Here is a 225279-nt window from a genome sequence, read left to right on the forward strand (position 1 = left end):
AGCTCTTTATGAAGCGATTCTTCAAATGGGAAGGGAATTCCCCGGGCTTTCAGAGTCAGATAACGATAAGCGGTATGGAGGATAGAATGGTACAAAAGAATATCCTGGCGAATAGCCTGAGCTTCTTCAGGAAGCAATTCATCGTAATAGATCCGGTCAGAACACGTTATCGTTTTCATGAAGAAGACCTCGCTTTCAGAGAACGCTCATCTTTCTATTGAGTTAATTATACAATTCATCCTTCTCCATTTCAACGCATTTGAGTTTGTTTCATTCTTTTCATTTTCTTTTGCCTCGGACGCATCGAAATTCTTAGAATACAAAAAAAACACGGCTTACCACCGTGCTTTCATCGCTTTTTCCATCTCCCGCTTCGCGTCCTTCATCTTCGCGTCTTCGCGCTTATCATACAGCGCTTTACCCTTAGCCAGCGCGATTTCCATCTTAGCCCGGCCATTCTTTAAATACAGCTTGACCGGAACGACGGTATACCCCTTCAGCTTGACCTTCTGCTGGAGCTTAACGATTTCCAGCTTGTGCAGCAATAGCTTCCTTTCGCGGGTTTCGTCATGATTGAACTGGTTGCCATGATCATAGGTCGCGATGTGCATCTCCTTGATCCAGGCTTCACCGCTGATGAAACTGACGTAGGCGTCCTTAAACTGCGCCTTCCCCTGACGGATCGATTTAATTTCAGTTCCGGTCAGGACCAGTCCGGCTTCAAAGCGTTCCTCCAACGAATAGTCATGAGACGCCTTGCGGTTGACGGCAATGATTTTTTCACCGCTCATCGTGATTCCTCCTTACGCTTGGGTGGGTTTCGGTTTCCGCCGGCGGGTGCGCCGGCGTTTGTTTTTGATCGGGACGGATTCCGCAGGCCGGTTCGGTTCTTTGCGGGGACCGGCTTTTTTCTTCGCTGCGGGAATAGGCTCGCGTTTTTCCTTGCGCGGCCGGACGAGATCGAAGTCAATCTCCTGATGGAGCTTACTGGCGCCGGTCACTTTAATCTTGACGCGCTGCCCCAGCCGGTATATCTTCTTTGTCCGCTCGCCCTTCAGGCTCAGCGTATCCGGATCGTAATGATAGTAATCGTCCGTCAGCTTCTGCACATGGACCAGACCTTCGACAGTATTTTCCAGCTCGACAAAGAAACCGAACTTCGTGACGCCGCTGATGACGCCTTCGGCAATCTTACCGATCTGATCCTCCATGTATTCGGCTTTCTTCATATCTTCAACTTCCCGTTCCGCTTCGATCGCGGCCCGTTCCCGCTCAGAGGTCAGCTTGCCATATTCCTCCATTTTGAGTTCGTCCTGCTTCATCATTTCCGGATCCAATGCGGTTCCGAAGCCATATTTGTGAAGCATCCGATGAACGATCAAATCCGGATACCGGCGGATCGGCGAGGTGAAGTGCGTGTATTCTTCCAGCGCCAGTCCGAAATGGCCCAGACAGCGCGGATCATATTTTGCCTTCTGCATACTTCGCAGCATCATCGTCGAGATGACCGGATAGGCCGGATCATCTTTGAACGAATCCAAAAGCTGCTGCAGCTGCAGCGGACGGATTTGTTCAACGCTGCCTTTGAAACGCTTGCCCATCAACAGGACGATCTTCGCGAAATCCCGCAGCTTTTTCGGCTCCGGCGCTTCATGTACCCGGTACAAGGCCGGAATCTCAAGCCATTTCATGTGCCGGGCCACACATTCGTTGGCCGTGACCATGAAATCCTCGATGATCATTTCCGCTTCCTTGCGCTCGTGCACCTGGATCTCTTCAATTTTATTTTGTTCGTTTAAAATGATTTTCGCTTCCGGCGTTTCAAAGTCAATCGCTCCGGCCTCATGACGGCGCTTGCGGATCGCCCGCGAACAATCCCGCATCCAACCGATCATCTCCGTCAGCTTTTTGTATTTCCGGCAGGCTTCTTCCTCACCTTCCAGAATCGCGTTCACCGCGGTATAGGTCATCCGCTCCGTTGTCTTAATAAAGGATGGGAAGATTTCATAATTGAGGATTTCCCCGGCTTCGCTGATCTCCATTTCACACGACAGCGTCAGCCGCAGCACTTTCGGATTCAAAGAACAAATCCCATTGGATAACAGGTGCGGAAGCATCGGCACCACACGGTCGACGACATAGGTGGACGTGCCGCGTTTGAGTGCTTCCTGATCAAGCGGACTGTTCTCCGGAACATAGTGGGAAACGTCCGCAATATGAACGCCCAGCCGATAACCGCCGGCAATCTTCTCGACGCAGACCGCGTCGTCCAGATCCTTGGAATCCTCACCGTCAATCGTGATAATCATTTTCCCGGTGCAGTCGCGGCGGCCTTCTTTTTCCTTCGGCGATACGCGCGACGGCGTCCGCTGCGCCTGTTCCATGACTTCCTGTGGGAACTGCGGATCGATATCGTATTCCAGCAGCACCGACAGAATATCCACGCCCGGATCATCTATATGGCCTAACAGCTGGACAATTTCCAGCTCCATCGGATCGCCGTAGCGCAAGACCTTCAATAACACCTTCGTGCCGCTGACCATTTTAAAAGCCTGCCAGTTTTTGACGATCAGCCGGGACTTAATCCGCTCATCATCCAGCCGCAGCTGCAGCCCCTTGCCCACAGACGTGAAAAACGTCCCGACCAGCGTGTTCGTCTTGTGCTGCAGAACGCGGATGACCTCGCCCTCGTCGCTGCCGTAGAAAGACGGCAGTTTCTTAACGATCGCCACGTCGCCGTTCATCGCTCCGTGCAGATTGGCTTCCGTGATGTGGATGCTGTTCTCATCTTCCAGATCCAGAAAGCCAAAGCCTTTGCGGTTAACGGATAACGCTCCCTGATAGTAGCCGCCCATTCTGGCCGGCATCAGATTGCCTTTCTGACTGAACACGATCACATACTGTTCCGCCAGTTCGTTGACCGCTTTATTCATCGCCACGAATTCTTCGGTCGTGGACAGACCCAGGGTTTCCTGCAGCTGAGCCAGACTCAACGGACGATAGTGCTCGTCGGCTATCATTGTTTCAATTTGTTGTTTTATGTCTATTTGTTCCATAACTTCACCTCGAATTTCTTTAATAATATGAAAAAAGGCCGCTGTTGACGGCCGTTAGTTCAGTACCCTAATCACAATGACCAGCACGAAGAACAAAATTCCGACAACCAGGGTGGCATTGGAAATAATCTTCTCCGGTCCTCTCTCTTTTACATTGGCAAACAGATTTAATCCGCCGCTCCCAGTAAAAGCACCGCTGATCCCGTCTGATTTTCCACTTTGTAACAGAGAAAGAAGTATTAAAATCACGGACACCACCATCAATAAGATATCAAGCATCTTAATCCTCCTTTCAGATTTATCGCTTTTCTATTATAACAAAGGCGTAGTCAAATTGCAAACAGTTCCGCTGAATTTCAGGAGGAAAGCGGGAATTCCCTGTGCTTCTTCCTTATTGTTCACCAGGAGTAAGAGATTTAATCCACGGGCTCAACAGCTTTCCTCTGTTCTTCATTCCTTTCCTGTCAAAAAAAGACAGTCTGCGAAAGACTGTCTTTTCAAATGAAGATGTATTCTGCTTATTTCTTAACGTTGTAGAAGCAGTCCATGCCCTGGTATTCAGCGATTGGACCCAGTTCATCCTCAATGCGGATCAGCTGGTTGTACTTCGCGATACGGTCAGTACGGCTCATTGAACCGGTCTTGATCTGGCCTGCATTCAGGCCGACAGCGATATCCGCAATCGTCGTATCTTCGGTTTCACCGGAACGGTGGGAAACGACGCAGGTATAGCCCGCCTTCTTCGCCATTTCGATAGCGTCAAAGGTTTCTGTCAGAGAACCGATCTGGTTGACCTTGATCAGGATCGAGTTTGCGATGCCCTTTTCAATGCCTTCCTTCAGGATTGCCGGGTTCGTAACGAACAGATCGTCGCCGACCAGCTGAATCTTGCTTCCCAGCTTGTCTGTCAGTTTCTTCCAGCCGTCCCAGTCTCTTTCGCCTAAGCCGTCTTCGATCGAAACGATCGGGTACTTTTCAACCCATTCTTCATACATGGCGATCATTTCATCCGTGGTCTTTGTGCCCTGTCCGGATTTTTCCAGATCGTAGTTGCCGGTTTCTTCGTTGTAGAATTCAGAAGCCGCAACGTCCATCGCGATGCAGATATCCTTGCCCGGAACATAGCCCGCAGCCTTGATCGCTTCAACGATCAGCTTCAGCGGTTCTTCATTGCCTTCAACGCAAGAAGGAGCGAAGCCGCCTTCATCACCGACGTTTGTGTTGTAGCCTTTGCCCTTTAAGACTTTGCGCAGGTTGTGGAACGTTTCAGCGCCCATTCTGACAGCTTCCTTCAGGGAAGTTGCGCCAACCGGCATGATCATGAATTCCTGGAAATCAACCGTGGAATCCGCATGGCTGCCGCCGTTTAAGACGTTCATCATCGGAACTGGCAGCGTCTTGCCGTTGAATCCGCCGAAATATTTATACAGCGGCATATCATAGTAATCTGCAGCAGCCCGTGCGCAAGCCATGGAAACACCCAGGATCGCGTTCGCGCCCAGTTTGGACTTATCGTTTGTGCCGTCCAGTTCGATCATGACTTTGTCGATCGCATTCTGATCGGTAACATCCATGCCTAAGACAGCGTCGGCAATGATATCGTTAACGTTGGCAACCGCCTTCGTTACACCCTTGCCCATGAAACGGCTCTTATCGCCGTCACGCAGTTCCAGTGCTTCTCTTTCGCCAGTGGATGCGCCGGATGGAACGATCGCGCGTCCGAAAGCGCCGGATTCTGTCGTCACTTCGACTTCAACAGTTGGGTTGCCGCGGGAGTCCAGGACTTCGCGTGCGTAAACATCAATAATACTAGGCATCTTCAATTTCCTCCTTGTGATTACCTGTTCTATTTTCCTTCTCCCTTTTTCATTCGGGGAAAAGTCAAATGCTAACGGTGTGTTTTCTTTGTTTTTCTGCCGTCGTTCTGCAGCGCCAGGCCCAGAACGATCAGCAATACCGGCCAGTAGCTGACCAGCATCGTTTCCATGCCGGCCATCAGCTGTTGGACGTCCAGAGTCGGATTCAGCAACAAGATGGCGCCGGAAACAATCAGAATCCCGCCGATCCTCTTTTTCATAACGACGCCTCCTTTTGGCTTCATTATAGACAGAGGATCGATGGGAATTTTGTCATTTTACCTTATTTTGTAGCGTTGATGATTTCTTCAAAGGAATCCGTTTTCAACGAAGCTCCGCCGATCAGAGCGCCGTCGATATCTTCCATGGCCATGTATTCCTTAATATTGTTCGGCTTAACGGATCCGCCGTACTGGATGCGGACGCCTTCCGCCGCTTCATCGCCGAACATCACACGAACCTGGTCGCGAACGATGTGGCAGCAGTTCTGCGCGATTTCTTTTGTCGCGCTCTTGCCGGTGCCGATCGCCCAGATTGGTTCATAAGCGAGAACCATCTTGGCTACGCACTTCGGGCACAGTCCTTCCAGGCCGCCCTTCAGCTGCGCACGAATGACTTCTTCCGTCTGGCCGGCGTCAAACTGAGCTTCGGTTTCGCCGATGCACAGGATCGGTGTGATCCCCGCTTCGATTAAACGCTTGGCCTTCTTGTTGACAGTTTCGTCTGTTTCGTTGAACATCTGGCGGCGTTCGGAATGGCCGATGATGCACCATTTCACACCGATTTCTTCCAGCATTGGTACGCTGACTTCACCGGTGAATGCGCCGTTGTCTTCAAAGTGGCAGTTTTCTGCCGCAACGATCAGACCCTTCGCCGTATTGACGCAGTCCTTCAGCGCTGTGAACGGAGCCGCGATGCCGTAATCTGCGCCGTCGTGCAGCTTCGGTTCAATTTCATTGATAAAGCTGACCGCTTCCGCGCAGGTCTTATTCATTTTCCAGTTTCCGACAATAATTGGTTTTCTCATTGATTTATTTCTCCTGAATGATTGCGATGCCCGGCAGTTCCTTGCCTTCCATGTATTCCAGGGAAGCGCCGCCGCCAGTGGAAATGTGCGTGAACTTATCTTTGAAGCCCAGCTGGATCGCCGCTGCCGCGGAATCGCCGCCGCCGATTACCGTCATTGCGTCAGGCAGCTCGGAGATTGCTTTGCAGACTTCGATGGTGCCATTGGCATAAGCCGGGTTCTCGAAGACGCCCATCGGTCCGTTCCAAACGACCGTCTTAGCGCCCTGCAGTTCTTTTTTGAACAGTTCGACAGACTTCGGTCCGATATCCAGGCCCATAAAGCCCGCTGGAATTTCGTCATTGCTGACAGTCTTGACTTCCGTTGCGTTTTCAAACGCGTTGGCAACAACAGAGTCTACCGGCAGGACCAGCTTGTCGCCGCCCTTAGCCAAAAATTCCTTTGCCATTTCGATCCGGTCTTCTTCTAACAGGGATGTACCGATTTCTTTCCCCTGAGCTTTTAAGAAGGTGTACGCCATGCCGCCGCCGACAATGACCTTGTCCGCGATGTTCAGCAGGTTCTCAATGACAGCGATCTTATCGGAAACTTTCGCGCCGCCTAAAATAGCGACTAACGGACGCTTCGGATTGTCGATCGCCGCGCTCAGGTTCTCGATTTCTTTCTGAACCAGGAAGCCGCAGGCGCTTGGCAGATGCGTCGCAATACCAACGGTGGAAGCGTGCGCTCTGTGAACTGAGCCGAACGCATCGGAAACGAACAGATCGCCTAAACCAGCCCAGTACGCAGCCAGATCCGGATCATTCTTGGATTCGCCCTTTTCATAACGGGTGTTCTGCATCAGGACGATATCGCCTTCGTTCATCGCCGCGATCGCGTTTTCCAGTTCTTCGCCGCGGGTTACCGGAACGAAGGTAACTTTGCCGGAAACCAGCTCCTGCAGTCGTGCGGCAACCGGAGCCATGTTGTTCTTTTTCTTGCCTGCTTCGCACTTTTCAGGATCTTTATGATCGATCTTGCCCAGATGCGACATCAGGATAACCTTTGCGCCATGCTCCGTCAGATAGTTAATCGTCGGCAGAGCGGATACGATCCGGTTATCATTGGTAATTTTTCCATCTTTGATAGGTACGTTAAAGTCGACGCGAACCAGGACGCGTTTTCCTTTAACATCAAGGTCACGAACAGTTTGTTTTGCCATGTTAAGAATTCCTCCTTTTACATTTCAAATTATAACACCCGGAAGAAGTGAAGTAAACTAGGAAAAAGCCGCTTGTGATCATCTTATCAAGGTGATAGCGCTTTCTTTAGACAAGAGTGCGGCAATGTCGATTTTCCCCTTCTTCAGGCCCAAATTTCCCACCGGGAGCCAATGAATTTTCAGCCTCGGAATTTCAAAAAGAAAGGAGCGTTTCCGCTCCTTAATCCATTTCGTTATACAGTTTGGTATATTGATCGGCTGACAAGTTCCAGCTGACATCCGTGCCCATCGCCTGCTGAACCAGCTGATCCCAATCCGCCCGGTTGAGGTAGTAAGCGTCGGCCGCGCAGCGCAGCGTGTAAAGCATGTCATGGCTGTTGAACGCCGTAAAGCTGAACCCGTTGCCTTCCTTGGTGTACTGGTTGTACGGATGAACCGTATCGCGCAGACCGCCGGTTTCCCGAACCAACGGCAGCGAACCGTAGTGCATCGCGATCAGCTGCCCGATTCCGCACGGTTCAAATAGCGAAGGCATCAGGAACAGATCGCAGCCGGCATAAATCCGGTGCGCCAGTTCGTCATTGTAACCGCAGTAATACACGGCACGGCGGCGATACTTGTCTTCCATCATCTTAAACTGGTTCTCGATATGCGTTTCACCAGTACCCAAAACGACAAACTGAACGTCCAGGCCCATGATATCCGCCATCTTTTCAATGATCAGATAGACGCCCTTCTGCCAGGTCAGACGTGAAACGATGCCGATCATCATCACATCGTCCGCCACCCGCAGCCCCAGCTCTTTCTGAACAGCGGCTTTGTTCGCCCGCTTGCCTTCCAATACGGTCTCCGCGTTGTAATGCGCCGGCAGCGCCGGATCGGTCATCGGATCCCACATCTTCGTGTCGATGCCGTTAACGATGCCGTACAGATCGCTCTGTCTGAACCGCAGCACTTCATCCATCTGCTCGCCATACTGAGCCGTCAGGATTTCCTGGGAATAGGACGGCGAAACCGTCGTGATCTTATCCGAGAAAATAATGCCGGTCTTCATGAAGCTGATGCCGTTGTGGAAACGCATCGAGCCGTCGTCGAAATAACGCCGGTCAATTCCCAGGCAGTCCGTCAGCACATCGGCCGGGAAATTGCCCTGGAACGCCAGGTTATGAATCGTATACATGTGTTTGATCTGCTGATAACGCTGATCATCCGGATACTGAATGTGGCACATTGCCGCAATCATGCCGGTATGCCAGTCGTGGCAGTGCATGATATCCGGGAAGAAATCAATTGCCCACAGCATTTCCAGCACCGCTTTCTGATAGAAAGCGAAGCGTTCGCCATCATCCGGATAGCCGTATAATCCGTCTCTTTCAAAATAACCGGCATGCTCAATGAAATAATAGGTGACATTTTCCCATTGCGACTGATAAATCGTCGCGACCGTGTCGATCACGCCGACATGGATCGGGATCGTTTTCAGCTTCGTGAACTCGCCGCGGTATTTTTCAGCAATTCGTTTATACAGCGGCAGTACGACGCGGGCATCCATGCCCTTTTCGTTTAAGATCTTCGGCAGCGAGCCGATAACGTCCGCCAGTCCGCCGGTCTTGATATACGGCAAACCTTCCGCCGCGACAAACAATACTGATTTCATAAGACCCCTCCTTTAAATCCGATCTCTGCGTTTGACATAGATCGGAGAATCGTCGGTTCCCACTAATTTTTTAACATGGTTGACGATCGCCGCTTTATCGACGATGACATGATCCAGCTTCGCGCCTTCGCCGATGTAGGCTCCCGGCAGGATGACGCTGTTTTTAACAACCGCGCCGCGCTTGATAATGACATTCCGTCCGATAACGCAGTTTTCCACGTTGCCTTCGATATGACAGCCGTTGGCGATCGAACAGCCGCGGATCTTCGCTTCCGGCATGTATTGAGACGGTGCGGAATCGTTGGTCCGGGTGTGGATCGGCCAGTCTTCTTTAAATAATTCACGCGCTTTGGCATGCGTGCGCAGTTCGATGTTCGCCTTGAAGTAGCTGCGCAGGCTGTTGATGCAGTAAACCGTGCCCTTAAACGCATAACCGTTGATCCGCAGATCGTCGCAGCTGTCAGCCAGGATATCCTTGAACCAATACAGCGAGCTGGTGTTGGCCGCTTTGCGGACTAATTCCAAAAACAGCTTCTTCGTCATGACATACGCTTCCAGGGAAACGTTGCGGGTTTTGTATTTGCCGCGGTTCTTTTCAAACGCGACGATCCGCTTGTCCTTGTCCATCGACAAGGTGTCGCAGCCGATGAATTCTTCCTTGGCGTTGTCCGTTGACTTGTAGATAACGGTGACGTCGGAATTCTTTTCCGCGTGATATTTGAGAACTTCGTTGAAGTCGATCTGGTAAATCATATAGCTTGGCGCAATGATGACATACGGTTTATTGACTTCTTCAATGTACTGGATGTTGTCCATGAAGTTGGCGATATCGTGGTTGTAAACCTCCGACATAATCCGGTTTTCACCATACAGGATGCTCAGGCGTCCGCGCTTGGAGTTGATGTTGTACTGCCGGCCGTTGCCCAGATGCTCGATCAGGGAACGCGGTTTGTCCTTAATGAACACTTCAATCTGGGAAATCCCGGAATTGGTCATGTTGGAAAGCATAAAGTCGATCAAACGGTAACGACCCAGAAAGGAGATCGCAGAGGCCGGGCGGTAATCCATCAGACCTGTGATATCGACACAGGCGTCTTCAAAGTTGATAATTCCTAATGCGTCACACATACTTCCGTCCCCCTTATTTCACTCTCTTTTTTGCGATCAGTTCGATATGTTCGCTGTCCTTGTGCCCGACGACGGCGCCCGGACTGATTTCCACGTTGTCCGCGACGATGCAGCGGGTTACCTTCGCACCCTCGCCGATCACGGCGTTCGGCATGATGACGGAATCAACGACCTGTGCGCCGCTGCCGACTTCCACGTTGGTAAACAGCACAGAGTTCTTCACATTGCCGTTAACGATACAGCCCTGGTTGATATAACAGTTTTCAACAACCGCTTCCTCGCCGATAAACTGCGGCGGCGTCGGTACGTCCTCGGTGTAAATCTTCCATTGGGAATCGCCCAGATCCAGCTCGTTGTCCGGATTCAACAGGTCCATGTTCGCTTCCCACAGACTGTCGATCGTTCCGACGTCTTTCCAATAGCCCTTAAAGCGGTAAGCCGTCAAAACCTTGTTGTCGCGTAAGAAGGCCGGGATGATATCCTTGCCGAAATCATGTTCGGAATTCGGATCCTTTTCATCAGCGGTCAGATATTTGCGCAGCGTCTTGTAATTGAAGATATAGATACCCATCGAAGCCAGATTGCTCTTCGGCTTCGCCGGTTTTTCCTCGAATTCAATAATCCGGTCGGTTTCATCCGTATTCATGATGCCGAAACGGCTCGCTTCCTTTAACGGAACTGCCAGAACAGCGATCGTCGCGTCCGCGTTGTTGGCTTTGTGGTGCGCCAGCATCTTGGCATAATCCATCTTGTAAATGTGGTCGCCGGACAGAATCAGCACATATTCCGCTTCCATCTGATCCAGGAAGTCGATATTCTGCGTGATCGCGTCGGCTGTGCCGCGGTATAAGCCCAATCCGGTCTTATCCTTTTCCCGCGGCGGCAGAACGAAGACGCCGCTGTCGCGCGCATCCAGTCCCCAGTGGTGATCCCGGGCAACATAGGAGTTCAACAGAACGGATTCATACTGCGTCAAAACGCCGACAACGGAAATTCCCGAGTTGGCACAGTTGCTTAAAGGAAAGTCGATAATACGATACTTTCCGCCGAAGTAGACTGCCGGTTTAGCGACTTTTTTTGTAAGATCAAGAAGACGGCTTCCGCGTCCTCCCGCTAAAATCATGGCAACCATATTATTTTGTTTCATACTTTTAGCCCCCATAGTTTCTCTATGATTTTATTATAGCGTGTTCGCGTCTGTTTTTCAAAGATTAAAAATCATATTTCGTCTGTTCTTCAAAATTTAAAAACGTACATTTTCAGTTGATAATCAAAATTATTTGCGAAACGGCCTGGAAAATCCGGGTTAGAACGAATTTAACTTATTTTTTAAACGTTTTTCCGGAAAAATTTTGTCATTTTGCGACAAAAACAGAAATTTATTAAAAAGTAAACGGTTTCAAATTCATTTTCTCTTTCATCTAATTATTTCACAATCTTTGCGGCAAAATCAATTTTATCCGGATTTCTCTCATTTCCAACTAAAATTATTACCTTTACCGTAACCGCTTCCAATTTAAGGTTGATAAAAAATAAAATAACGGCCGTTATTCCGTTATTTCAGCGTATTTTCAGGCTTTTAATCGATCCGGCCGCGGCGCGGATCAGCCTGGCGCAGCGTTCGCCCTCCGAATCCTTCGTTAAATCCGGCTTTCTTAGCACCGACTGGTCACGGACCGGTTTTTCTTTGATAACAAGAATCATCCGATCGTTTTGATTCCGAACTAGCAGCTCGTCAAAACCGAACCCGCAGTCCTGCAGCGTCTGTTTGTCAATTTCGCTCAGCGCTTGCCCTTCTTCCGGCTTTAACGTTTCAGCCAACACAGGCAGTGCCGGTCCTCTGCGAAAGGAAACGCCGCCGCGCAGATGCCGCCAGTCCGCATCCTCGTTCCCGCTGCATTTCAGCTGAATCCACAGTCCGTTTTTGATCACCGATTGTTTCTCACTCTCCCGCCGCAGCGTAAACCGCCCGACTTGAAAAGGGATACCTTGCGCTTCGCCCTGAACCGCCCAGTCCCACTCGCATCGATAACACACAGGATCCAAACCAAGTTGTCTGTCCCAGCTGATATCCAGGGCGGAAGGCTCCGCCGCGCTCACGTTCCCAAACTGCCGGCTCAGCTCCGCCTGAAACCCGGCCTGATGGCAAACACCCGCAAATTTCCGCCGGGTCGGTTTGATCGCAAACCACCACCCAAACACAAGCAGGAAACCACCGGCGAGGGTGCCGCGCCGGCAGCGAACGCCCAGCCTGTACTCAACAATAAAATCCGCCGCCAAAACGCTGACGAGTAAAATCACTTCCAGCCAATACAGAAGCTGCCAGCGCCGTGCCGTTCTCACAAACCTGCGTTCATCAGCCACGCGCGAACCTCGGAGATAAAATACAACGAACCGGTGATCACTACCGTGCCCTCAGCCCCGGCCTTGTCGCGGGCTGTGCGGACCGCGGTTTTCCAGTCTTCGATCAATTCGCTGCCTTCGATCACCAGCTGCGCACCCGTCTGGGCGCGGAAATAGTCGAATTGCGTGATGATCAGACGGTCGCTGATTTGTTTCAGCTGTTTGGCCATGACCTCGGTTTCCTTATCCTTCAGCGCGGTAAACACGATGACGCGCGGATGGGGCAGATCCTTCACAGACGTGCACAGCGCTTGAATTCCCGGCGCATTGTGCGCCCCGTCGATGATCGTCAGCGGATGCTCCTGAAGTACTTCAAACCGGCCGGCCCAGACTGCTTTCCGCAGTCCTTCGCGCAGTGCTTCCTCGCTGAAGATCAACGCTCCCTGCTGCCTCAAAGCCCGCAGACACGTCAGGGCCGCTGCCGCGTTGCGGGCCTGGTATTGAGCACGGGTATGCAGCGTATAAGTCTGATCCTCCAACGTAAAGTGAACCTCGGATCCCGGCTGAACCGTAACGGCGGGAACGGGAATCAGCCGCGCCTGCTTTTCAGCGCAGACCGTTTCGATCACCGCCTGGCATTCCGGCTGCGTCACGCCGCTGACGACCAGTCCGCCAGGTTTGATGATCCCTGCTTTCTGCAAGGCGATCGCTTCCTCCGTGCTGCCCAGGCGCTCCATGTGATCCAGACCGATTGACACGATCACGCTGCACAGGGGATGGCGCAGCGTATTCGTCGAGTCCAGAAGACCGCCCAGCCCCACCTCGATCACCGCGAAATCAACCTTTTGTTCGACAAACCACAGACAGGCGAAAAAGAAATCGATCTCAAACATCGCCAGATCCCATTGTTCCAGTAAATCCCGGTAGGTATCGACATAGCGGACAAACGTGACGTCGTCGATCCAGCGCTCCTGAATCCGGATCCGGTCCTGATGGGCGACCAGATGCGGCGAGGTGAACGTGCCGACCGTATAGCCGGCTTCGCGCAGGACGCTGGCAAGATAACTGACGGTGCTGCCCTTGCCGTTGGTGCCGGCGACATGAATCGCGCGCAGCTGGTCCTGCGGATCGCCCTGGCTGGCCATAAACCGCTGGAAGTGATCGAAGCCATGGTGAAAATTATGCCGGGCTGTAATCCAATCAACGGCTTCCTGGATTGTTGTCATTTCAGTCCTCAATCTGCCAGTCGATCGGCGTGCGGCCCTGATCGATCAGAAATTGATTGGCCTTGGAGAACGGATGGGTACCGAAAAAGCCGTAGCTGGCCGACAGCGGCGAAGGATGCGGCGATTTCAGGATCAAATGCTTCGGATTGGTGATCCAGCGGCCCTTGTCCTGAGCGTTGCGGCCCCACAGGATAAAGACCAGCGGATCAGGATGGTCGTTCAGCTTGCGCATGACCTCGTCGGTGAATTCTTCCCACCCCTTGCCGCGGTGCGACAGCGGTTTGGAATCTTCGACCGTCAGCACGGTGTTCATCAGAAACACGCCCTGCTGAGCCCATTTCATCAGATAGCCGTGATGGGGAATCGTACAGCCCAGATCGTCATGCAGCTCCTTATAAATATTAACAAGACTCGGCGGCACCTTGACGCCCTTGCGCACTGAGAAACACATCCCATGCGCCTGGTTGGGCTGATGATAGGGATCCTGCCCCAGGATGACGACCTTTACGTCGGAATAGTTGGTAAACTCAAACGCTGAGAACACCTGCAGACGCGGCGGATACACCTTCGTCGTCGCATACTGCTGGCGCAGAAAAGCGGATAACTGCTGAAAATAAGGCTTTTGAAATTCCTCTTTCAAAAACGGGGTCCATTCATTCTGAAACATTGTACTCCTCCTTAGGGTCTTCCTGACAAAATAAAAAACCGGATTTTTTCCGGTTTCATTATAGCACTGTTCGTCCTATTTCACCAATCCCTGCGCATTGAGCTGATCGCGCCGGCAATGATAGATCGTCGCGTAAACAGCCATTGCAATCGGAAAGCAGGAACAGAAGATCACGGCGACGGGCAGATACAGCGTTTCCGGAAGAATCCAGGAGCACAGCACAATCGCCGCCATGCCCAGACAGCGGCCGATCGACTGATAGGTTTCCCGCACGATCACCCGGCCGACGATATTTTCCTGCGCGGCATAATCGGCGATCGCGTTCATCACGATAATCTGATACGGATTGGCGTACATCGGCGTCGACAGCGCATTGACCACGCCGTAATAGACGGCCCCGCCCAGTGTCGGACAGAGCACCAGCACAACGGCGCTGGAAGCGATCAGTACGGCGCCGATCCGGTAGAAGGTCATGCGGTTGCGGCGGTGCATGACGCGCGAAACCAACGCGAACGCGACAATCGAGATCAGGGCGAAGAACGCCAGCAGTTTGCCATACGTACTGCCGCTGCCCTGGGTTGCGTTATACACCAACAGCCCGGCCAGCGTCAGCGACAGCGAATTGTGCATGCCGTAGAAGAACGTCGTGATCATGCAGTAGCGCCATTGCGGATCGTCCAGCTTCATCCGTTTCAGCACGGAGAACGGCTGCGGCGCGCTGCGGGCCTTGACGCGCAGCGAGATCAACGCGATCCCGGCGTAAATCACTAAGACGATCTTGAAGATTTCCACATAGCCCGCGGTATCCGAAGCCGCCAGATCAATGATCATCGTCGAGATCAGCGGCGCAGCGATTGCGGCGATGTTGTTGCAGATGCCGACGCTGGAAAGAAAGCGGGAGCGGGACTGGGGCGAGGACACGATCTGATTCAAACTGTTCAGGCTTAGCCAGAACAAGCCTTCGCCGATTCCCGTCAGCGCCGCCACGCCGTAGACCAGCTCCGGATGCACGGCAAACTGATCCTGCGCCGCCAGCACGAACAACAGGCTGAGCATGATGAAGACCAGGCCTGTGGCCAACGGTCCGGCAAAGCTGTGTTTCTGCGCCCATTTGCCGCCGAGCGTGAAGAACAAGGGAAACAAACCGATCCGCACGATCGTGTAGACCGACATGACGATTAACGAGCCGGTATAGGCGTACAAATAGACGTTCATGAACACCGCCGACATCGCGTTGGCCAGATTAAACAGACAGGCGATGAGGATCGTCGTCGTTTCATCGCGCGTGAATTTCTGCTTACGCATACTTGACCAACCCCTACTTTACAAGACCCAGCTGCTTCTGCCGGTCGCGTTCACGATGATAGACCGTCGCATAGAGCGTCAGAATGACCGGGAACAGCGAACACATCACAACCGCTGTCGGCAGATACAGTGTTTCCGGCAAAAGGAGGGAACACAGCACGATCAGCACCATGCCCAGGCAGCGGCCGATCGACAGATAGGCCTCCTTGGCGATCACGCGGCCGACGACATTCTCCTGCGCGGCGTAGTCCTGGATCGCGTTCATCATGATGATCGTATACGGATTGGCATACATCGGCGTGGCAATCGCGTTGACGACCCCGTAATAGATCGCTCCCGCCAGCGTCGGCCAGAGCACCAGCACGATCGTGCTGGATGCGATTAACAGCGAACCGATCTGATAATAGCGCATCCGGTTGCTGCGGCGCATCGTCCGCGATACCCAGGCATAGGCCAGAATTGTCAGCACCGCGAAGATCGCCAGCAGCTTGCCATAAGCGCTGCCGCTGCCGTTGGTCGCGTTATACACTAACAAACCGGCCAGCGTTAAGATCAGCGAATCACGCATTCCGTAAAGAAACGTCGAAATCATACAGTAACGCCATTGAGGATCGTCCAGCCGCATGCGTTTGAGCACGGAGAAACCGCGGTTGACGCTGCGGGCGCTGATGCGCGTGGAAAGCAGTGCGATCAGACCGTAGATCACTAAGACAATCTTGAAGATTTCCACATAGCCCGCCGTATCCGTCCCGGCCAGCTCGATAATCAAGGTCGAGATCAACGGTGCGATGATCGCCGACAGGTTGTTGAAAATGCCGATATCGGAGATAAACAGCGAGCGGGTTTTCGCCGTTGAAACAATCTGGTTCAAACTGTTGATACTCAGCCAGTACAGGCCTTCGCCCATCCCGACTAACGCTGCGACGACATAGACCAGCTGCGGAACACGTTCAAACTGATCGCTGGCGCCCAGGACGAATAACAGACTGATCATGATGAAGACCAGCCCGGCCGTCAGGGTCTGCGAGAAGCGGTGCTTCTGCGCCCACTTGCCGCCGAGGGTGAAGAAGAACGGATACAGGCCGATGCGCACGATCGTATAGATCGACATCACCACCAGCGATCCGGTATAGGCGTACAGATAAACATTCATGAAGACCGCCGACATCGCGTTGGCGAGGTTGTAGAAACAGTTGATCAGGATTAACAGACGTTCGTTGGAGCTCAGCGCTTTCATAAAACAATCCCCCTGGAAAATGAATTCCTTTTTGGTCTTGAGTATCATAGCACAACCATTCACGTTGTCAATCCGGAAAATGAATAAAAAAACCGGAAATGAATCCTTTTAGGCAAGGCCGTCTTTTCCGGTTCTCTTTGAATTATCTTAGGCAGTGGGAAAACTGCTTATCAAGCCTGACGAACCCCCTTGCAGAACACCGCTTGCAATTGAATATTTTCATCGCAGACGACAAGATCCGCATCTTTTCCCGCTTCCAGCGAGCCTTTACGGTCAGCGACCCCCAAATACCGCGCAGGGTTGATCGTCGCCGCATGAATCGCCGTCACCAGCGGCAGCCGGGCTTTGCGATGCAGGTTATCCACGCCCTGATTCACATATAAGGCAGAACCGAATAAAGTCCCGTCCGGCAGCCGGAATGCGCCTTCCCGGCGGTACTGCGCCGCCGCCGGATCATCCTTGCATTCAGCGGAATCGGTGACCAGGATCAGTTTATCCGCGCCTTTCATCGTTCCGATTAGATGCGCCGTTTCAAAATGCACATGAATTCCGTCGCCGATCACCTCAGCGTAGAGTTCGTCCAGATTCAAAGCCGCGCCGAAAATTCCAGGATTGCGGTGATGGAAGGGGCGCATGCCGTTGCCACAATGTGTAATGCCGGTAGCTCCGGCAGCGACGGCGTCCTTGACCTGATCAAAGCTGGCGCCGCTGTGACCGCAGGAAACGCGGATATGATGCGCGGCGGCCGTTTTTACAAACGCATAATCCTCATCAAACTCAACGGCGCAGGTCACCGTCATGATATGCCCGCCGGCTAAATCCTGATAGTGAAGCAGAACCTCCGGATCAGGTTTAACGATCGTGTAAAGATCCTGCGCGCCATGAAACTGATGCGAAATGAAATTGCCTTCCATATTGATGCCCAGGATTTCCGCCCCTTCCCCCGGGGCTTCGATCGCTTCTCTAAGAACCGGCAGAGCTTGTTCGTTCTGGCGCTGGCTCTGCGTCGCGGTGGTCGCGAGAAACGCGGTCACGCCTTCTTCCGGCATGTGCTTCTGCCAGCGGCGCATCGCTTCCAGCGTCGGTTTGCCCGCCTCGCAGCGGTTCCAGCCGTGCGTGTGAATATCAATGAATCCCGGAAGAATCCACAGATCCTGATAATCGTGATCCGGCTGCTTTTCCCCATAGGGCAAAATCGCTTGAATGAGTCCATCGGCAATTTCCAGCTGAGCCGGCTGAAGACAATCATCAATCCAGACATGAGTGCTTTGAATGATCATTTTGTACCTCCACTTTTCCTTTAGCTTCAGTATATCACCTCTTTCAGGCTTGTCCACTGAACCCAAAAAAAGACACGGCTGAGCCGTGCTTTTCATCGCAGACAATAATTGAAAAAGGCTTCGTATTCCGTCTGGGAAATCGTCGTCGGCGTGGCCGGGTCAAATTCGTATTTCCCTCGTTGTTTTAGCGTATCCGGCTCAATCAGGAAAAAGTCGTACATCACCCGGCCGGGCTGATCCGGCACCGGATCGTCAAACGTCGCATCGAGGTAGCGCATTTCCCCATCCAGACTGACCAGATTCCAGGCATGATCCATCGTGTTGCTGAAAACGCGGATGGAGCCGATCCCGGCGGCCTCCAGAAGCAGATCCATCGCTTCCATATAACCTGAACAGGTGGCCTTCCCCCGCTCAAAGACGCCGGAGGCGCGGAAAGCCAGACTCTGACGGCGTTCTTCTTCATTCAAGGCGACGGCTTCCTCGTCGTATTGGGTATGCAGCACCAGCCAGTCGTGGAGCACGCGGATCGTTTCCGTCTGATCCATTTCCGCACTCACGTTTTCTTCCACGATGCGGCGGGCCTGAACACGGTTTCGCTGCAGCTGCTGCTCATCCTCCATCGTGACCGTGAAGATCGTGCGGCGCGTGCCGTTCATCATCCGCCGCTGCGTGTACTGAGCTTCAAAGGTTGAAGGCGACAGCGCTAAGGCATAGATGAAAATTTTATCCAGATCCAGATCCTCATCCGCGACGATCGCAGCTTCCCGCTGACCGCTGCGGACAAGATTACCGATCAGCAGTCCCGCTTCCATCTCGCTGTCCACGGCATAACATCCCTCGCGGACATCGCAGCTGATCTTTTCAAATTCCTGATCAGGGCGATAATGCGAATCGCTGAATGTCACCGTTTCCCGCTTGCCGCCCAGAACCTCAGGCAGGGCAAGCGACTTTCCGGAACAGGCCGTCAACATAAAACATAGGCCTAAAAGCCATTTCCATTTCTTTTTCATACCGCCTGTCCCCTTTCACGGTTTCAGTATACCACGTCCCGCGGATTTCTTTCTTTCGTTTCCCTTTCAATTTTTGTATAATAAGAACGCAAAGGAGGCGCAACTCATGCTTCAAAGAACCATGTCCTTAAAAGAAATGATGGATTACCGCCCGGCCGCGGCGGATTTTGCCCAGTGTCCCGAAGCGGTGACGGGTTTGATGCGGCTGTGCGTCGTCGCGCCGGATAAGGAAAAGGCGTATGATTTCCTGCGCCACATGATGAATCCGCCGTATCGGCAATTGGCGCTGCGCAGCTTCGACGACTGCCTGAACACGGTGCATTATGACTTCGATGGATCGCAGGCATCCAAGCCGACGTTTATCTTAATGGCGGAATACCGGGTGATCACGGACAAACCGTCGCTGCAGGCGTTGATGGAAACGGTGATCGAAACCCGGACTGATGCGGAAACCGATGTGATCGCCGACTGCTTTATGAAAAGCGACGAGGGCGGCAGCTGCCTGCGGATTTATTCCCACGAAGGCCAGGTTCACGCGGCGATGCTGGGATGACCGCGTGGGTTAAAGCCGCAGAGTGATCGTCAGCTTAACCCAGGACAACGTAAAAGAGAACGGTTCGGAATTTCCAGATGGAAAACCGGCCGTTCTCTTTTTTATTTTTTGAAATGATTTTGAGAGTTAAGCTTCCGGATTGACCGGCGGCTGCGGTTCGCGCTTCTGAATGTGCAGCAGCGTCAGCACCGCCTGATCGGTAATGTTGGCCATCATGTTTGTGAACCGCTCAAAGCCTTCCTGACGATAAGCATCCTCAGGTTTAATCTGCGCGTAGGAACGCAGATAGATGCCCTCGCGCAGCCGGTTCATCGAATCGACGTGGTCGTTCCACTGATGGTCGATCACGGAAAGCAGGATCATCTTTTCCAGCTGGGCGATCTGTTCGGGTGCTTCATCCTTTTTCAGCTGATGCTGACGATGGAATTCCTGCGTCAGGATGGCCTGAAGGGTCTTCTCGTCCTTCGCCTGATCGAGCTCCTTATCGATTTCGCCGAGCAGCCAGGTCTTGCGTGCCTCCTGCAGCACGGTTTCCCATTGTGCAGGATTGGCGCGTTTGGCGTTCATCAGCGACGCGGCCAGACTGGCCGCCGCCTGATCCATCAGGGAACCGACCAGTTCGCTCAGGTCGTCCTGGATTAAAATCTGATCGCGCTGACCAAAGATAATCCGGCGTTGTTCCATCAGAACATCGTCATATTCCAGCACACGCTTACGGGAATCGTAATGCAGATCCTCGGCGCGCTTCTGAATCAGATCGATCGTTTTGCGCAGCTTTTCCGCCGGCAGTTTATCCTCGCAGAACTTCGCAATGCTTTCCTTCTGCAAGTCGGAAGCGTACTGAATGATGAAATCATCCTGCATCGACACATAGAAGCGGGAAAAGCCCGGATCGCCCTGACGGCCCGCCCGGCCGCGCAGCTGGTTGTCGATCCGCTTGGATTCATGCCGTTCCGTGCCTAAGACGGCCAGCCCGCCCAGCTCGACGACGCCTTCGCCCAGCTTGATGTCGGTGCCGCGGCCGGCCATGTTCGTCGCGATCGTGACCGCGCCCTTCTGCCCGGCCCGGGCAATGATCTCCGCTTCCTGCGCATGGTTCTTCGCGTTCAGCACGGGATGCGGGATCTTTTTCTGCGTCAGACGCTGGGAAAGGATTTCACTGATTTCCACCGAGGGGGTACCGACTAACACCGGCTGGCCCTGGGCATGCAGCTGTGCGACTTCTTCCACGATCGCGTCGTATTTTTCGCCTTTGGTCTTATAGACCGCGTCCGGATAATCAATCCGGGCGATCGGCTTGTTGGTCGGCACAACGATCGTGCGCATATTGTAGATGCTTAAGAATTCCTGTTCCTCCGTCTTGGCCGTACCGGTCATCCCGGCCAGCTTGTCATACAGGCGGAAAAAATTCTGGTAGGTAATCGTCGCCAGCGTCTTGGTTTCCTGCTTGATGCCGACTCCTTCCTTGGCCTGAATCGCCTGATGCAGCCCATCCGAGAACTCGCGGCCTTCCATTTTACGGCCGGTGAACTGATCGACGATGATCACCTCGCCGTCCTCGACGACATATTCGACATCGCGCATCATGACGTAATTGGCTTTCAGCGCCTGCTGGATATAATGCACCAGATCGGCGTGGCTGTGATCGTAGAGATGGGCGACCTTGAAGAACCGCTCGGCGTGCACGATGCCTTTTTCCGTCAGATAGACCTGACGTTCCTGGTGATCGACTTCAACCTCGTCTTTGCGCAGCGCCTTGACGAACTGATCGGCGATCAAATATTGCTTGTCCAGCATTTCCCCGGCGCCGGAAATGATCAGCGGCGTGCGGGCTTCGTCGACCAGCACGGAGTCGACTTCATCGACCAGCGCAAAATGGAGTCCGCGCAGAACGCGGCTTTCCAGATTCATAACCATGTTGTCGCGCAGATAATCGAAGCCCAGCTCGGAGTTGGTCGTATAGGTGATGTCGCAGGCAAACGCCGCGCGCTTCTGCGCCGAAGTCAGAGTGCGGTCGTTGCAGCCGACGCTCAGCCCCAGAAACTGATAAATTTGTCCCATCCACTGGGCGTCGCGGTGGGCCAGATAGGGGTTGACGGTCACGACATGCACGCCTTGGCCTTCCAGCGCGTTGAGGTAGACGGGCAGAATTGAGGTCAGCGTCTTCCCTTCGCCGGTTTTCATCTCCGCGATATCGCCCTGATGAAGCAGGACGCCGCCCATCAGCTGGACGGGATACGGCCGCTCACCGATCACCCGTTCCGCCGCTTCGCGCGCGGTGGCGAAGGCTTCCGGAAGCAGCTCGTCCAGACTTTCGCCCTGGCTTAAGCGCTGGCGGAACTGACTGGTTTTGGCTTGAAGCTCAGCGTCGCTCAGGGCTTTGTATTCCCCGCTCAGCGCTTCAATTTTCTTCGCCAGCTTCTCAGCTTTGGCTAACTGGCGGCCGTCGGGACTCAGTGATTGTAAAAGATTCATGATTTTCCTCCTGTTTGTTTATTCTTTTTAAAGGGTCCAAACAGGAGCCGGCGGGGCCAGCCGGCCGACCGGCACGGCTAAAATTTTCGGTTTCGCTCTCTGTGCGCTGCGATGGATAACCGGCACAACATTCCATAAGTTGAGCGGCGTCTGAGCCAGGACCGGCTGAACTCCGCCGGTCATCAACGGCGTTGAAGGCGTCCCGGAGCGTTTCTTATTCAGTGTTTCCGCACTCTGCAGCTGCGCTTCCTTCTCACCAGCCGCCTCCGTCTGTATCGTCAGGGCCGGCTGCGGCAGCCGGGTCTGCGGTATGGCAAGCAAGCTCCAGGATAAAAGCAGGCAGAAGCTCAGCGACAGCCATCGTAAAAAACCAGAAATCATCGGCTTCCGCCTCCTTTCACTTTCCGCGTCAACTTGATATCCGTTTAATCATACACTGTTTCAGCAGCTTTGGCAATCACGCTGCGAAGTCAGTCTTATCCATGAAACAGCGTCGTTTCACTGGATTCGCTTCCTGTTTAAAACGTCAGTTTGGACGTGACCGCGATTCCCCACTCCGCCGCCAGCTGTTCCGCCTGACGCACCGCGCCGTCGACCAGATTGCGCGGATCATGAGCGTCCGAGCTGATGATCGTCGTCAGCTTGTAGCGCTTGCTGAGATTCCAGATCTGGGCGTTCGGATAGCCAACTGAGCGGCGCAGGCCGTTTGCGTTGATTTCCACCGCCACGTCCCGTCTTTCACATTCCGCAAAGATCCGGTCCATGCATTCCAGCAGAAGCGGCGTCGGCTGCTCGTAATTCACCATGATCACGTCGGGATGGGCGAGCAACTGAAAGAATCCGGTGTTCAGCGCGGCGATCACATCTTCGGTATATTGCCAGGTTTCCCGATCCCGGTCCTGCATTGCGAAATAATCGTAACGATGATCGGCGCTTTCATGTTGCCCCAGAATCCACAGCTTTACGTTCTGATGATCGCGCAGATTGGCAAAGCGATTCATTTCTTCCGGGAAATATTCGCATTCCAGCGCTTTGAAAAGAGAGATCTGATCACCATAGCGTAAAATGACATCATCCGCCTCCGCCAGAAACGCCGGCATCTCGCCCCAGGTCATCCGCGGCCCCATCGGCCGTTCGCTGGCCACATGCTCGCACACCGCCATTTCTTCCAGGCCGCAGCGCAGCCCTTCTTTCACATACTCTTCCAGCGTTCCCCGGCCATGCCGGCACCAGCGGGAATGGGAATGAACATTAGCAATCATCCTGGTCCTCCTTATCAAATTCAAAATCCGGCTTCTCTATTTCGCGTTTGAAATTCCCGGCAGCTTACGCTTCTGCTGCATTTGCCCTGTCGGCTTTCAAAGCGTACCGACTTTATTTTACCATAATTTATGCTATAATTTTCGCATGAGAAAACCATCGAACAAAGAAAAGATACTGGCCCAGGCACAGCTGCGGTTAGACGCGGGCACCTTTGACGAAATGACAGTGCGTGAGTTATGCCAGGCGGCCGGAGTTTCCATCGGCAGTTTCTACCATTACTTTCAATCCATCGACGATCTGATTATTGAATTTTACTTATCGAACGCCCAACGGGTAGAAACGCTCCGGCAAAACCAGCTTCAGAACCTGGCCGTCTGGGACGCGCTGCGGACCTACCTGGAATTTCAGATTCAAGGCACGCTGAACACGCCGGTAAAACGGCTGAAATACATCTACACCTACAACATCAATCATACGCGGCTGCCTTTAGAACGCCAGCGGGCGGTCATTCGGGAGCTGCTTGAAAAAGCGCAGGCGCAGGGTCAGATGAAAATGGAATTTGAATGCGAAGATATCGTCAATCATTTCTTCATCCTCGTCATTGGCAACATGATCCGTTACTGCATTGAAGACGGCCATTATGATCTGCGCGGCAATTTATCGTGTCAGGTGGAGCATTTGATCCAGCTGATCGCCGTTTCTGACGCTTTACTTTAATCCAGACTTCCGCTTCTTTCCCATACAATGAAAGCTGGCTAAGCAAGACTTTGATCAGTCTTGTGAGCCAGCTTCTTTTTTTAATGTTATAAATAGCTTAACGACATCTTCCCGTCGCTGCGCGTGATCCGAATAACCGATTATTTCAGCGTCTTGCCGTAAGCAAGGGCGCTGGCGGCGGCGATCCGGCCGGAATTGATGCAGTTTGCGATCGAGGTGCCGCTGCCCGGATATTCTTTATTGATCAGATCGCCGGTGCTGACTTCCCCAGCCGCATACAGGCCTGGAATTGCCTGACCCGTCGTATCCAGAACTTCATACTTCAGATTGGTCTGCGGGCCACCGAAGGTTCCGGCGGTGTTCATCGTACATCTGACGGCATAATATGGCGCAGCCGTCACTTCGCTCATCAGCTCGGCCGCTTTGCCGAAATCTTCATCGTTGCCGGAAATGGCGAGTTCATTATACCGGTTCACGGAGGCCGTCAACCGTTCGGCGTCCATCCCGGTCAATGAAGCCAGGGCTTCCAACGTATCCGCTTTGTACGCTGAGCCGTCTTCCAGCGCTGCGTTCAAGCCTTCTGATTCGCCGGCATTGTCCAGAATGATGAAAAACTCCGGAGCTCCGGTTTCACGCAGAACGATCGGCGTGCGGACCGGCCGCGGGCTGGATTCATCCATAAAGCGTTCCCCTTTGACGCTGACAAACAGACCGGAATAGGTGAACAACTCGCCCAACGCACCGCCATAAGGCAGAATCTGCGCAATCGCGCTGTCGTTGCCGATGATGTTCGCGCCGATCTCGCGGGCCATGATCAGGCCGTCGCCGGTGTTGCCGGCGCCGGTATTCGTCCGCGCATTGGCATAGGTCGGAGAATATTCCTGCATCAGCTCAGGATTGCGGTCATAACCGCCCGTGGCCAGAATCACCGCCGGTGCGTTGAGCGTCACATCAGCATTTTTCTGTTCCGCCTGCACACCCGCAATAACGCCGTCATTGACAATTAAATGAGTGCCGCGGGTTTCCAGCAGGATTTCAACACCCTGTTCCAGCGCTCGGGCTTCCAGCGGTTTGATTAAATTCACGCCGGTTTTTCCTTCGACGATCAACCCCCGGTTCGGCTTCATCGCCGGATTCGGCGTGGTGATCTCGTCGGAGAACGAAACGCCCTGCGCGATCAGCCAGTCGATATTCGCGCTGGAATTTTCCGCGATCAGGCGCAGTTTGTCTTCGTTGACAAGTCCGTCACCCATCGAAATCATAAAGTCCGCGAACAGTTCAGGCGAATCCTCGATTCCCTGTTCCCGCTGAAGCACGCTGTCGGCAGCTAAGATCCGTCCTTCGGAAAGTGCGGTGCTGCCGCCCAGACTGCCTGTTTTCTCAATCAAGATGACGTTGGCGCCGTCCGCAGAGGCTTCGATCGCCGCGGTTAATCCCGCCGCACCGCCGCCGATCACGACGATATCGGCCTCTTTTTCAATCGTTTCCCGCGGCGTATCCGGTGTTTCCCGCGGTGTTTTCAACAATTCGATATCCGCCTTGGCCTGCGTCAGCGCCGCTGCAGCGCCCTCTAAAATAGCGTTGGAAGACTCGGTTGCACCGGAAACCGTATCGACCGCCAGCGACTGTGTTTCCACAATCGCCGCCGGGATTGTTTCCAACGCCTTATCGCTGATTCCCGCGGTTTCCTGGTGTTCCTTGACGCTGACCTGCGTGATTTTCTCCTGCTTAATTTCGACTTCTACATTTACCTCTCCGCCATGGCCCGTCCCTACGCCTTCATACACGCCGTCCTGAACGCCGCTGAGCGCGCTGGCTTCTGTTTCCGCCGCCGGCGTTTTCGCGCAGGCAGTCATGCTGAATATAAGCAAAGCTGCCAAGATGATCTGAATTCTTTTTCTCATAGTTCCTCTCCTTTTCTAAAACAGAACATGTTCGGTTTTATTATAACAAAGCGCTTGCCGCTGTCAAGAAAATTTGCGAATTCATGAACAAAAGCAAAAAAACAGAAATCCTGAGCGGCCTTCCGCAGGACTTCTGTCAGACTCTCCCCCAGCCTTTCGCAGTGGATTCGATTATAAACACTTCTCTATCGCGTTCTAAATTCGCAATCGGGTAGGAAGCTAAGGGAGCCACGAAAAAAGCGCGGCTGCCCGCGCTTTGGGATTATTTGACGACAACCACCATGGTGATCGGATTGACCGCCAGATTGCGAACCATGACCGGCGTGGTCAACAGACCGGCTTCGTTGAAAATCTGTTGATAATCTTCCTCCAGTTCGACATACTGCACAGTCAGCGACGGATTGAAGAACACCTTGATCGTCTGATAGCCGCCGTAAGCTTCCACGTCGTTAAGCTGATACAGCAGCATCTGGCCTTCCGTCACTTCAAAATGGACATGACTTTCGATTTCCTCGGCGCTGGCAAAACGGAACGCGCGGATCAGCTTGCGCAGCCGCAGACAGTCGCGGGTAAATTCAACGACCTCATTGTGCCGGTTCTTGCGTTCCCAATCGATCTGGTTCACGTTATCCGGCGCGTTGTAGGTATTGTGATAGCCGTATTTTGTCCGGCAGAATTCCTGGCCGCTCTGTAAAAACGGCACGCCCTGAGCGACCAGCGTTACGGCGATCATCAGCTTCTGGCGCTTTACGCGGATCTCCCGCACCTCATCCTTGCAGCAGTCCTTCATCTTATCCCAGCTCGTCGCGTTGTCATGACATTCGACATAGTTGATACTTTGGGTAGGCTGTTGATAAATCTTATACATTTCCTTGTTCAGCGTGTTGGCGCACAATGCGGACGGCATATCGTGGGCCTGAAACAGGTTGCCTGTGGCATAGCCCTTGGCCTGCACGTCGAAATCGGAGGTCTTGCCTTTGACGACGTCGCGGAAGTAATCATTGAAATGCGCTACCTGCGGCATTTTCGCGTTGTTACGCTGACAGGCCTTGAGATCGTCGTTGAGTGCCGTCGGCAAATCCCAGCCCTCGCCATAAACCATTAACTCCGGCTTGAGTTGGCGGCCCGCCGCGACGACAGCGTTCATTGTGTCGACGTCATGAATGCCCATTAAGTCAAAGCGGAAACCGTCGACGTCATAAACCTCAATCCAACGGCACACGATATCGACGATGTACTTGCGCATCATTCGTTTTATCGAATCCGTATCGTTTCCGCAGAAAGAACCGTTGGACAGAAAGCCCGACGGCGTAGTGCGAAAATAGTAATACGGCACGCACTGGCCGAACGCAGAGAACTGGATATCATAGTGATGGTTGAACACGACGTCCAGATTGACGCGCAGTCCGCGCGCATGGAGTGTGGCGATCAGCTGCTTTAATTCGCGAACGCGGCAGCGCGGATCATTAGGATCGCTGGCATAGCTTCCCTCCGGACAGCCGTACTGCAACGGATCATAGCCCCAGTTATAAAACAGCTCCGGATGTTCCTCATCGACTGTCGCAAAATCGGCGACCGGCATCAGCTGCACGTGCGTCACGCCCAGCGAAGCAAGATAATCCAAGCCAGTCGGCTTGCCCTGCAGCGTCGTACCGACTTCGCACAGTGAACGGTACTGGCCGTGCGTGCGGGTTCCGCACTGAGCCTGGTGGGTAAAATCCCGCACACTCAATTCGTAAATCACCGCATCCGTGTAACGGGTAAAGGGCGGCAATGCAGATTTGGGCATCTGCGCCATCCGTTTCCAGTTGACCAGGCCGCTGCGGCGGCCGTTAGCCGTGGACGACAACGCGTAAGGATCCGGGCTCAGATGAAGTTCTCCGTTGACCTTGACCTGGTACAGATAGGTTCCTCCATCCCAATCGCCGTCCGCCGTGAAACGCCAGACGCCTTTTTCTCCTCGCGTCATCGCGGCCAGCACCTGTTTGTCTGCTAAGCGAAGATCCAGCTGCACCTCGCAGGCTGTCGGCGCCCACAGCGCAAACCGTGTCTGGTTTTCCTCACAGAATGCGCCCAGTTCGCCCTCATACGCATAGTCCTCGTCAAACCGGGCAGTCTGAACGATCCGGCGGTATTGCAGCACCGCGCGGTGTCCATGTTCCTCCACGATTTCCAAAGCTTCTCCGATCTGAACCTCGGCCGGCCCCGTCAGCGTATACCGCGTATAGCTTTCATGCGATTCCAGCTCCCGGATCTGGCAGGCCGTCGCTTCCCCCTGCGGACGTTCCAGATAAAACCGGTCGCTTTTCCCGTTATAAAACCGCTGTGACAAATATACAACTATTTTCCCGTAATCGTCCAGAAAAGCTTCCATGCTTGTATTCTCTTTCATACGTTCCCTCTTTTCTGATGTCGTCTTTTACTCGTATTGAAATTGCCTGTTCTTCTATTATAATGGACAAGCCCAGTACACAACAAGCATTTCCCGCCGACTTTTTAAAGGAAAGCAAAAGAAAATCCCGCGTTTCTTGAAAAACGCGGGAAGACTTCCTTATTTATCGTCGATCCGGACTGGTGTAATATGCCAGATTTCTGAAGCGTACTGCTGGATTGTGCGGTCAGAGCTGAAATAGCCCGACTTCGCGATGTTGACCAGGCAGGCTTTTGCCCACTGGCCGCGGTTGCCGTAGCGCCGCTGAATTTCTTCATGCGCCTTGACATAGCTGTCAAAATCCGCTAACAACAGATATTCGTCGTTCTTATACATCAGTTCGTCGAAGATCAGCTTGAACTCGTCGTGATCCTCTGCCCAGGTGCCGTCCACCAGCGAATCGACCGCTTTTTTGATGCGTTCGTCGCCGTTGTAGTAATCCCAGGCGTTGTAGTTCTTCTTCAGTTCCGTCACCTGATCGACGGTTAAGCCGAAGATCACGTCGTTCTCACGGCCGACGCGTTCGTCGATCTCGACGTTGGCGCCGTCCAGCGTGCCCAGCGTCACCGCCCCGTTCATCATGAACTTCATGTTGCCGGTACCGCTGGCTTCCTTGCCTGCCGTGGAAATCTGTTCGGACACATCCGCCGCGTTCATCAGCACTTCCGCGATGGATACGCTGTAATTCGGGATGAATACGACTTTTAACATCGAATTGACCGCCGGGTCGTTGTTGATCACATCGCCGAGACTGTTGATCAGCTTGATGACTTTCTTGGCGAAGTAATACGCCGGGGCTGCTTTGGCCGCGAAGATGAACGTCGTCGGCGTAATCGTAAACGACGGATCTTCCTTCATCCGCTGATAGAGGTAGATAATGTGCAGGGCGTTGAGCAGCTGCCGCTTGTAAGCATGCAGACGCTTGGCCTGAACGTCAAAGATGGAATTCGGATCAATCTCGACGCCGCAGCGGTCTTTGACCAGCTTCGCCAGGATTTCCTTGCGCTGATGCTTGATCTCCAGAAACTGATTCTGAATCGCCGGATCATCAACATACTCCATCAGCTTTTCAATTTCGTTGAGATCATACTCATAGCCTTCGCCGATCAGCTCGTCGAGCATTTTCCGCAGCTGCGGGTTGGAGTACAACAGCCAGCGGCGGTGCGTGATGCCGTTGGTCTTGTTATTGAACTTATCCGGATACAGCCGGACAAAGTCGTGGAACAAATCGTTGATCAGAATGTCCGTATGCAGCTGCGCGACGCCGTTGACGCTGTGGGATCCGACAACGGCCAGCGAAGCCATGTGGACCTGATCGTCTTTCAGGATCGCGACGCGGTAAGCCATGTCGCGCTCATACGGGAACTTCTCCGCGACTTCCTTTAAGAAGCGGCGGTTGATTTCCTCGATGATCATATAAATTCTTGGAAGCAGCCGCTGCACGAAGGCAATCGGCCATTTTTCCAGCGCTTCCGACAAGATCGTGTGGTTGGTGTACGCCATGACGGAGTTCGTGATCGCCCACGCGTGATCCCAATCGTAGTGATACTCGTCCATCAGAACGCGCATCAGTTCCGGAATCGCCAGCACCGGATGGGTGTCGTTGAGCTGGATCGCGATCTTTTCACCGAGGTTGTCAAGCGTCGGATATACGCGCAGATGTGAGCGGATGATCGACTTCACGCCGGCGGAAACAAAGAAATACTGCTGCTTCAGACGCAGGATCTTGCCATCGTCGGTCGAATCGTCCGGGTACACGTTCAGACAGATTTCCTGCAGCTCCTGTAAATACAGCCGGAAATCCTTATTGGTCGGGATGATATCGGAAGCCTCCGCTGACCATAAGCGCAGCGTGTTGGTCTCCTTGGTGCCATGACCGACCACCGGCATATCGTAAGGCACAGCGCGGATGTGTTCCGCATCGACATGATCGAAAATCAGTTCGCCGTTTTCATTTTTGCGCATTTCGACGTGTCCCCAGAACTTCACGTCGACCGCGCTCTTCGGTTTACGGACTTCCCAGACGTTGCCCAGTTTCAGCCACTGATCCGGAACCTCCACCTGATAGCCGTTTTCGATCTTCTGGCGGAACAGTCCGTATTGATAACGGATACAGTTGCCGTTGCCCGGCAGCTGCAGCGAGGCCAGCGAATCCAGGAAGCAGGCGGCTAAGCGGCCCAGACCGCCGTTGCCCAGACCCGCATCGGATTCCAGGTCTTCCAGCTCGTTGATGTCGATGTCCAGATCCTGCAAGCCGTCGCGGACAAGCTCGTAAATGCCTAAGTTCATTAAATTATTGGTTAAAAGCCGGCCGATCAAGAATTCCATTGAGAAGTAATACATCTGCTTCGCTTCGTCGGCAGCGATCTTCTCTTTGGTTTCTTTCCAATGGATCCCCGCAAAATCACGGACCATCTCGCCCAGCACCATAAACCGTTCTGTCGGATGGGACTGTTCGACAGAGCGTCCGTAATTTTCTTCAATCCGTTTGGTGAATTCTTCTACGAATTCCTGTTTGTTATTGAACATAAAATTCCTCCCGCGTGTATTTTACCAGTTTTTCCCTAAAACGCAATCGCTTCCTGTTAATAAAAGCGGTTACTTCTTCATTTTTACCTAAAACAGCGTTACTATTCGTTTTTTCCTTTAATCCTGATTCCTGTTTAATCAGATCTTTTTCAAGAAAAGAGCCCCTGCAGCGAATTCCCCGATACTTCCGTGTGCTGCAGGGGCGATGCTTTTTTCCCTATTCGGCTTTCTTTCGGACGGTCGTTTTTTTCTTTTTTACCGTAGTTTTCGCCGGTTCCTCGGCGGCCGCGGTTTTCTTCTCCGGTTTCTCCGCGCCTGCTTTTTCTGCCTTTTTTGCGGTTTTTTTCTTCGCCGCTTTCTTGCAGATCAACAGGATGCCCGCAAACGGTGCAACGCGGATGTCCAGCGATTGTTCAAAGTGATGCGCCGGCAGTGTTTCGGTCGCCACCGGTTTGAAGTTGCACATATTGCAGCCTTCGTAGATATCTTTTTCCGTATTGATCAGCTCGCTGTAGGATCCGGCCTGCGGCACACCGATCCGGAAATGTTCATAAGACGCCGGTGTCATGTTGAGCACGACGACCATGATATTTTGTTCATCTTCGCGATAATAGCTGTAAACGCTCTGATCGCCGTTATCGGCGTCGATCCAGCGGAAATACTGGTGATCGTAATCATAGCGGCTCAGCGCCCGGTGATGGGAGTAAATCCGGCTGATATCCTGGAAATACCGCGCGAACGCCGCGTGACGGGAATACCCCAGTAAAAACCAGTCCATCTCGCGGGCTTCGTCCCATTCACGGAACATGCCAATCTCATTGCCCATAAAGTTCAGCTTCTTGCCCGGATGGGTGAATTGATAGAGATAGAGGTTTTTGGCCTGCGCGAATTTCTGATCGTAGCTGCCCCACATCTTGTCGACAATCGTATGCTTGCCATGCACGACCTCGTCGTGGCTTAACGGCAGGATGAAGCGTTCGGAATAGAAGTAGGCCATCGAGAACGTCAGCTCGTTGTGGTGATATTTGCGGTAGATCGGATCGCGTCCGTAATATTTGAGGGTATCGTTCATCCAGCCCAGATCCCACTTATAATCGAAGCCCAGCCCCAGCTCGAGCGTCGACTTGGTGACCTTCGGATAATCCGAGGAATCCTCCGCGATCAACATGACCTCCGGATATTTCTTCGACAAATAATAGTTCTGACGGCGGATAAACGCAAGCGCGCCCTCGTTGGTGCCGCGGTTCTTGTTTCCGCCCCAGTAGATGATGTTGCTGACGGCGTCGATGCGGATGCCGTCGATGTGGTACAGATCGCACCAGAATGAAGCCGAAGACATTAAGAAGCTGCGGACTTCTTCTTTCCACAAATCAAAGTTCATCGTGCCCCATTCGCTGTGGGCGTCGTTGACGTTCGGATATTCATACAGCGCTTCGCCGTCAAAGTAACGGAGCCCGTGACTGTCCTTGACGAAATGCACCGGAACCATGTCGAGGATAACGCCGATGTGCTGACGGTGGCATTCGTTGATGAATTCCATCAGATCCTTGCACTGGCCATAACGGGAAGTACAGCTGAAATAACCGCTGGCCTGATATCCCCAGCTGCCGTCGAACGGATGTTCGTTCAGCGGCATCAGCTCGATGTGCGTAAAACCATGCTCCTTGACGTACGGAATCAGCTCCTTCGTCAGCTCGCGGTAGCTTAGCCAATAAGGGCCGTTCTTTTTCCAGCTGCCGGCGTGAACCTCATAGATGTTCAATGGCTCGGAGAAGTTCTTGGAGCGTTCGCCCAGCCAGATCTGATCCTTCCACTGAAAGCCTTTCAGATTGACGATGACCGAAGCGCTGTTCGGACGCATCTCGCTGTAAAACGCATAGGGGTCGGACTTATCGAAAACGTTGCCGGCCGAATCCTCAATCCGGTATTTATACAGCTGACCTTCTTTTAAATCCGGGATAAACAGACTCCAGATGCCCTGATCCTCCGGCAGCCGCTCCATGTTCGCATTCTCGCCGTTCCAACCGTTAAAATCGCCGACGACCTGAACGCTGCGCGCATGCGGCGCATAGACCGTAAAACGCACGCCGTTAACGCGTTCATACGTGAAATGAGCGCCGAACAGCTCGTAAGCGTCAATGCAGTGCCCCTGATGAAAGCTTTCAATGAGTGTTGTCTGATTCATGGATTTCCTCCTGTTTCTCTCTCTTTTCTTTTATGCCGAAAACCGCTGAACATGTCTATTCCTTCCAGCGTTTTTTCAGCATCATGATCTTCATTCCTCCAGATCTGAATTAAAAAGAGAGCGGCTTCCGCCTTTGTTCTATCTACTATCATATTACAACATTGCCCCCGACAGTTCAATCTTTTCTTGTCATCTTTTGTAAGCCCTTTCGCATTTTGTTCAGCCTTTTTCATCCCGGTTTTTCCTGTTTTTTCAGCGATATAACACCCCTGGAAATGATTACCTCAACGAAAGAAGCGGGCGTTTTGCCCGCTTACTTGTTTTTATCCGATCCTGCAACCAGTCGTTTTTGCCGTCATTGCCGAATGATAACCGACGGATATTTTTTTACATTCAGCCGATAAAACATCGGTCCTTCAAAACTTTGCTTTCTTCTGCGCCCGGCGCAGAATCTCTGCTTTTTCCGTTCGTCCCATCAATGTGTAATAGGTTTCCCAGACCCGCAAAGAATGCAGCGGAATCCGCTGTCCCTCCAGTCTGAATCCTTCCTCGATCTCCTCACTGCGAAGAGGAAGCTCATCAACGTGACCTTCGCTGACGATAGCCAGTCCGCCGATCACATCGATTTCGACGCCGTCGATCAGAAATTCCATAAAGCAGCGCGTCTGAAAGGCGGGCGACGGGATAAACGGACGGCGGGTACCGAGCGGCTCTAACAGTTGAGCAACCTGTTCGCCGGCCTGTTCATCAATCATCAGATCGAGATCGTGAAAGTCGGAAACCAGACCTTTAAAATAGAGCAGCAGCGAACCGCCGACAGCCCATTGAATTTCATGTTCATTGAACAGCTCTGCCAGCTGAACTAACACCTGAAGTTTTTCCTCTTTCGTTTTTGTCATCGTGAAGCCCTCCTTTATTTCATGCGCAGATACAGTTTGCGGAAAACCGCCGGGTAGATCCGTTGATAAAGCGCTGAAATACGGCGGCGGAGCTGCGGATCGTCCAGACTGGCCGCCAGATCCAGCACCAGTACGGCGTAATCGACATGATAGAGATGCAGCCGGATCCCGGTTAACCGCGCTCCGGCGCGTTGATAAAAGGCGATCCGCTTCCGCGCTTGTTCCGTCGGCGCGGCTTCGGCTTCAATGACGATCATTTCCCGGTCGGCAAACATCGTTTTCAACTCGTTCAAAAACCGGGTTCCCCACCCCTGCCCGCGGGATGACGGTATGATGGCAAAATAGTCCAGCAACAGGCAGCGCTGCGCTGTGTCTTGTTCCAGTACGGCATAACCGATCAGCTTATCCTGCTCGAAATAGCCTAAGCATAGCGCGATATTCTTTCGCTTCTGCGCCAAAATGCGGCTCAGCGGTTTTAATTTGTCCGGCGGAAAATCCTGTTTCATCGCCTGCCGGTAGACCTCGGTCATTTCCGCATCGTTGAACGATTTGATCATCAGCGCTCCTCCTTTGCTTCATTCTCCTTTTCCGTTTTTATATAAAATAAAAGAGGCCCGCAGGCCTCAAAGTAGGTTGGTTTGATTAAAGAACGGTAACGTTGACTGCGCGTGTCTTGCCGCTTCTTTCGTCGTTTTCAACGTCGTAAGAAACCTTCTGTCCTTCTTCCAGGGACTTGTAGCCGCTGCCGTTGATGCCAGAGAAATGAACGAAGATATCACCCTGTCCGTTGTCGTCAGAGATAAATCCGTAGCCCTTCTCAGCGTTAAACCATTTTACTTTTCCAGTATTCATTATGAAATACCCTCCTTATTGAATTTAGAACTTTCGGGTCAATAAGCTAAAACGCGCTCGAAATCACCTCTTGAAGCATGATCTCACAGCGCGTTATCATATCATCCAACGGTCTAAATCTGTTAATATTATATGCTCAAACAAAAAAGTTGTCAACTACTTCCAGGGTCGTTTGAACTAAAGTTTGAACAAAATTTTTATTCAGGAGCGAAAATAAGTACGCTGTCTTAATCCAACACGAAACGGTGTTTATTTTTGTGGTATTCCAGTTTACATTTACGCATAAAAACTCGTTATTTCAAAGCATTAAACCCGGTTACCTCATTAAAAAATACTGAAAGAGACTAGAAAAAGCTGCGCTAAATTTATGGTCAGATACAGTCAACTGGTTGCAATAATAGAATTCCTGACGCGAAATCGTGGGAATTTCCTAAAAAATAGATTGATCTCTCCGCCAAATCGCAGCGGTTACGTTTCAGGATTATCCGGGGATTCTTTATTAATAGATTTCATACTTTCCTACTGAAAATGAATACAATTTAAAAGTGAGCTCTTTGAAGTTTTACTAAAACTTAAAAGTAATTTTACTTTTTTCATTTTCTCAGGAGGCTTTTTTGAATTTTGCGCAATATTAAAGATGTAGGGTCTTTGATAAGGCGGCTGCCCGTCCTGGATGGATCATTTCTTTTGATTCATTTGTTTTTCGAGCTTGTTTTCTCAGCTCTGGAAAGGAGGGGCTTTCTATGAAATTTTTCATGGAACTTTTGTCTTCTTTAACGATAAGGGACATTCTGGCGGTTGCCCAGCTTCTGACAACCTGTCTTGACTGCATCTTAAAAATTATAGAACTCGAAAGAAAAAGTGCCGCAAACTCCACCAAAAGTAACCGGCACTTATCTGTCCACCACTTCTCAAATAAGAGATAGTGTCTGACGGGTATCGCTTTCTCAAGCGTCCCTACACCCATAGTATAGGCCATTCTTGAGTTATTTCAAGTGTTTTTATAAATTTAATTATGCTTCTAAATTTATCTTCTTTCACTTTGCCAAGGAGGATAGAAAAGAAGACAGGCCCCGCTAAAAACTGCCGGCTGACTCTGTAATCAGCCTGAAATCAAGATGTTCTCAAGGGGTTTCAAGGTGTTCTGTTTTTTATTACCTTTGAAACTCGCGAAGTAACCCTTTTAACTTTTCCTGTTTCCAGCGTGCAGTAACTGAACTTTCTTTAACTAGCACCCTGGTTTTGGCCTGGCCTTCAGCTTCTTTCCGGGGGAATCTCGCACAACTGATTCCTTTTGCGGATCTGTTCAACAGCTTCAAGAAAGCTGGATTGGTTTTATCCTTACGCTCTTATATCGGTGAAACGCGGAGCGGGAATCAGCGATGTGCTTTACCCTTCCCTGTTATTCTTCTGACGGTTCAGCGCCGCGGCGATCAGACCGGAAAATAACGGATGAGCTTTGTTGGGACGACTCTTGAATTCCGGGTGATACTGCACCGCAATAAAATACGGATGATCTGCCAATTCGATCGCTTCGACCAGACGGCCGTCCGGAGAAGTTCCGCTGATCCGCATCCCATGCGCTTCAAATTCTTCCCGGTAAGCATTGTTAAACTCATAACGATGACGGTGACGTTCCCGGATCTCGATGCCGCCGTAGATCGAAGCTAAGCGCGAATGCGGCTGGATAAGACAAGGATAGGCGCCTAACCGCATTGTACCGCCCTTTTCCAGTTCATCCGATTGATCTGCCATGAAATCAATGATCTTATGCGGACTGGCCGGGTCAAATTCACGCGAATGCGCATCAGTATAGCCTAACGCATGACGGGCGAATTCAATCGCAGCCGTCTGCATCCCCAGACAAATTCCCAGATAAGGAATCTGATAACGCCGGGCATAGTGCGCCGCCGCAATCTTCCCTTCAATCCCCCGGTCGCCGAAACCGCCGGGAACTAAAATTCCATCGCAATCGCCCAGGATAACTTCCGCGCTTTCTTCAGTAACGGTTTCCGCTTCGATCCAGCGGATTTCCACCTGCGCGCCATTGGCATACCCGCCATGACGCAGCGCTTCGGCCACCGATAAATAAGCATCGCGCAGCTTCACATATTTCCCGACTAAACCAATTGTGACATGCTCGCGGCTCTGACGGATCCGGTCGAGCATCTGATTCCATTCGCGCAGATCGCACTCCGGGCAATCCAGCTGAAGCAGCTCGCACACCTTGTCCGACAGGCGCTGTTTTTGAAGCATGAGCGGCGCTTCATAAAGCACCGGCACCGTGCGGTTTTCAATCACGCAGTCCGGCTGAACGTTGCAGAACAGACTGATTTTTTCTTTTAAAGCAGAGGGCAGCGACTGATCGCAGCGGCAGACGATGAGATCGGGCGTAATCCCGTTGGCGCGCAGTTCGCGGACAGAATGCTGGGTCGGTTTGGATTTCAGTTCACCGCTGCCTTCAATATAGGGAATCAAGGTCACATGGATGAACAGGCAGTTTTCCTTTTTCACTTCCAGCGAAATCTGGCGGATTGCCTCGATAAACGGCTGACTTTCGATATCGCCGATTGTCCCGCCGATCTCCGTAATGACGATGTCTGCATTGGAAGACTCGCCGACTGAATAAATAAATTTTTTAATCTCATTGGTAATATGCGGAATCACCTGCACGGTTTCTCCGAGATATTCGCCCCGGCGTTCCTTATTTAAGACATTCCAATACACCTTGCCGGTCGTCAGGTTGGAAAACCGGTTCAGGTCTTCGTCGATAAATCGTTCATAATGGCCCAAATCCAGATCGGTTTCCGCGCCGTCTTCGGTGACGAATACCTCGCCATGCTGATAAGGACTCATCGTTCCGGGATCGACATTGATATAGGGATCCAGTTTCTGGGATGCGACTTTTAATCCCCGGGATTTCAACAGCCGGCCCAACGAAGCGGCGGTAATGCCTTTTCCTAACCCGGAAACGACGCCGCCAGTTACAAAGATATATTTCATACTTTCATCTCCTCACTTTTGTTTGTTCTCAGATAAGACCTTCCGGGCGGCTTCGCCGCGGCTGATCCGTAAATTCATCGCCATTTTTTCCAAAGCGTGATGGGCTTCGTCCTCGCTCATCCCCGTTTCCATCAATACCTGCTTCGCCTGACGGATTTGCCGGCTTTGTGCCGCAAGTCTCTTCAAAGCCGGACTGCGCTGAAGCAGCGCCGGGGCTTGATCCGCGATTTGATTCAGCAGCGGATCCAACCGCACCGGACGTTCGCACAACAGTACGTTCTTCCATTCCGTCTTCCTTTGTTTTTCAGACGCCGTCCAGAACAGAAAAAACGTGTCCGGATAGTCCGCCGCCTGCTTTAGCAAGATTGGAAGCGCAGTTTCTTCCTGGGACGGCAGGTCGATCAAGACCAGCGTCAAGGGCTGCAGTTTTAACAGCGGCGTCATGGCGGCCAGGGTACCGGCCTGGTCCACGAGTTGTCCGCCGATCCGGCGGATTATACTATTTAAACGCATCTCTGCGCTTAACGCATTATTCACCAACAATACGGTTAACATTCGGTTTCGCCTGTCTTTCCTCTGTTAGTGTGGACAACGGACAGCGGATATATCCCCGCCGCTGTGTCAGCCCGGGCATTGCTTCCGGCAATCCGCTAAAGATCAGCCGGTTAAACCGGACATCGTATTCCTGAATCGGACGGAAGGAAAATTGCTTGTTTTTCAGCATCGGCTTCACCTCAATTTCAATAAGAAAAAGGGGACATGAAAAACTGACATTTCATGAACCCCTTTGTTCAATGGGAGTATTATACAGGAACACTTTTTTCAGTTCAAGAATTTTTTTCTGAATTTATATTCCAATTTAAAGGAAGCGGATCGATGCGTTGAGGCCTTCCTTTCCCTCCCTGTAAGCAACTGCGGAAAGTTGAATCGGAATTGATAAAAACTGGAACAGTCTTGATCAGCAAACTATTTTGAGTTATAATTAACTCAATTGAAATATTATAGAAAAGGAGTGCACGCAGATGACCGAAAAAGAACTGGAATTTCTAACAGACACCGACACGTTGCTGAACCGGGTCCGGGATTACTTTGACGAAATCGACGAATGGTTAGTCCTGGGCGGCAGCAAAGAACAAGCGTGGGATAACGGCTGGAAAGCGGGACGGACGGAAGGCTTGATCGAAGGCCGGCGGGCTTTATTCCTGGATCTTGTTCAACAGCGGATGACGCTGACAGAAAGTGAGAGAAGCCTGATTCCGCTGCTTGAGGAAGAAGACATCCGGACCTTGCTCAAAATGATCGATCTTCTTGAAAACGGCAAGGATCTGCGGAAACAAATTGAAACGCTCGTAAGCCAGCGGATCCTGAATTCGCATTCTGAGAAATCCGATCCGGAAAAGAAAGAAAGCCGCGGCGATTATTTAAAAGACACCGGGATGGCGATTGCCTGCATGCGCGCACAGTTTGATAAAATTGACGAACAGCGCAGGCTGGAAAAAGAGCGGGAGGCCGGCTTTCACGACGGCTGGGAAGCAGGACAGCGTGCGTTGATCAAGTTCATCCTGAATCAGCGGATGATTCTGACAGAACGGGATGAAAGCGCGCTCGCCATGCTGAACGAGGAAGAACTGACCCGTTTGTTCGGCGTCCTGATGCAGATTGAAGACAAAAACGAACAGCGAAAACAAGTCAAAGAACTGCTGAAAAAGAAAATCAGATCCTGAACTTCGGGATCTGATTTCTTTTTATCACTTATGCGACTAAATCGGCAATCGCTTTCTGCATGATTTCGGTCTTGGCTTCGGCATCCTGCGCGCTGGCGCCCTTGATGCAGTAATAGAACTTGCATTTCGGTTCAGTGCCGCTTGGACGGATCGCAATCCAGGATCCGTCGGCCAGATAGTATTTCAGCACGTTGCTTCTGGAGAAGCCTTCCAAAGCGGCGATCACGCCATTTTCCTCGCGGGTTGCTTCCTGATAGTCCTCGATCGCGACAACCGCAGTACCGCCGATCTGCGCCGGCTTGTCCTTGCGCAGCGTGTCCAGGATCTCCTTGATCCGCAGCGCGCCCTCCTGACCCTTTAATGTCAGCGAAGTCTGGCTCTCCTTGTAATAACCCAGTTCGGCATACAGACCGTTCAGCACGTCGACCAGTGTCTTGCCCTGAGCTTTATAGAAGCAAGCCGCTTCCGCTAACATCAGGCAAGCCTGCGGCGCGTCTTTATCGCGGACAAACGGTTTGATCAGGGAACCATAGCTTTCCTCATAACCGAACACATAGTTCTTGGCCTGCGTCTTTTCATACTTGGCAACCTTTTCGCCGATGAACTTGAAGCCGGTCAGCGTCTTTTCCGTTTCCACGCCATATTTAGAAGCAATCTTTTCACCCAGATCGCTGGTAACGATCGTATTGAACATCACCGGATTCTGCGGCATCTGCCCCTTCGCCTGCAGCTGAGAAAGGATGTATTCGATCAAAACGGAACCACTCTGGTTGCCGCTGAGCAGCACATACTCACCCTCGTGCAGCACGCCGACGCCCATCCGGTCGGCATCCGGGTCGCAGACCAGAATGATATCGGCCTTCTTTTCTTCAGCCAGCTTTAACGCCAGCTCGTAAGCGCCCTTTTCTTCCGGGTTCGGAGTCTTGGTGCAGGAGAAATCCGGATCCGGCGTGCACTGTTCCTCAACCGGCGTGAAATGATAACCGGCGCGGGTGAAGACTTCGCGGACCGGAATGTTGGCGGTGCCATGTTCCGGTGAGAAGACGATTTCCACCAGATCGCGGTTGACGTCCGGATTTAACTGAATCGAAAGCACATTTTCATAATAAGCTTCATCGACGTCTTTGCCGATCATGTGGATCAGCTCCTGCTGCGCGGATGTGAGCTGCGGATCGATCGCCAGTTCATCCTCAACGGCGTTGACCTGATCGATGACCTGCTGGGCTAAATCCGGCACTAACTGACAGCCGGTTTCATCATACAGCTTATAACCGTTGTATTCCCGCGGATTGTGCGAAGCAGTGATCATGATGCCGCCAAAGCAGTTCAGATTCCGAACAGCGAAGGACAGCTCCGGCGTCGGCCGCAGCGTTTCAAAAACATAGCTGGTAATGCCGTGACTCGCTAAGACCGCCGCGGACTCCCGCGCAAACTCACTGGACATGTGACGGTTGTCGTAACCGATCGCCACGCCCCGCCGCATCGCTTCCTCGCCGCAGCCGACGATGTAGCGGGCAAAGCCCTCGTTCGCCTTGCGGATCGTGTGGATGTTGATGCGGTTGGTGCCCGCGCCTAACAAGCCGCGCATGCCCGCCGTTCCAAATTCAATATTCGTATAGAACGCGTCCTGCTTTTCTTTCTCGCTCATGCCCGCCAGCTCTTTTTTTAGCTGCGGATCGATATGCGGATGATTCAGCCACCGCTGATACAATTCTTCGATCATAGTTTTTCCTCCCTTGATGATCAATTTCGACAATGTTTGCGCTTACATAACCCTTGGAAAAAAAAGAAGATGCCGCGCATCTTCTTATTCAATCCAACTTATGCAATTACTTTCTGTGCACGCAGAACTTCTTCGATTGTTGTGATTGCGACTTCTTCGTCTTCGCCTTCACAGGTTACCGTCACTTCGGACTGTGTCGGAATGCCCAGGGACATAACACCCATGATGGATTTCATGTTGACAGAACGTCCTTTATAAGCAACCTTCACTTCGCTCTTAAACTTGCTGGCAGCGTTGACAGCGACCGTTGCTGGACGTGCATGTAAGCCAACTGGATCAATAACCAATACAGAAATCTGTTTCATTTTGTTTTTTACCTCCTGCTCTACCTGAATTCATTTTAACTCATTTTTGAACGTGTTACAAGAAGAAAGTGAAGAAACGATAGGGCTTTCTGTCACCGCTTTCATTTGTGATAAGGTTCGTGATTCAAAATCCTGAAACTTCGATAAATTTGTTCAAGAACCAACAAACGGCACAGCTGATGAGGAAACGTCAGATCGGACATCTTCCAGCGCAGATCAGCCCGGGCAATCACTTCCGGACTGACGCCCAGCGAGCCGCCGATGACAAAGGCGATCTGACTGCCTTGATAACTGAAAATCTGCTGGAGCTGATCCGCCAGCTGCTCCGAGCTGTACGACTTGCCTTTTAAATCCAGCAGAACCACGGTTTCATCCTTCTTCAGCTTCGCCAGAATCCGCTCGCCTTCCTTCTGCTTCACCTGCTCGTTTTGTGCCGGCGAATTGGATTGCGGCACTGCGATATCGTCGACTTCAACAATCTCCGTCTTACAATACGGCTGCAGACGCTTGAGGTATTCCTGGATGCACTGCTGCATCGGTTTTTCCTTGATGCGTCCGACGGCAATCACCCGGATCATTCAATCGTCACGCTCAGCTTCACTTCCTGGTTGTTGCGCAGGACGACCAGCTCGGCCGGATCGCCGATCGTTTTGCCGTAAAGCAGCTTGCGGAAGGTCTTATAGCTGTCCACCGGCGATCCGTCAAAACGGATCAGGATGTCGTTGACATGGACGCCGGCTTTTTCAGCCGGACATTCCTCGGCGACCTTCGTCACCAACAGGCCTTCGGTCTGATCCAGACTGATGCCCATATAGCTTTTCTGATAACTGGTCAGGGCGCTGACGTCCTTGCCGCTGATGCCGACAAACGGCCGGTTGACCTTGCCGCTGGCCTTCAGCTGTTCCACAATCGTCGTAACTTCGTTGATCGGGATCGCGAAGCTGATGCCTTCAGTGGAATTTCCCTGCAGCTTCATCGTCGTAATGCCGATCAGTTCGCCGTTCATATTGATCAAAGGACCGCCGCTGTTGCCGGCGTTGATGGCCGCGTCGGTCTGCAGCACCAGCATATCCCAGTCGTCCGTTCCGTCTTTATCCACATCCATGGAAATCGTGCGGTCTTTGGAGGAAATCACGCCGACCGTCACGCTGCCGTCGGCTTCCGCTCCCATTGAATGGCCGATCGCCATGACCCATTCGCCTTTTTTGCACAGCGACGAATCGCCCAGATCAAACGCTTCAGCCCGGAAATCGGGGATCACTTTTAACAGCGCCAGATCGGTATAGGGATCCGCTCCGACTAACTCCGCCGGCAGCTGTTCGCCGTTGGCAAACGATACGTGAATCGGACCTCCTGAAGCAATGACATGCTGATTGGTAATGATATAGACAGCCTCGGCGGTCGTGCTGTAAATGGTGCCGCTGCCGCTGGCAATCAGATCTTCGCCGGTTTCATCCAGCACCGACACGCCCGTCACCTTCGCCTCGCTGCGTTCGACGATCTTGGTGATATCCGAGGTGACGACCGAAACCGGACGCGTCGACTGCTGCGGATCCTGCGTCGGCTGTTCTTGCGCTTTCTCTTTTTTTACCTGCCACAGCTCAACGGTCAGAACTAAGTTCCAGCACGCCAACAGGGCGGTAAGCAGAATCAAGCCTTTCTTCATATCGGCATCCTCCCATGAGTATTTCATACTGGCCCGCGGCTTTCAGCACCAAATCCTTTCGGCAGGCGCATTGTTTCAAGGCGTCGGCGCTGACCTGCCAGGCCAGCTGCGGCTGGTTCGCTTCTTCGCTGAGATGGGCTAAGAAGATCGAACGGGTCCGCGGCGTCACTAAGCGTGTCAGCAAATGGGCACAGTCCTCGTTGCACAGATGGCCGCTGTCGGAAAGAATCCGCATTTTGATCGGATACGGACGCCGGGTCTGCATCAACATTCCCACATCGTGATTGCTTTCCATCACATAATAGTCCGCATCGGCGATCAACGGTACGCATTCCTCCCGGACATATCCGGTATCGGTAATGTAAACCAGCTTTTCCTGCGCCGTTTCCAAGACGAAGCCGACAGTATTTTCAGCATCGTGGGACAACGGCAGCGGCGTCACTCTGAGATCGCCCACCTGAAATGGCGTGTAGGGCTTGATCCAGTGCTGATCCGCGCGGTTTTCCAGCCCGAAAGCCGCATAGGCTTCAACGCCGGAAAACATCTTGAGCTGGCTTGTATGGTCGCGGTGACCATGGGTGACCAACAGTGCCTCTGTGTCCAGATAGTCTACACCGATCATGTGAAAACTGCGTGTTAAATAAGTCTTGGTCGTGCCGCAGTCGATCACGATCTGCGTGGCGGCGGTTTTTAACACAAAGCAGTTGCCTTTGGAACCGCTCGCCAACAGGTAAAATTCCATCGAGCCTAACATGGCAGCCACCCGTTGCACGGGTTCTGACGCACGCCGTTTTTCATGATGAAGAAATGAACGTGCGGTCCGGTCGCCCGGCCGGTCATGCCGATCTGACCGATGATCTCGCCCTTTTCGACGTTCTGCCCGACCTTGAAGAAGGCTGGCCGGTTCATGTGGCCGTAATAGGTCTTATAGCCATTGTTGTGGTCGATGATCTGATAGTAGCCGTTAATTGAAGTGTATCCGGTTTCCGCGATCGTGCCGCGGTCGGCGGCATACAGATTACCGTAGCGGTTATAGGAATTCTTGATGTCGATCGCCTGATGACCACTGTAACAGCCCCAGCGGCAGGTAATTGACGGATTGTCGACCGGCCAGCGGAACGTGCCGGTGCCGTAGCCCGGAATAACCTTTGTGCCGACGCGCGTTTCTTCGCGGACCGGCTGGCGGGTGATAATTGAGGACACTAACGTACCGCCAGTATTCTCGCCGTTAATCCAGACTTCCTCATAGAACGCGTTGCGCGAACCATTCTGCGCGTGGACATCGGTGACGGAGGAGCCTTCCTTCATATTCGGATCTTCCTTATAAATCGGATCCTCCGGATAAACTTCTTCTTTGGCCACGCGTTCTTTCGTAACTCTCACGGTGATCGGAGATTGGAAATTGGTGACGTTGAGCACCATCCCCGGCTGAATCAGCTGATCGACATTGTCCAGCTGATCGCTGTTGATCGACACGACCTGCTGAGCGGACAACCCGTTCTTCGTGCCGACACCGTCGATCATATCGCCTTCCACAACCGTGTAATATTTCATTTCCAGATTCGGATCGGCGCCATAGCTTAAATAATGCAGAATTTCCTGCTTGTCCTTTAAAATATTGGAAGACGAAGCGCGGCCGCTGGTCACGGTCATTTTCTCAAGCACGTCGATGCTGACCTCGCGGGTGCCGTAGGTTTTCAGCTCCGGTGTGAATTGTCCCATCCGCACTGTATCCAGCGTCTCTTTGGACACGAAATTCAACAGGTATTGATCCCGGGCATCATAGAAATCCTGGAGATTTTTAACGTAAATCGTCGCGTACACATCGTTTTCATCCGAAAAATCGATCCGGTTGGTTTCGACGGAAAACAGATCGTTTTCCTTTAAGTACGCGCAGATAGCCTCGTCGATATTCTCATACCGGGTATAGCTCAGCTCGTCGGTGACGATCAGATCTTCTCCCAGCTCTAACCGGGTATTGGGAAAATCATCTTCATAGACGCTGTGATAGACCTCGTCTAACAGCGCTTCGACTTTCGCGTAATCGTTGACGACGCCGACCAGTTTCCCGGCGTTATAGATTTTTTTCACCGTCCGCGGCTGAGCGGAAAGACTTGCGACCTGCTGGGGAAGCAGACTCTCTTCCACCTTTCCCTGCGCCGTGACAACCTGATTCGCCCGGGAGAGGGATGGCCACAGTCCGGCAATCAGCGCGCTCAAGATCAGCGCGGCGGCAATCGGTATCCATTTTTTCATTCAATCCTCCCTTTCGGGGTCGTTACCCATTCTGATTCTCATAGTTGTAAAAGGCGTTGATGTTGCGTTCAAACGCCAGCTCGATCTGACGGGTCGGACCGTTACGATGCTTGGCGATGTTGATTTCTGTTTTTTCTGTGCCTTCCTCGCTCTTTTCCCGCTGATAGTATTCATCACGGTATAAGAACATAACGATGTCGGCATCCTGTTCCAGGGCTCCGGATTCACGCAGGTCGGACAGCATCGGCCGCTTGTCCTCACGTTTTTCAACAGACCGGGACAGCTGCGACAAGGCGATGACCGGCACCTGCAGCTCACGCGCCAACCCTTTCAAGCCGCGGGAAATTTCAGAAACTTCCTGCTGGCGGTTGTCCGGATTGCGGCCGCTGCCGGTGATCAGCTGAATGTAGTCGATCAGGATGACGGCCAGACCGTGCTCGGCCTGAAGCTTGCGGCATTTGGAATGAATCTCGGAAACCCGCACATTCGGGGAATCGTCGATAAAGATCTTCGTCGCCTTTAAATCCGCGGCCGCTTCATTGAGCTGATTCCATTCGTTGTTATTGAGAAAACCGGTGCGCAGCTGGCCGCCCGGAACCCGGCTTTTGGCGGAAAGCATACGGGAGATCAGCTGCTCGGCAGGCATTTCCAGAGAAAAGATCGCCGCGGCCTGATGGTTGAGCTGCGCGATCTGCATTGCGACGTTTAACGCGAAAGCAGTCTTGCCCATCGAAGGTCGGGCCGCCAGGATGATCAGGTCGCCGCGCTGGAAACCGTTGGTTGTGTTGTCCAGATCCCGGTACCCCGTCGCGACGCCGGTCACGCCGGATTTCTGTGCGCTCATTTTATGAATATTTTCAATCACTTCATTTACGACTTCATTGCTGGATTTAAAATCGGTCGTCTTGCGGCGGCGCGTCACGTCGAGGATCTGCTTTTCCGCCATGTCCATCATCGATTCCATGTCGCCGGCATTCTGCATCCCTTCCTCGGCGATATTCTGCGCGGTTTCAATCAAATTGCGCAGTAACGCTTTGGACTGGATCAGTTCGATATAGTATTTCGTACTGGCAGAGGTTACGGAACTGTCCGCCAGCTGCATGATGTATTCCAGACCGCCGACCGAAGCTAACAGACCTTGATCGGTCAGAAGGCTGGCTACCGATACGGCGTCGACCGGTTTGCCTTCGCCATTGAGTGTTTCCACGGCGGCGTAGATTTTGCGGTGCGCTTCTAAAAAGAATTCTTCGCTGCGCAGTCCTTCTTCAGACGCGATGCGGACGCTATTGGGATAGATGAAGAGCGAACCCAACAACGACTGTTCGGCGTCAATACTGCTGGGCATCTGCCGCATACGCGATTACTCTTTTCCTGTAACCTGGACGCGGATCGTCCCGATCACGTCCTTATACAGTTCAATCCGGACGTTGGTGACACCCAGGCTCTGGATCGGTGCGGTATCGAGAATCTTGCGTTTGTCGATATGAATGCCGTGTTTGCGCTCTAATTCCTGAGCGATCTGCTTCGTCGATACAGAACCGAAGACACGGCCTTCCTTGCCGCTCTTAACCGAGAACTGAAGCATAATCTTTTCCAGCTTCGCCGACGTTTCGCGGGCCTGAGCTTCCATTTCCTTTTCGTTCAGCTTCGCCTGAACCTTCTGTTCGTCCAGAATTTCCAGACTCTTGGCCGTAGCCTGAACGGCCAGCCGGTTGCGGATCAAAAAGTTGCGGGCATAGCCGTCGGCAACCTCCACGATCGCGCCTTTCTTGCCTACCTTGCTGACATCGCTTAATAAAATGACTTTCATCGTTTATTCCTCCTTCATTACTTCGTCCAGCGTGGCGATCAACTCGGTTCGTAAATCTTCCACGCTCGTATTTTCCCGCTGCAGCGCGGCGGCGCTCAAATGCCCTCCGCCATGCATCCGTTCCATAATCACCTGCACGTTGACATGGCCGCGGCTGCGTGCGCTGATCGCCGTCTGGGAATCGCTGATCTTGGCGATGACAAAAGCGGCTTCCACGCCTTTGATCATCAAAATCGTATCGGCAACCTGCGACAGCATCGCGCGGGAAAGAATCTCATTGTCCGTCACTGCGGAAATGACAATACCATTATCTCTTTTTTCACAGAATTTTAAAACCTTTGTTTTCGTTTCAAATTCAGAATATTCATCCTTTAATAAATTATCGGCTTCCTGCGGATCCGCGCCCCAGCGGCGGATCATCGCCGCGGCTTCAAACGTGCGGGTGCCGGTGCGGACCTTAAAGCGGTTGGTGTCGATCATCATGCCCGTCAGCATAATCGTTGCTTCCTCGCTGATAAAGTCGACTTTTCCCGTCTGATACGGCACAAATTCCGAGATCAATTCGCAAGCGCTGGACGCGCCCGGTTCGATGTAGACAAGGATCGGGTTGATATCCAGATCGGTACGACGGCGGTGATGATCGAAAATCGCGATCTTTTTGGCTTTTTCCAATACCTGCGCGCCGTTGGACTGACTTGGATGATGGTGATCGGCCATGATGACCAGCGTCCCGTCCCGCAGCTGGTTCAGCGCTTCGTTTTCCGTAACAAATTTATGCCGCGGCTCCAATTCCTTCTTATACAGATTCATCGCGCCGCTGAGCTTTTCCTCCATCCCGCCGGATTTGGAAATGATGCAGCACGGCTTATCGTATGCCTGAACGATCCGGCTTAAACACATCAGCGAACCGAGGCAGTCGAAATCGGCCTCTTTATGGCCTAATAAAATCACGTTCGTACTTTTCTTGATCAGATCGCGGAGCGTATGCGCCATGATCCGCACGCGCACACGGCTGCGCTTTTCCTGCGCTTCGCTGCTGCCGCCGAAATACTTGACATCCTCGCCCTGGCGGCGGATCGCCACCTGGTCGCCGCCACGGCTCTGCGCCAGTTCCAGCAGCTGGTTGACCATTTCATCCAGCTGCGCCACGTCGCTGCTTCCGCGGGCAAAGCCCATGGACAGGGTGATCGCCACGTCGAGCTGCTGGGATGCTTTGCGGGTCTGGGCGAGAATGCTGAAGCGTTCATCCACGATCTGCTTGAAAATCCGTTCGTTTAAAACGACGAGGAACCGGTCGGACTTTAACCGCCGCAGAAGCATGCCGTGATTCTTCGCCCATTCGACGACCGGCTGGCGGATATTGTTGTTGATCATCGCGATTTCCTGTTCTTCTTCATACTGCGTGGATTCTTCGTAGTTATCGAGATGAATCAGACCGACGACGACCTGTTCTTCCTGATACGCTTTCTCCAGCTGCTGCTGTTCGGTGACATCCTGGAAAAATAGAATCCGGGCGTCTTCCTTGCGCGCGATTTCATACGTCCGGTCGTCGATCTGAACCTGGACGTTTTCCACATCTCCCTGAATCAGATCGTTGACCTCCGGCAGCCACATCGTCAGTTTTTTAGAAATACGGTTGATGCCGCGCTCAGCGAACAATTCGCTCATCCAGGTGATCGTGTAGTTTTCGTCATAAGTCAAAATCCCGATCTGACCAAACTGGAAAGCATCCTTGGCTTCGCTGCCCAGAATCCGGGAAACGCCGAACATCCGGTTCTGGCTGTCCTCTTGAAAATACTGCACAAGAAAATACACCGTCAGCGTATTGATGATGAAGTACAAAGCGGCGAGCTTGATATCCAGATCGAACAGGAAGTGCAGGCTGACTAAGCCTAACAATTCGACGACGATCAGGATCAGCAGCAAGGTTTTGAGCTTTCCGATTTTTTCAGACACAAAGTTACCTCCCTAAGATTTTCTCCCGCATATCGGTCGTGACATACAGGAATCCGACAATCGCCAGCAGCGGCAGCATGATCGGCAGCATCAAGAACGTGATGAGAATGACGAACAGCGCCACGTTTTTATGGTAGCGGACCGCCCCGTAGACCAGGCAGCAGATATACCCGAAAAAGACCAGCACCAGCGCCCCCAGCACACCGCCGATCAGAATCAGCTCCGTCGCCCAGGACGGCAGCGTTGCCAGCTGGCTGGTAAAATTACTGGCGATAAACAGAAGAAAGCAGACGTAGGCCAGCGCCTTCGGAATCATGATCTCGCTTAACGGCTTCGGCGGCGCGACTTTGATCTTCATCCGCTTCAGCATGAAATTCGAAAGCAGATGGACGATGATGCCTTCCATCACGCCGGTCAGCACCGCGGAGAGGACGAAGATCATTTTAAGAAATCCCGTGATATCCAGGCTCGCCGGCAGCTGCACGTTGAAATTTTCCGACATCTGCGTCATCATTTTGCCCATTTCGGAAATTTCCATAGCTATATCATAACCGAAAAAGGACGCAAATAAAACCGTTGTGATTAAATTTGAAAGAATGGTAAAGATCATCGTCGTCAGCATCAGGCGCAGATTATTCCATCCGCTTTTCACGCCCTGGCCGTACACTACGCCGCAAACGCAGGCCGTAATGACGTAAAACCAGGTTTGCGGTCCGGCGATAATAAATGAAAGAAAAATAACGGAAACAAACGGAACCAGCGCGCTTTTCCATCCGTATTTCACCGCGTACATCACCATCGGCAGCGGTACCAGCCACGCGGCGTACAAATCCAAAAGCCCGGCCAGCTGCCGGTTTATAAACAGAAACAAGCCGATCAGGGCGACCATCATCGCGCCGTCGGTTATTTTTCTTACACTATTATTCATGTTGTCCCTCCTGTGAATGGCAAAAACCTCCACCAGATCACTGATGGAGGCTTTTTCATAACTTAGTCGTTAACGTAAGGCAGCAAAGCCATCTGGCGTGCGCGTTTAATCGCAGTCGCCAGCATGCGCTGATACTTCGCGCGCGTGCCGGTAACCCGCCGTGGAATGATCTTGCCGTTGGCAGAAACAAACCGCTTCAGCAGTTCAACGTCTTTATAGTCGATCGAAGTGATATTGTTCTTTGTGAAATAGCAAACCTTTTTGCGTCCCATACGCTGTTTTTTGAATGCCATAGTCGATCTCCTTTCAATTAAAATGGTAAGTCATCGCTGGAAATATCCAGTGTCGGACCAGCGCTGAAATCATCGAATCCATCGTTCGCCGCTGCGTCCCCGAACGGGTTCGCCTGAGCATAGCCAGCATTCTGCGGCTGATAGCCCATCGTTGCGGAACGATTTTCAGAAGCCGATTTCGATTCCAGCAGCTGTACGCTGTCACAGACAACTTCTGTGACGTACACTTTCTGACCGGAAGCGTTGTCATAGTTTCGTGTCTGAATCCGTCCGTCAACGCCGACCAGCGCGCCTTTGTGCGCATACTGACCGAGGAAATCCGCAGATTGCCGCCAGGCCACGCAGCTGATGAAATCAGTCTGCCGGTCCTGCCCGTTGCCGCCGGAGAACCGACGGTCGCAGGCGACGGTGAAGGTTGCGACAGAAAGTCCGCTCTGGGTCTTTCTCAGCATTGGATCGCGGGTTAAACGCCCGACTAAAATGACACGATTGATCATGACAGCTCCTCCTTCAGTTCTTTATCGCTTATTTTTCGTCCTGTTTGATGATCATGTAACGGACAATGTTCGCATTGATGCGGGACAGACGATCAAATTCTTTAACCGTTGCATTGTCAGCTTCAAAAGTTACAACCATGTAGTAACCTTTGGTCATGTCTTCGATACGATACGCAAACTCTTTGACTCCCCAATCATCTACCTTCAGGATTTTTCCTCCGTTGTCGGTGATGATAGCGTGCAGTCCGTCGATAACCTGCTGACGAGCTGCATCATCCAGGGATGCGTTTACGATGTACATGACTTCATACTTTTTCATGTAGCACACCTCCTTATGGTCTATTGGCTTATCGCTTGGCGGATAAGCAAGGAGTAAATATTTTTTATATCTACCCGTTTATCTAGTATAGCAAACTCCCCAGCGAAAGTAAACATGTTTTTTTGTTATTTTATTTTTGAAAAAAGCCTGTCATTCCGGCCTGATTTTCCTTTGCCAATCCTCGATTTTACGGTATTCAACTGCCTTTTCCCTGACGTTTCCTATATAATAAAGTTAGAAATAAGGAGTGTCGTTATGAAATCATACCGAATGGGATGGATTGCCTTTTCGATCCTGCTTTTACTGGCAGGCTGTCAGCATCAGCCTGAGGAAATCGGTCTGACCGCCGTTTCTGCCGTTTATCAGAAGCAGCAGGCTGAAAATCAGAAAAATCCGGAATTCGCAGAACAAAACGCGGAAGTCATCGCCGCTTTCGTCGATGAAGTGGTAAAGCTGCGCTTTCAACGCGCCGGCGAAGCTTTAGCGTCCCATCTAAGCGAAGCCTGCCGCGAACGGTTCATCGCCGCCAACCAGGCCGTCACCGGAACGGATTACGGTCTAGCCCGGTTAGGCAAGCTGGAAAGCTGCACGATCCTGACGATCAATGACAACACGGTTTTGGCTCAAATCAACGCTTCTTATGGGGACACGCCTGCGGCTTACACGCTTGTTCTAACACTGATCAGGGAAGATCAGACCTGGCTTGTGGATCAGATGCGCTGGATGGAGAACGATCAATCCCCGCGCGGTCCGGTTGAAAGCGCCGAACAGCTTGCCAAAGCTTATCAGGAAGCGGTTCTTTCTCAGGATTATGCCCGGCTTGCTTCCCTCTATAACATTACAGCGGAGCCGGAGGGGCTCTTATTCTGGAGTACCGTCAGGATTACCGACTGCGAAATCACGGCGCAGAAGATTCAGACAGGACAGGCTTGCTTTCAGCTGCAATTCACCGTCGCGGATCCCGGCATGTCCCAGCTGAAAAAAGGAACCTCGACTGCCTGGCTGTGGTGCCGCCGTCAGCCGCAGCATGACGGAGAATCAATATCCGGCTGGATCATTGAAGGTTTGATGACAAAGCAGCCGCCCACATCCTGGTGGCAGTCTTAGTACGCCCCTCATGCCGCAAATCTCATCACTTGTTTTATCTGGATAACGGGGAGAAACCTATCCCGCAGCGGTATCCAAAGGAAGATGAATTTAAACTAAAGCTCTGAACTTCATCCACGAAATTCAGAGCTTTGCTTATTTTATAATTTAACAAGTTTCAAGGAACCGGCTGATCCGCTCCAGCGCACCCTTGATTTCCTCAATGCTGTAAGCATAAGAGATCCGCACGAACCCCTCGCCGCTGGCACCGAAAGCGTTGCCCGGAACGACCGCAACCTTTTCTTTTTCCAACAGCTTCTCACAGAATTCTTCCGAGCTCATTCCGGTATGCTTGATCGACGGGAACACATAGAACGCACCCTGCGGCATTGGACATTGCAGTCCCATCCGGTTTAAGCCGTTGACGATAAAGTTGCGCCGGCGTTCAAAAGAATCCTTCATCATTTCAACGTCTCCGTCGCCCTTGGCCATCGCTTCAATCCCGGCATACTGGCTGATTGTCGGCGCACACATGATCGCGTACTGATGAACCTTATTCATCGCGGCGATCAGATCCCGGTGCGCGGCGATATAGCCTAACCGCCAGCCGGTCATCGAATATGCTTTGGAGAATCCGCTGATCAGAATCACCTGATCCTTGATCTCGCTGAACGAAGCGATCGAGCAATGCTTGCCGCTATAGGTCAGCTCAGCGTAAATTTCATCAGTGACCACCGCAATCCCGGATTCCTGGATCAGCGGTACAATCTCGCTGAAATCTTCCTTTGTCATGATGCCGCCGGTAGGATTTCCCGGGAAATTCATTAAGATCGCTTTGGTCTTCGGGGACAGCGCCTGCTTAAGCTGTTCCTTTTTCAGTTTGAATTCATCTTCTTCTTTTAATTCCACAATCACCGGGATACCGCCGGCCAGACGAACGCACGGCTCATAGGCGACATAACCCGGAGACAGCACGATCACTTCATCACCCGGATTCAATAACGAGCGGAAAGCGATATCGATCGCTTCACTCCCGCCGACCGTGACCAGAATATCGCTGTTCCACGCATACTCCAGCTGGAATCTCCGTTTCAGATAACGGCAGATTTCCTTGCGCAATTCCGGCAGTCCGGCATTCGCGGAATAAAATGTCCGGCCCTTTTCAATCGCGTAGATCGCTTCCTCGCGGATATGCCACGGGGTATCAAAATCCGGTTCGCCGACGCCCAGCGAAATAACCCCTTCCATTGAGCTGGCCAGATCAAAAAACTTGCGGATGCCTGACGGCGGAATGGTTCCGATGACGTCGTTTAACAATGATTTAGGATTCATGGAGTCACCAACAGACGTTCCTGATCGTCTTCCTGCTGATCGATGATCACACCTTCAACTTTATACTGTTTCAAAACGAAGTAAGTAGCCGTTCCCTTAACACCTTCAATCGGGGCCAGCTTCTGACCGACAAAATCGGCGACTTCGCGCATTGTCCGGCCCTTGACGATCACGATGAATTCGGACCGGCCGGAAATCAGATACATGTTGCTGACCTCCGGATAACGGTAGATTTTTTCCGCGACTTTATCATAACCGCAGTCGCGCTCCGGCGAAGCGTTGACTTCGATCAGCGCCATGACGTGATCCTGGTTTGTCTTATCCCAGTTGATTACGGTATGATATCCGCAGATGACCTTTTCCTCGGCCAGCTTCTTCATTTCCCCGTCCACCTGTTCCGGAGTTGAGTTTAAAATATCGGCAAGATCGGTTACGGATATCCGGGCATCCTGTTCGATCGCTTTTAATAATTGAATCTCCTGCATGAGTATTCCTCGCTTTCTATTTTCCTAATGACCTGTTGTTTTCAGCCGTCAGGCCATCCAGGAAACGAGTTTTCGCATTCTCCGCATTCCCATTTCCTAACTTCCCCCGCTTTCCTAGTTAGCTTTCGCGCTGAATCCGCGCATTCGCTTTCAGCTGTTGACTTTCTGCGGCAGTTCTTATTTTTCCAAACCGCCGGGATGCTGAATGATTATAGGATATCATAAAATCAGACGCCGCGGGCAATGTTTCTCTCTTTGTTTCAGAAAATCATGACATTTTTTTAGATCTTCATGAAAATTTTCAACAAAACAGGACCAGGTCACCCTGATCCTCTCTTTTCCATCTTAATTTATAAGCAATCCGTTCTGTGATCCTCTTTATTGAATATCCTTGAGCTGTCCTTCATTCAGATAGACCCGATGATCGCTCAGCTCCGAGACGACGTTGGAGTGGGTGACGACGATAACCGTCTTCCCGAATTCCTCGGTCAACATCCGGAAAATCTTGATGATCTCCTGTTCCGTCGCGGTGTCCAGGTTGCCCGTCGGTTCATCCGCGAAGATTAAATCCACGTTGGACGCGATCGCCCGCGCAATCGCTACGCGCTGCTGCTCGCCGCCGGACAGCTTCGTTACCAGTCGGTCTGCTTTCGACTTCACGATGCCGAATTTCTCCAGCAGCGCATACGCTACTTCCTTCTGATTCTTCGGAATCGCGTTATCCGTTTCCGTCATCGCCAGTTCAATGTTTTCCAGCCCTGTCAGATAGCTGATCAGGTTGTACTGCTGGAACACGATTCCGATCTTATTGCGGCGGTACTTGTACAGTCCGATCTTATCCAGATCGTCCCCTTCGTAATAGATCTTGCCGCTTTCCTGCTTATCCAGTCCCGCAATGATCGACAACAAGGTCGTCTTGCCGCTGCCGGACGGGCCGAGGATTGTGTAGAACTGCCCCTGCTCAAACTCATAGGACAGATCTTTCAGAATCTGACGCCGGAAGCCGCCGTCCTCGTAACCGTAGTTCAGATTTTCTAACTTTAATATCGTTGTCATTTTCTCTGTCCTCCTTAATTCTGATTCATTAAGATCTTCTTCGGGTTAAACCGCATGATCATAAACGACGGAATCAGGATCGAAATGAAGACGACGCCGATGCCCAGAATGTAGATTTCCGCGATGATCATCGGACTGATCTGAACGTCGTATTCCGCTAACAAATCATCCTGACTGATCTCCGTGAAGTAATTTGTTTCACCCCAGTAGATCGTTCCGTTGTTTTGATCGTCCAGCGAACCATACTGACTTTCCGTATCGACCTGATAATCCATAACCATCTTGCCGACCTGTTTGGCGACGAGTGAACCGCTGGCGACCGACAGGGTGAAGCCGATCAACGCGACGATGATCAATTCGACAAAGAACTGCGCCACAATCTTCATCTTGGAGACACCGATCGACAACAGCACGCCGATCTCATATTCGCGGGTTTTCAACGTTAAGGCCGTAACGAGCGTGATGATGACGATGGCATTGATCGCGACGATCCAGACGATGATGTTGGAGAACAGTGATAACGTATCTAATGGCCGCGCCAGCTTCTTGAACGTATCGTTATTCGCGTCGATCTTCATGAAATCTTTCAGATCGCTCTGATGATCCGCGACGAACTGATCGACATTCAGCGGATCGTCCAGCAGGAAGACCGCTTTGTTGACATAGGTATAGCTTTCCGGCGTTGGCGTTTCGGAATCGACGTAGTATTCCGGATTCTGGGCCTTGGAATATTCATACTGCTTAATGCCCATGTTGTAATAAGCGTTGCCATACGCCAAAGCCGGAGCCAGGATTGTATTGTCCGGCGAGTCATACCGGCTCATCCATTTGTATTCATCAGAATTTTCATCGAGCTCATCGTTGTTGTGATAGATGCCGATGATTTCCAGATTCATGTGAATATCATCCTCCGTGATGCCACTCTGTTCGTAATACCGCATATCATTCTTACTGATCAGATCGATGGTGATGACATCGCCGACACGCAGATTGTTATGGCTGGCCAGCTTATCGGTGATCAGGCAGACCATTTTACCTTCGTCGACTTCTTCCTGATTATAAAACCGACCCTCGACAATTTCATACATCTTGTCTTCCAGCTCGATCATATTCGGGAAGTAGTTCGTCTGCAGCTTTAAATCCGGTTCGATGTATTCAACGGTTGTTCCATCTTCATAGGTCATCGTTCCCCCGCCGTTATTTTCCCGATCGTTGTTCAGCGGTACCGTTTCAAAGCCGTTGGAATAAAGCATATTGGTGCTTAGGACGTTGACGGTTTTAACCCGCTCGTCGCTCATCAGGTTTTTGATATCATCCATCGTTACCGACGGATAGTTTTTATAAGCTTCCTGCTGAGCCTCCTCGTCCAGATCCTCTACATATTTACGAAATGCGTCATAGTCCACTTCATAAGAGACGACGGCGCGCATCTTCTGCCGGGTTTCAATCTTGGCCTGCTCCGCCGCGTTATTAATTCCCAATCCGATGATGACTAAATTGCCGATCAAAAAGAAGGTGACCGCCAACAAAATCGATTTTGACATGCGGCGCGTAACGTTTTTGATCGCACGAGTGAAAAAATTCATCTTTATTTCCCCTTTCCACCATGACGGAGACCGCCATGTTCTATTCTACAGCTTCATAGTACCATAGAAGTCTGAATTCTAAATATAGAATTCCTTTCAATTTTATTACAAGAAAAGACCGGAGTGTTTTTACTCCGGTCCTCAATCTCTTTCCCGGCTGCATTTAACCAGCCTTTACGGGATTATCCTTAAATATCTTTCAGCTGGCCTTCGTTCAGGACAACGCGATGATCGCTCAGCTGGGAAACGACGTTGGAGTGGGTCACGACGATAACCGTCTTCCCGAATTCCTCCGTCAACATCCGGAAAATCTTGATGATCTCCTGTTCCGTCGCGGTGTCCAGGTTGCCCGTCGGTTCATCCGCGAAGATTAAATCGACGTTGGACGCGATCGCCCGCGCGATCGCTACACGCTGCTGCTCGCCGCCGGACAACTTGGTGACCAGTCGGTCTGCTTTCGACTTCACGATGCCGAATTTCTCCAGCAGCGCATACGCCACTTCCTTCTGATTCTTGGGAATCGCGTTATCCGTTTCCGTCATCGCCAGTTCAATGTTTTCCAATCCCGTCAGGTAGCTGATCAGGTTGTACTGCTGGAACACGATTCCGATCTTATTACGGCGGTACTTGTACAGTCCGATCTTATCCAGATCATCCCCTTCGTAGTAGATCTTGCCGCTCTCCTGCTTATCCAGTCCCGCGATGATCGACAACAAGGTCGTTTTACCGCTGCCGGACGGACCGAGGATCGTATAGAACTGACCCTTCTCAAACTCATAGGACAAATCCTTCAGAATCTGACGCCGGAAGCCGCCGTCTTCATAGCCGTAGTTCAGATTTTCTAACTTTAATATCGTTGTCATTTTCTCTGTCCTCCTTAATTCTGATTCATTAAGATCTTCTTCGGGTTAAACCGCATGATCATAAACGACGGAATCAGGATCGAAATGAAGACGACGCCGATGCCCAGAATGTAGATTTCCGCGATGATCATCGGACTGATCTGAACGTCGTATTCCGCTAACAAATCATCCTGGGTGATCTCGGTGAAATAATTCGTTTCGCCATAATAGAAGTTATTGTTGTCGTCATTTTCATCCGCGTATTTATTTTCCGTATCGACCTGGTAGTTCAGCACCATCTTGCCGACCTGCTTGGCCACTAACGAACCGCTGGCCACCGACAGGGTGAAGCCGATCAGCGCCACAATGACCAATTCGATAAAGAACTGCGCCACAATCTTCGCCTTGGATACGCCGATCGACAACAGCACGCCGATCTCATATTCCCGGGTTTTCAGCGTTAAAGCCGTAACGAGGGTGATGATAACGACGGCGTTGATCACAACGATCCAGACAATGATGTTGGAGAACAGCGACAGTGTATCCAACGGCCGCGCCAGCTTCTTAAAGGTTTCATTGTTGGCATTCAGAATGACGTAATCGCCGGTCTGATCCTGATAATCCTCAACGAACTGATCGACCTGCAGCGGATCTTCTAAAAGATAGACGGCCTTGGAAGCCCTGTCGTAATCTTCCTTCGACATAATATCTTCTTCTTTATAATACTCCGGCATCGTCGTCATGTAATAACGGTACGATTTAACGTAGAAATCATAATATTTGTCGGAAGCCGTGGTCGCCGGCATCAACAGCGTGTTCTGCGGCGATTCATAGCGGGCCATCCATTTGTATTCGTCGGAATTGGGATCCAGCTGTTCGTTGCTTTTATAGATACCGATAACCTCCAGGGACAAAAGCAGATCGTCCTCCGTAAGCTCAGAACCTTCCATATCCATAATCTGCGATGGATCGGTGATGTTGACGCTGATCGTATCGCCGACACGCAGATTGTTCAGCTCTGCCAATTCTTTCGGGATACAAACAACCGCGGCGGAATTGTCAATGTCTTCCTGCGTGTAGAAACGGCCTTCCAGCATCTCATAGGTGCCGTCCTGGAATTCTATCATATCCGGATACCGGTTAGTCTGCACGCGCAGATCCGCCGGCTTCCAATTATAAGACATCATGGAAACCGCGCCGTCCACAGAAGCTTCCGCGTTTTCCTGCTGATTGTAGTTCTTGTCAAAATCATTATTCAGCGGGACTGATTCGAAATCCTTGGCATACATCTGCTGCGTGGAAATGAAGTTGACCGCCTTCACCCGGCTGTCCGCTTTTAACTTTTCAACCTTATCCAGCGTGAGCCGCGGCGAATTTTTATAAAACTCTTCGCGTTCATCGTCATCGGTAATCTTATCCGCGTCGTTGTAATAGGTCGTATAATCCAATTCCAGTGAAACGACCGCCCGCATTTTCTGACGGGTCAGAATTTTCGCATTTTCAGCCGCATTGTTGATGCCCAGTCCAATGATGACCAGATTGCCAATCAGGAAAAAGGTTACGGCCAGAAGAACCGATTTGGACATCTTCCGTGTCACATTTTTAAGCGCTCGATTGAAAAAATTCATATTTCTCATTCTTCCTTTCTGGTTAAAACTCAGGGAATCAACAGAACGGGGATACAGCCGGCGCTTTATTCAGCGGCCGGGCTGCCCTCGTCGGCGTTTTGAGTTCCGTCGTTCTTATTCTCATTAGAATCCGGAGCATTTAACTTATCCGGATCATAATAAACTTCAATATTTAAAGCATCGCCGGCTTTAAACTTATCATTTGGAACAACCTCTAAGCCATCAGGTTTTGTAACTTTGATCTGACCATTCTTCGCGGAATCCGATACATAATTGAAGCTGCACGCTAACTTATTTGTATCGCAGAAAGACTTCATCGCAGCTTCCGAGCCCAGCGGCGTCAGACCGATCTGAACCTCTTTCGGCTCCTCCGGCTTCGGTGTACAGCCGCCGGTCGATTTCTTATACCCGATCTTCGCGTTCAGAGGCAGCGGCCGATCGCAGCCGTGCGGCAGATCGGTTCCGTCGTTAGCCATGCAGTGATAGCTGATGATCTGGCCCGGTGTCGGATACTCGTCCGAGCATTCTTCGCCGTCCCACGCGCCCGCTGTAATGCTCGCGCCGCGGTAATTGACATCGTCAACCCACGCGTTCAAAGCCAGGTAATCCTTACCCAGATATTCGCGGCTGTTGGTCTGCAGCTGCGGCATATACAGTGAAATCGTCAGTTCCAGAACCGTGCCGGAATCGACCTGGCTGCCCGCCTTGATCGACTGCGAGATCACGCTGCCGGCCGGCGCATCGCTGTAAACTTCCTTTTTGACGATCGAAACCGCGTTTTCCTTGTTCGCAGCCCAGGCTTCCAGCTGATCCTTTGTGTAACCGACTAATTGCGGAACCTTGACAGCTTTCCCCTTGGAAACGGTCAAGGTCAGCGTATCGCCCTGCTTCATCGTTTTGCCGGATTCAATCGACTGGGAAACGACCAGTCCAGTCGCAATCGTGTCGTGGTAAACCTCGACGATCTCCAGCTCAACCTTTTTGCTTTTCGCCCAGGTTTCAGCGCTGGATACTTCCTTCTTCACGAAGTCGTCAACCGTAACCTCACCGGCCGGCTGCGGTCCCTTGGACACGCTGATCGTCAGATTGGTGCCGCGGGTGAAGTTGTTTTCATTCACGGATTTCAGATCGAAGGAAATGACCTGATCCTTTTCCACCGTGTCGCTGTAAACAGTATTCACCTTCACCTTTGACAGCTTGTTCTTACTGATCCAGTCGTTGATCTCGTCAAGCGTCATGCTCTTGATATCCGGGAAATCAATCTTCTCATCCGGATCAGCGCCTTTGGACACCTCGAAAATCAAGGTTGAATCCTTCTTGATTTTGCTGCCTTCTTTTTTATTTTGCGAAATGATCTGATCGGCGTCATAATCCATGGAATATACCTGATTCATGACGATATTCTTAGTGTCGATGCCGTTTTCCTTCGCCCAGATTCCAACGTCGTTGGTCGTTTTGCCAACAAAGTTCTCAACCTTGATCTTTGGGGCAAAAAACAGGAAATACACGCCGATGATCGCGATGATCAAAGCGGCGGCGGCGCCGATCATGATCTTCGGATCCAAACTGCGCTTCGGTTTAACGATCCGTTCTACTTTTTCTTCTTTGAAGCTGTCCGGCTTTTTCTCAATCTCTGAGGCCAGGGAGCTCAAATAATCTTTTTTTGGTTCTGCCATTACGGTTCTCCTCTCCTTTTTCTTTCCATAATCCAAACATAGTCTGATAACCTTATCTATTATAACATAGCGGATTTCGCATTTTCTTAAATCTTTATGACAACCGTAAACGTACGGAAAAAGAAAACGCCGCGCCCGGCATTTCATCGCCAGCGCAGCGTCTTTGTATCTTTTAGTTGAAGTAAACCTTGTCCAGGAAAGCGTTCAGATCGGAGCGCAGCTGCTCGATTTCTTCCCCATAGTTTTCCGATTCATTGCCCGGTGTGCGGTCATTGACAAACCGGCCGTAGTTGGTCGTGCCCCAGAAGGCTGAGGTATCGTCGTCGAAGACCTTGAAGGCGTTCATGTAAGTATCCCACTTTTCATCTTCAATCCCGACGCCGTCGCCGATATAACCACGTCCGCCGCCGAGGTAGCCGCAGTTCATGATCGTGAAGTAGCTCTTGTCTTTTAACAGACCTTCCAGACCGTTCGCGCCGTCCTGGTAAGCAAATTTCTTCGCGAAGACTTTTTCTTTATATCCTTTGACGATCGTGATTTCAGAATCATGCCAGTTCGGATAGACGAAGATCAGATGATCGGCCTGGCTGACCAGATCCTGTTCCTTTTTAATATCTGCCGACGGTTCGCCCTGGCCGTCCTTGGCGTAATAGAAATCCGCCGCGGAAAGAACCGGATTGAAGTTCATCGTGTACAGATCGCGCATTTCCACTTCCATGCCTTGTTCTTCCATGTGCTTCATTGCCGTGCGGGCCATATCCCACAGGACGCTGTTGTGACGCGGATCCCCGATGACAAACAACGCTTTTTCCTTATCGCTGTCGGTGAAGCCGGCCGGCGTATAATCCTGAATGTAGGCTTCCTGAACGATCGAAGCAGAAGTGACCGAATCGACAGTCGGACCGGTAAAGGAATCGGTCTTGGCCGTGCTTTCCGGCGTCGTTGTGGCTTCCGGCGTGGTTTCCGGAGTTGGAGTGGCTTGTGGCGTCTGAGTGGCGCAGCCCGCCAGCATCAGAACCGCAGTCAAAATGAGAATCAGTTTTTTCATGCTTTCCTCCTTGCGTTTTCCGAGTTTTGTGAGCAGGATCGACCAAAAGCTCAGTTTCCGAGTTTTGTGAGCAGGAAAAACTAAAAGCTCAGTTTTCGAGTTTTACGAGCAAGAAAGAACTAAAGCTCCGCCGGAATTTCCGGCTACCGGGTTTTATTATAGCATAGATTCCGGCGATGTCCAGACGTTCACAAAGCAGAAAACCGGCGTTTCCACCGGTTTTCAACAAATGAGTAAAATTACAGCGTGGCTTTAAGCTCCAGAAGCATATCGCGCAGCTCGGCGGCACGCTCGAAGTCGAGCACCCGGGCGGCATCTTTCATCTCTTTCTCGAGATTGTCGATCAGCTTCTGTTGTTCCTTCTTGCCCAGCTTGGATTTCTTCTTCATGTAGCGAGCAGCCATTTCCTGCGTTTCCTTGCCATGGATCGCCTCGCCGATGTCCTTGACGATCGTCGTCGGCGTGATGTGATGTTCTTCGTTGTAGGCGATCTGAATCGCGCGTCGGCGGTTGGTTTCTTCAATCGCTTTCTTCATCGAATCGGTCATCTTATCGCCGTACATGACGACGCGGCCATGCGCGTTTCGGGCAGCGCGGCCGATCGTCTGGATCAGCGAACGTTCTGAACGCAGGAACCCTTCCTTGTCAGCGTCGAGAATCGCAACCAGCGACACTTCCGGAATATCGATGCCTTCGCGAAGCAGGTTGATGCCGACCAGCACGTCGTATTTGCCCCGGCGCAGGTCGCGGATCGTTTCCGTGCGCTCCAGCGTCAGCGTTTCATGATGCAGATAGGCGACCTTCAGATCGTTCTTTTTCAGATAATCCGTCAGGTCTTCCGCCATCTTGACGGTCAAGGTCGTGATCAGCACGCGCTCGTTGGCCGCGATGCAGTGATGGATTTCATCCAGCAGATCGTCGATCTGACCGCGCGTCGGCCGCACTGTGATTTCCGGGTCCAGCAGGCCGGTCGGACGGATGATCTGTTCGACGACCTCGCCGTGGACTTTTTCCAGCTCGTAATTACCCGGCGTTGCGGAAACATAAATTGCCTGATTAACGAGTGTTTCAAATTCTTCAAAGCGCATCGGCCGGTTATCCAGCGCGCTCGGCAGACGGAAGCCGTATTCCACCAGCGTTTCCTTGCGCGCCCGGTCGCCGTTATACATGCCGCGGATCTGCGGCAGCGAGACGTGCGACTCGTCGACGACCAATAAGAAATCTTTCGGGAAATAGTCGAACAGGTTCCACGGCCGCTGCCCCGCAGGCCGGCCGTCGATATGCGAGGAATAGTTCTCGATCCCCGGACAGACGCCGAATTCCCGCAGCGCTTCCAGATCGTAGCGGCAGCGTTGTTCCAGCCGCTGTTTTTCGACCAGCTTGCCCTGCCGGTCCAATTCGGCTAAGCGCAGCTCCAGTTCTTCCTCAATTTCCTGACAGGCCCGTTCAATCTGATCCTTCGGCCGGGCATAGCCGCTGGCCGGGAAGACGTTGTAAACTGTGTACGCGTTCTGCAGCTTGCCGGTCAGCGGATCGACTTCGCAGATGCGTTCGATCTCGTCGTCAAACATTTCAATCCGAAGCATGAACGCATCGGTATGGCCCATGTTGACCTCGATCGTGTCGCCGCGCACGCGGAACGTCCCGCGCGCCCGATCCATATCATTGCGCTTATACTGGCGATCGACCAGCTTGCGCAGAAGATCGTTGCGATCGATGCGGTCGCCGACGCGGATCGTAAAGAACATGTCGCGGTACTGGTTCGGATCGGACGACGCATAGATGCACGCGACCGAAGCGACGATGATCGTATCGCGCCGTTCCAGCACGGAGTTGACAGCCGCCATCCGAAGCATATCCAGCTCGTCGTTGGTCATCGCGTTCTTTTCAATATACGTATCCGTCTTGGGCATGTAGGCTTCCGGCTGGTAGTAATCGAAATTGGAAACAAAGTATTCCACACGGTTGTGTGGAAACAATTCCTTGAATTCGGAATACAGCTGACCGGCCAGCGTCTTGTTATGAGCGAACACCAGCGTCGGCCGGTTGACGCGCTCGATCACGTTGCCGATCGTAAACGTCTTGCCCGTGCCGGTCGCGCCCAGTAATACCTGTTCTTTCTTGCCGGCCGCTAAGCCGGCGACCAGCTTGTCGATCGCCCCCGGCTGATCGCCGGTCGGCTTGTATTTGGAAACTAACTGAAAATGTTCATTCGCCATTAAGAATGCTCACCGCCTTCTGCAGCTGATTGTCGACGTTTTTATCCATCGACCAGCGATAGCGGACGCCGGAAACCAGCGACTGCAGCGTGGCGGCGTCCAGCACCCCGCTTGCCTCTAAATTATGCTCTGACTGATACCGGCGCAATGCCTGCGCCGTCGAAGCGTCAAAATAGCCGTCGCTGCGGCCGACCGGATAGTCCAGGAAAGCAAGCGCCTTCTGCGCCGAAGCGACATGCTCGCTGACCTGATCGAGCGTATAACTTTCGTCCTCTTCCATCATAAAGGAAGCCGTCGTCGTCTGCAGCACCGGCGGCAGCTCGACAATCTGATCCGGGGTGATGCCGACGCCGTTGATCCATTCCTCATTCGGCGAGAGCCAGCGGGAGTTCGTGTATTTCAGCACCGAACCATCGGCAAACGGCCGCTGCACCTGCACGCTGCCCTTGCCGTAGCTCTGGGTACCGATCAGCGTCACGTCATCGCGCTGTTCCTTCAGAGCCAGCGTGAGCACCTCGGAAGCGCTGGCAGTATCTCCGTTGATCAGAATCACAATCCCTTGAATATTTTCAAACTGTCCGGCCGTCGTATGACTTTCCACCCGCCGGCCGTCCTTGTATTCCTGCGTCATGATCAGCGTGTCCTCCGGCAGAAACAGGCTGGATACACTGACCAGCGCGTCCAGATAGCCGCCGCCGTTGTCGCGCAGATCAATGATCAGCCGCTCCAATCCCTGCTCGCTCATCATGCTTAAATACCGTTCGCATTCCACGCCGGTCGTCGAACCGAATGAAATGATTTCCAGATAGCCCAGCGATCCGTCGAGCATTTCGCCATAGACCGTGTTGTTGACCTCGCCGCGGGTGATCGTCATCGTCACCGGTTCGTTGTCGCGCAGCACTTCCAGCTCAACCTGTGTTCCAGCCTCGCCGCGCACCAGATCCGCGACGTCGTCGCTGGGCAGATCGGTCAGATCCTGGCCGTCAGCCTTCATCAGGATATCGCCGACCTGCACGCCGGCGTGATAGGCCGGGGAATCGGCGAACACGCGGGTCACGATCTTCGGTCCGGACGCGTTGTACTGAATGCCGATGCCGACGAAGTTGTTGTCGATCGCGGTGGAAAACGCCAGCGTCTGTTCCGCTGACATGTAGGTGGTATGCGGATCCAGCGCCGAGCTGCTCATACCGTAAAGCGCGCTGTCGATCAGATCCTGTTCCAGGTTTTCGTCGTCCTTGCCGAAATACCATTCGTTTTTCATGATGCTGTAAATCGAATCCAGCTTGCCCTGGGCAAACTTGTCTTGATTGACCGTGCCGCCGACACCGGCGGAAGAACGAACCGGATGAAGCGTGCCGCCTAACAAAAAGCCGACGATAAAAACGACCGCCAGCGAGGCGATCATCAGCGCCGTGACCTGTTTGCGCCGCTGACGCTCGCGCATCTCATCCGGCCACAGATGGCGTTCTAATTTAATCTTCACTGTTTTCTTTTCATTTTCACTCATTCGGGTCACCTCAGTTTTTTTATTGTACCACAGTTTACCGTTCCGGCCTGACCTCTCTGTTATTTTGAACAGATTTTCATCTTCTAGCCGGAAATCGGCTTTAACTTTTTTCAAGTTCTAGTATAGCACAGAGATCGCCCTTTGCCTAGCGTTTCACCTGCGGCATTCGGCGTGCGAAGACAGCCTCTTTCCCCTCAAATCATTCGGATGACCGGCGGATTTCACTCTGATCGTGATATAATCAAAGGCAGGAGGAACAACGAATATGTTTAAACAATGTGTCATCGTCGAACCCGTCGGGATGAACGAGAACGCGCAGGCACGGCTGCGCCGGCTGGCGGAGGAAGTCATCGAATATCCGGACTCCCCGTCCAGTGAAGCCGAACTGATAAAGCGGATCGGACAGGCGGACTGCGTGCTGGTCAGCTGGCGGACGGAAATTCCCGCGTCGGTGCTGCGTCAGTGTCCGTCCATCGTCTACATCGGAATGTGCTGCAGTCTGTATTCGGAAGCGAGCGCCAACGTCGATATCGCCGCGGCGCGTCAATTGGGCATCACGGTAACGGGCATCCGCGATTATGGCGACGAAGGGGTCGTCGAATATGTGTTATATGAGCTGATCGGTTTTCTTAACGGTTACCGCCAGGCATCGTTCAAGCCGGTCCCGCTGGAGCTGACGGATCTGAAGGTCGGCATTCTCGGCATGGGAACCACAGGCCAGATCATCGCCCGGGGATTGATGCATTTCGGCTCGCGGATTCAGTATTACAGCCGGACGCGCAAGCCGGAATGTGAAGCGGAAGGGATGGAATATCAGCCGTTGGACGCACTGCTGCGGCAAAACGACGTGATCTGCGAATGTCTGAATAAAAACGCAATTGTGATGGGGCCGGAACAGTTCCGGCTGTTGGGAGATCATAAAATTGTCTTCAACACGTCGATCGGTCCCGGCCACGATGTCGAAGCGCTGAAAGCCTGGCTGGCGCTGCCGGATACACATTTCTTCTGCGACAGCGAACGGGCATTGGGCGATGAAGCGCTGCTCGATCATCCGCGGGTGCGCTGCTTACGGACTTCGGCCGGCAATTCGGTGCAGTGCATCGACCGGCTGGGACAGAAGGTGCTGGCCAACATGGAGAATTTTCTGAATCAGCGAAACGGTTAATTCCTCACAACTTTATTGGCAGAAATCTCTAAAATTCCTGTAATACCAAGGTTTTTCAGACTTGAGAGCCGTCCTGCTGCACCCCTGCTCCATCAAAGAATCTCGATGTGACAAAAATCATAAAACAGAGGTTAAGAGACAGCGCCAGGGAATTGCGGGTATGGCAAATTGCCTGCTGTTCCAGAGCAGCTTTAAGCTGGGGGCCTGAATAAGGGTAGAGGTCATGGAAGATAGAGAATTGAATGTAAATGGCAGCGCCCATCGATCGTTTCTGATCAATGGGCGCTGTTTCATATTATTGGAGTGCCTTATTGATCTTCTCAATAAGCGTTTCAGCAACCTGTCTTTTGGCCAGTTGCAGCGTTCGGATTATTTCAGTAGATATTTCTTCGCAGCACCTCTGCCGATAATGTCAATCAGTCCATTTTCATTCATCTGACGAGCGAGCAAATAGGCTCTCGTCTTTTTAATATTCAGTAACTCCTGCAGATCTTCATCGGTCATTTCACCGTACTCGGCTAAATAATCTATTACCGTTTTCATTTGCGGCGTGATTACCCCAGGGACTTTCTCAGTTGTTTCCGGCATACTTTCGGAAACAGCACCGCTGACATTCATATTTGGCAGTACCAGTTTGAATGTGTTTGTTGTAACTTCAATGCGGGGCTGTAATGCGCAATCTTTGTAGAGCGCATAGATTTTACGGATGCCGGTGCCGTAGGATTCGATCAGTCTTAAACGATGGAAGATTTCAGCCAGCTTGCGGTTACGTGGCTGAGAAATTCCGCTGCGAATATCGTCCGCAGAAAGACCGGGCAGCAAACCGCCAAGAGAAATAAACTCGATGCAGGAATCATTGACATTGATAATGATGCTGCCGCTGTAGCTGTAATCACGATGGACAAGTGCATTGAGTAAGGCCTCACGCAAAGCATCCTCGGGATAGTCAGACAGTTCCACTCTCTCCAAACCTTTGAAGGTAGCGGCGGTACGATTGCAGAGCATCAGATACGCATAGCTATCATCGAGCTGCTTGAAGATGGAACCACCAAACTCCTTTGCATCCTTAAAGGTAATATTCGCTTCGTCACCAAATACTGCGATCTTGGTCGTATGCTGACACTGGTCTGACAGGATCATAGCCAGATTGGTATATTGGTCGTCGTGGATATTTCGCAGACCGAGCGCAATGTACTTTTCTTCCGAAAAATCAACCTTATACCGTTTGAAGGCTCGCTCAGCCTCCTCAAAGGACAACTCCTGCGTAGCCGTACGCATTTCCTCAAATACGTCGCCGTCGGAATCTTTAATCATTCTGCGTATTTGATCCGGGGATGCCTGCACGCTGGATGCCCCCTGACGAACATACACGCCGTTGGGCTTCATTCCCTTTGATTTCAGATAATAAGGCTTATAACTGCCTTCACCAACTTCAATCTGAATCACTTTATTATTTTGGAGGATATACCGCACAAACAGGGTGACATCTGGTGCAATAGCGTCACGGATGCCATTGGTCAGGCGGGTGTAAGTTTCATCCACATTATCAATACCTATCAGCTTGCCTTTATCATCGATGCCGATGTAAATAACACCGCCGTTAGTATTCGCAAATGCAATGACTTCCTTGTAAATGTCATCAATCATCTGAGATTTATATTCAATCCGCTCACTTTCATATTGCATACATTATTCTTCTCCTTAACAGCTCAGCTGTTGTTATCTATATTATACTCCGATTTTCACTTTTTCAATTAGTGTTAAGTGAATATTCACCTTTTATTCACTTTGATAATGTGAAAATTCATTTTTTGCTTTCGTTCTCTTATTTTTGTCTGCAACATCATACTTTTCTAATAGAAATAAAAAACGCCGGCTCTCAAGCCCCGTTTGCACACGACTTGTTTACCGATGTTTTACCTTTTTCTGTCTACGATCCGGCCCCGGCCTCCAACAGCCGCTCGACCATTTCCGTATAGCCTCCCTGAATCGCATAATCCAGGGCGCTTTTTTGGTACTGATCGCACAGATTCACGTCAGCCCCGGCTTCGATCAGTTTGCGCACGCAGTCCAGATTACCACGTTTGGCAGCCAGGATCAGCGGCGTCTGTCCCGCTTGGTCGGCGCCGTTCAATTCCGCCCCGGCTTCGATCAACAGCGCTGTTAGCGGCGCGTTGTTTTGATAAGCTGCCAGGTGCAGCGGCGTGCTGCCGCGGTTGGAGCGCAGATTTACGTCAGCCTGAGCCTGGATCAGCAGCTGGGCAATCATTAAATTATTAGTTCCCGCCGCCAGAAGCAGCGGTGTTTCGTGCCGGTCGTTGACCTCGTTAAGCCATTGAGGATGCTTGGGAATTAACGTCCTGACGAGCTCGCCTTGTCCGCTGAGACAGGCGATATGCAAGGGGGTGTTGCCCTCACCGTCCTTCTGGCTATCGCTGGCTCCCCACAGTTCAATCGCTTTCAAGCCGTTGGCCGCGGCATAATCGGCGGCGCTGTGACCGGCGTTATCCTTCGTTTCCGGATTCGCGCCCTGGCTGATCAGAAACTTGGCGGCTTCCACTTTTTTATAACTGATCGCACTCATCAGCGGCGTAACGCCCTGATCGTCGCTCACCTCGGCCGGACAGCTTTCCAGCAACAGACCCATGATTTCCCGGTTTCCCACCGCGGCCGCCTGATGCAGCGGCGTAACGCTGTGATTATCCGCCAGCGTCGTATCCGCGCCCCGCTTTAACAAGGCGATCACGACGTCCCGCTGCGCTTGCGCACAGGCGTAAAACAACGCGGTCCGACCTTGTCCGTCGCGTTCGTTAACGTCGAGGTCCGGTTTTTTTAAGAGTGCCAGCGCCACGCCCTTCTGGCCGGTGCGGCAGGCTTTAATTAAGAGTTCAGCCACGTTCTCCCTCCTTTTTCAGCAATAAATTGACAACCAGCTCAAATTCATTTTCCACAGCGATTTCCAGCGCCGTCATCTGCCTGTTATTGACAAGTGATAAATCAATATCCGGCGCTTGCAGCAGCTGGGTGACCAGCGCCGCCGCACCGGAAGGATCGACACGGTTGCGGGCGCGGATCAGCATCGTTTCCACCGGCGACTCGCCGATCAGCTTCCGGCCGCAGGCGATCATCAGAGCGGTATTGCCCTCGTTGTCCTGCGCGTTGACGTCGCAGCCATCAAGAATCATGGAAATCAAGTTCTCCGCTTCCGCGCACGGGTGTTCCGCCAGATAATGCAGCGGCTGACGGCCGTCAGCGCTTCGCTGACGCCAGACGTCGCGGCGGATCATCATTTCCAGCAGAACCTCCTGGAATTTCCGGTCTTCCACCCACCAGCCGGCGTCGATGTGGCCGCACAGCACGTGCACCGGCGTTTCGCCGTTCTCCGTTACCGGCTGATCCAGCATCGTCAGCTGCCGGGTTAAGCCGCGGAACATCTTTTTGATCGAACGGATCGTTACCGGATGCGTGATCCGCGTCCGGGATTTCAGAGCGGTTAGAAACTGGTAAAGCGCGCAGTTTTCCACTTTACCTTCAAACGCCAGCGGCTCAGCACCGGCTTCCAGCAAGAGAATCGCCGCTTCTTCATTCAGAAACCGGCAGGCCAGCGCCAGCGCGGTCATTCCCTGTTCTTCACCCTCGTCCAGCGCCGCGTCCAAGTCGACGGGCTGACTGATCCAATAGCGCAGGCTGTCCTGATCGTTCCGGCGGGCGGCTTCAAACAGCGTCAAGCCGCCGCTGGCTTCCGCCTGTCCGCTTAACAAGGTCGCTACCGCTTTGCCGCCCAACTGCACGGCCAGCTGCCGCGGCGTCACACCGCTGTTATTTTTCTGTTCAGGATCCTGTCCCAGTTCGAGCAGGATTTCCACAATCCGCACATAGGGTTGTTCCAGCCGGACATGGGCTTCGCCTTGCGCAGAGTCGATCAGATTCAGGCTCCGGCATACAAGATGCAGCGTTGTATCGCCGTCGGACAGCACGATCGCCGCAGGATGCAGATGAGAAAGAAGCAGCGCTTCAAAGATCGGAACGTTGACGCGCTGGGCGGCCAGCTGATAAAACGTCAGTCCGGATTCATCGCGTTTTTCTTTCGGGCAGCCGGCATTCAACAGACGGATGCAGGATTCGGTTACCGCCTCAGGGTATTCGGCAAAATCCCGGAACCGAACCAGGCTGTGCAGCGCGGTCCAGCCGTAATGATTCACCGCGAACGGATCGCAGCCGCGGATCAACAATTCCCGAATCATGTCCCCATCCGCCTGCTCCGCCGCCAAATGCAGCGCAGTATTGCCGGCATCGTCCGTTTCATCCGGATCGATCTCGTCGAGAAGCAAGGCCAGCCGCGCCCGGTTCTTCTCCGCCAGCGCCGCTTTAAATTGTTCGAGCATGAATTAATCCGTCAGCTCACTGATCCAGGCGCACTGCGCCCAGACGCCCGGCTGACCGTCTTCGTCTTCATCCAGCAGCTCCGTCAAGAGCTCAATGCCTTCCTCAAAGCGCTCGCTGATCCCTTCCTCGCCGTCAAACGCCGCGATCCAGAACAACGAACCGAAGACATACGACAAACCGAACTCCGTCCAGGAATCAAAGACACCGATCATTTTCTCAGCGATCTGATCCAGCCAGGCCCAGCTGTCCTCCTCGTTGATGTAACCGACCGTATAGCCCCAGCGGACAACCGTCGCCGCCCGGCCGTAATCCCAGCCGAGAATATAATTTTCCGGCAGCTTGTCCTTGAAATACTGCGCCAGCTTCCAGCACGGCAGCACGGATTCCAGTTCGTCCTCATCCTCGGGATCGTCCATCAGTTCCTGCGGATTCGCAACGGCCTGATAACGCGAATATTTCGCCTGATGCCCGGCTGTCGTCAGCTCGCGCAGCTTCTCCGTCAGCTCCGCCGGATTGGTAATCCCCCAGCTGCTTTCAAGCATATCCTTGATCTGATCGATAAACTCCGGATCCTCTTCCATCGCCAAGCCGTCCATTTCATGGGCGTTTTTCAAGCTCATGTAGGCGGTAAGCAAGATTTCAAACGTGCGGAAGGTTTCATGGCTGCGTGAAAGTGTTACGCCTGGTTCTTTTTCCAGAACCCGCAGACTCTGGATCTTCTCATTGATCGATTCCAGATCATATTCCGGGTCGTCGCCGCCCAGGAACATTCGCGTGAGCTCCTCCGGATCACCGCCGAACAAATCCGCAAAATCGCCCATGGAATCCGTCAGCCCGGCCAGCGGATTTTCCCCGCCGGCCATGGATGCGCTCAAATTCTGGATCATCGCTTCCGTCTGAGCCTGGATCTGGCTTTCCGTCTGATTCATCATCGCCGCGGCCGCACCCATCGCTTCCTTCATGACCTGATCCATGTCCATGTGCTGCATCATCGCTTCCTGCTGCTGTAGAATTGAAGCGGCGACTTCCTCGCTGGATTTACCGGAAAACATCGCTTCCATCATTTTTTCATATTCTTCCTGAACTTTTTTGTAGTCGTCTGCCATTCTGAACTACCTCCTGTTTTCTAACTTTATTATCCGATCTGTCCCGATGGAGATCAATGTTTTCCTGCTTTTTTTGCGAATCGTAAGAAATAGAAAGATGAATTTTCTGAAATTCAAAGCCGGGAAGAACGTGGTCGGATCATCCTCGCTTCACAGGGACAAGTGTTCAGTGACAATATCATCCGTAATTTCTATTGAAAACCTGAACGACTGTTACCGATCATTAACTGTAAATCCTTTCTTTGATGCTTCCTAATTTACAGTATTGAGGTTCAACCTTATGAAATGCTTTGAAGTCATTTGAAATCTCTCTGATTGATTCTCTGAAATCTCTCTGATTGAAAATGACTAATCTCTCTGATTGAACTCGTAAAATCGCTCTGATTAAAAACAATTAAACTCTCTGAATGGATTTATAAAATCTATCAGAATGATCGGCGCAGTTTGTATCGAAGGACCAAAAGAGTGTGGAAAAACCTGGACTGCTTCTCATCATTGCCACAGTGAAATCTACCTTGGCGATTCCGCTGAACCTTTTCATAAACGAAAACTTACCGAACTGATCCTTAACCGGGTTCTTAAGGAAGAAACACTGCGATGAACCGTTAAAGTCATTGGCGCAAAATGAAAGCATAACGCAAAGATCCCTGTTTCCATAATCCAATCCTATTTTTGACTTTTTAACCTTTTTTGAAGTCCGACAGGCTTTGCTTTGAAGCGCTTAAGCGCCACGAGATGCTCAAGCTTTTTTTAATTCCTTTGAGCTGCACTTTCCTAACAAAGAAAAACACCCGAGGACAGTGGCTGAACATCGTTTCAGCCATCCCTCCCGGGTGTTTTATTCTTCCTGGAAAGCAGGAAATTTCAATTTTCATGAGTAAGTGAACGAAAGCTTAGTTCTTCCGCATTTCAGATCCGGATTTAATATCCGAAGACCGTTTCCGGTTTAACCCGGCACGGCGCGCCGACGTTCGCGCACAGCCGGTTCAATCCGGCCGCGCCCCAGCCGGCGCCGAAGGCTAAATCGCCGCTCCAGCTGCTGGCATAGCTTTCCAGCGACATCGTACCGAGCTTAAACACCTCGATATGCACATGCGCGCCAGTGACGTTGCCGGACTTGCCGATCGCGCCGATCTGATCGCCGGCATTGACGACCGTTCCGGTTTTTAACGGCGTCCCCGGAGTCATATGCAGATACTTCACCGCATAGGTGACGTCGTTAATGCTCGTCAACAGGTACACCTGATTTCCGCCGCCGCGGCTGCCGCCCTGGGCTTCGCCGCAGGAGTTGCCGATGTAGCCGTCGTTGGAACAGCCGTCAGCGCTAGCCAGCACCACGCCGTTGCCCGCCGCAAAGATCGGCGTGCCGACCCCAGCGGCGATATCCATGCCCAGATGAACGCCGCCGTTGACATTCAGGCCGTAATGCCAGGTTCCCGCGGACAGCCGGCCGCTGTTGGTCGGACGGGTGAAGCCGCTGGAGGTTACGATCGAATCCAGTCCCAGTGACTTGATCATCCCTTTCAATTCATTCAGGCTGCCGGAAATCTGATTTCCCTCAGCCTCCAGCTCAGCCGCCTGCTCTTCATATGCCTTCTGCGCCAGCTCGGCCGTCGCCTTTAAGCTGACAACCTGGCGTTTCTTGCTTTCAACGTCCGTCTTCGTGACTTCCAGTTCTTCTTTTTCCACGTTCAGCTGTTCCTTATCGGCATTCAGCTGATCCATCAATGTCTTCAAGTCTTCCAGCGATTTCTTATCATAATTCATGATATCGTTGACGCCCTGAATCCGGCGCAGCAGTGAAGCGAAATCCTCTGCCCCCATTAAGAAGTCCAGAAACTGATTCGTGTGCATCGTCTGTTGGGAGCGAACTAAACGCTGTTCCACCTTTTCCCGCAGCGCGTTGATCTCGTTTTCTTTTTGGAGAATCTGTTCCTCCAGCGCCGCAATCGAATTTTCCTTCTCAGTGATCTGCGCGTTCAGCGTGTTGATCTGTCCCTGCAGCGAGGAAATCTGTGAATCATAATCCTTGATTTCCTGACCGACCTTCGCCAGATCCGCTTCAATTTCCTTCCGCTTCTTTTTAATTTCATTCAATTCATTCTGCAGCTCGCTGTTGCGCTTGGCCGCATAATTCTGACATTCCGTCTTCTGTTCATCGGTCAGATTAGAACCGGAACACATCGTCAGATAATAAACATCCTCGTCATCATCTGCCATGACGGGCAACACCATGCCCGTTAACAACAGGACGCTTAATAGAATCAGTCCTACTTTTTTCATCGTTTCCACCTCAGATATTTCGTCACCGACATGAAGCTGCCGATCAACCCGACAACCATGCCGATCCCTAATAAGATCAGCGACAGCTGCAATACAAACGGATGCGGCGGCGTCATCTTGAACATCTCCGAGAACAACACCCCGCCCAGCTTGTCATAAATAAAGATATAGCCAAAGATCGTAAACAGAATCGGAATGATCGCGCCCAGCGCTCCGATGATCATTCCTTCCACCACAAACGGCGCCCGGATAAAACCGTTCGTAGCACCCACGTCCCGCATGATCGCAATCTCATTGCTTCGTGCGTAAATTGTCAGCTTGATCGTGTTCGCAATGAGGAAAATCGCCAGCGCGCTTAAGCCCGCCACCAGAATCGCCCCGCCAAACCGCACGGAGTTCAGCGCTTGAACAAACATCAGCGCGCTGTCCCCGCCGTAGTTCACCGTTTCAATCCCTTCGATCGCCTGAATCTTTTCCGCCGTGTCCTTTAACGCGTCCCCGTCGTTCACTTCCACATAGAACGCGTCGTGCAGCGGATTATCCTCCCGGTACGTTTCCAGCGCTTCTCTGGCGCTTTCATCCTCATACGTTTCCATCAGCTCGTCGAATTCCTGATCCTTACTTGAATATTCCACGCTGACCACATGTTCCAGATTCTTGATCGTCGCCTGAATCATGTCCAGCTGTGATTGTTCCTCATGGTCATAGGCCACAAACGCCGAAATCTTCACCGAGCCTTCAATGTTTTGGGTGACCTCCTGCATATTGCCTGTCACAATCATAAAGATCGAGATAATCAGCAGCGTGATCGTCACCGCCGAGGCGCTTGACACCGACATTGCCGCATGCCGGCCCACACCATAAAAACCCTCGCGGATATGCCGGAAGAATCGTCTAATCATGTTTGATATACCCTCCCTCGTTCATGTCCGCGACGATATGCCCGGCTTCCAGAGCGATCGTACGTTTGCGGTGCTTGTTGACCAGCGTGATGTCGTGCGTGACCATCAGCACTGTCGTTTTTTCCTCGCGGTTGATCTTTTCCAATAATGACATAATCTCATCCGACTTCTGCGGATCGAGATTGCCGGTCGGTTCGTCTGCGATCAGGATCTTCGGTTTGTTCGCAATCGCGCGGGCGATCGCCACCCGCTGCTGCTGCCCGCCGGAGAGTTCCTGCGGAAACGAATTGCCCTTGTCGTCCAGACCGACTAAATTCATGACCTCGCGCACCCGCTTGCGGATTTTCTCCTTCGGCACATTGATGACCTCCAGCGCAAACGCGATGTTCTCAAACACCGTCTTCCGCTCCAGCAAGCGGAAATCCTGAAACACGACGCCGATATTGCGGCGGTACAGCGGCACTTTGGAGTGCTTCAGCTTTCCGACGTTAATGCCGGTGACCTCAACCTTGCCTTTGGTCGGGATTTCCTCGCCGTCCAGCAGCTTGATCAACGTCGATTTGCCTGAGCCGGTCGGACCGATAATATACACGAATTCGCCCTGATCAATCTTAAGATTGACGTCATACAGAGCGTTGACTCCGTTCTTATATGTTTTTGATACATGTTTTAAATCCAGCATCTTTTCACATCCAATCGCTAGTATTATAACATAGAATCAATTTCGGACATGATGAAAATATTGGGTTATTTCTTACAATCTTTGCCGCACATTCGACCGCTGAATTCCCGCTTTTATGTGTTTTTGGTTATTTCAACGATTAGAATATATCACTTCGGGCAGCTCGTTTTTTAACGCGGGGCATTTGCTTCATGTCCATAACAGGCAAGTCCATGGGCTGAAAGTATTCAAAAAGGTGAACGGCACGGGTTCACCCGATCGTCATTCACCTTGTTTTATTCTCAGATCCAGCGCAGCTGAGAATCTCTTTTCCTTTTTAAAGCACGAAGCGCCGAAACTAAACCGCTATCCATCAATAGCCGAACGCCGTTTCTGGCTTCACGCGGCACGGTGCGCCGCGCTTATCACAGGTATTGCTTAACGCGCCGGAGCCCCAGCCGGCCCCGAAGGCCAGATCACCGTTCCAGCTGTTGGCATAGCTTTCAATCGACATCGTGCCGAGCTTGAACACTTCGATATGCGTGTGCGGCGCGCTCGTGTTGCCGGACTGGCCGACCGTGCCGATCTGATCGCCGGCACTCACCACCGAGCCGGTCGCTATCGGAGAACCGGGACTCATATGCAGATACTTGACCGCGTAGGTCGTACCGTTGATGTTGGTTAACAGATACACCTGATTCCCGCCGCCCCGGCTTCCGCCGCTGCCGCCGCAGGTATTGCCGAGATATCCGTTATTTGCGCAGCCGTCGGCGCTGTTGAGAATGACGCCGTTGCCGGCCGCGGCGATCGGCGTGCCGATTCCGGCCATGATATCCATCCCCAGATGGACACCGCCGCTGCTGTAATACCACGTGCCGTTATTCAGATAACCGCCGTTAGGTTTAGTGAAACCGGTTGAGCTGTCGATCCCGCTGAAGTCGATCGACGACAGAAGACTCTTAAACGCGGACAAATTCGCTGTGATCTGATTGCCCAGCGCTTCCAGATCCGCCGCCTGCTTTTCCGCCGCCTCCTGCGCGATCTTTGCGACGACACGCAGCTGCGTGACCTCCGCTTTCTTCGCTTCAACTTCCGTCTTGCTTGTTTCAAGTCCCGCTTTTTCCTCGGCCAGCTGCGCTTTATCCGCTTCCAGCGCATCCATCAGCGCTTTCAATTCCTCCAGCGACTTCTTATCATAATTCATGATATCGTTAACGCCCTGAATCCGACGCAGGAGTGAAGCAAAATCCTCCGCTCCCATTAAAAAGTCCAGAAACTGATTTGTGTGCATCGTCTGCTGGGAACGGACCAAGCGCTGTTCCACCTTTTCCCGCAGCGCCGCGATCTCATCTTCCTTCTGCTGGATCTGAATTTCCAGCTGAGCGATCAACGCTTCCTTTTCACTGATCTGCGCTTCCAGCTCGCTGATCTGCGCCGTCAGCTGGGCGATCTGCGCGTCGTAGCCGCGGATCTCCTGACCGATCTTCGCCAGATCCTTCTCAATTTCCTGGCGTTTGGCCTTGATGTCGCTGAGCTGCTGCGCCAGTTCACTGTTGCGCCGGGAAGCATATTCCTTACATTCGTTTTTCTGTTCTTCGGATAAACCGGAACCGGAGCACATCGTCAAATAATAGACGTCCTCGTCATCGTCTGCCATGACGGGCAACACCATGCCCGTTAACAACAAGACGCTTAATAGAATCAGTCCTACTTTTTTCATCGTTTCCACCTCAGATATTTCGTCACCGACATGAAGCTGCCGATCAACCCGACAACCATGCCGATCCCTAATAAGATCAGCGACAGCTGCAATACAAACGGATGCGGCGGCGTCATCTTGAACATCTCCGAGAACAACACCCCGCCCAGCTTGTCATAAATAAAGATATAGCCAAAGATCGTAAACAGAATCGGAATGATCGCGCCCAGCGCTCCGATGATCATCCCTTCCACCACAAACGGCGCCCGGATAAAGCCGTTCGTCGCGCCCACGTCCCGCATGATCGCAATCTCATTGCTTCGTGCGTAAATCGTCAGCTTGATCGTATTCGCAATGAGGAAGATCGCCAGCGCGCTCAAGCCCGCCACCAGGATCGCCCCGCCAAGCCGCACGGAATTCAGCGTTCGGACAAACATCAGCGCGCTGTCCCCGCCGTAGTTCACCGTTTCAATCCCTTCGATCGCCTGAATCTTTTCCGCCGTGTCCTTTAACGCGTCCCCGTCGTTGACTTCCACATAGAACGCGTCGTGCAGCGGATTATCCTCCCGATACGTTTCCAGCGCTTCTCTGGCGCTTTCATCCTCATACGTTTCCATCAGCTCATCGAATTCCTGATCCTTGCTTGAATATTCCACGCTGACCACATGTTCCAGATTCTTGATCGACGCCTGAATCATGTCCAGCTGTGCTTGTTCCTCATGGTCATAGGCCACAAACGCCGAGATCTTCACCGAGCCTTCGATGTTTTGGGTAACCTCCTGCATGTTGCCTGTCACAATCATAAAAATCGAGATAATCAGCAACGTGATCGTCACCGCCGAGGCGCTCGACACCGACATCGCCGCGTGCCGGCCCACACCATAAAAGCCCTCGCGGATATGCCGGAAGAATCGTCTAATCATGTTTGATATACCCTCCCTCGTTCATGTCCGCGACGATATGCCCCGCTTCCAGGGCGATCGTGCGTTTGCGGTGTTTGTTCACCAGCGTGATGTCGTGCGTGACCATCAGCACTGTCGTTTTTTCCTCACGGTTGATCTTTTCCAATAACGACATGATCTCATCCGACTTCTGCGGATCGAGATTGCCGGTCGGTTCGTCCGCGATCAGCAGTTTCGGTTTGTTCGCAATCGCGCGGGCGATCGCCACCCGCTGCTGCTGCCCGCCGGAGAGTTCCTGCGGAAACGAGTTGCCCTTATCGTCCAGGCCGACTAAATTCATGACCTCGCGCACCCGCTTGCGGATTTTCTCCTTCGGCACGTTGATGACCTCCAGCGCAAACGCGATGTTCTCAAAGACCGTTTTCCGCTCCAGCAAGCGGAAGTCCTGAAACACGACACCGATATTGCGGCGGTACAGCGGCACTTTGGAATGCTTCAGCTTTCCGACGTTAATCCCCGCTACCTCAACCTTGCCTTTGGTCGGGATTTCCTCGCCGTCCAGCAGCTTGATCAACGTCGATTTGCCCGAGCCGGTCGGTCCGATAATGTAGACAAATTCCCCCTGATCAATCTTCAAGTTTATATTGTAAAGGGCGTTTACACCATTCTTATATGTTTTTGCGATATGTTTTAATTCCAGCATTTTCCGCACCTCATTTGTTCTTATTATATCATGGGTTAATCTTTCCATATAGAATAAAAATGTTTTGGATTTCTTACATTTTAACCGCGGTTCAATAAGACTTTATTCCAGGCACGCACATTGTCCGGTTAAGCCGGGGTTGCTTATACCGGAAAGAAAGTCAAGTGGAATCCACAAGAACGCAAAAACGGCGCATTTTCCTTTCTGCGCCGCTTGTTTTCTTTTTCTTTTCTAGCCAGACTTTCGTGATTCCGATACGTGTTCCTTTCAGGCGATCCGGCAATCCCAGAACCAGCTTGCGCCTGAGCTTTCAGCGCTTTCCTAGACCTTGAATTCCAGCGTGAACCCTTCCCCATGCACGTCGGTCGCATCGCTGGTGATCATAAAGGCGTTTTCGTCGATCCGATTGACCAGCTCCAGCAGCTTCGGATATTCCTTCTTTTCCACAACGACCAGAATCACCTTGCGGGGCGCGCCGGTATAACCGCCCGTCGCATCGCTCAGCGTCGTTCCCCGGTCCAGCTCCGACTGGATCGCAGCGTTGATCTGCACGTGCGCCTCCGAAATGATTTGCACAGCCTTCGCGTTGCCGCCGCCCAGCGTCAGCATCTTGTCAATCCCAAACGAAGTGCCCCAGACGGAGATAAAACCGATCAGCACCGCTTCCAGACCGTAGGTGAACAAGCCCAGTCCGACCGTCAGCGCGTCGGTGATCAACACCAGCGTTGAAATCTTAATCCCGGTATATTTGTTGACAATTAACGGCGGAATGTCCATCCCTCCGGTACTCGCGCCTGTCCGCAGCACCAGCCCGATGCCGACGCCCGCCAGCAGTCCGCCGTAAAGCGACGCCAGGATCGGATCCAGCTGCAGCAGCGGGACAAACGGCGTGATGATCGTCAGATAGACCGGATACACCAGCGAACTGATCACCGTCTTGACGGCAAAGCTTTTCCCCAGAAACAAGGTGCCCAGCACGAACATGCCCAGCACCAGAGCATTGACCATCAGCGTCGGTTCAATATGAAATACCGGCTGCAGCGCGACCGCGATTCCGGCGACGCCGCCTGAAAGAATATTATAAGGTAAGATAAACATCGCGACGGCCAGCGCGAGCATAAAATTGCCGATCAGAACCCAGGGCAGGTCCCGGACCATTTTCTTCATTTCCAAAAGCGATTCCTCCTTCATTGCCATTTCATTATATCATGGTTCTTTCTTTACCGGAAAACTTGGTTTATAATACAGGAAGTCAGAAAGGAGCAGAGGATGAAAAAGAAAAGTTGTTGGCTGCTTGTCGCTTTGATGGTGATTTTTATTTTTTCCAATTCCGCTGCTTCCGCCGGCACGTCCAACGGCATGAGCCTGACGGTCAGCGAATGGATCCGCCCGGTATTGAATACCGTCGGCCTGCATCCGGAAACGGATTTTTTAAACTTCGTGATCCGCAAGCTGGCGCACTTCAGCGAATATGCTTTGTTGGGCTGCCTGATCGCCGCCGCCTACCGGCTTCAGCCCTGGTCGTGGATGAAAAGCAAAGCGGCGCTGCTGCCGTTTTTCATCATCCCGGTTCTGGATGAGAATCTGCAGCGGTTTTCCGCCGGCCGCAGCTGCGAGCTGCGGGATATGCTGATCGACAGCGCGGGCATGGCCGCCGGCATGTTCCTGGCGATCGTCTTGCTCGGAATTGTAGGACATCAGAAAAAACAGGAGGATTAACGGATGAAAGAATGGAATTTGAACGATCTCTACACCGGCTACGACAGCGAAGCCTTCCAACAGGATTTCGCCGCCTTAGACACCCACATCAACGCGATGAACGCGCTGGCGGAAAGCCTCGGTCAGCGCGATCCGCACTCGACGCTGAAAGCAATCATTGAACAGCTGTCCGCCTACCAGACGCTGACCCGCCGGCTGGGCGCATATCTCTCGCTGCGCCAGTCCGCCAACACCGCCGATCAGCAAACCGTTTCCATGAATTCCCGCTTTCAGATCAAGACCAGCCAGTCGGCGCTGGCTTCAACCCGCTTCCAGAAATGGATCGCGGCGCAGGATCTGGACGCGCTGATCCCCGGCGACCCGCTGTTTCAGCAGCATGCCTTCTGGCTGCAGGAAATCCGCAGCCATGCCGCGCATACGTTAAGCGACGAGGTCGAGGACGCGATCGGAAAGATGGAGCTGAACGGTTCCAACGCCTGGGCACAGCTACAGGAATACATGACCTCGACGGTCGCCGTCACGATGGACGGTCAGGATTATACGTTATCCTCGATCCGCAACCTCGCTTACAGCACCGATCCAACCGTTCGTAAAAAAGCCTATGAAGCGGAATTAAAAGCCTATGATAAAATCAAGGACGCCGTCTGCTTCGCGCTGAATTCGATCAAGGGCGAAGCGAACACCGTCAGCGAGCTGCGTCACTTCGATTCCGTCCTGGACATGACGCTGTTCAATTCCCGCATGCGGAAAGAAACGCTGGACGCAATGTTCACGGCGATTGACGAAGCGCTGCCGCGCTTCCACGCTTATCTGCGTCACAAAGCGGAGCTGCTCGGCTATACCGACGGCCTGCCGTTTTACGAACTGTTCGCTTTGATGGGCAAGAGCACCCGCACTTTCACTACCGATGAAGCGAAAGCCTATCTGATCCAGAACTTCACGCCGTTCTCCAAGGACGTCGCCGGGATCATCGAGCGTGCCTTCGACGAGGAATGGATCGATTTCTTCCCGCGCAAGGGCAAGGTCGGCGGTGCTTTCTGCTGCAACCTGCCGATGCTGAAGCAGAGCCGCGTGCTGACCAACTTTGACGGTTCGCTCAGCGACGTCGTCACCTTAGCGCACGAGCTGGGCCACGCCTATCACGGCCACCGGATTGAAAACCACAGTCCGCTGAACACCCGCTATTCGATGCCGGTTGCGGAAACCGCCTCAACCTTTAACGAAACGGTCATCATGAACGCCGCGATCCGCGACGCCGCCAGCGACGAGGAAAAGATGATGTTGATCGAAAGCACGCTGCAGGACGTTACGCAGGTCATCTGTGATATCTACTCCCGCTATCTGTTCGAAACCGAGGTCGTGGAAAAGCGCAAAGACGGCTTCCTGTTCAGCGACGATCTGGAAGACATCATGCTGCGGGCGCAGAAGAAAGCCTACGGCACGGGTCTCGATCACAACCAGCTGCATCCGTATATGTGGATCTGCAAGAGTCACTATTACGACGCCGGCTTAAACTTCTACAATTTCCCATACGCCTTCGGCTGCCTGTTTGCCAAGGGTCTGTACGCGCAGTATCAGAAGGAAGGCCCGGCCTTTGTCGATAAGTACAACCGCCTGTTGGAAGCGACGACCGTCAGCAGCGTCGAGGACGTGGCGGCGATGGCAGGCATCGACATCACCCTGCCGGATTTCTGGCGCGATTCCCTGGCGATTGTGGAAACCATGATCGACGAATTCATCGCCCTGTCCGCCAAGTAACATCGAATTCGCAGCGTTTCTCACTGAATGAAGCGGAACTCCGCTGCAATCCTTTTTAACAAGAAAATCCGTTCCTTTTCCCAATGTAGATTGGGCAAGAAACGGATTTTTCTTTTTAACTTCATATTCTGACGAATGCCTATACATCTTCAAACCGGATTGAAGCCAGATTTCCTGGATCAGTCTTTAATGAAAAAGATTCATGCGGCGGCCCGGTTGATCCCTTTGATCAGCACCTGCGTCCCTGCTTCCCGTCTTAACGTTTCCCAATCCAGTTCCTGTCCGCCCAGATAGTCAACGAGATCCGGATCCAGTTCTTCCAACAATAAGATTCCCAAATTCATCAACGACGCGATCAACGTCCGCAGTTTCAGCCGGCGGACTTTTCCCACGCACTCCATCCCGTTGAAATCCCGGACACACCGTGTCCGCCACTTCTTCCGCCCTCGGTGCCATTCCAGGCAGAACCAGCCGCGTTCTAACCTGGACAGAACGATATACGTTTCATCCTCCCGCTTCACGATGTAACCCGGCACCCATTTAAACGCCAACGCCTTCCCCTGTTCCACGCAATAATCCACATACGCGATTTCATGATCGGCGGCGCGCTGGACTAATTCCAGCCGCGTTTTCCCCTGGAAGACAACCGGATGGGCAAAGTCGGCGAAATAACCGCGGTGACCGCAGAAAAACAGATTCCATCCCGCATCCTCCATGTATGCGCGGTATTGGTGATAAAGCCGGATTAACCGCAGTCTTCCGGGAATAAACTCCTGCATATACCAGAGCGTGTGATCGATTTCCAGGATATCCCCCTTTTCCCAAAGCAGCCCCACGGAAAGATAGGGATGATAAATATGATCCAGCTGAGAAATCAATACAAGATGCTTCTGAATCCGGCGCAGATCCAGCCATTCCACGGGAATCGGTTTACTTTGCAGCAAGTCAGCGTTCAGCGTCACATTATGCTTTAAGTCGATATAAGTTTGTTTCGTCAGCGGATGATCCTTGGCCAGCGTCACCGTCTGATATTCCCGCAGCCCGGAATACGGACTGGACGAACAAGCCTTCGCGGTCAGCTCGGTTTCCGTCTTCGCCAGAATCAGATAGGGACGGATCTGATGTGCCGGCTCCACCTTTGCCAGTTCCTCTTCCGGCAGCGGCATCCGCGCCCAGACCAAAAAACCCGGTTCGCATTGTTCAAACCAGGCCCGGCGTTTCTCTGTTGATAACGCTTGATCTGTTTTCTCCGGCGGTGCGGCGAATAAACGCCGGATCCATTCCCAAAATTTTTTCAACATGATCCTTGTCTTCCATTCCAATGTTATTCTTTAAGTCATGACAATCATCTTCAACGTTTTTTCTTACTTCTTGAGTACCGGCTCTGATGTTCCCGATTTTATGATTTTTTCTGCTTTGAACCGGTCATTGCTGAGAAATTCCTTATTTTTATTTTAACAGATTTTTTTATTCAGCGTCCGGCAAAGTGGGTAAACCTTCGCCGTCTTTCACAGAAAAGTCAGGTCTGATCCGCAAGGCTTTCCAGAATGTTTTATTCCCGCATCAGCTCTGCCAGCGAGCTTAAGCCTGCCAGTTCAATCAGATGTTCGATATCGAGGGTGTCAAGCAACGAATAAACGCCCTGTTCGATCATGCTGAAATCCTCCGGGCTGAAATAAGAGCGGCTGCAGAGATCGTCAAAGCGAATTCCTTTTTCATCGCACCGCTGCTTGAATTTCAGGCAAATCGCCCTCGCTGCCGCATTCTTTTCCTGTTGACCGGCTTTTACTTCCAATATCTTTTCGACCCTCTCCAAACGGCTTGTCAGCTCCGCAAACTCCGCCGCTTCCGGCCGGTTTCTCCGCTTGAGCCAGGCGCTTTTCCGGATCAGAAGCTGCCGCTTCCTCCGGATGTCAGCCAAAACGTAATTCAATAAATTCAAATCACTGATTTCATCCAGTGCTTTCACCAAATCTGCGCATTGCCGGGAATTCAGCTCTTGAGCAAGCTTGACCGGCATCGTCTTTTTTTCTTTTTGCGTCATTGTTTATCCTCTTTGATTATCAGAACGAAACAACCGGATGGCTTTCCAGCGTTTCCTGTGATATAGTTCTTTTGAGTTAATTTTATCACAGTTTCCATCACGCTTCCATCCTTATTTCAGTTTGTCCCTGCCTCTTACGGTATTTTCTTCCCTGCTGCTTTCTTTTTTTGAATATCAGCCAGCACCCTTGTTCAGATTATAAGATGGGTGTCTTATATGATACCTATAAATTATATCGCTTTCACGATAAAATGCAAAGGTGCGAAGGGGTGTTCCGACGATGATCATTTACGACAGATTGTGGAAAACATTAGCCGAAAGAGGTGTGTCCTGTTACAAGCTGACCAAGGTTTACGGCATCAGTAAATCCCAGTTTGTCCGAATGAAAAAGAACGCCGTTGTTAAAACGACGACGGTGGATCTCTTATGTCAGGCGCTGGGCTGCCGGGTTGAGGATATCATGGAATACATCCCGGATCCGCCGGCGGATGACGACCGGGAAAACTAAGGAATATAAACTAGGCAGGTAAACGGCTGGAAACGCGGGCAAAAGCGCCGCTCTCCCGGCCGTTTTTTTCTTTATTCAGCTGTTTTCTTGGCATGGTCTTCCTTACCGGTTCGGAAGATCCGCCGATGGAACGTTCGATCTTTGCGGGAATGCAAAAATAAAAGGAATACTGGAAATCCGCCCGGGAATAGACTACAGTAAAGATAGAAAAGAAAGGCGGGATCGTTCATGATTGAACTGGCACAGCTGGCCCGGTATCAGGAAAACAACCGGCTGGAAGCGAAACGGGCACAGGGCGGACTGCCGCACAGTCTGTGGGAAACATATTCCGCTTTCGCCAACACCGTCGGCGGAGTGCTGCTTTTGGGCGTGATCGAAACGGCGGACAAACATTTTCAGGCCGTGCCGCTGCCGGATCCGCAAACGCTGTGCGACCAGTTCTGGCAGATTGCCGCCAACCCAGAGCTGGTCAGCGTCAATTTGCTTCAGCGTGATCAGGTTCAGATTGTCACCGCCCAGAATCATCCGATTGTCCTGATCGAAGTCCCGCGCGCGCTGGCTTGTCAGAAACCGGTGTTTCTGGGCTCGTCGCCCTTTTCCGGAACCTACCGGCGAGGTGGGGAAGGCGATTACCGGTGTCAGATCAGCGAGGTTCAGATCATGATGCGAAACCGGTTCCGGGAGCTGCCGGATGGGGCGCCGGTTATTTCCGCCACGCTGGACGATCTCAAACCGGCTTCCATTCACGCCTACCGTCAAAGCTTCCTGCGGGCGAATCCCGGTTCGGTCTGGAATGCGATAGCTGAGTTAAGCTTTCTGCTTCAGATCAATGCGGTTTATTTCGCAATGGACGGCAGTCTGCATCCAACCTCAGCCGGCTTGTTGATGTTCGGCCGGGAAGAAGCCTTGACCCGCGTTTTTCCCGGTCTTGAGCTAAGCAATCATCTGGAAACTGACCGGCGTGAAGAAAATGCCTGCGACTTTTATTTTTCCGCCCGCCGGCAGCTGCAAAGTCAACACCCGCAGGAGGTCGCCTGGGCGATCAACGAAGCGTTAGTCAACGCGCTGGCGCATGCCGACTATCAGGATCATCCGCAGATTGAAATCCGCGCCAATCCGCAGGAGGTTCAGGTCGTCAACCGCGGTCAGCTGAACCGCCGGGCTCTGCCGGCCAACCCCGTTCTCTATCAGATGTTTCATTTAATCAAAGCGGCGGACGGCCGCGGAACCGGACTTTTGCGGATCGAAGCGATCTGGAAGCAGAAAGGCTGGTCCGCGCCCGAGCTGACCGCTGAGCCTCAGCGCGGCGAAGTGTTGTTCCGGCTGCCGGTTTCCCGCAAGATTCAGAAACGTCAGACGCTGCAGCAGCGCGTGCTGGATCTGATCACGACAAAGATTGAGATCTCCGCGGATCAGCTTGAGACCCAGCTCAAACTGACAAAAGACCAAACCGAAACGCTCCTGCAGCAGTTGTTGGAACAGGATCTGATCGAACTGGATCCCGCCGGGCGCTACCGTCTAAAAGCCTGATCATCCAACTCACGTTGTAGAAAACGAGTCCTCTCTTTACGGGAAGACTCGTTTTTTTCATTTTTTCATCACTGCGCTTCATTCAGGTCAAAGTGAGCTTCACTCTGAAACAGGAATGGCCGTACACGATAACCGCCGTCCGGTTTCCGGATCAAAAAAGTGCAGCGCAGACGCGTCCGCGCTCAGAACGACCCGGTCGCCGATCTGACTGTTCACGCCTTCCGGCAGACTGAACTCCACCGGACTTCCGCCCAGCCTGCCCGAACCAAAGCGCTGTGCCCCGGTCCAGTGGAATCGTTCGATCACCACTTCCCCCATCAGCGCTGCTTCCTCAGACCCCGAAGCAGAGTTCAGCCTCCTGGCCCGCAGCTGTTGGGGACGCACGCCGATCACCACAGTGTCCGCGCCGTCCGGCCAGACTATTTGCGAAGGCTGAAAGATCGATTGAGGAGCAGCGCTGCGGACTGTCCACAGATTGATCGGACGCTCGCCGATAAACTGCGCCGCAAACAGCGTGGCGGGCTGAGCGACGATCCGCTGCGGGATATCGTTCTGTTCGATCCGGCCCTGATTCATCACGACTAGCCGGTCCGCGAGGTTCAGCGCCTCGCTTTGATCATGCGTCACCAACAGCGTCGTCTGTCCGCGCTGCCGGCATAACCGCAGAATTTCATCCTGCAGCTGTAAGCGCAGCTGCCGGTCCAATGAGCTGAGCGGCTCGTCCATCAACAGCACCGCCGCTTCCTTAAGCAGCGCCCGGCCCAGCGCAACCCGCTGCCGCTGGCCGCCGGAAAGCGTGCGGGCCTTGCGCTCAAGCAAATCTTCCAGCTGCAGCTGCCGGGCGATCGCTTCGATCTGCGAGCGGTGAGTGCGGCGGTCAAGGTTCTTCTTCGCCAGGCCGAACGCCAGATTCTCCGCGACGCTCAGCCACGGAAACAACGCGCTGGATTGAAACATCATCGCCGCATCCCGATCCTGCGGACGCTGTCCGTCAACCGCCTGCCCCCGGATCCGGATTGTTCCCTGATCCGGCTTTTCCAAACCCGCGATCATCCGCAGCGTCGTCGTTTTCCCGCAGCCGGAAGGTCCGACCAGCACGCCCAGCTCACCGGCTTTCAGCGTCAGGCTGACCTGATCCACCGCCTGCACGCCGCCGGGATACTGCTTGGAGATTGCGGTTAGTTCCAACATGTTGTTCATCAGGAATCCTCCCGCCGCAGCCAGACCCGCGCTTCATACGGCCGCAGCGCCCCGGCAAAACCGGGATCGGAATAATTATCAAAGACGCATTCGCCCCGCTCCTCCGGCAAGGAAAACGGAATTGTTTCCCCGCGGAAGTTGCACACAACCCAGGCTTCTTCCGTGGCGGTGAACCGGCGGTACATAAACAAATCCGGATGCTCCGGCTCAATCCACTCCATCCCGCCGTACACAAACAGCCGCTTGCCCACCTCGCTTAAGCGCAGCTGGATTAACCGCCGCGTCAGATTCAGCACAGAATAGGGATCGGCCTGCTGGGCGGCGACGTTGATTTCCTGATAATTGCCGATCACTTTCTCCGCGGGTTCGACCGTGGAAAACCCGGCATACGCCTCCGCGCTCCACTGCATCGGCGTGCGCGCGTTGACCCGCGAGGTTCGCCGTTCATATTCCAGGATCTGTTCCTCGCTCAACCGGGAGCGGGCTTCTATTACGTAATTGGCGACCCACACGTCGTGGAAATCCTCCAGACTTGAATAATCGACGTTAGTCATGCCGATCTCCTCGCCGTTGTAAAGAAACGGCGTCCCCTTCATCAACAACAGCGCCGCTTCCAGCATCGAAGCCGACTCGCGGTGATAGCGGATCGGATCGCCGTACTGGCTGACTACCCGCGGCAGGTCGTGATTCATCCAGTAAACCGCCGGCCAGGCCCGTTCCCCCAGCCCGTCGTACCAGCGCGCGAACACCTGTTTCAGCTGGCGGACGTCGACGTGCCGGTCCGCCTCGGTGATGATTTCCTTGCCTTCCAAACCGTTGCACCAGCAGTGATCAAACGTAAACACCATGTTGAAGGCTCCGGTTTCCTTGTCGGCGTAATTCAGCGCCATCTGCGGACTCGCACCGCCGCCGACCTCGCCGATTGTCAGACAGTCCCGGCCCGCCAAAACCGTCTGCTTAAACTCCCGCAGGTAATCGAACAACGCCGGCAGATTGGAGAACTTCGACCAGTCCGCAGCCAGCCCCTGCGCGTTCACCGGCAGTTCGCTGTCCTGAAATTCAGGATCGCGGGCTAAATGCGCTACTGCGTCGACGCGGAAACCGTCGATTCCCATGTCCAGCCATTGCCGCGCGACCGCCTCCATGCGCTGCCGCAGGATCGGATTCGCCCAGTTCAGATCCGGCATTTTCCGTGAAAAGATCTTCATGTAATACTGGCCTGCCTGCTCGTCATAGGCCCAGGCGGAATCAGCGAAGAAACTCGCCCAGTTGGTTGGCGGCTGAGGACGTCCTGCGGCGTCATAGCGCGGATCTTTCCAAATATAGAAAGCATGTTCCGGGCTGTCCGGATGCGCGCGGGCCTCAATAAACCACGGATGTTCGTCCGAGGTGTGGTTTAAAATCAGGTCCAGAATAATCCGCAGACCCCGCCGGTGCGCCTGAGTGATCAGCTCCCGCACGTCCGCCAGGGTTCCGAACATCGGGTTGACGTCCAGAAAATCGCTGACGTCATAGCCGTTATCATCCATCGGCGACGCGTAAAACGGACCAATCCACAACAACGTCACGCCCAATGCCTTTAGATAATCCAGCTTGGCGATGATGCCGCACAGATCGCCGATCCCGTCATGATTGCTGTCATAAAACGTCTTCGGCAGAATCTGATAGCCGACCGCTTCCTTCCACCACGTTTTTTCCATCCCGCTCCTCCTTCGCGCTGATCCCGCTGTTTTCTCTTCGTTTTACCCCTTTGGATCCGCCGGGATCTGGATCCTGTCCTGCAAGTTCTTTTTTAATTATAAAAATAATTCCCGCCAACTTCAAGAAAACCCGGTTTTTCCTTGCGGAAATTCCAGTTGGGGCGCTACAATAAAAAGGTTGAGGAGTGAATTCATGAAAAATCAATCATTTGAAAGAGAAAACGCCCGCCTGCTTCAGCAGCTGAGCACTGTCTGCAAGACGATGGAGAACAACGAGATCCAGAACGGACAGCTTGTATTTGAACGCTGGGATCTGCGGGTATCCGCCCGCGTCGATGCCCTGGACGAGCGGGTTATGGCCGTCTGTACGTTTACGATCGAATGCCCGCGGTTTGATGAACCGGTCGTGGAATGCTGCGCGGGAGCGGGACAGGATCCGGATCAGGCGATCGGCGCGGCGGCCGCCAGCTTTTTGTTCGGCATGATGGCAGCGGTGATTACCCTGATGCGGGGAGAATCCGTCCTGCAGCTGACCAGCGAGTTCGGCGGGAAAGAACGGAAATGGAACTGCATCCAGAGTGAAATCGTCGGCATGGGGCAGCCGCTGTCCGGTGATCACCGGCTGGATTTCTGGAATGCCTTGAAAAGCCAGCTGCCGCGGGTGCTCGGCAGCCGGAAGATCACGTTCATCAAGATCTATGGCGCGCGTCAGGCCGACGGCAGCGTCACGGCGGAATGCCGCGTCAACGACGTTGTCTGCCGGTTTTTAAGCGAAGCGCTGGCCCGGATTGTGGAAAAGTGGGACAATACACAGTTTGTTTCCCGCAAGCAAATCTTTATTTTAGAACAGGATCCTGAGCATTCTGCCGTTTTCCCTTATACCAAGGATCAGATCACGGAAGCGACTGCCAAAGCAATGCGGCTGTTTCAGGCCTGCGACACGGCTGAGAAGCTGGGACGCTATGTGGAAATCCTGAGTAAAGATCTCAACGACGCCTCCCTGGCCGAGCTGTTCCGGTTCTTTCTGCCGGAAATCTGCGCGGAAAACGCCTTTTCTGAATTGATCGTCGACGAACAGCTGACGCTGTATTGCAAAAATCAGACGATTCCCGTCACACTTTTCCAGCTAACCGCCTACGCCTGGATGAAGGAAGCGGTCTACGCGGGGTTTGGCAGTGAGGAATTTGACAACGATCTGTTCCGGCAGCTGATCGGACTCAGCTCGCTGTATGCCCTGGTCTGTCAGCTGAAGCAGGATGGAGCAGACCTGAACGGCCGGACTGCCACCCTGCAGTTCCACGCCTCTGATGCCTTTCAGCTGTTTTAAATCCCCCGTTAGCCCGTCCGCGATCCGACGGGCTTTTTTTGTCTAAAAACATCCGTTTTAATTTTCATATTCTCTCTACAATTCTTTATTCAATTAATTTCCTGATTTCTTTATTTTTCATGATATTCATGTGGATCACACTTTATCCATTTTCCAACAATTAATTCAATTAATTTTTACCTTTATTTTAACAAAAGGATTTTTCAATACAAATTAGAAAAATAATTATTGCATTTATAAAATTACACAGTTGTTTTAAATCAACAGACCATCTATTTGACAGTCCAATTAAACCGCAGATTGTAATGTTTTAAAAAAGTAACATAAAAATGGAGAAAAGAAGAAAAAAATCGAATAGAAAAGCGGAATTTATTCATCCAGTTTATTACCTTTTTGTTCAATTCCCGCTACAATATTCGCGAAGGAAGTGAATAGTTATGAATGATGTCAATTATGTTCTCTTAGGCCGACGTATCCGGATTCTCCGCAAGTACCGGAAGCTGACCCAGGAACAGCTGGCTGAGGTGGTCGGCCTATCCATCCAGCATCTCAGCAATGCGGAAAATGCCCGCACCAAGCTTGGATTTCCAAAAATCAAAAGCATTGCCGACTCTTTGGATGTTTCATTAGATGAACTGGCGGGTGACGGGATGAAGCATAGACAAATCCGACCTGAAATTGCCGCGCTCTTCCGCGAATAAGGGCACGGCGTTCTTCGCTCTGATCCCTTGGTTCATCGGGAATCTCCACCCCCGATCCTGCGCCTCCCTCTGTCTCCTAAGTCCTGCAATCTCCCGTCATAAGAAAACGGCTCCCTGCGAAGCCGTTTTCTTCTTAATATCGGGTGATATCGCGGAAAGAAATCAGCGCGATATCCTTTTCCGCAAACCAGGCCTTCACTTCCGGGGCCGTCGCCGCTTCCAGATCTTTGATCCGCACGTCGGTAAACGAGGACATCCGGTAAATTTCACGGTCAAGATAGCCGGGATGCAGCGTCACCAGCGACAGCGGCAGCTCCGCGATCCCGCCGAGATCTTCGGTAAAATACGCCGCCGGCGCTACTCCCTGATCATGAAACGGATAGATTGAAGCGGCCCGCTGCGGCCGTTCCGTCAGCCGATGATCGCAGTTTTCCAGGTAAGACAGATGCGGCAGATCGTACCGCTTTGCCAACAGCGCCATCGCTTCCAGCAGATGCGGTGAACGGACTGCGTGACCTTCCAGATATTCCGGACGGCGGCCCGTCAGCGCGATAAACCTGCGGATCTGCGCCTCCACCTCCGCGACCGCCTGATCCAGATCGGGAATTGGATCCCGGCCCGCGGCCAGTTCTGCCCGGTACATTTTAGAGCTGTGGAAAACGCCCTGCTCGTCGATCAGGTCCGGAATCAATACCGGATCGGCAGCCGGCTTTCCGACGACGATGTTGATATGCAGCCCCAGGCATAAGCCCTCGGCTTCGCGCAGCCAGCCCAAAGCGGCCGGCGCCGCCGGCATGTTGACCATCACGCCGGTACTGCGTACAATCCCTTCGCGGTACGCTTTTAAAATTCCCAGACTGATCGCTTCGGTAAACCCGTAATCGTCAGCCTTCACAAGACAACGTTTCATACGCGTCATCCCCGTTTAAGCGATCTTGCGCTTCATCGCTTCCAGATTGAACACCGAAGTGTCCTTTTCACGGTCATAAACAATCCGGCCTTCGACCATCGTCAGCACGCATTCATAGTCGTCGCTGATGACCGCCAGATCGGCGTTCTTGCCCTCCGCCAGCGAGCCTGTGACCTGATCGATCTTCAGGAAGCGGGCAGGATTGAGCGACGCCATCTGCACCGCGTCCTCCAGCGATACGCCGACGATGTTAACCAGCTGTCCGATATTATACAGCACCCACTTGCCACTGCCGCAGATCCGGCCGTGCAGATCAAGAATCAATCCCTTTTCATCGGCGATCATCTCTTTGTTATAGCGCATGTAATGTCCCGTCGGCAGACCGGCGATATAATTGGAATCCGAAATCAGGCAGAACTTCTCGACCGGCTGCATCCGCAGGCAGATCTGAATCATTTCCTTGCAGACATGATTCAGGTCGGTGATCAGCTCGTAGCGCAGATTGTCTTCCAACAAATACTGGCCCAGCGCCCCGACGTTGCGGTGATGGATGCCGCGCATCCCGTTGCCCAGGTGCGTGACGATATCCAGGCCGACCTCGTCCATTGCTTTGCGAATATCCTCGGCATAGGCTTTCGTATGCGCGGACGCGACCAGAATTCCCTCTTGATGAAGCAGGCGGATGACGTCGTAGGCCTTCGGCAGCTCCGGCGCGATCGCCATCATGACCATCTTTCCTTTGGCCTTGTCGATCAAGCGCCGGGCTTCCGCGACGTCCGGCAGCGGATAATCCTCACCAACCGTATTCTCGCCGCCGCGCGCCCAGAACGGGCCTTCAGAATGCACGCCGTAAATCCGCGCGCCGTCCAGCGGCTGTCCGGTACAGTCGGCGATGGCTTCAAACGCTTCTTCCTTGGCGGTCGGCAGCACGCCGGTCACCCCGACCGACGCGACGGCCTTGGCAAACCCCTTCACGTCTTTCTCCTTCGCCGGATCGGTCATCGACCAGCCGCCGAAGCCGTGGTTATGAATGTCAATGATGCCCGGGATAATCCGCTGATCTTTAAAATCAAGATCTGCCGGCCCCGCCGCCGGGCCGATCCGCACGATCTTACCGTCTTCAATCTCGATGACACCGTCAACGATGCCCTGCTCCGTGACGATCCGGCGCGAACGCAGTACGGTCCTCATGCGTTTTCCTCAATCCGCATCTCGCGGTAGAATTCCGGGTTAAACAGATCGGTATCAGTCTGGCAGTCATACACCTTGCGGCCGCGCACATACGTGGCCACTGCCTGGTAATCGTCGGTGATGACGACGCAGTCAGCGTCCTTGCCAACCTCCAGTGATCCCTTGCGGTCAGCCAGTCCATACTTCTTCGCCGGGTTGAGCGAAGCCATGCGGCTGACCATGCTCATCGGCATGCCCAGCTTTTCCACCAGGTTGCCGATGCCGTAAAGCACCGGCTTGGAGCTGCCGCATAGCCGGCCGGTATCGCTCAGACAGAAGCCCTCCGGCGTAATCGAAATGATCATGCCCGGATGCCAGCCCTTGTACTGCCCAATCGGCGCTCCGGCCATGCCGGAACAATCGGAGATCATCATAAACCGCGACGGATCCTTCAGCTTGAAGTACAGCTTCAGCATTTCCAGACTGATATGCAGCCCGTCGCAGATGACTTCACACTCGACGTTCTCATTATTTAAGGCTGCGCCCAGACCGCCGATATCACGATGATGCAGCCCGGTCATGACGTTGCCGGTATGCGTCGCGACGCTGAGACCCCGGGCATACGCCGCCATCGCTTCGTTATACGTGCAGTCGCTGTGAGCGTAGGCCAGCGTCACGCCCTCGGACAGGAAATAGTCGATGATCGGATCGATGCCCGGAATTTCCGGAGCCAGCGCGACCAGCTTCAATTTGCCCTGACCGTCGGCGACCATCTGCTTCGCCGTGGCCAGCGATACCTCCGGCCAGCCGGTGCGGATTCCTTTCTCCCCGACCCGGTTCAGCCATGGACCTTCGCTGTGGATACCGACGATGTCCGCGCCTTCGTTGTCCTCGTCCGCCACTTCGCTGACGCTGCGGATCATGGAAACTGCGCAGGTTGGGAAAATGCTGGTGACACCCTGGGAACCCAAAGCCTTCAGATAATGCCGGACGATCGGTTTCTGCACCTGCGGATCCGCGCTGACCTGTCCGGATAAGCCGTAGCCGTGCGTGCCGTGATTGTGGGTGTCGAAGATGCCCGGGATAATCCGCTGACTGCCGTAATCCACCGCTTCGGCCAGAAGCTGCGGATCCTGCGTGAAGCCGGTAAGCTTGCCTGCTTCGATGATCATTGCGCCGGACTGCCACTGTCCGTTCCAGAGGATACGTTCGCTTTTTAAGATGGTTTTCATTATGTCTCCTTTATTATGATTTATTTTTTATCAAGCTTTGATTAAATGGAAGAAGAAAACACAAAGGGCTGCGCTGGCAGCCCTTCCTTCTTTCCTTAGAAGATTCCGAAGAACGCCAGCGCTACGCTGAGAACGAGAATTCCCAGAACCAGCGTCACCGGACGTACGCCCTTTTTAATTAACGCAACCAGGCCGAAGACCAGCGCGACTGACAGGATCCCCGGCATGATCGAGTTGACGACGTCGAGGACGACAACCGAGGTCTGACCGACCTGAATCGTCCAGGCCAGCTTGACGTTCACCATCGAAGCGACCATTGCGCCGACCATGCTTAAGCCCAGGATGGCCGCCGATTTAGTCAGCGACGTCATTAACCCGGAGGAGAAGATCGAGTCGATGAACGAAGTGCCCATCGTATAGCCGATTTTCAACAGATACCAACGCGCGACGACCTGCGAACCGCCGTAAAGCAGCACGAAGATCAGCACACCCAGCAGATTGCCTTCGGCGCATAAGCCGATGCCGATACCCGCGGCGATGACGCGCACGCAGTTGAAGAAGAACGCGTCGCCGATCCCGGCGGTCGGCCCCATCAGCGCGACCTTGATGTTTTCAATCGTATCGTCGTCAACGCTGCCCTTGGTCACCTTTTCCCGTTCCAGCGCATAGGCCAGACCGGCGATGAAGCTGAACAGAACGGCGTGAGTGTTGAAGAAGTTATTATGCCGGACCAGCGCCTGCTTGCGCTCTTCCGGATCGCTGTAAAGCTCCTCGATCGCCGGAGCCATCGTGCAGGTGAAGGCGTTGCCTTCCATCTTAACCATATTGAAGCCGCAGAACACCAGTCCGGAATTCCAGAACATGGATTTCAGCGTTTTCTTTTCCTGTGTGGACAATTCCATTTTCGCCATTAGAAGAAATCCTCCTCGTTATTCCCGTTCGCGCTGGCCGCAGCGGCGTTGGCCGTCTTGGCGTCCAGCAGCTTTTTATCGTTGTAGAAGTACATAATCGCGACGACCGCCATGATGATCGCGATCGGCAGCTGGCCTAAGCCCAGATATTTTGACAGAACGAAGCCGACGAAGAAGAACCCGCCGATTTCCTTGTCCCAGATCATCGACGTCAGAATGGCGAAGCCGACGCCCGTCATCATGCCCGATGCCGCCGACAGGCCGCTCATGACCCACGCCGGCAGGTTGCCGATCACGCTCTGCAAGCCCTCGACCCCAAAGGCGACGGCCAGAAACAGAATGATCGTCTGCGGCAGACGGTCGACGAACAAACCGCACAAAATGGTCTGAATGCGGAAGCTCTTCATGTTGCCGGTTCCCGCCAGATGTTCCCAATACGGTGCTAAGGAAGCCAGCACCGGTTTATACATTTCCCCGACGGTTGCCATCAGCGTGCCGATCGGCATCGCCAGCGCCAGGCCGGTTTCCGTATCAACGCCGGTCAGAATCGTCATCGCTACGGCAATGATCGAAGCCGAACACGCATCCGCCGGCACCGAACCGCCGATTGCGGAAATCCCCATGAAAATCGCTTCCAGCGAAGCCCCCATGACTACGCCGGTCGTCAGATCGCCTAAAACCAAGCCGGTAATCGCCGCCGTCACGATCGGACGGGCGAAGGTCTGCCACGACATCACGCGGTCGACGCCGTTGACGATCAGCCATGCAAGCATGACTAATAACGCACTTTGAATCATCCTTTTTTCCTCCTCTTATTTAAACAGGTTGGTAATATCCTCGGCCGGCTCCTCCGGAGTCGTCTGATAGATACATTTCAAGCCGGTCGCGATCAGATGCTTGAAGCTCTCCACTTCCACCTCGTCGCAATAGATGTTGTTGCCATAACGCTTGCGCGGCATGCCCGGTTTTTCCGGAGCGATCCGGCCGTAGTTGCCGATGTTGATGTACGGGATGCCGCTGACAGCCGCGACAACGCGCTCGGCATCCTCGGGACTGTTGACCAGCATCAGGATTTTCATACTCTCGCAGCGCGGGTCGTTCAACAGAGCGATCGCGTCGTCCACGCCGCGGATCGCGGTTTTGATGCCGGCCGGCGCGGCCATTTTCAAGCTTTTCTGAATAATCGGACTGTTGGCGGCGGCATCGTTGCCGACGACGATGTGATCGACGCCGGTGTGCCGCGACCATTTGATCGCGATCTGGCCGTGAATCAGCCGCTCGTCGATCCGGAACATTTTGATCATGGAACTCCTCCTCTTTTCCGGGAAAGAACGGTTGGCCTGTCCCCGGACGTATGAACTGCAGAGCAGCGGATTCCAAGCGAGCCAAGCCTGACATTCCGCTGCGAAGATAAGCGCGCGTTTATCTTTACAATTGGATTATAAGCGCTTTCAGAATGAATTACCTCATGGAAAAACAGGACAAAAAAAGGGCAATGTTCATCATTTGCCCTTAGTCAGAGGTAATTTTTTGCGCCGTTTTTATTTTTTACACTTCAAACATCCCGCCGCCGGCCTGCAGACAGCGCTTCACCGCGTCGATCAACAGACTTAAATCCTGTTTTTCCAACAAAGCTTCGATGTTTTCCTGATCGACCGCCAGCTGGTGCGCGGCCTGATCGAGAAACCGTAAGCTTTGCAAACCCGCGGCGAAATCGGCGGTGATGTAAATCAGATACCGGATCTCTTTCTTTTCCCACACGCCCGGTTTGCTTAACCGATAGATCTCAAAGCTGTTGCGGCGGGTGTACTGGCGGCTCTGGACGATGATCACGGTCTGGTGCACCACGCGGAAATCGCGCACCCGCGTCAGTTCTTCCTCCATTTTCTGCACGGCGTAGTAATCGCGGCCGTTTTTGTAGCTGATCAGATGGATGAAGGCTTCCTTGCCGTCATATTCAAATTCCGGATAAAAGCTGGCGGCATCCCAGCCGAACTGATCGAGCAGCGGCTGCAGCTGATAGCCGTCCATGATTACCGTATTGAAAAACTGATTGAATTCACGCGCTTCCGGGATCTGGTTGATCACCATGTAGGGAATGGTATAGCGGTAACTATAAGATGGAAAGTTCAGCAGCAGGCAGTCATATTGACTTTGATCGAGCCCTCGCACCTCATAGAATTCATAAATGTCGACCGTTTCAAACCAGCGCTTCCGGAACCGGCGCAGCAGGCGGCTGCGGATAATCTCCGAGGCCATCCGGCCGTTGCGGCTGCAGATCAGAACGCGGCGTTTCTTATACGGATAAGGCACGGTGTCGATCAGCGTGAAAAAGCGCACCGCAAGCATGTTGACCTCCATATCGGTGATCGGCACGGACAGATGACTTTCCAGAATCTGCGCGGCGCTGACCGCCAGTGCTTCGCAAACGGGAGAGTAGCGGATGCCGTTGTTGTCGACATGCGAGCCGAGGATGGAATAGCGGAAGTTGAGCGAATCGCAGAACAACAGCGGGATCAGGCCCGGGATCATCACGCGGCCGTAATCCGGCAGCGCCGCGAGATCCACGCCCCAGCTTGTTTTCAAGCCTTGCGCGATCTTCCCCGCCAGCTCGCAGGCCAGCTGATAACAGCCGGGATACCGCTGGGGCAGCTGCGGATGATCGATCGGATCGTTCCAGCAGAGCAGGATCTCCGCGATCGCCAGCACCTCCTCCTCAGGCAGCTCAAAGCCCGGGTAAACATCCTGCAGCGCGGCGATGATGTCCGCCGCGATCCGTGCCTCATCGAAGGTGCGCACATAGGTCATCTTCGCTTCGTTCCTCGTTACGGCAAATCCAGCCTTGATGCGGTTGCGCGCCAGCACCAGATACCAGGCAATGCGGTTGGTGTAGGTGTCGCTGATCGCGATCCCGCTCTCCCGCAGCACGCGCAGGAAAATATGCCGGATCTCGTTGCGTTCCTCCTCATCCACGTCAAAATACTGCACGTATTCATCGTAATTCAAAAACGAAACCGCTTTATAATAATGGATCTCATACAGTTCAAGCATGCACAGCCGGCGTTGAAATTCCTCGCCGGTGACCTTGACGCCGTACTTCGGCCGGGACTGCAGCGTCAGCCCGAACGCTTCCAGACATTGGCGGACTTCCCGCAGCTGTGCCTGCAGCGTGCGCCGCGACAAGAACAGCTGGTCGGAAATCGCGTCGAAGGTCAGATAGCGGGGCGCGACGATCAGCCGGCGGACGATGTCATTGGTGCGGCCGACAATTTCACTTTTGGTGTAGTTCATCGTGCTGAAACGGATCTGAAGCTGTTCACGGACCGGATCGTACACCGCAGGATCCAGAACCTGAAGCAAATAGCCCTTGCCTTTACGGGTCAGAATTTCAACGCCGCTAGCCTGCGCCAGCTCGCGCAGCTCCGTCATATCATTTTTCACCGTGCGTTCGCTGACGCCGGCCATCGCCGCCAGCTGCCTGGCCTGCAGCGGCTGATCGCTGTTATCCAGCAGATAAAGCATTAATAACAGCCGGTTCTTCACCACCGCCATAAAATTGATTCCCCTTTCGTTTCAAAACGCGCCGCCGCTCAGCCTTCCAACGTCTGCGGAGCGCAGGCTGCTTCCCGCTGTTTGACCGTCATTTCATGCAGCACGCTGAGCTGCAGCGGAATCGCCAGCACAAAGCTGCACACATCGGCAATCGGCTGGGCGATTTCCACGCCCTGAATCCCGATCAGCGCCGGCAAGAGCAGCACCGCCGGGATGAAGAACAGCCCCTGCCGCGACATCGCCAGCAGCGAAGCGCGGAAGGATTTTCCGATTGTCTGCAGCATCATGTTGCAGATCGTAATCCAGCCGCACAGCGGGAAGGTCAGGCATTGCCAGCGCAGCGCCTGGGTGCCGATCGCGATCACCTGCGGATCATTTTTAGAGAACAGCTGAATCACCTGCGGGGCCAGCAGGTAGCCGGCCGCCGACAACACGATCAGGATCACCGTGGCGACCTTCACGCAGAACCAGAAGCCTTCCTTGACCCGGTCATACAGAAAGGCGCCGTAATTGAAGCCGCACACCGGCTGGAAGCCCTGACCGAAGCCGGTCACCACCGAAGCCGCCAGATTCATCACCCGACCGACGACCGACATCGCCGCAATCGCCGCGTCGCCGTACGGCCCCGCCATCAAATTCAGACAGATCGTCGCCACGCTGCCTAATCCCTGCCGGCACAGCGAAGGCATGCCGCCGTTGATGATCTGGGAATAGTAGTATTTGGAGAACGTAACGTTGCGCAGGCGGATGCGCAGGTTGCCGCCCTGGGTCGTACCCTTGAGCAGCAGCACGAAGCCGACGAACTGGCTGATGATCGTCGCCAGCGCAGCCCCGCTGACCCCCATGTCAAAGACAAAGATGAACAGCGGATCCAGAGCGATGTTGAGCACTGCCCCTGAGGCGATGCCGATCATCGCGTAGAATGCGCTGCCCTGGAAGCGCAGCTGATTGTTGAGCACCAGCGAAGCCGTCATATACGGCGCGCCGATCAGGATTAAACGCAGATACTGACGGGCGTAGGGCAGAATGGTTTCGGTCGCGCCCAGAATCCGGCACAAAGGATCGATCAAGATTTCCCCCAGCAAAAAGATCACCGTGCCCAGCGCCAGCGCCGTGAAGAAGCCGGTCGCCGCCATCTGCTGCGCTTCGTCAAAGCGGTGCTGTCCCATTTTGCGTGAAATATAATTGCCCGAGCCATGACCGCAGAAAAAGCCGAAGGCCTGGATGATCGCCATCAGCGCGAACGAAACGCCGACTGCCGCGGTGGCGCTGGTTCCGATCCGGGCGACGAAGAACGTATCCGCCATGTTGTAAAACGACGTTACCAGCATGCTGATAATCGTCGGCACGGCTAACCGGCAGATCAGACTGGACACGGGCTTCTCCGTCATCGTTTTGTATTTTTCCTCTTTTGTTTCTGGTTTCCCCATATTTTCTCCTCTTTCAACCTTTTTTCGACCTTCTTATTGTATAATGGAAATCAGGATTCCACAAATTCATTGATTTTATGATTTTCATTACTTCATGTAATAATTGAAGAAGAAAGGAGTGCCTCATGGATTTCAAAGAATTAACGTATGTGCTGGCGCTGGCACGGCATCAGAGTGTTACCAAGGCGGCCCAGGAGTTATATCTGACCCAGCCGGCGCTGACGCGGTTTCTGCAGCGCCTGGAAACGAGCGTGGGCCAGCCGTTGTTCACCCGCTCCGGCAACCGGCTGATTCCGACGTATGCCGGTGAAAAGTATATTGAACGGGCACAGGAAATACTGCTTTTGAAAAAACAGCTGGACGCGGAAATGCAGGATATCGTTCAGGTGCACCGGGGACAGCTGCGGATCGGCTTGTCGATCTTCCGCAGTTTTTCCCTGCTGCCCAACGTGCTGCCGGAATTCACCCGCAAATATCCGCATGTGAAGCTCCTCGTTGAAGAAAACGACCCGGCGTTTCTGGAGGAGGCTTTGTGCCGGGGCGAGCTGGATCTGGCGTTTTTCTCGCTGCCGACGCGCCGCAAGGAAATCGTGACGGAAACGATCCGGACTGAAGAGCTGGTGCTGCTTCTGCCGCCGCAGGATCCGCTGGCCAGTCAGGCTCAGCGGCGGCCGGGGTCTCGTTACCCCTGGCTGGATCTTGGCTGGGTCAAAGAGCGGCCGTTTATCCTGCAGAAAAAGGATCAGCGCACACGGCAGATCACAGACCGGTTGTTTCATGATTACGCCTTCACGCCCAACGTGATTCTGGAGATTCAGAACATCGATGTGTCGAGGGCGCTGACAGCGGCCGGTTATGGTTGTTCTTTCACCCGCGATATCCATGCGGTCGAGCTGCAGGCGTATCAGCCGGCGCCGCAGTGTTTCTCCGTTGGCCGCCAGCGCACGCTGACCCAGTATGCCGCGGCTTACCGCAAGGGCGCGTACCTGCCGGATTATGCCCGGGATTTCATTGAGCTGGTGCGAAAACAATTGAATACTTCGAGTTCCTCGTCATCCTCGATTTAATGAATGTAAATCAGATTCCCATCTTTATGTTAAAAACAAATTTTCGCAGGTATATATCCCAAATCATAAATATGATCTGCAAAAAAGAGCTTGGATCAAATGATTTTAAATCATTCAATTCAGCTCTTTTTGTGTCTGTTTTCTATTCCTCCACGCTCAGCAGCAAGGAAGACTCCACCTTCAGCTCGCTGTCGCCGCGCACGCCGATATAAGCTTTACCCGGCTGAATTGCCGTCACGGCACCCTGCTCATTCACGACCGCCACGCTCTCATCGCTGGAAAACCAATGCAGCGGAACATCATCCGCGGATTCCGGCACAACTTCGCAGGTGACAAGGGTCGTTTCTCCCGGCTTCAGTCCGCTCTTTTCCGCGCTCAGAAACAAGTTCTGAACCGGCGTCACTTCCCGGATCTGCACGTCATCCAGCCACAGCGTGCCCTCAGCGCCGCCCAGCTTAAAGCTCAGCTCCAGCGTCGAGGCAGAATACGCCGTGACAAAATCATAGCGGTAAACCGCCCAGTCTTCGCTCATGCACAGATTATCGTTCAGCTGGACCTGATGTGTCGGGATGACCTCGCCCGCCGCCGTTTTCTGCGTCATTTCCAGACCGAAGCTGTCGCTGCTCAAGCCGGCCGACTTATGATGGAAAACCAGTTGATAGGGGGTATTCGGCTTTAATTCCAGCTCTGTGCTGAGCACCCCGGCGGCAGAACCGTCGGTTCCCGCTGCCGTCAGCGCCAGCGACCGGCTGCCTTCCGTCTGAGTTTGCGTATCAACCGCAGCTGTCAGCGCCGCAGAACCCGGCTGATCTTCCTTCAGACGCCATCCTGCCGGCAACGCATCGCCGTCTTCCTCAAAGCTGCCGTTCGCCAATAAATCAGCGGGATCCGCCGGCTTCCGAACCGGATCGCCAAAGATCTCAATCTCCGCGATTTCATAACCTTGATCCGCAGCCTGCTTGCCTGACAAATCCAGGCGCACAAACTTCACTTCCTGCTTTTCAGCGGAAATCGCATCGCTGTCCGTCACTTTTTCCACAGCAGCGATCGGCTCGAAGGTTTCTCCATCGAGCGATCCGGACACTTTGTAGCTTCCCGCGCGGACCGCGCCCCACAGAACGTTGATCTGTTCCACGGCGATCACCTCGTTCAGCTCAATCGTAATCGTCTGCGCCTCCGCAACGTCAGAAACCCACGGCGTCTTTCTGTCATAATCGACTAAAAGATACGGTGAACATTCTTCATTGGTGGAAGAAACCACGACGCTCTGACCTAAAGCCCGGTTGTCCGTATTGGCTGTGCCTTCCACTTCACCTAACAATTCATATTCAGCATAAAACAGATCATGATCGGACAATTCACTCTCCACCCGCTGGATATCTGTAATCCGCATATTCTTCGTGCACAGCACATTGTCAATCGTCAGCACCTGCATCGACGGATCGTCGCCTTCGCGGTAGGTATCGTACCACATTCCGTTATACCCGTTGGCAAGATTGAAATTATCCCGAAACATCGAATATTCGTAAGCGTGCTGATCAGTATTAAAATCCGCGGTGATGATTTTATATTCTATCGGATCCGCATTCACCCGCTCGATCACCTGCGCGATCTGACGGCGGCGCAGATCCAGGTTTTCCCAGCTTAAATGGGTATTGTATAACGCGATCTGAACGCCGTCCTTTTCAATGACGACGCGCTCCAGCGTCTTGGTCGCCCGGCTGCCGGTGCTTTCCAATGGGATCGAGCTGACGGCCAGCGGTTCATAGCGGGAAAGAATGCCAACCCCGAATGCGCCGTTAGCGAAATCGCGGCCTTTGGCAAAATGGGCATAGGGATAATCCTCATTCACAAAGCTCTGGACCATATCCACCGGATTGCGGTCGTTGAGCACGTCGACTTCCTGAATGCCGACGGCGTCCAGGTGATGCCGGGCAAAGAGTTCAGCCATTGCCTGGGTATCGGGATGATTCTTTGCGGCAATATTCCACGTCCCGACGCGCAGCGTAACCGGGCCCAAGCTTCCCGCTGAAGTCTGCGGGGAAGCGCTGCAGCCGGTGACCGGCAGCATCAGCAGCAGTAAGCCCAGCGTGAGTTTCATTATTTTTTTCATGGTATCCTCCTGTTGTTAACGAATGCGAGCAGGTTGACGTCTGCCCTTAAATATAGTGTACTCATCTTCGCCGCTGTTGTCTATTCATGATTCTTATGGATAAGCCAGATTTCGTTATTCATAAATTCGTCTTATGGTATAATAAGATCAGAATCGAGGGGATAGCATGCTGGATTATCGCTTAAAAACCTTTCTGCTTCTCAGCAAGACGCTGAATTACACGAAAACGGCCCAGCAGCTGCACATGAGCCAGCCCGCCGTGTCGCAGCATATCCGCTACCTGGAGCAAACCTACAACATCAAGCTGTTTGAATATTATAATCGGCGGCTGCAGCTGACGGAAATGGGTCAGCAGTTTTATCAGCAGGTTTTAGCGTTGGAGGTGCAAAGCCAGGACATCATCGAGCGGCTGCGGCAGGAACAGGAGAACCGTCGGCTGCTTCGGTTTGACTGCACCTTTACCTTCGGCGAGTACATCCTGCCGCCGCTGATCTGCCGGTGGATGAAGGAAAATCCGAATACTGAATTGTGCATGCGAATCGCGGGAACGACGGCCTGTCTGGAAGCGCTCGATCAGGGCGAGATCGATTTTGCGTTAGTCGAGGGCTTTTTCGACAAAGCGGTGTATGAAAGCCGGCTGATCAAGATGACGCACATGGGGCTGGTTGTCCCGGTCGGCCATCCGCTGACGCAGAAGAAAGACGTCATGCTGAACGACCTGATCGATTATCCGTTAGTCGTGCGGCAGAAGGAATCGCGGATGCGCGGAATCCTGCCGACCGGTCTGGCGGAGCACAATCTTTCTTACGAAAGCTTCGCCGGTTTAGTGCAGTGCGGAAGCATGAACGTTATGAAGACATTGATCAAAAACGGCTGCGGCATCGGTTTTCTGCACGCGGATATCATCCATCCGGAGTTGCTTGAGGGCACGTTAGTTGAAATTCCGGTGAACGATTTCGTCCTGAAGCGGGAACTGAATATGGTTTATCTGCCGCACCATGCCGATCCGGGTATGCTCGATCAGATTTATCAGGATCTGGCGGAGCATCTCGAACAGCTGGGTACTCATTAAAGCAATTCTTCCGGCTAATCTTGGAATGAAGAAGAGATGGCAAACAGAGATTTCACATAAAAATAAAGTAGGATCCAGCACAAATTGCAGGAGTGGTAAAAGCAGGAATATTGATTATGAAAGTATTGCCTGCTTTTTTGCATTTCTGCAGCGTATTATTCTGTTTAAAAAACAGAAATTTAAGAAAAACGGAAAAAGAGGATAACGAAGCAGATTGAATCTTCTCGGCTATCCCTCATTCTTCCATTGAAATCCTTTCCATCGACTCCAATTAGATCCTCGCTATCCGACTGTTTCTCATCGCTGGCCTCCGTTTTGTGATCCTGCTTTGGATTACAGACATCACAGAAGAGATTCAGCTTGCCGTAGAACTGCGAAAGTGTATTCTAAAATTAAGGGCAAGATTATGCCTTCAGGCTGCCATAAATTTTTCAATAAGACTCTTACAATCGCACAGTTCACTCATGGAATTTTTGAATGGATTGAGTCTACAACTTTTAGATTTTTAAGAATATGAAAAAAGACAATTGCATCAGTTTACAACTGTCTTTGTGATTGCTCAGGAGACTCTTTCAGTAGTTTCTAATAACCTCTTTTCATTCTTAAACTAGAAAAGAGGTTATCTTTAAAATAAGTTTCATTTAGACTTCGATGATCAGCCACAGAAATTCGTAAGCCTTCAGGCCCAAGCTCTCCTGACTGCCGCAGATCCGCTGGCCGGTCAACAGTTCCCGCCTTGTTCCTCTTTATTAAATAAGGAAGTAAGCGAGCAGTATTGCGGTGATTCCGTAAAGTTGAACAAAAACAACAGCTAACGCTATTCGGTGACACGAACGAATGCGAACTCTGCATCAAAGTTTATTTTTACCTTACCGACCAGTTTTTTCTTTCAGCTATCCGGGGTTCACAATTTCTGGGTCACCGTGATTTTCCATTCAGTTTCCACGCTTTCGCCTGAGGGCAGATTCAACATCTGAATATTCCTGTTGATCGCGTTCTGTTCGCCGGTCCACGGTTCAACAACCAGAAAGGTATCCGGCTTTCCGCTCCACAAGAACAGATTCCGAAATCCAATTAAGTTTTCCAGCCGGTATGAAAACTCCCCATCCTGCCAGCAAAACACTGAACAATCCCGAAGCAGTACGCCGCTGCCGGTGATCCTCCGAAACTGTTCTTCAGTGAACGAACAAGTCTCGCCGTCTACTTCAAAAGTCAAAGCCCGCAGATCAGAAATTCGGAAAAACGGATGGAACCCCAGATCGCAGGGCATCACTTCCTTCGATTGGTTCGTTATTTGCGTATGATACACCAGCGATCCAGCATCCGCTGAAAGCCGGGATTGCAGCCGAAAAGAAAAGGGAAAGGTCTGATTTGTTTCCGGCGTATCCGAACATTCAAAGACAGCTGTTCTTTCATCCTGAGCCTTGACCTGCCATGGCAAGGAATGGACAACGCCATGAATCCCAGCCGGATAACGCTTATCATGAATCACCAGTTCACCGTTTTCCGGCATTCCCACATAAGGAAATAAAACTGGACATCCGCATCGCGGCCGCTGACCGCTCTTTAGATTCTCCTGATCAAGATAAATATGATTTACGCCGCCCAGGATGAGTTCGGTAATGACATTCCCTCGTTCAGGATTAAGAGAAACCGTCAGCACCTCAGACTTTAAGGTAACGTTCATGCGCTTTCCCCGCACATTAACGATACAATTTCCTGCGGCTGCCCGCTGTCCTTAATCTGATTCAGCAGATCGTCATCAGCGATCCGCGCCGCCACCTTTGACAGCAGCCGCATGTGATTCTTGGCAAAATCTTTGTCCGAACTGACGCAAAACAGGAAAATAAGATCCACTTTTTGATTATCTAACGATTCCCAGGCAATCGCCTGTTTCAGCTTAGCGATCGCAATGCCGATCCGGGTTACACTTTTACTTTTGCCATGCGGAATCGCAACGCCGTTGCCTATGCCAGTAATTCCCTCCGCTTCCCGCAGATAAATATCCTCCATAAACTGATCGACATCCGCAATATAACCGTTAGCCAGCAGCATCCCGCTCATTTTCCGCAGCGCTTCTTCTTTATCCTTAACGTCCAGGGCAGTGGTTATTACCCGTTCGTCCAATACTTCTTTTAAATTCAATTCCATCATCCATTACCTCATTAAATATCGATATAACTCATTTTGATCCATTTCCATTAACTTCTCGACGTCATAATCCGTATCAATCAGCTTTAAAAATCCTTGATAGAAAGCCTGCGTCCGTTTCGATTCGTAGGCATTGTTAATTCGCAGCGCCAACATGAATACCAATCGTACCTCATCCGTACTGTTCCAGGCCAGCGGTTCTTTTAAGACGGCGATCACCACCTTGGATTCATTAACATACGTCTGAAAGCCATGCGGGATCGCAACTCCGTTGCCGATATAGGTCGACACCGTCTTTTCCCGATCCAGCACAGTTTTAATATAATGCTCCGTCACATAACCGCCGGCATTCAGCACCTGATTCATGCGCTGAAGCAGCTCTTCTTTATCGCTAACCATCGGATGAATTAAAATCAGTTTGGGATCGAACAGATTGTGGCAGCGCGGATCAAATTTCCGCTGATCCATCAGCTGCTGGGTGCGGATGATCTCGATTTTCTGTTTCAATTCTTCTACCCCAGTATTGCTTAATAGCGATTTAATCTGCACAACTTTTTCCTGATCAAAATCAAGCTTGGAGGTCGTCACGATCAGATCGTATTTGCCGACGACGTCGATTTTCACTTCGTGATAGCTGAAAATAGCGATTTCATCAATCTTCGGGATCGACATCCGGATCTTGTTGCAGAACATCTGATTCAATCCCATGCCCAGCTCGGTTACCAGTGCAATTTTCAACGGCCGCATCCGCCGTTCCAGCGACGTCTGAATATACAAAGTGATGTAGCTTAATTCCGTCGATGTGATTTTAATATCGTAATATTCCTCAAACAGCGCGCTCAGCGCCCAGGAAACGCGGTAGGTCTGCTTGTATTCCTGCTGGATAAAGTTTGTCAGCTCCTTCGTCGAATGTTTCTCAAATTTCATTCGGAAAATCGCCGGCCGGATATGATTCAGCAGTCCGTAATACAATTCATTATCATCCATCAGATCGACATTCATAATATCGCTGATGACCGAAATAATTTTATGCACAAACTGTTTCAGCTTCTTATCATAGCTTGTCAGTTCTTCCTTGGCCGGGATTTCCTGCGTGTGAATCATCTTGCTGCAAAGCAGCTGAATCGCAAAATACTTCACTTCGCTTTCCGGAATGTTAACATAAAACTTCTTATTGATAATCCGGAAGATTGACTGCGCTAAATTGTACTCATTGTATTTAACGACGATTTCTTCTTCCGATTCGCTTAAATGCAGAACACTGAAGTCGGAGCGGGTGATCGCCAGCGCGGCATATAATAATATACTTTTATATGATTCCTCGGCAAATGTGAAATTCCACTCCTTTTCGATATCCGCGATGCACGATTTCAGAAGTTCCAGGTTAATGCCTTTGGCAAACTGCTGAATGGACTGTTCTACGGAATGAATCGGATCGTTGATGACCAGATGCTTGATCGCCAGACGTTTATTTTCTTCACTTCCCTGCAGCGATATGCCGTAATTTCGTTTAATTGAAAGCTGAATATTGAACAAACTCAGCCACTGCGCACAGGTTTCCAAATGCCGGGAACACACCGGCACCGACTGATAAACCATTTCGCTCAAACGGGTCACAGTAATCCGCTCAACATTGCTGGAAAGCAAGACCCGCAGGTAGACATACAGCAGCTCTTCGCCGGCCGTGATGTCGATATACTCATAATTGCTGAACAGCTCCGCGATTTTCTGGGCGTTTTGCGGATCATAGATCAAGCGGATACCCTTCCGCGGTTTCTTTTCTATTGAACCAAGATGGGCCTGGACCAGCATTTCGTTCATTTCATCCACTTTCTTCCGGATAACCGTTTCCGAAACATTCAGCATTTTTGATAAAGAAAGAGCAGAAAGAAAGTCGTCATTTTTCATCAATGCTGAAGACAATTGATTCAAAATCAATTCGTTTTTTCTGCTCATATCATCCCTCCCCATCCTTTAATTCATCTGTGTATCATCCGCTGACTTACTTATAAAATTTGGCTTTTCCCACGGAATTGAATAATTCCATTTTGGTTCTGACGCAGGTTCGGGTCTTACCGATCGCGGCGTTGAAAACTTTGGGCGGCATAAATGCTCCGGTTTCCGTGATCACCCGCTGAACCTCGTCAAAGAAAACCTTCTTGATGTCGCTGGAAATATTCACCTTCGCGATACCAATCTGACACGCTTGACGGATTTCATCATCCGGATTATCGCTGCCGCCGTGCAGAACCAGCGGCACCGGCGTAATCTTGGCGATTTCCCGAAGCAGATCCAGCTGCAGGTGCGGCACAAATCCCCGCGGATAAATTCCATGGGCAGTGCCGATCGCGATGGCCAGCGCATCCGCCCCCGTCGCTTCAATAAACCGCACGACATCCTCGGGATTTGTGTAAGTAATATGATCCACACCGCCCTCGTCGCTGGTGCTCATTTTGCCGATCGTACCGATTTCTCCTTCCACCGAAACCCCGGCGGCATGAGCCATCTCCACGACCTTAGAGGTCAGTGCGGCATTCTCCTCAAACGCTGCTTCACTGCCGTCAATCATCACTGAGGTAAAGCCTGCCCGAACTGCCCGGACGCAGTCGTCAAACGTTTTCCCATGATCCAGATGCAGAACAAATGGAACGCTGCTGGCCTCCAAGCGTTTGACAACATAGGTATAGAAATATTCCGTCGCAAAGTTAAACTCGCCGACCGCCGCCTGGATGATGGCGGGTGCCTGAGCTGCCTCCGCTTCCTCCACAACCGCTCTGACCAACGACAGCTCTGAACAGTTGAAGGCGCCGACTGCAAAGTGCTGATCCGCCGCAGTTTGCAGCATCTCTTTCAAATTCAGCAGCACGTCAGTCAACCTCTACGATATTCAGATCATCCAGCTCGCTGTCCGCGACCTCGAATCCGATATCGTCAAATTCTTCATCCGCTTCGGTAACTGGCTTTTTAATAATTGCCAGAATCACGCCAGTGATCACGCTGCCGATCGCCAGCGCCAGAAGCGCCATCATCGGCTCGTTGAAGAACGGAAAGGCCAGGAAGCCGCCGTTTGGCAGTTCGGAATAAATGTCCCAGATCATCGTCAGCCCACCGGCCACAAAGGAACCGGTGACGCACGCAAACACAACCCGGACCAGATCGCGCGCGGCGATCGGAATCACACCTTCGGTAATCATGACGCAGCCCATCGGCACCGCGGATTTCAAGGTTTCCTTTTCCGCCTTGGTATATTTATTTTTAGCGATCAGGGCTGAAATTGCAATCCCGAACGGCGGGATCATGCTTGCCAAAATTTGGCAGACCTTCGGATAGCCATTGCCGTCCGCCAGCATCGCGTTGCAGAAAGCCGAAGCAACCTTGTTGACCGGACCGCCGAAATCAAAGGCAGATAAAGCACCGACGATTCCGCCGTACAAGAACTTCGAGCCGCCGGAGAGCTGAGTTAAGAAATTAGTTAACGTCTGCTGAAGCAAGACGATCGGATAACCCAGCACGCCGAACATCAGGACGGCGGCAATTGCTGTGGCTAAGAATGGAATAACAATAATCGGCATAATTCCCTGTAAGGTCTTCGGCAGCTTGATGTATTTGCGAATCAGGACAACCAGATAGCCGACGACCAGACCGCCGATCATGCCGCCGATAAAGCCTGCCTGGATTTCAATCGAAACCATACCGATGACAAAGCCGCTGGCTAAAGCTGCGCGGCCGGCAACACCGTAAGCGATGTATGCGCACAGCACCGGCACCATCATCGACATGCCCAGCTGCCCTGTCCGGTACAGCCAATAGGCCGCACCGGCACTGGCTGCGTTGGTCAGATCCGCACCGATAAAGGCCCGGCCGATCCCCATACACAAACCGCTCGCGACGATGACTGGAATCATGTAACTGATGCCGGTCAGGATGTAGCTTTTGATTTCCCTAAATTTCTGTTTCATATACCCTCCATTAATTTTTCGAAATGTACTTTTCGACTTTCTGAATAAAAGCAATCGGATTGCGAATCAGCGTGCCGGTATCAATTTTTACGACTTTCTTCCCCTTGAAGCGTTCCATACCGGTAATCGCGATGTCAATCGCCAGGATGACAACATCCGCCGCTTTAATGTCCGCCGGATCTAATTCATTTTCCACACCAATTGTTCCCTGTGTTTCGCAATGGATCGTATGACCGCGCAGCTCGGAAGCTTTGATCAGCTTTTCCCGGGCGATGTAGGTATGGGCAATGCCTGCCGTGCAGGCGGCGACGCCAACAATTTTCATCAGTTCTCCCTCCTTTCTATTTCACTTTATAACCGCGGATAAGCCGGACCAAATCGTCATAACCGTCTAAGAACTGACGCATGGTCTTCGTAAACGCGCCGTAATGCTCGAAGTCTTCCGGACGCTGACCTTGTTCGTCATACGCCTTGCGGAATTCCTCCAGCGTTTCCAGTTGTCTGATGGTCGCTTCGTCAACCTGAAATTCATGGTGATCCTCGACCGGAAAATCAGAATGATTGATCCGCAGCTGCCAGTCATGCGGAATCGTCAGGATAACCGGATCACCGATAAAGCAGTGCCAGGAATAAGGATTACGGAAGGCAGCGATCATCAGCTTTGTCCGATAACCTCGCTGTACATAAAGCTTCAGCGCTTTTTTCACAATTGCAACACCGGCCCATTCCAGCGCTTCCGGCGGAAATAGCAGCTTTTGGTCAGCAACCTGTTTTTTCAGATGATCGTCAACGCGGCCGGCCATGATCGTACAGACCGGATGCATCGCTGAAATATCCAGCCCTTCCGCCTCCCGCCGCCGTAAGCCCCGTTCCACCGCTTCGGCTGTTGCCAGCGCCTGCGCTACCGTGAAGGACACTGTGGCATTGATACTGATGCCGCGATAGGTTAATTCTTCATAAGCCGCGATCCCGGCTGCCGAGGCCGGAGCTTTAATCTGCGAATTTTCGCAGACCGCTGCCAGTTCCTCCCCATGCCGGATCATCAATTCCGCATTAGTATAATATTTTGCATTCGTCTGGAACGAAATCCGGCCGCGCTGTCCCCGTGTTCTTTCAAATTCCGGTTTTAGCAGCAGGCTGGCCTTTTGCCCCATCGCTTTAATCATCATCCATGCCAGATCATCCTCGGTTGCTTCCGGATGTCGGAGAATCAGTTCCTCAATCATCGGCTCCCACTGGGAAAGTTCTTTTTTCAGAACATTGCCGACGATGACGGGATTGGTTGTGGCCCCGCACGCGCCGTTGTCCAGCGCATACTGTAATTCCGCGCAGGAACAGGAATCATTCCAGATTTCGGTCTGCGGAAAGTTCAAAGTGGTTTCTAATAGTTTATTCATGACAAAATCCCCTCCAATAATGTGCAGATCAATTTTGAATCCACGGGCTTGGGACCGAGCAGCGCAATCTTTTCCTGCAGAGTCTCCGCAGCGATCTGCGGCAGATCCGCAGCCGTGATTCCGTGCTGTGAAAGTTTGACCGGCAGCTGGACAGCGTGCATCAGCGTCTCCACCGCCACCGCCAGATCCTCCGGCGTTTTCATTCCCAGTTGGTTTGCCAGCGTCTGCATTTTCAGCAGATCCTGACCATAATAGCGGATAAATGACGGCAGCAGCATCGCACACGCTAAACCATGGGGAATTTTAAACTTCGAGGTCAGCGGGAAGCTGACGGCGTGCAGAATGGTGGTGCGCGTCTGGGCGAAAGCCAGGCCGGCTTCCAGACTGGCCTGCAGCATTTCATCCCGGGCTTCAGCGTCCGTACCGTTTTCCACTGCCGCTTCGAGATACGTCAATACCCGGCGCATCGCCTGGACTGCCAGCAGATCGCTGATCGGCTGAGCCTGAATATTCCAATACGCTTCGATCGCATGGCAGAATGTGTCCATACCGCAGGAAGCAGTCACTGCCGGCGGCAGAGAATGCGTTAACCGGGAATCGAGCAGCGCCGTGTCCGCAAACAACAAATCGTTGACAAACGGTGATTTGGTATGCGCCGCATAATCGGAAATAACGGAAACATTCGTGACTTCGCTGCCGGTGCCGGCTGTCGTCGGGATACAGATTGTCCTGATCTTTGCTTTCTTTTGGAATCCTTCCTTTTTAATGACTTCGGCCGGCTTCGCTTCTTTGATCGCCGCACTCAGAAACTTTGCGATGTCCAGCGTACTGCCGCCGCCGACCCCGATCACCGTCGTTGCGTCAAAGGCCTGAATTTCCCGCAATGCCTGGTTAATGGAATCAAAATCGGGATTTGATTGAAAAGCAGTGAAATAGCGGATTTCCTGCTCTGCCAAAATGGTGTCCATCCGTGTTTTCAATGGACTTTCGTAAAGAAAGCGATCCATAACAATAAAAATCCGGCTCCCCTCAATCTCCTGAGTGATCTGATCAAGCGTATCCTGTCCGAAAATAATTTTCATCGGTGCCTGAAATGTATAGTTATTCATGGCTGATTTTCCCCGGAAGGCCCAATACGGCTTTCGCTGTTCCTTTTTCAGCTCTGAGGGTCAACGTCCCCAACGCCGCAGGAAGCAGACAGCCCCAACCTTGCTTCAGTTTATATTGTTCCCCATCGCACTCCAGAATCAGATCGCCGTCAACGGGAATGAGTACCCGGTGGCCGTCGAAGGCCGGCAGCCGCAATTCCGGCTGGATCGTCAGGATTTTCATGCCGAAAGCGTCAGTGTTTCGTTCATCAATCGCGGTTGTGATCACAGAGTTTCCTTGATAAAGCGGATCGCGCTGTTCCATGACGCAGGTCTTTCGAATCTCTGCTTCGTCATATACGGTGTAGTCGAAAAGTTTCAGTCCTTCCTCCTGATCTAAGCCGTTGTACATCTCGCTGGCTGACAAATCCACCCCATTGATGTGTTTTTCCACCCGGATCGTGATGTCGCTGCACTCGTGGATTTCCAAGAAGATGCAGCCCGGACCTACGGCGTGCGGCATGCCGGCCGGAATAAGAATGACGTCGCCGGTTTTTACATCGATCTTATGCAAACCCTCCAGCATCGCTTCTATGTTTTGAGATTCCACCCACTTTTTCCACAGGGCCGGCGTTACATGCGGCTTAAAGCCGGCATAGACGCAGGGAGCACCCCCGTCTTCCGTTCTCGTTCTAGCAATATACCACGCTTCCGCCTTGCCATGACGCTCATGAAAACGGAAAGCATCTTTTTTCTGGGGATGGCACTGCATGACCAGCCGGACGATGGTATCCCCGGCCCGGGCCAGCACGGAGAGCTGGTTCGGATTTGATTCTTGATAAGCGCGGCCTAAAATTCCCTCTGGGTCCTGACGGATAATTTCAGCTAAGGACTTTCCGTCCAGCGTCCGGCTGACGGCGTAGTCCTTGGGTTTGCCGTCGGCGATCGCGCCGATCGACGTCACTAACAGTTCTTCACATTGATGATTATCTTCCGCCTCCGGCATTCCCCGCCAGGCATTCAGCAATTTTCCGCCGATGTAGGAGCGGGTAATTCGATTATGATCGAAGATGATGGGTCTGTGACTCCATTCCATTTCTTTACATCCTCCTTTATGCTTTCATTGTAAACGAAGGGAATACTGGAATATCGAAGGATAAAAAAATATTAATCTCGTTTTTATTTGATTATTCAAAATCTGACATTCCCGCTTAAACCGTATTCAAAATCACTTTATATCTTCGCTTAAATCCATGAAGAATGATTACCTTTAAACTGTGCAGCCACAGATTTGAAATCGGGAACGCTTTTTGTACAATGAGGAGCAGGCAGAAAAAAACCTCTTTTCAATCTTAAGCAAGAAAAGAGGTTATCTTTAAAATAAGTTTCATTTAGGCTTCGACGATCAGCCACAGAAATTCGTAAGCCTTCAGGCCCAAGCTCTCCTGACTGCCGCAGATCCGCCGGCCGGTCAACAGTTCCCGCGCTTGTTCCTCTTTATTAAATAAGGAAGTAAGCGAGCAGTATTGCGGCGATTCCGTAAAATTGAATAGAAACAACAGACGATGCTGACCGACGGCACGAACGAACGCAAACACTGCGTCGTTGCCGACATCCGCAACCTGTTCCTGACCTTCGTTCCAATCCGGATCCGCCGACCGGACTTGAAGCATCGTTTTCAGACTTTGGAAAATCCGATATTCCACCGTCAGCGGCTGATAGCGCCGCTGCGCTTGATCGTCCAGAAAAACCGGTCTTTGCAGCCAGCGGCGGTCGCCTTCCTTCTTTGGATCCAGCCGGAAGCTGGCGTCATTGAGCGCGCCAAGTTCATCCCCATCCTGAAGCAGCGGCATTCCCCGCAAAGCCAGGCTCAATCCCTGCACAAGTAAAATCCGCCGGCAGCTGTTTTCCAGCTCATAGGGTTCATGGCCGTCCAAAGCCCGGCCGCAGCCAGCCCAGCTGGCCAGTGTCCCATAACATCGTCCACTTTCCCGGTCGCTTTCCCCTTCGGCAAAACTGCCCAGCGCCTGTCCCGTATAAAAATCCATCAGAAACTGCCGGTGACAGTCTGGATCCCAGCCCCGCATCCGCGCCGCTTCCGCATTAAAATTCCAAACTACCCCCTGATCCGCGCCCAGCGGATGAACCGCGATCGCTGACGAATTCAAGGCATGGAAAACAAGATCGCCCTGCAGCATTTTCGTATCGCGGGTTGCCAGGGAATTCCAGCCGTTGATCATCGACGCGGCATCGATCAACCCGGTGGCGGCTGGCGCTCGCTGAGAGAGAATCTGTAAATCCTTCGCCCCGGCTTCGCTGTGGCCCAATACAAGAACTTCCGGACATACCAGCTTCCCGGCCGCCGCAAAGAGCGCAAACAAATCCGGCACCTGCGGATACAACCGCTGAGCTTTGCATTCCTTCCACATCGAATCCAGATGTTTCAGCTCAACCGCATCCGCACCTGAACTGACAAGCTCACAGAAACGCTCCAACATGAGCGCAAGCACTTGCGGATTTTTATAGTCGAGCAGCCATCCGCCAGTTTGCGGATGACAATACACATATTGTTGAATTTCCTCCAGCCACAGGAAGTCGCCGTTTTCTTTCTCCTTGGAAAAGGGACTGAACAACGACGCCAGCTTCGGGTCGGAAATCATCCAGTAGCGCTGCTGCATCGCGCTGTTGCCCTGGATTGCTTCGAGCGCCCAGGGATCCTCTGCCGGCGTGCTGGCAACATCCAAATCCACGCCGACCGCCAGTCCCTCCTTATGCCACAGACCGATCCTTTGCCGAAGCGTTTGCCGCAGGGATTCCGTGTAAGGATAAGGCACGTCGCTGAACAACACCCAGCCCACGCCCAGCTCCTTCAGCTCCTGCGCCCGCGCATGAACCTGCGCCGGGGTCTGTGCGTCTGAATAAACAAGCCGCATCCCCGCCGGTTCCTGCTTAAACCACGGCGTCTGCCGATCCGTTCGCTGTAAATTTAAAGTTCGCTTCTGCGCTTGTTCATCCAACAGCGCCAGCAGCGCGTCAAAGTCTTCTTCCCGGACGTGAAACGGCTGATAGACGCGGAAGTAGGCCGCCTCCATGTCCGCTTTCAAAGGCTGAAGCCGCCGTAAAAATTCGCTGCCGCCCATGTCTAACTCTCCGATTGCGAATCAAGCAGAGCCTGCGCTTCTTCCGTCGTGACTAACGACGGCATTCCGCCTTTCCGGGTCACCGACAGCGCCCCTGACGCATTAGCCAGCCGCAGCATTTGATAGACATCGTCGCCGTTAAGCTGTTCCAGCGTTTTTCCTGATTTTAAGAAGCTGGCCAGGAAACAGCCTAAGAATCCATCGCCCGCCCCCGTCGTATCGACGACTGAAACCGGGAAGGTCGGAGCGTTAATGTAATAGCCGTGGATCAGCGCATGACTGCCTTTTTCCCCTTCCGTGATTAAAATCAGCGGCGTTTTGTATTTCTTCGCGAGCTGCCGCGCGCCTTCTTCCAACGTTTCGCAGCCCGTCAAAAAAATCAATTCGTCTTCCGCAACCTTGAGGATATCGCAGAATTGCAGCCCATGCCGGATCTCATGCCGGGCTTCTTCCTCGCTGTTCCACAGCGGCATCCGCAGATTCGGGTCAAACGACAGAATCTTGCCTTTCTGCTGCGCATATTTGACCAATTCAAACGTTGTGATCCGCGCCGGATTGTGCGTCATCGACACAGACCCGTAATGGAACAGATCGCACTCGTCAATCGCGCGCAGATTCACCGCCTGACTTTCGATCATCGTGTCCGCGCCGGGATTGCGGTAAAAACAGAACGATCGTTCTCCCTTTTCGTCCAGCTGGACGAAGGCCAACGTCGTCTTGTAGCGGGAATTCACGATCATGTATTCTGTATCAACCCCCTGATTGCGGAGCTTTTCCTGTAAAAACTGACCGAAGATATCGTCGCCGACCTCGCCGACAAAGCAAGCCTCAACGCCATGCTTCACCGCTGCTGCCGCTAAATTCGCCGGCGCTCCGCCGGGATTACGTTCAAATATGATATTTCCGTTTTCGCTGACGCCTACCGGAGTAAAATCGATCAATGTTTCGCCAAATGAACATATTTTCATCTTAAGTGCCTCCTGCCTAAGATTGGAATCCTTCTTATCTTATTCTAACACGAACCCAACTTTTCCCAAACACTAATCGCAAGCGTTTTCATTCGTTTTTTTCTGAATTAAACCATGATTTTTGCTTCCGGTAACAAAAAGAAAAGGATTCCTGATGAGAAATCCCTTTCAGGCATAAATATCAAGCTGCAGAACCTTTGACAACCTCATCGCCGACGCCGATCCGGATTTTATCCGGCCGCTGCAGCTGATCGTCCGTCAGCACGACAGTCAAACAAATCTTGATCTTTTCATTGGGAGCTAATGTTTTGCTTTCAAGAAAATCATTCCCCATTGGAATCCAGACACCACCGCCTGCTGACTCTGCGCCGTCCTGCCAAGTAATCCCCAACCGATCTTCTATCGCAACGGTTTCTAAGCTTAAATTTTCATAGGTTCCTTCGACAACATAAAGTTGTTTTCCCGGATCGGCATAGAGATACATATAATCAACCGATGTATTAGGTGGATTCAGCCGTTTAACCGTACTGATCTTCTCAATTGTCAATCGATCCTTTGAATCTTCAATGATGTCGCCTTCCCGGTATGACAAATAATGATCGATCTCGTCCCCCAGGGTATAATCCAAGCCGAAACAATAACCGTTAACCGCCAGTTTCAAACGGCCAGAGTATTCCGCATCGGCATTAAAATCAATAGCCATTCTCAGAACCTTCTCCTCGCCGGGTTCAAAAGAGGAATAAGGCCGCATCTCTTTGTCATTTTCCTCTACAAGCAAATCCCGTGAAAAAGAAGAAGATGGACAATCAAATATTACATTAAACAGCTTGTCATTCAGGTTGTAATTTTCACCGTTCTTCACCTTCAGCCGCAAATTAACAACCTGATCTCCCTCTTCCCAATACCATTTATTATCACTGCGGTACATGATAACATCCTGTGAGGTTTTTATTTCTTCCACGCTTACCTCAACTTCCCCAGCACTCATCCATTCTCCCACTTTGAGTTCGCCAGCTTCATTCAATAAAGTAGATTGAGATTCCGGTATCTGCATCACAAGAGCCGCTTGTTTTCCCTTTTCATTGAGGTAATTCAAGCTCATAAATTCCGGATTTCGTGTTTTCTTAACTAAAGCCCACCCGCGCGCACTTTCATTTTCGGAAAGCGGTTCTATTGCTTTTAACCATTCGCCTGCGGGAATGGCCAGCGTTTCTAATTCCTCTGTTTCTTCCTCAGCTGTTTCTTGATAAGCCGCCTGCCAAATTTCTGTAATGTCTAACGTTTCTTGACCTTGAAGTTGATTGAGCTGCACTTCAAACTGAACCGCGCCGATGGTTTCCGCACCGACGTACATCCCATAATTCTGCAACGTTTTTATTTGCAGCGGATTAAGATAGCCCGTCAGCCTCACGCTCGCTTCATACGTCGTTCCGTCGCTCAGTTTTCCTGCGATCACCGCCGCTTCCCCCGGCTTGGTCGGTTCTGCCTTCTGGCTGCATCCGCTCACTAGGGTCAGCGCCAGCAGCGCGGCTAAAATTGTTCGTAAGCCCTTCATGATTTTTCCTCCCTGGCTTTCTTCTTTAATCTCATTATAGCATTTCCTGATTTTTTAGGAATACTCGAAAATGCCTGAAGTGACAGAATGAACGAAACCCGGACAACCAAGGCAGAAGTAAGGATTATTGAAACAAATAGAAACTTGTCAGCGGGGCTGAAAATCAGCGGTAAAGATACAAAAAAACAAGCGCTCTCCGACTTCGGAAAACGCCTGCTTGTTTTACTGAATCTGACTTTTCAGGTAGCTGAAGATGAACCCGTCCAGATCGCCGTCCATGACGTTCTGTACGCTGCCCATTTCATAGCCTGTGCGGTGGTCCTTGACCATCGTATACGGACAGAAGACATACGAGCGGATCTGCGATCCCCATTCGATGTTTTTCTGTTCGCCGCGGATGGCAGCCAGCTTGGCTTCCTGTTCCTCGATCATGCGCTGATACAGCTTTGATTTCAACATGTTCATGCAGCGCTCGCGGTTCTGGATCTGGCTGCGCTCCGTCTGGCAGGAAACGACGATGCCGGTCGGCTTATGCGTCATCCGCACAGCGCTGTCGGTCTTGTTGATATGCTGGCCGCCGGCGCCGCTGGCCCGCATCGTGACGACGTCGAGGTCTTTCTCGTCGATCGTGATTTCAATTTCATCGGAAAACTGCGGCATGACGTCCAGCGAGGCAAACGAGGTATGCCGGCGTCCGGAGGAATCAAACGGGGAAATCCGCACCAGCCGGTGCACCCCCTTCTCTGCCTTCAGATAGCCATAGGCCATGTCGCCTTCGATCAGGATACTGGCGGACTTAATGCCCGCTTCTTCGCCCTCCTGATAGTCCAGCAGCGTAACCTTGTAGCCCTTCCGTTCCGCCCAGCGGCAGTACATCCGGTAAAGCATGCTCGCCCAGTCCTGGCTTTCCGTTCCGCCCGCGCCCGGATGCAGCTCCAGGATCGCGTTGTTTTTGTCATACGGATGGGAAAGCAGCACCATCACCTCGAAATCCTCGAACTGATTCAGCGTGTCCTGATATTCCATATCCAGCAGCTCTTTCAGTTCTTCATCGAAATTCTGGTTCAGCTCGTCAACGGTTTCCTGCAGCGAAGCCAGCGCCTGTTCCATCTGATGGTACTTCGCTTCCAGCTCTTTCATCCCATTGCACTGACGGATCACGTTCTGGGCTGCTTTCGGATCATCCCAGAAATGCTCCTCGTTCATCTTTGCTTCCAGTCCTTCAATTTGTTTTTGCTTCGCAGCTAAGTCAAAGAGAGTCGCCTAACTGCTTTAACTTCGTTACCGAAGCGGTTAGGCCTTGTCGGATCTCATACAATTCCATAGTTATTTCTTTCGCTCCTCTATTACAATTCTGACATTCAGGCAGAAGGTGACAACCTCCTGCGCAATCCGCGCCATCATGTCCTCAAACAGCTGATAACCTTCGGACACATACGCCTGCAGCGGATTGGACTGCGCATACGAACGCAGATGAATCCCGTCGCGCAGCTTGCTCATGGTATCGATGTGATCGACCCAGTTGCGGTCGATGACCTTCAGCACCATTGTCTTTTCGATCGGCAGCACATGCACCTTGATCGGCTCGATCTTGCTTTCATAGACATCCCAGGCCGCCTTGCAGCACAGCTCGCTGATCTCCGGAATGCTCTTGCCTTCCAGATCGGTTTCCGTCAGGCTTTCATGGAAGCCCATCTTGCCTAACGATTCCAGCAGCTCCGCTGTATTGACATGCTCTTCCTTGCCGTCATGCTCGGTATGCGCCGAAACGAGATTGCTGACAACGCGGTCGAACATATCCTTGACGATGCTGTGAACGTCGTCATGATCCAGGATGAAGTTGCGCTGTTCATAGATGATTTCGCGCTGCTGACGCAGGACGTCGTCATATTCCAGCAGTGTTTTACGAACGTCGAAGTTCACGCCTTCGACCCGCTTCTGCGCGCTGCCGATGGATTTCGTTACAACCTTGGATTCAATCGGAACATCGCCCAGCTGCGAGAACAGGCTTTCCATTTTTTCCGAACCGAACCGCACCATCAGGTCGTCCTGCACGGAAACATAGAACCGGGAATAGCCCGGATCGCCCTGACGGCCGGAACGGCCGCGCAGCTGATTATCAATACGGCGGGATTCATGCCGTTCCGAACCGATGACGGCCAGACCGCCCAGTTCGCGGACACCCTCGCCCAGCTTGATATCGGTACCCCGGCCGGCCATGTTGGTCGCGATCGTCACCGAACCCTTCTGACCTGCCTTTTTGATGATCTCCGCTTCACGCGCATGGTTCTTCGCGTTTAAGACCTCGTGCGGAATCTTTTGGTCTTTCAGCATCTTCGCGATGAATTCACTGGTTTCAACGGCGATCGTACCGACTAACACCGGCTGGCCCTTCTCATGGCATTCCCTGACCTCGTTGACCAGCGCTTCAAACTTGGCTTTCTTTGTGCCGAAGATCGCGTCCGGATAATCGATCCGGGCAACCGGACGGTTGGTCGGAATTTCCATGACGCGCATGTTGTAGATGCTTAAGAATTCTTCTTCCTCGGTCTTGGCCGTACCGGTCATGCCGGCCAGCTTGTTGTAAAGACGGAAGAAGTTCTGGTAGGTGATCGTCGCCAGCGTCGTTGTTTCCTGTTTGATCGATACGCCTTCCTTGGCTTCAATCGCCTGATGCAGACCGTCGGAATACGCGCGGCCCTTCATCAGACGGCCGGTGAACTGGTCGACGATGACGATCTCGTCGTTGTCCACGACGTACTCGACGTCCTTCATCATGATGTAGTTGGCTTTTAACGCCTGCGAAATATGATGCACCAGCTGAGTGTGATCCAGCTCGTACAGATTCTTGACGCGGAAAGCTTTCTCCGCCTTGGTCACGCCGGAATCAGTCAGCTGAACCGTCTTGCTTTTGACGTCGATCTCATAGTCTTCGTCCGCTTTCAGCGATTTGACGAAGCGGTCCGCCTGCAGATACAGGTTGGCCGTCTGCTTCTGACCGCCGGAGATGATCAACGGCGTCCGCGATTCGTCGACCAGGATCGAGTCGACTTCATCGACCAGCGCGAAATTCAGCGGACGCAGGACGCGGTCCTCTACACGGGTGACCATGTTATCGCGCAGATAGTCGAATCCGACTTCCGCGTTGGTCGTGTAGGTGATATCGCAGTTATACGCCGCGCGCTTCTGCGCCGGGGTGAGCTGACGCAGGTTCAGGCCGACCGTCAGGCCCAGGAAGCGGTGAATCTGCCCCATCCAGTCGGCGTCACGGCCGGCCAGGTATTCGTTGACGGTGACGACGTGCACGCCGCGGCCGTCCAGCGCGTTCAGATAGACCGGCAATACGGAGGTTAACGTTTTTCCTTCGCCGGTTTTCATCTCCGCGATATCGCCGCCGTGCAGAACGATGCCGCCCATCAGCTGAACGAGATACGGATATTCGCCGATCACCCGCTTCGCCGCTTCGCGAACGACCGCGAACGCTTCCGGCAATAAGTCATCCAGCGTTTCACCGTTCTTCAAGCGAGCCTGAAATTCCGGGGTCTTGGCTTTCAGTTCCTCGTCGCTCAAGCCTGCCATCCGGGAAGCCAGCGCATCGACTTCATGAGCGCGTTTCTCGATTTCTTTCAATCGTTTTTTATCGTAATTAAATAGTTTGTCTAAAAAAGTTGCCATTGTGGTCCCTCCATCGCTCCTATTGTATCGTAATTGAGCGAAAAACACAAAGAAAAAGGCCGTCAAACCCGGCCTTTGATCGCTGTTTTACAGTTTTTTGACGTTGTGGGCCTGGTACCCGCGGTCGCCCTCGATCAGATCGAATTCCACCTCGGCGTTTTCCTCGATCGTCTTGAAGCCGTCCATCACCAGTTGGGAATAGTGGAAAAAAACATCGCGGCCGTCGCTGAGCTTGATGAAGCCGTAACCTTTTTCCTTATTAAACATCTTTACTTTACCTTGCATCTGCCTTAAACCTAACCCTTTCTTCTTTGTTTATCCGCGGCGGTCTTCTCCGCCATGTCGTTTCGACGGGAACCGGGATCGCTGCCAGTCGTTTTGATGCTTTTCTGCTTCACCCCTTCGTTCGCTGAACCCGGGGAATTCCGTTTTGACTGATCCTGGTTTTCGCTGGTTTCCGCCGCTGGAATTCCGCCGCTCCCGTCTACTTTGAGTATAGAGAGGATCGGCCGCAAACTCAAATCTTTTCCTTCGTCTTATTCCGCGCTTTTTTGACAACGGAGCTTACGGAACGGAGCGAAAGAAGGCGGCAGGAAGCGTTGGTTGACAGCCAGCACCAGCGCTTGGTCGGCGGCAGGAAGCAATGCATGGGCGGCGTTGAGCGTACTGCCGGTGGTGAGCACGTCGTCGATCAACAACAGCTTCCCATCCGGGATTTGGACACCGGGGATCAAGCGAATATGGGAAGCAGCCTGCCGCCGCTGGAAGGCGCTGCCCTGCTGCACGTAATCCTCCGTCTTTTCCAACAGCTCCACGATCGGCAGCCCCAATCCGGAAAACAGCTGGGGAATCGTATCGAAGCCGCGTTTTTCCCGTTTAGCGCGGGATGAGGGCATCGGCACCAGCGTGAAATGACGGTACCGCCGGCGCAGTGCAGCGCACCAAGGCTGAAGGAAAACATCCTGCAGTGCTTCATCCATGCATTCCTTGTACTGCACAAGCATTTTCATAAAAGCCTCATCATAGACAACCAGTCCCCGCACGGTCAGACCGCCGAGCTTCACTTGATGGGAAACAGGCGTCAGCTGACTGCGGCAGACGCCGCACAGCGAATCGTCGGCGAACATCATTTCGGAGATCGTGCATCCGTTTAACAACGGGCCGCCGCACCACAGGCATCGCTCAGCCGCCGGCATTGGCTTCCTCCAGACGTTTCACGCAGCGTTCAACCTGTTCGCTGCGCCTGCGGCACAGAAACAATCCGTCGCCATCCGGACAGGCAAAGCTGCGCCCAACCCGGCCGATCATCTGGGTCAGCGAAGCTTCATCGAACACGCCGTGATCGGCGTCCATCACGCACACGTCGACGCCCGCGATCGTCACGCCCCGTTCCAGCACCGTCGTCGCAAAGCAGAACTGCAGTTCCTTTGCCCGGAGCTTCCGCAGCGTTTCATCCTGATCCGGCGACTGACTGGTCAGCTCACCGCAGGAAAATTCCAGTGAAAACAGAACTTTCAAGCGATGACAGCCGCGAATCGTCGGCACAAAGATCAGCGCCTGCTTGTCCGCCTTTTGTTTGTTTTTCAGCCAGCGGTAAAGCCGCAGGATCAACAGAAACTGAGAGCCGATCTGAACCCGGGGCACCGTCAGATCATGACCGTGCGGTCGGCGGTTGAGCTTGAGCTGCATCAACGTCCCCGCCTTCACCCGTTCCTGCAGCTCCGCATCCGGCGTCGCCGTCGTGTAGACGATCTGGCCGCGGCAGCTGGTGCGCGCAATTCCATGCAGAACCGGATCGCCCTTGTAGGGAAAAGCGTCCGGCTCATCCAGGATCAACAGATCGAACCGGTGGGGATAGCGGTAGAGCTGGTGGGTCGTACAGACGATCAGATCCGCTTCGGTCTTCTTGGTATAACCCTGACAGACCGGGATCACCGACAGGTTTGGAAACGCGTCCGCCAGCCGCCGCGCCAACTCCAGCACCACCTGCCGCCGGGCGACCGCGACCGCCGCCCGCTGTCCCCGCTGCAGCCGCCTCCGCAGACAATCCATTACAATTTCCGTTTTTCCCGCGCCGCACACCGCGTCGACCAGGACGTCGTGGGTCTCGGACAATTCGCACAGCTGATCGGAGATCTGCTTCTGATTCGGAGTCAGGGGATAATCCAGCCGCAGCTGCGGATCCAGCGGTTCACTAAGCTCGGGCACGGCCGGTTCCTCCGCCTCGCACGCCAGCCTCCGGGAAAAGCCGACGCAGCGGCGGCAGTACCAGCCCTTGCTGCCAAGATAGAACCAGGATGGATCCTCATTTCCACACCGCGGACAACGCATAATTTCACCTCCCACTTATAATATTGCGGAAAATTTGAAAAAGCCTGCCTGAAATGAAGAATTTCTTTATTTTTTACGATTTCTTTTTTACAATGAAGGAAAGAGAAAGAAGAGGAACCGATCATGACTACCTTTACGATTCAAGATGATTTTATGCTGGACGGCCAGCCGGTCAAGCTGATTTCCGGCGCGCTGCATTACTTCCGGATTGTTCCTGAGTATTGGCAGGATCGTCTGGAAAAGTTAAAAAATATGGGCTGCAACTGCGTAGAAACCTACATTCCGTGGAATTACCACGAACCGAAAAAGGGCCAGTTTGATTTCAGCGGACGCAAGGACGTCGCGCGTTTTGTCCGTGAAGCGCAGGCTTTAGGCTTATGGGTCATTTTACGGCCAACGCCCTACATCTGCGCGGAATGGGAATTCGGCGGACTGCCGGCATGGCTGTTAGCGGACGATTCGATGCGCGTGCGTTCGACCTATCAACCTTATCTCGACGCGATCGACGCCTACTACGCCGAGCTGTTCAAGGTGATCCGGCCGTTGTTTTTCACCCATGGCGGACCGGTGCTGATGTGCCAGATTGAAAATGAATACGGCTCCTTCGGCAACGACAAGCAATATCTCAAGGCGATCAAGCACCTGATGGAAAAGCATGGCTGCGATGTGCCGATGTTTACGTCCGACGGCGGATGGCGCGAAGTGCTCGATGCCGGAACCTTACTCAATGAAGGCGTGCTGCCGACTGCCAACTTCGGTTCCCGCACTGACGAACAGATCGGCGCGCTGCGTCAGTTCATGAGCGACAACGACATCCATGGCCCGCTCATGTGCATGGAATTCTGGATCGGCTGGTTCAACAACTGGGGATCGCCGCTGAAAACCCGCGACGCGAAGGACGCGGCGGACGAGCTGGACGCGATGCTGCGCCAGGGCAGCGTCAACATCTACATGTTCCACGGCGGCACCAATCCGGAATTTTATAACGGCTGCAGCTACCACAACGGCATGGATCCGCAGATCACCTCTTACGACTATGCCGCTCCGCTGACGGAGTGGGGCACGGAAGGGGAAAAATACGCTGCCTTCCGCGAGGTCATCGCCAAATATAATCCGATCACTCCGGTACCGCTGTCCACGCCGATCACCTTTAAAAGCTATGGCGAACTGCGCTGTGAGAACCAAGTTTCCTTATTTAATACGCTTTCCTCCCTGGCGAAGCCGATCGAAACCGACATTCCTCAGCCGATGGAAAAGCTGGGGCAGGGCTACGGCTACATCCTGTACCGCGCGCATGTCGGCAAAGCGCGCGAGCTGGCCAAAGCCAAGCTGGCGGATTGCGACGACCGCGCCCAGGTGTTCGTCAACCAGAAATTGATTGCCACGCAATACAAGGAAACGATGGGAAGCAACATCCCGCTTACGCTCGATCATCCGACCGATAACGTGATTGACATTCTGGTGGAAAACCTTGGCCGCATCAACTACGGCGCAAGTCTGGTTTCTCCGCATCAGCGTAAGGGCATCAAAGGCGGCTTCATGCTGGACCTGCACTTCCACACTGGCTGGCAGCAGTATTGCCTGGAGCTGGACAATGTTGATCAGGTTGATTTCACCGGCGATTATCAGGAAGGCGTTCCGGCTTTCTATCAATTTACCGTAGAAATTGATGATCCGGCGGATACGTTCCTGAACCTGAACGGCTGGGGCAAAGGCGCAGCGTTTTTGAACGGAGAAAATCTTGGGCGGTTCTGGGAGCTGGGCCCGACGCATTATCTGTATATCCCAGCGCCGTTATTAAAAAAAGGTAAAAATACGATTGTCCTGTTTGAAACAGAAGGCAGAACCGGAACGGTCTCGCTGGACGACCAGCCGCGGATCGATCAGCCGCAGGAAGCCTGAGCTGATGATGTGGGGAATTCTTTTTCAGCTTTTCATTCTCCTGCTCGCGCTCACCCTCGTTTATGAACTCATCCGGCGGGCGGTGAAGCAGGGAATTCTTGACGCCAAAGCGGAGATTGAGAAGGCTGAGGAAAAAGACCGGCAAGATCTTTAATAACCAAAGTCCATCAAAACAAAAACAGAGCTATCAGCATATCTCGTCACGAGGAGTTCAGAAACTCCCGAGCATGTTGAAAAACTCTGTTTTTTAATTTACTGTTTTTCTTGCTTTCCTATTTTACAAGGAATATCTTAGGCTTCATCCGCAATCAGCCAGTCCACAACATTCACCGATTTTATTCCCTCATAAGAAGCATCCAGTCCCGGATGCAGGGATAGAATTATCTTTTCATAATTATCATGAATTTTTTGCAGCGGAGCTAATTCCCGGTCACGGACGGCTTCATCCGTCATCGACTCTGTCACTTGGATATACTGTTTATCCCCCGCCCGAACGGCAACAAAATCCACCTCCAGGTTATCCACTTTTCCAATCGAAACATCGAAATCACGGCGGAGCAATTCAAAATACACGATATTTTCTAAAACATGACCGCTGTCACGGCCGCGAAATCCCAGCAGATAATTCCGCAATCCAATATCGACGATATAGTATTTGCCCAATGTCCGCAGAAAATCTTTTCCTTTTATATCAAAACGTTTGATATCATAAAAGAAATAGGCTTCTAATAAAGCGTTAACATACGTTTGGACGGTATGGGCGCTGGGTGCGCTTTTCTGGTTTTCTCCCTCTAACAGCCCCTCGTTTACAAGGACATTGCCAATTGACGAAACCGAGATATTACTGCCAATATTATCGGCGAGGAACATCACGATTTTTCTCAGCAGCACTGGATCCGCGATCCGTTTCTGTCCGCGGCAATTTTGCCGTTCCAGAATATCCCGAACGATGACCGTTGAATAAATCCCGTCTAAGAGAATTAACGCCTTTTCCTGATCTAATCCTACATCCGCAATCCCCGGCATTCCGCCAAATCGTGCATAAGCGCTGAATACTTCGCTCAGATCATATCGTTCTCCATTTTTATCATAGGCCTGCTTTCGCTTTCCTCCCAGAGCACTAATTGACTCTTTGATTTCAAAATCATAAAAAGTCAGAAATTCCTTAAACGAAAGCGGCAGCATCTTTATTTCTATACACCGGCCGGATAAATATGTAGCATACTCCGAAGACAACAAATAAGCGTTAGAGCCGGTAAGATAGAGATCGCAGTTAAAATCGATCCGGAAGGCGTTGACTGCTTCTTCCCAAGCCGGTATCCGCTGAACTTCATCGAAAAAAAGATACATTCTTTGATCAGGGAGAACACGCTGTCTGACATATTCATAAAAATCATCACAGTTCATTTTTCTATACGCGTAAGATTCAAAATTCATTTCCACAATTTGCTTTTCGGAAATTCCAGTTTTTTTTAAGTGCTCGATCATTAGTTTTAAAAGACTGGATTTACCGCATCTGCGGATTCCGGTAATAACCTTGACCGGTTCCGTATCCTGAAAAGCAATCAGTTTTTTTAAATATAAATCTCTTTTTCTCAGTTCGCGGTTGTTAATCATGATGTCGTCCTCCTTGTATTATGATTATAGCACAAAACACAGAATATATATTTTTTATGCACTAAAATGCAAAAACTTTTTATTTTTAAGATTTTATGCAATGTTCATACATATCATGCACTTATTTCTTCTATTCTATACATTCCCTTGCCATCTTCATCCGCGGTGACTGGAGCAATTCTTGTGGATAACAAGTTTGTCCAAAGTTCTCATTCACAAATAAAGAAAAAAGCCGGACATCAAAAGTCCGACTCTTTCCTATCTATCCGCAGATACCCAATTGACCGCGGTTATTTGCCCAACGCCGCGTTGACGCCGGCTGTCTTTCCATAATAAACGACTACAGACAAGCAGTCTCCGCTCTGATGAGCTGCCCCTTCATAACCACTGGTGACGTCGCCCGCCGCATACAAGCCGGAAATCGGCTGGCCTGCTTCATCAAGGACATGCGCATCCGTATCGATGACCAACCCGCCGAAGGTCAGGTGATAGTGCATTTCCAGCTTGCTGATGACAAACGGTGCAGTTTCTACCTTGCCGTTGAATTCTTTCCGCCCGAAATCCGGATCTTCCCCGGCTTCGACATAACTGTTGTATTGATCGACCGTTGCCCGCAGCGCCTGCGGATCCAGGCCGGCCATCGTTGCCGCTTCTTCCAGCGTATCTGCGACAAACATAAACCCACGGTCCTGCATGTCTTCAACGAAGCCTTCTTTCGCTTCGTTCATCTGGTCGATCATCGTCTGATCGCCGATATAGAAGCCCACGCCCTTTGGTTGATTGTTGGTCAGCTTGGTGAGACTGGCCTGAGTTTCATCCCCATAACGTTTCGCATCCGCATTGACCGTCAGCTGTTTGTTCGCCGTCACGGTGCCGGCCTGCGCGATGCTGCTGGAGCCATGATAGCCCTCAATGACCGTTGTCAAAAACTGCATGTCGCGCGTCTGAGCTCCGACCGCTTCGGCCATCAAAATTCCGTCGCCGATGTTGGTCGCCGGGTTGGTGCTGCCATTTTCGGCACACAGTCCGGTGCCGACGCGCTGAACCTTAGCGCACAGTTCGCCGTTGGAGGCAAAGCCGCCGGTTGCCAGAATCACGCCTGATTTTGCTTTATATAAAACTTCTGAGCCGTCTTTATTCGTCGCTTTGACGCCGGTGATCCGGCCGTCTTCCTCAATCAGTTCCGTGGCCCGCGTCTCAAAAACAATCTGCGCCCCGGCATCCTCCGCCAACTTCTGCAGCGCGTTGATCAGCCCCGCTCCGCCGTCGACCGGCGTATTCGCATGCATTGCGCCGGCCATTGATTTGTAATAAGTATCCTTGATCTCCATACCGCCGCTGACCAGCCATTCAAAAATATCCCAGTTCGCATCCAGCGCCGTCTTGACCAACGTGTAATCCTGCGTCGCTTCAACGCCGGCCAGATCCTTACCCCGGCCGGCCAGATAGTGATCGACAAGCATCATTTCTACGCTGTCAAACCGGCCCGCCTCTGCAGATGCCTGGTACTGATGGATTTGTTCCTGCAGGGTCGTTAGAGCTTCGCCCCATTCTCCGAATTCTTCCGGTGTATAGGTCAGATACACATCCAGCTGATCGTCGTTGCGGTCCATTGCGGCGTTCATTTCTTCATTGAGCATCGCCATGTGGCCGCCGGAAATCCGCGTCGCTCCGCCGGTAAAGCTGCCGGCTTCCAAGACCAGCACCTGCGCGCCGTTTTCCGCCGCGCCAGCCGCCGCTGCCAATCCCGCACCGCCTGCGCCGATGACCAGTACGTCGGTTTCGACAGCCGGCTCTGACGAAGGCGTCGTTGTCGCTGCCGGCGTTTGGGTGTTTGTGCCGCAGCCTGCCAGACTGAGCGCGAGCCAGCCCGCCATCAGCGGTTTCATGATTTTCTTCATTTCTTTATCCTCCCGTTTTCAGAAGCTTGTTTCTGAATCAGCCTCATTCTAGCGTCTTGTGAAAACAGACGCAATATAGAAAAGATAACTGGGCGTTTTCGAGCGTTAATCAGGCATTTTGCGGCTTGGGGATCATCCAGGTGACGACAAATTCCTTTCCCTGAATCTCGGCCGTCAGCGTTCCGCCGTGCTTTTCCACAACCTTGCGCGCGTTCTTCAGCCCATAGCCGTGCGCGCCGCCGTCCAGCTTGGTGCTCATCCATTCGCCCTTCTGGTTCTTCGCCGCATGGACAAACGGATTCTGAATCCGCACGACAAGATTCTCATGAATCCAACCTCCGGCGATCTCGATCACCCGTTCCGATTCCGCGCACTGTTCAGCAGCTTCGACCGCATTGTCCAGACAGTTGACAAACACGGTGCAGAGGTCCATCGGTGAGAGGAACTGCGCCTGATCGAGCCGAATCCCCGCTTTCAGTTCAATGCCTTTTGTCTGGCACAACCGCCGCTTGTCTTCCAGAATTACGTCCAGCACCGGATTGCCCGTTTCGATATAGACCGTCGTCTCAGCCGCTGCTTTCAGCTGATCGACGTAATCGCGCACCTGCTGGATTTCGCTGAGCCGGTTGAGCGTGTTCAAATGCCTGCGCAAGTCGTGATGCAGCGCTTTTAATTCCTCATCTTTTTCTTTCTCTTTTAACATCAGCTGCATCTGAAAATTCAGCTGATCCTCGGCGGCTTTCGCCTCCCGGGCGTAGCGGGCGGATTTAAAATACACCTCAGTCCCTGCGAGGATCAACAACGTCGACAAGCCGAAAAACAGAACAAGAAAGGAAATCAGGAGCGTATCGCCCCGGCTTCGCTGTTCGAGATCGTCTAACAGGCTGTAAATCACCAGGTTGGCCAGGAAACTCGTCATTGCCGGAAACGTGCTGATGAACAATTCCGGAAGTGAAATCGTGCGGTTTTCATCGATCAGCACAATCGCGCGGCGGAATAAAATCACTGAGCTGATCCGAACCAGTCCGGTTAACACGACTAATAAATTATGATTATGCAGCTGGAAAAACAGAAAAAAGATCTGAAAGAGACTGTACCAGATGCCCATCAGCGCCGTGCAGAACACCGCCAGAAACAAAGCGTATTTCTTGTCGATCTTCAGAAAAACAAGACCCCAGACAGAATAGAAAAGGATAAACTTGCCATAGCGCAGCACCGCTTCCAGCAGCGATGAAGTCGAGGGCACATACAGCAGCGTAAACATCAGATACAAAATCACGGCCGCAGCGAGGCGGTTTGTCCGGACCGGCAGCGGAAGCGTCAGCCAGACAAAACAAAACGAAAAAACAAATCCCTGAAAGAGAATCATCAACAGCCCGCTCACAGGAATTTCCCTCCCCAGAAATTCGTCAGCGCCTGCTTCATGCCTTTTTTACGATTTTTACTGACTGGCACGCGGGTACCGTCCTTGAGGACGACGTCCTGTTTTTCTATCTGACGGACAGCTTCCAGCGCGACCAGAAACGAGCTGTGACAGCGGAAAAACGCTTCCTGCTTCAGTTCCTGTTCGAGTTTTTCCATCGTCGAATAACATTCCAGAACCTTGGCCGGAGTATGCAGAAGCAGGTGGCCGCGCTCCGTTTCGGCATAGATCAGCTCGTCGATCGCCAGACGAATGATTTCTGAGCGGCCCTTGAGCTGAAGATAGGCTGTCTGCCGATGATGAATCTCATCCAGAGCGGTCCCGACAACCTGTTCAAACTGAGCCGCGTCGATCGGTTTCAACAAATATCGAAAGGCCTGGACTTCATAGCCTTCCAGCGCGTATTGGATATAATTCGTGATGAAAATAATCGTCGCCCGTTCGTTGACCCGGCGCAGCTGCCGGGCTGTTTCAATGCCGTTTTGTCCGGGCATTTCCACGTCCATCAGCACCAGATCCCATTTTTCTTTGGGCAGCGTCAGAAATTCGCTGCCGCTGGCGCAGACGCTCAGCTGAACCGGAATCCGGCGTTTCTGCGTATCCTTGATCAGGGCTGCCTGAAGCGTTTCCCGGATATTCGGATCATCGTCAACGATCGCCGCTGTGATCATCTGCCTTTCCTCCTCTCGTTATCGGTTGGATTTCATATTTTTCTGTAAAACGGCCTGCGCCATCGCCGCATTATGCTCGCACATCGCATGCAGCGGCGTGGCCGGAATGACACTGGAATTCTGCGCCCGGTCAGTCAGGCTGTCGGCGCAGTACACCAACGAAAAGCCTTTCCATGATGCCCGCCGGTAATGAGCTTGCGGATAGGGGAAATGCCGGTCCCGGGCGCTGTACGTCGCAGAGCTGCAGTCGGGGCAACCTTCTTCTCCGGCCAGAATCCGGTCGCAGAGTTCGATCATGATTGTCAGGACTTCCGGTTTCAACGGTGAACCGTTATGACCGGTGCAGATCCAGTCAAATTCTTCACGCCGCTGATCAAGCTGGATCAACAACCTCCGATAATCGCTCACGGTCGCCGCCGGCGCGCTGTGAAACTGACCCGCTTTCTCCGCAAAGCCCGGCAGAAGCAGCACCTGATCCGCATCCAGTTCATCGCCGGCATAAAGAATTCTTTCGGTGTGATCTAAAATCATGATGTTGCCTGGAGCGTGACAATCGCAGCGCAGGATTTCCAAGCACCGTTGTCCGAGTTTAAGAATTTCATGGTCCTGCACAAATACCGGCGTATAATCCAAATGCAGCTTTGCGGGATCTTCGTCCATCGCGTTGCGGCTGGACGCCGCCGTTCTTTCCGTCATATACACTTGATCAAACAGGCCGCATTGACCGGTGTGATCGATATGCGCGTGGGTGCAGATCACCGTCCTGACCGGTTTCTGAATTAAAGCTTCACAGAAGCGACGGATCTTCACTTCCCCGCAGCCGCAGTCGATCAGCGCCGGGACCTCTCCGTCCACAAGATAACAGTCGCAGCCGCAGCCCCTTATCCACCATGTCGTTTTTGTGATCGGTTCCGCCTGAATCATCCGCCTATCCCTCCTTGTTTTTTAACCTTTATTTTCCTCCTCTTTATTGTAAAGGGGAAAAGCTCAAATGCCAACTCGCAAAGGGAGAAATTCGCGGTGAAAGTCCCAGGGCCGGCGCGAATCCCTCGCTGTGACATAACTTTCCCTGAACAAAAGAAACAAGAAAAAAGATCGAAAACAGAAATGCTTTCGATCTCGGATTCTTCCTTACTTCACCGCTTCGCGCGACTTCTGCGCATGCGCAGGACGTCTGCGGCGGGCTGGCCGGTGACCGGCAGGTTTATTCGCCGGACTGGTTGACGCCTGTACTGGGGAAACCACCGTTTTGGACTCCGCCGCCTGCGGCTGGGCTGTGGTTTTAGCCTTAGGATCCTTGACGACCGGAATTGTATACCGGATCAGTTTTTCGATATCCTTCAAATAAGCGCGTTCATCATTCTGGCAGAAGGAGATCGCAATTCCTTCCTGCCCCGCCCGGGCTGTCCGGCCGATCCGGTGAACATACGTTTCACTGATATTCGGAATGTTGTAATTGATGACGTGGGAAAGCTTCTCAATATCGATGCCGCGGGCTGCGATATCGGTTGCCACCAGTACCTGAATCTCATGATTCTTAAATGCCGCCAGTGCTTTCTGCCGGGCGTTCTGCGATTTGTTGCCATGGATCGCCATCGCCTGGACATGACCCTTGGTTAAAAAGCGGACGACGCGGTCGGCTTCATGCTTAGTCCGGGTGAAGACCAGCGCAGAGGTGACTTCCTCCTTCTTCAAGACCCGCAGCAACAGGTCGTTCTTTTCGCTTTTTTCCACATAATACACACGTTGTTCGATCTTCTCAATCGGCGTGGATACCGGCGTTGCTTCCACACGGACCGGATTCTTCAGCAGCGAAGCGGCCAGGCCGGCAATTTCCTTCGGCATCGTCGCCGAGAACAGCAGCGTCTGCTTTTTGTTCACCAGCAATGCGCTGACGCGTTTTACATCATGGATAAAACCCATGTCCAGCATCCGGTCGGCTTCGTCGAGCACAAAGATTTCCACCTGGCTCAGATCCAACAGACGCTGACCCACCAGATCGAGCAGACGGCCCGGTGTCGCGATCAGAATATCCGCACCTTTTTTCAGCTGATCAACCTGCGCGCCTTGCTTGACGCCGCCGAAAATCACGACGGTCTTCAACGGCAGGCCCTGGCCGTACAGCTGGAAGTTATCCACAATCTGGATCGCCAGCTCGCGAGTCGGCGTCAGCACCAGCGCCTTGATCGCCCGTTTGCCTTTCTGCGGCTGTTTCATCATCTGGTCGAGAATCGGCAGCGCGAACGCCGCGGTTTTGCCTGTGCCGGTCTGCGCCAGCCCCAACAGATCGCGGCCCTCCAAGACCGGCGGGATCGCTTTCTGCTGAATCTTGGTCGGGGTCGTATATCCCATCCGCTGACAATTTTTCAAGATCGACGGATGGATAGGTAATTCATTAAATTTCATGGTTCACTCTTTCTATTCCTAATTCAAAAACAGTGCTTCGGCGCACTGTCAGGATGTCATAACTTTATTATGCATCAAGAAATGGGACTTACGGTACATAGTATAGCTCAACTTCCACCATTTTACCAGAAAAAAGCGCGAAAAGCCTTTTCCCCGGGCACTTCTTCCGAAGAAGCAGGACGGCTCCAAAGCCAGAATGGACGCTGGAAGAATGGGGAAATTGGGATGATCGCGATTGCCATCCGGCGGCGTTCCCGTTACAATAAAAGCATAAGCTCGCAAAGGAGTGGATTTTGTCCGGCGTCCCATCCCTGAACCAGGAACTCGGGAAACGTGGAAAAGGAAAATATCATGTTGGCCCCCATCCGGAATGTCTGTTATAAGCAGACTTTTTCGGCGCGTGATTTTCAGGACGATTTTCTTGAATCGCCAAGCGGTCCTGATGAAAAATCATTTCTCGTTTCCTTCAAGTTCATTGCCAGAGCCGGTTTAAAATCCGGAAAGAAAGGACAAAATACATGAAAAACTTAATCGCTCAGATCCAAACCAAACCCGCCTTATATCAACAAAGTCAGGCAAATATCTGGACCGATCCTTATCTGTCGCAGAAAATGCTCGAAGCCCATCTGGACGAAGCGTCGGACGGCGCGACACGCCGGAAAGATTTCGTCAGGCAGTCCGCAGCCTGGATCGCATCCCAGCTGCCGCCTCAGCAGTATCCCCGGCTTCTCGATTTAGGCTGCGGTCCGGGAATTTACGCGGAGCTCTTTGCCCGTCAGGGGTATCAAGTTTCGGGAATTGATTTTTCCGTCCGCTCGCTGGATTACGCGATGCAATCTGCGGCAGAGAAAGGCCTTGCGATCCAATATCGCCAGGGGGATTACACCCAGATTGAATTCGGCGGTCCGTTCCATTTGATTACCTTGATTTATTGTGACTTCGGCGTGCTGACGCCTTCCGCCCGTACAGCCTTGTTAAAACAGATCTACGCTTCCCTGCTTCCCGGCGGCGCTTTCCTGTTCGATGTGTTCACGCCGCTGAACTATAAGGATAAGCCTGAAAGCCGGCGTTGGTTCGTTGAGGAACAGGGCTATTGGAGCGAGGAGCCGTCCTTGGTCCTGCATGCGTTTTATCGGTATGATCAGGACGCTTCGTATTGTAATCAATATGTCACGATCAAGCCCGGCGCGTACACGGTCTATCACGTCTGGGAACATGGATTTACCGCCGCGGAATTAGAACGGGATTTAACTGCGGCCGGCTTTCGGTCCGTTACATTTTATGGCGATGTGGCGGGCGGCGCACTGGATAAAGACGGAACGACACTGTGCGTGCTGGCAAAAAAATAATTCCGGGAATAAAGCAAGACGTGCGTGGTTAAGCTAGAGAAAAGTGAAGGGTGCAAAGCCGCATTTTTCCTGGTTTCTCCATTATTGCCGCCCCCCTTGTTATCCTGATTGAAGAGCATGATCCTTTCTCCGGGCAGGTTCGCTGCCCTGGCGCTCCGTTTGCCTGCAGCCGCCAATTTAAAAATTTTACAAAAATATCGCGAAACTATGTCACACGGAGGATTGCCTTCCGTCTAATCATTGAAAGGAGAAATTCAGATGGACAAACAAACTCAACCGCTATCCCCCGCTTTGATCAAGGAGGTGCTGGCGCATAAGCCGCAGGCCGCGGCCGAACTGGTTCAACAGCTGCAGACGCCGGTCTTTAACCTGGCTCTGCGGATGCTTGGAAGTGTGGCCGACGCCGAAGACGCAACCCAGGAAATCCTGCTTCTGGTTTTGGAAAAGCTGCCGGGCTTCCGCGGGGAAAGTGCCTTGACTACCTGGGTCTACCGGCTTGCGGTCAACCGGCTGATCGATGAAAAGCGTTCGATGTTCGCAACGCATCCGCTGAGCTTCGAGGCCTACGCCCAGGATATTCAGGCATTTCAGAAAGAATCGCAGCGGGAAGATAAGCAGATTCTGGCCCGGGAACTGAAATTGTCGTGCACCAACGTCATGCTTCAATGCCTGAAGCCGCAGGACCGCTGCATCTTCATCCTGGGCACGATGTTTAAAGCCGACAGCCGGCAGGCCGCGGAAATCCTGAATCTAACGCCGGAAGCTTACCGCCAGCGGTTATCGCGCGCCCGTCGGAAAATGGCAGACTTCATGTCGCAGTATTGTTACCTGGCTTCCGGCGGCTGCCGCTGCACCTGCCGGATCGACTTTGCGATCGGCACGCGCCGGCTGGATCCGGACAACCTGGAATATTCCAAGCTGCCGACAGCCGAACCGCAGGTTTTACATCAGCATTTAGAAGCGATGGAAAAAATTGAGGAACACATGACGGTGTTCGACACCCTGTCCGCCTATGCGCTGCCGGAAGAAAAGCGGCAGACATTACAGGATGTGGTCGCTTCCGTCTGGATGGAGAAAGTATGTCAGAATTAAATTTTGATCTGGCCCTGTCGCAGCAGTTTCTTGGCGATCTGGCCCGCAACAACAACCTGGATTGGATGCACGCGCATCAGACAGAATACAAGCTGGCGCGAAAACAATTTGAAGATCTGGCCCGGGCGGTCAACGAACAGCTGGCGATGAACAACCCGCGGCGGCTGGATATCGACATTGCCCGCCGGATCAGCCGCCTGAACCGGGACACCCGGTTTTCCAACGATAAGTCGCCTTACAATCCAGTCTTCCGGATTCATCTCTCCCCTTGGGGACCTCAGCCGATTCCGTGCGATTTGTTCCTTGCGCTGACACCGGATACCCTGATCGTGGGGGGCGGTTTGTTTGCTTCCCAGTTTGCGGAAGCGACCGCGCTGGTCCGCCAGGCGATTGTCGATCAGGCTGACGCTTTCAGCGCGCTGATCCAGGCCCCGGAATTTTCCGTCTGTCTGCCGATCAAGGGAGAAAGTCTGAAACGAGTGCCTAAGCCGTTTCCTGCCGATCATCCGCTGGCGGATTATTTAAAGATGAAGTCATGGTATCTGGAATGCTTCGCCCAGGGCAATCTGGCCCCGTCGGAGCTGGTCGATCAAATCACAGGACTGGCTGAAAGTATGCGGCCGTTCAACGAATTCCTGAACCGCGCGCTGGCTTCCTTCACGATGCCGCAGCGCTGAAGTTCCAGCTCTCATAAGCTTTTTCTTAGATCCAAAAAAGCGCAGATATCGCTACCTGTGCTTTTTTGTTTTTATTCTTTGAATTAAATAGATAGCGTTCTGATCCTTTAAAGCCCAAAAAGCTTATTCTCGATCCCTTCCGTTAGATCTGACGCTCCAGAGCAAACCTGCGCTAAGGACTGCAGGCAAAAGCATCAGCCAGGTCCAGGAATCAACGAAGGTCCAGCTTCCGAACCTTTCTGTGATGAAGAAAATCGCTATGGAAAGCCCAGCGATAGCCAGGCCAGCCCAGCGGTAACCCGCTGCTGTTTTCGGCTTTCGTTTCAGATAAACCAGAACGGCTGCCAGTACTGTCAGAATCATCATTACAAGATTAACAATGGCAAGGGCGCCTGTCGTTTTTTCCGCAGCCTCACTCTTCGGCGTTTCCTCCGGCGTTGAAATATCCGGACGGGTTTCAGGCGACGGTTCTGGAACAGCCGTTGCCAGCTGATCCGGCTTCTCATTTTCATGCGCATTCTTATCTGTCGACAATGTGCCGCTCTGAGTTAACCTTGCGTTCTCCGGCTGCTTCGTTTGTATTGGTTCCGGATGAATTTCAGAGGCTGAACCCGATGTATCCGTGTCTGGCTGAGCAGGAGCTTTAACTAATTGTCTCACCGCCGTTATCAAACGTTTTACAACGGAATCCACCTGAGTTTGACTCGCTGCCCGATCCGCAAAAATCGTCTCAGCCTCTGCAAGCGCCTCCTGCAGCGAATTCCAGCTGGCCCGTGTATAGTTTCCAGCATTCAATCCTTCAGTCTTAGCGATTTCCAGTTTCAGCTCCCGTTTATCCGCTTCCGAACGAATTTGAAGCAACCACGTATTCTGCGGCTTGTCGTTATCCCGCGTCTGGAACTGGGCCGTGAACTGTCCGTCGGCAAAGACTGTGTTCTTGACATTAGCGTCCTGATGCAAAACTTCAATCAGAGGGCGATCCAGCGTAACTGTCAGCGTTTCATGAGAGGCATCATTATAGGGCGACATCGCCGCAATTCTTATTGTTCCATCATCATAAAAACGGATCATAACACTGCCGGCTTTATCGACCGTCACCCCGTTCACGGTAACCGGCGTCTCAGAGAAGTTATTGATGGCCAGAATATTCAACCCATGGTGATATACCGCATGAACATCCGAAGTCTGTGCGATGATCTCAATCTGTGGATTCTCTGCGTACGCTTTGGTCTCTGCTTCAGAAGCGCACGGGAGTATAACGTAAGCATATTGTGCTTGTTGAGGATCAACACCATGATCGAACCAGAGCGTAGCGTAATCGTCTGTTTTTAACGTTTCATCAACTGTAAATCCGTTCTTCATCGCGTTGATATCTTTCCAATATCCGGAATGTTCCTGCTTTTGAATATGTACAGCCGCTGGGGACGGGAAGTAATAACCAAGATCTGATCCCGGAGTGCTGCCGCTGAGATGAGCGTAACGAGGCTGGTCAATCAATGCGCCTTCTCCCTGGGCAATTTCCCGGCCGTCAATCACAAGCCGATTGTCCTGCGTAATTTTCCGATTTTCCACAATCGTTTCCACACTCCGCCCCTGACTGCTCGTAATTCCGCTGCCCAGCGCCACAATTTCATGATCGAAGGTAAACCAGGATTTCCGCGCAGTTAAATCCATTTGGATGCCTTTGGATCCCGGAATGGAATTTGATTTATTCAAAATCATTCCCGCTGCGCCGTAACGCTCGTCGATGACACTGCCTCCAACCCAGTTTTCTTTCGATGTTGTATCCCCCAAGTTCAGCAGCTTATCTATCGAAAGAGTATCCACGGTAGTCCCGGGAATGCGTTTCCAGTCGATCGTAGCCCAGGTATCGTCAAGATACTGATGAAGGTCTGAATTATTCAAGACGGTCCATCCATCGCCCAGATGGAAGCCCTTCATATTCTCATTATTTCCAACTTCCGTATTGGAAATTCTCTGATTGTACATCGATATCTGGAATGAGTAATCTTCACGGTTATGGAAAAACTTTGCCATCCGGTTCATCGCATAGGTCTGCTCGGTAATCCGAATCGGCGTAACCGTTTCATCTGCCATAACCTCATGATAGAACTTCACGAATGGATAGTTTGGTTCTTTACTCGTCGGATCCAGCAGATTGGTCACAATGCGCGGATTCTCCTGAATCCAGTATTTCAAATGTCCCTGCAGCTGAATGCGCTGATCTTCTTTGGCCATTCTCGCAATCAAAGTCATCCCGTTAATAAAGGATAATCCGCGGACTTCCTGACTTTGCAGCTGACGGGAAATTCCGCGGCCAGCCGTGACGTCGGATAATAACCCCTGCCAGACCACCGGAACATAATTAACTTCAATCACCTCTGACAAAAGATCTACTTTTTCTTCCACAAAGCTCTGATAATCCTCAATTCCGTTCAGTACATGCAGATAATAACCGCTGGCGGCAATCAATGCCCGTCCATAACCTGAGGTATAAGCTTTATTTGTATGGAAAACTGTGGATCCGTCATAATAGAAACCATCGCCGCTTTTTACAATTTCTATGACTTTTCCACTGGCGGCAAACGCTTTGCTCATGGACTCCTGGATCTTCGCCTCATCTTTCAGAATTACATTGGCAACCATGTGATTTTTACAGAAATCCAAACGGTTTGATCCGGTCATGTTTGCGCCGCCCTGCTGGGCGTTCTTGGCGGGATCCGGAATAAAGATATTGACCCGGCCGGCATATTTTTCAATTTGTTCCTGCGTAAGAAAATCATACATCAGAGTAACAAAATTATTCAGCTGTGCCCCGCCTTCAATTTCCGGTCCCATTCCCCCTTCGATAACATATTTGGGTTTCGGAGTTCCCTGCGGCCCCGTATAGACATAGTTAGTCCACCATTCGATGGCGCTCATGATGTCCTGATACAAATCACGATCATATTGATACGGTGAACCTTCTGTCAGAAAAGCCTGTGCCATGATCTTCAGGAAATAGATATTACGAAGATAAGGTTTTGAGGCAACTCCTCCGGTATATTCGTCAGGCCACAGTTTCTTTGATCCGTCTTCATTTAAATTGGGCTTCATCAGATCCCAGTATTCTTTTGCCTGATCAAACAGACGGGACATATAAGCCTGTGTATTGGGATCAGTATAATCTGGATCCAGATCGCCGATCAGTTCTGCGTAATTGTGCCGCATCTGATCATATTTATCTGCGACAACCGGTTCGATGGTTAACGTGATCTGATCACGCATGCCTTCGTACTCCGCGCTGATTTCAACGATCCCCGCCTGCTCGGCAAACAGAAATCCATTGTGGATAAAAGCAATGTCCGGATTGCTGCTTGTCCACTCAACCAAGTCGTCTTCCGCATTCAGACAGTGCAGCAACAGTCTTCGGCCCTGCGAAAGATGAAGGCTGCCGCAGTCGATCGCAAAACCATCAATGACCCGCAGCTGAGCTTCCGCGCTGATTTCAGGATGGTTTTTACTGATGACCTGGATCAGCGTTTCGCCAGTTTTCAACCCTGTAATTTCACCGTCATCCTTTACTTTCGCGATGGATTCATTTGCAATTTTAACCGTGACTGCTTTGTCCGATGCGTTAGACGGCAGATAGCGCAGCGGAATTTCCTGCGGTTGATTAAGTTGAAGCGTAATCCGTTCCTGTGGAAATTCCAAACCTTCAAGAGTGATGATATTCTCTTTAATCTGAACGTCGTCCAGATAGAAAGTACCTGTGTTCGCATTCGGATAAAAGATAATCTTAAACGCCTCAATCCCCGCCAGTCCGTTCAGTTTAATCGAATAATACTTCCCCGCTTCATTTGCTGCAATTTCCGTCGGCGTCCAGTCCGCCATCTTTTCCGGAGATACGGTATAGGCTTGTTGAAATGCAACGTTGACCTTGGCGTCATTTTTCATCCAAAAGCTCAGCTCATATTCATGGCCTTCCTGCACGCCACCTTCCGGTGTGACAAACTGGATAAACCGCGGCGAAGTTGTATTGGTATAGGTTAATTTAGCCGACTGATTCCCTTCAATAAAAGTTCCAGGTTCCTGGCTCAGACTTCCCACACCGTTGGCACTGGCATTTTTCATCGTCCAGCCCACAGCCTGAAGATCATCTTTCCAGCCGCTGCCGGAAGTGATGATCGTCTCTTCAAATCCACCGTTAACCACCGCGCTGTCGGTCACTTGAATCGGCAGCGTGGCTGTGATCGATGGATTTTCCTTACCGATGGCAGTTAATGTTGTCTTACCTTGTGCTAATGCAGTAACCCTTCCGCTTTGATCGACGCTGGCAATGGTTTCATCCGCAATGGTGAAATCCACTTCTTTATTTACTGCGTTCTGCGGCGCATATTGCAATACCGGAAGCGTGCTTTGGCCTTTTTTCAAAGTCAAGCTCGCCTCGGCAAAACTTAATTTCTCTAATTTTCCGACGTTTAGCTTTTCAGCAATCCTCACGTCATCCACATAAAATGTTCCAGTCTTTGCGTCTGGATGCGGATAGAATATAAGCTTAAAAGCTTCGATTCCCGCCAAGCCTGTCAATGGAATCGAATAATACTTACCTGTCTCATTCGCTGTGATTTCCGTCGGCGTCCAGTCCGCCATCTTTTCCGGAGACACGGTATAGGCTTGTTGGAAAGCAACGTTAACCTTGACGTCATTTTTCATCCAGAAGGTCAGCTCATATTCGTGCCCTTCCTGTACGCCGCCTTCCGGCGTAACAAACTGGATAAACCGCGGCGAGGTCGTATTGGTATAGGTTAATTTAGCCGACTGATTCCCTTCAATAAAAGTCCCAGGTTCCTGACTCAGACTTCCTACGCCGTTAGCGCTGGCATTTTTCAACGTCCACCCTATCGGTTGTCTATTCTCCTGCCAGCCGCTGCCCGCAACGATTTCACTCTCTTCAAAGCCTCCGTTAACGACAGCGTTGCCAATGACCGTAATCAAAAGTTCAGCGGTTATCTGCGGACTGCCAAGACTCGCAGCAACTAACTTTGTCATCCCTGATTTCAACGCAGTTATTTCGCCTTTTTCGTTCATCGATACGATTTCCGGATCTTCCACACGATAACTCACTTCTTTATCATCCGTTTCTTCCGGCGTATACAAAAGCTCAGGAGTATAGGTTTCCCCAACGTATAATGTTATTTTATCATCGCTAAACCGCAAAGTTTCCAATGGTGTTTGTTCCCGCGATTTATCTTTTACTTGAACATCATCCACATAAAATGTTCCAGTCTTCGCGTTAGGATGTGGATAAAATATGAGCTTAAAGGCTTCAATCCCAGCCAAGCCTGTCAGTTGCACTGAATAATATTTACCTGTTCCATCTGCTGCTATTTCTTTCGGCGTCCAGGCGGCCATCTTTTCCGGAGCGACCGTATAAGCCTGTTGGAAAGCAACATAAACCGAAACGTCATTTTTCATCCAGAAGGTCAGCTCATATTCATGCCCTTCCTGTACGCCGCCTTCCGGCGTAACAAACTGGATAAACCGCGGCTTATCTGAATTCGTATACGTTAATTTCGCCGATTGCGTACCTTCGACAAAAGTCCCAGGCTCTGTGCTGAGGCTGGCAACTCCATCATTAGGATTTTTAAATGTCCAGCCTACTGGCTGCCTGTTCTCCTGCCAACCGCTGCCCTCAGCAATTTCAGTATCTTCAAAGCTTCCGTTTATCACTCCGGCCGCAAGCGCAGTAAAAGCCGACTCAACCGACTGAGAGACAGTTGATTCTGCCAAAACTTGACTCGCTTCCGCAGGCAGTGGAGAAACAACTGCTTCGGATTCGATAATTACCGGTTCCCCTGTCGGAAGCAACTCTTCGAAATCTACCGATTCCTCAGAATTTTCGTATTCTTTCTGTTGATTTGTTTCTTCCTCTTGATTATCTTCCCCACTTTTCTCATTTTCCAGCTTATCTTCAAAAGGAATCTCATTCATTATTTCTCTGTCTTTTTTGTTAGCTTTTTGTATGTCAAAAGCCAGCACTCTGATATCGGATCCCATAAAGGATACGATCATACACACAACAATGGAAAACTTCCCACCAGCAAACAATCCTTTGCGCATATTTCCTCCCTATTCCCTTTTCTGCATTTTATCGGATGACAATTCACTTTTCATTTTGTGTGTAAACGTTTACAAGTTTATTATAAACAACATGTTCCCTTTTGGCCAATAAGAAGTATTTCTATATAAGCAAATATTTCTTATCCATAAGTTTTTATAATAGTCATTTCTTTTTCTTTTCTTATTTTTACATGAAATTAAAAAATAAGTTCTTCAGTTTTCTTTTATTAAGCTTAAGTGTAATCAATCTTAAAACTTTAGATTTAGGACATAATTTAGCCTTCGTTTTACAAGCATTGATCAGAATACTCTCAGAAAATATACAGTTTAACGATATAGAAAACCTGTCTTCCTCGGAAAACCAGTTTACTTTACGATTATTAAATATTCGCTAAGAGAAAATCAGCTCAATTCGTTACTCTCCTGCTTCCACCAGAGTGAACTGGAATCCCTCGTCCAGTTTAACGAACCGGCAATCGGGAAATACTTTGCTTAAATAGTGAACCATGCCGGTCATCCCTTCCATTTCATTGGTGGAATGATGGCAGAGAATACACGGCACCTTCGCATCCAGACACCATTGCAGATCGATCCAGTTGGTGAAGCCATCGTCAGCCAGGATCATGCAATCCACATTCTCCATCATCATGATTTGGGAATTCATCGCCGCGCCGACACCCATACCTAATTTCGTTACCCGCTGATCCGGATCCCCCAGGATCTCGACATAACCGCAGCCATGCGGCTTCAAGGCTTTCGCCAGTTTTTCCGCCAGTTCGGAAACGGTTTCCTTTTCAATCGCCGCGTAATGATAAAAAGAGGAAACCGGACGCTCGTCAAACGGGATTCCGGTGCTGCGCGCCAGCGAATCCGCCACGCCGTAGACGGGGAACTGATCCCAGCCGTCATGACAGCGGTATATCGTAATCTGATGTTTTTGGCAGAGCTTGATCTTTTGATCGCGCAGGTCTTTCATCGTCTTATACGGCGCGGTTGTTTCCACATAAAGGCAATTTTCGTGCGAAATGATAAAATGAATATCCTGCCGGATGCATTCCTCGATCACTTTCATTGTCGCAACCCAGCAGACAGCCACTTGACTGACCTCGGAACTCCCTCCGTCAATCAGGATAAAATCCCGGGTTTTGCGGTAATCCACCCAGGGCGTATGACTTTGAATATGATCAATTATTGTTTGTATTTGCATAAACAAACCTCCCATGTTTTCATTATAAGCCGAAATCAAGTGTCCGGTCTTATCAATTTGACTCTATTGTATTTTTTTCAATGTTCTCTCTGATTTCATATTATATATCCATTATTATTGCATCACTTTCTTACAAAATCCGCGGCGCTCTATGTTTCTGTCATAAAATCTTATATAATTCCCTTAAAAGAAATGAGGAGCCGTAATGGAATTCAAATTTGTAACCTTAACACCGGATAATCTTGCCTCCGAGCATCTCAGCTGCATTATCCGCACGAAAAAAGCACATCCGGGAGTGGAAGCCAAACGCCGGTGGCTGGCTGAGCGGCTTCCGGAGGGCCATATTTTCCGCAAACTGGATGCGAAAGAAAAAGAAACAGCCTTCATTGAATACGCTCCGTTAGAAACTGCCTGGGTTCCGATCACCGGTGACAATTATCTCTATCTTTACTGCCTCTGGGTTACCGGCAGCTTCAAAGGGAAAGGAATTGGCCAAGCTTTGATGGATTCCTGTCTGGCTGACGCTAAACGTCAGGGGAAAGCCGGCGTCTGCATGCTGGGTTCGCACAAACAAAAATCCTGGCTGTCCGACCAGGCGTTCGCTAAGAAACAGGGCTTTGAAGTCGTCGATCAAACCGAAAACGGCTATGAGCTTCTGGCTTTATCGTGGGACGGCACAAAACCGCAATTTACAGAAAACGCAAAGCAAATGCGAATTGAGAATCAGGAATTAACACTCTTCTATGACGATCAGTGCCCGTTTATCGCGCAATATATTGAAAGGGTGAAGAAAGAGTGTGAAACTCAGGCCATTCCGCTGATCCTTAAGCATGTTGATTCATTGGAAAAAGCCAAAGCGCTGCCCTGCGTTTTCAACAACTGGGCCTGTTTCTACAAGGGTAAATTTGAAACGGTGAATTTGCTTACCCCTGATATGTTGAAAAGAATATTAAAATAACAGGACAGGATTTCATAAATTATTTATTCACTACCGCAAACGAACGTTGAGAAACTCAACGTTCGTTTGCTATTTTCAGTTTTTTTTCTTAATTGAGTTGTCCAAAAAAAGTGCCGCAATCCGTCCTAAAGAAAACCGGTGCTGATCTGTCCGCCACTTTTTGAATAAGAGAGAGTGTCTGACGGGGATCGCTCTTTCAAGCTTCCCTGCACCCTTAGTCTATTCCGTTCCCGAGTTATTTCATGTCCGTGATTATTTTCACAATCTTCATTTCTCTAGTAAATAAATTTTTGTATATCTTTTCCCTTTGTTTCTTCTCCGGATTCAAAAGAAATTCTGAAAGCAACCTGTTCAGGTTCAGTCAACAAAAACGTGCCATGTTTATATAATTAAACATATCAACTCGCTTTTTTGCTGAGTTTCATTCGTTTTCATAAAAGATCGCGGATAATCTTAACTTTCTTCTGTTTCCAGCAAGGCTATTTCTACTTTTGCGCAATATTAATAGTGTAGGGTCTTTGATGAAGCGGCTGCCCGTCCGGATGGATCTTTCTTTGGATTCACTTGTTTTTCGAGCTGGATTGTTCAGCTCTGGAAAGGAGGGGCTTTCTATGAAATTTTTCATGGAACTTTTGTTTTCTCTCTCTTTTTCTGAATGGATGTTGATGATTCAAACAACGATCATGATCATTGAATGCAGAATCAGAATTATAGAATTCAAAAGAAAAAACGCCGTCATCCGTAGCAAAGATCACCGGCGTTTATCTGTCCACAGCTTCCCTTCGATGAAGAGATAGCTTATGACGGGTACCGCTTTTTCATGCGGCCCTGCACTTATAGTATACGTCATTCTTGAGTTATTTCAAGGGTTGCTGCTTATTTTCACAATTTTCAGTAACTATTCACCGAGAAGTGAGGGAAAAGAAAATCGGATCAGCTTAAAACTGCCGGTTGACTCTGTGACCATCCGAAATTCAGGATGTTCTCGAGGGTTTCCAAGGTATTCTGTTTTTGTTTCGTTGCCATTTGAAGCACACTCAGCACGGCCATCTTATGCTTTCCTGTTTCTTCCTTCTCAGTGAATAGTAACAATTTTCATTTTCTTCATTTCTCTAGTAAATAAATTTTTATACAGCTTTTCCATTTATTTCTTTCCTGTATTTAAATGAAATTCAGAAAGCCGCCTATTCAGATTCAGTCATTACAAACGCGCAATTATTTTTGTAATTAAGTGTATTAGTTCTTTTTTGTCTGGTTTCATTAGCTTTCATAAAAGATCGCGGATAATCTTAACTTTCTTCTGTTTCCAGCAAGGCTATTTCTACTTTTGCACAATATTAATAGTGTAGGGTCTTTGATGAAGCGGCTGCCCGTCCGGATGGATCTTTCTTTGGATTCATTTGTTTTTCGAGCTTGTTTTTCAGCTCTGGAAAGGAGGGGCTTTCTATGAAATCTTTCATGGAACTTTTGTTTTCTCTCTCTTTTTCTGAATGGATGTTGATGATTCAAACAACGATCATGATCATTGAATGCAGAATCAGAATTATAGAATTCGAAAGAAAAAGTGCCGCAATCCGTAGCAAAGAAAACCGGCACTTATCTGTCCACCACTTCTCGAATAAGAGATAGTGTCTGACGGGTATCGCTTTTTCAAGCGTCCCTACACCCTTAGTATATTCCGTTCCTGAGTTATTTCAAGGGCGTGCGGTTATTTTCATAATTTTCATTTTCAGACACTTCACTCCAAAAAAACCGGTCAATGTCACTGACCGGGATAATTCCTGCTTAACGCAGATCTTCCTGCGTCGTAATCTTGATATTTTTATACGATCCCAGCACCGCGTACACCGCTTCGCCGGTCAACAGTTCTACGACCTGCGCGTCGTCGGTCGCCTGTACCTTTTCCTGACGCGCCTTGCGGTACGCCCGCAGAATCAGCGACGTCCTAAACGCCTGCGGCGTCTGCGCCTGCACCAGCTGGCTGCGGTTCGGTGTTTCCTTGATCTTTCCATCTTCAATGACCTTGATCGTATCCTTGCACGGCACCGTTAACAAGCACGCGTCATGCTCGCTTAAGCACTGGCAGATCCGGTCCAGACATTCCTGTTCCAGAAACGGCCGCGCGCCGTCGTGGATCAGCACATAGTCCTCGCTGACCGCCATTAATCCGTTAAACACACTCTCCTGACGGGTTGCTCCGCCTTCGACAAACACGACGTTCCCCCGTTGTGTCCGGTTGCGCATACAGCGCACGTAGTCCTCACGCTGCGTTACGATGACGATCTGCCTGCACCGCGGATCGGCTTCGAAAATGCTCATCGTCTTTTCCAATACGTTCTTTCCGTCCGCAAAGGTGTAGAACACCTTGTTGTAGCCAAGATTCATCCGACGCCCCTGTCCGGCAGCCACGATTAACGCTGAATATTCCATCCTTTTCCCTCTTTTTCGTCCTTTTGGTAGTGCTTATTTTATCACACCCCGTTCAGTCCGGCAATGGACAGCGCGGTTTTTCACAATTCCTGACGCATTTTTACGCAATTCAGCCAGCGGATTTCTTAAAACGCTTCGTCAGATAAGAGCGGATTTGACGATCGATCTTTTCCGGATCTTCCCCTTCGATATCAAACGGCGTGTCCTCGCCCAGCTCAAAGGCCAGCTGCGGCATTTGGCGGGTGATTTCCTGAAGCCGCCGGCGTGCCAGCGTTTCCATTTCCGCACTGTCCAGCGTCCGGAAATCCAGAATTGCATCAGCGATTTCATCCCAGCCCTCATTCTCCGTTTTCACAGAAACGGCCTGAAATCCAAGTCCGGATACCGTCCGGCTCTGTTCCGTGTCCAGCAGAATCAGACAATGCCGCAAATCCACCTTCCGTCCCGCTTCTTCCTCGATCAGTCCCTGCTCGATGCCCTTGCGCAAAATAGCCGCGCATTCCGGCCGGGCAGCGTCCAGATTACGGATAAACAACAGCGAGTAGGGAGAACGCCGCAGTTTTTCCAGCCACAACGAATACTGTTGATCCGGACCATGCACGAACCGATAACCTGCCTGACTGTCTTGATAATCCATCATATCCACTTCAATCCGCCGGTCGTTCTGCCCGAAGTACAGCTGCGCCAGCACCTTTGCCAGCCGCTGCTTCAAAGAAACCTGTTTGCCGCAAAGCAGCCACACCCCTAAAGGCCGATCCTGCACAACCCCCAGCTCCATCCACTGCAGCTGTTGATCGATCTGCGTCAGAACGCCTTCCTGCCCGATCAGTTCCCTGCGCAGCCGCTGCATCACCCGATCCTTTCGGCGGCGGTCCTGCAGCGGCACGTCAGTCAGCTGCTCCAGAATCTGATCGACATCCCGCTGCGCGACTGTGCCGCGATGATCCATCCGCGCGCTGGCACAGGCCAGATCAATAACGTCCAGCGCCTTGTCCGGCAGCTTGCGCGAAGGCATGAAATACTGCGTGCTTTCCATCAGCGGACCGACCAGCTCCATGGGAAACTGGATCTGATGATGCTGCTCATATTCCGGAATCTTCGCCTCGATCATCCGCCGGGCGGAATCCAGATCCGGCTCCTCGATCATAACCGGCTGGAAGCGCCGCTGCAAAGCCCGGTCCTTTTCAATAAATTTGAGATATTCATCATACGTCGTCGCGCCGATGCAGCGGATTTCCCCGCGGGCCAAGACCGGTTTCAGCACGCCGGCCACGTCGATTGAACCTTCGGCTTTACCCGCGCCGATGATCTGATGGATTTCATCAATAAAAAGAATGACCTGGGGGAACTGCCGCAGGGCATCCAGAATTTTCTGAATCTTTTCCTCAAACTCGCCGCGGTACTTGGTCCCCGCCACCAGACCGTTGACGCTGAGTTCAAAGATGACGCTGCCGCGCAGGCAGTCGGGAACCTCTCCCTCGTCAATACTTTTAGCCAGCTGTTCCACCAGCGCCGTCTTCCCCACGCCCGGATCGCCCAAAAGCAGCGGATTGGCTTTTTCTTTCCGGCACAGAATCCGGATGATCGAATTCATCTGCGCCTGCCGTTCAACGATATTGGAAGGCCGGTTGGCCATCCACTGGTTCAGGTTGCGCAGCTCCCGGATCGAATTCAGGCTATCGATATCCTGCCGGTTCAGTTCCGCGATCAATCCGGCGATATCCACATCATACCGCCTTAACAGCTCCGAGGCGACGTTATTGGGCGTTTCCAGCAGCGTCCGTGTCAGCATTTTCAGCGTGATGACCGGCGGTGTGGAACGAGCCGCTTCAACCAGACATTTCTCCAGAATTTCCTGGACGGTCTGCGTGTACTCGGTCTGCCGTGTTTCTTCCTCGTTAAAACCGAACAGCACCTGAATATCCTCTTTCAGCTGTTCGGCGGTAATCCCGCGTTCGCTCAGCAGTTTCTGCAATGCGGAATGATCTGTCTGCAGAATGCCGATCAATAAATGCTCCGTTCCGATGAAGGTGTTTTTCATCTGCCGCGCCACTGTGCGGGCGGACTGGATCGCCTTCTGAGCCTGAGGATCAAAATTGGTTTTCATCCTCGCGATTCCTCCTTCCAAACCGTTGAACTTCCCAGTTCAAGTTCAGTGATAGTATTGCCCCGGGTCAAGATCACTACACCGCGGCTGTCTGTTCCAATTTTTAGGATTTCCTCCTGGCGTCTTCAACATGCTTCATTTCAGTTTATCCGCCAAGAGAGAAACTTATGCCCGGATCTTTTGCCTTCCCGCCTGCCGGAGGACCGAGGAACTATGAAAATGAAATGAAACCCGGTAAGCTTACCTCGCTTTTTTTCGAAGAAATCATGAAAATCGTTCCAATCGCGATTTCTTTATGACTTCTGGACAAAAACATTTTATAATGGAAGCAATGGCCCGTAAACGGCAGAGGCGAAGCGAGGTGAAAACATGATCGTTACCACGAAAACCGGGGATCAGGGAACAACTGAAATTCAGGGGGGACGGATTTCCAAAGCGGATCCGTTAATTGAAGTCCTGGGCGATCTGGACGAGCTGAGCGCCGAATGCCTGGTGCTAGCCAGCGGATTTTCCGGATACCGGAAATCAATGAAGCAGATCGTAACCCAGCTCAGCGCCGCCAGCGCGATGCTGAGCGGTTATGGCGAAGCCGATCTGGAAAGTTTTATCCGGATGCTGGAAATCGAAATTGAATCCAAAGTCAAAGCGGCCGGCGAATTCAGATTTCATTATCCATTCGACAATCCCGAGAGCGCGGCGCTCAACCGCCTGCGGACAATCAGCCGGCGGGTTGAGCGGCATTGGTGGAAGCTGCAGGAAACTCGAAAGACCGATCCGTCCCTGGGCGTCTATCTGAACCGGATCAGCGATTATTTTTATGCGCTGCAGATTCAGAGTGCGGCAGGTTCGGAAATTTAAATATAGGAGGAAGCATTTAGATTATGGGATATCGCAAGGAAACAATCGTTAAACTCAATCAGGACATCCGGGAATTTTTTCCGTATTTAACTGAAATCCAACCGGAGGATCATACGATTCACGCCGGTGTTTCACGGCTGGTCATGCTTGACCGCTACGCTCAGAAGGATCGGGAGCTCAGAACGCTGGGTATCGGCGACATCGTATTGACCGTCATCAAAGAGGATCCGAAATATCCGGCCCGGGGCGTCGGCGTCGTCAAAGCGATCGACTGGGAAAAAGAGAGCGTAACGATCGAAATTGAAGAAGAATTCCGCGGCACACTGGAAGACGAGCAGGAGTCGATCACCGGGATAATCCGCCGGCCGTTCGCGGAAATCGACAAGCCGATGGAGATCTGCTATGAACAGATCGCCCGCCGTGTCGGCACAGCGCTGGCCGAGCCGGAGACCGATGTGGCTCAGCGGAAAAAATACGCCGGATTATTTACCGAACAGTTAAAGAAGCTCAACGTCATTCCGGCCGGGCGGGTTTTGTTCGGCGCAGGCAGCGGCACGCAGGTCACTTATTTCAACTGCTTCGTTATGCCGTTTGTCGAGGATTCCCGCGGCGGCATTGCGGAACATCGCAAGGAAGTCATGGAAATCATGTCGCGCGGAGGCGGCGTCGGCACCAATGGATCGACGCTGCGGCCTAAGCATGCCCCGGCCAAAGGCGTCGGCGGACGCAGCAGCGGCGCTGTCAGCTGGCTGAACGACATCGCCAACCTGACCAACCTGGTCGAACAGGGCGGCTCTCGGCGCGGCGCACAGATGATCATGTTAGCGGACTGGCATCCGGATATTATCGAATTTATCATTTCTAAAATGCAGAATCCGCGGGTCCTGAAATGGCTGAGTGAAAATAATAAGGACGAACAGGTCCGCGAGCTGGCCCAGCGCAAGTTGAAATTCATCCCGCTTTCGCGGCTGGAACGGCAGATGCTGGAAACTCTGATCGAAAATAAGAACACGCCGGCGGACGTGCTGGACTATGCTCAGCAGACGCTGCTGGAAGGCGGCCGGCTGGAGGTCGTCAATCCGGAATTTTTAAGCGGCGCCAACATTTCCGTGACGCTGACCGACGAATTCATGGAGGCGGTAGAACGGGACGGCACCTTTGATCTGCGCTTCCCGGACATCGCCAATTATACTCCGCAGCAGAAAGAAGCCTACGACACCCACTGGCATAAGATCGGCGACGTCCGCGAATGGGAGGCCCTGGGTTATCCGATCAAGATCTACCGCACGATCCGCGCCCGCGACCTGTGGGATCTGATCTGCTTCTGCGCGACCTATTCCGCGGAACCGGGGATCTTCTTCATTGACAACGCGAATAAGATGACCAACGCCAAAGCCTACGGTCAGAAAGTCGTCGCGACCAATCCGTGCGGGGAACAGCCGCTGGCGCCGTATTCCGTCTGCAATCTCGCCGCCGTCAACCTCGCTAACTTTGTTGACAAGAAAGACGGCCGGATTCTCTTTGATGAATTGGCGGAAACCGTTGCGCTGACCGTCCGGATGCAGGACAACGTCATCAACAGCACGCCGTATTTCCTCAAGGCCAACGAAGATCAGGCCCTGGGCGAACGGCGCGTCGGCCTGGGTGTTATGGGCCTGCACGACATGTTAATCTGGAACCGCAAGCGCTACGGATCGCCGGAAGCGTTGGATACCATCGATCAGGTGTTCCACTGCATCGCCCGCGCGGCCTATCAGACCTCCGTCGAGCTGGCAAAGGAAAAAGGCAGCTTCCCGTTCTTCACCAGCGGCGAAGCATTTATCAATACCGGCTACATGAAGCAGATGGACGAGGATATCCGCCAGGACGTCCTGAAATACGGCATCCGGAATTCCCATCTGTTAACGATCGCTCCGACCGGATCCACCGGCACCATGGTCGGCGTATCCACAGGCCTGGAACCGTACTTCAGCTTCTCCTATTTCCGTTCCGGCCGGCTGGGCAAATTCATTGAGGTCAATGCCGCGATCGTCGATCAGTGGCTGGCGCTCAACCCGGGCTACACCCGCGACACGCTGCCGGAGTTCTTCGTCAGCGCGATGGAACTGACGCCGGAAGAACATGCCGATACCCAATGCGCGATCCAGCGCTGGATCGATTCCTCCATTTCCAAAACCGTCAACGCTCCGCGCGGCTTCTCCGTCCGCCAGGTTCAGCACATCTATGAACGGCTGTATGCGGGCGGCGCGAAAGGCGGCACCGTGTATGTCGACGGTTCCCGTGATTCCCAGGTACTGACGTTAAGCAACGAAGAAGAAAACAGCTGGGATCAGATGGATATTGAGCGCGACTTCGGCGTTCCGGTTAAAAAGACGCAGGAAGCGGAAAAGAAAACCGATCTGCGCGCAGACCGGCAGGACCGCAACATCGGCGTGGAAGTCGGCGACATCTGCCCGATCTGTCTGGAAGGCATCGTCGAGGAAATCGGCGGCTGCAATACCTGCACCAACTGCAACGCGCAGCTGAAATGCGGCTTGTAGAGAAAAGCCGACGATCATCAAAATTGAACAATAAGAAAGGATTGCGTTTAGGGATGAGATCATCGCCATAAAGCAATCCTTTTTGTTTATTCGGCAAGAAACGGAAGCAGCTGGTCCAGCGCGGCTTCCCAGATCTTTTGATCGTGTTCCCATTCCCCGGTCATGGCGGAATCGTAATATTTCAGCTCACCCAGATAAAAGAGATCGCCGTGTTTGACATGAAACTGCCCGCAGACGTTTTTTCCTTTCTGATGATATTCCAGGATCGCCGCCGTTGAGCCGAGCATGCCCAGCTGTCGTTCAGGGCCCAGCCAGGTGATCCTTTTTGACAGGGGCATCACCGAACTCAAATCACGGTCGCTGACGTAAAGCTCCAATGAGATCCCGCGGCCAAGCGGACTATTCCCCTTGCCTTCATACAGAAGACCGATCGGTACAGGTGTTTCTGTAAAATGGGCTGCGTAGCCGATCGTAAAGCACTCGCCCCGGAAATCCACCTCCGCGACGGCCGGGGCGATTTCACGGTTGAGTTCATCGCGGAACAGCTCGTTGATCAAAGTGATATCGAGATCCACTTGTTCGCTCAGCTGTTCGCGCGTCATCGTCACCGGCGTCAGCGAATACGGCTGGTGACGCAGCGTTTTAAACGTCCAGAAGCCTGCGCCTGACAGGATCATCAGCGCGATCAACGTGATCTCTAATTTTTTCCACCGCATATACCTACCGACCTTTTCTTAATCCGGAATTCCTTGTCGTTTCCGAATTCGTTCAAATAACCCAGTTCGATAAATCCATCTCCGTCATCGGCAAGTCAGTGCTGACGGTCAGATTCAGCTCAAAGCTGAGGTTCATGGTCATGCCCTCTTCGACAGCGGATGTTTCGATCAAAATCACGCCGCCAGTCATCTGATAGTTTTTTGAAATCTGAAAATTTACCTTGCATTGTTCTAAGGTCGTCGTCTCCTCGAGCGTCTGAAACTGTTCCTTCATCTGTTCCAGAGCTTCGACGTCGGTCTCCGCATTTCCCAGCAGACTGATCAACTCCGCCAGTTCGCCATAGTCTTTCGCTTCAAAATTTAAATCATATCCGTTGTCGGTTTTCTTAACGGTAAACACGGAATATAATTTCTTCAGATCCATTTCCTGCTGCAGCTCGGCGACGGACTCCGGATTGTAATCGATCGGTTCGCGGCTGCGCTCGCCGTCGCTTTCCGTATAAAGCATCTGATCCTGAACACAGGACTTCATGTTCATCGACTGCCCCATAAACGACAGCGACAGATCAAAATAAAGAACGGGTTCTCCCTGTTTGTCGGCCGGCTGACTCTGAATGGTCATGATGATGGGAAAATCCAGCGTCATACCCTCAGCAGCCATTTTAATTTTTCCGTCCATTTTATAGGTCTGGACCGCCTCGTTTTTTTGCTGATTAGCCTGAACCTTGGACATGATCTCCGCTGCGGTTTCCGTTTTTCCGCAGCCGCCAAGCAGAAGACTCGCAAGGAGCGCAAAGCTCAAAAACAACTTCTTTTTCATTTTATTTCCTTTCTGTCCGGATTCCCTGATTCCGGATTTTCTTTATAATAAGCATATCATATTTTTTACCAAAATCCGACAAATTGATCGTTTGGTGATGCTGGGAAATTTCTGGAAAGCAGCCACATCGCCGCACTTTCCCGATTTTAACAAGTTTACATGAATTCTGAAATTTAAGAGATCATTATTTAAGGTAAGCCAAGGGATGTTGTCTTCTCTAGCTCAGGCTTTTTCCAGCGCGGCAGGGAATCGGGAAATTTCAGCTTCGGTCTGGCGTGCAAGATCTCTGGCTATTGCATAGGCTTCATCAAACAATCGCTGCGTCAGCGTGATAAAAATAGCTTCTTCTGATTCTTTGAGCGCCTGAACGATTCGCCGCTGGTCATCACACAGCCTTTCCGGCAGCAAGGCGTCCGGCAGTTTCAGATTGGGCAGGCGTTTGAGATAATGCCCCCATAGCAACAGATCTTCCAGCTGAGTGAGAAATTGGCGCTGACCTGCATATAACGCACCCTCGCGCAGCTGCCGCAGCAGTTCCCCTGCCAGAATTCCGGCGGATGAAGGCAGTGCTTCCAAACGCTCCGCCAACGCCTGACGGAATGCGCTTGTCCATTTTGGAAAAAGTACGCGGACTAATGGCGTCCAACAGAGTGTCAGCAGCTGCAGCGCATCTAGAAAAGTCACAATATTTTCTTCCACGATCGCTTTATCCAGCTTCATTGGGGCGAGCGAAAAATCAGAAGGACTGACGATGACTGAACCTTTTTTGGCGGCCGTACGGATCACGCCAATATCGTTCAGCACGGCCACCGCGCTTCGGATCGTCGCCAACGACGCCGAATATTCCTGCATCAGCTGGGGAATCGACGGGATATAGCGCTGATCGTCAAATTCTCCAGCCCGGATCCGCTCCAGCAAGGAGCATGCGATTGCGGTATATTTAGGCGTCCGGCTGGCAAGGGCAGCCCAGGAATAAGCCGGTACTTTTCGTTGGCCTTCCGATTCAGGAGCCAGCGCGTCCAGAATTTTCTCCGCACGCATCCAGCCCTTGTCATAAATCTGCCGCAGCCGGGCTTCACAGGCGGAAATCTCCGAATTCGCCATCGCTTCCAACAGCTCATTGAACAACTGTTGGAATTCTTCTAGCGGCAGCGCAACCCGCGGATCCAGCTGCAGCGTCGCGTACAGCGGAACATAGGTCACATGACTGACCTCCTGATGCCAGTCCTTTAAAAGCTGATTATTAAAGGGCGAGAATAACGTTTCCAGCAGCTGAGAATAACAATGCAGCCTGCCGCGCTGTTCCTCGGCCTGCACCGATTGACGCAAAAGATTGCGCAGCGGCTCAAGCTCCTTGATACGGAACGCCCCCTGAGCCTGCAGAAAAGGATAAAGCGGCGCCAGACTGCGGTAGATATCAAGAATATAAAGCTTCCGATTCTGGATCATGCGGGTGATCTCCGCGTTGGTCAGATCACAGCGGATTACGGCTTTCGTTCGAGCCTCGCAATCGATCACCCCCTCTGCCTGAAGCATTCGGTACACTCGCCTCACGGTTGTGATTCCAACGTTGTATTGCCGGCATAGCTCGGTCTGCGACGGCAGCCGGTCCCCCTGGCGCAGCGCGCCGCAGGCAAGCTGCGTCAGAACCGACTGATAGAGATAGTCGTAAAGAGAAATTTCCTTCAGCACGTACGCCTCCTTCCGCATAACAAATCATATTCCTTACTTGTTACACTTCGTTTTTAATATTATAGCATGCACCGATTTGAAAGGAAACGACGCTTGCCAAGAGGCTTCGCTTGAGCTACAATGAAGCTGATCCATCTGATAGCTAAATAGATAAAGATATTATCTTCCGATCTTCTTCTCTATCAAAACGACAGGTCTTCTCCTGCCGTGATCAGCTTTCAATTTCAGGGAGGAAACCTTATGAATACGATCAGCGCGCAAGCCGTCCAGCGTCAGAACCAGGATTATACATTACTGATGAACATGCTTCACGTCAGCGTCAGCAAGCATCTGCTTGACGAACATTTTACTTTAATCTGGGCCAACGATTTCTATTACGATCTGATCGGTTATCCTCAGGCAGAGTATGAGGTACTGTATCACAACCGCCCGGATTTATACTATGCTGAGAATCTCGAAGACTGGCAAGCCATCCAGCACGTCGTTGTTGATGCGATCATCGCCGGCAAGCCGGGTTATACGACCGTCACGCGGATGCGCCGGAAGAGTGGGGAATACGTCTGGGTCCAGCTGGCCGCAACGTTTGTTGAGGAACGAATCAACGGTGTTCAGGTTGCCTATACGGTCATGAACAACATTGACGACGTCATGCAGATGCGGGCGGAACAGAGCGTAACCTACGATAATCTACCCGGTTTTGTCGCTAAATATCAGGTCGGTCCTCAGCTGCAGCTGAAGCTTCTGGACGCCAACCGCAAATTCCTGGAATTTTTCGGCGACGACAGCTGGAAAAATGAAGAATACATCGTTTTTGCCCGCAACGTTGAACGCAACAGTGAGCAGCTGGAGGCCAACCGTGAACGGCTGCTTAGCGGATTGCCGGTGCACTTTACCGCCCAGATGAGCGATCAGTATGGAAATGACGCATGGCTGCAGATCAATGCTGAACAGATCGGCGTCAAAGACGGGGAGCCGGTCTATCTCGTCATTTATCTGGATGTGACCGACGAAACCGAGCTGCGGCAGATGCAGACCCGTCTTGAGCAGCAGGCCGCCGAGCTGAAAGCGGCGCTGGAAACGGCCCGTCAGGCCAGCCGCGCAAAATCCGATTTTCTTTCGAACATGTCGCACGATATCCGCACGCCGATGAACGCGATCATGGGCATGACCGATCCGGCGGTCCGGCATCTTCACGACGAAGGTAAGCTGCGCGACTGCCTGCGTAAAATCGCGTTGTCCAGCGAACATCTGCTGGGGTTAATTAACGATGTCCTGGACATGAGCCGGATCGAAAGCGGAAAAATGACGCTGACCGGTGAACCCGTCACGCTGCCGGAAACATTGGAGAACATTGTGGCGATCATGCAGCCGATGCTCAAGGCCAAACGTCAGAAGTTTGCGATCCATCTGCGCCATGTGCGGCATGAACGGCTGTGGTCGGATCCGCTGCGGCTGCGTCAGATCTTCATCAATATCTTATCCAACGCTTCCAAATTTACACCGGAAGCTGGGGAAATTACCTTTGTCATCGAAGAACTTCCAGAATCGGGTCCTGATTATGCTGATTACCGTTTTACATTTCAGGATACCGGCATCGGCATCCGCCCGGAGTTTCTGTCTAAACTGTTCGAGCCGTTTTCGCGCCAAGCAGACAGCCGCGTCGATAAAACGGAAGGCAGCGGACTGGGTATGGCAATCACACGCCGGCTTGTCGATTTGATGAACGGGACGATTGCGGTGGAAAGTCAGATCGGACAAGGTACGACCTTTACCGTCACACTGCCGCTGCAGATTCAGATTGAAGCTGATAAAACGCCGGTGCATTTTCCAGATCTGCGCGTACTGGTCGTCGACGACGATACAATTATGGGTGAAACGATGACTGCCTCCCTAATGCAGTTGGGCGTGCGTGTGACGTTGGCCACAGGGGGCCTGGAAGCGCTGACGCTGGCGGATCAAGCAAAATCTCAGGGAGTCCAATTCGACGCCGTCTTTCTGGATTGGAAAATGCCGGGGATGGATGGCCCGGAAACCGCTCGTCGGCTGCGCAGGAAAATCTCCGGCACCACTCCGATCTTGATCGTTTCCGCTTACGATTGGAGCGATATAGAGGAAGAAGCGACGCAGGCGGGAATCGATGGTTTTATTTCCAAACCGCTCTTCGCTTCAACGCTTTGCCGTGCGCTGCAAATCTATGTTCTGAAGGATACCCCAAACAAACTTAACGATGAACAACCAAACCGGATTTTTGCCGGACGGCGGTTTCTTTTAGTCGAGGATAACGCCCTGAATCGTGAAATTGCGGTAGAACTGCTGGAACAGGACGGAGCAGAAGTAGAGATTGCTGAAAATGGCATGGAAGGCATATGGAAAATGAAACACGCCGCCGACCGCTGGTATGATTTAATCTTAATGGACATTCAAATGCCTGTCATGAATGGATATGATGCAGCTCGCCGGATCCGCGAACTGCCGCGGGACGATGCCCGGCAGATCCCGATTTTAGCGCTGACTGCCGATGCGTTTGCTGAAGATATCCAGTTGGCCCGGGACGCCGGCATGAACGGGCATCTGGCCAAGCCGCTAAATATGAACGCGCTGCGCAAAGAAATTCAGCGTCAGCTGATAACCGCGGTTCATAAGTAAATAAGCAAGCATACGGATAAAAGCAAACGTGCTATAATCTCGGCAGGGACGCTGATTTAAGCGTCCTTTTTCATTTTATTCCCGAATGCACTGGCCGAGAATGAACCCAATTTGATTTTCTGCGCGGCAATTTAAACAAGCAAATTGCTTTCTTATTTACCTTCCCTATTGCAGTTTTTCCAAAAAAAACGTGCCGGGCAGGCCGGAAAACTGGATATCAGTATCCAGCTTCTCGCCTTCAGGGAAATCCCTGACCACCCGCAGCACGTTGTTTTTTATTTTATCTGATGAATGGAACCGAGAATCAAGCGTGAACCTGTTCATGCTCGACCGCCCGGAAGAAGCGGAAGAACAGTGTGATCGTGACCAGCACCGAGATCGTATCGGCGATCGGTTCCGCCACGAAGACCGCAAACACTTTGTTTTCAATGAAATTCGGCAGAATATAAATCAGCGGAATCAACAGGATAATCTTCCGCAATAACGCCAGAAAAGTTGAAATCTTGGCGTTGCCCAGCGCGATGAACGTCTGTTGGCAAGCCAGCTGTGCGCCCATTAAGAACACCGCCGCGATATAAATCCGCAGCGCCCAGACCGTAATCTGCGTCAGAGCCGGATCGCTGGTGAAGATCGCCGCGAACATCTGCGGGAACAACATACACAATCCCCACATAACCGTCGAATAGATCAGGCAGCTCGCCAATAACAGATGGAACGCTTTCTTCACGCGGTCGATATTCCCCGCGCCGTAATTGAAGCTGATGATCGGCTGCGCGCCCTGGGTTAAGCCCTGCAGCGGCAGCATCGAGAACTGCATGACGCTGGACAGGATCGTCATCGCGCCAACCGCCAGATCGCCGCCGTATTTCAGCAGGGAGGAATTAAAACACAGCACCAACAAACTTTCCGTCGACTGCATGATAAATGGCGCAACGCCCAAGGCCAGAGCCGGGAACAGGATCTTGGCGTTGATGTTGAAATATTTCGGATGCAGCTTGAGCTGACTCTTCTTTCCGCTTAAAAACTGCAGCACCCAGACCGTCGAAACCGCCTGCGACAGCACTGTCGCCAACGCCGCTCCGCGCACGCCCATATTGAAGCCGAAGATCAGGATCGGATCAAGCACAATGTTGGTAATCGCGCCGATGATGACCGTTAACATACTGACGCGGGAGAACCCCTGGGCGGAAATGAACGCGTTCATGCCCAGCGTCAGCTGAACAAAAATCGTGCCCGCGGCATAGATCATCATGTACGCCTTTGCGTAAACGATCGTGTTTTCACTGGCCCCGAACATCATTAACAGCGGCTCGCAGAAAATCATCGTGACCGCCGTCAGAACGACGGAGGTGATGACCAGCGCGGTGAAGCAGTTGCCTAAAATCTTATTGGCCTGTTCGTTATCGCCCTTGCCCATCATGATGGACGCCCGCGGGGCGCCGCCCATGCTGACAAGCGCCGCAAACGCGGAAATAATCATGATTAAGGGAAACGCGACGCCGACGCCGGTTAATGCCGACGCCCCCGAGCCTGGAATATGGCCGATGTACATCCGGTCGACCATGTTGTAGAGTGCGTTTACGACCTGAGAAGTGATCGCCGGCACCGCCAGCGCAAAGAATAAGCGTCCGACACGGTCCTTCCCTAAATTTGTTTCTTTCGATTGAATCATAGTTAATCCCCTTTCCGATTGGTCATCGCTTCGATGTTGGCGTAAATCTGATGCTGAACCCGGGTATACACCGCCAGTTCTTCTTCCGAGATACCGCGGGTCACGGTTTGTGAGAAATGGTCCATACTGACACGCATCTGACCGATTACCGGAGCCGCTTTCTGCGTCAGCCGCAGATGCAGGATCCGGTGATCCTTCGCGTCTTCCTCACTGGTCAGATAACCCCGGCGCACCAGCGTGTCCACGCTGCGGCAGACTAAGCCTTTGGAAACGCCCAGGGTCACGGTCAGTTCCTTGGCTGTGTTGATCGACGGATTGTTCGACAGAAAGATCAGAACGTTCATTTCGTTGGGCGAAAACGCTTCGCCGGCAACGGAATGAGCGCAGAAGCGGCTGTACGCCTCGCGTAGACGGGCGTAGCCTTTCAGCATCTGTTCCACGTTGGAGATGGGTATCCGTATCTTACTCATCGGCGTTTTTCCTCCTCGATTAGTTTACTTGTATACGATCATTCCTAAGTATACTCCGGATCAGCCGCAAGTCAAGCTCTCTTTTCCCCTATCTCTATTCTTTTCCTGACCGGCTGGTTCCTATCCCCGCAAATTCATTTGACCCCAGTATAAAAGAGGAACTTACAGCGGAATTGACAGGCTTTGCTTTCTGCATGACAGAAAGAAAAACGGCGGTCTGAGCGAGTCCCGCCGTTTCTGAATCAGAAAGAAATAATAAAATAAGTGCTGTCTGCGTTATAAATACCGGGCCGTAACGCTTTCCCCCTGCGCTTTTAAAGCCTGCGGAGTCCCGGCAAACATCAGCTGGCCGCCTTGATCGCCGCCCTGCGGCCCCAGGTCGATCACCCAGTCGCAGGCCCGGATCAGCTGCGGGTTGTGTTCCACGACAATCACGGTATGACCGGCATCCCGCAAGCGCAGAAGCAGCTTCAGGAAGTGTCCGATATCCGCCGGATGCAGACCGGTCGTCGGCTCATCCATTAAATACAGCTGGTTCTTCCCACCGTGATTTTCAATCAATTCCGCAGCCAGCTTCAAGCGCTGTGCTTCTCCGCCGGAAAGCGTCGTCAGCGGCTGCCCCAGCGGCAGATAGCCTAAGCCCGCTTCCATCAGCACCTCCAGCATCCGGATCAATTTAACCTGTCCGGCAAAGAATTGCACGGCTTCTTCCACCGTCAGATCCAAGACTTCCTTGATCGAGCGGCCGTTGTATTTGACGTTCAGCACCGTTTCGTTAAAGCGCTGGCCATGACAAACCGGACAGACGACTTCAACGTTGGCGAAAAACAACATGTTGTTCTCCACAACCCCCATGCCCTGACAGTTTTCACACCGGCCGCCCGGCGTGTTGAATGAGAAATGAGAAGCCGGACAATGCGCGGCACGGGCCGCCTCGGTCTTCGCAAAGAGATTGCGGATCAGTGCATAGACGCCGCTGTATGTCGCAACATTGGAGCGCTTCATCCGCGTGATCGCGGCTTGTTCGATCGTTACCACTCGTTCAAATTGTTCCAATCCCGCAATTTCAGCACCGCCGCGGCGATCCGCAAGCACCTCGAATACCAGGGTGGATTTTCCTGATCCGGAAGGCCCGGTTACCGCGGTCAGGCACCCGGTTGGAAAAGCGGCGGTAAAATACCGCAGATTATACAGACTGGCATTTTTGATGGTGATCCAGCCCTGCGCGGTTTTCGGCCGCGAAGTGATTTTCGCCGGTTCAGCCAGCCAAAGCCCGGTCAGGGACGCCGGATCAGACTGAAGCTGTTCAGGCGTTTCGAAGGCGACGAGTTTTCCGCCATGAATACCGGCTCCCGGTCCGAATTCGACCAGGTAATCCGCAGCCCGCATCACATCCGGATCATGTTCGATGACCAGCACGGTATTCCCCAAATCACGCAGATGTTTCAGAATGGCGATCAGCCCTTCGGTATCCTGCGGATGCAGGCCCGCTGTCGGTTCGTCCAACATGATCAAAAGGCCGGACATTTCCAGATCCAGCGCCGCCGCCAGCCGCTGACTTTCCCCGCCGGAAAGCGTGATGATTTGCCGGTCGAGCGTCAGATAGCCCAGACCGACCCGGATCAGCCGGTTCAGCTTCGTCCGGATATCGCGCAGATAATCCTCGGCCAGACGGCGCGCCTCGCCGGTCAACGTGAAGTCCAGCGCCTCAATCCAGCTCTGCAGGCGGATTAAGGAAAGGCCGGATAATTCCGGCAGCCGGGTTCCCTTCACCGTTACCTGAGCGCTCAGCGGATTCAGACGTTCGCCATGACAGGCCGGACAGTCCACGACCTGAAAATATGCGTCCAGCGCGCAAGCCTGTCCCCCTTTTTCTGCCCAACGCCGCCGCAGATTGGTCATCACGCCTTCAAACTTTCCTGAATCAGCCGGTTCCGGCAGGCCATTCTTTGACAGCGCGGATGAGAACTGCGGACTGCCGCTGCCTTCCATTAGTAAAATCCGCTGCGGCTCGGTGAATTGACAAACCGGCACATGCCGCGGTTCATCCAAACCATAAGCCCGGCAGGCGGCGTAATACAGCGATATTTCATATTCGCCATACCGTTTTTCCCAGAAGCGGACGGCGCCTCCCTCTAAAGAAAGCGCCGGATCCAGGATCCGGTCTTCATCGACCGTATGAATTTTCCCCAATCCCTCGCAAACCGGGCAGGCGCCTTCTTTCGTATTGAACGAGAAATCAGTGCGGGTCAATTTATCCATCCGTTCACCGCAATGGGAACAGCGCATGTAAACATGAAAATCCCCGCCGTGCTTTTCCGTTTCTTCCTTGCAGGCCGCCGCGTCGATCACCGCGCCGCAATGCGGACACGTCCGTCTGTGCAATTTCTCATAGAGCATCCGCAGATCCGTATAAATATCGCTTTGCGTCCCCACCGTGGAGCGCGGGTTTTTATTAGCCATGGACTGGGTGATCACGATCGCCGGACTCGCCCCGCGGACTTTGTCGACCTTCGGCTTGGGAATTCCCTGCATTCCCATGGCTTCCAGATATTGACGCTGACATTCGTTGAACAAGACGTCGATCAGAAACGTCGACTTGCCGGACCCCGACACCCCGGTCAGAACGATCAATTTCTCCTTCGGCAACGTCAGCGACACGTTTCTCAAATTCCCCTCATGCGCGTTAACGATTTCTATTTTGTGCATAACTCACCCGCTTTCTATCCTGCTCTGACTCTAAATTTCAGGTTCTCTTTGTCCTTTCTCATGGCTGCGGAATTTCGATGTCGATCAACGGACGAATCTTATTGATGATGAGGGGATCTGTAACGTCCAGCAGCACAACTTCATCCGAAGGTTCGTGCGGGATCAGCACGTTCGCGATATGAAACATAAACAGGCGGTCGCCGATGGTACCGAAAACTTCCTGATCGATCTGATAGATCTGATCAACCTGCCAGTCCCCGGCATCCAACGGTACCGCATAATCCAAAATGTTGTCTTCCGTGATTTCAATCTCCGTCAGCCGGATGCAATGATAAAAACAACCGACAAATTGCAGAAGCCGCTGCCAGTCCATCATTTCCCTGGTTAGTGCTTGTTGTCTTCGAATGGGATCGCGGATGATCTGAATTGACATTGAAAAATGGATTTCCTGTGAGTTGATGGAAGCCAGTCCTTGTTTCTTTAAAATCTCATCCGCTTCGCTCAGCTCGTTGATTTCGCATTGATAAAATTGATCCCCATGCACGATTCCGTCTTCCTCATAAATCGTCAGGGTATTTTCTTCATTGCGCAGACAGCCTTCGAGAAATGAAGGCAGCTCCAGCACGACCGGCGGCGGAATCTGCGGATCCGGCTCCAACAGCTGCGGAAAGAAAATGTCCAGGTTTTGAAAGAAGATACTCAAAGCTACAATCGCAATCAAAATTGCGGCGATCACTCCGGTTGAAACCGACCGCCCCCGCTCCCCGTTCATTTTCCGACCGTCTGCGGATCGCGGCCGACAACACGCCGGTAATCGTCAGGATCCGTTGCGCCTTCCGTATTCAGAAGCAGCACAACGGAATGTTCATCCAATCCTAACGCCTGCTTCATCGTTTGATATTGGTCATCCTGGCACAAGCTTAACAGAAGTCCCAGTCCGACAGCCCCGGATTCGCCCGCGACAATCGCGGTATCCCCGGCCAGCGGATCGGCGTACTGCCGCATCCCAGCCTCCGTGACTTCATCCACGCAGGCGAAGTAAAACGCTGCGTAATCGCGCAGCACCGGAAAGAGATCCGGATTGACTTCTCCGCAGTTCAGCCCGGCCATGATCGTCGGCGTGATGCCGGCTTTCGAGACCAGCTTTCCCTGCGGACAGGAAGCGAAGACACAGGCGGAATCTGTCGCTTCGATGATCGAGGCGACCGGCATTTCCGCTTTTAACGTATCCGCCAGCCAGCCCAGCACGCCCCCGGCCATCGACCCGACACCGGCCTGTAAAAAGACGTGTGTCGGCTTGGCGAGCGCCTGTTCCTCAATCTGTTGAACAACCTCGCGGATCATCGTCGTGTAGCCTAATACAATGTTCTGGGGAATTTCATGATAATCCTCCAGCACGGTATCCTGCACTAAAACATAGCCGTTGCGCTGTGCGTAATCGCGTGTCCAGCGCACGGTATCGTCATAACCCCATTCGGTCACGGTGACTTTGGCGTTGCCCAGCGCCTCGATCGCCTGCACGCGGCTGGCGACCGTGCCTTTAGGCATAAAGATTTCTGCCCGGCAGCCGGCCTGCAGCGCGGCCCACGCTACGCCTTTACCATGATTGCCGTCGGTCGTCGTTACAAAGACCGGCTGGGTGTGAGGATGCTGTTCAAGATATCGATGCACCGCATAGCTCGCGCCCAGAGCCTTGAAAGCGTTCAGGCCGAAACGATGCGATTCGTCTTTCACCAGAATCGCCTGAATCCCCAGTTTTTCCGCCAGCTTTGACAAATTGATCAGCGGCGTCGGGGCGTATTGCTTCAACGTTTGATGAAAGGCCTCGACCTGTTGGTAATGTTTTGAATTGAACATGGCCGGCAGCGGTCCCCGCGCCAATTTTCCCTTTGCCATTTGAATTTTATCCATGTGTTTTCTCCTTTTTCCGTTCTTCCAGTTTATGCCGCTTCGCCTTTCAGCTTCATCAGCTGCCATTGGCCGCCGCGGTACCGCAGCCAGATTAACAACGTTCTTAGCAGCTGATCCGCGACCAGCGCGATCCAGGCGCCGTACAAGCCCCAATGCAGCTCGTACACCGTCAGCATTGCCAGCAGCGGGCGCACGATCAGCGTTGTGACAAAGATAACCACGGCGGTGGTTTTCGTATCCCCCGCCCCGCGCAGGACGCCGGCGAGAATAAACTGCGTGGCCTGAAACGGCTGGATCAGCGCCAGAAACATCAGAATCCGCGTCCCCTGCTCAATGACTTCCGGCTCGTTGCTGTAAAGGGACACAATCGGACCGCCGATCACAAAGAAGATCAGCGCCAGCACCAGCGAAAAGCCAATCCCGATCTGTTGGCTGACCTTACCGTAGTGGTGCGCCATATCGGTTCGTTTTTTCCCTAACGACTGGCCGACCAGCGATGTCGAGGACACCGCGAAGCCCTGGCCGATCATAAACGACAGCGCCTGGATGTTCATACACACGTTATGTGTCGCAAACGCGACCGTGCCTAATGAAGCGACCGTTTTGGAATACAGGATCACGCCGAAGCGCATAAACAGCTGCTCGACCATCGCCGGCAGACCGATCGCAAAGATATTCGTGAGGATCTCCCGATCAGGCTTAAACTTTTCACGCAGATTGAATTCGAGATAGCCGCCTTTTTTCATCAACGCCCAGCCCGCCATGAAGAAGGCCGCCGTCTGGCCGATCACCGTCGCTAACGACGCGCCGGCAACGCCCATTTTTGGAAAACCGAGATTCCCGTAAATTAAGATCCAGTTGAGAATGATATTGATCACGTTGGCTGCGACGTTGTATTTCATCGCCGTCTTGGAATCGCCGACGCCGCGCAGCACCGCCGTAATCGTCGTGGTCAGCGCCATCAGCACAAAGCCGGCCATTTGAATTTGTAAGTAAACCGTACCGTTGGTCAAGCTTAGTTCTTCCGTAGCCCCCATAAACCGGACCATCGTTTCCGAAAAAAGAAAACCGACAACCGAAGCGGCAACGGACATCACCAGCGTCAGCATAAGCGCCTGCCGCACCGCTTCATTCGCCTTTGCGGGTTGTTCCGCGCCTTTGTAGCGGGCGACGAGCGCCGTCGCCCCGACGTTCATCGCCATGAACATTGTCATCATTAAAAATTTCGGCTGCGTCGTTAAGCCGACTGCCGTGATCGCCCACGCCCCCAGCTGACCGACCATCATCAGATCCGCCATTGACGTCAGCTGCGTCAGCGTCAGTTCGACAAACGACGGGCCGGCGATCCGAAGTACATCCTTCATCAACATGCCGCGCGTCAATCCCGGCGGCAGCGCCGTGTGTTTCTTTGATATTTCCAAGCTCTCGCCAGCTTCAACACGGTCTAAAGCCAGCTGTGCGTTTCCCCCTGCCATCTGTTCTGTCCTCCCCATTTTTATTTATTATACCATGAACTATCCTGCGCAGAAATCGCTTTCATTCAGAACGAACGCTCAAGCCGCAGTCAAGCTGAAAAACAAAAAAACAGACAGCACTGGGGGATTGTGCTGTCTGCCCTTAAAACACAGAGTTAAGATTGAGAATTTCGGCTTAGTACATGCCGCCGTCCGGCATTGCCGGAGCCGCCGGAGCGTTCTTTTCCGGTAATTCTGCGACCGCTGCTTCTGTCGTGATAAACAGTGCCGAAATGGATGCCGCGTTCAGCAGTGCGTTGCGGGTAACCTTAGTCGGATCTACGATTCCGGCTTCAAACATATCGACCCATTCGCCCTTCTTGGCGTCGAAGCCGACGTTCTTGCCTTCTGTCAGCTGACGGGAAACAATCTGATCACCGTCATAGCCGGCATTTTCCGCGATCTGATACAGCGGCTTCAGGATTGCCTCAAAGACAGCGCTGATGCCCTTCTGTTCATCCGGAGTTTCACCCTTCAGCTCATCGCGGTATTCACGATAGATTGAAGCTAAAGCCGCGCCGCCGCCGATGACGATGCCTTCAACGACTGCCGCTTTTGTCGCGTTCAAAGCGTCTTCAATCCGCAGTTTCTTTTCCTTCATTTCGCTTTCTGTCGCTGCGCCGACCTTGACGATCGCCACGCCCGTCGTCAGCTTCGCCAGCCGTTCGTTCAGACGCTTCTTATCGTATTCCTGAGTCGTGTTTTCAATCTGCAGCTTCAGTTCCGCGATCCGTTCGTTCAGTTTTTCCTTATCGCCGGTACCGCCGACAATTGTCGTGTCATCCTTCTTGACGACAACACGGTTCGCATGACCGAGGTCTTCGATCTCGCCATCTTTCAGCTCCATCGCCAGATCCTTGGCAAAATACTTCGCGCCGGTCACGATCGCGATATCTTCCAGCATTGCCTTCTGGTTGTCGCCGAAGCTTGGCGCTTTCGTGCAGACAACGTTGAACGTGCCGCGCAGTTTGTTCAGAACCAGCGTTGCAACGACTTCCTGATCGATATCGTCAGCGATGATCAGCAGCGGCTTGTTGGTCTGGACGATCTTTTCCAACAGCGGCAGGACTTCCTGGATCGTGTTGATCTTCTGATCGGTAACTAAGATATACGGGTTATCCAGCACTGCTTCGTTCTTTTCACGGTTGGATACCATGTACGGGCTGATGAAGCCCTTGTCGTACTGTAAGCCTTCAACGGTTTCCAGTTCCGTTTCAAAACCGTTTGATTCGTCAACGGTGATAACACCCTCACGGCCGACCTTTTCCATCGCCTGTGCAATGATTTCGCCGACTTCCTGAGAACCGGAAGAAATCGCGGCAACCTGAGCGATATCCTGGTTCGTTTCTACCTTATGCGTCTGTTCCAGCAGCTTGTCCGCAATGAACTTCGCCGCTTTTTCCATACCGCTTCTCATCAGAACCGGGTTGGTTCCCTTTTCCACGCTGCTCATGCCTTTGTGAATCATCGACTGCGCCAGCAGCGTCGCGGTCGTTGTGCCGTCGCCGGCGGTGTCGTTGGTCTTGGAAGCAACTTCCAGCACCAGCTTCGCGCCCATGTTTTCAATCTTATCTTCGCAGTCAATTTCCTTCGCGATCGTTACGCCGTCGTTCGTGATTAACGGTGAACCATAGCTTCTTTCCAGAACGACGTTGCGGCCTTTCGGACCCAGCGTGATCTTGACCGCATCGGCCAGTGTATCGACGCCCTTCATCATCGCCACGCGGGCATCTTTAGAAAAACGGACTTCCTTTGCCATATTCTCATTCCTCCTTTTAATGTTTGTTGTTATTCAATAACCGCCATGATCTTGGATTCCGGAACTAACAAATATTCCTGTCCGTCGATCTTGACTTCGGTTCCGCCGTACTTTTCATAAATAACGCGGTCGTTGACTTTGACGCAGCATTCAACATGCTTGCCGTCGACTTCATGGCCGTTATTGACTGCCAGAACCTTGCCTACGGTTGGTTTCTCAGTGTTTTTGTCCGTCAGGATAATTCCGCTGGCGGTTTTTTCTTCTGCCTTTTCTTTCTCTAAGAGCACAAAATCATTACATGGTCTAATCATCGTAATTCCTCCTTATCGCTCGTTTTAGCACTCTTATCTCATCAGTGCTAGCACTTATTATTATAGTCTGCCAAGCTTCTTTGTCAACACTTCTTCGCGACTTTCTGCAAGAAATTCTGATTTTTTTCCCGGCTGCTTTATTCTAACGGTGAACAGGAGCGAATCCTCGGTGATTTTGACAGCCTGATCCAACCTCTGCTTCTATCTTGTCATGGAAGTGTTTGAAAATCACAACGTCAACCCTCGCTGGGCGCTCTCCTGAATTGGGGGAAGGAGCCCGGATTAATTTCAATAGCGGCCGGTCGAGGACGGCGTGGGATATGATATAATAGGAAAAAACAGGAGGATAACAATGCTGAAAAGAAAATTTGGAAAAACCGGCATGGAGGTTTCCGCGGTAGGCATGGGAACCTGGAACATTGGCAATCAATGGGGCGAACTGGACGATCAACAAGTTTTAGATACGATCCTCGCCGCTTATCATAGCGGCATTACTGTCTTCGATACCGCCGACGCTTACGGCATTCCCGGAGGATGCTCGGAAGAACGGCTCGGCCGGGCGCTGAACGGAATCCGCGAAAACGTCGTGCTGATCTCAAAATTTGGCAACTGGGCCAAACGTTTCGGCGGCGAAATGCAGTTTACCTGCGCCGATATCGTGATCGAAGCCTGCCATGCTTCCTTATTCCGTCTTCAGACGAACTATCTCGACGTCGCGCTGTGCCATCTCAATGATTTAAAGCCGGAAGAGGTGGATCCATGGCTGGATGGTTTCGAGGAGCTGAAACGGCGCGGGCTGGTGCGGCATTACGGCATCTCGACCGATCATCTGGACGTACTGAAAGAATTCAACCGGCGCGGTACCTGCGAGGTGGTCGAGCTGGATTATTCGCTGATCAATAAAACACCGGAAACCAACGGCATGCTTGATTACTGTCTTGAAAACAACATCGGTGTGCTCGTACGGGGACCGCTGGCGCAGGGAATTTTATCCGGACACTACACCCGCGATACGCATTTCACTGATACTATCCGCACGCCGTTTAACGAAGGCGGCAGTGCGCGGGAAGTCTATCTGCAGAAAATGGACCGGCTGGACCGCGTAATCGAAGCGGCCGGGAAGGATAACCTGATCCAGACCAGTCTGCGCTATATCCTTTCCCATCCGGTTTGTCCGGTTGTGATTCCCGGCGCGAAATCACCGGCTCAGGCGAAGGCCAACGCGGAAGCCGGCAGTGCTTGTCTGGACGAGGCATTATACGCTAAACTGAAGGCCTGCTGAGCCAATTTTACTATTTTATGTCCATTATCCGCTGGCTTATCCCAGCGGATTTATTTTTCAAAAAAAAGCTTTGCTTTACAAAAATGTTTGAAATAATCTTTCTTTCAATGAACGATGAGGAAAAAGACCAGCTGGAAGAATGATGTTGTCGCTATACGCTGCCCAGGGTGAAACGAAAGATGTTAATATTTCCGTTGAAATCAAGGACACCATGACCATTACGATCGAAATCAGCTTAAAAGAAGTCGATCAGGATTTAGTGAGTACTAACATGACGCTGGAAACAGTGACCCAAAATTTCCGGGACAATGGCTTCGACTGCAAATAAGTTGAACGCACTTTGAAACAAATCAAGATGAGAAAGCTTCTCGCTTCGGAAAACTGATTATCTTTTTCTTCTCTACCCTAAAAAAAAACGAGCTGCGCTGCCATTTTAGGCAGACCTGCTCGTTTTTATTTTAAGCTAACTTGTACATCAATTATCCGCGGGTAACCCAGATTGGCGAACACCAGGCGCAGTGATCGTCGATCTGTTCAACGCGCAGGTAATAGAAGTCTTCTTCCCCGCGCTCGCTGTCCTCTACGGTGAAGTCCATCGCACAGCCGCAGCCTTCCATCTCAACCAACACTTCGTTGTTCTTGATAATCTGAACCGTGCGGATCTCGTTGACCGCCAGCACGCTGACGTCCAATTTGACCGCTTCCCCGGCCGGGATCATGATTTCTTCACCCATGTGATGACTGCCGATCTTCAGCGAAGCCAGAATCCGGGCGCCGCTGGTACCGTAAGTGAAGCGGTTGTAGATCGCGTTCCAGACGTTTTCGCTGGTCAGCGTCGGAACGAAGGCGCCTAAGATGCCGCCTTCGATGCCATGCTCCATCTGGTGCGAGTCAGAACCGGCGATAAAGCCCAAATGATAACCCCGGGCCAGTGCGTCCTGAGCACAGTGGCGTTCAAATTTCATAATGTTCTTCGTGTACTTCGACTGGTTTTCAAATTTCTCATAGTCGGCGTGGCGCGAGAAAATTTCAACGACGCGCTGCACTTCCGGATCATGGTAATCCCAGTCGGTCGCCGCGGATACCAGACCCCAGTTGGCTGCCGGATGATGCGGAATGCACTGGCCGCCGTCCTTCTTGATGCTTTCGAACAGAACCGTCGGGTTGTTGCCTTCCGGATCGGTGCTGCGGTACAGACCGCCGGTGCTGGACGGGTAGTACACGTTCTTGTGACCAAAGTCATGCTTGTATTCGTTGGACGTCCATTCATAGGCCAACAGCACAGCGAAGTTCTTTTCTCCGTTGAACAGATTGCGCGTCGTGCGGTTCCATTCCCATTCGGAATCCGTCGCGATATCCGGATAATCGTCATGATCGGTCAGTGCGCAGAAATCCATGTTGGCGTCCTTGATCGCATAATGATAATATTGATCGATCTCGCCCAGCGCGTCGGACAGGTTGGACTGGCCGTGAATATCGCCGAAGGTCAGCGTCAGATTCTCATAGCCGTTCTTCTTCAGCCAGGCCGCGACTTCTTCCTCGCTGCGGCTGTCCAGCGCTTTTTCCGCCGGGATCGGCTGCACGAACTGATCGATCTTCTTTTCGATCTCTAAATCATAGAACTGCGGCAGGATGTCCAGCGCGACTTCGTTGTAGACGATCGACGCGTAACGGTGCATGTGACCGTTCTTGTTGCCGAACTGCCAGATATAATGCAGAACATTGCTTTCGTCCAGCGCGATATGCGGACGCACGGCGCACTGGCTGTCGTTGTAGGTGATGACGACCGGTTCCGACCAGACGCCTTCTAAATCACGCACGCGCACGATCGCGTTGTATTTGCCCCAGGTATAGGTGACCACCGTATAGCCCTGGGTGTTCGCTGTGATGTCGATGTTGTTGTACCAGTTGCGGTTTTCCGTCAGTACGGCGTAATGGGACGTGACAATCTGGCCGTCTTTTACTTCTACGTCGATCACGTTGTTGCTGAAATAACAGTGCTTGCCATTTTCATACCAGGCGATCGTGACCTTCTGGCCGACCCGGGTCATAACCGGATGCGTGCTGTAAATCGCCGTCTGATTCAGCTTGACTTCCTCGCTCCACTGCCCGTCGATCTTGGCGCGCACGACGACGTCATAGTTCACGCCGTTATACAGATCATAAGCGACAAAGCAATGGCCTTTGCCGTCATGATCAAAGCATGGACGATACGTCTTCACCGCGGTGTTGACCTTTTCCAGCGTCACTGTTTCGCCCAGCGTGGCAACGATCGTATCGCTGAAGCCGACGCCCTGACGGTTGTATACGACGACCGGATGGGTTCCGTCGTCTTTAACGGAAGGATAGAACAGCGCTTCGCCCTCGTCGATCACCTGGATCGCGCCGAACACGCCGTCCTGGTATTCGCGGACGCACAGCTTCCACACGCCGTTCTCAAATTCCGACCAGGCGGTGATCACGCGGTCGTTGAACGTATGCAGGCTTGGCCGCAGCGCTAAGCCGCTGCCGGAGATCTGGACTTCATTGTGCGGATGATGATCAATCATCTGCGCGAACCGGATAACCTCGGTGTGATCGAGATATTTTTCCCAGACCGCAAAGACTTCGTTCTTACTGTTGACCGTGACGTCCGGGTACTGGCAGCTGCTCTGCCAGATATCCGTGATTTCAACGGACGTACTCTTGAAATGTTCCATAGTTCCTCCTTTATTCGTCTTCATATTTACCAACACCGGCAGGCGGCTGAATGTTCTTGACGCCAAACGCCAGAACCAGCAGGGTGACGATGTACGGGATCATTTGAACCAGCTGCGACGGAATGCCGTAGCCCTGAACATAAATCTGAACCGCGTCGCACAGCGCGAACAGCGAACCGCATAACAGAACGTTCAGCGGATTGTAGCGCGACAGGATGGCGATCGCGATCGCGATGTAACCGCGGCTGGCGGACATATCGCGCACGAACATATTCAGGCTGTCAATCGACAGATACGCCCCGGCCAGACCGGCCAGCGCGCCGCAGACCAATACGCCGATATACTTCATCCGCCGGACCGGAATGCCCATGCTGCTGGCAGCCTTTGGATTTTCACCGACCATCCGCAAACGCAGACCGAACGGTGTTTTAAATAAGATGAACCAGCTGGCGATGCACACGAGGATCGTGAAGATCAGCAGCACTGACTGGCGGCTGAAAATATCGCCGAGCACCGGCACGTCCTTTAAGAACGTCAGCTTGGTGTTGACAGAAGCGACGGCTTCGGAATTGCCCTTGTTACCCCAGATGATCTGCATCAGCAGCGTGGACGCCGCCGTGGCTAACAGATTCAGGCCGATGCCGCTGATGACCTGATTGACCTTATAGCGGATGCACAGAAGGCCGTGGCATAATCCGAAGATCATACCGCCCAAGATCCCGCACAACAGCCCGATCCAGGCACTGCCGGAATAGAACGAACCGACGGCAGCCGTAAACGCACCGGTCAGAATCATACTTTCGAGGCCCAGCGCCATGATGCCGCTGCGCACGGAATACACGCCGCCCAGCGCCGCCAGAATCAGCGGGATGGACATGGAGAACATCGTGCTCAGAATGCCTGTGATATTATTCAGCATGGCTGCGTCCTCCCTTCTTCGGTTTGCGGTCCGCGCCGATCAAGGCCCGGATCAGAAGCGGCGCGGAAACAAAGATAACGACCAGCGCCTGAATGACGCTGACAAACTCCGTCGGAATCTGGCTCATCATGTTCAGATACATCGCACCGGTTTTTAAAGCGCCGAAGATGATGCCCGCCAGGATGATGCCCAGCGGTGAGTCGCTGGCCAGCGCCGCGACGGAGATGCCGCTGAAGCCGTATCCCGGCGAAAAGCCGCTGATGAAGCGCTTGCCGACGCTGGTGACATGCACCGCGCCGCACAGACCGGCCAGCGCGCCGCTGAACAGCATCGCTTTCATCATGACGCCGCCGACCTTGATGCCGGCCGTTTCCGCAGCCTTCATGTTTAAGCCGACCGCCCGGACTTCATAACCGAAGCGGGTCTTTTCCAGCACGAATTTCACAATCAGGGCCGCGAGCACCGCGATCACGATCGCCCAGGTCAGCTGATAACCCGGAATCATTTTGCCTAACAGCGCGCCGTCGACGATTTTATTCGTCTGCGCGACCGCCCCTTCGGCTTTTAACGGATAATTGACTAAATAATCGCAGAAATTGATGATGATGAAATTGGTCATCGTCGTCGTAATAACTTCGTTCGATCCGAACCGGACTTTCAAAAAGCCGATCAGCGCGCCGGCCAGACCGCCGCCAATCACACCGCAGACCAGCGCCAGTAAAAGATGCAGGATGCCCGGCAGCGGCAGCGGCGTCATGCCGACCAACGCCGCGACCATCGCGCCTGTATACATCTGGCCTTCGACGCCGAGGTTGATCAGCGTCGCTTTCTTGCCGACCATAAACGCCAGACCGGTAAAGATCAGCGGCGTCGCCTGGATCAAGGTGTTGGTCAAGGAACGTACGGAACCGAGCGAGCCTTCGATAATGACAGAATAGGCGAAGATCGGATCATAGCCGCACAGCAGCATGATCACGCAGCTGACCAGAATCGCCAGGACGAAGGACACCAGCGAGATCACGATCGGACTGGTTTTCATCAGCCGGTTAGACAGCTTGCTCATGGTGCTCCTCCTTCCCTCCGGTCATCAACAGGCCCAGCGACAGCTCGTCGGTATCCTCGGCCTGCTGAACGCTGACGATCCGGCCGTCGTAAATCACGGCGATCCGGTCGGACAGCGAGCGGACTTCATCGAGATCCGCTGAAATTAACAGAATCGCTTTACCCTCGTCGCGTAAGCGCAGCAACTGATGGTGAATATACTCCATCGCACCGACGTCGACTCCGCGGGTCGGCTGGGCGACGATCAGCACGTCCGGGTTTTGCTTGAACACCCGGGCGATAACCACTTTCTGCTGGTTGCCGCCGGAAAGCGAGGAAACAAATTCACGCGCATTCGGCGTCTTGATCATGTATTCGCCGACTGCTTCCTCAGCGTAGCTCTGGATATTCTTTTTCTGAAGCAGTCCCTGTTTGAGAAACTGCGGTTCGTCATGATAGCCTAAAATCAGATTGTCTTCAATGGACATTTCCGCGACTAAACCACGGCTCAGACGATCCTCCGGAATGTGTCCGATCTTATGCTTTAAGAAGGCGTGGGCATCCCCGTGAATCGCTTCCGTTCCCATCGTCATCGTCCCGGAATCGGCTTTGCGCAGACCGGTCAGGACTTCGATCAGTTCGGTCTGGCCGTTGCCTTCGATACCGGCGACGCCGAGAATTTCGCCCTTGCGGATTGACAATGAGATCCCTTTAAGCACCTGCACGCCGCGCTCGCTCAGCTTTAAATCCTGAATCCGGAAAAACTCCTCGCCCATGTTCGTATTTTCCCGGCGCACGTTCAGTTCAACGTCACGGCCGACCATCATTTTAGCCAGATCGCTGGTTGTCACGTTGTCCAGAGGCAGACCGGATTCGACCATTTTCCCATCGCGCAGAACGGAAATCCGGTCGGCGATCGCCAGTGTTTCCTTCAGCTTGTGCGTGATGATGATAATCGACTTGTTATCCTTTTTCAGATTCCGCATGATGACGAACAGTTCTTCGACTTCCTGCGGCGTAAGCACGGCCGTCGGTTCGTCCAGGATTAAAATATTGGCGCCGCGGTAGATCGCCTTGAGGATCTCAACGCGCTGCTGCTCGCCGACGGACAGTTCCTGAACCTTGGCTTTGGCGTTGATATTGAAGTGAAAGCGGTCGATCAGTGCCTGAATCTCCTGCTCGGCCTTCTTCTCGTCGATCAGCCAGCCTTTGCGCGGCTCGTGGTTGACGATGATATTTTCAGTAACGCTCATCACCGGGGAAAGCATGAAGTGCTGGTGCACCATGCCGATCCCCAGCCGGATCGCGTCTTTCGGGCTCTTGATCTTGACCGGCTCGCCGTTAACACGGATCTCGCCCTCATCCGGCAGAGTCATGCCGTAGAGGATTTTCATCAGCGTCGATTTGCCGGCTCCATTTTCTCCCAGCAGGGAATGAATCTCTCCCTGACCTAAAGAAAAGGAAACATGATCAACAGCTCGCACTAATGGATATTGCTTAACAATATCGATCATTTCTACACTGTTCATTGTTTCCTCCTTTTTCTTTTTACAAAATTAACTTGCTTTCAGCTTATTTTGTATACTGATTGGAAGATACCCAGCTGTCCAGTTCATCTTCTGTTTCACAGATGACCAGTTCGCCGCTCTGAATCTTGGCTTTGATATCCGCAATCACCGCCGCGATGTCTTCAGGGACTTCAACGTTGGAGAATTCATTGGAATAGCCGACCGCTTCTTCCTTTAAGCCGCTGATCTTGACGCCTTCGGTCCATGTGCCTTCAACTAAAGCCTTGACTTCATTGTAGACCATTTCGTTGACGTTGCGGATCGAGGTTGCCGGGATATAATCCGGTTCGATCGCGTTCTGGTTTCCGCCGACGCCGAACGCATAGCGGTCAGCTTCTTTCGCGGCATTGAAGACGCCCAGTCCGGAAGCTCCGGCAATGTGCTGGATGAAATCCGCGCCCTTGTTGTACATCGACATCGCGATGTTCTTTCCCTTATCGGAATCGTTGAAGCTGCCGACGGTTGCCGTCAGGACTTCGCATTCCGGATTCACATACTTTACGCCTGCTTCAAAGCCGACGACGCCGGACCGCAGATTCGGGTTGTCCATGCCCAGGATAACGCCGACAACGTTGTCCGCATTGGCTTTCGGCATTTCAGACAGCGTGCCTAAGCCCGCATAAACGCCGCACAGGAATGTCTGTTCCTGCCACTTCGTGGAAACGGCACTGACGTTCGGCAGTTCCAGAGACGAATCGATGATCGAGAATTTCTGATCCGGATAATCCGCCTGAACCGCAGTCAAAGCGTCGTTCTGATCCGTCGCCAGTCCGATGATTAAATCATAGACGCCGGCATCCGCAAACTGGCGGTAGCCTGCTTCAAAATCACTGGCTGATTCTGGTTCAACATACTGGAAATCAATTCCGAAATCAGCTTTAGCCTGGGTCAGACCGTCGTATGACATGTCGTTGAAGTTCTTATCGCCCAGTCCCCCGGTGGACAGAACGATCGCCACTTTCAGCTGCTTGTCGCCGGTATTGGCTGCGCCTCCGTTGTTGTCTGTGCCGCCTTGTTTGCCACCGTTGCCTGAGCAGGCTGCCAGCGACAAAGTCAGCAGTGCGGCGGTACAGAGAAGTCCTAACTTTTTCATCTTTTCCCTCCTGGTAAGCATAACGCTTACAAATACAGTAGTTTTATATCATGGAAAAGCCTACAAAAAAAGTGACAAATGTCACTTTCGATATATTTCATATTAATCTTCGCGTTTCTTTTGTAAGCGTTTTCTGTGTTCTGAACTGATCTCCCTCAGCCTCGGCGTCTATCCCGGGCGGAACAGTCCGCGGAATCCTGTTTTTTTACTCATTTCAAAGTTTGAGTGGTTGTTTTTATTTTTACACGGCAACGTCTGAAATGCAACGTTATTGCTTCGCGAATCCAGCGCGGCCTCCTGCATTTCCTGCTCGTGCACAAATCTGAATTAACGCCGGCCTCATTGTTTAACCGCTGAAATTCTCTATGTAGCGGATCAACCGCCGGATCGACGGGGTGACTGCCACATCGTTGCGCAGCAGCACATGCAGCTGTACTTCTACGTGCATATCCGCTAAGGGCAGCGCGACGATCCCCGGATATTTCGTATATTGCCATCCGGCGTTAAAGCTGACGGCCAGTCCGCTCTGGACTAATTTCATAATCAAATCCCGGTCGGATGAATTCAGATAATAATCCGGCGCTTTCAGCCGGTTTTTACTGATTTCAGCATTGGTCCGCCCCGCCTGGCCGATATCATGAGTCAGGCCGATCAGCGAATAAGGATTCAGATCCGCAAGCCGGACTTCGTCCAGCAGCGTCAGCGGGTGATCTTCCGCGGCAAGCAGAAACAGCTTGTTTTTTTTGGAATGCAGGGAATGGAAAACCGCTTCATTATAATTTCCTGTCGCGATCCAGACCGGGATCTCCTTTTGTTCCATGGCTTCCGCCAGCCGCGGCTTCGTAACTGAACGAACACGGATCGTCAGATCCTGATTTTGAATGATAAAATTCGCTAGAAAATCTTTGCCAAACCCCTCTGAGAAACCGGATTGTAAACCAATAATCAGCTCATTTGTCCGTTTCTGCTTCAGTTTGTGGACTTCACTTAGAAAATTCTGATGAAATTGGATATAGTCCTCCGAACGTTCATACAGAGCTTCCGCAAATAACGTCGGAACAACGCCGGCGCCTGTGACATCAAACAGCTGCGCCCCCAGCTCCTGTTCCATTTTCCGGATGATTTTCGTTAATCCTTGTCTGGATATGTAGAGTACTTCCGCCGCCTTGTTCAGACTCCCCTGCTCCACAATAGTCCGGAAATAATGCAATTGGATCACATCCATGATCTCACTCCTTTTTACCATTGTAACATAAGAGTGTAACTTTTGTTGCATCCAATGCAAACGAACGCTCCTCTCCGCATCAGCGCAGGCTATGATAAATTATTATCAAACGGAGGGAAAATAATGAAAAAGCAAGTTCTACGATTCACCACACTGCTTCTGGCCTGCGCCTTGTTCTTTTCCGGGTGTTCAAAAACACCGGACGGCGAAGCCGGAACTCGATCGGAAACCGCGACCGCCCAGGGATTCGGCGGCGAAGTTTCCGTCACGCTGACCACCCAAAACGGCACGCTCGCCGAGGTCGTTATCCAGGGAGACAAAGAGACAGAAGCAGTTGGCGGCCAGGCCATCCAGACTTTACAGAAAGCGATGAAAGACAGTCAATCCATCGACGTGGAAGCGGTCAGCGGGGCGACCCTTACCAGCGAAGCGGTCCTCAGCGCAGCCCGTCAGGCGTGGAACACGTTAAACGGAGTTGAAACGGCAAAACCCGACGTCAAGATGAAAGCCGGAACCTATACAGCCTCAGCCCCGGGTTTCCGTTCCGCCTGGGATATTGAAGTCAGCGTTACCGTGGACGAAACACAGCTGCTTTCAGTCCAGGTCAATCCGGATTCCGCAGACACGGTCGGGATCTTCCAAAGCGCGGCCAATCTGCTTCCGCAGCGAATGGTTGAACATCAATCCGTTGCGGTCGAAGCGATCTGCGGCGCGACGGTTTCCAGCAACGCGATTAAAAGTGCTGCGAAAAAAGCCATCGTTCAGGCTTTGGAGGCAGCCGGTACTGACGCCGCAGCCATATCCGCCTTTGAAACCATTCCGGATGAGGTGCCGGCAACGGAGGAATTAACGACAGATATTCTGGTTGTCGGACTGGGGGCAGCCGGCACTACCGCCGCCTTGAGCGCTGCGGAAACCCTGGCCGAGGAAAATCCCGACGGCGTCAGCGTGCTGGCCATTGACAAGGCCGGCCGGTATGGCGGAGCATCCTCTTTATGCTCAGGCGTCTTCGCAGTGAATCCGCAGGGGCTGGCGGACAAATACAATGATGGAAAAGATTTCACTGACCGCGACGCGCTGTTAGCGGACTGGCTGACGTATGTCGAAGGTGATGCAAAGCCGGAAATGATCGAATTGCTGCTCGATCATTCCGGAGACACAATCGACTGGTTAGTTGACGATTACGGCCTGGAACTGGAAAAACCCCAGACAGGATTAACCGAAGGCGATTCCAATATCGTATTGTTCTCTTATGCCCCAAGCAAGGACGGCATGACCGTCAGACGGCAGCACAACATTCAGTTCTACGACAACTGCATGGCGGAATTCACGAAAATGGGCGGCAAGATCATGTTGGAAACGGAAGCCTATGATCTGATTGTGGAAAATGGTCAGGTTACCGGTGTAAAAGCCCGCAATACTGCCAACGGTCAGGAAATTCTGATTCACGCCAGGAAAGTCATCCTGGGAACCGGAGGTTTCTTATCCAATTCCGCGATGACTCAGAAATATTTATCGAACACGTTTTATCCGCTTTCCGGCAGCTGGGATATGGTCGGCATGAAACAGAATGACGGCAAGATGCTTGAAGCCTCAATTGCAGAGGGGGCCGCCACCTACAATATCGGAATGTGCCCGGCTGTCCACATCATCGGCGCAGCTGGTTTCCTGAGTAATTTTGAGTATCACACGTTGGAAGATAAACTGTGTATGCAAACGATGAAGCCGACAAAATGGACAGAAGGCGATCTGCCGCATTATCTGGGTGTCGCACCGGATTCTCTGGCCGTCAACATGCAGGGTGAGCGTTTCACCAATGAAAAGCAGCTTGGCTTCAACGCCTGGGTTTCTGGTCCGAACTTCTATTCGCTTTACAGCGACACGCAGATCAGCGCCGTTGAGGAACGTGGTCTGCGCACGGCTCCGGCTTATATGACAACCGTCAATCTGGGCGCTAACGGCTGGGCCCCGGACGGTACGCCGATTCCGAACGCTCATGAGGTCATGGAGGCGGCGGTCGCCGCCGGCTTTGCCTACAAAGCGGACACGGTGGAAGAGTTGGCTGTTCAGTTGGGGATGGAGCCTGAAACCTTGAAACAGACCGTTGAAAAATACAATGCTGCCTGTGCCGCCGGCGTCGATGAGGAATTTGGCAAAAATGCCGAAAATCTGGATCCGTTAGCGGGGGAAGGTCCCTTCTACGCAATTAAAATGGCAAATTATCCATACAGTACCTGCGCGGCGCTGAACGTCAACACAAACCTTGAGGTTCTGAAGACCGATGGTTCCGTGATGAGCGGCTTATACGCGGCCGGATTGGATGCATCCGGCGTGTTGTATTCAGAAAAGAAGCCTTACGTCACTTACGGCGGTGTCGATCAGGGCTTTGCCTTTACTTCCGGGCGTCTGGCCGGCATTCACGCAGCCGCCTCGCTTACTGAAAAATAAGTATTAACTGAATAAATTAAAACCTTCCCGCTTTGATTGTCTGAGATCGAATCTTCTCATTCAAATTCCCTTGCAGGAAGGTTTTTCTTATTCTTCACGTTTCTTTTGCAGCTTTTTCCGCTGGTCGGCCGTGATCGTCAGCGTATTGCCTTCCTTGCCGATCAGCCCTTCATTCTTGAACTGGCTTAAAAGCCGGTAAACCGTCCGGCGGGAACAGCCCATAAAGGCCGCCAGTTCCTCCCGCTTGATCTTGATCCGGATCACGTCGCCGCTGGGTTTCAACGCGTCGCACAGCCGCAGCAGATAGTCGATCAGCTTAATGTTCATCGAGTTGGTCGGATATCGAGATTCATTGATCGAGGATTCATAAAACTGATTCGCCCAATAACAAATAAGATATTCTTTGAAGGGATCGCAGTCGGATAACAGAATAAATAAATCTTCCCTGGTGATGCGATAGCCGCGGCAGCGCTCATCGACTTTCAGCGTACAGCAGTAGCGATGGTGATCAGAGAAAATTTCCATCAGACCGACAAAACGGGCTTCATAATTCGTGACATAGGTATAAGCGATCCCGCGCGTATTGACGCTTTGAACGTCGAGTACTCCCTCCGTGAAGATGTAGCCGCAGGTTACCGGCGCGCCTTTTTCAATGATCGTCTCGCCGGGTTCAAACGTGACGGGAGCCAGCCGCATCCGCACCCGCTCGGGAATGGCTTCCAATACCTTCTCAAAACTTAGCATCGCGATCACCTCTTTCCACTCTCTGGTAAAGATTATAGCGTATTTTAGCTGAGCTGAAAATGATTTCCTTGAGAAAGCTTCCGCTTTTCGGGATGAGACCTTCCAACACGTTCTCTGATTTTTATGACGTCAGGGAAGCTTAAAGAATAGATCTCATTCCTTTCTGCCTACTCATAGATATTAAAGCTTTCCTCGTTTACTTTCCGCAATTCGCTGGAATCTAAATCATATAGATACGTAATCCACAATTCCTGCGGATATTCTGCCGACTCTTCCCGCGCCCGCAGCCACAGCTTCCGCGAAGCAGGGAGATAGGCCATCTGAACGGACGAGCTGTCCAGCTGCAACAGTTCTTCCTTTTCCTCGCCGCTGCGGTAATAAATTGTCGAATATTCCCGATATGACGCTGAATTGATATCCTGATACGGCTGATTCCAATCCCATTGCGAATATTCCGCGGTGAACGCGCCATTTTCGGTTAAGTGGATATCCCCCCAGGATGGCAGGTCCTTGGCGATCAATTCCGCATGATTTCCGTCAAATTCATAAATGTCGAAATTATCCCCTACCATATCCTCAGCCTGCCACAACCCCAGCACAAATTGGGAATCCGCGGTCGGAAAAAGCATAAAGCTTTGTTCGTTCCAGGTATTCAGCTGATCTGGCCGCGCCCGCAGCAGCAACGTTTGGTCATCAAGAGAATACTGATATAAATAGCTTTCGTTCGCGTAACCTGCGGTCAGCCACAGACAATTCTTGGTTTCATCATAAGCCAGACTGCTTACATAAAAGTTATAATTTCCTTTAGGATTCAACGATGCGCTGTCAAACAATTTCACTTTGTTTTGCGTCGCTAAATGGATCAGCCAGTATTCTTCCGGCACACTCCAATCGGACCTTTGCGCGACGATCATCTGATCTTGATTAACGGTATAGTTGCCGACGTCGTTGAATTCCGCCGTCACTTCGAATGTCGCAGAATCTAAAATCAGCGTTGTTGAAGTCATTCTGTCTTCTTTCCGCCAGGAGATATCCGCAAACAACCGTCCGCCGTTATTTTGAATCTTAACAATCCTGCCTTCCGGATAACGCGACCGTGATAAAGCATAGCGCTCTTCGATCAAACCGGTTTCCGGATTCAGCTGCTGGATCTGTTTTCCATTGGCGCTGATCATGACGGCATTCCCCTGAATTTCCAGCGCAGTTCCAAAATGGGTTAACGATGCGCCCGGATCCTTGGATGAACCCCGGGCTTCGCGCACTTCGTTATCAAACGCCACAGGCTGATCGATCCCCTGCATCGCCGCCTCTTCCAAACTTTGATAGTATTCGTTCTTCGCCTCGGCGACCGTGAACATTTTCCCGGTTTGCGGCTGGACAAGAAAAACATGATTTACGCCGTCGCCTGAATATCCCTGAATTTTTAACCAGCCACCCACCGGTGTGCAGCGTAGTTCTTCCAGGCATTTCAGCGTAGCAACGCTTTCCTTATCATAACCATTCTGACGGATGACCTGACATTGCCGCGGTTCATCAAAATTACCGATTTCACGGTTGGTGACAATGGTGTAAAATCCCTTCTGCGATAACGCCGGCTGGGGGCGGATGAGCGTTCCTTCATTTGTACTCTGAATCAGCTCTGCGTTTTTGCCCTCATGATCCGTTGAGAAGTAATAGATTTTCATGGATCCGTAGATTTGAAAATAGAGTTTTTCTTCATTTGCGCCGATTAAATAAGCAACGGAATAATACTCGCCCCAATCTCCCGGTTCCGCCTCAAAAGAACTCAGCGTATTCTCATCGCGGTCAATTTTAAAGTAAGTCCGGGAAGACTCTTCGACAGAATAATCCGCAGAGACAATTACGGTATGTTCAAGAATCGCTTCTACTGACATACTATTCGCATCCGTCGCTTCCGCGCTGAGATCGGCGATCATTTCCGCTGAATCCTCATCCACAGATTGATGCCACAGCTGGTTATCCTTGATCCAATATAGGTCCTGCCCCTGCATCTGCCCCGAGCCGGTCGCCATGATCTGCTTTTCCACCCGTTTTTCTTTCAGATTCCAGAGATTTACGGTTATTGGATTACGTTCATAAATATCGGTGTTTTCTTCCTCATTCTGTGTCCAGATTGCCAGCCGGCTGGCATCCGGCGAAGTAACCCTCCGGATCTTTCCCGACGGCATCTGCGCGTCCTGGAAGAAATCCCAGTTTTTCAGCGACTGATCTGAAAAATTCCAGATCATAATTTGATTCTGATCAAAATCCGGCATGTAATAGTTTTCTCCGACGATGACGGCCTGTGAATCGTTCTGGCTCAGCCATTTTTCATTTGAGCCTTTCGCCGGATCCGTTTGACAGCTGGTTAAGCTGATTAAGCTGATCAGCCAACAAAGGCTAATCCCGAGCCTTCGTACGTTTCTGAATTTCATACAAGTTCCCCCATTCAATTTTATGTATCTCCTGGATTTTTCCTTGACTGTATTATAGCATGGTGTGAGGTTTACAACAATAGACCCAGGTAAAAGATCAGTCTTTACGCAAGCTGAAAAAATATTCCAAGAATTACTTTGAATGCTTTTCATTCCGAATTAAATGATCAACAAACACTGCGTTTCAGACCTGCGCAGCGAAAGGATTAAATTAGAGATACCGCACTGTCTGATCCAGCGGTTTGCGCTGATCATGTTGCCGGGAAGGCCGGCAGTCAGTGCTGGGATAACCGAAAGGAAGCAGACAATACGGCTCAACGCTTTCCGGCAGGGCCAGCGCCTGTTTTACCTTCTCCGGATCAAACCAACAGACCCACGTGCTGCCGATCCCCAGCTCCTGCATCTGCAGCATCATGTGTGCGGCAACGATCGACGCGTCCATCTCCGCTGAACTGCGGCCGTTGAATGGATTAACCCAAGCTTCGCCCGGATCCGCACAAATGATCAAGACCTGCGGTGCGTCAAAGGTCATCGTCGTAATGGCTCTGAGCTTCGCTAACAGAGCCTTGCTGCGGACAACATAAATCCGCTGCGGCTGCAGGTTTTTCGCAGTTGGCGCTAAACGGCCTGTTTCCAAGATTTGATCTAAGACGTCCTGCTCGACCGGCCGGCTGTCGAAGCGGCGGACAGAATACCGCAGAGCCGCTAATTCTGAAAACTTCATCTTCATTCCTCCCTCTTTTTCTTTCTTATTATTCCGTCAGGAAAGCCAATCTCAAAGCAAGGATTCCAACAGCTTGGCGACGCCTTCCTGAGCGTTGGTGTCCGTGATCAGATCTGCCTGGGCTTTCAACGCGGAAGACGCGTTGCCCATTGCCGCTTTAATGCCGCAGACGTTAAACATTTCCATATCATTCAGACTGTCGCCGACGCCGAGCACCTGTTCCAATGAAATTCCTAACTGTGCCGCAGCGGCTTGGATCGCTGTGCCTTTATCATTTTGATCTGAAGTGATTTCCAAATTGGTTTTCGCGTAACTGTAAACTTTAATGCCCGGGATCGGCGCAAGCAGACGGTTCAGCTTTTTAATCTTAAGACCGCCCAGCGCGATGATTTTATATACCGGCTCTTTCGACGTCTCGATCTGCCGCAGCGGCTGGGTCCAAGAGTGAACCTCAATCTGTTCCTCAGGCGGATTATGCCGCGTGACCTTCTGATAATCCGGTTGGATCAGATTCAGCGAATTGCCATAGACGTGATGAAATGTTTTCGCCTGCATCCACACATGCTCACGCTGAAGCAGCCGAAGAATCTCCAAGGCCGTTTCCTGCGGGATCGGGGTTCCCTGCGCCACGCCTTGAATGCGACGGTAATTGCCGACATACCCAATCGCGTCTACGCGCGGATCGATCGACGCCGCCACCCCTTTTGCGAACAAATAGGGCCGTCCGGTCACCAGCACGACTTCCATCCCCAAATCCAGACATCCCTTAATGGCTTTCCGGCTGCGCCCGCTGATCTCTTTGCGGGGCGTAAACAGTGTGCCGTCTAAGTCCAGACAGATCATCCGGACTGTACCTCTCGTTAAATGCACCATGGATTTCCTCCTGAAATTTATCATTTTACTTCTTGAATTTCTTCACGCCTAACTTCTTTAGCTGGATTGGCGACAGCCCTGGAAAAGCGACGGGTCAGCGTTGTTTCTCCTTCATCTGGGAAGGCGTTATCCCGGTATGCTTGCGGAAAACGGTGCTGAAATACTGCGGCGTCGTAAATCCACACTGCTGTGCCAGTTCCTTCATCTGAATCCGGCCCTCGCTTTTTTGCAGCTGTTTGACAGCCTGATCGATGCGATATTGGTTCAGAAGATCGACGAAGCTCGCCCCGCCCTCCTTCTTCAGCAGCTTATTGATATAGCTCTCTGACAAACCCATTACTACCGCGCAGTCCTGCAGGCAGAAGGCCGGATCCTGCCAATGTTCGCGAATACAGTCCATGACCCGACGCAGACCACTGCCCATTTCCGCAACCTGTCGGGGAATCTCGATCTTCTCCATCATCTGATCCATAACTTTCTGAAATTCCGCCTTCTCTATCGGTTTTAATAAATAGGCCTCAACACCCAGCTCAATCGCTTTTTTCGCATAATCAAACCGGTCGTAGCCGCTGACAATCACAAAATGAAGATCCGGCCGCCGATATGTCTCAATCATCTGCAGGCCGTTCATAAATGGCATGTTAATATCGGCAAATACGAGATCAATCGGTTCCCGCTCCAGAATTTCAGCGGCGCTGTGAGCATCGGCGGCTTTCCATATTTTTTCACAGGGGTACCCGTATTTTACCAAACGTTTTTCAATCCCCTCCCGGATCAGTAATTCATCATCGACAATGCAAACGTTCATTGCTTATTTTCTCCTTTGTGCAGAGGATGACGGCAGATCACGCTGACCCACCGGCCCTCCTGCTTCATCGTCAGCGCATACGCGTTGCCGAAATTCAGCTTCAGTCTTTCATTGATGTTGTAAAGTCCATAGCCGGGATAATCCGCTGCCGGATGATCGCTCTGAAACAGCTGGTTCAGTTCAGCAATCGGCCGGGACACGTCCTGATTGGTTTCATTGCGGACTTCAACGATTAAATCCCCACCCTGACGCTTTACCAGAATGGAGATGATCCCCTGATGCGCCAAGCCCTTCACGCCGTGATATATAGCGTTTTCCACAATTGGTTGAAGCGTGAAACGCAGAAACAGCGCGCCCGGTTCCGCCTGATTTTCAATTTGATAAGTAAACTGTCCGGCATAGCGCAGCAGCTGAATTTTTAAATAGCTTTCTACCTGCTCCAATTCCTGCTCCAGTGGAATAAAAACCGCATCGGCACTCAAGGAGATCCTAAAAAAGCGGGCTAACAAACCAATTGCGTTTTCAACCTTGTCATCATCATAATCCAGACACATCGACTGGATTGTTTCCAGCGTATTGTAGAGAAAATGAGGTTTAATCTGTTGGATTAAGGCCCGGTATTCGGTATCCTTTTTTGCTTTTTCCGTGTGTTCCAGCTCCTGCACCAGCTCATCAATCTTCAGCATCATCTGGTTATAACTGGAGCTCAGGTCATGCATTTCCTGATTTTCCTCACTGATCTCCACCTGTTTGAGATTTTCCAGGGTGACCTGCGTCATTGCTGCCGCTAACTGATGCACAGGCGCCAGATTATGCGCAATCAAACGGCGGATAGAATAAACCAGTAACGCCAGCAGGATCAGAAACATCAGAATCAGCGCCAGATTAGCCGTAACGAGATGTCGGTAATAGAAAGCATCGGGGATCTGGACCTCCAGACGCCAGCCGGGTACGCTCGCTAACGGTGCGCTGACCGTCTTCCGCGAAGCCTGTCCTGATGTTCCGGCATGCAAGATTTCCTGCTGCTCAGCATTGAGTATCCGTGTAAAAAACTGAAAAGAATTGGAGTTCTCCAATACGTTCTGAATGTAATCGACAGGAATCGCACCGCTGAGATACGCAAGCTGTCCCTGCGGATCCGGAATTGCCGTTAACAAAATGATGATATTGCGCTGATCATCCTTGGATTCCACCGGTTCGCTGACAAATGTCGCCGACGTACTTTGTTTCAATTGTTGATAATAGTCACGTTCCACAATTGAGAAGCGGGCCCCGGTTGTGACGGTCTTTGTGCCTTGATCATCGACGATTCCCAGCGATTCAAATGTATTTTCTACTTGCGCAAAAATCCGAATTCCCTGCAAATTTTCTTCCAGACTTTTCTGAGGATCGATCAGTTGCACCATTGAAGCCAACTGGCGGCTGCGCGAGTCCAGGAAATAATCGATCTCACTACTTTTGGACTGAACGATATCCTGACTGAGCTTGTCCATATCTCCGCTCAGAATCCACTGAACGCAGGCAGTTGTGACCAGCATCAGACCAATCACGGCGCTGACCAGCAAGATCACTGTTGGTCGGATAATCTGCTGGGATAGTGTTTTCATATTCAAAACGCCCTCCTTTGAATCGAATTCCGGTATAGGATTCTGCCGGAAAGTGATGGCTGAAGTAATCATGCCTGGCCGCAGCTGCATAGAAGCCCCGAAATCGTGGCCAGCTTTTTTTCATTATATCACAAGCGAAAAGAACAGCCCAGCATCCCCAGACTTGCCCTATCAGGCAAAGCAGGAGAAGACTTTGAGCTGTTCCTTCAGTCTGGCAGGGCTGTACGGTCCATTTCGGTGCTGCCCTTAGTTTTTATTTTATTCTGCCGACGCGTTTTGTCCGGCGATCCGGCCAAAGACGACACAGTCAGTAATCGCGTTGCCCCCTAAGCGGTTTGTACCGTGGATATCACCGACGACTTCCCCGGCAGCGTACAAACCAGGAATGACCTGACCTTCAGCGCTGATCACTTCAGTCCTCGTGTTGATCTGCACACCGCCCATCGTGTGATGGGAAGAAGGTACGACTTTCTGAATATAGAACGGTCCTACCGCTACTGGCTGCAGCGAGGATGTCTTGTTGAAATCTTCATCCAGACCATCCCGGATGGATTCGTTATAAGCTTCGATCGTTTTAATCATTGCCTGCGCATCCAGCCCAAAATGGTTGGCAGCCTCTTCCAGCGTATCCGCCACATACAACAGATCATTATCGATCCAATTCTGGAACTCAACCGCATGAACCTCCGTCATATGACCGATATTCTCAATTTCCTGCCCCCAGACCAGATAACCGATCTGATCTGTCTGGTCAAGAATCGCATTGGAAATCACATCGCGACGACCCATTTCGTCAACGAAGCGGACGCCTTCCTTATTCAGAAGCAGGCCACCGTCCATCCGGGAGTTGGCGACATATGAAATAATTCCGGTGATTGGATTGCAGGTCGGATAAACCTGGATGAACTCCATATCAACTAGCGAAGCCCCGACTTCTTCGGCCATTCTGATCCCATCGCCAGTGCTGATCGCACGAGCTGTCGTCTTAAAGCGTTCATCATAGTTCGCGTTGTACTGCTTGCGCATTTCGACATTGGACGCGAAGCCGCCGGTCGCCAGGATTACGCCCTTAGCCGCATTGAAGGTGATTTGCTGACCATCGTAAGCTGCCCGGATGCCACTGGCCCGGCCTTCATTCATCAGAATTTCTTCGCCTTTGACATTGCACAAAATATCGACACCAGCCGCTTCCGCCGCATCGCGCAGCTTAAAGATCAGCTCGTCGCCATGGTTCCCCACCGGGATCAGCGCCCGCGGGACAGAATGGCCGCCGAACTGCTGAAGACGGTCTGGCATAAATTCGACATGGATATCGTCGATCAGCCAGTTTGTCGCGTCCAGCGCGTTTTCCGCCATGACTTCCACGAGTTCGCGGTTGGCTTCTTGGTCGCCGGAATTGTAGGTATCCTCGGCAAATTTTTCGACACTGTCCTCAATTCCCTTGGCTAACTGATGCTGCGTTCCCGGCGCGTTAAGGCCGCCGCCGGAAACCAGCGTATTGCCGCCGACAGCCGGCGTCTTTTCCAACACGGCAACGTGGGCGCCGTTATTCGCGGCTTCAATTGCCGCGGTCAGACCGGCTCCGCCACCGCCGACGATTACGACATCATAATCGTAGTTGTCTTCCATTTCTGCTTTATCCAGCGATACCTTTGACTCGTTTTTGAAATAGGCGTCATCGGCGCCAGCTTCTTTCAAAGCATTGCGAACCGCGTTTACTACGCCCGCGCTGGAAATTGTGGCGGCTGATACCAAATCGACCTGAGTGCTCTGCGACTGGTTCATCTTTTCCACAAGAGTCTGAATAGCCAGATCGCCAATTCCGGCAGTTTCATCCTCCTCCAGAACACGGATAGTGTTGAGTTTTCCCTCCTCCACCGTGACTTCCACATTGATTTTTCCATTGTGACCTGCAGCGGTTCCAGTGTATGTCCCATCGGTCAGTGACGTTACAGCCGGATCCGGCGACGAAGTTGAATTCTGATTACCGCAAGCAGCCAGCGATAGACAAAGCAAACCCGCCATAAGTAAAGCTAAACATTTCTTCATAAGTTTCCTCCCTGATATGCTAAAAATATAACATATCAGCTTGTGAACGATTTTTCAAATTTTGGCACTTTTGTATAAAAATCTGTACTTCGCTTCCAATGGCTAGTAAGATGCACTCTTATGGCAGACAAAAAAACGGCGATCTTAAACCTCCGCAATCAGAAGATAGCAGAGCCACGATAGGGAGATTCCTTGGTCAGTTATCTGCTTTTTGGATCGAGCCTCTTTTTCTTGTCTTAGAGAGATTGATTTCACTGGGCACGCAAAGATCATAAAGTCAAAGGAGATCTTGTCATCAGACTAACCGATGCAGAACATGTCAATCCATTAAGGATTAAATCTGCGCTGCATGTTCGGTTTTATACCTAAAAGAAAACCAGCGGCGGCCTCAGATTCCTTGATCTGAACGCTTCACTGGTTTTTACGCTTGTCGCCTTTTAAATTAATTTCCTGCCTATGCCCCTTAAGGCCGGCATTCGGCGTTTCGCTCATACGCGTCAATTTTGTAATTCAGCCGTTCCAATGTTTCATTCATCTCGCGGATGCGTTCGATCAGCTGTTCCCGCTGTTCGATTAACAGCTGTTTGCGGGCCTGGATTGTTTCATCGCCCTTCTGATATAAAGCGACATACTCGATCAAGACCTCGATCGGAAGGCCCGCCTGCCGCATACATTTAATGAACTCTACCCAGCGGCAGTCCTCCTCGGTGTAATCGCGGATTCCGCTGGACGTGCGGTTCACCCGGGGAAGCAGACCGACGCGCTCATAATAACGCAGCGTATCCTGGGTTAAATCATATTTCTTACTGACTTCAGCAATGTTCATCTTGAATCTCCTTTCCTCTTTATTCAGCTTAACCCCAACTTTTCTTTCATGATGAAAGCCGGAATCTTATTTACCGAACACGTTGACCGCCTGCCGCATATTCTCAGTGACTTCCACGTCAAAGGGGCAGCGATTTTCACAGGCATGGCAGCGGATGCACTCGGAAGCCGTATGTTCCAAGACTGCGTAATGTTCCCGTACCGTCTCCGGCATTTCCCCCTGCGCCTTCACCAGATTCAAGAACTTCGTCACCGTCGCGATATCAATGCCCATCGGGCACGGCGCGCAGTGGCCGCAATACATGCAATGTCCCTTCCAGCTGATCTTCGGGAAGGAAGCCAGCGCTGAAGCATAGTCCCGCTCCGCTGCGCTCGCCGTTTCATAGGCTACGCTCTGCCGCAGCTCCTCAACGGAATGCGCACCCGGCAAGACGGTGGCGACACCTGGCCGGGTCAGAGCGTAATGCAGACATTGAACCGGCGTCAGCGCTTTGCCTGCCGGCGACAGTTTCTCATCCAACAGATCGCCGCCGCCAAACGGCTTCATGACCGTGATGCCGACACCTCGACGCTGGCATAATTCATATAAGGCTTCCCGTTGGGGATCCATATTGACTAACGGCTGGGCGTAGCTTTCGTCTGCCCACAGCTTTTCCAGATCCTCATCGCCGGGCTGCAGATCATAGCATGGATTGACACTGAACATCAACACCTCGATCAGACCGCTTTCCACCGCCTGAATCGCCACCTGGGGATTATGACTGCTCAACCCGATGTATCCAATCCGGCCTTCCTGCTTTAACTGCTGCGCATAGCGCATCACCGGCCCTTCCGCCACCGCCTGCCAATCCTTCAGCGAATCCACGTAATGAATCATGCCGATTTCCACATGATCGGTATGCAGCTGATGTAACAAATCCTCAAAGCCGGCCTGGACTTCTTCCAGTATACGCGTGCGCTTATACTGACCATCTTTCCACACCGAGCATAAATGGGCCTGGATAATAAACTGATCGCGCCGGCCCGCCAGCGCTTTGCCTAAATGCAGACGCAGATTAGGATCCGGCGAATACAGATCAAAATAATTGATTCCCGCATCCGCTGCCGCGTCGACTAACGCATAGGTTCCCATCCCTTCCTGTTCCGTAAATCCTTCGCAGCCCAGTCCGATTTCACTGACCTGTAAACCGGTGTTGCCCAACGCTCGATAGATCATCTTCAAGCCCTCCTGTTTTCCACTATTTTTCTCTTCCTCTATCGTAACTCTTAGAGCTGACTCCAGGTCAAGCTTTTTTTATTATTTTCTTGAAGATCCGATCAATGAGATAGAGAATGAAAATAAAAATCCGACAAGAAGCTTATTCCTGTATCGTTTATATAATTGAAATTATAATAATTTGAAGTATAATAAAAGAAAGCGAGGTAAAATTGATGAAACTCTTCGTAGACCGGAATGAAGAAATGAACACTTTAGAACAAGAATTTCAACGTAAAGAATCGGCTATGGTCATTCTCTATGGAAGACGCAGAGTCGGAAAAACCACGTTGATTTCTGAGTTTATTCAAGATAAAAACGCCCTTTATTATTTAGTTACAGAAGAACAGGAAACGCAGAACCGAAATAACTTTAAAAACATGGTTGCGGATTTTATCGGCAGTTCACTTTTAAAAAACGCCTCAGTAGAAAACTGGGATATCCTTTTCCAGGAATTAGTTTCTTTTCCCTCGTCAGAAAAAAAAGTAATCGTTATCGATGAGTTTCAATATTTAGGCAAATCCAACGCGGCCTTCCCTTCCATTTTTCAAAAAATCTGGGATACAATTTTAAAAGATGCCGGAGTCATGGTCATCTTATGCGGCTCACTTGTATCCATGATGGAAACTCAGACATTAAATTACACCAGCCCGCTTTACGGCAGACGAACAGCACAAATTCGTTTAGAACAGATTCCTTTTCAATTTTATCATCAATTTTATCCGGACAAATCTTATAAAGAATTAGTTGAATACTACAGTGTAACTGGCGGTGTCCCGAAATACATTGAGCTTTTCCAGGAATATGACGACATTTATCAGGCAATCCAAAAGAACATTTTAAATCGGTCAAGCTTTTTGTATGATGAACCAAATTTCCTTTTACAGCGGGAAGTAACCGAGATTGGCAGTTATTTTTCTCTGATTAAAACAATCGCTGCAGGAAATCAAAAGATGTCTAAAATTGCCGCTTCCCTTGAATGTAAGCAAACCGGGTTAACAAAATATCTAAAAACCTTGATCGGTTTAGATATCCTAGAACGCGAAGTTCCGGTAACCGAGGAAAATCCCGAAAGAAGTAAACGGGGTCTTTATAAAATAAAGGATAACTTTATTTCATTTTGGTTTCGTTTTCTTTATCCTAACTTAAGTTATCTTGAATCAGGACATACTGATCTCGTTCTATCAAAAATTCATCAGCACCTTGTTGATCGCCAGATTAGTTATGTCTATGAGGATATCTGCCGAGAAAAAATGTGGCAACTTAATCATTCTCAGAACTGGCCGTTTTATTTCAGTAAAGTTGGGCGTTGGTGGGATAATGAAAATAATGAAATTGACATCGTTGCCTTAGACCCTGACGACAATAACTTGATCTTAGGTGAATGTAAGTATTGGAACCAAACTGTCGGTTTGAATGTGCTGACCGCTTTGGAGCAAAAAGCAAAATTTGTAGATTGGCATAAGCATAATCGTAAAGTTTGGTATGTCTTATTCAGCATTAATGGATTTACAGAAGATTTAAAAGAGCTTGCGAAAACAAGGGAAGATCTACTCTTATTACGTTAATATTCTGAATATTCAAGGAATTCGACCAAATCACCATTGTTGATTAACTCAAGCATCTGTTCCTCATAAGGTGCTAATTTGGCAATTAAATTTCGTTTCCCATCATTAAGAATTGGAATCTTAACGATCTGTATTTCACCTGAATAGTGACGATTCGCATCATTCACGATAACAACGCTCCCTATTGGAAAATATTCTCCAGCATAGCTTCTTGGAGGAATCGGCCTGTTTTTATTGATAAGCCGGCCGCTCCGTGAACGCCAAATCCACTCAGAAGAGTCCCCATTATCCAATTGCGGTATAAGATCTAATAAATTCTCTCTTTCGATTGGCGTTATGCCTTTCTCCAGGATTACTTTTAAACGTTTGCATGGTCCAAATTTTGGAAGTAGGGGACCGTAAGCTTTAATCTGAGCAAATACTGGCGAATCTTCAATCAGACGTGGAGGCCGGACTGCTTCCGCCATCGCTTTCAATTCTTCTTCCGCGGCATAAGCGTTGCCGATCAAAATATCATCGACATCACCTGTTGCCAAGATCATTCGCATCTGTAAATCAATCGGAAGATCGCGCAATCGTTCGACCGTAGGAAGTCCATCCTCAGCTCCCCAAATTCCATGCGTGTTCGGAGCTTGGGAGCTCACGATCGCTGCGATTTTATAGCCGTACTGTTTAAGCCGATGATTTTTCTCAAGAAAATCTGCCCATTTAAGGCCGGTATATCGCTGTGGATAAGCGTTATGACATAAGCATAACTGATTAGCCCTGACCTTTTTTTCATGGAAATAGGCAATTTCCTTTTCCACATTCGATGAAGTGGCATTCATCTCAATTTGAATTCCATAAGGATTCTGCGTCATAATGTAGTCATCTTCAGCTCCGTAAGAGCCATCCAAACGAAGAATGTCACATTTGATTTCATGAAATAAAGATAGATTATCATAAGATTGATTGAAACGTTTTAGAAAATTCGTATTGACATCTAGAGATACCTTCATGCCTAGTTCATGCGCAGCTTGATTTAATTCTGTGAAATAAGTAATGATTTCCTGATTGGTTCCCTCCACTGAAAGCATACTGGAAGTAACCCGGGTGAAACCGTACTTTGAAGCCAGTCTTAGATATTTTTTTATTTCTGACATTGGACTTAAATCAGGATAAGCCATTACACCTAGTTCGGTCATTTCTTAAACTCCTTCTGTTTTTGAATTTTGGTCATCAATAAGTCGATTTTGTATCCTTCGCAAAAATATTCCTATTTCTTTTTCACGATCAGGACTTCATCCTCCGTTGAGACCTGCTGCGGGCCTGTCAGCTGAACTTCGAATTGATCTTTATTTGACACCACCATCGGCGTCGTTAAGTTTACATTATGCGCCTTCATAAACTCCCGGTCAATTTGGATGATCGGCTGATGTGCCTTTACTTTTTCGTTGACCTTCGCCAGCGCAGTGAATCCTTCGCCCTGCAGATTCACCGTATCCAGGCCGATATGCACAAGCACTTCCGCGCCATTCTTCGCTTTGATGCCAAACGCATGTTTCGTCGGCATCAGCACCATGATCTCACCGTCGCAGGGAGCGCATACCACGTCGCTTTCAAATACAAAACCGACACCTTCTTCCATCATCTTTTGTGAGAAAACCGGATCCGGCACGTCTTCCAGCGGAATCCGTTCGCCATTCACCGGTGCATAGAGCTTACAGCCTCTGTCTTTAAGAAAACTGATCATCATAAACCTCCTTCAGCTAATCTTTTTTTACTCGTTCCGCCAGCTGCGTTTTCCAGGCTTCCAGCGTCAATTGACTGGAGAAACAGGGATCGGGAGCCTGCCGCGCCGCTTCCGTCGCATGCCAGCGTTCTTCGGCATTGTCAAAATCGCAGCGGGCCAAAATCGACTCACTAGCTTTCTGTCTTCTCAGCGCCGCTTTGATTTCATCCAGCGGCACGTCGCAAAGCTGATCCATCCGACGGCGCAGCTGCGCCGCAATATCAGGATGTTCAGCGATGATATTGGTCGATTCGTCAGGATCCGCAGCCACGTCGTAAAGGACATCGTCTGCATCATAATTGACATAATGAATCAATTTATAATTTTTCCATTTGGCCATTTTCCCGCTTATCAGACCTTCCGCCCCGCCAATCCTATCACAGACCTCGCTGACGATCGTGCGTTCCAGATCGTCCGGTTCTCCGCATAAAGTTTTCCACAAGCTGACGCCGTCCGCTTCTGGCAAACTCATTGCCTCTGCCGCTTCACAGACGGTCGGACCAATATCCAGCAGGGAAGCTGAACCCTGGATTCTGCGTCCGGCGGATAGGCCGTCCCCCGCAAAAAGCATGGGGATATGTGCCGAAGGTTCATAAAACGTATTCTTTCCATAATATCCGCGGTAGCCGGCATGATCGCCATGGTCCGACACATAGATAAACAGCCCTTCGCGATGATTTCTTTTTAAATACGCCTGAAATGCATCGTACACTTTGCCGACCTGTTCGTCCTCAAATTCCACCATGCCATAATAGGCTGCACGCACAGCCCTGACAATTTCCGGATCCCGATCTTCCAGAATTTTCTTGATTACCGCGGGGTGCGGCGGATAATCGAAGCTCTTCACCGGGACGTCAATCTTATTATAATAGTACTCAAACAAATCTTTCGGCGCAACGTAGGGATGATGCGGACCATAGGTGCCGACGCACAGGAACTGCGGTTGTTCATACGAATGCGCCAAATACTCCAGCGCATGTTCGACAACATAACGGTCAAATTCTAAGGTTGGCGAATTTCCGCCGCCGATCAGCTGCAAACACGTTGGACTGCCCTGCAGCGTCTTGTCATGCACACCGCGTTCTTCCGCAATGGCCGCCGGACGGTTGTGATAAATCTGCGTAATATCTCCGGCGATCCGCTTTTGAAATCCATGCCGCTGATCCGGTCCGACAAAATGCATCCTTCCGCACAGTGTCGTCGCATAACCGCTGGCGCTCAGGCAATGGACAAAAGTCGCCCGGTTGGAATCGAGCGCACATTTGTTATTGAGCACATGCGCCCGGCTGGCATACTGCCCGCTCATCATCGCCATTCGCGCCGGCACACAGATCGGAAACGGCGTGTATGCATTCATCATCGCCGTGCCTTCTGCCGCGATCCGATCCAGATTCGGCGTCCTGATCCATTGATCACCAGCGTAGCCCTGCACCTGACCCGCATGTTGATCTGAAATAAACAAGCAAATATCTTTCATGATCCTAATTTCCACTCCTTCTTACCATTTCGGATTAAAGTACTCGTTCAATCACTGCCATTAAAATCACCAGTGAACCTGTGGATACGATCGTTGTCACAAAAACCGCGGCTGCGGCAAACATGGAGTCTCCGCCGTATTTCTTCGCAAAGATCGCGCCCGTGCTGCCCGCCGGCATCCCCAGCAATAACGTCGCAATCGTGGTGCATTGTGCATCCAGGCCGATTCCCTTGCAAAGAAACAAGGCCGCGAAGGCGATCCCGAACAACCGGTAGAAACACAGGATTGCCAGTTTTTTCATGATACCCCGGTCCCACGTTATTTTCTGGGCAAGCAGACTGCCGATCACAATCAGTGAAAACGGGGATAAGCATTTTCCCACGGCTTTCAGCGCTGTAAAAACAGGAACAGGTACCGCTACAGGACTGACGCTCGCTAAAAGAGCCAGCGCAATCGCGACGATCACCTTGTTGGTCAGAATCGAATAACAAATTGCTTTTTTACTCTTATGAATTTCCGGATTAAACAAACTTTCGCCGGCAGCAAATGCCAGAATCCGTGTCGGAATCAAAAAGACATTGCAGATCATCACGCCGACCGAGCCATAAAGCCCTTCAATCACTGGAGTGCCGATCAAACCGCCGTTGGAAACAAGATAGCTGTAGCGCACAACTGAACGTTGCCCCGGCGTTAAATCTTTCTGAAGCGGAAGTTTTGTAAACAGATAGATCAGCATTTCCAGCAAAATCGCCGCGAATAAAACGCCGGCCAGACTTTTCAGCAGAGAAAACGATATGTTTTCCACAAAGGAAACAAAAACGCTGATCGGCAGCAGGACGTTTAAAACCAACTCTGAGAGAAAATGTTGATCGCCGTCGCGGATCATTCCGGTTTTGCTTAACACGACTCCAATTCCCATATAGGTAAGCAGGGTCACCTGTAAATTGAGAAGCGTTAAGGTCATCATTTCTTATGCAGTCCCGCCAGGTCCTTATAGGTGATCAGTTCTACCTTGTTTGTATTAATCCAGTCGATCATCTCCGGGCTGACCACGGCATCGAGATCGTTGAGGCGGTAAAGCGAATAGGTGGAGAGCTCCATCAGCGCTTTATCGACATACCCCATGTGACCGATCAACAGACAATATTCCTGACTCAGCAATTCCGCGCTGTGCTCCAAAATATAATCCTTCAGTGAAGAAGCCGCCTGATTCTCCAGCGTCGCCGGCTTTTTATACCAGCCGATCCGGTATTCCTGAATCGTCTTCCCCGTCAGCGTCTTCATGATATCCGAGCAGTAAGGCACGTCGTACTGCTTCGCCAATTCATGATGAACCTGTAAGATCGCTTCCGTTTCATAGGCGTGGGAATGCAGATAGTCAGGCTTTTTTCCAAACAGTTCAATATATTTCTGAATCTGAGCATTAAGTTCTCTGCGGACCTCGTCGATCCGCGCGTGATCGCGATTTTGTTCGCTGTCCATTCTCCGGCTTTCCCAGCTTGTGTAAAAACGTCCCTGCGCATTAACCAGCGATGGCAGATCTGACGGCGCGCTCAGCGGCGCTCCGGTTGTCAAATTCAGATCGACGCCCAGCGCAATCTCGTTTAAACAGGGCTTAATCCAATCAGCGCAGGTTTCAGCCCAGGGCATATTCATGAACATCCCGGTATTGCGGAGAATTCCTTTTTCAATCCCGTCAACAATTCCCCGGGCGACGGCCGGTGTTATACCGTAATCGTCGGACTGCATCAATAGTTTCATCCCTGCACCTCGCTTTCTTAATCCAGATTCTCGCCATTGGACGCGATCACTTTCTGATACCAGGCGAAGGATTTTTTCTTTGTGCGTTTCAACGTTCCTTCTCCCTGATCATTCTTATCCACATAGATAAAGCCATACCGTTTGCGCATCTCGCCGGTGGCTACGGAGACCAGATCGATCGGGCCCCAGCAGGTATAACCAAGCAGCGGTACGCCGTCCAGTTCAACCGCTTTTTTCATTTCTTCAATATGGCTGCGCAGATAACGGATGCGGTAGTCGTCTTCAACAGTTCCGTTTTCATCAGGTTCATCTACCGCACCCAATCCGTTTTCCACAATAAATAACGGCAGCTGATAGCGGTCATAAATTTCATTCATCGTAATTCTTAAGCCTGTCGGATCCATGAACCTGCCCCAAGGTTCCCGTTCCAGATAGGGATTATCCGCGGATTTCAACAGATTAGAATCATATTTTCCCTTCGCGTTCGCTTCGACGACGCGCGTAGAATAATACGAGAAAGAGACAAAATCAACAGTGTTCTTCAAAATTGCTTCGTCCTCTTCCTGCCAAGGTAATTCGTAACCCTGACGTTCAAATTCTTTAAGAACATATTCCGGATACGCGCCGCGGACCTGCACATCGCTGAACATATAGTGTTTACGATTCTCCTGCTGTGCCGCTAAAACGTCTTTAGGATTACAGGTTTTCGGATAATAGATTCCGGCGTTCAGCATACAGCCGATTTTAGCGTCCGGCATGAGCTCATGACCCAGTTTCACCGCCCAGGCACTGGCGACCAGTACATGATGCACGGCATTATAGATAGAAGCATAACGGTCTTCCTTTTCTTCAAATATAAGTCCCGCAGCCATAAAACAGGCGCTGGTCATGATGTTGATCTCATTGAAGGTCAGCCAGTATTTCACTAAACCGCGATAGCGCTGGAACAGCGTCGTCACCAGCTTTTTATAAAACTCAACACATTTACGATTCCGCCAGCCGCCGTAGGCGGTAACCAAATGCATCGGGATATCGTAATGCGTTATCGTGACCAGCGGCTCGATTCCATACCGCAGGCATTCCTTAAAGACATCTTCATAGAATCGCAGCCCTTCCTCGTTGGGTTGTTCATCATCGCCATGGGGATAAATCCGCGCCCAGCTGATTGATAACCGCAGAGTTTTAAAACCCAGCTCCGCAAACATCGCGATATCTTCTTTATAATGATGATAAAAATCGATTGCGGTCTGAGCCGGATAATCATGTTCGGCATCAGGCTTCAGCATTGCCCGGTCGCCTTTGATCACAGCGATACGATCAGGTCCATAGGGCAGAACATCTGCATTGGAAAGACCCCGGCCGCCTTCATTCCACGCTCCTTCACACTGGTTTGCCGCTAATGCGCCGCCCCATAAGAAATCTTTTCGTAAAGGCATATTTTTCCTCCTTTGGTTAAATTCCTACCCTGCGGCGTACCGCAGGGTAGAGTATCATCATAGTTATGCGTCTTTTTTTGTGAAACCGAAAAGCAACGACAGCGTGAGGGAAACCGCGAAAGCGACAATACAACCAATCGCACCTAAAATCATATCCTCGCCAAATCGCAGTGGATTTAACCACGGAAAGCCTACGCCGGAAAACATAACGACCTTTGCGCCCAGCAGTCCCATGGTCAGTGCTCCGGAAGCCGCACCAATCGCATGCCACAGCATCGCTTTTTTATCCCGCAGATAAATTCCATATAACCAAGGTTCACCAATATTGGCCGTGACATTCGTTACAAAACAGCTCCAGCCCAAACTTCTGTTTTCTACACCATCGCTTCTTAAAGCATAGCCTAATTCCGCTCCGATTGCGGCCATTGATTGTGCAATCGTCGCCGGACTGACAATCGCATCGAATCCCATTTCCATCCAGGCTGGCAATAATGCCGTCATAACCGGCACATGCATCCCAAACGAAATAACCAGCGGCCATAGAACCGCGACAACAACCATTGCCAGAATTCCAACCGTCGAAGACAGCCAAACAATCAGGTCTGCAATCCATCCCATGATGATCGTACAGACAGGCCCTAAAACACATAAACCAACCGGCAGCATGATCGCCATTGTCAGAACTGGTAAGCCAATCGTTCTGACCATATTCGGCAAGACTTTTTTCAACCACTTTTCTACATAAGACATTGCCCAGACAATCAGAACCATTGGAATGACTGCCTGCACATAGCTGACCAGCTTCATCGGAATTCCATAAACGGTGAACGCTTCCCCTGACGACACAATCGCCAACATGTCCGGATGCAGCATGACTCCTGCAAACAACAGGGCCATAATCGGATTGCAATTAAATTTCTTCGCCGCGCTGTATGCTGCGTAGAACGGCAGGAAGTAATACCCTGCGCTGCCGACAATATTGCATAACATAAATAAATGACTTGTTTCCGTTAATAAACCGAAGTTTTTCGGGCCAAACAAGACCGCGATCATTTTGAAAATACCAGCAGCGATAAAGATCGGCAAAATCGGCGTAATACTGCCGCTTAGCGCCCCCATCATGGAATTGATCACACTTTTGGGCGTTAGCTTTTCTTTTGTTTTAACATTATCAAGATCTTCTGATATTCTGTTCTGTGTCTCAAATCCTGCTATTCTGCACAATTCATCGTAGACCTTATCAACGCCCTGCCCGATGACGACCTGAACCTGTCCCCCGGCATGAACAACACTGATCACACCTTCTATTTTGTTAATTGCTTCGTCGCTGGAAAGACCTTCATCTTTTAAATTCAAACGAAGACGGGTCATGCAGTGGGTGGCGGCTGCGATATTTTCTTTTCCGCCGGCAGCTGCAATAATTTCAGCTGTTGCCTGTTTAACATCTTTAACCATAATCTTTCTCCTCTTTCATTCATTTTTATATTTTGACAGCGGGCGCGCTTCCGCTGAAAAAATCACGATTGTCCGCTTTTTCAGCGCTGTGGTTTAGAAATATAGGTATAGGCGTCGCCGGACTGCAGGAAACGAACCGGCAGAGTTTTAATGACGTGTTCTTGAAGATATTCAGCATAGAACTCCATCCCAATTTCTTCCGTATTGAAATGACCTAGCGCAAAGATACAGCGATCTTCACCTAACATACCGGCATCCCGCATATATTCACAAACTGTAAAATCAACCATTTCCAAGGTAATTAAACAATTAATATTTTCATCGTTAATCTTTTTGATCGCATCATTGTCAGATGCATGTCCAAGAATATGCATAGGAACATACACTTTTTTTATTTTACAGTTGGGATTTCCGATAAATCGTACTCCATTCAGGCGGAATTTCTGAATCAAAAGTTCTGCCATATCAGCAACGCTCATCTCCGGAACAACATAAGCTTGCGGAAACGATGTCTCAGGGTCCACCCAATAATCATTCCATCCCAACATCTTGCTCAGCCCATAGAAGATTCCATCAATACGCTTATCATCAATTAAAATCCCCGCATGAATGTGATCATGATTGCGCCAGACACAGATGTTGTATTTTTTAAGCAAAGCTTCTTTTTTCTGGAAAGCGGTATTCTCGATCAGCTATTCTGTATGATCGCCGTGATTCCAGAACATTGCCTCATGGGTAACAATAAAATTGAATCCCGCCTGACCCGCCTTCTCAATAACATCAATGGATGGATAACAGGTGGTCACAATTCCCGTGCATTCCTGATTCGGGTCTCCATAAAGAATCTGATCACGGGTAGTTGCATCCATAATTTTCTTTCCGAAATAAGAATCCCCGCAATGTCTCTGTAATTGTTCGATAATCTCAATAATTTTCATAGATTCTCCTTTCAGTTTACGTTCGGCATCAAGTAGGTTAAGCCGCAGCGTAAGGTCAGCGTCGATCTTTTCGGTTAGGTACATAATCCGTAGTGCTTAGCAAAAAATCCAAGGCTTTCCGTTCGAATTCATGAATTAGATTGAAATAACGAGAATCATGAATTAAGTTTTTCAATTCCATCGGATCTGTTTCCAAGTCATAAAATTCATCGTCTTCATAAAGGCGTTTCACATATTTATACCGACTGTTCCTCAACATCAGAGCTTTGGTATGTTCTGGGCCTTCACTGGCCTGCGCTGATAATCTTGGCCAATAATGGGATTCAGGTCCATGACCTTTTTCCATACATTGTTCTTCACCATGAATCCGGCCGCCTTCGCAATGAATTTCTTCTCGATGATTATCACAGCCTTCCAGAACAGGTCTTAATGATTTCCCAAAATGTGTGTAATTCAACGATATACCGGTAATGTCCGCTACTGTAGCACACAGATCCGTTAATTCAATCAAGGCAGGTGTGATTCTCGGCCTGAAGTTCAGACTTTTCGCAGGCCGAATAATCAAAGGAATGTTACATACCGGATCATCAAAACAGTTCTGTACTTTTTCTGCAATGCCGTAATCACCCGTATAATCGCCATGATCACTGAAGGCAAAGATTGTGGTTTGTTCATCTAAACCCGTCTCGATCAATTTGGTTTTCAATTTTCCAAACTGGGCGTCTAATTGAGCTACCATATCCAGATAGGTCGCTCGCAGCTCATTCCACTGAAGCTCATCCCAGTTTATTAAATTCTGCCTGGAATGAATGCTGTGAAGCATACTCGGTTTTCCCTGGGTAAACCTCAGATCGGGTCTTTTGGCATTTAACGCATTTCGGTCTGTTAGTCCATAGAAAGGACGGGAACATCCATAAGGCGGATGAGGAAATCCCAAACTGATATAGAGAAAGAATGGTTTATCCTTTTTCTTTTTACTCTTCAAATCAAGGTATCTCATGGCATAAGCGATAATTTGATCATCCATTGCACTACCTTGTCCGTTTGGAGTTTCACCAACATAGAAGGAATAAAAATCTTCTGAATTTGAATTATCCGTCTGAATTCTGGCATTGGAAGTACTGGAGCAGGAAACAATTTTTGTATTCGCCAGCTTAACTCCGGAAAAATAATCGTCACAATAATCTGATTTATCCCGATCAGCAGGAATGACATCGTTACGACCACACCAGATCACTTCATAACCATTTTCCTTCATTGTGCGGAGAAGATTAGGCTCCTCTTCATTTTGTAAGAAATGCATAGTACGATGACCCAAGGTATGTGGGTATAGACCGCTTAAAAAGCTGCATCGGGAAGGCACACAAACGGGATTCTGACAAAATGCCTGCGAGAAAGAAACACCTTCATTCGCTAAGCCGTCCAGATTCGGAGTATGTGCCGCTGTATTGCCAAGATGTCCCAGCGCGTCAGCACGTAATTGATCAGCTACAAAATAAATAATGTTTTGCTTCATTTTTTCTCCTTTTCTAAATAAAAACCTCCCAGCGCTTAACAATTCTTAGCGACAGGAGGTCATGCTCTGCCTTCACAGATTACAATCCTTCTTTGACACAAATTCGATTTACATGCAGAATTAAATATAATTCTTCTTCCTCGGATAACTGGACTTGCCATTGATTTAACAGGCATTCACTGATCTGATCCACACATTCCGACACTTTTGGATATTCTTCTTTGACGAGCTTGTATAATTTAAGGTTTTCAGTATCAATCGCACGGCCGCTGCGAACCCGCTGGAATAAGTAGTGCAGATGAGTTGCGAAACGGGCGTAATCGAAAGAATCCCGGTCGATAATCAGATGACAGACATTTTCCACAATTTCCGTAATCTTATCCAGCATTTCCTTATACAGCTCAATTTCATTCTGTTCCTTGAGATCCGTACTGACGGCTTTAGCATTGATCAAATTCATCGCGATTGCCGCAATTTCTTCGTTGGGCAGCTCAACCTGGAATTCCTTTTGCACCCTTCTTAGTACATATTTACCGATTTTATACTCCAGCGGATACATTTGCTGAACATCATAGGAAATCGGCATCTTCAACCTGATTTTACGTTTATTGCGTTCGATCGCGAAAGCGAGATGATCGGCAAGCAGCAGCACAGCGTTAGAGCTGAGCTCATAAGGTAATTCGTTAGTGATAATATCCAGCAGCTTCGCAGAAAATATAACGACATCGGCAGGAAGATCCTGCATGATCCGCTCATCCTTCGCTTCCATGTGGTAGAAAGACCGTTCAATATCATTTAATGAAATTTCCCTTGGAAGTTCGCCATACCCGATGCCTTTTCCCAAGGCAATCATTTCCTGCCCCCGGCTGTCTTTACAGATAACGGCGTTGTTATTGAGTTTCCTTATGACCTGCACATTTCATCACCCGCTTCCTTTGAAAATAAAAATCCCTCAAAGCATACTACAGATTTCTACTGTAATGGTCATGCCTCAAGGGAGTAACATCCATTCCGAACTTTCTAATGTAATGATGATCATGCCTTGAACAAGTAACATCTCATCTGCTATTAGTGTACTGTAAACAATTCTTTCTGTCAATTATTTAACTAAATTTTTTCTTTCTCGAAAAGAAACGTCTCCGGAAGCAAAACTTGAAATTCTTCCGCCAGTTGTCTGAACTGTTCTGGTTCAATGGTCTGACGCTTATCAGAACGAACGGACAAAACCTTAATTAAAATTTCAGCGGCTTTTTCTACGGTATGCATTAATCCAAAAGTAGATTCAAAGGTTTCTCCCGTTGCAAACATGCCGTGATGCGCCCAGACAGCAACGTCGTAAACCTTCATCAATTCAGCTGTTTTCGCTGCAATTTCCGCACCGCCCGGAACCATCCAGGGCAGAACGCCAATCCCATCTGGAAAGACAATCGGACATTCCGTTGCCATTTCCCATAATTCCCGCGTGAAAACTTCGTTATTCAGCGGAAGAATAAATGTTAACGCAATGACATTGGTCGTATGGGCGTGATAAACAACTCGGTACAACCCTTTAGTACAAGCTTTTTTTACCGCATGATTCATCAGATGACTCGGCAGCTCGCTTGTAGGTTTTCCTCCGTCGGCCAATCCCCATTGTATTTGATAGTTTTTCCCAGTTTCATCAATTTTGATAATTGCCAGATTATTCTCAGGATCTAATTCTACATTGCGAAAATATTTTCCTGAACCTGTGACCAGAAAAAACTCATTCTTTAAAGAAGGGACCTCTGTCCCAATTGGGAACTCTTCGCCGGACTCGTTCAGCTGATCGCAAATTACCGCAATTTCTTCAGGCAGAATCCGATAAGACAAATTTCCGCCATTCCGTTCATGCCATCCCTGGTGATATCCATCCGCACACATCCGAATGAAGTCTTGTACAAAATCCTGATCCAAAACGCTCATTACTTAATCCCCTCTCTGTCTGAGCAGCGCGGCTTCTCTCTGCCGCACGGCAAGAAACCATTCTTCACGGACCGGCACCTGCTGACTTTCACAATAATAATCCCAAATATCTTGAAATGGATAGGTCTTACATTCTTCATTCAGCATCAGCAGAGTTGTAAAATCCTGCTTATCCTGAGCTTCCTTGAGACGGGACATCGGCATCAATAACGCATATAACATTGCCTTCTGCATATTGCGCATTCCGATCGTCCACGCTGCAATTCGATTGATACTTGCATCAAAGAAATCCAACCCTAAAAGTACGCGGTCCAATGCATCGCAGCGCACAATTTCCTTCGCTATCTCCTTGGTCTCATCGTCAAATAATACAACATGATCACTATCCCAGCGTACCGGCCGGGTAACATGCAGCGCAACCTTAGGATGGAAAAGCAACATTGACGATAATTTATCGGAAACAAGCTCTGTAGGATGATAATGTCCATTGTCCATTAAAGGCGTGATTCCCCGTGATAATGCGTAATTCATTGTAAACTCCGCAGAACCTGCCGTATACGATTCCATACCAATACCAAAGACTTTAGATTCTAAGGCTACCAGAACTTTATTCCGGTCATAATCCAGCGAAAGAATTTCGTCCAGAGATTCCATAAACCTCCGGCGCGGTCCCATGCGATCACCCGGAATATCTTTTAATCCGTCAGGAATCCAGATATTCATCAGACAATAGGTATTCAATTCTTCTGCAAACACTTCGCTGATCCGAAGACAAGCCTGACAATGACGAATCCAAAACTTCCTGATTTCCGGATCAGGATGGGATAAGGTAAGTCCTGCTGCTTTCGGATGCGAAAACAACGTCGGATTAAAGTCGAGACCGAGGCCGCGGTCTTTCGCAAATTCAATCCAAGGCCGAAAATGTTCCGGTTTGATTTGATCGCGATCTACTTGATCACCTTCAAAAACGGCATAGCTGGCATGCAGATTTAATCTCTTTTTTCCTGGCGTCAATGCCAGTACAGCGTCGATATCCTCCATCAATTCGCGAGGGGTACGAGCTCTGCCTGGATAATTACCGGTTGTCTGAATACCGCCGGAAAGGGCGCCAGCGCCATCAAAGCCAACGACATCATCGCCTTGCCAACAATGCATAGAGATTGGAAAATCGCTTAGTTTTCGCAATGCGGCGTCCACATCCACTCCCAAGTGTTCATAAAGTCGTTTTGATTCCTGAAATCGATCCATGATTTCTTCATCCCTCTTTCTAAAATAGACAAGCAAACAAACTTCTTAAATTTTCTATTAGCTGCGCCAAAGCTTTTAGGCGGCTTGCTTTACTTCATGCCGACATTGATAGAGCCTGATACTTTGCGTTAATCCAAGCGGCTCAAGAGCCAGATACGAAGACATCGGGTCCCGCATTTTCCGCGCCAGATTATTGGTTGCGATGATTTCGATATGATTATTTCCTGGTTGTAGAATTTCAGTTAAATCAAAACAGAAGGGCGGCGCAATCCGGATGTCTTCACATTTTCCATTCACAATCAGTTCAATGACTTCAAATGCTTCTTTCAATTCCAGAAAAGCGATTTTCGAGTCATAAGCCAGATCTAATTCATATTTCAAGGACCCGGAAAAGTAAGGCATCGCATCCGCAAGATGATTGTCAATTTTAACAAGCTGAGGCGCGGAATATTCCGTCTGGTCAAAAGCCTTCCACGACAGCTGCGCTTCGTCAATCTCAGCAAGCAGCATTCCTTTTTCTGGACGTTTATGAGTTTCTTTGCCGCTGACCAGCACTATTGATTGATAAGGCTCTAAGCGCAGATGAAAACGAATGCCGGTTTCCGTTTTAGTGCTTTCCAGGCGTGCCGTTTTATTTTCATAAGCGTCATAGAGAAGTAAGGATTCGGCCTTGATTTCCACTTCCGTATCGATTGTTTCAATAATGTTTTCATTATTCAGCATAATTACTTCACCATCTGGGAGTTTGTAGCGATAAACTGTTAGCGAGGGTTCAGATCGTGATGTTTTTAATGTTTTAAACTTTTCTAATGTTACAGGCAATAACGCCAGCGTTTTTGTTTGACCTCTTTTTAATTCGGCATACTCTGGCATCTGATCAATAAAGATGACCGTGATTTGTTCCGCAATTTCGCCAAGTTTATCTAAAAGCGGCTTTGGCAGACGCTTGGCAGCCGGAACAACAATGACGCTGTATCGGTAACCATTTATAGTTAAACCTTTAGATTCTATTTGAGCGTTCATTAGAAAGTCCTCACTGATCACATCACATTCAATCTGATTCTGCTGCAGAACTTTCAGCACCTTTTGGACAGGCATCGCTTCGCCAGACCATTCGGCAAAGGCGTTGTAAAGTACCCCAACCTCAGCCTGATGATATCCCCCGCTGAAAAGATGGCATAGTCGATTGGCATAGGCTGTCCAACGATGAAAATAAGGATATTGTGGATTATTCCCCTGTGCGTAAAAATGCGGCGGACAATCCCGGTCAGGAAAAGGGGCAGGGTTAAACGCGTGCGGAACAATTAAATTCACACCGTGGCTTAACATATGATCCGTAATCCATTTCATCATTTTCAAGCCTTCTATCCAGCCATAAGCGCCGAAAGCTTCGCACATCAAAATGCCTTTTTTAGCGGGATCCAGCTTTGCTGAAGAAGCTCCCAGTTTAACTAAAGCATAATGATAAAATTCTCCGTCGCTGCCGCCGTTGCTGAATGATTCGTGTTCATAGTCCATACCAGGCACAATTTGTCCGCCAATGATATCGATCCCGGCGATTGTCTGGCCTGCGATCCCGCGGAAATAATGTCCTGCGCCATAGCCCAAACGGGAATGAGCGTTATTATCCTCAATCGTATGTCCGACATAATCAACGCCATGCATTCGGCACCAGTCTCCAATCGTCTGTGAGAAGTTCCTACTATATAAATCTGTGACAATATCCATGTAAGCTTGCCGCAGGCATGAAGCTTCCTCGCTTTTACCTAAAAACAGAAGTACCAGCTTCGCTTCCGTAAAATTCTGAGTTTCTCGTAGTTGACGAATGACTTCCGCATTCCAAGGCAAAGGCATCACGGATCGTCCGATCAAAGCCTCCGTTCCTTTTGTATTGCCAAATCGAGGTTCGTCAGAAAAAAAGCCGACAAGGGTCTTCCCGAATTCGTCCGCATACCGCTGATAGTGTTTTTCATATACTTCATCAATTAAAATTTGCGTAGCTTCTTTTTGCATCGGATCCAGATAATCTTTTGTTTTCTCTTCGCCGCAATCCGTTTCATACAAAACAAAAACACTGTAATGTCCGCCTTCCAGCAGCAATGTCAGTTTTCCTTCTGAATAATGGTCGCTGACATCTTGAAGCGAGTCTTCCCGAAACGCCTGTTTTTCCCTGAGATCATTTTCCGCCAGAACCGCCATTAAAAAACGATCGTTCTGATGTCGTTTATCCTTAGCAAAGGCACGGATATCCGCAAAAATGGATACATCTAATTCCACACACCCTTTTCCAGCGATATCGTAACGGCGGTAATCCAGATATCGTTTGCGATATGGTTGCGGAACCTTTCCATTCGCATAACCTGTTGGAAATTTTGCATCATCCAGAATCCACATCTTCATTCCGTGCTTTCTGGCTTCCGCAATTAGAAAATCCAGGGTCGCCCACCAACCGTCGCCAAGAAAATCCGGATGCGGACGGGACTCAACACAAAAATTCATAATCCCTTGTTCACGCATTTGATCCAAAATATTTTTTAAGTTTTCCTGTGATTCACCATGCTGCCAGAAAAAAGGATAACAATAATTGCCGTTGGTTCCTGTTAGATTTTCAATCAGTCTTTTCATACGCTCCTCCTTGAATTACCGCATCTTTATTTCATTAATTTCAAGGTCAATTTTTCTTCGTTGTTCCTGATCATTTCCTGATTCACTGGATTTTACCTTATACTTACCTTAACAAAGATATTCTTCCGAAAACATAACGTTGTTTGCTTTTCTGATTGTCTTATTTTGCCATGGAGTTTGTACGGCGGTATTCTCGCGGTGTTTGATTATAGAATTTTTTAAATAGATGATAGAAATAGGTTGTATTTTCATATCCTATCTCAGTCATAATATCCGCAACTGGCATTTCCGTTGTTTTTAATAATTTCGCCACAACCTGGATTCGTTCATTTTGAATAAGCTCCACAAAAGTTCTGCCCGTCTGTTTTTTTATGATTTTACAGAGTTGATAATTGGGAATATGAATCTGATTTGATAATTCGTCCAGTGTCCCATCCCGATAATGGCTGACGATGTACTTCAAGATCAGACTGATAACAAGCTTATCAGGGCTATTGGATTGTTCAGCTTCAATATCTTCCGGATGATTCATCAGTTCACACAATAACAAGCCTACAAGCAGCTTCAGCTCCAATTCATTGTTTAACTGGGGTTCATAAAGCTTTGTAATGATGGATTCAATATATGATCTAATCAACTCACCATTTTGGGGTTTGAATATAAGATATTCGCCTGCATTCTTATAAGAATACAAGGCGTCAAAAATAAAGTTAAGCACCTGATTTTCATTTTTGATCATCGTACATAAAAATTCCAGAAAGTCAGGTTTAATAATGAAATTAAAAAGGATGTCCTCTTCTCCGCAGTATTCAACAGCATGCTCAATTTTCTGGTTCAACAGTAATAATTCATTCTTTCCAATCTTTATTTTTCTTTCGCCAATGATATGGGTTGACTGACCGCTGTAAACATAAATAAGCTCAATATAATTGTGTTTATGCTTTGGATAATCCATAAAGCGGGCATGTTTGCGCACCGCAAGCTGCTGATCATTGAACACAAGTTTATCTCCATCCACAATATTACTCGATTCATTGATGAAAATACTTTTATCAACCGTCTTCCTTCCATTGAGATTCGCGATTTCTTCATCAGTAAAATTCACTAATTTTTCTAATATTCTTTGATTTAACATGCGTCAGACTCCTTATTCTTTGATTATATCATTCCAGGAATCATTTTGTCGCTGCTAAGAAATAAAGAAAAAACTGAGATCACCCCGCTTCAGCCGGCCGTTTCTCAGTTTCTCTTCCTGCTTTCAATATTAACTTTCCTTCGCTCTCCGGAACATCGTATTCAGAAATTTTGATCGCTCATGCCCGCGGCCAGGCTGCGCAAAACAACCCGATAAGCCGGATGATGCTGACTGCGGAAAACAGAGGAATGATGTACTGGCCCGCCCGGATAACCGGCCAGCCAGGCGTCCAGCGTTTGTTCGTCAAACGGCAGCTTGTCTTCCTGGCATAACCGGCGCATTTCTTTCAGCTTGGACTGAAAGCTGTCCTCCGATCCTGAATGCTGAGCGGCCGTCTGCCGCATTGCGTCAAAGATCGCTTCCGCGTCTTGTTCCTTAAGCCCGGCCAGATGCAACCGGACCAGACCGCTGCCGATCTCATCCCAACGGCGTTCGACTTTCCGCTGTGCGTTCTCAGCGATCTCCCGTTTTAAATACTCCAGCATGCCCGCCGGATCCCCGATCAGATGCTCGCAGCCGAATTCGTTCTGATAAATCAGCTTCACGGCATCCTGCGGCTGCATCACGGGGTACTGTCCGGCATGCCAAAGCAGAATCTCGTTCAGTTCACTCACGCCAGTTTCGCCTTCTGCAATGCGTAAACGACCGCCGGCAGAAGCAGCAGCTGCAGGATAATCCCCGGCAGCGCGGTGACGAACGAAGCCGTCATCCACATCTGAATCGAATACGCCCCGGCTCTGAAAATCAAAGCGTTCATCAAGCCATAAACAATCCGGCCGCCGATCATCGCTGTGATTAACGAAGCGTACAGATTCACCAGCGGTTTTTCCGTTTTGATCAGCTTGATCATCGCTCCGGCAAGCAAACCATACACTGCCAGCTCACAAATCATGCTCGGCAGATAGGCCGGCCCCGGCATGCCCGTGATCAGTGATGATAAAACCGGGGTGAAAATTCCGCAGATCAAACCGAGAATCGGTCCGCAGACTAAGCCGCACAGCAGAACCGGGATATGCATCGGCAGCATCACGCTGCCGGCGTTGGGAATCATGTGGAAAGCCATCGGCAAAACGACGCCCAAGGCCATACACAAGGCAGTAATAATTAAGTGTTTCGTGTTTTTCATCTTTGTTTGCTCCTACTCAAAAACAACAGTGCTCTGCCGCTTGGAAACCTTCGTGATTTCCGCATTCGCTTTTTTGTTTCCGGTAAGACATAAGATTCCGGCTGCAGCCGGAACCGGGAATCAGGCGATCAGCTTCAGGATCATCGCCGCCGCTTTTTCAATTAGCTCGTCGACCGGGCAGTCCTGCACCCCGGCGATCAGAATACCGCAGCGGTTCAGCGGAATCAGAACCTTTTCCGCCTCACTCTGTCCAATCGCGGACGCCATCTTCGGCGTGATTTCCCCGAGCATCGAATCCGCGACGACAATCGACGCCGGACCGGCGATCACCGCGGCCCTCCGCGCTGCGACCAGAACCGGGTTTTCCCCCGTCGCACCCTGCTTCGCTTTGCCTTTGAGCATCGCCGAGGTGGCGGCGCTGTTGGTGCCCAGCGCTAACAGCGAAAGATCCGGCTTACCCTCAAGCAGCTGATCGCAGAGCTTCCTTCCGATCATGCCGCCCTGGCCGTCGATCACGACAACTAACGGCGCATCTTTTTTCATCCAGGATCCCTCATTTCGTCTTCTATTACATTAACACCTGTAGTCGACTCCAGGTCAAGCTTTTTTTAAGGATTCCAATGAAAAACCAGAGATATTTCTCTGGAGCAGCTAAAGCATGTCAGAATTTTTAACCCGGAATCGCAAAATATGGACACATCTCATGCGAAATCTGTCCATATTTTGCGCCGCCTTTATGCTTGAACTGAGTCTTTTTTCCTCATCCTCAACACATAGTTGGAATCGTAATACAGGCCCAGATCGTCGCACAGCCGCTGATTAATCGCTGTCAACGCGTCATGATAGCGTTTGTAAGCTGGCGACAGCTCGATCATGCTTGGAATAAAAATATCATTATATCCCGCATCCTGAAGCCGTTTCATGAATTTACGCTGGCTGACGAAGGCCGGATGGTATTTCATCGGGAAGCTCGTCTTCATCTTCACTCCGCTTAACACCTGTTTTTTCAGTTTTTCATAATCGTGATCGCTCATTTCGATCATCTGCCGCATGCGCTTTTCCATCGTTTCCGTCTGATCAAATAAATTCAGACGATTCAGCTTGTATTGAAGATAGCTGATCAGCCGCGTAAACAGCGGGACTTGAATCGTCGTCGTATCCCAAAACGTCAGAATTCGCTGATATGCGGCCTGCTGCTCAGGCGTCGTGATCCGCATCTGCAGATACGGCATAAAGTGATGCATAAAGTAATAACCGGTAAAGCCCGGGAACATATCCTGAATTGCCTGGCCGATCGTTTCGTAATCGATTTGCTGGAACGCCTCATCCAGATTGCCGTCGTTCAAATATTTTTCCAACGATTGCAGCTGAGTCTGATCCTGCTGCAGCTGATCCCGCTTCTGCGCCAGAATTTCCCGCAGCCGTGCGGGATCTTCTATATTTAACAGACTTTCAATATCTTTGATCGCAATGCCCAGTTTGCGGTACAGCGATATTTTTTTCAGCCGCTCCAAATCCTGCGCACTGTAATTACGGTAGCCGTTTTCATCCCGCCGGACTTCCAGCAGCCCTTCCTTTTCATAGTATTTCAGCGCCCGCTGGCTCAATCCCAGCTGTTCGGCCGCTTCGTTAATCCGCATCGTTTCATCACCTCGCAGTCTGAGTATAAGCCCGGACGCGGCGTCCGGGTCAAGCGAAATCCCTTAATCGAAGATAAAAAGCTTTTCGATAGGTTGATCAACAACGCGGGAGATATCGATTGCCAGCTTTAACGACGGGTTGTACTGGGCTTTTTCCAGCCGCATGATCGTTTCCCGGCGGACATGGACGAGCTCCGCCAGCTGTTCCTGCGTCAGACCCTTGGCGACGCGGTATTGTTTTAACTGACAGGTAAATTCCGGCATCGTTCTACTCCTGACGTTCATAGCGATATAACAGATATTCGCTCATGAACACCGTAACGGCATAGGCCAGGGAAATTCCGATCGTCAGATAGATCGCAACATAGTCCAGCTGTTGACTGAATAAACCAAAGCCGACCAGCCACAGCATCAGGAAGATCAGGCTCATGCCGATCTTATACGCTTTTAACTGCGCTTTCAGACGGTGTTCCTCAAACATTTCATCCGCCAGCGTATCAGACAGCTTGCCTTCGTAGTAGAAGCCGAAAAAGCCGAAGAAGATGAAGAAGAAAAACGGAAAGATCACGCGCTGGGTTGCATAGGTCCAAAAACCAAGAAAGCCCAGAAATCCAAATAAACCAAACAGCCCCATCCGTGGATCCAGATGCCGGGTGTAGCCCGGCTGTCCCTGCAGACGCTGCCGTCTTGCGGCTTGAAACAAACGGAAGCCCAGCGCCAGAATATACACGGCAAACAGCGGCACCGCGATCAGCATCGGCAGATCCTGAATCCGGAACTGATAGGTGGATAAGTCCATTGGTGCGACCCAGCGGCTTTCATTGTAAAGAACGGAGTAAGCACAGGATGCCAGCATCACCGCCAGAACCAGACCTCCGGCGATCAGCCAACGTGTCATTGACTTTCGATTCATCAGAGCACCTCCAAGAGATTTATTTCTCTCTTTATGAGATAAATATATCACATATATATCGAAAGTCAATCTTTTTGAGATAAATAGATCACATTTTATTTTTTAGATTCAATAGAACAAAGGGCCAATTAAAATCGACCGCTTTATAAGAGAATTGTCAAAAACAGAAATAATTCCCATAATATATCTATGAACCTAAATCTATATTGTGATTATAAAGAAAATTTTAACCATTGTGATACACGGGATTTTGAAATCAAACATCCTATTAAAAATATCATGTTTGATAATATTGATTGGCTTCGCAATCTCGATCAAGCGGGTAAGCTTCGTCCTTGTGTTCTTGAAAACATCGAGAAGATGCTTTTATGTAGAACTGTGTATCTTGGTTTTGATCGTTTTGAATGTCCTCGTTGTGGTAATGAATCGATTGTTCCACATTCCTGTCACTCTCGATTTTGTAATGCTTGTGGTGTCAAATATGCCAAACAATTAGCGGCTAAAGCTGTTTCTTTTTGCCTTGATGTTCCTCACAGACATATTGTCTTCATCATCTCTGATAAATTATGGGATTGGTTTAGACAAGACCGCTCAAGACTGAACCTGCTTTTTATTGCAGCTCGAAATACGATATCTGCTATCGTAAATCATAGTCTTTATAAAAAAGCCAAGCGTAAAGGTCTGAAGAATACACGTTATCTTTATAAAAATTATCGCCATTCTACACACTTTGGCATGATTTCCACCATCTATACCTTCGGTAGAGATCTTAAATGGAATCCTCATATCCACGCGCTAGTTCCTGAATTAACCTATAATCCAGATAAAAATGCAGTGAAAAGTTTTCATCATTTCGACTTTAAAAAATTGAGAAATACTTTTATGTATGAACTCTTACGTCTTATTGAAGAAGAAATAGGTCCTTCATTTAAAAAAGAGAAAAATCTTCTTTACACAAAATACAAAAATGGATTCTATGTATACGCAAAAACGATGACAACGGACAAAGAATACGCTGCTAAAAATAACACCCAAAATATAAATGCCTGCATTACCTATGCCATGAGATATGTTGGCCGTCCCGCCATGGCAGAAAGTAGAATCATCCAATATTCAAAGTGTGAAAGTAAAGCGATCTAGCTTGCTGTCATGTGATATTTGTGACCACACAAAGCGCGGTAATGGTGGTAAAGATGAGAGATTGGCATAATTTATTTTTACATGCTATTTTTGAAAGAGGGGTTGAATATTACTCAAATAACAGAGTTTTAGAGTATTCTTTTGAAAGTAATATAATACAAGCTTCTGTTCAAGGAGAATTTATTTATGATGTTCATATTGTTAATGATAACAATCAAATCATTGATGCTTATTGTGACTGTCCACATGCTCAAAAAGGGAATTTATGCAAACATATGGTTGCTGAATTGCTAGAATATGATTCAAATGAATAAAAATAGTGATTTGGGAAAATCTATTATTTGACAGGTTTGTCAAGCTAACTGTATAAGTTTTTTATCTCATTTTAGCTCCACTTCCGCCTTGAAGTGGATGGCCTATAATACAAAAGGTATTTGAAACAGCGACCGAAGAAAAAACATATCCTATACGCAACCAATTAAACAGGTTTTACTATTAAATAATATTTAAATTACTTATACATTCGTGATCAACAGCTCATAAAAAAAGGATGGAAAATTGAGACTGCTGAAAAAGTAGGCTGCTTTTGAAAGCGTGAAAATTTTAGCTTACCTTTCTCTCACAATCGCTCTAAAAATTAGCAAGTAATCGAATCTAATCGCCACTTTTTACATATTTTGGACAAAAAAGTGGGAGATCGTTTTCACGATACTCCCCTTTTTTGACTTTTTGTGCTTTTTCAGCAGCCTCTGAAAAATTCCATTCTTTATTTTCACAATATCTGATGAATTTCCAATAAGAACTGCTGAGAAATTGCTCTCTTCTTTTAATTCTTAATACTTATGCTTTAATGTTCAAGACTTTCGTTCTTTGCTGTTTTACCAGCCAAAGTTCCAGAATAGAAGGCAGTTCCTGTCCCTCTTGCATCAAAATAGTAAGACACGATGTTTCCTCCCATAATCATATCTCCAGCCGCGAATAAGTTCTGAATGACAGTTCCATTTACATCCAACACACGACATTCACCATCAACCTTAACACCAACTTCTGATGTCATTGTAATTGGTCTTAGAATATATGCATAATATGGACCATCTTTTAACTCTTGCATATGAGAAATATCTGTTCCAAAATAAGCATCATTACCATTTGCTACACATTCATTCCATTCTTGCACAGTTTTTTGTAAAGTATCAAATGGTAATCCAAGTTCATTTGCCAAATCTTCTAAAGTATCCGCTTTATGAACATACTCAGAAGTAGAAGCTTCTAAATCAGGGACAAATGGATCATCAGCATCTAAAATTGCCCACGCAGTTAATTCAGGTTGATTCAAGATGTCATGATAGATTTGATATTTACTTTTATCTTCGTTTGTAAATCTTTCTCCATTCATGTTCACAAATGGATGCATATTCCAGCCATAGTAAACAGCAGCCCCAAAATCTGGACGAGCCCCTACATTTCCATCAGCGCCAATATGTCCCATCATTTTATTTCCAATAATTTGTGCATTTAGTTTTTCTGCCATGATAATACCATCACCATCATTTGTTCCTGATGAGAATACAATTCCTTTTTCAAAACCAGGTGCATATTTCTTAATTAGTTCTTGGTTTTGAGCAAATCCACCAGTACACAAAATCACTTTATCAGCATAAATATTGTAAGTACCCTCTTTATCTTGAACACTAGCACCAATGACAGTACCAGTTTCATCTGTCAATAAACTTGTTGCGCTTGTATTTACTCTTAGATCGATTCCACTATTTTCAATATATGGCCCCATAGCGTAAGTAAAATATGATCCATTCCATTTTGGATCTACATGATCATCATTTGAAGCAAAAGTCATGTGTCCCCATGCATCTGCTTGTTGAACCCCTGTTTCATTCATCAACTGATTGGCATGTTGGTTAATTAGAATTTCATTTTTCATTAATTCTTCATTAAATTCTAACTCCATCGAAGCCTGCAAAGTGGCTTTCTCATTTTCTAGACATTTATTTGCCCAGGCTTCATCATAAGCACCAGTTTCATCAGTATAAACATAGTGTACACCACCTGACAAACTTGTAATTCCACCTACTGAAGCAGCCTTTTCAATCAAAGTAACTGATAGTCCACTTATTGAATTTACAGTACCGTCAGTATAAGCTTCTAATGCTGCCATCATGCCGGAACCACCAGCACCTACAACTAAAATATTAGTAGTAATATCTTCTTTTACGATAGGTTCTTTAGCTTCAACTGCATGATTAAATCCTTCAGTTCCCCCTGCTTGTTCAAGACAATCCTTAACTGCAAGCTTAATGGCTAGGCTAGTCATTGTAGCTCCAGTTACAGTATCAACATTATAAGTTTGATGTTCTACAATTGCAGTTGGAATTTCTTTTAATGCCGGTGTCGTCAACGTTACAGGAAAATCAGTAGATTCAGTAATAAGAACTTTAGCAATTTTGTTATCTTGAATAGTTACACTTACTGTTTCGTATCCTTCCTGAAATCCGTTTTTTGTCGCAGTATAAGTACCGTCAGTTAAACTTGGTTTATCTTCATTTGTTGTTGTACAAGCGACCAAACTAATACTTAACAATGCAAGCAATACACATAATAATATTTTTTTCATTTTTACCTCCAATACCGCGCCATGCGCGGTCACAAATATTGCATGAAAGATAGAGACTCAATCTTCATAAACGCAAAAAATATGTTATGACGAAAGAGAGGTGATATACTGCAGAGCACGAGGAGGAGAATAGGCAATTCTTACTCATAGAATATCCTGAATTTTTATAAGTTGCCGTCATCCTTTCAAGCACAAATAAGTGGGACTTTGAGCCCGGACACTTAAGATTGTTCTTAACGATGTCGTAGATTGCCTGGATGACAGTCAAGGTCACCTTTCCTTTCCATTGAGAAGGGAGTTTTTTTATGAAAATCCTTCGTCCTATCTGCGCAGGTTTGGATGTTCATAAGAATGTGATCGTGGTCACCCTGGGTATCACAGACATGAACACCCAAATTACGCAGTATCTTCAGGAATCATTCTTAACCCTGAATTGTGATCTGTATCGTCTTCGAGGTTGGCTCTTAGACCATCACTGCCATGATGTCTGTATGGAATCGACAGGCAAGTATTGGATTTGTTTTTAACATTCTCGAGGATCATCTCCATGTTTTCCTCACGCACCCCAAATATGTGAAAGCGATCAAAGGTAAGAAAACGGATAAGAAAGATTCCAAGTGGATCTGTGATCTTTTTAAGCATGACCTTGTCCGCTTTTCTTTTATTCCTAGTAAGGAAATTCGTGCTTTATGGGAAATTGCTCGTTATCGCTTTAAACTTGTCTGTATGCGCTCCTCCGAGCGCAATCGCTTTCAGAATTCCATGACGGTTTCCAACGTGGCCTTGGCTTCGGCTCTCAGCGATCCCTTTGGGAAAACCGCCAAGGCTATCATGAATGTGATTCTTTCCGATTCCAGTGCGGCCAATGATGAAAACCTCATTCGTAAGCTCACTCATCGTTCCTGCAAGAATAAAGATTTGATTGTTGAATCGGTCAAAGACTGTAGACTGGAATCAGATCAGAAGTTCAAGATAACCCCTTGCTTCTCTCATTTAGAGGAACTGGATCGGCATATTGCCGCCTGTGAAGTTGAACTTTTCAACCGGGCTGCTCCCTTTTTGGATTTATGCCTGCTTTTAACGTCAATTCTCGGCATTCAACTGCTTTCTGCGATTCTCATTTTGTCTGAAATCGGAAATGATATGTCGCTGTTTTCCAGTGCTAAGCAGCTTGTAAGTTGGGCTGGGTTAGCACCTGCCAACAATGAGTCTGCCGGGAAAAAGAAATCGGTACGGATTTCTAAAGCCGGTCAATATCTCAAGCCTTTACTTGTTCAATGTGCATTAGCTTCTATTAAGAATCCTGATTCTTATTTCGGCAAAAAGTATTCGAGGATCAAGAAGCGCAGAGGTCATAAGAAAGCCATTACCGCGATTGCCAGAATGATTTTAGTTTGTATCTATCACATGTTACTTACGGGAGAATCGTTTCACCCTTGTGATTATGATGAACTAATGAATCCTAAAGTCTCGACTTCCACTGTCAAATTTACGGATGAAGAAGCAATTGAACATCTCCGTCTAAGTGGCTATGACGTATCTTCTCTTTTTAAATTGCCTTCTTCTGCTTAATTTTTATTTTCTATTTATCTTTCACACTTTCTTCCTCCTAGGTTAAGTGTAAAGTCTAACCTAGAGTTAAGGTCAATATCATTTTTCATTTTAAAGGCATCATCATTTCATTGTATGAAGTATAAACACCGTCTCTTTGAAAATAGTCAATCATCTTAATAACATATAAATCTTCTGCCTGATAATTCAAACCTCTTACTAAATTGTACCATCGATCTATACTTTCATTGGAAGTGTCAAAAGACACATTATGTTGCGCATTATCATTATGAATTAAATAAAAAGCATCTGGCAAAATAAAGTCAGGAACTAAGTATTCTAAATGATATTGTTTTCTCTGACTTTCAGTAATTCCAACAACAGATACAGTTATATAATTGGATGTACCTATGTAGTATACTGAAACATATGGCAATGCATCCAACCATTTTTGCAATTCTTTCAATCTCTCAGAATCTTTATCGGTTAACGTATTTCCAACCATATAGATACAACAATAGATTTTCTCGACTTTTTCAATGGATATATCATCTTTTCTATCGACAAATTTTCTAATTGTAGTTTTTCTTTCTTTTAACCATGATAAAAGCATTTGTCTAGATTCTATCTCTTCCATTAATTCATTTTCTCGATTTTCGATTCTTTCAATATCTTGCATCCATTCAACACCAAAAAGATTTTTATTGACATCTTCGAGTGAACTACCTTCCATTCTAAGTTGTCTTGCACGAATTATCTTTGTAATTTCCCAAGAGGAATAGACACGATAACTATTTTCTTGTCGTTGTGGCTCAATAATCTTTTTCTTTTCATATCTTCTTAATGTTTCCGGTGTAATATTAAAAATTCTCGCTAATTCAGAAATATTAAATTTTTCTTTTCCCCTTTTTGATTTTTTTAAAATCTCGATAACATGCTGAAATTCACTCATAGACAATACTCCTATTTATAATTCCTATCATATCACATCTCATTAAGTCTATAAAAAAAATAGCCCGTCTCACGGTATTTTCAATCTTAAATGGAAACTACGAAATAGCCCCGCTTGTGTATCGCATAGTTTCTCCTTTCAAGAAAAAAGCTGAGCGATTAAGCCCAGCTTAGTGGATAATTTCTCCTTGGTCATTCATGTAGTAAATGCCCTATCCTCACGGTTGATAATCGTTTCTGGTTTGTAGAGAACAGTCGAATGAAGCGACTCTTTGTCCTTTGTATTCTTCTGTTGCATAACCACTGGCATCACAGGCTGCGAAACAACCATTCTCCGACAGCTTCCTTCGAAACCCTTTTCATCGCAGGTGAAAACAGAGAAGCCGCATCAATGATAGTCCGGTATTAATGTATTCAATGCCTCTTCAGCTGCCTTTAATCCCTGATTGGCCGCAGCCTGAAGCCGCTTACGGGTCATATAAACATCAAAATAAGAAAGCCCTTCCCGCTTGTAGTATTTTAATGCGAAATTATACTGACATTCCGCATTTCCCATATCAGCGCCCTTCTGAAACCAGCTGACTGCAGCTTTGTGATCGCCCTCTCTTCCTGCCGCCATGCCGTTTCTGAACGTCTCTTCAATAGCAGCATTCTTGAATGTCGGCAGCATTTTCTTTACGGATTCCTCTCCCTGGTCCGCTGCTTTTTTCAGTCAGCAATAAGACTCATAAAGATCACCGCACAAGATTCCAAGCGGAAAGAAAAAGGTGGAGACTTACACATTAGAAAAAGTCAATTTACTGCATAGCAATCTTAAACAATATTTTCAGCGTTTCAGAGGGGTCAGCTATGCTTTTTTACAAGGATATATCCTGATGTTCAAAGTGAACGAGTTTTATAGGAAAAGTTCCATATTAGGGTTAAGCGAGAGGCTCATGGCTAAGTTAACGACTTTAAACAGGTTTAACTTACAAACAAATTGATCGTCAGGAAGTTTCCTGGCTTGTTTTATAGTTTTTTTTCAACACTCATTCTGGTGATATAATCTTACACAAAATATAAAAATGAATTCTTTGTATACGCAATAACGATGACAACGGACAAAGAATACGCTGCTAGAAATAACACCCAAAATATAAATGCCTGCATTACCTATGCCATGAGATATGTTGGCCGTCCCGCCATGGCAGAAAGTAGAATCATCCAATATTCAAAGTGTGAAAGTAAAGCGATCTAGCTTGCTGTCATGCAATATTTGTGACCGCACAAAGCACGGTAATGGAGGTAAAGATGAATGGTTCTACAGAAAAAACTGTATTGATGAAATGCAAACATTGCGGATACGAAGAAGAGGTCCCCAGTGGGTACTTGATGAATTGAACGAGTTTAGCGAAGATAAATCTTATCAAATGATATGTCCAGAATGTGATAATACAATGTTTGATAACAAGAAAATGATGCAAGCATCATTCTGGAAGACAAAACCTTCCAGAACCCCTCGTCAGTTTCTTGCCTGGAG

The 225279-nt window shown here is 50.8% G+C and carries 187 protein-coding genes and 1 pseudogene; 31 read left to right on the forward strand and 157 right to left on the reverse strand.

All coding sequences use genetic code 11. The features are described from left to right. Positions 1-335: 335 nt before the first annotated feature. From smpB to DWY25_RS03430, 17 genes are all read right to left on the reverse strand, one after another. Positions 336-791, reverse strand: coding sequence for an SsrA-binding protein SmpB (gene smpB / locus DWY25_RS03350; protein ID WP_117893662.1), 456 nt, complete (start codon positions 789-791; stop codon positions 336-338). A gap of 12 nt (positions 792-803) precedes the next feature. Beyond that, positions 804-3056, reverse strand: a complete 2253-nt coding sequence (rnr, locus tag DWY25_RS03355) for a ribonuclease R (RefSeq protein ID WP_117893665.1) — start codon at positions 3054-3056, stop codon at positions 804-806. A gap of 54 nt (positions 3057-3110) precedes the next feature. Continuing rightward, a complete protein-coding gene (secG, locus tag DWY25_RS03360) occupies positions 3111-3335 on the reverse strand; it encodes a preprotein translocase subunit SecG (RefSeq protein WP_006057619.1) in 225 nt (74 codons plus the stop codon). Positions 3336-3574: 239 nt separating this feature from the next. Next, complete coding sequence (eno, locus tag DWY25_RS03365) at positions 3575-4873, reverse strand: phosphopyruvate hydratase (protein ID WP_117893668.1); 1299 nt, start codon at positions 4871-4873, stop codon at positions 3575-3577. Positions 4874-4944: 71 nt separating this feature from the next. Beyond that, complete coding sequence (locus tag DWY25_RS03370) at positions 4945-5133, reverse strand: LiaF transmembrane domain-containing protein (RefSeq protein WP_039863675.1); 189 nt, start codon at positions 5131-5133, stop codon at positions 4945-4947. Positions 5134-5195: 62 nt separating this feature from the next. Further along, positions 5196-5939, reverse strand: coding sequence for a triose-phosphate isomerase (gene tpiA / locus DWY25_RS03375; RefSeq protein WP_072685685.1), 744 nt, complete (start codon positions 5937-5939; stop codon positions 5196-5198). Between the two features lie 4 nt (positions 5940-5943). Then, positions 5944-7140: a phosphoglycerate kinase gene (locus DWY25_RS03380; RefSeq protein WP_006057613.1), complete on the reverse strand. Its 1197-nt coding sequence runs from the start codon at positions 7138-7140 to the stop codon at positions 5944-5946. A 220-nt stretch (positions 7141-7360) separates the two neighbouring features. Further along, positions 7361-8797, reverse strand: a complete 1437-nt coding sequence (glgA, locus tag DWY25_RS03385; RefSeq protein WP_006057612.1) for a glycogen synthase GlgA — start codon at positions 8795-8797, stop codon at positions 7361-7363. Positions 8798-8809: 12 nt separating this feature from the next. After that, positions 8810-9925 (reverse strand): glucose-1-phosphate adenylyltransferase subunit GlgD, encoded by a 1116-nt coding sequence (glgD, locus tag DWY25_RS03390; RefSeq protein WP_006057611.1) that lies wholly within the window; start codon positions 9923-9925, stop codon positions 8810-8812. A gap of 13 nt (positions 9926-9938) precedes the next feature. Then, positions 9939-11072: a glucose-1-phosphate adenylyltransferase gene (locus DWY25_RS03395; protein WP_039863674.1), complete on the reverse strand. Its 1134-nt coding sequence runs from the start codon at positions 11070-11072 to the stop codon at positions 9939-9941. 413 nt (positions 11073-11485) lie between these two features. Continuing rightward, positions 11486-12289: a hypothetical protein gene (locus DWY25_RS03400; RefSeq protein ID WP_117893671.1), complete on the reverse strand. Its 804-nt coding sequence runs from the start codon at positions 12287-12289 to the stop codon at positions 11486-11488. Continuing rightward, positions 12265-13494 carry a bifunctional folylpolyglutamate synthase/dihydrofolate synthase gene (locus tag DWY25_RS03405; protein WP_117893674.1) on the reverse strand — a complete coding sequence of 410 codons (1230 nt, stop codon included), beginning with the start codon at positions 13492-13494 and terminating at the stop codon, positions 12265-12267. Before DWY25_RS03405 ends, DWY25_RS03400 begins: the two co-directional genes overlap by 25 nt. A 1-nt stretch (position 13495) precedes the next feature. Further along, a complete protein-coding gene (locus tag DWY25_RS03410) occupies positions 13496-14161 on the reverse strand; it encodes a uracil-DNA glycosylase (protein WP_117893676.1) in 666 nt (221 codons plus the stop codon). Between the two features lie 75 nt (positions 14162-14236). After that, positions 14237-15466, reverse strand: coding sequence for an MFS transporter (locus DWY25_RS03415; protein ID WP_117893679.1), 1230 nt, complete (start codon positions 15464-15466; stop codon positions 14237-14239). Between the two features lie 13 nt (positions 15467-15479). Further along, a complete protein-coding gene (locus DWY25_RS03420) occupies positions 15480-16703 on the reverse strand; it encodes an MFS transporter (protein ID WP_244925919.1) in 1224 nt (407 codons plus the stop codon). Between the two features lie 170 nt (positions 16704-16873). Next, on the reverse strand, positions 16874-17983 hold the full coding sequence (gene nagA, locus DWY25_RS03425) for an N-acetylglucosamine-6-phosphate deacetylase (protein WP_181981675.1): 1110 nt from the start codon (positions 17981-17983) through the stop codon (positions 16874-16876). Positions 17984-18075: 92 nt separating this feature from the next. After that, complete coding sequence (locus tag DWY25_RS03430) at positions 18076-18993, reverse strand: transglutaminase domain-containing protein (protein WP_117893688.1); 918 nt, start codon at positions 18991-18993, stop codon at positions 18076-18078. A gap of 106 nt (positions 18994-19099) precedes the next feature. On the opposite strand from DWY25_RS03430, the gene DWY25_RS03435 reads away from it, so the two are divergent. Then, positions 19100-19546, forward strand: a complete 447-nt coding sequence (locus tag DWY25_RS03435) for a hypothetical protein (RefSeq protein WP_117893691.1) — start codon at positions 19100-19102, stop codon at positions 19544-19546. 126 nt (positions 19547-19672) lie between these two features. On the opposite strand, the gene secA (DWY25_RS03440) is transcribed toward DWY25_RS03435, so the two are convergent. The 3 genes from secA (DWY25_RS03440) to DWY25_RS03450 all read right to left on the reverse strand — a co-directional run bounded on the left by secA (DWY25_RS03440) (position 19673) and on the right by DWY25_RS03450 (position 23283). Beyond that, positions 19673-22021 carry a preprotein translocase subunit SecA gene (secA, locus tag DWY25_RS03440; RefSeq protein WP_117893694.1) on the reverse strand — a complete coding sequence of 783 codons (2349 nt, stop codon included), beginning with the start codon at positions 22019-22021 and terminating at the stop codon, positions 19673-19675. A 27-nt stretch (positions 22022-22048) separates the two neighbouring features. Further along, positions 22049-22402: a hypothetical protein gene (locus DWY25_RS03445; RefSeq protein ID WP_117893697.1), complete on the reverse strand. Its 354-nt coding sequence runs from the start codon at positions 22400-22402 to the stop codon at positions 22049-22051. A gap of 137 nt (positions 22403-22539) precedes the next feature. Further along, positions 22540-23283: a PHP domain-containing protein gene (locus DWY25_RS03450; protein WP_117893700.1), complete on the reverse strand. Its 744-nt coding sequence runs from the start codon at positions 23281-23283 to the stop codon at positions 22540-22542. Between the two features lie 145 nt (positions 23284-23428). Here DWY25_RS03450 and DWY25_RS03455 point away from each other — a divergent pair, with 145 nt between their 5' ends. Next, complete coding sequence (locus tag DWY25_RS03455; RefSeq protein ID WP_117893702.1) at positions 23429-24001, forward strand: TetR/AcrR family transcriptional regulator; 573 nt, start codon at positions 23429-23431, stop codon at positions 23999-24001. Between the two features lie 140 nt (positions 24002-24141). Here the strand turns inward: DWY25_RS03455 and DWY25_RS03460 are convergent, their stop codons facing one another. The 12 genes from DWY25_RS03460 to DWY25_RS03515 all read right to left on the reverse strand — a co-directional run bounded on the left by DWY25_RS03460 (position 24142) and on the right by DWY25_RS03515 (position 38528). After that, positions 24142-25905 (reverse strand): FAD-dependent oxidoreductase, encoded by a 1764-nt coding sequence (locus tag DWY25_RS03460; RefSeq protein WP_117893705.1) that lies wholly within the window; start codon positions 25903-25905, stop codon positions 24142-24144. Between the two features lie 262 nt (positions 25906-26167). Beyond that, complete coding sequence (gene pulA, locus DWY25_RS03465) at positions 26168-28297, reverse strand: type I pullulanase (protein WP_117893708.1); 2130 nt, start codon at positions 28295-28297, stop codon at positions 26168-26170. 159 nt (positions 28298-28456) lie between these two features. Continuing rightward, on the reverse strand, positions 28457-30865 hold the full coding sequence (locus tag DWY25_RS03470) for a glycogen/starch/alpha-glucan phosphorylase (RefSeq protein ID WP_117893711.1): 2409 nt from the start codon (positions 30863-30865) through the stop codon (positions 28457-28459). Between the two features lie 217 nt (positions 30866-31082). After that, complete coding sequence (gene glgB, locus DWY25_RS03475) at positions 31083-33050, reverse strand: 1,4-alpha-glucan branching protein GlgB (protein WP_117893715.1); 1968 nt, start codon at positions 33048-33050, stop codon at positions 31083-31085. After that, the gene (locus DWY25_RS03480) at positions 33047-33283 is read right to left on the reverse strand and encodes a hypothetical protein (protein ID WP_117893718.1); all 237 of its coding nucleotides are present in this window, start codon (positions 33281-33283) and stop codon (positions 33047-33049) included. Before DWY25_RS03480 ends, glgB begins: the two co-directional genes overlap by 4 nt. A gap of 183 nt (positions 33284-33466) precedes the next feature. After that, positions 33467-33949 (reverse strand): nucleotidyltransferase domain-containing protein, encoded by a 483-nt coding sequence (locus DWY25_RS03485; protein ID WP_117893721.1) that lies wholly within the window; start codon positions 33947-33949, stop codon positions 33467-33469. 14 nt (positions 33950-33963) lie between these two features. Continuing rightward, complete coding sequence (locus tag DWY25_RS03490; RefSeq protein ID WP_117893724.1) at positions 33964-34506, reverse strand: GNAT family N-acetyltransferase; 543 nt, start codon at positions 34504-34506, stop codon at positions 33964-33966. An 85-nt stretch (positions 34507-34591) separates the two neighbouring features. Next, positions 34592-34801, reverse strand: coding sequence for a cold-shock protein (locus DWY25_RS03495; protein WP_006057580.1), 210 nt, complete (start codon positions 34799-34801; stop codon positions 34592-34594). A 631-nt stretch (positions 34802-35432) separates the two neighbouring features. Then, positions 35433-35768, reverse strand: coding sequence for a hypothetical protein (locus DWY25_RS03500; protein WP_117893727.1), 336 nt, complete (start codon positions 35766-35768; stop codon positions 35433-35435). A gap of 422 nt (positions 35769-36190) precedes the next feature. Beyond that, positions 36191-37804: a CTP synthase gene (locus DWY25_RS03505; RefSeq protein ID WP_117893729.1), complete on the reverse strand. Its 1614-nt coding sequence runs from the start codon at positions 37802-37804 to the stop codon at positions 36191-36193. 12 nt (positions 37805-37816) lie between these two features. Then, positions 37817-38359: an ANTAR domain-containing protein gene (locus tag DWY25_RS03510; RefSeq protein WP_117893732.1), complete on the reverse strand. Its 543-nt coding sequence runs from the start codon at positions 38357-38359 to the stop codon at positions 37817-37819. Beyond that, entirely contained in the window at positions 38334-38528 is a 195-nt protein-coding gene (locus DWY25_RS03515) for a hypothetical protein (RefSeq protein WP_117893734.1), read from the reverse strand. The genes DWY25_RS03510 and DWY25_RS03515 overlap by 26 nt, the downstream gene beginning before the upstream one ends. A gap of 298 nt (positions 38529-38826) precedes the next feature. On the opposite strand from DWY25_RS03515, the gene DWY25_RS03520 reads away from it, so the two are divergent. Continuing rightward, positions 38827-39528, forward strand: coding sequence for a hypothetical protein (locus tag DWY25_RS03520; protein WP_117893737.1), 702 nt, complete (start codon positions 38827-38829; stop codon positions 39526-39528). Positions 39529-39556: 28 nt separating this feature from the next. On the opposite strand, the gene DWY25_RS03525 is transcribed toward DWY25_RS03520, so the two are convergent. The 13 genes from DWY25_RS03525 to rpsF form a co-directional block, all read right to left on the reverse strand. Then, the gene (locus DWY25_RS03525; RefSeq protein WP_006057572.1) at positions 39557-41251 is read right to left on the reverse strand and encodes a phospho-sugar mutase; all 1695 of its coding nucleotides are present in this window, start codon (positions 41249-41251) and stop codon (positions 39557-39559) included. Positions 41252-41349: 98 nt separating this feature from the next. Beyond that, complete coding sequence (locus DWY25_RS03530) at positions 41350-41616, reverse strand: HPr family phosphocarrier protein (RefSeq protein ID WP_006057571.1); 267 nt, start codon at positions 41614-41616, stop codon at positions 41350-41352. Positions 41617-41717: 101 nt separating this feature from the next. Next, the gene (gene rlmH / locus DWY25_RS03535) at positions 41718-42194 is read right to left on the reverse strand and encodes a 23S rRNA (pseudouridine(1915)-N(3))-methyltransferase RlmH (RefSeq protein ID WP_117893740.1); all 477 of its coding nucleotides are present in this window, start codon (positions 42192-42194) and stop codon (positions 41718-41720) included. Continuing rightward, positions 42191-43282 (reverse strand): S1C family serine protease, encoded by a 1092-nt coding sequence (locus tag DWY25_RS03540; protein WP_117893743.1) that lies wholly within the window; start codon positions 43280-43282, stop codon positions 42191-42193. The genes rlmH and DWY25_RS03540 overlap by 4 nt, the downstream gene beginning before the upstream one ends. Further along, entirely contained in the window at positions 43218-44036 is an 819-nt protein-coding gene (locus DWY25_RS03545; RefSeq protein ID WP_117893746.1) for an MBL fold metallo-hydrolase, read from the reverse strand. Before DWY25_RS03545 ends, DWY25_RS03540 begins: the two co-directional genes overlap by 65 nt. Continuing rightward, a complete protein-coding gene (locus DWY25_RS03550; protein ID WP_117893749.1) occupies positions 44030-45538 on the reverse strand; it encodes a M23 family metallopeptidase in 1509 nt (502 codons plus the stop codon). Before DWY25_RS03550 ends, DWY25_RS03545 begins: the two co-directional genes overlap by 7 nt. Positions 45539-45560: 22 nt before the next feature. Beyond that, positions 45561-46892 carry a replicative DNA helicase gene (gene dnaB, locus DWY25_RS03555; RefSeq protein ID WP_006057566.1) on the reverse strand — a complete coding sequence of 444 codons (1332 nt, stop codon included), beginning with the start codon at positions 46890-46892 and terminating at the stop codon, positions 45561-45563. Positions 46893-46898: 6 nt separating this feature from the next. Next, positions 46899-47348: a 50S ribosomal protein L9 gene (rplI, locus tag DWY25_RS03560; protein ID WP_117893752.1), complete on the reverse strand. Its 450-nt coding sequence runs from the start codon at positions 47346-47348 to the stop codon at positions 46899-46901. A 3-nt stretch (positions 47349-47351) separates the two neighbouring features. Then, on the reverse strand, positions 47352-49304 hold the full coding sequence (locus DWY25_RS03565; RefSeq protein WP_117893755.1) for a GGDEF domain-containing protein: 1953 nt from the start codon (positions 49302-49304) through the stop codon (positions 47352-47354). Between the two features lie 4 nt (positions 49305-49308). Continuing rightward, a complete protein-coding gene (locus tag DWY25_RS03570; RefSeq protein ID WP_117893758.1) occupies positions 49309-50232 on the reverse strand; it encodes a DUF2232 domain-containing protein in 924 nt (307 codons plus the stop codon). 62 nt (positions 50233-50294) lie between these two features. Next, a complete protein-coding gene (rpsR, locus tag DWY25_RS03575; RefSeq protein ID WP_006057562.1) occupies positions 50295-50525 on the reverse strand; it encodes a 30S ribosomal protein S18 in 231 nt (76 codons plus the stop codon). Positions 50526-50542: 17 nt separating this feature from the next. Beyond that, positions 50543-51022 (reverse strand): single-stranded DNA-binding protein, encoded by a 480-nt coding sequence (gene ssb / locus DWY25_RS03580; RefSeq protein WP_006057561.1) that lies wholly within the window; start codon positions 51020-51022, stop codon positions 50543-50545. A gap of 28 nt (positions 51023-51050) precedes the next feature. After that, positions 51051-51341, reverse strand: coding sequence for a 30S ribosomal protein S6 (rpsF, locus tag DWY25_RS03585; protein WP_006057560.1), 291 nt, complete (start codon positions 51339-51341; stop codon positions 51051-51053). A gap of 255 nt (positions 51342-51596) precedes the next feature. On the opposite strand from rpsF, the gene DWY25_RS03590 reads away from it, so the two are divergent. After that, the gene (locus DWY25_RS03590; protein ID WP_117893761.1) at positions 51597-52448 is read left to right on the forward strand and encodes a hypothetical protein; all 852 of its coding nucleotides are present in this window, start codon (positions 51597-51599) and stop codon (positions 52446-52448) included. Between the two features lie 147 nt (positions 52449-52595). Here DWY25_RS03590 and DWY25_RS03595 read toward each other — a convergent pair whose 3' ends face one another. From DWY25_RS03595 to DWY25_RS03640, 10 genes are all read right to left on the reverse strand, one after another. Beyond that, positions 52596-53759: an aminotransferase class I/II-fold pyridoxal phosphate-dependent enzyme gene (locus tag DWY25_RS03595; RefSeq protein WP_006057547.1), complete on the reverse strand. Its 1164-nt coding sequence runs from the start codon at positions 53757-53759 to the stop codon at positions 52596-52598. Further along, positions 53756-54244, reverse strand: coding sequence for an Lrp/AsnC family transcriptional regulator (locus tag DWY25_RS03600; RefSeq protein WP_117893764.1), 489 nt, complete (start codon positions 54242-54244; stop codon positions 53756-53758). The genes DWY25_RS03595 and DWY25_RS03600 overlap by 4 nt, the downstream gene beginning before the upstream one ends. 378 nt (positions 54245-54622) lie before the next feature. Further along, positions 54623-55300, reverse strand: a complete 678-nt coding sequence (locus DWY25_RS03605) for an ABC transporter ATP-binding protein (RefSeq protein ID WP_117893767.1) — start codon at positions 55298-55300, stop codon at positions 54623-54625. 14 nt (positions 55301-55314) lie between these two features. Next, positions 55315-56886 carry an ABC transporter permease gene (locus DWY25_RS03610; RefSeq protein ID WP_117893770.1) on the reverse strand — a complete coding sequence of 524 codons (1572 nt, stop codon included), beginning with the start codon at positions 56884-56886 and terminating at the stop codon, positions 55315-55317. Between the two features lie 188 nt (positions 56887-57074). Further along, positions 57075-57749: an ABC transporter ATP-binding protein gene (locus tag DWY25_RS03615; protein ID WP_117893773.1), complete on the reverse strand. Its 675-nt coding sequence runs from the start codon at positions 57747-57749 to the stop codon at positions 57075-57077. Between the two features lie 14 nt (positions 57750-57763). Then, positions 57764-59314: an ABC transporter permease gene (locus DWY25_RS03620; RefSeq protein ID WP_244925920.1), complete on the reverse strand. Its 1551-nt coding sequence runs from the start codon at positions 59312-59314 to the stop codon at positions 57764-57766. 107 nt (positions 59315-59421) lie between these two features. Next, positions 59422-61032 (reverse strand): PASTA domain-containing protein, encoded by a 1611-nt coding sequence (locus DWY25_RS03625; RefSeq protein ID WP_181981676.1) that lies wholly within the window; start codon positions 61030-61032, stop codon positions 59422-59424. 172 nt (positions 61033-61204) lie between these two features. Continuing rightward, positions 61205-62080: an NAD(P)H-dependent oxidoreductase gene (locus DWY25_RS03630; protein ID WP_117893782.1), complete on the reverse strand. Its 876-nt coding sequence runs from the start codon at positions 62078-62080 to the stop codon at positions 61205-61207. Positions 62081-62319: 239 nt separating this feature from the next. After that, the gene (uvrB, locus tag DWY25_RS03635; protein ID WP_117893785.1) at positions 62320-64299 is read right to left on the reverse strand and encodes an excinuclease ABC subunit UvrB; all 1980 of its coding nucleotides are present in this window, start codon (positions 64297-64299) and stop codon (positions 62320-62322) included. Further along, the gene (locus DWY25_RS03640; protein WP_117893788.1) at positions 64289-65806 is read right to left on the reverse strand and encodes a S41 family peptidase; all 1518 of its coding nucleotides are present in this window, start codon (positions 65804-65806) and stop codon (positions 64289-64291) included. The genes uvrB and DWY25_RS03640 overlap by 11 nt, the downstream gene beginning before the upstream one ends. Positions 65807-66071: 265 nt before the next feature. On the opposite strand from DWY25_RS03640, the gene DWY25_RS03645 reads away from it, so the two are divergent. Next, positions 66072-66971 carry a D-isomer specific 2-hydroxyacid dehydrogenase family protein gene (locus DWY25_RS03645; RefSeq protein WP_117893791.1) on the forward strand — a complete coding sequence of 300 codons (900 nt, stop codon included), beginning with the start codon at positions 66072-66074 and terminating at the stop codon, positions 66969-66971. A gap of 369 nt (positions 66972-67340) precedes the next feature. Here the strand turns inward: DWY25_RS03645 and DWY25_RS03650 are convergent, their stop codons facing one another. The 11 genes from DWY25_RS03650 to DWY25_RS03700 all read right to left on the reverse strand — a co-directional run bounded on the left by DWY25_RS03650 (position 67341) and on the right by DWY25_RS03700 (position 80780). Further along, positions 67341-68657, reverse strand: a complete 1317-nt coding sequence (locus DWY25_RS03650) for an RNA-binding domain-containing protein (protein WP_006057530.1) — start codon at positions 68655-68657, stop codon at positions 67341-67343. Positions 68658-68901: 244 nt separating this feature from the next. Then, complete coding sequence (locus DWY25_RS03655; protein WP_117893794.1) at positions 68902-69867, reverse strand: ankyrin repeat domain-containing protein; 966 nt, start codon at positions 69865-69867, stop codon at positions 68902-68904. Next, a complete protein-coding gene (locus DWY25_RS03660; RefSeq protein WP_117893797.1) occupies positions 69860-71356 on the reverse strand; it encodes an ankyrin repeat domain-containing protein in 1497 nt (498 codons plus the stop codon). The genes DWY25_RS03655 and DWY25_RS03660 overlap by 8 nt, the downstream gene beginning before the upstream one ends. 3 nt (positions 71357-71359) lie before the next feature. Continuing rightward, complete coding sequence (locus DWY25_RS03665) at positions 71360-72463, reverse strand: DUF1266 domain-containing protein (protein ID WP_117893800.1); 1104 nt, start codon at positions 72461-72463, stop codon at positions 71360-71362. Between the two features lie 921 nt (positions 72464-73384). Continuing rightward, a complete protein-coding gene (locus DWY25_RS03670) occupies positions 73385-74746 on the reverse strand; it encodes a murein hydrolase activator EnvC family protein (protein ID WP_117893803.1) in 1362 nt (453 codons plus the stop codon). Next, positions 74743-75648 (reverse strand): permease-like cell division protein FtsX, encoded by a 906-nt coding sequence (ftsX, locus tag DWY25_RS03675; protein ID WP_117893806.1) that lies wholly within the window; start codon positions 75646-75648, stop codon positions 74743-74745. Before ftsX (DWY25_RS03675) ends, DWY25_RS03670 begins: the two co-directional genes overlap by 4 nt. Then, a complete protein-coding gene (ftsE, locus tag DWY25_RS03680) occupies positions 75641-76330 on the reverse strand; it encodes a cell division ATP-binding protein FtsE (protein WP_117893809.1) in 690 nt (229 codons plus the stop codon). The genes ftsX (DWY25_RS03675) and ftsE (DWY25_RS03680) overlap by 8 nt, the downstream gene beginning before the upstream one ends. 352 nt (positions 76331-76682) lie before the next feature. After that, complete coding sequence (locus tag DWY25_RS03685; RefSeq protein WP_117893812.1) at positions 76683-78029, reverse strand: murein hydrolase activator EnvC family protein; 1347 nt, start codon at positions 78027-78029, stop codon at positions 76683-76685. Beyond that, entirely contained in the window at positions 78026-78931 is a 906-nt protein-coding gene (ftsX, locus tag DWY25_RS03690) for a permease-like cell division protein FtsX (protein WP_117893815.1), read from the reverse strand. The genes DWY25_RS03685 and ftsX (DWY25_RS03690) overlap by 4 nt, the downstream gene beginning before the upstream one ends. Further along, positions 78924-79613 (reverse strand): cell division ATP-binding protein FtsE, encoded by a 690-nt coding sequence (gene ftsE / locus DWY25_RS03695; protein ID WP_117893818.1) that lies wholly within the window; start codon positions 79611-79613, stop codon positions 78924-78926. The genes ftsX (DWY25_RS03690) and ftsE (DWY25_RS03695) overlap by 8 nt, the downstream gene beginning before the upstream one ends. A gap of 321 nt (positions 79614-79934) precedes the next feature. Then, positions 79935-80780, reverse strand: coding sequence for a YitT family protein (locus tag DWY25_RS03700; protein WP_244925927.1), 846 nt, complete (start codon positions 80778-80780; stop codon positions 79935-79937). A 102-nt stretch (positions 80781-80882) separates the two neighbouring features. On the opposite strand from DWY25_RS03700, the gene DWY25_RS03705 reads away from it, so the two are divergent. Next, the gene (locus tag DWY25_RS03705; protein ID WP_117893824.1) at positions 80883-81332 is read left to right on the forward strand and encodes a VanZ family protein; all 450 of its coding nucleotides are present in this window, start codon (positions 80883-80885) and stop codon (positions 81330-81332) included. A gap of 3 nt (positions 81333-81335) precedes the next feature. Continuing rightward, complete coding sequence (locus DWY25_RS03710) at positions 81336-83090, forward strand: M3 family oligoendopeptidase (RefSeq protein ID WP_117893827.1); 1755 nt, start codon at positions 81336-81338, stop codon at positions 83088-83090. Between the two features lie 200 nt (positions 83091-83290). Here DWY25_RS03710 and DWY25_RS03715 read toward each other — a convergent pair whose 3' ends face one another. Continuing rightward, positions 83291-84391: a hypothetical protein gene (locus DWY25_RS03715; protein ID WP_117893830.1), complete on the reverse strand. Its 1101-nt coding sequence runs from the start codon at positions 84389-84391 to the stop codon at positions 83291-83293. 251 nt (positions 84392-84642) lie between these two features. Continuing rightward, positions 84643-85134, reverse strand: coding sequence for a hypothetical protein (locus DWY25_RS03720; protein ID WP_117893833.1), 492 nt, complete (start codon positions 85132-85134; stop codon positions 84643-84645). Between the two features lie 280 nt (positions 85135-85414). On the opposite strand from DWY25_RS03720, the gene DWY25_RS03725 reads away from it, so the two are divergent. Both DWY25_RS03725 and DWY25_RS03730 read left to right on the forward strand, forming a co-directional pair. Next, positions 85415-85642: a helix-turn-helix domain-containing protein gene (locus DWY25_RS03725; protein WP_117893836.1), complete on the forward strand. Its 228-nt coding sequence runs from the start codon at positions 85415-85417 to the stop codon at positions 85640-85642. 228 nt (positions 85643-85870) lie between these two features. Continuing rightward, positions 85871-87172, forward strand: coding sequence for a putative DNA binding domain-containing protein (locus DWY25_RS03730; RefSeq protein ID WP_117893838.1), 1302 nt, complete (start codon positions 85871-85873; stop codon positions 87170-87172). Between the two features lie 99 nt (positions 87173-87271). Here the strand turns inward: DWY25_RS03730 and DWY25_RS03735 are convergent, their stop codons facing one another. Beyond that, entirely contained in the window at positions 87272-88372 is a 1101-nt protein-coding gene (locus tag DWY25_RS03735) for an ABC transporter ATP-binding protein (RefSeq protein WP_117893841.1), read from the reverse strand. Continuing rightward, entirely contained in the window at positions 88372-90072 is a 1701-nt protein-coding gene (locus DWY25_RS03740) for an alpha-glucosidase (RefSeq protein ID WP_117893844.1), read from the reverse strand. The genes DWY25_RS03735 and DWY25_RS03740 overlap by 1 nt, the downstream gene beginning before the upstream one ends. A 193-nt stretch (positions 90073-90265) precedes the next feature. Between DWY25_RS03740 and DWY25_RS03745 the strand changes: the two genes are divergently transcribed. Both DWY25_RS03745 and DWY25_RS03750 read left to right on the forward strand, forming a co-directional pair. After that, positions 90266-91399, forward strand: coding sequence for a DUF6348 family protein (locus DWY25_RS03745; protein WP_117893846.1), 1134 nt, complete (start codon positions 90266-90268; stop codon positions 91397-91399). 437 nt (positions 91400-91836) lie between these two features. Beyond that, positions 91837-92100, forward strand: a complete 264-nt coding sequence (locus DWY25_RS03750) for a helix-turn-helix domain-containing protein (RefSeq protein WP_117893850.1) — start codon at positions 91837-91839, stop codon at positions 92098-92100. Between the two features lie 133 nt (positions 92101-92233). On the opposite strand, the gene DWY25_RS03755 is transcribed toward DWY25_RS03750, so the two are convergent. From DWY25_RS03755 to DWY25_RS03790, 8 genes are all read right to left on the reverse strand, one after another. Further along, the gene (locus DWY25_RS03755) at positions 92234-93010 is read right to left on the reverse strand and encodes a ChbG/HpnK family deacetylase (RefSeq protein ID WP_181981677.1); all 777 of its coding nucleotides are present in this window, start codon (positions 93008-93010) and stop codon (positions 92234-92236) included. Positions 93011-93025: 15 nt separating this feature from the next. Continuing rightward, entirely contained in the window at positions 93026-94201 is a 1176-nt protein-coding gene (locus DWY25_RS03760) for an N-acetylglucosamine-6-phosphate deacetylase (RefSeq protein ID WP_117893856.1), read from the reverse strand. Continuing rightward, the gene (locus DWY25_RS03765) at positions 94198-95412 is read right to left on the reverse strand and encodes an N-acetylglucosamine-6-phosphate deacetylase (RefSeq protein ID WP_117893859.1); all 1215 of its coding nucleotides are present in this window, start codon (positions 95410-95412) and stop codon (positions 94198-94200) included. The genes DWY25_RS03760 and DWY25_RS03765 overlap by 4 nt, the downstream gene beginning before the upstream one ends. 95 nt (positions 95413-95507) lie before the next feature. Then, on the reverse strand, positions 95508-96323 hold the full coding sequence (locus DWY25_RS03770; RefSeq protein WP_117893862.1) for a PTS system mannose/fructose/sorbose family transporter subunit IID: 816 nt from the start codon (positions 96321-96323) through the stop codon (positions 95508-95510). Then, entirely contained in the window at positions 96323-97120 is a 798-nt protein-coding gene (locus DWY25_RS03775; protein ID WP_072685619.1) for a PTS mannose/fructose/sorbose/N-acetylgalactosamine transporter subunit IIC, read from the reverse strand. The genes DWY25_RS03770 and DWY25_RS03775 overlap by 1 nt, the downstream gene beginning before the upstream one ends. Before the next feature lie 15 nt (positions 97121-97135). Then, positions 97136-97627, reverse strand: a complete 492-nt coding sequence (locus tag DWY25_RS03780) for a PTS sugar transporter subunit IIB (protein WP_006057500.1) — start codon at positions 97625-97627, stop codon at positions 97136-97138. A 244-nt stretch (positions 97628-97871) separates the two neighbouring features. Then, positions 97872-99875 (reverse strand): BglG family transcription antiterminator, encoded by a 2004-nt coding sequence (locus DWY25_RS03785; protein WP_117893865.1) that lies wholly within the window; start codon positions 99873-99875, stop codon positions 97872-97874. Between the two features lie 38 nt (positions 99876-99913). Then, positions 99914-101305, reverse strand: coding sequence for an MATE family efflux transporter (locus tag DWY25_RS03790; RefSeq protein ID WP_117893868.1), 1392 nt, complete (start codon positions 101303-101305; stop codon positions 99914-99916). 125 nt (positions 101306-101430) lie between these two features. Between DWY25_RS03790 and DWY25_RS03795 the strand changes: the two genes are divergently transcribed. Continuing rightward, a complete protein-coding gene (locus DWY25_RS03795) occupies positions 101431-102372 on the forward strand; it encodes a LysR family transcriptional regulator (RefSeq protein ID WP_117893871.1) in 942 nt (313 codons plus the stop codon). A gap of 142 nt (positions 102373-102514) precedes the next feature. Here DWY25_RS03795 and DWY25_RS03800 read toward each other — a convergent pair whose 3' ends face one another. Further along, complete coding sequence (locus DWY25_RS03800; protein WP_117893874.1) at positions 102515-104485, reverse strand: endonuclease/exonuclease/phosphatase family protein; 1971 nt, start codon at positions 104483-104485, stop codon at positions 102515-102517. A 166-nt stretch (positions 104486-104651) separates the two neighbouring features. Here DWY25_RS03800 and DWY25_RS03805 point away from each other — a divergent pair, with 166 nt between their 5' ends. Further along, positions 104652-105557, forward strand: a complete 906-nt coding sequence (locus tag DWY25_RS03805; protein ID WP_006057495.1) for a LysR family transcriptional regulator — start codon at positions 104652-104654, stop codon at positions 105555-105557. Positions 105558-106461: 904 nt separating this feature from the next. Here the strand turns inward: DWY25_RS03805 and DWY25_RS03810 are convergent. The 17 genes from DWY25_RS03810 to DWY25_RS03895 all read right to left on the reverse strand — a co-directional run bounded on the left by DWY25_RS03810 (position 106462) and on the right by DWY25_RS03895 (position 125821). Further along, complete coding sequence (locus tag DWY25_RS03810) at positions 106462-107244, reverse strand: aldose epimerase family protein (RefSeq protein WP_117893877.1); 783 nt, start codon at positions 107242-107244, stop codon at positions 106462-106464. Then, complete coding sequence (locus DWY25_RS03815; RefSeq protein ID WP_006057493.1) at positions 107241-107711, reverse strand: PTS sugar transporter subunit IIA; 471 nt, start codon at positions 107709-107711, stop codon at positions 107241-107243. The genes DWY25_RS03810 and DWY25_RS03815 overlap by 4 nt, the downstream gene beginning before the upstream one ends. Before the next feature lie 3 nt (positions 107712-107714). Further along, on the reverse strand, positions 107715-109664 hold the full coding sequence (locus tag DWY25_RS03820; RefSeq protein ID WP_181981678.1) for a BglG family transcription antiterminator: 1950 nt from the start codon (positions 109662-109664) through the stop codon (positions 107715-107717). Positions 109665-109710: 46 nt separating this feature from the next. Next, positions 109711-110574, reverse strand: coding sequence for a ketose-bisphosphate aldolase (locus DWY25_RS03825; protein ID WP_117893883.1), 864 nt, complete (start codon positions 110572-110574; stop codon positions 109711-109713). A gap of 1 nt (position 110575) precedes the next feature. After that, on the reverse strand, positions 110576-111667 hold the full coding sequence (locus DWY25_RS03830; RefSeq protein ID WP_117893886.1) for a PTS fructose transporter subunit IIC: 1092 nt from the start codon (positions 111665-111667) through the stop codon (positions 110576-110578). Between the two features lie 10 nt (positions 111668-111677). Beyond that, positions 111678-111992 carry a PTS fructose transporter subunit IIB gene (locus tag DWY25_RS03835; RefSeq protein ID WP_117893889.1) on the reverse strand — a complete coding sequence of 105 codons (315 nt, stop codon included), beginning with the start codon at positions 111990-111992 and terminating at the stop codon, positions 111678-111680. 16 nt (positions 111993-112008) lie between these two features. Next, a complete protein-coding gene (locus tag DWY25_RS03840; RefSeq protein WP_117893892.1) occupies positions 112009-113064 on the reverse strand; it encodes a transaldolase family protein in 1056 nt (351 codons plus the stop codon). After that, the gene (locus DWY25_RS03845) at positions 113061-114173 is read right to left on the reverse strand and encodes an iron-containing alcohol dehydrogenase family protein (RefSeq protein ID WP_117893895.1); all 1113 of its coding nucleotides are present in this window, start codon (positions 114171-114173) and stop codon (positions 113061-113063) included. The genes DWY25_RS03840 and DWY25_RS03845 overlap by 4 nt, the downstream gene beginning before the upstream one ends. Next, positions 114166-115248: a class I mannose-6-phosphate isomerase gene (locus DWY25_RS03850; RefSeq protein ID WP_117893898.1), complete on the reverse strand. Its 1083-nt coding sequence runs from the start codon at positions 115246-115248 to the stop codon at positions 114166-114168. Before DWY25_RS03850 ends, DWY25_RS03845 begins: the two co-directional genes overlap by 8 nt. 295 nt (positions 115249-115543) lie before the next feature. Further along, positions 115544-117292: an alpha-amylase family glycosyl hydrolase gene (locus DWY25_RS03855; RefSeq protein ID WP_117893901.1), complete on the reverse strand. Its 1749-nt coding sequence runs from the start codon at positions 117290-117292 to the stop codon at positions 115544-115546. A 2-nt stretch (positions 117293-117294) separates the two neighbouring features. After that, positions 117295-118260, reverse strand: a complete 966-nt coding sequence (locus DWY25_RS03860) for a carbohydrate kinase family protein (RefSeq protein WP_117893904.1) — start codon at positions 118258-118260, stop codon at positions 117295-117297. A gap of 181 nt (positions 118261-118441) precedes the next feature. Next, positions 118442-119716: a hypothetical protein gene (locus DWY25_RS03865; RefSeq protein WP_147336652.1), complete on the reverse strand. Its 1275-nt coding sequence runs from the start codon at positions 119714-119716 to the stop codon at positions 118442-118444. Between the two features lie 321 nt (positions 119717-120037). After that, positions 120038-121139 (reverse strand): peptide chain release factor 2 gene (gene prfB, locus DWY25_RS03870; protein ID WP_117893910.1). Its coding sequence is split into 2 segments (ribosomal slippage): positions 120038-121066 and positions 121068-121139, totalling 1101 coding nucleotides; the frame shifts between segments, so codons are not numbered across the junction. 2 nt (positions 121140-121141) lie between these two features. Next, positions 121142-123490: a preprotein translocase subunit SecA gene (gene secA, locus DWY25_RS03875; protein ID WP_117893913.1), complete on the reverse strand. Its 2349-nt coding sequence runs from the start codon at positions 123488-123490 to the stop codon at positions 121142-121144. An 87-nt stretch (positions 123491-123577) separates the two neighbouring features. Next, a complete protein-coding gene (locus DWY25_RS03880) occupies positions 123578-123775 on the reverse strand; it encodes a cold-shock protein (protein ID WP_006057478.1) in 198 nt (65 codons plus the stop codon). A 251-nt stretch (positions 123776-124026) separates the two neighbouring features. After that, a complete protein-coding gene (locus tag DWY25_RS03890) occupies positions 124027-124686 on the reverse strand; it encodes a ComF family protein (protein WP_117893919.1) in 660 nt (219 codons plus the stop codon). Next, complete coding sequence (locus DWY25_RS03895) at positions 124673-125821, reverse strand: helicase-related protein (protein ID WP_117893922.1); 1149 nt, start codon at positions 125819-125821, stop codon at positions 124673-124675. The genes DWY25_RS03890 and DWY25_RS03895 overlap by 14 nt, the downstream gene beginning before the upstream one ends. 123 nt (positions 125822-125944) lie before the next feature. Between DWY25_RS03895 and DWY25_RS03900 the strand changes: the two genes are divergently transcribed. Both DWY25_RS03900 and DWY25_RS17685 read left to right on the forward strand, forming a co-directional pair. After that, entirely contained in the window at positions 125945-127723 is a 1779-nt protein-coding gene (locus tag DWY25_RS03900; RefSeq protein WP_117893924.1) for a glycoside hydrolase family 35 protein, read from the forward strand. 4 nt (positions 127724-127727) lie between these two features. After that, positions 127728-127877 carry a hypothetical protein gene (locus DWY25_RS17685; RefSeq protein WP_181981679.1) on the forward strand — a complete coding sequence of 50 codons (150 nt, stop codon included), beginning with the start codon at positions 127728-127730 and terminating at the stop codon, positions 127875-127877. Between the two features lie 137 nt (positions 127878-128014). On the opposite strand, the gene DWY25_RS03905 is transcribed toward DWY25_RS17685, so the two are convergent. The 6 genes from DWY25_RS03905 to DWY25_RS03930 all read right to left on the reverse strand — a co-directional run bounded on the left by DWY25_RS03905 (position 128015) and on the right by DWY25_RS03930 (position 135741). After that, complete coding sequence (locus DWY25_RS03905) at positions 128015-129340, reverse strand: ATP-binding protein (protein ID WP_117893927.1); 1326 nt, start codon at positions 129338-129340, stop codon at positions 128015-128017. A gap of 290 nt (positions 129341-129630) precedes the next feature. Further along, positions 129631-131241: an FAD-dependent oxidoreductase gene (locus DWY25_RS03910; protein WP_117893930.1), complete on the reverse strand. Its 1611-nt coding sequence runs from the start codon at positions 131239-131241 to the stop codon at positions 129631-129633. Positions 131242-131350: 109 nt separating this feature from the next. Then, positions 131351-132625, reverse strand: coding sequence for a GHKL domain-containing protein (locus DWY25_RS03915; protein ID WP_117893933.1), 1275 nt, complete (start codon positions 132623-132625; stop codon positions 131351-131353). Next, on the reverse strand, positions 132622-133335 hold the full coding sequence (locus DWY25_RS03920; protein ID WP_117893936.1) for a LytR/AlgR family response regulator transcription factor: 714 nt from the start codon (positions 133333-133335) through the stop codon (positions 132622-132624). The genes DWY25_RS03915 and DWY25_RS03920 overlap by 4 nt, the downstream gene beginning before the upstream one ends. Before the next feature lie 18 nt (positions 133336-133353). Further along, complete coding sequence (locus DWY25_RS03925) at positions 133354-134259, reverse strand: MBL fold metallo-hydrolase (protein WP_117893939.1); 906 nt, start codon at positions 134257-134259, stop codon at positions 133354-133356. Between the two features lie 207 nt (positions 134260-134466). Next, positions 134467-135741 carry a DEAD/DEAH box helicase gene (locus tag DWY25_RS03930; RefSeq protein ID WP_117893942.1) on the reverse strand — a complete coding sequence of 425 codons (1275 nt, stop codon included), beginning with the start codon at positions 135739-135741 and terminating at the stop codon, positions 134467-134469. Positions 135742-136074: 333 nt separating this feature from the next. On the opposite strand from DWY25_RS03930, the gene DWY25_RS03935 reads away from it, so the two are divergent. The 4 genes from DWY25_RS03935 (at position 136075) to DWY25_RS03950 (ending at position 138859) form a co-directional block, all read left to right on the forward strand. Beyond that, positions 136075-136263: a hypothetical protein gene (locus DWY25_RS03935; protein WP_117893945.1), complete on the forward strand. Its 189-nt coding sequence runs from the start codon at positions 136075-136077 to the stop codon at positions 136261-136263. Then, positions 136260-137090 carry a class I SAM-dependent methyltransferase gene (locus DWY25_RS03940; protein ID WP_117893948.1) on the forward strand — a complete coding sequence of 277 codons (831 nt, stop codon included), beginning with the start codon at positions 136260-136262 and terminating at the stop codon, positions 137088-137090. Before DWY25_RS03935 ends, DWY25_RS03940 begins: the two co-directional genes overlap by 4 nt. A gap of 258 nt (positions 137091-137348) precedes the next feature. Beyond that, positions 137349-138182, forward strand: a complete 834-nt coding sequence (locus DWY25_RS03945) for an RNA polymerase sigma factor (RefSeq protein WP_117893951.1) — start codon at positions 137349-137351, stop codon at positions 138180-138182. Continuing rightward, positions 138170-138859 (forward strand): DUF2461 domain-containing protein, encoded by a 690-nt coding sequence (locus DWY25_RS03950; RefSeq protein ID WP_117893954.1) that lies wholly within the window; start codon positions 138170-138172, stop codon positions 138857-138859. Before DWY25_RS03945 ends, DWY25_RS03950 begins: the two co-directional genes overlap by 13 nt. A 123-nt stretch (positions 138860-138982) precedes the next feature. Here DWY25_RS03950 and DWY25_RS03955 read toward each other — a convergent pair whose 3' ends face one another. Next, positions 138983-144832 carry a polysaccharide lyase family 8 super-sandwich domain-containing protein gene (locus DWY25_RS03955; protein WP_181981680.1) on the reverse strand — a complete coding sequence of 1950 codons (5850 nt, stop codon included), beginning with the start codon at positions 144830-144832 and terminating at the stop codon, positions 138983-138985. Positions 144833-145376: 544 nt separating this feature from the next. Next, complete coding sequence (locus DWY25_RS03960) at positions 145377-146168, reverse strand: Nif3-like dinuclear metal center hexameric protein (RefSeq protein ID WP_181981681.1); 792 nt, start codon at positions 146166-146168, stop codon at positions 145377-145379. Positions 146169-146373: 205 nt separating this feature from the next. Here DWY25_RS03960 and DWY25_RS03965 point away from each other — a divergent pair, with 205 nt between their 5' ends. Beyond that, a complete protein-coding gene (locus DWY25_RS03965) occupies positions 146374-147126 on the forward strand; it encodes a GNAT family N-acetyltransferase (RefSeq protein ID WP_117893962.1) in 753 nt (250 codons plus the stop codon). Positions 147127-148911: 1785 nt separating this feature from the next. Here DWY25_RS03965 and ispD read toward each other — a convergent pair. Continuing rightward, positions 148912-149556, reverse strand: coding sequence for a 2-C-methyl-D-erythritol 4-phosphate cytidylyltransferase (gene ispD, locus DWY25_RS03980; protein ID WP_117893971.1), 645 nt, complete (start codon positions 149554-149556; stop codon positions 148912-148914). Positions 149557-149665: 109 nt separating this feature from the next. After that, positions 149666-151663, reverse strand: coding sequence for a Clp protease N-terminal domain-containing protein (locus DWY25_RS03985; protein ID WP_117893974.1), 1998 nt, complete (start codon positions 151661-151663; stop codon positions 149666-149668). A 369-nt stretch (positions 151664-152032) separates the two neighbouring features. Here DWY25_RS03985 and DWY25_RS03990 point away from each other — a divergent pair, with 369 nt between their 5' ends. Both DWY25_RS03990 and DWY25_RS03995 read left to right on the forward strand, forming a co-directional pair. Further along, a complete protein-coding gene (locus tag DWY25_RS03990; RefSeq protein ID WP_117893976.1) occupies positions 152033-152521 on the forward strand; it encodes an ATP:cob(I)alamin adenosyltransferase in 489 nt (162 codons plus the stop codon). Between the two features lie 23 nt (positions 152522-152544). Then, positions 152545-155061: a vitamin B12-dependent ribonucleotide reductase gene (locus DWY25_RS03995; RefSeq protein ID WP_117893979.1), complete on the forward strand. Its 2517-nt coding sequence runs from the start codon at positions 152545-152547 to the stop codon at positions 155059-155061. 86 nt (positions 155062-155147) lie between these two features. Here the strand turns inward: DWY25_RS03995 and DWY25_RS04000 are convergent, their stop codons facing one another. From DWY25_RS04000 to DWY25_RS04010, 3 genes are all read right to left on the reverse strand, one after another. Continuing rightward, a complete protein-coding gene (locus DWY25_RS04000; RefSeq protein ID WP_117893982.1) occupies positions 155148-155777 on the reverse strand; it encodes a hypothetical protein in 630 nt (209 codons plus the stop codon). A 52-nt stretch (positions 155778-155829) separates the two neighbouring features. Further along, entirely contained in the window at positions 155830-156597 is a 768-nt protein-coding gene (locus DWY25_RS04005; protein WP_117893985.1) for a hypothetical protein, read from the reverse strand. Between the two features lie 222 nt (positions 156598-156819). Beyond that, positions 156820-158289 carry a GntR family transcriptional regulator gene (locus DWY25_RS04010; protein ID WP_181981682.1) on the reverse strand — a complete coding sequence of 490 codons (1470 nt, stop codon included), beginning with the start codon at positions 158287-158289 and terminating at the stop codon, positions 156820-156822. A 240-nt stretch (positions 158290-158529) separates the two neighbouring features. Here DWY25_RS04010 and DWY25_RS04015 point away from each other — a divergent pair, with 240 nt between their 5' ends. Continuing rightward, complete coding sequence (locus DWY25_RS04015) at positions 158530-160935, forward strand: response regulator (RefSeq protein WP_117893991.1); 2406 nt, start codon at positions 158530-158532, stop codon at positions 160933-160935. A 165-nt stretch (positions 160936-161100) separates the two neighbouring features. Here DWY25_RS04015 and DWY25_RS17690 read toward each other — a convergent pair whose 3' ends face one another. The 9 genes from DWY25_RS17690 to DWY25_RS04055 all read right to left on the reverse strand — a co-directional run bounded on the left by DWY25_RS17690 (position 161101) and on the right by DWY25_RS04055 (position 171281). Next, positions 161101-161259 carry a hypothetical protein gene (locus DWY25_RS17690; protein ID WP_181981683.1) on the reverse strand — a complete coding sequence of 53 codons (159 nt, stop codon included), beginning with the start codon at positions 161257-161259 and terminating at the stop codon, positions 161101-161103. Then, entirely contained in the window at positions 161240-162607 is a 1368-nt protein-coding gene (locus DWY25_RS04020; RefSeq protein WP_117893994.1) for an MATE family efflux transporter, read from the reverse strand. Before DWY25_RS04020 ends, DWY25_RS17690 begins: the two co-directional genes overlap by 20 nt. Positions 162608-162609: 2 nt before the next feature. Beyond that, positions 162610-163077 carry a MarR family winged helix-turn-helix transcriptional regulator gene (locus DWY25_RS04025; RefSeq protein ID WP_117893997.1) on the reverse strand — a complete coding sequence of 156 codons (468 nt, stop codon included), beginning with the start codon at positions 163075-163077 and terminating at the stop codon, positions 162610-162612. Positions 163078-163353: 276 nt separating this feature from the next. Beyond that, positions 163354-165786 (reverse strand): excinuclease ABC subunit UvrA, encoded by a 2433-nt coding sequence (locus DWY25_RS04030; protein ID WP_117893999.1) that lies wholly within the window; start codon positions 165784-165786, stop codon positions 163354-163356. 58 nt (positions 165787-165844) lie between these two features. After that, a complete protein-coding gene (locus tag DWY25_RS04035) occupies positions 165845-166558 on the reverse strand; it encodes a hypothetical protein (RefSeq protein ID WP_117894002.1) in 714 nt (237 codons plus the stop codon). Continuing rightward, a complete protein-coding gene (locus tag DWY25_RS04040) occupies positions 166555-167697 on the reverse strand; it encodes a diaminopropionate ammonia-lyase (RefSeq protein WP_181981684.1) in 1143 nt (380 codons plus the stop codon). Before DWY25_RS04040 ends, DWY25_RS04035 begins: the two co-directional genes overlap by 4 nt. A 29-nt stretch (positions 167698-167726) precedes the next feature. After that, positions 167727-169172, reverse strand: coding sequence for an MATE family efflux transporter (locus tag DWY25_RS04045; protein WP_244925921.1), 1446 nt, complete (start codon positions 169170-169172; stop codon positions 167727-167729). Between the two features lie 175 nt (positions 169173-169347). Further along, positions 169348-170970, reverse strand: a complete 1623-nt coding sequence (groL, locus tag DWY25_RS04050) for a chaperonin GroEL (RefSeq protein WP_006057764.1) — start codon at positions 170968-170970, stop codon at positions 169348-169350. 29 nt (positions 170971-170999) lie between these two features. Next, positions 171000-171281: a co-chaperone GroES gene (locus DWY25_RS04055; protein WP_006057763.1), complete on the reverse strand. Its 282-nt coding sequence runs from the start codon at positions 171279-171281 to the stop codon at positions 171000-171002. A 352-nt stretch (positions 171282-171633) separates the two neighbouring features. Between DWY25_RS04055 and DWY25_RS04060 the strand changes: the two genes are divergently transcribed. Together DWY25_RS04060 and DWY25_RS04065 are read left to right on the forward strand one after the other, a co-directional pair. Continuing rightward, positions 171634-172563, forward strand: a complete 930-nt coding sequence (locus DWY25_RS04060) for an aldo/keto reductase (RefSeq protein WP_117894011.1) — start codon at positions 171634-171636, stop codon at positions 172561-172563. A gap of 139 nt (positions 172564-172702) precedes the next feature. Next, positions 172703-172891 (forward strand): hypothetical protein, encoded by a 189-nt coding sequence (locus DWY25_RS04065; protein WP_117894014.1) that lies wholly within the window; start codon positions 172703-172705, stop codon positions 172889-172891. Positions 172892-173042: 151 nt separating this feature from the next. Here DWY25_RS04065 and DWY25_RS04070 read toward each other — a convergent pair whose 3' ends face one another. From DWY25_RS04070 to DWY25_RS04095, 6 genes are all read right to left on the reverse strand, one after another. Continuing rightward, positions 173043-175262 carry a CehA/McbA family metallohydrolase gene (locus tag DWY25_RS04070; RefSeq protein WP_117894017.1) on the reverse strand — a complete coding sequence of 740 codons (2220 nt, stop codon included), beginning with the start codon at positions 175260-175262 and terminating at the stop codon, positions 173043-173045. Between the two features lie 10 nt (positions 175263-175272). Beyond that, entirely contained in the window at positions 175273-176181 is a 909-nt protein-coding gene (locus DWY25_RS04075; RefSeq protein ID WP_244925922.1) for an ABC transporter permease, read from the reverse strand. Beyond that, a complete protein-coding gene (locus tag DWY25_RS04080; RefSeq protein WP_117894020.1) occupies positions 176171-177244 on the reverse strand; it encodes an ABC transporter permease in 1074 nt (357 codons plus the stop codon). Before DWY25_RS04080 ends, DWY25_RS04075 begins: the two co-directional genes overlap by 11 nt. Beyond that, entirely contained in the window at positions 177228-178751 is a 1524-nt protein-coding gene (locus DWY25_RS04085) for an ABC transporter ATP-binding protein (RefSeq protein ID WP_117894022.1), read from the reverse strand. The genes DWY25_RS04080 and DWY25_RS04085 overlap by 17 nt, the downstream gene beginning before the upstream one ends. Before the next feature lie 43 nt (positions 178752-178794). Beyond that, positions 178795-179883 carry a BMP family lipoprotein gene (locus DWY25_RS04090; protein ID WP_244925923.1) on the reverse strand — a complete coding sequence of 363 codons (1089 nt, stop codon included), beginning with the start codon at positions 179881-179883 and terminating at the stop codon, positions 178795-178797. 346 nt (positions 179884-180229) lie between these two features. Beyond that, on the reverse strand, positions 180230-181108 hold the full coding sequence (locus tag DWY25_RS04095) for a LysR family transcriptional regulator (RefSeq protein WP_181981685.1): 879 nt from the start codon (positions 181106-181108) through the stop codon (positions 180230-180232). A gap of 123 nt (positions 181109-181231) precedes the next feature. Between DWY25_RS04095 and DWY25_RS04100 the strand changes: the two genes are divergently transcribed. Next, positions 181232-183556 (forward strand): FAD-binding protein, encoded by a 2325-nt coding sequence (locus DWY25_RS04100; RefSeq protein ID WP_181981686.1) that lies wholly within the window; start codon positions 181232-181234, stop codon positions 183554-183556. 87 nt (positions 183557-183643) lie between these two features. On the opposite strand, the gene DWY25_RS04105 is transcribed toward DWY25_RS04100, so the two are convergent. The 9 genes from DWY25_RS04105 to DWY25_RS04145 all read right to left on the reverse strand — a co-directional run bounded on the left by DWY25_RS04105 (position 183644) and on the right by DWY25_RS04145 (position 194837). Further along, on the reverse strand, positions 183644-184300 hold the full coding sequence (locus tag DWY25_RS04105) for a Crp/Fnr family transcriptional regulator (RefSeq protein WP_117894034.1): 657 nt from the start codon (positions 184298-184300) through the stop codon (positions 183644-183646). 167 nt (positions 184301-184467) lie between these two features. Then, a complete protein-coding gene (locus DWY25_RS04110; RefSeq protein WP_117894037.1) occupies positions 184468-186735 on the reverse strand; it encodes a hypothetical protein in 2268 nt (755 codons plus the stop codon). 211 nt (positions 186736-186946) lie between these two features. Continuing rightward, positions 186947-187459 carry a nitroreductase family protein gene (locus DWY25_RS04115; RefSeq protein ID WP_181981687.1) on the reverse strand — a complete coding sequence of 171 codons (513 nt, stop codon included), beginning with the start codon at positions 187457-187459 and terminating at the stop codon, positions 186947-186949. Positions 187460-187510: 51 nt separating this feature from the next. Beyond that, positions 187511-188332 (reverse strand): Cof-type HAD-IIB family hydrolase, encoded by an 822-nt coding sequence (locus DWY25_RS04120; RefSeq protein ID WP_181981688.1) that lies wholly within the window; start codon positions 188330-188332, stop codon positions 187511-187513. A 94-nt stretch (positions 188333-188426) separates the two neighbouring features. Then, the gene (locus DWY25_RS04125; protein WP_117894046.1) at positions 188427-189140 is read right to left on the reverse strand and encodes a response regulator transcription factor; all 714 of its coding nucleotides are present in this window, start codon (positions 189138-189140) and stop codon (positions 188427-188429) included. Next, positions 189137-190747 (reverse strand): histidine kinase, encoded by a 1611-nt coding sequence (locus DWY25_RS04130; protein WP_181981689.1) that lies wholly within the window; start codon positions 190745-190747, stop codon positions 189137-189139. The genes DWY25_RS04125 and DWY25_RS04130 overlap by 4 nt, the downstream gene beginning before the upstream one ends. Before the next feature lie 258 nt (positions 190748-191005). Further along, complete coding sequence (locus DWY25_RS04135) at positions 191006-192796, reverse strand: flavocytochrome c (protein WP_276330433.1); 1791 nt, start codon at positions 192794-192796, stop codon at positions 191006-191008. 463 nt (positions 192797-193259) lie between these two features. Next, positions 193260-193622, reverse strand: a complete 363-nt coding sequence (locus DWY25_RS04140; RefSeq protein ID WP_117894052.1) for a MerR family transcriptional regulator — start codon at positions 193620-193622, stop codon at positions 193260-193262. 66 nt (positions 193623-193688) lie between these two features. Continuing rightward, positions 193689-194837, reverse strand: a complete 1149-nt coding sequence (locus tag DWY25_RS04145; RefSeq protein ID WP_117894055.1) for an aldo/keto reductase — start codon at positions 194835-194837, stop codon at positions 193689-193691. Between the two features lie 215 nt (positions 194838-195052). On the opposite strand from DWY25_RS04145, the gene DWY25_RS04150 reads away from it, so the two are divergent. Continuing rightward, entirely contained in the window at positions 195053-196444 is a 1392-nt protein-coding gene (locus DWY25_RS04150) for an AAA family ATPase (protein WP_117894058.1), read from the forward strand. Here the strand turns inward: DWY25_RS04150 and DWY25_RS04155 are convergent. The 21 genes from DWY25_RS04155 to DWY25_RS04255 form a co-directional block, all read right to left on the reverse strand. Beyond that, positions 196441-197628, reverse strand: a complete 1188-nt coding sequence (locus tag DWY25_RS04155; RefSeq protein WP_117894061.1) for a MupG family TIM beta-alpha barrel fold protein — start codon at positions 197626-197628, stop codon at positions 196441-196443. The two genes, DWY25_RS04150 and DWY25_RS04155, sit on opposite strands and share 4 nt — an antisense overlap. A gap of 71 nt (positions 197629-197699) precedes the next feature. Continuing rightward, positions 197700-198176, reverse strand: coding sequence for a PTS sugar transporter subunit IIA (locus DWY25_RS04160; RefSeq protein ID WP_244925924.1), 477 nt, complete (start codon positions 198174-198176; stop codon positions 197700-197702). A gap of 16 nt (positions 198177-198192) precedes the next feature. Then, a complete protein-coding gene (locus tag DWY25_RS04165) occupies positions 198193-199692 on the reverse strand; it encodes a sulfatase-like hydrolase/transferase (protein ID WP_117894069.1) in 1500 nt (499 codons plus the stop codon). Between the two features lie 34 nt (positions 199693-199726). Beyond that, entirely contained in the window at positions 199727-200659 is a 933-nt protein-coding gene (locus DWY25_RS04170; protein ID WP_117894072.1) for an AEC family transporter, read from the reverse strand. After that, entirely contained in the window at positions 200656-201453 is a 798-nt protein-coding gene (locus DWY25_RS04175; RefSeq protein WP_117894075.1) for a ChbG/HpnK family deacetylase, read from the reverse strand. Before DWY25_RS04175 ends, DWY25_RS04170 begins: the two co-directional genes overlap by 4 nt. 17 nt (positions 201454-201470) lie before the next feature. Beyond that, on the reverse strand, positions 201471-202889 hold the full coding sequence (locus DWY25_RS04180; protein ID WP_117894077.1) for a 6-phospho-beta-glucosidase: 1419 nt from the start codon (positions 202887-202889) through the stop codon (positions 201471-201473). A 63-nt stretch (positions 202890-202952) separates the two neighbouring features. After that, positions 202953-204344, reverse strand: coding sequence for a PTS transporter subunit EIIC (locus tag DWY25_RS04185; protein WP_117894080.1), 1392 nt, complete (start codon positions 204342-204344; stop codon positions 202953-202955). Positions 204345-204424: 80 nt separating this feature from the next. Further along, positions 204425-205000: a Nif3-like dinuclear metal center hexameric protein gene (locus tag DWY25_RS04190; protein ID WP_181981690.1), complete on the reverse strand. Its 576-nt coding sequence runs from the start codon at positions 204998-205000 to the stop codon at positions 204425-204427. A gap of 36 nt (positions 205001-205036) precedes the next feature. Further along, a complete protein-coding gene (locus DWY25_RS18070) occupies positions 205037-205282 on the reverse strand; it encodes a Nif3-like dinuclear metal center hexameric protein (RefSeq protein WP_181981691.1) in 246 nt (81 codons plus the stop codon). Positions 205283-205337: 55 nt separating this feature from the next. Continuing rightward, positions 205338-206798 (reverse strand): sulfatase family protein, encoded by a 1461-nt coding sequence (locus tag DWY25_RS04200; RefSeq protein WP_117894089.1) that lies wholly within the window; start codon positions 206796-206798, stop codon positions 205338-205340. Positions 206799-206877: 79 nt separating this feature from the next. Further along, positions 206878-207651, reverse strand: coding sequence for a BglG family transcription antiterminator (locus tag DWY25_RS04205; protein WP_244925925.1), 774 nt, complete (start codon positions 207649-207651; stop codon positions 206878-206880). Positions 207652-207905: 254 nt separating this feature from the next. After that, a complete protein-coding gene (rhaD, locus tag DWY25_RS04210) occupies positions 207906-208742 on the reverse strand; it encodes a rhamnulose-1-phosphate aldolase (RefSeq protein WP_117894094.1) in 837 nt (278 codons plus the stop codon). 3 nt (positions 208743-208745) lie between these two features. Continuing rightward, complete coding sequence (locus DWY25_RS04215) at positions 208746-209990, reverse strand: L-rhamnose isomerase (protein WP_181981692.1); 1245 nt, start codon at positions 209988-209990, stop codon at positions 208746-208748. Between the two features lie 75 nt (positions 209991-210065). Continuing rightward, on the reverse strand, positions 210066-212615 hold the full coding sequence (locus DWY25_RS04220; RefSeq protein ID WP_117894097.1) for a glycosyl hydrolase: 2550 nt from the start codon (positions 212613-212615) through the stop codon (positions 210066-210068). Between the two features lie 160 nt (positions 212616-212775). Beyond that, positions 212776-213750 carry an AraC family transcriptional regulator gene (locus DWY25_RS04225; protein ID WP_117894100.1) on the reverse strand — a complete coding sequence of 325 codons (975 nt, stop codon included), beginning with the start codon at positions 213748-213750 and terminating at the stop codon, positions 212776-212778. Between the two features lie 161 nt (positions 213751-213911). After that, complete coding sequence (locus tag DWY25_RS04230) at positions 213912-214424, reverse strand: hypothetical protein (RefSeq protein WP_117894103.1); 513 nt, start codon at positions 214422-214424, stop codon at positions 213912-213914. Continuing rightward, entirely contained in the window at positions 214421-214936 is a 516-nt protein-coding gene (locus DWY25_RS04235) for an ECF transporter S component (protein WP_117894106.1), read from the reverse strand. Before DWY25_RS04235 ends, DWY25_RS04230 begins: the two co-directional genes overlap by 4 nt. 120 nt (positions 214937-215056) lie before the next feature. Then, positions 215057-215479, reverse strand: coding sequence for a DUF3842 family protein (locus tag DWY25_RS04240; protein WP_006057451.1), 423 nt, complete (start codon positions 215477-215479; stop codon positions 215057-215059). Between the two features lie 191 nt (positions 215480-215670). Next, positions 215671-216576 carry a MerR family transcriptional regulator gene (locus DWY25_RS04245; protein WP_117894109.1) on the reverse strand — a complete coding sequence of 302 codons (906 nt, stop codon included), beginning with the start codon at positions 216574-216576 and terminating at the stop codon, positions 215671-215673. 63 nt (positions 216577-216639) lie between these two features. Then, on the reverse strand, positions 216640-216840 hold the full coding sequence (locus DWY25_RS04250; RefSeq protein WP_006057449.1) for a helix-turn-helix transcriptional regulator: 201 nt from the start codon (positions 216838-216840) through the stop codon (positions 216640-216642). A gap of 4 nt (positions 216841-216844) precedes the next feature. Continuing rightward, a complete protein-coding gene (locus tag DWY25_RS04255) occupies positions 216845-217489 on the reverse strand; it encodes a DUF3796 domain-containing protein (RefSeq protein WP_244925926.1) in 645 nt (214 codons plus the stop codon). A gap of 189 nt (positions 217490-217678) precedes the next feature. On the opposite strand from DWY25_RS04255, the gene DWY25_RS04260 reads away from it, so the two are divergent. Beyond that, positions 217679-218629 (forward strand): IS91 family transposase, encoded by a 951-nt coding sequence (locus DWY25_RS04260; RefSeq protein WP_117894114.1) that lies wholly within the window; start codon positions 217679-217681, stop codon positions 218627-218629. 53 nt (positions 218630-218682) lie between these two features. Further along, positions 218683-218943: an SWIM zinc finger family protein gene (locus DWY25_RS04265; RefSeq protein WP_181981693.1), complete on the forward strand. Its 261-nt coding sequence runs from the start codon at positions 218683-218685 to the stop codon at positions 218941-218943. Between the two features lie 533 nt (positions 218944-219476). Here the strand turns inward: DWY25_RS04265 and DWY25_RS04270 are convergent. After that, positions 219477-221258: an FAD-dependent oxidoreductase gene (locus tag DWY25_RS04270; protein ID WP_117894120.1), complete on the reverse strand. Its 1782-nt coding sequence runs from the start codon at positions 221256-221258 to the stop codon at positions 219477-219479. Between the two features lie 480 nt (positions 221259-221738). On the opposite strand from DWY25_RS04270, the gene DWY25_RS04275 reads away from it, so the two are divergent. After that, positions 221739-222830 (forward strand): IS110 family RNA-guided transposase, encoded by a 1092-nt coding sequence (locus DWY25_RS04275; RefSeq protein WP_117894123.1) that lies wholly within the window; start codon positions 221739-221741, stop codon positions 222828-222830. Positions 222831-222915: 85 nt separating this feature from the next. Here DWY25_RS04275 and DWY25_RS04280 read toward each other — a convergent pair whose 3' ends face one another. Together DWY25_RS04280 and DWY25_RS04285 are read right to left on the reverse strand one after the other, a co-directional pair. Continuing rightward, positions 222916-223761 (reverse strand): MerR family transcriptional regulator, encoded by an 846-nt coding sequence (locus DWY25_RS04280; protein WP_117894126.1) that lies wholly within the window; start codon positions 223759-223761, stop codon positions 222916-222918. Between the two features lie 387 nt (positions 223762-224148). Further along, positions 224149-224430: an SEL1-like repeat protein gene (locus DWY25_RS04285; RefSeq protein ID WP_117894129.1), complete on the reverse strand. Its 282-nt coding sequence runs from the start codon at positions 224428-224430 to the stop codon at positions 224149-224151. Between the two features lie 496 nt (positions 224431-224926). Between DWY25_RS04285 and DWY25_RS17830 the strand changes: the two are divergent. After that, positions 224927-225279 (forward strand): annotated as a pseudogene (locus DWY25_RS17830) (hypothetical protein); the annotation flags it as partial.

This window comes from Holdemania filiformis (genome assembly GCF_003459085.1).
Classification (GTDB): Bacteria; Bacillota_I; Bacilli_A; order Erysipelotrichales; family Erysipelotrichaceae; genus Holdemania; species Holdemania filiformis.

What these genes read in the sequence shown, in the direction of transcription:
- smpB (WP_117893662.1), bottom strand. Translation starts at nt 791, where the DNA reads ATGAGCGGTGAAAAAATCATTGCCGTCAACCGCAAGGCGTCTCATGAC.
- rnr (WP_117893665.1), bottom strand. Translation starts at nt 3,056, where the DNA reads ATGGAACAAATAGACATAAAACAACAAATTGAAACAATGATAGCCGAC.
- secG (WP_006057619.1), bottom strand. Translation starts at nt 3,335, where the DNA reads ATGCTTGATATCTTATTGATGGTGGTGTCCGTGATTTTAATACTTCTT.
- eno (WP_117893668.1), bottom strand. Translation starts at nt 4,873, where the DNA reads ATGCCTAGTATTATTGATGTTTACGCACGCGAAGTCCTGGACTCCCGC.
- DWY25_RS03370 (WP_039863675.1), bottom strand. Translation starts at nt 5,133, where the DNA reads ATGAAAAAGAGGATCGGCGGGATTCTGATTGTTTCCGGCGCCATCTTG.
- tpiA (WP_072685685.1), bottom strand. Translation starts at nt 5,939, where the DNA reads ATGAGAAAACCAATTATTGTCGGAAACTGGAAAATGAATAAGACCTGC.
- DWY25_RS03380 (WP_006057613.1), bottom strand. Translation starts at nt 7,140, where the DNA reads ATGGCAAAACAAACTGTTCGTGACCTTGATGTTAAAGGAAAACGCGTC.
- glgA (WP_006057612.1), bottom strand. Translation starts at nt 8,797, where the DNA reads ATGAAATCAGTATTGTTTGTCGCGGCGGAAGGTTTGCCGTATATCAAG.
- glgD (WP_006057611.1), bottom strand. Translation starts at nt 9,925, where the DNA reads ATGTGTGACGCATTAGGAATTATCAACTTTGAAGACGCCTGTGTCGAT.
- DWY25_RS03395 (WP_039863674.1), bottom strand. Translation starts at nt 11,072, where the DNA reads ATGAAACAAAATAATATGGTTGCCATGATTTTAGCGGGAGGACGCGGA.
- DWY25_RS03405 (WP_117893674.1), bottom strand. Translation starts at nt 13,494, where the DNA reads ATGACAACAATCCAGGAAGCCGTTGATTGGATTACAGCCCGGCATAAT.
- DWY25_RS03410 (WP_117893676.1), bottom strand. Translation starts at nt 14,161, where the DNA reads ATGTTTCAGAATGAATGGACCCCGTTTTTGAAAGAGGAATTTCAAAAG.
- DWY25_RS03415 (WP_117893679.1), bottom strand. Translation starts at nt 15,466, where the DNA reads ATGCGTAAGCAGAAATTCACGCGCGATGAAACGACGACGATCCTCATC.
- DWY25_RS03420 (WP_244925919.1), bottom strand. Translation starts at nt 16,703, where the DNA reads ATGAAAGCGCTGAGCTCCAACGAACGTCTGTTAATCCTGATCAACTGT.
- nagA (WP_181981675.1), bottom strand. Translation starts at nt 17,983, where the DNA reads ATGATCATTCAAAGCACTCATGTCTGGATTGATGATTGTCTTCAGCCG.
- DWY25_RS03430 (WP_117893688.1), bottom strand. Translation starts at nt 18,993, where the DNA reads ATGAAAAAGAAATGGAAATGGCTTTTAGGCCTATGTTTTATGTTGACG.
- DWY25_RS03435 (WP_117893691.1), top strand. Translation starts at nt 19,100, where the DNA reads ATGCTTCAAAGAACCATGTCCTTAAAAGAAATGATGGATTACCGCCCG.
- secA (WP_117893694.1), bottom strand. Translation starts at nt 22,021, where the DNA reads ATGAATCTTTTACAATCACTGAGTCCCGACGGCCGCCAGTTAGCCAAA.
- DWY25_RS03445 (WP_117893697.1), bottom strand. Translation starts at nt 22,402, where the DNA reads ATGATTTCTGGTTTTTTACGATGGCTGTCGCTGAGCTTCTGCCTGCTT.
- DWY25_RS03450 (WP_117893700.1), bottom strand. Translation starts at nt 23,283, where the DNA reads ATGATTGCTAATGTTCATTCCCATTCCCGCTGGTGCCGGCATGGCCGG.
- DWY25_RS03455 (WP_117893702.1), top strand. Translation starts at nt 23,429, where the DNA reads ATGAGAAAACCATCGAACAAAGAAAAGATACTGGCCCAGGCACAGCTG.
- DWY25_RS03460 (WP_117893705.1), bottom strand. Translation starts at nt 25,905, where the DNA reads ATGAGAAAAAGAATTCAGATCATCTTGGCAGCTTTGCTTATATTCAGC.
- pulA (WP_117893708.1), bottom strand. Translation starts at nt 28,297, where the DNA reads ATGAAAGAGAATACAAGCATGGAAGCTTTTCTGGACGATTACGGGAAA.
- DWY25_RS03470 (WP_117893711.1), bottom strand. Translation starts at nt 30,865, where the DNA reads ATGTTCAATAACAAACAGGAATTCGTAGAAGAATTCACCAAACGGATT.
- glgB (WP_117893715.1), bottom strand. Translation starts at nt 33,050, where the DNA reads ATGAATCAGACAACACTCATTGAAAGCTTTCATCAGGGGCACTGCATT.
- DWY25_RS03480 (WP_117893718.1), bottom strand. Translation starts at nt 33,283, where the DNA reads ATGAAAAAGGCTGAACAAAATGCGAAAGGGCTTACAAAAGATGACAAG.
- DWY25_RS03485 (WP_117893721.1), bottom strand. Translation starts at nt 33,949, where the DNA reads ATGACAAAAACGAAAGAGGAAAAACTTCAGGTGTTAGTTCAGCTGGCA.
- DWY25_RS03490 (WP_117893724.1), bottom strand. Translation starts at nt 34,506, where the DNA reads ATGATCAAATCGTTCAACGATGCGGAAATGACCGAGGTCTACCGGCAG.
- DWY25_RS03495 (WP_006057580.1), bottom strand. Translation starts at nt 34,801, where the DNA reads ATGAATACTGGAAAAGTAAAATGGTTTAACGCTGAGAAGGGCTACGGA.
- DWY25_RS03500 (WP_117893727.1), bottom strand. Translation starts at nt 35,768, where the DNA reads ATGGGTGTAGGGACGCTTGAGAAAGCGATACCCGTCAGACACTATCTC.
- DWY25_RS03505 (WP_117893729.1), bottom strand. Translation starts at nt 37,804, where the DNA reads ATGAAATATATCTTTGTAACTGGCGGCGTCGTTTCCGGGTTAGGAAAA.
- DWY25_RS03510 (WP_117893732.1), bottom strand. Translation starts at nt 38,359, where the DNA reads ATGTTAACCGTATTGTTGGTGAATAATGCGTTAAGCGCAGAGATGCGT.
- DWY25_RS03515 (WP_117893734.1), bottom strand. Translation starts at nt 38,528, where the DNA reads ATGCTGAAAAACAAGCAATTTTCCTTCCGTCCGATTCAGGAATACGAT.
- DWY25_RS03520 (WP_117893737.1), top strand. Translation starts at nt 38,827, where the DNA reads ATGACCGAAAAAGAACTGGAATTTCTAACAGACACCGACACGTTGCTG.
- DWY25_RS03525 (WP_006057572.1), bottom strand. Translation starts at nt 41,251, where the DNA reads ATGATCGAAGAATTGTATCAGCGGTGGCTGAATCATCCGCATATCGAT.
- DWY25_RS03530 (WP_006057571.1), bottom strand. Translation starts at nt 41,616, where the DNA reads ATGAAACAGATTTCTGTATTGGTTATTGATCCAGTTGGCTTACATGCA.
- rlmH (WP_117893740.1), bottom strand. Translation starts at nt 42,194, where the DNA reads ATGATCCGGGTGATTGCCGTCGGACGCATCAAGGAAAAACCGATGCAG.
- DWY25_RS03540 (WP_117893743.1), bottom strand. Translation starts at nt 43,282, where the DNA reads ATGAAGAAAGGCTTGATTCTGCTTACCGCCCTGTTGGCGTGCTGGAAC.
- DWY25_RS03545 (WP_117893746.1), bottom strand. Translation starts at nt 44,036, where the DNA reads ATGTTAGGCTCGATGGAATTTTACCTGTTGGCGAGCGGTTCCAAAGGC.
- DWY25_RS03550 (WP_117893749.1), bottom strand. Translation starts at nt 45,538, where the DNA reads ATGAAAAAATGGATACCGATTGCCGCCGCGCTGATCTTGAGCGCGCTG.
- dnaB (WP_006057566.1), bottom strand. Translation starts at nt 46,892, where the DNA reads ATGCGGCAGATGCCCAGCAGTATTGACGCCGAACAGTCGTTGTTGGGT.
- rplI (WP_117893752.1), bottom strand. Translation starts at nt 47,348, where the DNA reads ATGAAAGTCATTTTATTAAGCGATGTCAGCAAGGTAGGCAAGAAAGGC.
- DWY25_RS03570 (WP_117893758.1), bottom strand. Translation starts at nt 50,232, where the DNA reads ATGAATAATAGTGTAAGAAAAATAACCGACGGCGCGATGATGGTCGCC.
- rpsR (WP_006057562.1), bottom strand. Translation starts at nt 50,525, where the DNA reads ATGGCATTCAAAAAACAGCGTATGGGACGCAAAAAGGTTTGCTATTTC.
- ssb (WP_006057561.1), bottom strand. Translation starts at nt 51,022, where the DNA reads ATGATCAATCGTGTCATTTTAGTCGGGCGTTTAACCCGCGATCCAATG.
- rpsF (WP_006057560.1), bottom strand. Translation starts at nt 51,341, where the DNA reads ATGAAAAAGTATGAAGTCATGTACATCGTAAACGCATCCCTGGATGAT.
- DWY25_RS03590 (WP_117893761.1), top strand. Translation starts at nt 51,597, where the DNA reads ATGAAATCATACCGAATGGGATGGATTGCCTTTTCGATCCTGCTTTTA.
- DWY25_RS03595 (WP_006057547.1), bottom strand. Translation starts at nt 53,759, where the DNA reads ATGAATCCTAAATCATTGTTAAACGACGTCATCGGAACCATTCCGCCG.
- DWY25_RS03600 (WP_117893764.1), bottom strand. Translation starts at nt 54,244, where the DNA reads ATGCAGGAGATTCAATTATTAAAAGCGATCGAACAGGATGCCCGGATA.
- DWY25_RS03605 (WP_117893767.1), bottom strand. Translation starts at nt 55,300, where the DNA reads ATGACAACGATATTAAAGTTAGAAAATCTGAACTACGGTTACGAGGAC.
- DWY25_RS03610 (WP_117893770.1), bottom strand. Translation starts at nt 56,886, where the DNA reads ATGAATTTTTTCACTCGTGCGATCAAAAACGTTACGCGCCGCATGTCA.
- DWY25_RS03615 (WP_117893773.1), bottom strand. Translation starts at nt 57,749, where the DNA reads ATGACAACGATATTAAAGTTAGAAAATCTGAACTACGGCTATGAAGAC.
- DWY25_RS03620 (WP_244925920.1), bottom strand. Translation starts at nt 59,314, where the DNA reads ATGTCCAAATCGGTTCTTCTGGCCGTAACCTTTTTCCTGATTGGCAAT.
- DWY25_RS03625 (WP_181981676.1), bottom strand. Translation starts at nt 61,032, where the DNA reads ATGGCAGAACCAAAAAAAGATTATTTGAGCTCCCTGGCCTCAGAGATT.
- DWY25_RS03630 (WP_117893782.1), bottom strand. Translation starts at nt 62,080, where the DNA reads ATGAAAAAACTGATTCTCATTTTGACTGCGGTTCTGATGCTGGCGGGC.
- uvrB (WP_117893785.1), bottom strand. Translation starts at nt 64,299, where the DNA reads ATGGCGAATGAACATTTTCAGTTAGTTTCCAAATACAAGCCGACCGGC.
- DWY25_RS03640 (WP_117893788.1), bottom strand. Translation starts at nt 65,806, where the DNA reads ATGAGTGAAAATGAAAAGAAAACAGTGAAGATTAAATTAGAACGCCAT.
- DWY25_RS03645 (WP_117893791.1), top strand. Translation starts at nt 66,072, where the DNA reads ATGTTTAAACAATGTGTCATCGTCGAACCCGTCGGGATGAACGAGAAC.
- DWY25_RS03650 (WP_006057530.1), bottom strand. Translation starts at nt 68,657, where the DNA reads ATGCAATATGAAAGTGAGCGGATTGAATATAAATCTCAGATGATTGAT.
- DWY25_RS03660 (WP_117893797.1), bottom strand. Translation starts at nt 71,356, where the DNA reads ATGCTCGAACAATTTAAAGCGGCGCTGGCGGAGAAGAACCGGGCGCGG.
- DWY25_RS03665 (WP_117893800.1), bottom strand. Translation starts at nt 72,463, where the DNA reads ATGGCAGACGACTACAAAAAAGTTCAGGAAGAATATGAAAAAATGATG.
- DWY25_RS03670 (WP_117893803.1), bottom strand. Translation starts at nt 74,746, where the DNA reads ATGAAAAAAGTAGGACTGATTCTATTAAGCGTCCTGTTGTTAACGGGC.
- ftsX (WP_117893806.1), bottom strand. Translation starts at nt 75,648, where the DNA reads ATGATTAGACGATTCTTCCGGCATATCCGCGAGGGTTTTTATGGTGTG.
- ftsE (WP_117893809.1), bottom strand. Translation starts at nt 76,330, where the DNA reads ATGCTGGATTTAAAACATGTATCAAAAACATATAAGAACGGAGTCAAC.
- DWY25_RS03685 (WP_117893812.1), bottom strand. Translation starts at nt 78,029, where the DNA reads ATGAAAAAAGTAGGACTGATTCTATTAAGCGTCTTGTTGTTAACGGGC.
- ftsX (WP_117893815.1), bottom strand. Translation starts at nt 78,931, where the DNA reads ATGATTAGACGATTCTTCCGGCATATCCGCGAGGGCTTTTATGGTGTG.
- ftsE (WP_117893818.1), bottom strand. Translation starts at nt 79,613, where the DNA reads ATGCTGGAATTAAAACATATCGCAAAAACATATAAGAATGGTGTAAAC.
- DWY25_RS03700 (WP_244925927.1), bottom strand. Translation starts at nt 80,780, where the DNA reads ATGAAGAAAATGGTCCGGGACCTGCCCTGGGTTCTGATCGGCAATTTT.
- DWY25_RS03705 (WP_117893824.1), top strand. Translation starts at nt 80,883, where the DNA reads ATGAAAAAGAAAAGTTGTTGGCTGCTTGTCGCTTTGATGGTGATTTTT.
- DWY25_RS03710 (WP_117893827.1), top strand. Translation starts at nt 81,336, where the DNA reads ATGAAAGAATGGAATTTGAACGATCTCTACACCGGCTACGACAGCGAA.
- DWY25_RS03715 (WP_117893830.1), bottom strand. Translation starts at nt 84,391, where the DNA reads ATGTTGAAAAAATTTTGGGAATGGATCCGGCGTTTATTCGCCGCACCG.
- DWY25_RS03720 (WP_117893833.1), bottom strand. Translation starts at nt 85,134, where the DNA reads ATGACGCAAAAAGAAAAAAAGACGATGCCGGTCAAGCTTGCTCAAGAG.
- DWY25_RS03725 (WP_117893836.1), top strand. Translation starts at nt 85,415, where the DNA reads ATGATCATTTACGACAGATTGTGGAAAACATTAGCCGAAAGAGGTGTG.
- DWY25_RS03730 (WP_117893838.1), top strand. Translation starts at nt 85,871, where the DNA reads ATGATTGAACTGGCACAGCTGGCCCGGTATCAGGAAAACAACCGGCTG.
- DWY25_RS03735 (WP_117893841.1), bottom strand. Translation starts at nt 88,372, where the DNA reads ATGAACAACATGTTGGAACTAACCGCAATCTCCAAGCAGTATCCCGGC.
- DWY25_RS03740 (WP_117893844.1), bottom strand. Translation starts at nt 90,072, where the DNA reads ATGGAAAAAACGTGGTGGAAGGAAGCGGTCGGCTATCAGATTCTGCCG.
- DWY25_RS03745 (WP_117893846.1), top strand. Translation starts at nt 90,266, where the DNA reads ATGAAAAATCAATCATTTGAAAGAGAAAACGCCCGCCTGCTTCAGCAG.
- DWY25_RS03750 (WP_117893850.1), top strand. Translation starts at nt 91,837, where the DNA reads ATGAATGATGTCAATTATGTTCTCTTAGGCCGACGTATCCGGATTCTC.
- DWY25_RS03755 (WP_181981677.1), bottom strand. Translation starts at nt 93,010, where the DNA reads ATGAAACGTTGTCTTGTGAAGGCTGACGATTACGGGTTTACCGAAGCG.
- DWY25_RS03760 (WP_117893856.1), bottom strand. Translation starts at nt 94,201, where the DNA reads ATGAGGACCGTACTGCGTTCGCGCCGGATCGTCACGGAGCAGGGCATC.
- DWY25_RS03765 (WP_117893859.1), bottom strand. Translation starts at nt 95,412, where the DNA reads ATGAAAACCATCTTAAAAAGCGAACGTATCCTCTGGAACGGACAGTGG.
- DWY25_RS03770 (WP_117893862.1), bottom strand. Translation starts at nt 96,323, where the DNA reads ATGGCGAAAATGGAATTGTCCACACAGGAAAAGAAAACGCTGAAATCC.
- DWY25_RS03775 (WP_072685619.1), bottom strand. Translation starts at nt 97,120, where the DNA reads ATGATTCAAAGTGCGTTATTAGTCATGCTTGCATGGCTGATCGTCAAC.
- DWY25_RS03780 (WP_006057500.1), bottom strand. Translation starts at nt 97,627, where the DNA reads ATGATCAAAATGTTCCGGATCGACGAGCGGCTGATTCACGGCCAGATC.
- DWY25_RS03785 (WP_117893865.1), bottom strand. Translation starts at nt 99,875, where the DNA reads ATGGCGGTGGTGAAGAACCGGCTGTTATTAATGCTTTATCTGCTGGAT.
- DWY25_RS03790 (WP_117893868.1), bottom strand. Translation starts at nt 101,305, where the DNA reads ATGGGGAAACCAGAAACAAAAGAGGAAAAATACAAAACGATGACGGAG.
- DWY25_RS03795 (WP_117893871.1), top strand. Translation starts at nt 101,431, where the DNA reads ATGGATTTCAAAGAATTAACGTATGTGCTGGCGCTGGCACGGCATCAG.
- DWY25_RS03800 (WP_117893874.1), bottom strand. Translation starts at nt 104,485, where the DNA reads ATGAAAAAAATAATGAAACTCACGCTGGGCTTACTGCTGCTGATGCTG.
- DWY25_RS03805 (WP_006057495.1), top strand. Translation starts at nt 104,652, where the DNA reads ATGCTGGATTATCGCTTAAAAACCTTTCTGCTTCTCAGCAAGACGCTG.
- DWY25_RS03810 (WP_117893877.1), bottom strand. Translation starts at nt 107,244, where the DNA reads ATGAACGTTACCTTAAAGTCTGAGGTGCTGACGGTTTCTCTTAATCCT.
- DWY25_RS03815 (WP_006057493.1), bottom strand. Translation starts at nt 107,711, where the DNA reads ATGATGGAATTGAATTTAAAAGAAGTATTGGACGAACGGGTAATAACC.
- DWY25_RS03820 (WP_181981678.1), bottom strand. Translation starts at nt 109,664, where the DNA reads ATGAGCAGAAAAAACGAATTGATTTTGAATCAATTGTCTTCAGCATTG.
- DWY25_RS03830 (WP_117893886.1), bottom strand. Translation starts at nt 111,667, where the DNA reads ATGAAACAGAAATTTAGGGAAATCAAAAGCTACATCCTGACCGGCATC.
- DWY25_RS03835 (WP_117893889.1), bottom strand. Translation starts at nt 111,992, where the DNA reads ATGAAAATTGTTGGCGTCGCCGCCTGCACGGCAGGCATTGCCCATACC.
- DWY25_RS03840 (WP_117893892.1), bottom strand. Translation starts at nt 113,064, where the DNA reads ATGAATAAACTATTAGAAACCACTTTGAACTTTCCGCAGACCGAAATC.
- DWY25_RS03845 (WP_117893895.1), bottom strand. Translation starts at nt 114,173, where the DNA reads ATGAATAACTATACATTTCAGGCACCGATGAAAATTATTTTCGGACAG.
- DWY25_RS03850 (WP_117893898.1), bottom strand. Translation starts at nt 115,248, where the DNA reads ATGGAATGGAGTCACAGACCCATCATCTTCGATCATAATCGAATTACC.
- DWY25_RS03855 (WP_117893901.1), bottom strand. Translation starts at nt 117,292, where the DNA reads ATGGGCGGCAGCGAATTTTTACGGCGGCTTCAGCCTTTGAAAGCGGAC.
- DWY25_RS03860 (WP_117893904.1), bottom strand. Translation starts at nt 118,260, where the DNA reads ATGAAAATATGTTCATTTGGCGAAACATTGATCGATTTTACTCCGGTA.
- secA (WP_117893913.1), bottom strand. Translation starts at nt 123,490, where the DNA reads ATGGCAACTTTTTTAGACAAACTATTTAATTACGATAAAAAACGATTG.
- DWY25_RS03880 (WP_006057478.1), bottom strand. Translation starts at nt 123,775, where the DNA reads ATGCAAGGTAAAGTAAAGATGTTTAATAAGGAAAAAGGTTACGGCTTC.
- DWY25_RS03890 (WP_117893919.1), bottom strand. Translation starts at nt 124,686, where the DNA reads ATGCCGGCGGCTGAGCGATGCCTGTGGTGCGGCGGCCCGTTGTTAAAC.
- DWY25_RS03895 (WP_117893922.1), bottom strand. Translation starts at nt 125,821, where the DNA reads ATGCGTTGTCCGCGGTGTGGAAATGAGGATCCATCCTGGTTCTATCTT.
- DWY25_RS03900 (WP_117893924.1), top strand. Translation starts at nt 125,945, where the DNA reads ATGACTACCTTTACGATTCAAGATGATTTTATGCTGGACGGCCAGCCG.
- DWY25_RS17685 (WP_181981679.1), top strand. Translation starts at nt 127,728, where the DNA reads ATGATGTGGGGAATTCTTTTTCAGCTTTTCATTCTCCTGCTCGCGCTC.
- DWY25_RS03905 (WP_117893927.1), bottom strand. Translation starts at nt 129,340, where the DNA reads ATGATTAACAACCGCGAACTGAGAAAAAGAGATTTATATTTAAAAAAA.
- DWY25_RS03910 (WP_117893930.1), bottom strand. Translation starts at nt 131,241, where the DNA reads ATGAAGAAAATCATGAAACCGCTGATGGCGGGCTGGCTCGCGCTCAGT.
- DWY25_RS03920 (WP_117893936.1), bottom strand. Translation starts at nt 133,335, where the DNA reads ATGATCACAGCGGCGATCGTTGACGATGATCCGAATATCCGGGAAACG.
- DWY25_RS03925 (WP_117893939.1), bottom strand. Translation starts at nt 134,259, where the DNA reads ATGATTCAGGCGGAACCGATCACAAAAACGACATGGTGGATAAGGGGC.
- DWY25_RS03930 (WP_117893942.1), bottom strand. Translation starts at nt 135,741, where the DNA reads ATGAAATTTAATGAATTACCTATCCATCCGTCGATCTTGAAAAATTGT.
- DWY25_RS03940 (WP_117893948.1), top strand. Translation starts at nt 136,260, where the DNA reads ATGAAAAACTTAATCGCTCAGATCCAAACCAAACCCGCCTTATATCAA.
- DWY25_RS03945 (WP_117893951.1), top strand. Translation starts at nt 137,349, where the DNA reads ATGGACAAACAAACTCAACCGCTATCCCCCGCTTTGATCAAGGAGGTG.
- DWY25_RS03950 (WP_117893954.1), top strand. Translation starts at nt 138,170, where the DNA reads ATGTCAGAATTAAATTTTGATCTGGCCCTGTCGCAGCAGTTTCTTGGC.
- DWY25_RS03955 (WP_181981680.1), bottom strand. Translation starts at nt 144,832, where the DNA reads ATGAATGAGATTCCTTTTGAAGATAAGCTGGAAAATGAGAAAAGTGGG.
- DWY25_RS03960 (WP_181981681.1), bottom strand. Translation starts at nt 146,168, where the DNA reads ATGCAAATACAAACAATAATTGATCATATTCAAAGTCATACGCCCTGG.
- DWY25_RS03965 (WP_117893962.1), top strand. Translation starts at nt 146,374, where the DNA reads ATGGAATTCAAATTTGTAACCTTAACACCGGATAATCTTGCCTCCGAG.
- ispD (WP_117893971.1), bottom strand. Translation starts at nt 149,556, where the DNA reads ATGGAATATTCAGCGTTAATCGTGGCTGCCGGACAGGGGCGTCGGATG.
- DWY25_RS03985 (WP_117893974.1), bottom strand. Translation starts at nt 151,663, where the DNA reads ATGAAAACCAATTTTGATCCTCAGGCTCAGAAGGCGATCCAGTCCGCC.
- DWY25_RS03990 (WP_117893976.1), top strand. Translation starts at nt 152,033, where the DNA reads ATGATCGTTACCACGAAAACCGGGGATCAGGGAACAACTGAAATTCAG.
- DWY25_RS03995 (WP_117893979.1), top strand. Translation starts at nt 152,545, where the DNA reads ATGGGATATCGCAAGGAAACAATCGTTAAACTCAATCAGGACATCCGG.
- DWY25_RS04000 (WP_117893982.1), bottom strand. Translation starts at nt 155,777, where the DNA reads ATGCGGTGGAAAAAATTAGAGATCACGTTGATCGCGCTGATGATCCTG.
- DWY25_RS04005 (WP_117893985.1), bottom strand. Translation starts at nt 156,597, where the DNA reads ATGAAAAAGAAGTTGTTTTTGAGCTTTGCGCTCCTTGCGAGTCTTCTG.
- DWY25_RS04015 (WP_117893991.1), top strand. Translation starts at nt 158,530, where the DNA reads ATGAATACGATCAGCGCGCAAGCCGTCCAGCGTCAGAACCAGGATTAT.
- DWY25_RS17690 (WP_181981683.1), bottom strand. Translation starts at nt 161,259, where the DNA reads ATGAACAGGTTCACGCTTGATTCTCGGTTCCATTCATCAGATAAAATA.
- DWY25_RS04020 (WP_117893994.1), bottom strand. Translation starts at nt 162,607, where the DNA reads ATGATTCAATCGAAAGAAACAAATTTAGGGAAGGACCGTGTCGGACGC.
- DWY25_RS04025 (WP_117893997.1), bottom strand. Translation starts at nt 163,077, where the DNA reads ATGAGTAAGATACGGATACCCATCTCCAACGTGGAACAGATGCTGAAA.
- DWY25_RS04030 (WP_117893999.1), bottom strand. Translation starts at nt 165,786, where the DNA reads ATGCACAAAATAGAAATCGTTAACGCGCATGAGGGGAATTTGAGAAAC.
- DWY25_RS04035 (WP_117894002.1), bottom strand. Translation starts at nt 166,558, where the DNA reads ATGAACGGGGAGCGGGGGCGGTCGGTTTCAACCGGAGTGATCGCCGCA.
- DWY25_RS04040 (WP_181981684.1), bottom strand. Translation starts at nt 167,697, where the DNA reads ATGGATAAAATTCAAATGGCAAAGGGAAAATTGGCGCGGGGACCGCTG.
- DWY25_RS04045 (WP_244925921.1), bottom strand. Translation starts at nt 169,172, where the DNA reads ATGGCAGGGGGAAACGCACAGCTGGCTTTAGACCGTGTTGAAGCTGGC.
- groL (WP_006057764.1), bottom strand. Translation starts at nt 170,970, where the DNA reads ATGGCAAAGGAAGTCCGTTTTTCTAAAGATGCCCGCGTGGCGATGATG.
- DWY25_RS04055 (WP_006057763.1), bottom strand. Translation starts at nt 171,281, where the DNA reads ATGATTAGACCATGTAATGATTTTGTGCTCTTAGAGAAAGAAAAGGCA.
- DWY25_RS04060 (WP_117894011.1), top strand. Translation starts at nt 171,634, where the DNA reads ATGCTGAAAAGAAAATTTGGAAAAACCGGCATGGAGGTTTCCGCGGTA.
- DWY25_RS04065 (WP_117894014.1), top strand. Translation starts at nt 172,703, where the DNA reads ATGATGTTGTCGCTATACGCTGCCCAGGGTGAAACGAAAGATGTTAAT.
- DWY25_RS04070 (WP_117894017.1), bottom strand. Translation starts at nt 175,262, where the DNA reads ATGGAACATTTCAAGAGTACGTCCGTTGAAATCACGGATATCTGGCAG.
- DWY25_RS04075 (WP_244925922.1), bottom strand. Translation starts at nt 176,181, where the DNA reads ATGCTGAATAATATCACAGGCATTCTGAGCACGATGTTCTCCATGTCC.
- DWY25_RS04080 (WP_117894020.1), bottom strand. Translation starts at nt 177,244, where the DNA reads ATGAGCAAGCTGTCTAACCGGCTGATGAAAACCAGTCCGATCGTGATC.
- DWY25_RS04085 (WP_117894022.1), bottom strand. Translation starts at nt 178,751, where the DNA reads ATGAACAGTGTAGAAATGATCGATATTGTTAAGCAATATCCATTAGTG.
- DWY25_RS04090 (WP_244925923.1), bottom strand. Translation starts at nt 179,883, where the DNA reads ATGAAAAAGTTAGGACTTCTCTGTACCGCCGCACTGCTGACTTTGTCG.
- DWY25_RS04095 (WP_181981685.1), bottom strand. Translation starts at nt 181,108, where the DNA reads ATGGATGTGATCCAATTGCATTATTTCCGGACTATTGTGGAGCAGGGG.
- DWY25_RS04100 (WP_181981686.1), top strand. Translation starts at nt 181,232, where the DNA reads ATGAAAAAGCAAGTTCTACGATTCACCACACTGCTTCTGGCCTGCGCC.
- DWY25_RS04105 (WP_117894034.1), bottom strand. Translation starts at nt 184,300, where the DNA reads ATGCTAAGTTTTGAGAAGGTATTGGAAGCCATTCCCGAGCGGGTGCGG.
- DWY25_RS04110 (WP_117894037.1), bottom strand. Translation starts at nt 186,735, where the DNA reads ATGAAATTCAGAAACGTACGAAGGCTCGGGATTAGCCTTTGTTGGCTG.
- DWY25_RS04115 (WP_181981687.1), bottom strand. Translation starts at nt 187,459, where the DNA reads ATGAAGTTTTCAGAATTAGCGGCTCTGCGGTATTCTGTCCGCCGCTTC.
- DWY25_RS04120 (WP_181981688.1), bottom strand. Translation starts at nt 188,332, where the DNA reads ATGGTGCATTTAACGAGAGGTACAGTCCGGATGATCTGTCTGGACTTA.
- DWY25_RS04125 (WP_117894046.1), bottom strand. Translation starts at nt 189,140, where the DNA reads ATGAACGTTTGCATTGTCGATGATGAATTACTGATCCGGGAGGGGATT.
- DWY25_RS04130 (WP_181981689.1), bottom strand. Translation starts at nt 190,747, where the DNA reads ATGAAAACACTATCCCAGCAGATTATCCGACCAACAGTGATCTTGCTG.
- DWY25_RS04135 (WP_276330433.1), bottom strand. Translation starts at nt 192,796, where the DNA reads ATGAAGAAATGTTTAGCTTTACTTATGGCGGGTTTGCTTTGTCTATCG.
- DWY25_RS04140 (WP_117894052.1), bottom strand. Translation starts at nt 193,622, where the DNA reads ATGAACATTGCTGAAGTCAGTAAGAAATATGATTTAACCCAGGATACG.
- DWY25_RS04145 (WP_117894055.1), bottom strand. Translation starts at nt 194,837, where the DNA reads ATGATCTATCGAGCGTTGGGCAACACCGGTTTACAGGTCAGTGAAATC.
- DWY25_RS04150 (WP_117894058.1), top strand. Translation starts at nt 195,053, where the DNA reads ATGAAACTCTTCGTAGACCGGAATGAAGAAATGAACACTTTAGAACAA.
- DWY25_RS04155 (WP_117894061.1), bottom strand. Translation starts at nt 197,628, where the DNA reads ATGACCGAACTAGGTGTAATGGCTTATCCTGATTTAAGTCCAATGTCA.
- DWY25_RS04160 (WP_244925924.1), bottom strand. Translation starts at nt 198,176, where the DNA reads ATGATCAGTTTTCTTAAAGACAGAGGCTGTAAGCTCTATGCACCGGTG.
- DWY25_RS04165 (WP_117894069.1), bottom strand. Translation starts at nt 199,692, where the DNA reads ATGAAAGATATTTGCTTGTTTATTTCAGATCAACATGCGGGTCAGGTG.
- DWY25_RS04170 (WP_117894072.1), bottom strand. Translation starts at nt 200,659, where the DNA reads ATGATGACCTTAACGCTTCTCAATTTACAGGTGACCCTGCTTACCTAT.
- DWY25_RS04175 (WP_117894075.1), bottom strand. Translation starts at nt 201,453, where the DNA reads ATGAAACTATTGATGCAGTCCGACGATTACGGTATAACACCGGCCGTC.
- DWY25_RS04180 (WP_117894077.1), bottom strand. Translation starts at nt 202,889, where the DNA reads ATGCCTTTACGAAAAGATTTCTTATGGGGCGGCGCATTAGCGGCAAAC.
- DWY25_RS04185 (WP_117894080.1), bottom strand. Translation starts at nt 204,344, where the DNA reads ATGGTTAAAGATGTTAAACAGGCAACAGCTGAAATTATTGCAGCTGCC.
- DWY25_RS18070 (WP_181981691.1), bottom strand. Translation starts at nt 205,282, where the DNA reads ATGAAAATTATTGAGATTATCGAACAATTACAGAGACATTGCGGGGAT.
- DWY25_RS04200 (WP_117894089.1), bottom strand. Translation starts at nt 206,798, where the DNA reads ATGAAGCAAAACATTATTTATTTTGTAGCTGATCAATTACGTGCTGAC.
- DWY25_RS04205 (WP_244925925.1), bottom strand. Translation starts at nt 207,651, where the DNA reads ATGATTGCCTTGGGAAAAGGCATCGGGTATGGCGAACTTCCAAGGGAA.
- rhaD (WP_117894094.1), bottom strand. Translation starts at nt 208,742, where the DNA reads ATGAGCGTTTTGGATCAGGATTTTGTACAAGACTTCATTCGGATGTGT.
- DWY25_RS04215 (WP_181981692.1), bottom strand. Translation starts at nt 209,990, where the DNA reads ATGGATCGATTTCAGGAATCAAAACGACTTTATGAACACTTGGGAGTG.
- DWY25_RS04220 (WP_117894097.1), bottom strand. Translation starts at nt 212,615, where the DNA reads ATGAAAAGACTGATTGAAAATCTAACAGGAACCAACGGCAATTATTGT.
- DWY25_RS04225 (WP_117894100.1), bottom strand. Translation starts at nt 213,750, where the DNA reads ATGTTAAATCAAAGAATATTAGAAAAATTAGTGAATTTTACTGATGAA.
- DWY25_RS04235 (WP_117894106.1), bottom strand. Translation starts at nt 214,936, where the DNA reads ATGAAAAACACGAAACACTTAATTATTACTGCCTTGTGTATGGCCTTG.
- DWY25_RS04240 (WP_006057451.1), bottom strand. Translation starts at nt 215,479, where the DNA reads ATGAAAAAAGATGCGCCGTTAGTTGTCGTGATCGACGGCCAGGGCGGC.
- DWY25_RS04245 (WP_117894109.1), bottom strand. Translation starts at nt 216,576, where the DNA reads ATGCGGATTAACGAAGCGGCCGAACAGCTGGGATTGAGCCAGCGGGCG.
- DWY25_RS04250 (WP_006057449.1), bottom strand. Translation starts at nt 216,840, where the DNA reads ATGCCGGAATTTACCTGTCAGTTAAAACAATACCGCGTCGCCAAGGGT.
- DWY25_RS04255 (WP_244925926.1), bottom strand. Translation starts at nt 217,489, where the DNA reads ATGAATCGAAAGTCAATGACACGTTGGCTGATCGCCGGAGGTCTGGTT.
- DWY25_RS04260 (WP_117894114.1), top strand. Translation starts at nt 217,679, where the DNA reads ATGAACCTAAATCTATATTGTGATTATAAAGAAAATTTTAACCATTGT.
- DWY25_RS04265 (WP_181981693.1), top strand. Translation starts at nt 218,683, where the DNA reads ATGAGAGATTGGCATAATTTATTTTTACATGCTATTTTTGAAAGAGGG.
- DWY25_RS04270 (WP_117894120.1), bottom strand. Translation starts at nt 221,258, where the DNA reads ATGAAAAAAATATTATTATGTGTATTGCTTGCATTGTTAAGTATTAGT.
- DWY25_RS04275 (WP_117894123.1), top strand. Translation starts at nt 221,739, where the DNA reads ATGATGTCTGTATGGAATCGACAGGCAAGTATTGGATTTGTTTTTAAC.
- DWY25_RS04280 (WP_117894126.1), bottom strand. Translation starts at nt 223,761, where the DNA reads ATGAGTGAATTTCAGCATGTTATCGAGATTTTAAAAAAATCAAAAAGG.
- DWY25_RS04285 (WP_117894129.1), bottom strand. Translation starts at nt 224,430, where the DNA reads ATGCTGCCGACATTCAAGAATGCTGCTATTGAAGAGACGTTCAGAAAC.